The organism is Saprospiraceae bacterium (assembly GCA_016715965.1).
Classification (GTDB): domain Bacteria; phylum Bacteroidota; class Bacteroidia; order Chitinophagales; family Saprospiraceae; genus Vicinibacter.
Map to the genome: position 1 here is coordinate 3,419,704 of JADJXG010000001.1, position 230,686 is coordinate 3,650,389.

Genomic DNA, 230,686 nt, shown 5'->3' on the forward strand with positions numbered 1-230,686 from the left:
TCGCACCATTTTTTTTTCTTCATCAAAAGAAGTATTCCACAGTTCAACAAAAGAGTTCTTGTTGAATTCACGAAGGGCCAAAATTTGAACAGAATTATGAATAACACGACCTCCTTGATATACAAGTTCTCCCTTTTTAAGATTTCTTGGTAAACTCTCCCCAGTAATAAAACTATAATCCAAATCAACTGATTCCGAAACAAGAATCCCGTCCACCGGAATGGTTTCAAAATTCCGAAGTTGCAATACATCGTCTTTTTTAATCTCACTTAACAATACTGGATATTCTGCATTATTTACCAATTTATTCACTGAGACTGGAAAATTGCTGTTAAAATCTCTGTCAAAATCAAGAGAATCCTTCGTCTTGTTTTGTAAATATCTCCCCACGAGCATAAAAAATACGATGCCGCTCATGCTATCCAAAAATCCAGGTCCATGATTAGAAAATATGTCAATAACACTTCTAACAAACGTAACTAACACCGCAACTGAAACTGGAGCATCGATATTCACATAGCGATTCTTTAATCCAATCCAAGAATTGTAAAAAAATTCTTGCGCGCTGTAAAGCAAAACAGGCAATGACAAACCAAATATCAACCATCTAAATGTAAAAGCAATGTCAGAATCTAAGGAAATATCCAAACCTAGGTACTCAGGAAAACTTAACAACATGATGTTAGCAAAACAAAATCCTGCTACACCAAGTCTTAATGTCAATCCACGATTAAATAATTTATTGTCTTTTGTTTTAAGGTCATCCTGAGACAGGTAAGGCTCATATCCGATTTTACTCAACAACTCCACAATTTCTCTCAGTGAAATCGAATTGTGATTAAAAATGATACTTACCTTTCTTTTGTCAAAATCAACCTGAGAATTTAATATATTGGAATTAAATCGATGCAAATTTTCCAACAAAAACAAACACGATACACAATGCATTCTGGGTATTAGAAAACGTACGTGAGAATTATCATTGTCAGAATAATGGATCAAACGGGCGGCAACATCCACCCTATCTAAAAATTTAAATCTTGACTCAATAAATGAATCCGTTTTAAATCCGGGATGGGAATCCAAGCTGTAATACTCACATAACTCGTGACTGCTTAACAACCCATATACCGTTTTGCATCCAATACAACAGAAGGCTTTATCTTCAAATAATACGACCTCCAAGCACTCGTCACCACAATGATAACACTTGGTTTGAACCTGAACTTCTGACCTACGAAACATAGCTAATGGAATCGTAAAATTAGTTCCAGAAGCGAAGTAACTAAATGATATGTATCACAACCAATAATGATAGTTGTTTACAAAAACACAAAAGCCTGTCAGGGATTGACAGGCTTCTGTGTTTTGTTGAGTATTTGACTTATTACTTTTACCTATCGAACCAAGGTAAAGTCTCCTTTTACTTCTTCATATCCGGTTGAGCCTTCATATTCTACTTCTGCATAAAACACATACACTCCTGGCAGCGCCCGCTCTCCCTTAAAGGTACCGTTCCATCCTACCTGTGGATTCTTATTGCCGTCTGGTAAATTTTCTCTCGAATAAACCATCGATCCCCAACGATCATACACCTGCAGCTTCCTTACATTCCGCACTCGCTTTCCATATACATTGAAAAAATCATTCGTGTTGTCCTGATTCGATGATATCACCGTTGGCCACCACACATCCTTGATGATTCTTACGATCACCCTGACTCTTTCTGATATTTCACATCCGTTCGAATCTATTCCGGTGATTAAAAATTCTCTCGTCGTGTCTGCTTCATAGATCAACTTGCTCTCCCAATCTATGCTCTCATCCAAATTAAACCATGTGGTATCCCTATATTGTCCTCCTACCAAGGTTCCTCCCGTGATTTCTACCAGCAAGGATCTTACATTCACAGGATCTCCCTGATCCACTACAACACTCCTGATCACTTCTATTCCCATTTTCGTTGGCTCGATCAGACTAAAGGTCCGCTCCATCAAACATCCATTCGGATCTCTCACCGTCACTCGGTAATTGCCCTGCGCCAAATTCGTGTACGAGCGGTTGCTGCTAAATGGCCCCCCGTTGAACGAAAACTCTACATTCGACATCGGGGCATTATTTACATCCAATACCTCGCTGATCAATATCCTTCCGTTGCGATCTCCAAAACAGGTCGGATTCGCCGGATCTACCAACAGGTCTGCCAATGGATTGCCTATCTCAGTTATATCGATCGTGTCTGTATCTACACAGCCATTCCGACTGTCTTTTACTTCTACTATAAACCTTCCGCCTGGTTTGCCTACCGTCACCGTCGATGTGCCCTGACCTCCTATGATCGCTCCCGTCCAGGTATAGCGGCTGATTGTTCCTGAATTTCCCCTCGAGCCACTCGCATCCAATTGAATTTGATTGACTGTACAGGTCAATTGTCCGATCGGATTGATATCCGCCAATGGTGGTACGATATCCTGTAATACATTCGTCGCAAGACTATCCAAACATCCGGTCCTCGTATTCTCTACTGTCAATACATATCTGCCTGCTGTCCCTACACTCGCTGTATAAGTATTGGATCCTGTGATCGGCCCAGCTCCTGTCCAGGTCGCTGTATAAATTCCTCCTTGTGATGATCCTGTTCCGTCAAGATCCACACTTAATACATCACAGGTCAACACCTGAGGACCTCGTATCGCTACTGTCGGCTTGACAATATCCTGTGTAACTACTATACTGGTCTGATGCTTGCATCCTGCACGCGGATCTGTCACTTCAAGGGTATAGGTTCCCGGCAAGCTTACGTCAATGGTACCAAGTCCTGATTGGCCTGGATTCACCTGCCCACCCTGACTCGCTGTCCACTGATAGGTCAATGGATCTCCGGATTCACTCTGTGAACTCAATCCGCTCAGCTGGATACTCGTTATTCGGCAGGTCAGTTCCGTAGGACCTGTGATCGCTGCCACCGGATCATCATACCAGCTTACTGGTATCACCGTCGACTGCAAACACCGATCTCCAAAATCTACATTCCCGGTTCTGGGATCCTGATTACCTACAAATACATAGATGTAATACGTCTTCCCACTCACCATTCTGCTTCCATCAAAACTAAAACTGCCATTGTCATTAAATTCCAATATCGTGCCTACTCCTCCCGTGGTATCTATCAACTGATATCTCACCACATCGTTTGGATCCAATACGCCCTGACCATAACTCGCCTGTACTACTTCTGCTTTGCACAAATGTCGCGGTGCATTCAGATTCCCTATCCGGGTAATGCAAAGACAAGGCTCAGAGCCTAACAAGGTATCAATATCGCAATTGTTCTTATCCCGTATCGTCAATATGAAATTCTCACTTTGTGGAATCCAATCCGTTACCCAGGTATTTCCACTAAAACTTCCATTCAATGGATTGCTCTGATGATAACCCAACACTGACCAACTCGGACGGTCTCCATTTATTCCATTTATTCTCACACGATAATTCTCAGCCACCGGATCGCATTCAAATGTATAACTCAACCTGTCAAATTCCGGTGCATCCAAAAAGGTAATGCTCATCGTATCCAATCGTACACAATTGTAATGTGATGCCTGCCATTCAAAACTGTAGGTACCATAACCAGGTACTGTGATATTCGTACCAGGCAAGCTATTGTCTGCTATCACACTCACTCCAGGACCTGTCAATTGCCTCCAAAATCCAGTTCCAAATGGCAAATTCGCTGTCATACTATAGTTCAAACCGCATACTTCGTTGTCGCGACCCGCATCTGCCAATGGATATGGTTCCCATATAATCGATTGGGGATTCGATACACGCTTACATGGATCTTTATCATCGATCAATCCATCTCGTGGTGCAATGTCCTCACCAACTATCCGAGTTATGTTGACCGGCTGACCCAAGGTCATCCTGGCTGCATCAAAACAAACCACATCATTTGCCGACAAGGTGTCCAATCGGTTTGATGCATTTAAAAAATTGAACGTACCTGTATGCAATATATACATCGCTATATCTTGAGCAGCATTTACCATCTCAGGTACCAAATTCTTGATCGGAACACATTCGTCCTCACACACCCGCGTCAACAAACTATCCAATATTCCCGCATCAATCGGATCACAATTGCAATTGTAAATATCTATCACTAGTTCTGAAATACAACCATTGGCATCTTGAACTTGAATTAGGAAAGTATCTAAACTTGATAAGGTGTCAGAAAACCATTGATTGCCGTTTAATGTGCCAATAGGAGTTATAAGTGTATAAGGCGCTCTTCCATTTTTAATTGTTGCATCCACAACAAATTTACCATCTTTGGAACCGGGTGCTCCAAAGAAAGTACATTTAGGATCAACCGCATCAATTTCCGGATTGGCATTAAAAGTAATTTCAACCAGATCACTACTTATACAAACATCGTTGTTATTTTCTGTGATCCTAAAGACATAGGTACCATAACCTCCTAGAGCGGTAACATTTGGGTTTAATGCATTTATATCATCAAACAATGCAGAGCCTTGAACAACTTCCCATTCAATGCTGGATTGTGTCAAAGACTTAAATCCTTGCAAATCATAAACGGTTCCACAAATGGCATCATCCGGACCGGCGAGCGGACGTGGAATTTCAAAAAAGGTGAAAGCAGTTGGACCCTCAGTCCTGCTGCATCCTTTCACTGCATCGATCCATCCCCTGCTATCGGTACGGCCTAAAATTGCGCTTACATAATAGGTCTGACCAAATACCATAAAACTAGGATCGAATCCAAACGTCAAATTATTAAGTGAACGGATCCTGCTACCCAAAGCATTGGTGTCAATCGTGTGGATAAAAAAGATCACGGTGTCTTTTGGAGTCTGATCCAAGACTTCAAATGTTTTATCATATCTTACCGTCACTAGTTCATCTTCACACAATCTTAGATTTTCTCTTTGTATCACACCAATGTTGTTGGTACATTTACATTCATAATCGTGGATAAAAGTAAATTCACAACCATTGGCATCGCGAATGATCACAGTGTCTTTGGCTAGATTTAATATTACACCTGAAGTATAAATACCGTTGGTCTGATTTATGGTTCCATTCCCTTTAATGACGGTATAATTTTTTCTTCCACCCGTTATTTCAAAATTGTACGTATAATCTTTGTTGTTGGCATTACATATATACGTTACAGGTCCTTTAACCGGATCTTCATTGAATAAAAGTGTTACTGTATCAGAACCTGTACAACCAATATAAAATTCTGAATAAACAAAAGTATAACTGCCATATCTGTCCACACTAACCGGTGAATTTGGATCTGTTGGGTCAGTAATATTGACATTACCTCCGGAAGGATTCGAAATCAAATTCCAAGTTCCACCCCGATCTTTTTGTCCTTTAAATTGATTGGACAGACCACATATACCTTCATCAGGTCCAGCCTTTGGAGCAGGGGCAGGGGCAATAGTAACATCCAAACAGCATTCTTCGCTATCTCCACAATTCGAGATGTAATTGTAACAAACCTGACCAACCGGAGCGCCGGAATTCCAAAGAACTTCAATGGCCGTGGTATCTATTCCGCCTTTCGGTGTTATAATAGTACCTCCACTCACTACCCAGTTATGTATAAATATTCCAGGAGGCAAAATCGTATCCACAAAATAAATACCCGTTTTACCTTGACAAACTAATATGTCCCCTTTAGGGCACACCTTATATGGTTTAAACTGATCTTCATCCCACTGCTCACAAAAGTCGAAAAAACAAACAGCAGTTTGATCTCCAAAATTTGCAAGTATTTTTAATTCTACACAATATTCATCTTTGGTTGTCACCTGTACACGATCATCGAAACCAATTCCGGTTTTGGAAGGATCATTTTTTCGATACCATTTATAACTTATGTCTTGTTGAAATTGGGAATTTCCACATGTAACAGTGCGATCAATGGTTCGAGCTTCAATTTCAATTTCACCGCTCAGGCAATATTCACGAAAAGCGACATTATAGTTCAAAAATATAGCATTCAGTTTGTATGCGCTGTCACATCGCCAAGGATCTGTTGATTTAGGAAGGTTGATCAATTTTTGAAATTGACAAGTACTAAACGATTGTCTTGTGGTGGGATCAATGTATGCATCGTTTCCATCACAACCAATATGGAAAATTTCCGGTTCTTCCGGCTTTTCAAGAACTATAAATTCCCTTACAGAATCAAACTTACAACAAGTTGCCCGATCTGTGAACTGCTGCCGGTATTCTCCGGAAGCAGTTACTGTATTTCCATGCCAGCGGAATGGAACATACTCATAACACAATGTCCATGGAGGTCCAATTTTATCTGGAATAGGTCTTGCTCTAACTGTTATACATACTGGACCTTCCTGATCACAAATTGATCCGGATTGAGGATTACCAATATAAGCAGTCACGCAAAGTTGAAAATCACCCTCATCTGGAAAATCCAAGGTAACTTCACCTGTACCACTTCCTACCTCATTTCCATCCAAAGTCCACTCATAAGTAGGCTCACAGGCTCCACCTGTATTGATTGTATATCTTATATTACAAGCTCCAACACATACATCGCGAGGACCCTGAATTTGTCCCAAAGGAGGTAATTGAGGAGGTTGACCACCTGAAGTAGTTAAACAGAAATCACAAACATCACCATTACATCCATCTACAAATAAATAATAAGTCTTACATGCCTGTAGATTTCCCGAAAGGGTGTAACTACCAGGACCATTACAGCCGGGATTACAAACAATGGATTCGCCACAATTGCAGTCTCCCCAAATACCCATCTGAACACCTTGACTGTTTACACTACAATTACTAAATGTAATGGTAATGGACACTCCTCCACCTTGAGTTACAAAAGCCCACCAACCTGTATTGTGTGGTCCACCACCGCTTGGACACAAGGGCGAACAACCTGTAGGGTTTGAGTAATCTGTGTTTTGACAGCAATACCCATTCACCTCTGAAAGTGAACACAATACGTTAGCGTCTTCACATTCATCGGCTGAGGGAGGAGTACATTGTGAACTTAACTGTACTTGAAAGAATACAAAAAAGAGCAGAAAAAGAGGTAAAAATTTTACTTTCATTTGTATATGTTTGTATTATATATTTAAATATTAGTATATATTTTCTTAATAAGTGCCAAAAGTTACGACGATTTTAACAATCCATTGGAATTTGTTTAAAATTGAAACTGATTCACTTAAATTTTTTAATTAGATTATTGGTTATCAAATTATTAAAATCGAAATGGACAACGATCTTTCAATTGATTACATACTTGACACCTTAAATGCCAAAAACGCTGCAATTCTTTAGAATTATTTTCAAATTCCAATATTATCTTACAGTTTTGGAATTGAAAGTTAAAATACCAACAAAGACTCGCCATATTGCTTCCAAATTGAATATGTTAGAATGTTTACGACAAAGTCATAAGGCAAATCACCGACTTCATTTGTCAAAGGGAAAGTTGCAATCACTCATTGTATGGTTCGCAAATCCTGAGCGGTGGAAGGCAAATTTTGAGGTGAGGACTGTTTTTGAATGAATTTTGGTATTCAAGAGATTTCAGAAAAAAGTTTAGGATTGATTGTTGTCTAATACAATGCTTGTAATCCTTACAAAAGCACAAAAGCCTGTCAGGGATTGACAGGCTTCTGTGTTTTGTTGAGTATTTGACTTATTACTTTTACCTATCGAACCAAGGTAAAGTCTCCTTTTACTTCTTCATATCCGGTTGAGCCTTCATATTCTACTTCTGCATAAAACACATACACTCCTGGCAGCGCCCGCTCTCCCTTAAAGGTACCGTTCCATCCTACCTGTGGATTCTTATTGCCGTCTGGTAAATTTTCTCTCGAATACACCATCGATCCCCAACGATCATACACCTGCAGCTTCCTTACATTCCGCACTCGCTTTCCATATACATTGAAAAAATCATTCGTGTTGTCCTGATTCGATGATATCACCGTTGGCCACCACACATCCTTGATGATTCTTACAATCACCCTGACTCTTTCTGATATTTCACATCCGTTCGAATCTATTCCGGTGATTAAAAATTCTCTCGTCGTGTCTGCTTCATAGATCAACTTGCTCTCCCAATCTATGCTCTCATCCAAATTAAACCATGTGGTATCCCTATATTGTCCTCCTACCAAGGTTCCTCCCGTGATTTCTACCAGCAAGGATCTTACATTCACAGGATCTCCCTGATCCACTACAACACTCCTGATCACTTCTATTCCCATTTTCGTGGGCTCGATCAGGCTAAAGGTCCGCTCCATCAAACATCCATTCGGATCTCTCACCGTCACTCGGTAATTGCCCTGCGCCAAATTCGTATACGAGCGGTTGCTGCTAAATGGTCCCCCGTTGAACGAAAACTCTACATTCGACATCGGGGCATTATTTACATCCAATACCTCGCTGATCAATATCCTTCCATTGCGATCTCCAAAACAGGTCGGATTCGCCGGATCTACCAACAGGTCTGCCAATGGATTGCCTATCTCCGTTATATCGATCGTGTCTGTATCTACACAGCCATTCCGACTGTCTTTTACTTCTACTATAAACCTTCCGCCTGGTTTGCCTACCGTCACCGTCGATGTGCCCTGACCTCCTATGATCGCTCCCGTCCAGGTATAGCGGCTGATTGTTCCTGAATTTCCCCTTGAGCCACTCGCATCCAATTGAATTTGATTGACTGTACAGGTCAATTGTCCGATCGGATTGATATCCGCCAATGGTGGCACGATATCCTGTAATACATTCATCGCAAGACTATCCAAACATCCGGTCCTCGTATTCTCTACTGTCAATACATATCTGCCTGCTGTCCCTACACTCGCTGTATAAGTATTGGATCCTGTGATCGGCCCAGCTCCTGTCCAGGTCGCTGTATAAATTCCTCCTTGTGATGATCCTGTTCCGTCAAGATCCACACTTAATACATCACAGGTCAACACCTGAGGACCTCGTATCGCTACCGTCGGCTTGACAATATCCTGTGTAACTACTATGCTGGTCTGATGCTTGCATCCTGCACGCGGATCTGTCACTTCAAGGGTATAGGTTCCAGGCAAGCTTACGTCAATGGTACCAAGTCCTGATTGGCCTGGATTCACCTGCCCACCCTGACTCGCTGTCCACTGATAGGTCAATGGATCTCCGGATTCACTCTGTGAACTCAATCCGCTCAGCTGGATACTCGTTATTCGGCAGGTCAGTTCCGTAGGACCTGTGATCGCTGCCACCGGATCATCGTACCAGCTTACTGGTATCACCGTCGACTGCAAACACCGATCTCCAAAATCTACATTCCCGGTTCTGGGATCCTGATTACCTACAAATACATAGATGTAATACGTCTTCCCACTCACCATTCTGCTTCCATCAAAACTAAAACTGCCATTGTCATTAAATTCCAATATCGTGCCTACACCTCCCGTGGTATCTATCAACTGATATCTCACCACATCGTTTGGATCCAATACGCCCTGACCATAACTCGCCTGTACTACTTCTGCTTTGCACAAATGTCGCGGTGCATTCAGATTCCCTATCCGGGTAATGCAAAGACAAGGCTCAGAGCCTAACAAGGTATCAATATCGCAATTGTTCTTATCCCGTATCGTCAATATGAAATTCTCACTTTGTGGAATCCAATCTGTTACCCAGGTATTTCCACTAAAACTTCCATTCAATGGATTGCTCTGATGATAACCCAACACTGACCAACTCGGACGGTCTCCATTTATTCCATTTACCCTCACACGATAATTCTCAGCCACCGGATCGCATTCAAATGTATAACTCAACCTGTCAAATTCCGGTGCATCCAAAAAGGTAATGCTCATCGTATCCAATCGTACACAATTGTAATGTGATGCCTGCCATTCAAAACTGTAGGTTCCATAACCAGGTACTGTGATATTCGTACCAGGCAAGCTGTTGTCTGCTATCACACTCAAACCGGGACCTGTCAATTGCCTCCAAAATCCAGTTCCAAATGGCAAATTCGCAGTCATACTATAGTTCAAACCGCATACTTCGTTGTCGCGACCCGCATCTGCCAATGGATATGGCTCCCATATAATCGATTGTGGATTCGATACACGCTTACATGGATCTTTATCATCGATCAATCCATCTCGTGGTGCAATGTCCTCACCAACTATCCGAGTTATGTTGACAGGCTGACCCAAGGTCATCCTGGCTGCATCAAAACAAACCACATCATTTGCCGACAAGGTGTCCAATCGGTTTGATGCATTTAAAAAATTGAACGTACCTGTATGCAATATATACATCGCTATATCTTGAGCAGCATTTACCATCTCAGGTACCAAATTCTTGATCGGAACACATTCGTCCTCACATACCCGCGTCAACAAACTATCCAATATTCCCGCATCAATCGGATCACAATTGCAATTGTAAAGATCAATTATTAATTCAGATACACAGCCATTGGCATCCTGCACCTGGATGCGAAAAGTATCAAGACTAAACAATGTATCAGAAACCCACTGATTGCCTATCAACTGACCGTTTGGAGTGAGCAATGTATAGGGTTGGAGTCCGTTTTTTATAGTTGCATCTACGACAAATTTCCCATCTTTTGAACCAGGGGCTCCAAAAAATACACATTCAGGTTCTACATTTTCAATTTCCGGATTGGCATTAAAGGTAATTTCAACCAAATCAGTTGTAATACATACATCATTGTTATTTTCTGTGATCCTAAAGACATAAGTGCCATATCCGTCCAAAGCGGTAACCTTCGTTTGTGGAGCATTCACATCACTAAATAACACAGCTCTGCCACCTACTTCTTCCCATAAAAGGGAGGATTGGGTTAATGACTTAAATCCATTGAGATCGATCTCAACGTCGCAGATGGATTGGTCTATACCTGCTGTTGGTCTGGGGATTTCAAAAAAGGTGAAAGCGGTTGGACCCTCAGTCCTGCTGCATCCCTTCACTGCATCGATCCATCCATTGCTGTCTGTCCGTCCTAAAATTGCGCTTACATAATAGGTCTGTCCAAATACCATAAAACTCGGGTCGAACCCAAACGTCAAATTATTAAGTGAACGGATCCTGCTACCCAAAGCATTGGTGTCAATCGTGTGGATAAAAAAGATCACAGTGTCTTTTGGAGTCTGATCCAAGACTTCAAATGTTTTATCATATTTTATCGTCACTAGTTCATCTTCGCATAATCTTAGATTTTCTCTTTGTAATATCCCGATGCTATTGGTACACTTGCACTCATAATCGTGAATAAATGTAAATTCACAACCATTGGCATCGCGAATAATCACAGTGTCTTTTGCCAGATTCTGAACAACACCAGAAGTATAGATATTTGTTGTTGAGTTTACAGTTCCATTTCCTTTAATCACACTATATCCTGGTTGACCACCTGATATTTGAAAATTATATGTATAATCTTTGTTGTTGGCGTTACAAATATAAGTTACTGGTCCCTTAACCGGATCATCATTGAATAAAAGTGTTACTGTGTCTGAGCCAACACAACCTAGATAAAATTCCGTGTAGACAAAGGTATAGCTTCCATAAGTATTGACATTCACCAAAGAATTCGGATCGGAAGGATCTAAAATATTAGCATTGGGCCCAGACAATTGAGTCCACATCCCCCCTCGATCTTTTTGACCTTTAAATTGATTGGACAGACCACATATACCTTCATCGGGTCCAGCTTTTGGAGCAGGAGCAGGGGCGATGGTTACATCGATGCAACACTCTTTGCTGTCCCCACAATTTGAGATGTAATTGTAACAAACCTGACCTACAGGAGCACCGGAATTCCATAGAACTTCAATGGCCGTCGTATCTATTCCACCTTTTGGTGTAATAATGGTTCCACCACTCACTACCCAATTATGAATAAAAATTCCTTGAGGCAAGATTGTATCCACAAAATAGATTCCTGTTTTCCCTTGACAAACCAATTGATCTCCTTTTGGGCAGACATCGTAAGGTTTAAACTGGTCTTCATCCCATTGCTCGCAAAAATCAAAAACACAAGTTTTTGATTTATCTCCAAAGTTGGCTGTCACCGTAAGTTCCATACAATATTCATCCTTTTTATCCACCTCAAGTCGATCATCAAAACCCAAACCAATCCTTGCAGGATCACTTTTTAAGTACCATTTGTATTGCAAATCCTGCGTGAGCCCTGAGTTACCGCAAGTAATTGTTCTGTCGACAGGTCTACCTTCAATCACAATGACTCCTCCCGCACAATATTCCCTAAATTGAACATTATAATTAATAAATATGGCATTCAGTTTGTAGGAACTATCACATCTCCATGGATCTGTTGATTTTGGTAAATTAACGACTTTATCAAATTGACAACTACTGAAAGTTACTCTTGTCAAAGGGTCAACATAAGTATCTCCGATACAACCCAGATAATAAACATCAGGGGGCTCCGGAACTTCCAAAACAACAAATTCCTTGACTGAATCGTATTTGCAACAGGTAGCCCGATCTGTGAATTGCTGCCGATATTCTCCGGATGCTGTAATTGTATTGCTATGCCATCTAAAAGGAGTTTGCTCAAAACACAAAGTAGATTTTGGGGCAATTCTATCTGGAATTGGTCTTGCTCTGATCGTAATACAAACTGGACCTTCTTGATCGCATATTGACCCTGATTGAGGATTACCAATATATGCAGTCACGCAAAGTTGGAAATCGCCTTCATCTGGGAAATCCAAGGTAATCTCACCTGTTCCACTTCCTACCTCATTACCATCCAAAGTCCACTCATAAGTTGGCTCGCAACTTCCACCGGTACCAATGGTATAACGAATATTACATGCTCCAACACATACATCCCGCATTCCCTGAATATTTCCTAGTGGCGGTAACATTGGCGCGTTTCCGCCCGATGTGGATAGGCAAAAATCGCAGACATCGCCAGAACACCCATCCACAAACAAATAGTAAGTCTTGCAAGCCTGTAGATTTCCTGAAAGGGTGAAACTGCCAGGCCCATTACAGGCAGGATTGCAAAATATAGACTCACCACAATTGCAATCTCCCCAAATACCCATTTGGACTCCAGTTCCATTTACAGAACAGTTACTGAAAGTTATGGTAATTGAAACTGCCCCACCCTGGGTAACAAAGGCCCACCATCCTGTATTGTGGGGTGCCCCACCACTCGGGCATAATGGAGAGCATCCGGTTGGATTCGAATAATTTGTATTTTGACAGCAGTACCCATTCACCTCGGAAAGTGAACACAATACACTGGCATCTTCACATTCATCCGCTGAAGGTGGAGTACATTGAGCATCCAAAAAATAGTTAAAACTTGTGCTTAAAACCATCAAGAATGCAATTAACCAATTTTTCATATTGATTTTGTTTAATTTATATATATATAATAATATTTATATTTATCCGAAAAACCGTATAAAGATAATGCCATATTTTTGTAAATATAATGCAAATTAGAACTGCTTAAATACAATCCAATTCAAAATTATTTATAAAATATGTAATTTCCTATTTATCAATCATGTAATCAAAATTACACCCTTTTCTACATACTTCAAGATCCCTTAAAAGTCTGTTCTGCTGCCTTGCCTAATTAAAAAACTGTGGTTATCGGATTAGTGTGAATTCTCCGGTTCTTTGAATTCGTTCTCCAGCATTGGTCTCAAATTCCAAAACAAAAACATAAACTCCTGGAAGACAATTCCTATTCAGAAAAGTGCCATCCCAACTGATTTTTTGGGAATGTGGAACCAAATTACTAATTCCATAAATGCGATTACCCCACCGGTCATAAATTTGGAAATCATTTACCAGCTTTACTGACTCATCCAGTTGCAAATAAAATTCATCATGAATTTGATCGCCATTTGGAGTAAATGCATTTGGCCAATATACATTGACTTCATTCAAGACGGTAATTCGAACTTCATCTGTCGCAATGCAACCGTTGGTATCTATTACTGTGACAATATAATTTATTGATTGATCAGGTATTGAAATGTTGTTTAAACAATCAGAGCAGCTCAAATAATCCATTGGTGACCAAAGAATGGTTGTCAAAGAACTGCTGTCCTTATTAATGAGTGACTTCAGCACAACGGGTACCCCTTGATTAACCGTTGTATCCTGCAGGACATCCAAATGAAGTCCAAGCTGATTGGGAACGAAATAAATGGTATCATAACTGCAACCATTTCCATCTTTTACGTGAAAATGATAATTACCTGGTCTTAAATTAAACCATCGGGAGTCCATCGTAAAATTAACTCCATCTATGGAATATGAAAATGGAATGGTCCCTCCTTGCCGGACATTAATTTCAATGGTTGCTGCCGCAGAATCCACACATAAATCCTGAATGATGCCAAAATCAACAGAAGTAATTGGTTCTGGAACAACAGATAGGTCAATAGATCCATTCGAGACACAACCATTTGATTCGTCAGTGGCGGTTACAAAATACCTTCCGCCTTTAATTACCAATGCCAGACTAGTGTCTGAACGATCTAGGATCATACCGTTGACTGTTGACCAATTATACCGATATTTTTTCAAATTATTTTTCGATATTATTTCAAGACGGATTGGAAGGCTATCACAATTTATACTGTCAAGCTGAGAAATTAAAAATTCAGGAACCAATGTATCAATTGGAATTATAATGGAACCATTTAATAAACAACCGTTCTTCCTGTTCTTGAGTGAATAGCTATGCTTACCAGGTATATTGGTTGAAAAGGATCTTCCCAAAATTTCAGTAGAGTCGGCCAAAATCCAAGACACATCAACAATAGAATCAGTCGATAGTAACTCAATAAAGGAAAATTCTCTGTTGCAGGTAATGGTATCAAATTCTACAAGCACATTTGGCAAAGTGGTGTCAATCTGAATATTTATGGATGTATCTAATTTACAATGATTGGACCCTATTACTTCAATTTGGTACAAGCCTGGTAAAACCAAATAAATGGGTTGACTTGTTGTTTGGATGAAAGTATCAGGATGAATTATTGTCATTGTAAAAGAGTTAGAACCAATACTGGGAAAGATTTGGACCATCTTCTTGTCACAAGTCAAAGTATCCGCCATCCAAGAAGAAAATTGAAGTAAAGTGTCATAAGTAACCACAACTGAGTCAAGGGAAATACATCCAAATTGATTGGTAAGCTTTAAAAAGTATTTTCCCTCAGCAGGCTTTTGTATCATTCTTTGACTGGAAAATAAACCATCTGGGAAAGTCCAAATCAACGAATCATTCATGGTGACACCTTCCACAAATAAGATGGCAGAATCTTTTTCCAAGCAGTCAAAATTTGAATCGAAAAAAACAACACTTGTTGGTTTGGATCGATCTTCCACCCAGATGGAGTCAATGGTGATGCAATCTGATTGATTCCTCGCGATACCTATATGCCACCCAGCTTGATCCGTAATGATAAAACTAGTGGAATCTTCTGATTTATCAGGCCTAATCAGTCTGTAAAATAAATTTCCGGATGGACTCAGTAAATCAACTCTAACCATTGGGGTCCTGCAAGTAATGGTATCCGCCTGCATGGTAATTTCAGGTTTTTCAATAGATGCTTTCATCAAAATTGAATCCCAAACTTCACATCCATTTGCTGAAGCAATTTTAAACCGATAAAGGCCCAAAAATTCAGACTGAAAAGTCTTTCCAACAATTGTATCTCCGTTTGGAAGTAACCATTCTACAAAATCATCCACTTTTGAGGAAGTCAAACGAATCTCTGCCTTACTTCTGGAGCAAGTAATTGAATCTATTACAACCTGATATTGTGGAAGCAAAGTGTCTATAGGTATAAAAATAGAATCTTCTTTCAGGCACCCATTGACATTGGAGGTCACGGTCAAATAATATATTCCGGAATTGGAAACGAAAGCGCTTGGCAAATTAGAATTAAAATTAAAAGGTCCCCTCCAGATAATAGATTCTGTGCTCAACATTGGTTCCGCTCTTAATTCTACTGATTTTTTTAAACACGTCAAGGTATCAGGAACAATTCTAATAAATGGGGATATGGTATCAATTGGAATAAAAACTGATCTTTTGGTTTGACATCCATTGGCTGACTCTACAGTTAGTTCGTATAAGCCGGGACTGAACACAAATGGATTTTTGTTGATGCTTCTAAAATTATTAGGGCCTATCCATGAGAAATCGATTCCCAAATTACTTTCGGCAATTAGTTGCACGGAGTCAGTTAAACAATTCAAAGTATCCGAAATGATTAAAACATCAGGTTTTCCATTGTCTTCATCTACAAAAATTGAATCCACACTCAAGCATCCATTGGAATTCCATAAAAACAATTTATACCAACCTCTTTCTCTAATCCATGGCTCCAAATTATTGGATGTAAAATTCGACCCAATCCAAAATATTGAATCCGCTATTGCCCCCTGTGGAAAAATCTCAACTAACAATTGAACACTATCAGAAAGACAACTTATTTTAGAAGCGCTTAGATTGGTGGATAATGGTGATTTTAGCTCGGGTACAAATATAGAGTCTGTAACAATGCAGTCATTGTAATCAGTGACAACTATAGTATAAATCCCTGACTCAGCTACCAAAGCATCCAAACCCATTGAAGAGTAATTATTTGGACCATTCCACTCAATTTTCTTAAACGATTTATTAAATGTTGTTCTGATTTCAGCCAAAGTATCCTCACAACTCAAAGTATCAGAATCCAAAATAACTAGGAGATCAGATTCCTGATGGATCAATGAAAATTTGATTTCCGAGCTGCAGCCATTTACACCAATTGCTTTTAGGTGATATTCACCTTCTGTTTGGATAAAAGGCCTGCGCGAAAAAGAATAAAATTGATTAGGGCCGGTCCATTCAATAGAAATCAATGAATCCAAACTTTCAAAACTCACCAATATTGAATCCATCGAACAAGGCTTTACGATGTCACTTGCCATAATTCTGGGCGAAGCTGTATCCAAAGGAATAACAATGATTTGATGTACCTTACATCCAGTTGTATCCTCCAAGCTAACCACATATCTACCTGATAGATTTGTGTTTAAATGACTGGAGTCAGAAACCAATTGATTATTATTATCTCTCCATTCCCATTTAGGATTTACCACATTCGTAATCGCCAAAATATGTGCGGTATCTTCCAAACAAGTAATGGTATCTAATTTAACATGCAATTCTGGAACTTCGCTGATTTTATTCACAAAAATGCCAATGGTGTCTTTGCACAAACCTTCTTGAAGGGTCAATTGATAGAATCCCTGCTTGTTTACTTTTACTCTTTGGGTATCTGAAGAGTCGGCTATATTTCCATTTTCTGTCGCCCATGAAAATCTGGTGAAGGCCCCATAAGTCGAAATAGAAGCGTCCAAAGTTACCGTATCTTTATGGCAAGTAATGTCATCAATTGGTCCAAGTATTTCTGCTTTTAACTCAACTGTTTTTAAATTAAACCTTAAAAAGGAGTCACATCCATTTTCATTAATAAACTTCAACTGATATTGTCCATCCGCAAAATATTGGCTTCCATAAATTTCAAAAGTATCACCACGACAAATTGTGATATTTGTATCCAAGGTGCTTGGAAGAGGGTGAATGACTACATCCAGACAGTTCTTTGAAAACTCTGCACATATTCCTTTTGAATTCAAAATTACCTCACTCCTAATTTGACTCAATCTGGCATCTTGGTTGGTTGATGGTAAACTAGATGAATCACTTGTTAAATATGAAAGGCCGCAGATTTTATAATTTCCTGTACCATAAGTGCTCAAATCAGGTGTTTCTGTGATTTGCAAAATACTGTCATTTTTTGCAACTAAATATTTGAAATCGTAAATATTTGAATCAGGTTTATAATTTGATTGTATGATCCAATCCATTCTGTCAAGAGAATCATTCCCCAAACAAAAATGCATTTCCTTAGGATCGAAAAATCCACCATTTGGACTACATGAAATACAAGAAGTGTTTTTTACATCGCAAAATAACAAACAAACCTGATATACCTGCCCTGTCTGAAATCTTTGATGGTCCGTAATTTCAAGATTCCAAACACCATTCACGGGTCCAAAATCAAAATCTTCAAGACAACCCATTTGAGGATAATATGTCCCATTATAAAACTGTCCAAATACACCCCAAGATTGAATATTATCCCACTTTTCATCGTAACCTTGATCCGGAATGGCCTGATCAAAACAATTAACAAACTTTACATCCCATCTTGAAAAAAAGGTATATCCAGAATTTCCTGTCGGGCCCAACAATCCTACCCTTTGACCTGATGGAGATACCAGGGTCATGGTAAGATCTCCAATATATTTATGATCAAATCGAATTCGTACACCACATAAGCCCTGATCAGGTGAAGCAAGGTCGTTGTTTAATGCACCCGATACTGTGATACGTAGGGTCCTTGTGTCTAAATCTTCTATAACAAATGTACTGTCCAAACAACACCATTGTGCCTGAACTCCTGCAAATAATTGCAGGATAAAGAGCAAAAACCACCATTTTAAGTATCTACATTTGGTTGCCATGAGCGAACTACAAAATTAGAAAACAGAGATGCCCTGTCCAAAATATTACACCAAACCACTGACTTACAATTAAATACATTACTCTTAAAAAAATCTAATCGTCTTGAAATGAAGCTTGAATTGCTAATCACCCCAAAGTTTTTAATGCAACCTTATGATAATAAGACGCAGAATTGGTTATGAATGTTGCAAAACAAAAAGAGCCCCAAAGTTACAACTGAGGGGCTCTTTTTGTGGCATTAACATTTTTTCTTAGTCAACAATCATTAGCCTGGTTGTAAATTGATTTTCACCATCGTTTACAAAAACCATATACACTCCAGACCTTAAATCGCTAACATCAATATTCTTATCAAGGATGTTGTTTGCACTACCTTTCAGATTGTAGACCTCTCTTCCTGTCAAATCCATAATTTTTAAATCCAATTTTTCATTCGGATCAATGCCATAAGCTTTTAAGTTAAAGAACTGACTGGTTGGATTCGGCTGGATGAAATAGAAGCTTTGTTCTTCAAAAGTAGAATTCCTTTGATGTAATGATCCCTCAAAATCTTCGTCATCTAACGTGGTGGCCGAATTTTTAGTTTTTTTCTTCGATCTGTCCGGGCATTTCACCGGAGATAACACATTCAAATATGCTACTTTAATGACAAAATTTTCTCCATTGGTGTTTTTGACGGTAAGCTTAACGGAATATTTTCCTGCATACTCATAAAATACGCTTGGATTTTTCTCAGTCGATTCCGCTGGCTCTCCTTTTTCAAATTGCCATAACCAATCGATCACATCATTAGAAGACAAGTCACTAAAGGTCAAACGGTCACCGGCACAAATTTCAGTTTTAGAAGAGAAATCCACTCTTGGAATTAATAGGACAGCCATTTGTTTTCTGTATTCTGTTTCTCCGCATACATTCTTTACTTTTAAAATAACTTCAAAATCCCCTTCAGCCTTATAAGTATGCGATGGATTGATCTCATTGCTTTTTTCTCCATCGCCAAAACTCCATTCATATTCCTCTCCATATTTGGATGAATTATTGAAAAATACAGTTAATCCTGTAATCGAAGTTTGAAATTCAGCAGTTGGTACTGACTTTACCTCAACATATTTCAATTCTTCATAAGTCATGGTGTCTAGCCCATTAATTGCTTTGAGTACAACATCATAGCTCCCGGTATTGTCGTAAATTACCTCTGGTTCGAAATCAGTACTTGCTGATGGATTACCACCAGGAAAACTCCATAAATATGAACTAGCACCAGTGGATGCATTTTTAAACTTTACTTTAAACTGTGCACAGCCAACATTGGGTTGCAATGAAAATTTGGCAGTCAAGGTATTGGGTATTTCGACTTCCTGACAAGAAGTATCCTTACCGCAAATATTTTTAACTACCAAACAAACGTTGTATTTTCCAGGACCAGGAAAGATATGTTCCGGATCGATTTCAGTACTTTTTTTACCATCACCAAAATTCCAAAGAGTGGAATCGGCATCAGGCGTAAGGGTTTTGAACTTTACCAAATTGCCAACCGGATCCTCATGGTAAAAGTCTGATGTTGTTATAGAATCTGACTTTATATATTTTACTACAGACCTGATGTCTTGATAAAGTGAATTGGAAGCAGTTAATTTGACATCAAATTCACCTTTGCGTTCATAAACCACAATTGGATCCTTCAACATAGATGTTGCAGGTGATCCACCCGGAAATTCCCATTTAAATCCAGTTGAATTTGATGAGGATAAATTCTTATATTTCACTGTAAATTTAGCACATCCCTGTTGTACATCCGACGTAAAATCAGCCGAAACAGGCGAAGCCACCACCAATCGAACAAGCCTATTGGCACTGCCACATTTATTGCTAACAATAAGCTCCAAATTATATGTTCCATCATTGGAATATTCATGGAAGGGCAGTTCTTCAGTAGAGGTGTTTCCGTCCCCAAATTTCCATAAGAAAGACTCTCCATAAAATTGAGTCACATTGGTTATTTGAAGCTCCCGGTCAATCAAAGTGTAATCAAATCTAACAATGTTTGGTTTTTGCTCTACCTCAATGTAGTCCTGATATGTTACTGTATTGTTGCCAAAAGAATTGGTCGCTCTTAAAGTGACCGGATAAATTCCTCTGGTGGAATAATTAACCATTGGGTTCTGAGCAGTAGAAGTGGATGGACTTCCACCTGGGAAGGTCCATAGCCAGGAAGTTGGATTATTGGCAGATTCATCCGTGAAGTTGACTTTTCCAACCACACATACAGAAGTGGGAGAACCAGAAAACATGGCTTCAGGTGGCAGACCTCCAGAACAAGCACCTAAACATCCTCTGGAAGGTAAAAATGAATTAACCTGTGAGATCGAAGTTGCTGACCAAGAATTGGAGTTGTTTACGGATGGAGCCATTATTGTATTGGAACCAGAGGGATCATGCCCACAACTGAAATTGTGCCCGAGCTCATGGGCCTGCAACACTCTTAAACTTTGAGCACCCCCTCCGAAATCACTGCACACATTGTACCTGGAATTGGTGCAAACAGAAGATAGCCATGCCAATCCAATTGCACCTGAAGTATATTTTCTTGTCCAGGCTGTCGCTACTGCGAATCCTGTGCCATAACCACCACCGTTACCCCAGGATCTGTGTATATCAAGGTGCTGATTAATATTGTTTATATTATTCCATGGGTCTTGACTGGTCGTGGTTGGAACAAATGTGGCTGCAACACCGAACTCTACTTCATGCGCGAATTCGTTGTCATAATTTGTTTGAACATTGTTCAAAACTCCGATCATAAAGCCTTCCGCTTGCGGCACTCCTCCTTTGTTATCATGTATGGTTTTATCGCAACCTAATGCCACATCTACTGTATAACAAGCTGATCTGCTGCCGGATGATGGAGGGTCTGATTTGGTGAGATGATCTGCAAGATGTAGGTGGCTTTTGTATTGCTCATACCCACAACTAACATTGGGGTTAGGGATTACATCTCTTTCACTATAGATAACAATATGATTTAATGGTGCTTTTGCGTCAAAGTAGCTCAACGGTTCATAAAAATATTTTATACCGGATTCTTCAATAAATCCATAGAGAAAATTATCCGCAATGGTCATACATGACAATCCTCCTCTTGGTCCCTGAATATTGGCTTTGAAAGTTCGTAAATTCTTGTTGCGTGGCAATTTTACTTTGCCTTCATCAGATGCCTTGGTTAAAAAATAGTTTTTGTTGAAAATATCAAACTCAAATAGGATAAGATCCCAATGGTGTTTGGAAGTTTGAATTTGCATTTTCTTAACAGTGGATCGTGTATTGAGGGATGCTTGGATGGCAGCAATATCCAAATTGACAACCTCGTAATCCTTAAATAACCCCTTCAGCAAGGCTTGGTTCTTGTAATTAACCGGTTGACCTACAAAATTTTGAGCAGATAAACTAAAGTTAAAAATTAGAATACTTGCAACAAAAACCAAAGATTTCATATTCATTTGTTTGTTAAATTTCGACAAAGTTAGTCAATGTATTATTTTTACAATAATTAAGTGGGGTTCAAAAAATATATTTTTATTTAATTAATTTGTTAATATATGAATTTCAATATATTAAATATTACAAAATATTGTGGTTTCATCGCAATCATTATAGCTTCTGAAATTGTGAATCCATTGGAATGTCAGGCCCAGGTCAAATCAAGTTTAAAGAAGAAAAAGACCACAAAAAAGGATGCGGATTATAAATTGATGGACCATTTGTGGTTTGGTGGTGGGTTGACTTTACAGTTTGGGAGTTCGGCATTGAACAATGGAGCTTTGGTGGGCAATTTTTTTAATGCGGGAATTTCACCCATGGCCGGTTATAAGCTCACCAAATGGCTTTCTGTTGGACCTCGAATTGAATATAGTTATTATAATGGTCGCTATTCTGGAGCCTCTGAAATATACAAACTTTCCTTTTCCAATTTCAGCTTTGGTTTATTCAATCGGATGAAATTCCTCGGTACCTTTTTCACCCATTTAGAAGCGTCAAGAAACAGTGAATTTTATTGGACCGGTTTTTTTGACGCCAATAATAAATTCATCCTTCAGCGGGAGTGGAGCAACCACCTATATGCTGGGCTTGGCTATAATTCAGGTGGAGATTTTGCTTATGAGTTTTATGTTATGTATGATTTTCTTGCCCCGGATGATGTGACCAATCTTCCAATCATTTACAGGGTTGGGTTTACTTACAAATTTTAAATTCGGAGTAGAATTCCAATGGTATAATGTCTTAGTGCCTGAGGGTATAAGCCTTTATAAAAAAGCGTCCCATTGGTTCCACTACCCAAGTATGGATCGGGACTAGCTTGTTCATCCGATGTAAACCTTGAAAACCATCCATGGGTGCTATATTTTTTGTCCCACAAATTGTAGCACATAACAAACCCATTGATTTCAAGTTTTTTCCATTTTGTTGTGTAGGCCATTCTAAGGATTCCAATATGATACGCTGGCAACTTGGCTTCATCTGTGCTCGATAAATCAAGATATTGCGAACCAACCCATTTGTGATGATAATTTAAGATGAGTGGAAATTTCTTCTGCAATTCGCCAAATTTCATTTCTAATCCTGTAAAAAGCAACCAATCCGGCGAGAAAGCCAAATTCCTATCCAATGCTTCCATTGCTGGTATTGCATTTTCTGGAGCTCCATAATGTGGTATAGTTTCAGTGAAAATTCCAGCCTTATTTGCAGAAAAGTTTGCCGCACTGGAAAGTGTTAGGCATTTCAAAACTTTGTATAATAAATTTAATTCAATTCCTGTGCGACCCGCCCTTGGGATCTGAACCCGCAAGGGATCTCCGGTTTCATTCAAAGCGCCGGTCAAGGCCAAATATTGGAAATATTGTAATCGATAAAAATTGAATTTAAAATTAAAGTGGGAATGCTCGAATTGTCCTCCTGCTTCAAAATCCAATAGATGCTCCTTATTCACGGCTGGACTGGACAATACATCTTCACGATAGGGTTCCCTCTGATAATAACTGGCAGAAGCGGAAAAGTGCAAGTTTGAACTGGCTTTATATTGAAACGCCGTTTTTGGATTCAGCAATAGGAAATTCCTGGAATATCCTAAATTACCATACCGATCGTCCTTTCCATTGATGCGATAGTTTAAAAATCGTCCATGTCCATCCAGCAATAACAAGCAATTATCATTCAACTTAATAGAAGTTTTTGCAAACAATGCCAGCTCAGATTTCAATCCCTTGTTACTGTAATAATCATGTCCTAAACCGCTTACTTCTTCCAACCCGATGGAATTCACCCTTCCAAAATGTCTGCCATTGTAATGAGAAAATGAAAGCCCGTAACTATATTTTCGGTCCAAATTTTGATATTGGTCAAGTCCCATGTAGACATAAGCATAATGATTGTCTAACCATTTTCTCCTAACCAAGTCAAAATTAGTTTCAGTTGGATGGGTGAGTCCATAATCGAGCAAAAATGCACCCGCTTTGTAGTTTTCATAATACCCATATCCTTTGGTATAGTTTCCATTGATTACAAGATTTATACCCTTTTTCATTTCCTGGTGGTAAAATACCTGCAAATGTTTCTGGTTGTATTGATCTACTTCGTCAGGATAAGGTACTCCGGATTTTTCTCGACCAGCTATGTTGAAGCGTACTAAGGAATCAACATTGAAATAGGAATAAGGTAAACCAAACCATGCTTGTCCGGTCCTCTCTTCACCATCAATATAATTTATACGCACACTATTGTGTGAATGAACGATGGCTCCACTCAGAAACAATCCCTTTAAGTCACTTGCCGATCTTTCAATAAAGCCATTCGATTTTTGTTGACTAAGTCTACCCTCTAGTAAATATTTTCCCTTTAAAAGACCCGAATGTAAATTAAGGCTCCAAAGAGAAGTGTTAAATGAGCCCATTTGGGTTTTCAATTCAGCAAAAGCTTCAGAGAACACTGTATTCAAATGAATATCTACAGCGGCACCAAACCCACCGGTTCCTGCCCTGCCGGGGACAAAACCTGACAATATATCAATACGATCTGAATTACTTATAAGATCCGGGGTATTTACAAAATAAGTCCTGGAAGATTCCTGATCGTTCAGTGGAATTCCGTTAAGATTGACCTGCACTTGATTGGGATCAATTCCTCTGATTCGAAAACCCGTGTACCCTACCCCATTACCAGCTTCGGACTGCACTTGAACGGATGCTTGTGATTGCAGCAAATAAGGAAGGTCTTTTACATCCGCCTTGTTTTTAATTTGCCCAAGATTCAGAGTATTGGAACTTGTGAGCTTATCTGATTCCCAACGACTGCTGATGATACTTACCTCATTCAATGAAATAAAATTTTCATTCAATATAATGAACAGCTGATCGGAATCCACTCTTTTCTTAAATATTTTCTGAATTTCCCCATCAAATATTACATAAAAGGTAAATTCTGAACCCAAAGTAAATTGAGCTTTAGTTAAACCATTTGTACTGGTTATAAGATGTTGATTGTTCTCAGGAACGTATATTTCAACATTTGAAATACCTAAGTTCTTTTCATCTGTGACCTGAATGGTAACATCCACCTGGCAAAAAAGGTCAGAAAATACGAGAAATAGGATTAGAAAATTAAAAAAATTCATGTTGCAACAATGTTTAAATTGAGTTGCTGCAATAGAACACATACTCCCTTACCGGAATTACCCGGTCAGGTTCTATGGGTATTATCTCAGCCGGTGAGTAATCACTGATGCGGCACCCCAATTATGATTGCTCAAAATTAAAGCTCTTTTAGAAATCTCCTGATAAAAATTTCAGTTTTGCTGATTCGTTTGGCGCCAACTCCACTCACAATTTGAAAATTACATTTATGGCTCAAAATAAATTCCAAATAGATTTTGAACAATGGCATTCTCCAATTGGGATGTTCTCTTAAGGGATCAAAAATCCAAGGTACATCAGGATAGCAAATCAAATAGAGGGATGGAGGGTGCTCTTTCCAAAGTTTCAACAACTCATGATCCATTTTTCCAAATTTCACTTTTTGCCAAATAAGGTAGGTTAACAAATCCCCATCTTCAAACAACAATGCATCATTTTGATCCAGTTCCATAGCATTAATATGTTGCCGTACAGCCATTTGTGAGATTGAATGAAAGGTATAGTCTGGACCATGCTCTGATAGAAAGAGACGACTATATTCAATATTCAGCTTACCTTTGTATCGATGAGAAAAAAGGACAGCTAGACTGGTTTTTCCTGTAGATTCAGGGCCGGTAAAAACAATTCTCATTGCCAAGCATTAAATTTAGAAGATTTCAGAATGCACGATATTGAGCCATATTACTATTGGAGAGGTCTGTACGATAGCGAAGAAGATGAGAAATCACCCTTTGCAGGACAGGTTCATTCAGAATTTGAATATGCCAACAAAATATATAATTTCCTCCTTCATCCCCAATGGGATAATTTTGGTTCCGCAAATTTATACATAAAACTCTTATATGTCGATTATGAACAAGGTTTTGCCATTATGGAGTTAATTGGAGAGTGGAATGATTGTATCGAAAATGATGTCATGTATCTAAAAAGGAATGTTATTGACAAAATGCTGAGTGAGCAAGTCTATAAATATATCCTTATCTGTGAAAACGTACTAAATTTTCATGGATCCGATGATTGCTATTATGAGGAATGGAAAGAGGATATTGAAGAATATGAAGGTTGGATTTGCCTCTTGAATATTTTGCCGCATGTTGAAGAGGAAATGAGACGGACGATGATACAATATCACATAAATCTTGGTGGCAAATTCAATGAAGTCCATTGGAGGAAATTAAATCCACAAATGCTCTTTGAATTTATTGAATCTAAAATTTAAAAGATGCCACAATCCGGTTTTGTAAGTATTATTGGTTTACCTAATAGTGGCAAATCCACGCTTGTGAATGCTTTAAGCGAAGGAAAACTAAGTATTGTTTCTCCTAAACCTCAAACAACACGTCAAAGAGTCTTTTCAATTGTCACAAAACAGGATATGCAGATTATATATTCTGATACCCCTGGCTGGATTCTTGATGCCAAATATCCGCTGCATCAATTGATGAATGAACGTGTATTTGAATCATTTACGGACGCTGATCTAATACTATTGTTGATCGATGGACCGGTTGGATTGGATGATTTTACCAAAATTCACAATCTTACCAAAAAAATTAACCATTTGGCTAAATTAGTGGTTATTAACAAAATGGATCTGATGTCTCCCTCCCAAATTGAACATTTGGTTTCAGGAATTAATAAAATGGAATCAAGTCTGCCTGTTTTCGTTTTATCTGCAAAAACAGGCACAGGGCTCAATGATCTAAGATCAAAAATCGAGGAAATGATACCAGAACATCCATTCTATTTTCCCGAAGACATAATCAGTGATAAACCCATCAGATTTTTTATTTCGGAACTGATCAGAGAACAAATTATGTACCAATACAAAGATGAAATTCCTTATTCAATCTTCGTAGAAGTCACTAGCTGTAAAGGGGTTGATGAATCTTTACCCCTCGCAAAAATAGAGGCAACCATTCATGTAGCAAAGGAAAGTCAGGTATCCATCTTGCTTGGAAAAGCAGGCTCAAAAATAAAAGCACTTGGCATAGGTGCCAGAATTGAAATTGAGAAATTTCTTGGACAAAAGGTCTATTTGGGTTTAAGTGTTAAATTAAAAAAAGACTGGCGCAACAATCCAGACTTTATCGAAAAATCAGGTATCTTAAGATGAGATTTACAGCAGCTATTGTAGGCAGACCAAATGTAGGCAAATCCACTCTATTTAATAGGTTGGTGGGCAAGAGAAAATCCATTGTAGACAATTTTAGCGGCGTTACAAGAGATCGGATTTACGATCAGGCTGATTGGAATGGTAAATCATTTTTTGTCGTCGATACCGGAGGATTTGTTGCTCATTCAGATGATATTTTCGAGAAGCAAATTAGAAGGCAAGTTGAAATCGCCATCGAAGAATCAAGTGTTATACTTTACATGGTAGATGTAACCACAGGAATTACAGATCTTGATGAAATGGTGGTCAAGATGCTGAGAAAGGTAAAAAAGAAAAAAATTCTAATCGTAAATAAGGTAGACAACCATGAAAGATTGATGCTTGCTCAGGAATTTTGGAAACTTGGGTTTGACAATATGTTTTGCATTTCGTCTATTACAGGCAGTGGCACAGGTGAACTATTGGATGAAATTGCCAAAATGGTACCAGATGAAGAACTAACGATGCCAAACATTCCAAAATTTGCAATTATAGGTCAACCCAATGTTGGTAAATCTTCTTTAATTAATGTTTTTCTGGGCGATGAGCGTCATGTTGTAACAGAAATAGCCGGCACTACCAGAGATCCTGTCCATTCCGAATACAATAAATTTGGAAAAAACTTTATGTTGATTGATACTGCTGGTGTTAGAAAAAAAGCCAAGGTACATGAAGATCTTGAGTTTTATTCTGTCATCAGGGCCATTCGTTCTATTGAAGAAGCCGATGTATGTTTTTTAGTGATTGATGCCACCATGGGTATTGAATCCCAAGATATGGAATTGGTATCACATGTCATAAAGAAAAACAAAGGATTGGTTATATTAATCAATAAATGGGATTTAGTGCAAAAAGAAACGAATTCGGCAAGAGATTTTGAAAAAAATATCAAAGCAAAATTGGCTCCGTTCACCGATGTACCCATTTTATTCATATCAGCTTTGGAAAAGCAAAGGGTTTTTCAGGCGATTGAAAAAGGGCTTGAAGTATATGAAAACAGAAGTAGAAAAATCAAAACTTCGGAATTAAATGATAAAATGCTGGAAGCCATTGCAAAAATACCCCCGCCTTCATACCGGAATCACCTTATAAAAATTAAATACATGACCCAAATTGATAAGGAATATCCTGTGTTTGCATTTTTTGCCAATTATCCCGACCAAATAAAAGCTAGTTATAAACAGTTTTTAGAAAACCAATTGCGCAGCTTGTTTAATTTTAATGGAGTTCCTGTTCGATTAATTTTTAAAGAAAAATAAATGCAATTTGAAAATACTTTTATTGATGGATTAGTGGTCCTAACGCCAAAAGTTTTTCATGATGATCGAGGTAGTTTTTTTGAAAGTTATCATTACAATTTTTTAAATAAACATTTCAAAGATTTGAATTTCGTGCAAGACAATGAGGCTTCATCCAAATATGGAGTTGTAAGAGGTCTTCATTTCCAGCTTAATCCATATGCCCAAACGAAATTGGTAAGGGTTCCATATGGAAAGATTCTGGATGTTGCTGTTGATCTCAGAAAAGACAGTCAAACCTATGGAAAGTATTTCAGTCTAGAACTTAGTGATGACAATAAGAAACAATTATTAATACCGAAGGGATTTGCCCATGGCTATTCTGTATTATCTGAAAAAGCCATCGTTCATTACAAATGCGATGAGTTCTATCATCCAGAATGCGAAGGAGGTATTCATCCTTTAGATGTATCTTTAAATATTGATTGGAAAATCAAGAAAAACGAGATGATCATTTCGCAAAAGGATTTGAATCTTTCCAGCTTTAAAACCTTTTTATCAAATGCGTAAAATTCTGGTAACAGGTGCCAGCGGACAATTAGGACAAGAATTAAATGTCCTACAATCTCCCTTAAACTATACTTTTTATAAAAGACAAGATTGGCCCATTGAAGATTACGCAAAAACAGACCGGATTCTTTCAAAAGAACAACCTGCACTTTTGATCAATCTTGCAGCTTATACAAAAGTGGATCTGGCTGAAGAAGACCAAAAAAATTGTTTTAATATCAATAGGGATGCTGCCGCAAATTTGGCACTCAAATGTCTAGAGTATGGTACTCAATTCATCCATTTGTCAAGTGACTATGTTTTTCATAAATCGTCAGGTCCACCTTCAAAACCAGATTCCCCAAAAAATCCGGAAGGGGTTTATGCTAAATCCAAGTCAGAAGCAGAAGATCTCATCCTACAATACAATCCAGATTCTATTATCATCAGAAGTAGCTGGATCTACTCCACATTTGGCCACAACTTTGTGAAGACCATGTTAAGAGTGTCCCAAACAAAAAATACAATCAGAGTTGTCAACGATCAAGTTGGTTCTCCTACCTATGGTTCTGATTTGGCTCATTTTTTGGATCATATTTCTCAACTTTTCCTTCAACATCAAATCTGGCACCAAGGGATTCACCATTATTCGAATCATGGTCAGATAAGTTGGTATGACTTTGCTTTAAAAATATTTGAGTTGGCCAACATAGAAATCGAAGTAGTACCGATTTCTTCAGAATCTTTAGGTGCAAAAGCTCCCAGACCAAATTACAGTGTTTTAGATTGTTCTCAAACAGAAACTATTTTTAAAATAAAAATACCATACTGGCAAGAAAGCTTAAAAATATGTTTAAAAAAACTTTTGGAAAATAGTGCTGTATGAAATTGAATTTCCTTTTACTGTTTTTCATACTAATATTTATCCCTTTCTCTACTTTCGCCACGCACAATCGGGCCGGAGAAATAACTTATCGTCAAACAGGTGATTTAAGTGTGATTGCTACACTCATCACCTACACTAAAACGGAAAGCGCCTCAGCTGACAGAGACACTATTACCATATTCTGGGGAGATGGAACGAGTACTAATGTTAAAAGATCAAATGGAAACGGAACAGAACTCGCAAATAGTGTTAAAAAAAACATTTACATTGCAGCACACACCTACCCAGGAAGAGGAACATACAATATTAGTATGATTGATCCTAACAGAATTGCAGATATTCTTAATGTAGATCCACCCAATAGTATAAATATTCCATTTTTTATACAAAGCACGGTTACATTATTTAATACAACGTTCCAAGGAATAAATAACTCACCGATTTTGCTAAATGATCCGATAGGTATAGCCTGTCTTGGCCAAGTCTTCATTCATAATCCCTCTGCTTATGACATTGATGGTGATAGTCTTGGCTTCTCAATAACTACTCCTTTTATGGATTTCAACACTCCTGTTCCCAATTATTTACTTCCAAATTTAATCAATCCAGGACCCAACAATTTACTTAATTTGGACAGCAGGACTGGTACATTAATCTGGCAATCACCCCAAAGAGCCGGAGAATACAATATAGCAATAGAGATTTCAGAATACAGACGTGGCATAAAAATTGGTTCTGTAATAAGGGATATGCAAATTCTGGTTCTTGAAAATTGCAAAAACAATTCACCACCAACCATTGCTGGAATAAAAGATACCTGTGTCATTGCAGGCGCATTGCTTGATTTAAATTACATTATAGATGATATAAATAAGGGATCTAGGGGAGGAAGAGTAAAAATAGAAACTGGAGGGGGAGCCATGCAGGTTAAAAATCCAGCCATAGCCACATTTGAAAAAAATTATCAAAACCCGATTCAAGTATTAAATATTAAATGGCAGACAGCTTGTGAACATGTTCAGAATGAATATTATTCCATTTTTATTCAAGTCACGGATGATTATTATGATACAACAGGCCTTAGCACTATTTTAACTCTGCGTATAAAAGTCACTGCACCACCACCTACTAACCTGATTGGTTTGGCAGGAAATAATGAAATCGAACTATTTTGGGATGAACCCTATGACTGCGATAGCATAAGTAGTGAATTGCGAGGATTCTCGGTTTGGAGGTCAGAAAAAAGTCAAATAATTACTCAAGATATTTGCGAACCTGGGCTTGAAAAAAGTGCTTATGAAAGAATTGCATACCTTACCTATCAAAGTAAGGATAATCGATTGTACTTCAAAGACAGCTCGGTCCAAAAAGGTGTATCATATTGTTATCGAGTGCAAGCGGAATTCAGCAAATTAAGCCCTTCAGGTTTTCCATTTAATTTTTCGCCGTCATTGGCTTCAAATGAAACTTGCACCTATCTTTCTGATGACAAACCCGTCCTTTTAAATGTAGACGTGATTAAGACTGACACCGGAAATGGGCAAATCATGATTAAATGGGCAAAACCAGATTTTGAAAAGTTTGATACCGCTCAACATAATCCACCTTATCAAATCAACATAAGAAGAAGTTCAGACAAGACAAATTGGTCTGACATTCAAAATGTACAGATAAATTCATTGCTTGAGTTTATCGATACAGTGAAAGTTGACAGCCATTTAAATACACTAAATATTTCATACTATTATCAGGTTGAAATTATGTCAATTGACGGATACAAAGCAGCATCCAGCATAGCGCAATCCGTTTTTATTCTACCCTCCATTCAAAACATTAGCATTCAATTGACATGGAATGAGATCACTCCATGGAATAATTATTTATACCGTATTTTTAGAAAGTCAATTCTTTCTCCAAATTACGAGGAAATCGGAACCATGGCTCAAAAATTATTTATAGACTTCAATGTACTATTTGGAGAAACATATTGTTATTACGTCCTATCTGAGGGCGAGTATGCAAATTTGGCTTTTACAAAGCCCTTACTGAATCATTCTCAGGAAATTTGCATTCTTATGCAAGACACTTCTGCACCTTGTTGTCCAAAACTTTTAGTCGAAGGCCCATGTGGGTCCGACCAATCTTCCCAGCGAAATTATAACATTCTCAGGTGGAATAATCCAAATATATCCTGCGAATCGCAAGATGTGTCCGGGTACCGAATCTATGTGGAAAGAGCCGATGGAAATACTGAACTCCTCATTGAAATCAATGACCCAAGTACCATTGTCTATCAGCATGATTTTACTTTAAATGAACCAATCTGTTATATCATAAAATCTATTGACACCACTGGATTAGAATGTTTACTTTCTGAGAAAATGTGTGTTGAATATTGCCCGGAATACATATTGCCAAATACTTTTACACCTGACAATGATGGCGCAAATGACCTCTTTAAACCCATTAAAAACCAATTTATTCAAAAAGTAGAGTTTTCAGTAATTAACCGTTGGGGGCAAAGTGTTTTTAGTACGAACCATCCCTCCATTTTATGGGACGGAACAGACCATGATGGTAAAAAATTGAGTGATGGTGTATATTACTACCAATGTAAAATAGTTCCTTATCCAAATCAATTGGGAATCGGGGAACAAGTGTTGACAGGTTTTATTGAATTAATTACCAGAAAATAAGATGTTTACAGGTATTATAAAGGAAATGGGCAGAATCGTTGACTTGATTTCATTCGGCACAAATCTTGAAATTACCATCCAATCCCAAACCAGCAAGGATTTAAAAGTTGATGAGAGCATAAGTCATGAAGGAATATGTTTAACTGTTGTATTTCAAGAAAAAGAATTTCATAAAATCACTGCGGTCAATGAGACTATCCTCAAGACAAATATTTCAAATTGGAGAAAAGGACAAATGATAAATCTCGAAAGAGCCTTAAGTCTAAATGATTTGCTAGGTGGCCATTTGGTCCAGGGACATGTTGATGAAGTTTTGACTTGCATTGATGTCAAAGATCTAAATGGCAGTTGGCTTTATAAATTTCAATATCCAGTCGAGAGTTCGAAACTGATTATTCCAAAAGGTTCTATTTGTATAAATGGTGTAAGTCTTACCATTTCAAAATTAACTGATCAATATTTTGAAGTATCAGTCATACCATATACTCATCAACACACCAGCTTCCAATTCATCCAACCAGGAGATCTTGTAAACATTGAGTATGATATCATCGGTAAATACATTCAGAAAAATACTGAAATTTTAAAAAATTAAGTTCCTTTTCAGCAAACAAATCTGAATCAGCAACGACCATCAAATATATTTAAATCATCTATTGCTTTACAATCCTAATTGGCTTGGATATAGCAGATGAAGTCTGTATGTTTATTTGATACACCCCGGGCAACAAGTCTTTACCAACTTCAATCAATCCTTCAGCTGAAGTCAATCTCTGCTGGGACATAAAAACACCGTCCACAGAGCTAACAATCAATCTAGATTGATTAAAATCCCCTTTTATTTCATAAGACAGATGGGTGGTATTGGAAAATAACGAAGGATTTGCCTTGATCAAAATATTGGATGAATTATCCACCACAGAATTTGGTTGAGTCTCCACGATTAAGAAACCGTCAAATCCTGCTTCAACAAGATGTCCGGGATTATCATCTGATGTTTCGACGATTAAATACATGCTATCCGTTAGTGCCAATAAAGACGCTAAATCTATATTTTCTGTTCTTTTCCATCCATTTTGGGAGCTTAAAATTTCAGTAATCACCACCGTTTCTCTTCCATTTGTAATACGAACAGTCATTTTGTCATTCGGATTACCTGAACCTCCGTCATTTACAAACCATGTAGAGTATTTTAAGAATGGTTTTTTATATTTTGACAAATCTATCACGGGGCTGGATAGCACTACATTCCCATTGTCCACATCATCATCTCCTGCTGCACCGCCATTGTTGCCTGTGATATAACATTCCTTTCCAAAATCATCCGTAATGTCGCTTCCAGGATTAACTACCAATGTCCTGAGCAAGGTTTCAACCGGAATTCCCCTAACCCAAAATCCTGATGTAGCTGTTCCCTTGGTCGTCCAATTTTGATCAAAAATAAAATCGTCCTGATATCCTCTATTTAAATATACAGTGATGGGTCCTGATGCATTTTCTGAATCATATTGAACATATTGATGCAAATAGCCCCACTTTCCAACAAATAAATCAAATAAAACATTATCTTGAAAAACATTGAGCGTCACTTCTCCGGATGAATCAGTAACACCCTTTGCTTCTCTGTTGCTATTGATTAACAATACTTGGGCATCTTCAATGAGTTGATCAGTAAATAGATCTTTCACGATTATCTTCTGGTTGATCAAAAGATTCTTAGGTCGCAAAATCACATTTTTCAGGTTTACCTCACCGCTGGTTAATTCAACCGAAATGGTTTTTGGGAAATAGTCTGGGTGTGAATAGGTAACCAAATAGGTTCCAGCACTGGCATAACCCGTTTTATAATCTCCTCTTTGATCGGTGGACTTTTCATTCTTCCGCGCTGCGTTAATAATTACTGAAACATCTCTGATAGCCAAGCCAGTAATGCTATCTGTCACTCTTCCTTCCAGATAGCATGCGCGCACATAGTTGGGTTTTATTACAAATAATCCTCTTTGAATATCAGATGCTATAATTGTGCCACTTGGTAAAAATGGGCTTACGCCCCAACATCCATTGAAGCCACCATGAGCGCCAAACCAGGTGTCCAAACTTCCAACCTCTACAATATTTTCTGGTCTGTGTACATCTGTGATTTTTATTCCATCGGTGTAATAAGCTGTAATTAAATATCCATTCAAATATCTTGTATTGTGTGGAATTACTCCTTTTCCTTCCGTATCTTTTGGTCTCCAACGGTCCAATAGTTTGATATCGCTAAGGTCACTGATGTCATAGGATGCAACATAGGCATCTGCTCTTTCGTCTGTTGCAAAAACATATCGCCCGTCATCTGAAGGCCAGGCATTGTGGGTAAAGCTAAATGGAGTTCTGACCACACCAATTTCAATTGGGTTAGCCGGATTCTTGATATCCCAAAAACTCAAAACACCATCCAAAATGTCAGAAGACCAGATGGTATCATTTCGCCCAAAATTATCATGACAATAGCGCTTGGTTTGTGCACCAATAAATTGTGGATTTTCTGGTGTCTTTGTTATATCAAATATCAATGTTCCTCTCCAACCTCCGCAACCGTTGAGATACAATCTGCCTTTGTCATCTACAAATACTGTGTGACACTTATCCAACTCTTCTGTAATGCCATTCGCAGTAATTGTTGAGCGCCAAAATTTGCCTGTAATATTTAAAGGCGCTGCTTTCATATTTATAATAATTAAGCCGTCTGATCTGCTATCCGTAACTGCGTAGATATAGTCTCCGTAGAAAAATACTTCTCTCCAGATGGTTTGAACCCCTGAGATTCGAAACCTTTCAATGGGATTTTTGGGGTCCTCCAAACTAAAAATTATGACAGCAGTTTGACTTCCAAACACCGCATATTCAATACCTGCTTTATCAACATAGTGCCATATCCCAGATCCACCTTCAGGTACAGGTACATTGGACAATATCTCCATATTGAAATCACCATCCTGGGCAAACAAAATTGGTGATGAAAAGAAAATGACAATAAAAAATGTAAAAAGTTTCATGATAGATTTTAAATAACACGCAAAGTTAAGAAAATCCCATTCTCAATAAGAAATCTTAATTGTCTCAGCTTCATTACCATTTCTTTTTGATCTTTGCGCCCAAAATGTAGGGTTATGGAAGTTTTAAAAAATCTTGAAAATGGGATCGTCATTTTAACTGTGAATCGTGAGTCTGCTCTTAATGCACTGAATAAGAACGTCATGGCTATGTTGGACGAATATTTGTCAGAGATTGAAGCAGATCAAAATAAATATAAGGGAGTCATCATTACTGGCTCTGGTCAAAAGGCCTTTGTTGCTGGTGCAGACATCACTGAATTTGTTGGACTCAATTCCAATGAAGGCAAGATGTTATCGATTTTAGGGCAAAATTTATTCAGTAGGATTGAAAAATTATCCATTCCAGTTATTGCTGTTGTGAATGGATTCGCGCTTGGAGGAGGTTGCGAACTGGCAATGGCCTGTCATATGAGAATTGCGTCCAATACTGCAAAATTTGGTCAACCGGAAGTTAATCTTGGTTTGATACCAGGTTATGCTGGTACACAAAGACTTGTGCGCTATGTTGGAAAAGCAAAGGCAATCGAACTAATTCTAACCGGAGAAATGGTCAACGCTCAAGAGGCTTACCAATTAGGCTTAGTCAATCACTTGGTTGAACCTGGCCAGGAAATGCTAAAAGCCATTGAGATCATTGAAAAAATTTCAAAGAAGGGTCCAAAAGCCATATCTGCTGCGCTTCAAAGTATTTTAGCGTATTATGAATTTGAAGGTAAGGGAGCAGGTATAGAGTCTGAATTATTCGGTGAATTAATTGCAGGCAGCGAGGCGAAAGAAGGTATTGCAGCTTTTTTGGAAAAAAGAAAACCGGAATTTAGCAGGCAAAACAAACCCGATTAAGCCTTTATTTCATTCCAAATTTTCACATTTCTTTTGTCAATCCTATCTATCAATTTCTCTTGCTTATTAAAATGAGGTAATAAGTCTCATGGATGGTGAAAATAATATAAAATATCAACAAAGGGCTAATCAAAGCCCGCTTATCCAATGCATATTTTACAACCCCAAGAACAATGAAAAATACAAACAACATCATCTTGCCAAAAACCATCGCCATAAAAAATCGGGTAAAATGATAAGGGTTATTGCTTTTTTTTAAATAATTGCTGATTTCAAACAACAAGAAATCAATTGTCGATAAAAAAATCAAACCTGTGAGCAAAAAAAATGTCAGGTTGTTGTCCTTTGGATTTTTGTAAGAAATCCAGACAACCATCAAAAAAATGATTAAAAATAACCCAAAATAATAGTGCTTTCGAATCATTCTTCTCCTTTCCTTAGATTATAATAAAGCCATACCATAATCATCAAAAAAGAAAGGGTTACAAAAGAAATTGTCCAATATGGTTTAATACAAGCATATTTTTTATCCATGAATTGTCCTGCATAAGCTGCAATGGCCAAAAAAACAAATATCTGAATGGCCATGCCACTATACCTCATGTAAGCATGCGCTGAAGAGCTCTTTTTTACCATAATAAATGCCAATGAAATATTACCTGAGATTTTCTTCTGCCCTGGGATGCAATGGTACTTGTCTGGTAGCCATTTGAGAAGACATTTTACTCACAACATTAAATTTTGCTCCAGGATTAACGGATAACTTATCGGTATTGATCTCTCCCTCTACCATTGCAGTCTCTTTAACATGCAGTAAGTCTTCAATTTGGATAGTCCCTTTAAATGTGCCTTCAATGACAGCGTTTTGGGCTTTTATTTCTCCTTCAATCTGGCCTTTGGGGCCAATAATCACTTTACCTTTACAAACCAAAGTGCCTCTAAGTGTTCCATCCACTCTGATATCTGATTCTGCTTGTATGGTTCCTTCTACCAATGTGCCAATAACAAGGCTGTTTAAAGCCCCCTGGGATGGTGCGCTGGCAGATAATTTTGAAGAATCCTTATCGGATGGTTTGTTCGATCCAAACATGTGGTTTACTGTTTTGTGAGCTTAAAATTACAAAAAATGAGACAAATTAAGATCTATGCAGTTTCAAAAAAAATAAAGAAGGCGCTCCAAAATCCGAAGCGCCTTAAATATTCTTAATGTATTAATATCTATTTTTCAAAAGTTTGGACAGTAAATGCCCCTTCTTTCCGGTCCGCAAATATTATAAATGAAGGACAATTCAAAACTGTTATTTGCAGCACTCGCCTGTCTTAAGCCAGAAGTATTGATATCATAACTAATTCCTATACCAAACTTGTTGTAATCAAATCTGGTGGAAAGGATTAAAGCATCCATCAACAATCCATTTTTATAAGTACCCGGATTCTGCCCTGCAGGAGGTGTTTCTGTTCTTTCGGAATTCGCCAATCTGGCCCAAAGTCCAAGCTGAAATGACTGTTCATCATATTTGGACTTACTCATATTGAATCGAAAACTGGTACCACCATTAAGTTGCCAATGTGGACCCTGGAAAAAACTAACTATCCCTGGCACCAAGCTGGTTTGTCTATTCATGGCAAATACCCCACCTCCATGTACAGTTAATTTAGGGTACAATGGCGCTGGTGTGTAATTATTAACTGGTAAATCCAGAATGTTGTTTTGCAAAGGTTCATTCAAGTGACTATAAGCCAATCCAAAATAATAATTATTCCTTTTATCCAGAACTGAAAACCACAGCAAGCCAACTGATAAATCAGCAAATAGAAATCCGGGGTCTAAAACGGATGGATCTCCTGGTAAGCCGGGATCGGGTCCATTTGTAGTGATCTGACTGCCCCATATTGCGTTGTGAAATTTGACCGACCGGGAATTCAAGCTTGCATCGGCACCAAATACTAAATAGTGAGCGGAAGTTCTTGATCCTGCCATTCTTTTACTGTAAGAACCCGACATTTTAAACTGAATGGTGGAAAAATCCAAAGCACCTGCTTTATCTCCCCAAAAGGTTCCCCCAAATCCAAAATAATCATATCTTCCAACAGGAATTTTTTGATCGAATGACATATTAAACGTATTGAATGCATTGGCTTTCAATACTGGAGCCCACTGATTCCGGTAATTTGCCACAAACCTCATTTTACAATTCATTACTCCAGTCATCGCAGGATTTAAATTGAGCGGAGACATATAAAACTGAGAGAAATGAATGTCTTGGGAGAATGCACCAATAGGCAATAATACCAATAACAATCTCAAAAAATTACGCATAACTACTGTTTTACCAAAGGTTAAATATACGGCCATTTCACCGACTCGATTGTCGCTTTTTTGCATTTCAAATCATATTTTATTTTAACTAATATATAACTATTTAATTTTTAATAATTAAAGCGCCAAATTCTTTCTGAAGTTCGTCGTCGTATCTATCTGCCGCTATTAACATGTTTTTTAAGTTGGCGCCCAATACTTCTTCTTCTAAAAATTGATCAAACATGACAAGGGATAATATGATGTCATTGCCCCTTACTCCTAAACAAAGACCCTCCAAAAGATCATTTTGCTGCAATAGATAATAATATATTTTTTTAATGTTTTCTTTTGGCAAAACGGCCAAAAAAGAGTCTGCCTCTATCATACCTGATTCTTCATGATAACTTAAAATTATATTGGCCGATCCATGGTCGAATTCCCAATTAAAAGGCCCCCTTCTGGTCAAACGAATATCATAACCCAATTTGGCCAGCGCTGTTTCGAGTACCTTTTTGGTGCCTTTAGGCTCATAAGGTTTAATGTCAGAAAGCATATTAATAGAGGCGCCACAATGTGGACAATACTTTTTTTCAGGATTAGGTTCGAAAACAATATTGTTACAAGATGGACAACGCACACCTGAAGTGCCATTTCCTTTCTTAAATTCATTAATACTATCCGCCAAATACTGGCTTGGCAGTGAAAACCCAATATTCTGTCCATTTCGGATAATAAAAGTATTCACGCCGATGACTCGTCCGTTATAATCTACCAAAGGTCCCCCACTGTTTCCCGGATTAAGTGCAGCGTCATGCTGGATGTACCGGATATCACCTTGCATGTGATTCACATTGCTGATAATTCCCTGGGTGGCCGTATATTTTAAACCAAAGGGATGGCCCACAGCCAGGATTGTGTCGCCTTCGCGAACTTTGTTTGAGTCTCCCAATCTCACTATCATTAAAGGACTCTCTTCTGGCAATTTGATAAAAGCCAAATCAAATCTGGTGTCAGCATATACCACCGGGCAAACCATGCGCTTTATTCCCTTTGCCTCAATGACAACCTCCTTGTTACCTCTGACCACATGCTCGTTTGTTACTATAATATCATCATCAGCAAGATAGAATCCCGTTCCAACTGAGAATGGTGTAGCAATTTGAATGACCGCACCTTTATATCGATCGATAATTTCTCTCATTTAAGATTTAAATTTAGGGTACTGACAAATCTTAAAAGACTTACACAAAAATCAATTCTTGAATTAAAAATTACAGAAATTTCCGAAGGCAATTCTGGATATTTGACACGATGCTTTTCAAGAATTTTACGAATTTTAGATTTAAGTTTTGTCTCAGACTTTGGAAAAGATGCGTCGTCTATTAATTCCGGACTTGGGATGCCAAGTAAATTAAAATATTCGGAATCATTGCACTGGAAATAAAAGTGCATTAACTCGTTGACAGGCTCAGGCAAAGAAAAATTGAACAACACATACCCTCCAATATAGTGGCATATCGCCAAACAAACCTCAGGATAACCCTGTTCTCTGTACCATTCCAATGGATTCATTTCGGAAGAAATAAATTCTGAAATAATCGCAAATGGAACTACCGATTTAACACCAAAAGTATGGTGTACATAATACAACTCCTTTACCAATTTTTCCTTTCCTATACCAGAAAGTTCTTTAATAATCTCCTTTAAATTTTCAGTCCTATCTAAAACATCTGTCCCATTTTGACTAAAATAGTTCTGATGAGCTTTTTCAATATACTCCATGGACTTGCCTTCCGGACTTATGAGGTAGTCGATTTTATACAATGCGCTTAAATAAACATAAGTCAATGCACCGGGATATTTTTCAACATCCAGTTTTCCAAGAACAGAAGGATCCAGAGCATTGTCAATGATAGATTTAAAATAATTGAATTTTATAACCTTTATTTCATCCGTATATTCTGTAATGTGTGTGGTATTAATGGCTTTTAAATTCTCAAATTCCGATAACAACAAATCATCTTGTTTATCTGCTTTAATAGCTACCTCTCTCAATCCATAGAATAATCTATAAGGAGATGCTTCCTTTGTGTAACCATCAAACTTAATGCTTAAATAATTTTCAACATCAATACAATACCTGCTGTGCTGTAGTTCTAAACAATTTTCCAAGAGTTGTCTCATCAAACCAATGCTAAAATCTTGCCCAAAAGCTATTTGAGACTTTGCTGAAAAATGATCCTGATTCATCCACCCAGTGACCAGTCTTGAACCCTGTTCCAACTCAAACTCAATTTTATCATTAAGTTTTCTAATCCTAACATTGTCGATGTTTGGAATCATCAAATATCTTAAGAGACATTCAAAAGACTCCAAATAATTTTTAGATTCAAAATCAGACATCGCCTGATCCCATAATTGAATTTGTTCAGAAGTTTTTACTTCATCTGAAGCTCTACCAAACCTAATCCATTGATGATCAGAATTCTTTGACTTAAACAACTTATCCAGAATTCCCATGATGGTGCAAATGTATAAATTCTAACGGGATCAATTCAATGAATAAGCAAAGTAACAAGTATGTTGTATTCATCTAAAATCGATCAGAAATAGGATTTGATTTTCCTATTCTTTGAAAAAATCATCATAAGGATTTTTCGCACTTCCTGACGCCACTTCAATAGGAACTTTTTCTTTGAGAGTTAGAGGCTTATCATCAGCAACAATTGCATCTTTTTCCTTACCCAAAATTAAAGAAACCCCCTGAGTTTCCCACTTCTCCAACATCTTAAGTCCTGTCTCTTCAAAGACCCCATTTTGCAAATCAACCGATGCCATAAAGTTTTCGGAGAGCTCCATGAATTGTTCCATTTCACCTACTTTCATGCTTACATCATCTGCCATCGCCTCTAAAGCTTCATCAAAAAGCGCCCTTTGGTCCTTGTCACCCGAAATAACACTCATGGCAGACTTCATAGCAGAATAACTGGCATGAATAGCGGTGCGTTCTTGCTCTTTTAGTTTAACCTGATCTGAAATGTCCTCCGCCATAATTTTGGAAGCATCATACATTTTACTGAGGACCCTATACAGAATATCCATCTTCCGATACAAGTCATCCAGTTTAATATTGGATTCTTTGAGCCTACCTGCTTGTCTAGTCTTCAAAATCATCACAGATTCCTCCTTTGACTTCTGCGCATCAGCTGCCTGGGATAAACTGGAATGAATTTCTTTTGAATTATTGAACATTTGCTCCTTCAACAAATGCATTTGTGAGCGCAATCTTGAAATCTGTTTATTCATTTTTCCCAAATTGTCTCTCAAATCTGAAACGTAAGATTTCAAAATACTTATGGGATCGAGCTTTACGAATAAACCCGTAATGCTTCGCATCAATGATTTGTACATAAACCACACCAAGTTGCGGGCTTTGTGATCAAGAACAACATAAAGTAAAGCTCCCAACACAATTAACATACCTGAAAAATACAACGCATTAGAGGCCAGACCAATTAATACTGGTAAAGAATTATAGAGCAACATAAATAAACCAACAAATAAACCGGCCAATACCAATCCACCTGTGATTCCTTCCGGTCTATCCCAAAATATCTTACTGCCTGGTTTCATTTATTCATTTTTAACTACAACTAAGCCAAATATTTTTGCATTTTCTGAATATCCTCCTCAATTTGCTGAACTATTGTTTTGTATGCCTCTTGAAAGTCCACCTTATTAGATTCATACTTTTGTTTAAACGAATCAGCTTCCTCTGAAATCTTATTAATTCTCTTTTCTTTTTCAATTAAAACTTGTTGCAATCGCTGAATTTCAGCTTTAATATCTTGGGTTTCTTTTTCAAGTTGTCCAAGTTCGTTTTTCCTTCCTTGAATTTGCTGGTCCAAATATTTTTGAGCAGACTGACTGAATGCAATTTCTTCGGTATTAAGAATGGAGATATATTTTTTAGCAGAATCAATCAAAAATGAAGCCTTCACATTCATTGTCTGGGCGGTAATGAAGGCCGTCTTGTAGGCTGTTTCTTCATTCATCTGGTGCATTTCAGCAACTGACTTCACTGCACTTTTGAATTCAATATAATCGAAACCAGGAGTATTGCTTTTTTCTATAACCCCTGCAAGAATTTCATAAAATTTGAGCTTACCTTCATTGGTGGGTTTCAACTCCAATGAAATATTCTCTGTTGACTTTGTTTCTTTATGATTTGAGTTGGAATCTTCAGTTCCTTCTGTAGCATCTGGCACGATGAAGACCGATTTAATTTTCTTTAAAATTGTCATACCAAGACAAGGTATTATAAAAGTTTTAGCTTGAAGCAGTGAAGTTATGATAAATTTTTGAAAGGGAATATAATATCCAACCCAAAGATGCAATAAGAAAGCGCATCTAGATTATATAAATTTGATATTCTGATAGTTAGCTTATCTGCCTCCTGACATCCCTCCCCCAGCACCATCTCCATCGCCTTGCTTTAAGTCATCATTAAGACTACCTTTTCTCTTCTTTTTTGCAGGGGCACCAAATTCCATTTTACCAAATCGATATTCAACACTTGCTCTGATTCCCCATCCTTCTATACGATTTTCTGAAATAAAACTAAACTCAGGAGATACAAAACTGGCATTCATTTTCATCCATTTGTGGAATGGGTTATCCACCCCAAAACTGATTGCTCCCTTTTTCTTCCACATTTCTTTCCTGGCTCCGAGATTGTATACAAACCATGTAGCTTGTTTACCTTGTGTGGTCAATCTGGGAGCCTGATAAAATCCAAACAAAGTTATGCTCCAGGTGGGAGTGATATTCACGTTTGCAAAACCATTTATATTAAAATTGATCGCATCATTTCTTACTCCAACAAATCTTTCACTTTCTATCTTTTGATAAAATAGATTCATCGTAGAATTCAAAATGATCTTTCCCAATTTCATGATACCACCATTCACACTAACCCCTGTAGAATACCCTGTTGCAAGATTATTATAAGTGGCGTTTGTAACACCAAGTGAATCAACAAACCGATAATTGTCAATAAGATTATTGGTAGTCTTGTGGTAAATATTAACATTAAGAGAATTATAATTCTTTGAATATCCACCACTCAATTCAAACGATTCTGTTAATTCAGGTAGCAACTCAGGATTGCCATAGGAGATATTGGTTGGATCGTTAAAATTGACATATGGATTCAGGTAAAACATACCTGGTCTTTGAATCCTTCTGGTATATGAACCCTTTACACTGGTAGCGCTGTTGATTTTGTATGACAATAAACCATTGGGGATCCAAGTACCATAATTATTTTTAAAATCACTTCCCTCTTGGACAAGGCCTTCTATAAATGTATGTTCGTATCGGACACCAACCCTTCCAGACAAATTTTTGACAATTGGAAAGGTAATTTGTGTGTAAGCTGCTCCAACATTCTGGATGTATTCAAAAAAATTATCTCTGCGAAGGTCACGTTGAAATACCTGAGATTCCAAGTTGAAGGTATCATAAAAAATATCGCTGGTCACATTTCTTAATATTGTTTTGGCACCTGTTTCAAAATTAAAATCCTTTTTCAATGGGTGCAAATAATCTACCGCAACAATAATTTCTTTGTTGACACTTTGGTTGGGTCCCTCTTCCCTATAATTTAAAATATTATTGATATCATATTGATCTGCCAAATATCTGGATATCCTGTTATTGATACTATATTGAGCGGAAGTTGAAAATTCCTTATCGGAATCCTTATCGAAAGAATGTTTGTAATCAAGTGAAAAGTCAGCTCCCAGATTTCTATTCAAATTATCACTTTCTCGTCTAAAGCTAAAAGGCAAAACATTGGTGTTGATTCCCGAGCTGGTGGTTAAGTCCATTTGGTTTGCGAACAAGCCAATTGGAGTCCTCACTGAAAAGGTAAAATTATCTTTTTCGGTTAAGTCATAATCGAGTGCACCTTGAGCGAACATTCCACCCCCTAAATTGGAAGATCTACCTGTTTGAGTTAGGAATAAAGTATCTGGAAAAATTAAATTTTCACGGGTATTGTCAGTACGACCATTACCACGCCATAAATGTCCTCCCAAATTACCAGTTATCCCCAATTTTCCCATCCGAATTGAAACATTGCTTCCTAAAAAGTTGCTTCTTGTTCCTGCACTAGCATTGAATCCGCCGCTTACACCTTGAATTTTTTTCGACTTAGTCACAATATTGATAATTCCTGCTGTACCTTCGGCATCATATTTGGCGCCAGGTTGTGTGATTACCTCGACTTTCTGAATAACATCCGCAGGTATCATTTTCAAGGCATCTTTCACTGAAGCAGCCATAATTGAAGATGGTTTTCCATTGATAAACACCGTCACATTACTACTGCCCTGGAGGGAGACATTCCCTTCCATATCGACTGTAAGCAAGGGTGTTCTACGAAGAACGTCAGCTGCATTTCCACCCTGAGTTGTCACATCTCGTTCGGCATTATAAACTATTCGATCAATTTTATTCTCGACTAGTTCTTTCTGCCCTGTGATGGTTACCTCTTCCAGTACTTTTGACACAGGTGAAATCAAAATTTTTCCTAATTCATGTTCTGTTTGGTCTTTATTGATTTTAAAAACTCCAATAATTTTTGACTCATATCCAATAAATGAAATTGCTATTTCATACTTGGCATTTTTCAACTCTTTAAACTTAAAATTTCCTTTTTCATCAGTAAATGCACCATCTACTTCCTTATGCTCCAAAGCTTCTCTGAGCACCACAGTGGCAAACTCGACAGGCAGGTTGGTCAGAGAATCAATGACCATACCTGATATTTTACCTACGCCAATGACAGGTTTTGAGGGCATCCCAGTAAATTGAGAGTAACCAAAAAGTGGAAAAAGAAACAAGAAAAAGCAATATTTCATCCTAGACCAATTTTTTAAAATGGATGCAAAAATAAATAAGGTTATTAATCTAATTAAAAATGATCGACCAACGTTCCCCTTTTGAGGACTAAACTGGTTAGAATTACTTCTTCGGATATGGAGGAGGGTCGGTTTCTTTAAATTGCTTTCCCTTTAATTGATCTAGCATATATTGGATGGCAGCATCCAACTGTTGATCCTCTCCTGAGAATTGGAGATATGGATCATTGTCTACCACGATATCCGGATCAACTCCATGACCTTCAATTTGCCAATCTTTCCCATCTACATCATATCGGGCAAATTCCGGTCTGTTGAGAAATCCACCATCTACAATGGGCAAGGTGCCTCGGATACCGACCACCCCCCCCCAAGATCTCTTTCCAATCACAGGTCCTAATTTTGATTTTTTAAAGCGATATGCAAAAATATCACCGTCACTTGCAGAGTATTCATCGATCAATGCAACTTTGGGTCCTACTATCTGATCTGTTGGTTCAAAAACAGGCGCTGCGTTTCTTGCTCTCGTGATTTGGACAGGCTCTCTTCTAAGACGTTCGATGATATGTGGACTGACATTGCCTCCTCCATTGCCGCGGTCATCTAGAATGACTCCCTCTTTTGAAAGCTGAGCATAAAAGTACTTAACAAACTCATTCAATCCATCAGAACCCATATTTGGTATATGGATGTATCCTACCCTTCCATTGGTGGCTTTATTCACTTTATCAATATTATTTTGAACCCAGGAATAATACAATAAACTCTGCTCATCAGCGATAGGAACAACAGCTACAGAACGCGCATTTGAGCCATCAGCCTTGCTACTCAATTTCAAACTAACTTGTTGGTTGGCCTTACCTACCAAAAGACTAAAAATATTGGAAATATTCTTTAAGTCAAATCCATTGATCTCTGTAATAAACTCTCCTTCCTTGGCATCCACCCCAAGATCTGTCAAGGGAGATCGGACAGATTTATCCCAGTTCTGACTTTTATACAATTTAACAATTTTAAAATATCCGGAAGCATCTTTGACCAAATCTGCTCCAAGAAGACCCATTTGAATTCTTTCTGCTTTGACATAATCACCCCCACCAACATAAGCATGACCGCAATTTAGCTCTCCTATCAATTCTCCAATAATGTAAGTAAGATCAATCCGGTGATTGACATAAGGCAACAAACTTGCATATCGATCCCTCATCAATACCCAATCCACACCATGCATTTTTGGATCGTAGAAAAAATCCCTCATTTGTCTCCAACACTCATAATAAATTTGCTTCCATTCTTCCTTCTTGTCAAGATTTACTTTCATTTGGTCCAAATTCAAAGATTGATCCAAACTCAATTTTGAATTGGGCAAATCAACAATATAGTATTTTCCCTGAGAATGTAAAGCCATCTTTTTACGATCTGCACTAATTACTGCTCCATTGATTTTTTCAGCCAACTCTGTCTCCTTTTGGTTTTTTAAATCATAAACACAAAGTTTTGGGCTTTCCTTCAAGGACGATCTAAAGTAATATAGTTTATCGTCTACGCTCATTGGAGAAAAGTAATTTCCAGCATTCACAGGAATCTCAACGACACGGTCGAAAATTCCATCAAAATCAATTTGAATATTTTTAACCCCACTTGAAGATTTTAAAACAGAGTCTTTCACTGCTGCTAAACCAGTTTTACCGGATGGTGCTTCTTTTAATTTTGATTCACCCTCTTTCCTTTCATCCAATTCCTTTTCTTTTGTAATAGTTACTTCATCAGATTTAGGAGCGAATGGATTTTTAACAGATTTATTCAACGGAATCAAATATGGTTTAGCCATATCAAAATAGGCATGGTTCCATTCAAGATTGTTATATGAAGGGTTAAAAGTTCTTCTAGATATAAAATAGAGATATTTTCCATCTGAGCTAAACTCAGGTGAAAAAGAGTCAAACCAGGGTTCTGTAACAGTGTGCATTTTCTGATCCTCCAACGAATAAATATTCACCACAGTCTTACCTTTTCTTACTGGATTTGTAAAACAAACAAATCGACTATCCGGAGACCATGTATAATTTCTCAGTTCAAAAACATCAGATTGAAAAATTTGCTTTTCTTTTTTTTCTTTTACATTGATGATATACAAATTTTGATTTCTGTCACTATACATCAATTTTGATCCATCGGGTGACCACACCGGATCATACTTGTAATTTTTACTTTGAAATGTCAATTGTTCCATTTTTTCAGAACCATCTGATTTTTGTATGTAAACTTCATCTTCACCACTTCTGTCTGAAACAAATGCGATAAATTCTCCATTTGGAGACCAAGCAACAGACCTGTCATGGGCTCCTGATGATTGGGTTAAATTGCGGGTGGGACCATTTTTTGAAGGTACTGTAAAAATTTCACCTCTGGCAGAAAAAACCATTCGGTTTCCATCAGGTGAAATATCGAATGAATATATATTATCCTTTGCATTGATCCATTTGTTTCTACCCTCAGACATATCTTCTTTAATCTGGATATTCACTCTATCAAGCTTTTTTGTCTTCAGATCAAACAAATAAATATATCCCCCATTTTCGAAAACAATGGCCTTGTCTCCAAGTGAGGGAAACTTGATGTCAAACTCTTTAAAATCTGTTAACTTAATGGTTGATTTTGATTTTAAATCATACTCATATAAATTCATGCGACTGTCCCTGTCGGATAAAAAGTAAATCTTATCCCCGTGCCACATGGGGAAAATATCTTGGGCGTTGCTGTCCGTTATTTTTGCTGTTTGCTTAGATTCAAAATCAAACACCCAAATCTCGTCTGCCTGTCCGCCTCTGTACCTTTTCCAGGTTCTGAATTCTCTAAAGGTTCTATTAAATGCGAGTTTTTTCTTGTCTGGTGAAAAAGAACAAAATCCTCCATGTGGCAAGGGAAGTTTCTCTGGCATAGAACCATTGATATCTACCGTATAGAGTTGACCTTTCCAATCATTAAAATCTTTCCATCTTGACCTAAACACCACAGTTTGATGATCCTTCCAACCCATACAGATATTGTTTGGCCCCATTCTATCCGATACATCATCTCTTCCAAGTGTTGCTGAAAATGTAACTCTTGATGGGGTGCCTCCCTCGGATGGCATGGTATAAATCTCAGAATTTCCATCATATTGACCTGTAAAACTAATTTTGGATCCATCGGGTGAAAATCTGGGAAATATTTCCATTCCTTCATGGCTGGTTAGTCTTCTCGCCAGTCCACCCTCCGTAGAAACCAGATAAATATTACCCGAATAAGTAAAAGCTATTTTACCTGAATGGGTGGCCGGGAATCTCAGCAATCTTGCTTCCTGTGCCGTACAAATTATAGCAAGAAATAAAAATAGTAAAACAAAAGTTTTTCTGTACATACCGTTGATATCATTTAAATGCAAAAATACGAAAGTTTTCGTAGATAGGATGGTTTAAATTGAATTGTCTGCCCTTCTGGTTAGTTAATCTCTCTAGACTTTTTGAAGAATTTGTTCCAACAAATGAGTTTGTTTGGAAATAATGGATTTGAGTTGTTCATTAGAACTATTTTCAGAAATTGTCGGAAGATCAAGTTTTGTAGAGATTTTGGCACACACATGCCATATCTCTTTGATCTCTGGACCAGGTATTGAATAAGATCCAAAACCCACATTATCCGAATATAGCAATAATTTTTTTTCTGATCTCAATAGGTTAGAAACGCGCTTTACCAATACATCCTGCTGTGTTATAATGACATAAATTGGTCCGTTTTTTAATTGATTTTCCCAATAGAATGGGTGCAAATACCTGCAAATAATCAAATCGCCATGTTCAATCGTTGGGCTCATACTTTCGCCGGAAACTTCAAAAGAGCGCAGAGTTCCATCTGATGTAAACTTTAAATCAGGCAAACTATATTTCGGTAATTCATCTATAAACAGAGGATCCGAACCTAGCCCGGGATATCCGGCCTGAGCAGCTACAGGTACATGGACAATCGATTCTTTTCCCTTCCTGTCTGAAAATATGGTTAAAATTTTAAAATTTTGACTAGAGTCATATCCAAGAAACAATGGCCTAATACCCTGGAATAGAAAAGATGGGTTTACCTGAAAAATTTCGACAGCTTTCTGAATCAGTTCTACATTAACATCTCTTCTACCCTTCAATATCTCATGCATGGTTTGCGGAAGAACTTCCAAAGACAATGCAAATTGACGAGCACTTTTGACTAAATTTGTTTCCAATAGCTCGTGGTAACATTCTATAAAACGCTGAGAAACAACATGATTCATATAAACATATTATTTTACGCAATAATATGTAAAGATAGATAGAATATTCCACCCGTATGATAGAATCATAAAATAATGGATCATATCTATACAAAAAGCCCTGGTTATCTGACTAAAGTCACATTGCCTTTTTTGAAGTAGGTTTGTCCATCGACGCACAATACCTTAAAGTAATAGGCATAAACGTCCGGGGCCAAGTCCTGCCCCATGTAAGTACCATCCCAACCTTGATTAACATCTCTTGATTCGAATACTTTTTCACCCCATCGATTATATATATACATTTCCAATTCCTCGACGAAATTACTTCGAACTCTGAATTCATCGTTGAGATTATCGCCATTTGGAGAAAATATATTGGGTATAAAGACATCAGATTCATCACAGTTTGGTAAAATAACAAACACGGAAACCTCCGCAATATCTTCACACATATCCTCATTGATGGCCTTTACCCTAAAAACTGAAGAGGTCTTGGGTGTGGCAATTGGATCTGTGCAAAAAATACAATCTAAAACAGGAGGACGTTGAGGATTTAACCATTCATAACCACTAAATCCGCCAGTAACGTGAAGTGTTGTACTTTGACCCAAATAAATCGTATCATCATCTGCCCATGCAAAAAGAGGTGGCACAAACTTGCTGATGTTCACTTGAAAACTATCTCGGTATTTACATCCATATTCATTGGTAAAGTCCACATAAAAGACTGTTGTATCTTCTGGTTTTACAATGACGTATTCATTTGCATTTTGCTTATTGACAATATATCGATCGGGAGACCATTCGAAAGTATATCTATGGCCATCCAAAGGCACAAATTCAATTTTGCCATCTGATCCCAAACAGAAGTTCATTCTTCCAATAATATCATAATTCGTATCAATGGGAATCACCCGAAATGAATCAACATCTGTACACCCAAAAATATCAGTTGCAAAAGCTCTAATATATTGTGAGTCTTTAAAATGTCTAAGCACTTGATACCCATCTCCCAAAAATCTACCTATTCCATCCAACCATTCCACTTTTGCAAGTTGTTTTGTTCTTGCTTCAAGCAAAAGATCCACAGGGTGGCAAAGAACAGTATCGTTATTCACCTCTAATTCTATGGGTGGAGGTACAAATACAGTCACAGGTCTTTCAATAAAACAATCGGGTAATCTTTTATCAGAGATTCTCACTACATAAGTTTTGGTTTCCGGAACACTAGCAAGTGGGTTAGGACTATTGATATTGTCCAAGAAATCAGGTGGAGACCACAAATAATTATAACTCAAATCGGGATCTGGATTGAGATAAACTGGTTCCTTATTGCAACTCAAAATAGTGTCCACCAAATTCACTTTAACAAAACCTACATTAATAAATTTGCTAATTTGATTATTACATTCAGCTCTTACGATCAGGGTCACCAAATAAGTTCCTGTATCCCTGTATTCATGAATGGGATTTTGAGCTGTGCTGGTATCACCATCTCCAAAAATCCAAACATAATTGCCGGGTTCACTGCTGTTAATAAAACTAACCAGTGTATTGTCACAATTTTTATCAACTTCAAATGTTGCTTTCGGCTTACAGATCATATCAATATTCACAGTATCAACTCCTCTGCATTTGAACTGATTCTCTACATTAACGATATATTTCTGGTCGTCACAAAATGGATAAAAAGCCACAATGGTATCAGTACCTTGTCCGCTTAACACCCAATTATTTGGGGACCATATATAGTTCAATCGGTGTTCCGGTCGCAGATTTGACAAAAACAATTTGAAAGTATCACCTTCACAAAATTTAAAATCATTGGATTCCGTATCTGTTATTACCTTTTCATTTCGAACAGATATACTATCCATTCCAGCGCAATTTTCAGCTGACATTGCCCTTAAATAAAATGTTTGGCGATCCGGCACTCCAACTCTTAGAGTGGGGTTGCCCTGATTAAAAATATTTGTAAAATCTCGCGATGTTGACCATTCAATACTGCTTGGAACTCCGCCAGAAGCTCTCAAGGTAAAAGTATCCTGACAGATTACAGTATCTCCCAAAATATCAATATCCAACAATTCATTCACCCTGATGATTACAGAATCAACTTCTGTGCATTGTCCATCGGTAATGGTTACATAGTATGTAATTGTACTATCTGGAGTTGCAATGGGATCAGGGCAGTCCGTACAATTGATCCACTTGGAGGGCGACCAATTATAACTAAATCGGTTATCAGGATTATTGATAATTTTAGTTGATTCTCCAATACAAATAGGGATTCCACCTGAAGGAAAATCAGGCTTTAAACTATTTATATTATATGTTTTATCAATAGAGTCCAAACATCCTCCATTGGATTCAATCCACAATTTTAATTTAGCCTGACCAGTATCAGTTATTGTAAAATTTGGATTTCGATCACTTGCTGAATATTTTTTTCCCTGGATCTCCAATTCCCACATCCAGTTTTTAATTCCAAGTAGAGAATCAAATGATTTGTCTCGAACATTTAAAAAAATTGAATCTCTACATGGCCCAAAACCTAAATCAAAATCTGCACCAAGCTGTGTAGAATCATAGATATAAATATCTTTATAGCTGGTATCAATACAATCTTTGGCTCGGATTCCAACAAGTGCCACTTTATACTTTCCAGGCCCTGGAAATGTATAGCTTGGATTTGTGTCCTTACTTGCTGGATTCAAATTTGGATAGTCAAATAGCCAAGTATAATCTTTTGTGTTCCTACTCTTATTCGTAAAGTTAACTGTTAAGTTCTGATCACAAATAACATCGCGGTCCGTGTCAAAATTTGAAACAGGATTTGTGGTACAAATCCTGACGTTGTATTGAAAATCTCTTCTGGTAATTGAAAGCAATACACCATTGCTATCAAACTCACTTACACAAACTCCAATGAGATACTGACCGATGATGGGATCAGGCTGTCCTGTGATAAGTCCCGTTGCCCGATTGATCTGAAGGGGTATGGGCCCACCCATAGGGTCCAAAACAGAATAGGGTTGTTTGTACTGCACTGGTTCTTGTAAAGGTTGTCTTGGCGTGGATGGTTTAGAGTTGGCAGTATCTGCTCCAACATAAGGCGCGCAGAAATAATAATAAAAGGAATCCTTGTGCTGGGTGTCTCTTGAATCTAACGCATTCATTTGAAAATTAACTGGTCTATCACCACAAACATAAACAGGTGGCCACTCTCCTATTGCTGGGCCAGAATTACATCTACGCAATCCCGCTTCGGTAATCACAAGTGTATAGGTTGCGCCTGTATAAATTGGATCTAGTATATTCGTAATTGAACTATTTCTACAGCATCTTTGATAGGCCAAAATATAGCCTCCAGATCGAATTGGCAATATTACTTTCCCAACATAAGTGGTTGTGTGAACACAAACGTCACCCCCCACAACCTCACATTCTGTTCTCAGAATTTCATTCAGTGTATCATCTTTGCTGAATGGAATCGTTATAACTCCAAAACGACCCAAATCTCTTAACACATTTCCTTTGCTATCAAAAATTCCTATATGTGCTGGATCATCAAATTCTGCCTCCGGAGAACCGAGAAAACAATCTCTCCTCAATGTCAATAAAATAGTGTATTCATTGGTTTTCATATTGCTGCAATAATACGTTATCTGACCACCAACGATATGTGTCCCCTTCAATTCATTCACAAGAGTGAATGAAAAAAATGCCATCAAAAGTATAAAAACTCTGCGTAATGGATCTACCATTTTTTTATCATTTATATTAGACAAAATTTCAATTTTATAACCTACTATCATCATCAACTCCTTTCAAAATTTCCAATATTTCAACCCTTCTTTCATATGCTGCCTTTAGATTGTAGATGGAATTCCTCGTATCTTCCAGGCTATCACTAACATCAGTCGATGCCTTGGATTCACCGTATGGAATTTCAACAATTTCCAAATTCTTACTCACAATAAAATCATGGAACGATGATTGATTGTAAATGTCAAATTCATTTCTTATACTGTTTACCCGACGGGATGACAATTTCTGATTGTAATCTGATTTAGCGCGAGGAGATGCATAACCTTTCAGAAAAATGTCAATTTCGTGACCTTCCTGTAATATTATCAAAAGTTTATCCATAAAAATTTCCAACTTATCGCCATTCAATTTGACATCCTGTTCAAAAAACGTATTGTATTCCTGAACAGCCTTTTCCTTTGCAACACCCCTAATACCTTTGGTAAATTCCTTTATATAAATATCCTTTTTGCTCACATAGTCATTGTATATTTTCGAAAAAAGGACATTGGTTGTATCTGATTCAGATCTTGGATTGGGCATGTCATTGTCAAAAAATAAACGGATGGGTAATAATTTTCTGAGTTCAGCGATAGCACTCAACTCCAAAAATAGTTTTCGGTTTAAAATGGGTTCGTCAGCTGTTTCTTTGGAAGAAATCAATAATTCTGTTGACTCGTACTTATTTTTAGTGGCTGAAAGTTTATAGTTTGTTCCTTTAATTAGGGTAAAGTGAAAGTCATTTGAATCTGGATTAAGGACTTCCTGTAATAAGATTTTGTTATCTAGATCCCAAAGCTGAACAACTACACCCTTCAATAAAGCATTGGTGGTTTTCTCGAAAGTATAAACATTCAACTTCTTTTCTTCTCTTAAATAGAGATTTTTCTTAATCGGACTGTGATCATGTAAATCAATGGTTGAAATCAAAACCGAATCCGGTAAGAAACCACTTTTTTCTGCCACCAATTTGTATTTTCTATCCTCAATCAGTTTGAAATTATAATCTGATCTATCCGGAAAATTCAACTTGGTCACCAAGGAGTCACCTTCAGTGATGTCATAGAGTTTTAAGCTGACTCCATTTAGATCAAGTGAATCAAAGGCATCTTTTGTGTAGGCAAACATCTCAATAGTAGCTGGTGTGATAGTAAGCTTGTATATATCGTAACAACAAGCTTGCATCACTTCGTCAATGTAAAAAGATCCTGGTCTATTTGAAGTCATATATGCAGACCTTGATACAGATCCTTGAGAAAAACCAAGCTCGTCATAACTGGTATTGACAGAAGATCCCATATTGATGACCTTTAAAGAATCTTTTCCTCTCCAACTAAACTTAAACACATCCTGGCCACCAAAACCTGGATAGCCATCGCTGCTGAAATACAGGGTCTTTGAGGTTGAAACATAAAAAGGTGTATATTCATCTTTGGATGTATTCAAAAAATCAAGATTTTCCGATTTGCTTACCTGACCGTCATGAGACATTAATGCTGTGTACACATCATACCCTCCCTTTCCATTGGGCTTATTGCTTGAATAGTAAATCCTGTCTAATTCTGCGATTTCGTCGTATGAAAATTTAGCTTGTGTAGAAGAATACCCAGGATAATTTACCTCTTCACTTAACCTAATCGCCTTGGACCAATCATCATTATTTTTCAGTTTGACCCACAATTCACAAAGTAGTGAAGTATTGTTTTCTGAATAGTTACAAATGGTAAAAATAAACTTGGTTTGATCTCGATTGAATGCCGGATGGGCTATAAAGCTTTTGTTGTCCAATAGCCCTGCTTCAACTGAATCCATTTCATTGTTCAATTCATCAAACTTTAATATCTTACTTCCTGGCATCTGCCATTTAGATTTATCCTTTGGATCAACCCTCAATCCAGAGTAATAGATTTTTTGATTCATTTCTATTGGAGCTGATTCATTTTCTCTTGTATTTATTGGGCCTTCCAGTCTTTTGGTTTTGATAAGTGCATTTTTCTTGCTCAAATTTTCTCTTGCCCATTTTATCTGTTCCAGTCTAAATTTTGCATTGTTTAAAATATCACCGGTATCAACTTCCTGACCAATGAATGTTTGGAATAAATTTTGACTTTCTTGATACCTACCCTGTCTGAATACAGATTCTGCCAAAAGAAATCTAACTTCGGGATGCCGATCTTCAAAATCCGAATTGGTAATTTGGCGATAATGAAACTCAGCTTTCTGAAACGCATTTAGTGCGAACGCGGATTGTCCAGCCAAATAATGCAATGTATCTTGTTGAACCTTGTATTTTAAAGCATCCTGTATCAAGGTATAAGCTTCATAATAATTCTGCTTAATGATCGAGTGATGGATTGGTTCCCAATATTTTCCAAAGGATGCGTAAGTCTGTGCACTTATAGGGCTAATTAATATACAGCAAGAAAAAAATATGACAATATGTTTGAGCATGAAAGACTTCTATTATCAATTAATAAATAGGACATTTTTTGTAAACACCAGGACTTTTCACCCCTTTAAAGATGTGTTGCACAGTAATTTCCGGTCCTCCTCTTCTCCGAGTAGCTGTCTGAAAAGCCGAGGTATTCATATCATAACTACCTGAGATTAACCAATTTTTGTATTCAACTCCGATATGAGGGATCATCGCATCCTTCAACCTTGAATTTAGGCCAACTAAAAGATTTAAAACCTGACCAGGCGTCTTGTTCAAATACAATCGAATCATACTGGAGAGAACTGTTTCTTGATAAACATCCTGTTTTCCATGCATACCTCCAATAGAAAGGTCCAGAAAAGATCCCAGTCCAATAGATACCAACATTGTACCCGCAAACCTTATTGGAAGCTTGGATTGAACATTGCCAGCACCATCAAAACTTTGATTGGGTTGATTTAAATGAAATGCAGCTCCATTCAACATTAATCTGGTCCGTCGAGTCAAGAAAAATTCATATCCCAAGCCTGCGCTTAGATCCATAAAAAAGCTACCGACATGATTGAATGACTCCATCGATCCAATGGTAGGGTCAAATCGGTCCCCATTCCATTGAACATCCCATCTCAATTTCTCTTGATTAAATCTTCTTTGTGCAACCGCTGAGTTTGCTCCCAGGGTAAGTATATGCTTACTACCAAAATGATGGCTATATGAAATACTTCCTACCAGTTTAGCTAAATTTAATCTTGAATCTCCCGCCTGGTCATAATCCATACCAATTCCAAAGTTAACTCTTCCGGGTCTCCTTGTAAACCTCCATTTGGTATCATACCATAAACTTGCGGTCATATATGGTACAGGTACAGATAACCATTGATTGCGGTAATTGGCAGTGACTCTATGATCCCCGTCAAACTGACCCGTTAATGCCGGTGATAAATTATGATAATTGTAATTAAATTGTGAAAAATGAATATCCTGTCCCAATAAATCCTGGGCGTAGATGCTCAAAAACAGAATGACATATCTATAATGCATAAAATATGTATATTTTATTCAATAATTGTTTGCTTAAATAAAGTGGAATTTCGGAATGTATGGGACCAGAGAAAAAGGCTATTCCTATTTGTAATGTCAAAGGTAGTTAATAATTAATATTCTCAAATAAAATTTACACCAACAATTCTGCAGAAAGGACTAAAACTTCGCAATTTCGACATATATTATTGATTTTATGGTAATTACATATAATGTTAATATATATTAAACGAATATTTTATGCCCAAAACATTTAAACATAATATGTGAAGTAAGTCCTTTTCTTTATTCTTGGCTTTAAAATCTACCTTTGTCAATACATTGTAGTCCTTGATGAAATTTAAACTAACAGATAATCAAGTCAGACTTCGGCTGAAATTAGAAGAGGTTGAGCATTTAAAAGACTATGGCATCCTCACTCTAAATGTAAGTTTTGGTTTAAATCAATCTGATTATTTAAAGGTCTCCATTGTAATTTATGGTGAAAATAAAGCATCTTGCAGATTTCAGAATAATCACTTCAGGGTCTTTATACCAGAACCCCGATGGACAAAACCGTTAAATAATCAAATCGATCTTTTTAAGGGATTAATTGAACAGACCCAAGACCAATTCACTGAACTAATCATAGAACAAGACCTTCCATGTGACCACAATTCCAAACATATAAATTAAAATATCTGTGAACCTTCATAAATTCAGATCGGTCAATATTCAAGAAGGAACATTTTCACAGGAAATCCTCAAATGGAAATCTGGCCAGATTTCTAAACAATTAGATAAATTGGCATTGGAAGAACCTTTGGAAATTGTTACCAGGTATAGAGACGCTGCACAGGATAAATCAAAAGTCATATCCATCACCATGAGGACTCCGGGTTGTGACAAGGATCTGATAATTGGCTTTCTCTTCAATGAAAATATAATCACCTCCAAAACAGATATTCTGGAAATTGATTTTAAGTTCAATTGCAATGGAGAGGGACAAGAACATCAAACAGCAATTGTGGTTGTTGATCCGAAATTAAACCTTAGAATTGAATCCCTTGACCGACATTTTTATACCAACTCAAGTTGTGGCGTATGTGGCAAAACTGCCATCGACCTGGCCTTAGACTATATGGCTTATGTCCCTAAATTGTTGAATGAATGCATCGATCCAAGTAGTATTTGTGAATTACCGGAAAAATTGAGATCTCACCAGACTGTTTTTCATGAAACTGGTGGTATTCACGCCTGCGGCATTTTTGATCTCAACCAAACACTTATCCACTATGCTGAAGACGTAGGGAGACACAACGCTATGGATAAACTTACTGGATTTTGTCTGACACATCAACTAGTCCCGGCAGCAGATCATATCTTGGTGTTAAGTGGAAGAGCTAGTTTTGAACTCATCCAAAAAGCCATGTCAACTGGATTTCCAATTGTGATATCTGTCGGAGCTCCCAGCCATCTGGCGGTAGAATTGGCCAGGATCAGTGGTATGACTTTGATTGGTTTTGTGAAAAAAGAAGGATTTAATATCTATTCAGGTGACCATAGAATCAAAATGTAATAATATACTTCTGTGCGTCAATTGGAAAAGAATCTATAAAATCAAGGTACAATTTCTGTAGACTTACCAAAATGTGTTACGAAACTTTTGAATTCATTGGACAATTGAACATTATTGGTTGCCTTAAGATAGCTATCACACAATGCATTCAATGTTTGGTACATAAACCGATCCATTTCGATCACCTGCATTTCCTTAGTCCAAATATCCAATTTCAAGGTGTCTAGACTGCTTTTTTCAAAAATAGATATCAGTAATCCTTTGGCCTCAGTCGGCGAATCAGAATCTGAATCTTGAGCGGTCCATAAGACCTTCTCCGGAACATTTAAATCATCCAAATGTACTTCTATTTGAATTTTAGAAATTTTACCCATCTTTATTTTTTTACAACCACAGAATAATATTTGCAATGTTGACCACCAAAAATACCCAATCCACCCACAATGTTTGATTTGATTCTCACATAAGATGAAAAAGGTCCTTGTCTAGTTCTACTTACCTCGAGCGTGTTCCAAAAATCAAAATGATCTTTATCGATAGTACACCACTTGACTCGAATGGTATCGCCTAATTTAAAATATCCAGTAGTGTCTGAAAAAGATGAACCAGGAACAGTAGCCTTTTGAAGTGTAAATTTAAACTCTTGCCCGTCAAAAAAATAATCATCTGTTACAGATGTAAATCCTGCGATCAGATTTTCATTTTGACCTGCGGTAAAAAATCTATAATAATTTGAAACATTTGGCGTGTCCTTAATTTTGCAAAATAACTGCAAAAAAGAATCTAATTTCTTTCCCGGAACATCCTCAAACCAAATGGAGTCAAGTGGTACAAGGGATGGAATGGTGGTCTGAGCACTCACTATTTCATCTTTAACATACACTTTCAGTTGATATATATTTCCTTCAGATGGTTGCAAGGTGCCTGACAAATCTGTATAAATGCAAATGTCGATTGCCACACTATCCGGATTTAATCCCAATCTATCAAGAGCCAATTTCTTTAAGTCAGGTGGTAGGTCATTCAAACATAATTCATCCAATAAAATTCTTTCACTATTTACTTCAATAAATGCGCTATCTGCTTTTATAAATAAATCTTGTATTCTATCTGCAGAAAATTTATCGTAAAATGCAGTCGTTTTTGTTAATATTAAATAGAAAGGAAATCCTTCATTTGATTTTTCAAGATATGCTTCAATTACAAGCTGAGGATTTACATTTGTACCATCAGGTATAAATTCTTCCTCGCATGCCAAACATCCTAAAATCAATAAAAAACCGATATACAATCTAAATTTCATTTTCTTATTGTTTTGAAGTCCAATTAAAATTCCAGGTGACAGCAGGTATAATCGGAAATAGCGACACCTTTACTGCAGTAGCTCCAGCATTACCTGTCAAAACATTGTCGTTTAGAGAAGTGTAAAAGAAAAATGGGTTTTGTCGATTGTATAAATTGTAAAATGAAAATGCCCAACTACTTGTAAATTTTTTTGGACCCATTGCCTTCTTTTTATAAATAAATGACAAATCAAAACGATGGTAATCATCAAGACGTGCACTGTTGCGTGGGCCATATTCAATGTTTGGTCTGCCATCAATAATAAATAAAGCCTGAATGGGAGTAAATGCCCTTCCGGTTGCATAAATAAAAGTGCCCGAGACCTGCCAATTCTTATTAATCTGGAATGATTGAACAATGGAAACATCATGGGGTCTGTCAAATACTGCTGGAAATATCCTCCCTTCCTCAATTTCATCAAACCATCTCTCCGTTTTACTCAAAGTGTAACCAATCCAACCATTCCACCTCCCCTTTTTCTTTTGAATAAAAAGCTCTAATCCATATGCTCTTCCTTTTCCAAAAACGAATTCTCTTTCGATTTCGGACGAAAAATTTTCGACATAACTTTCCCTGTAATCAATCTGATTTCTCAAATCTTTGTAATAAACTTCTACTGAAGCCTCAATCTCGTCATTCAAAAAATTTCTGAAGTATCCCGCTGAATACTGCAATCCAATCTGCGGTTTGACTATTTGAGAGCTCGGAACCCACACATCAGCGGGCAGTGTGCTACCGGAATTACTTACCAGATGAATGTTCTGACTGGCGATGGAAAACCCACCTTTAAAGGATGAATTTTTATTAAGCATATAATTAAAAATCAAACGCGGCTCAGGTACTAGATATGTTTTAACTATATCATTCTGATCGAATTCCTCACCATTTAAACTGCTTGTATATGGTCCGGTAAATAAAAAGCCGGTAAGACGCACTCCTGCATTTATTCCCAACTTCCGATTGAATCTTATATCATCAGAGGCATAGAACTCAAGCTCATGTCCTTGTTTTGGGACAAGGCCTGATGAAAAATCAACTTCACCATTGGATGCATTTACCAAATTTGGAGTCAATTTATGGAATGTATACCTAGAGCCAAACTTAAAGTGATGTGCTGTTGCCGGATAATAATCCACATCAAACTTTACAGAGTAGTCTTCAACACCAGATCTTACATTGACAAAAAAATCTTCCTGACCAGCTTGCAAACTAAACTTATAGTCATTGTATATTAGAGATAAATTGGAAAATGTATTTTTACTGATTACTCGATTCCATCTAAATGTACCTGTACTATTTCCATATGGGAGTTTAACATTGAATCCCCTGTCACTATTTGAAAATTTAAACACATCTCTACCAAAATATCCACTTAAATAAATTCTATCTTTTGCATTAATGCGATAATTGACTTTGGCATTCCAATCATAGAAATAATAATTGGTTCCAGCAAATGATGTTTGCGAAATAAAAGGTTGGGCCAGATCCAAAGCATATGTTCTGCGACCAGATAATATAAAAGAGCTCATACCTTTGGCAATGGGTCCTTGTATCGTGAGTCTAGAACTAATTAGCCCTATGCCTCCCTCTACTTCGAAATCCTCATTATTGCCTTCTTTCATTTGAACATCTATCACAGAGGATATTCGACTACCATACTCAGCGGGCATACTGCCTTTAATCAATTTGGTATTTTTGATGGCATCACTGTTAAAAACACTAAAAAATCCCAAAAGATGTCCTGTATTGTAAACCACCGCTTCATCCAACAATACCAAATTTTGATCAGGTCCCCCACCCCGTACATAAAGCCCTGCGGTCCCTTCTGTTGCTGAGGATATACCAGGAAGTAACTGCAAAGTTTTTAAGATATCGACCTCTCCCAATAAAGCGGGCAATGATTTGATCCTCTCCACGCTGAGATCCACGGTTCCCATTTCATTTGCCTGAATGTTTTTTTTCAAATCTTCTGCAGATATTATTATTTCTTCCAACAAGACCCCTTCCGTTAAAGACACCTGAATGGTACTATCACGTTGGAGATGAATGGAAATTTCCCTTTGCTGATATCCAGTATAAGAAAATACCAAAAGAGTGGGCGCTTCCGTCAACTTTATTGAGTAAAAGCCATATGAATTCGTAACAGTGCCATTGGAAGGATTTTCTTTGACATAAACATTCACACCGATTAGATTCTCACCTGTGTTTTTATCCACTACAGTACCATAGAGTGTTTGATTTTTGATTTGTGAAAAACCTGAAGTGCTACACACCAAGAACAGAATTGAAACTATTCCGAAGACAATAAATTTCATCCTCAAAAAACAGAAATTCAAATTCATTGTTTAATTAAAATAGGTTTCAATTGAAATCCTCTTTTTTTCAAAATTCTTAACATTCCATATTTCCCAGATAGATGTGCTGCTCCAACACAAATAAATGGCTTGAATTCACCAAGTTGCTGCATTAACGCTTCCGACATTTCTTCATTTCTTTCATTTATCATCCACTTTCGCCATTTTCCCAACTGACTTTTGCTAATCCTGTAGAGAAGATGAATATCCTGATTTAAATATGCCAAAATAATTTTTCTAATTTTTCTCCTTAAATCAGAAATATGATTGCCGGCTTTGACAAGGCCTCGCATTTGATCCTCTAAAGGAATTCTATCTAGATATGAATAATGTCTTTCAAATTCTTCAAGTCCGCTAGCTGGAATTTTTAATCTCCGGGCGAGTTGATAAATGACCCCATCCAAGTGCTGATCATCCAAACTAAAACCAGCAACTTTACAAGAGAGCAGGTTCAATAATACAACAGGCTTTTGCCTAAAATCTAAGTGTATCTCGTCCCCTAAATACTTGTGCAAAACATTATATAGCTTTGTCCATTTCTTAGGGCTCAATAAATTTTGATATGACAGCCCTTCCTTCATTTGAATATAACTTGAAATATCTGAAGATTGAAGAAACTCAAAATTTACTTCATTCAATACCAAATTACATTCCCTTATGTAAGGTTCTAAGGCATCAAGCAAAGATTGCTGGTTAGGTAAAGCCAAATGAATAGATCCAAAAAGATAGCCCTGATGATTATTCTGATCTGAGAATTGCCAAAGCAGACTGGATACTTTACCCATATTTATTCAGACTGCTTGTACGGTGCTGGTTAAATTTTACTCCACTACGATGGGTAGCTTTTTCAATGCTTTAATGGTCGAAAGATTCATTAATGTCTTAATTCTTTCAACTTCCGTGATTGAAGCTAATTTCTTAAACAAAAGATTCTCATAGCTCTGCATATCTTTACAGATGACACGCATTAAAATATCGGCATCGCCCGTTATTACAAAACATTCAATGATTTCGTCAATTTTTTTGACTTTATCCATAAAACTAGACAAAGCATTTTCCTTACTCCATTTAACGTTTACCAATACAAAGGTGCTGACAAATAAATTCACTTTTTGTGGGTTAACCACGGCGTGATAACTTTCAATGACGCCTGACATCTCAAGCTTTTTAACCCTTTCCAGGGTTGGAGCAGGTGAAAGGCCAATTTTCTTGGAAAGCTCAAGATTGGTAATTTTGCTATTCTCTTGCAGAATATTTAAAATTTTGACATCTACCTTATCAATCTTATCACTCATATTGAATATTTATTTAAATTACACAATAAGATTCTAAATAAACCTCAAAATTAGAATTTTATTCTTAAGCTTACTTAAAAGGATATTACAATTAACATTTTTTTAATAAAATTGAAAAATAATTGATGGTTATCAATTTTACAATTGACAAGCATCAACTTTAGACAAATTAAGATCTTAAACGGTAAATTTCTTTCTATGGAAATATACCAAGATTTGCATAATCGTTGGATATTTTCTCCAAAGCCACAATAAAGGCTGCATTCCTTAAACTTCCGGACTCCGGTCGGGATTCATAAGTCTTCCAAATCTGTTGAAAAGAGCTAACCATTGTTTCTTCCAGACCTGATCTCACCAAATCTATTTCATCCGCTCCCTGAGTCAACAAAAGTTTTTCTTTATCAGAAATTCTTTTACCAGACAGTTCTTCCACTTTTTCAATCATTCTGCTGTATAAATTGCTGTCAAACCTCTTTTCCATTCTGCCAAATCGCATGTGCGATAAGTTCTTTAGCCATTCAAAATAAGAAACTGTCACACCCCCCGCATTGAGGTACATATCTGGCACTATTAAAATACCTTTTTTTAATAAAATTTCTTCAGCATCTGCAGTAACTGGTCCGTTTGCAGCCTCACCAATTATTTTGGCCTTAATCCTGTCGGCATTTTCGGCGGTGATTTGACTTTCAAGAGCCGCAGGAATCAAGATGTCACATTCCAATTCCAAGGCTGAATCTCTGCGTTCTAAGGTTGTTGTGCCCGGAAAATTTATAATTGAACCAGTTTCCTTTCTGAAGGCAAGTAATTTATTCACATCGATTCCATCCGGATTGTATATAGATCCTTCGTATTCAGCCACTCCGATGACTTTAACACCCCCTTCTTCCTGCATAATTGAGCCCGAAAAAGAGCCCACATTTCCCATTCCCTGGATGACGACTTTCTTACCTTTCAATCCTTTGGTTAAACCAAGTTTTCGCATTGCTGATTCGGTGTCACAAAGTTCCCGTAAACCATAAAAAACACCTCGTCCAGTTGCTTCATTCCTGCCTCTAATTCCATTTTGATTGACTGGCTTGCCTGTTACGCAACCGGCCGCATCTATTTCCCCTCCCTTAAATGTAAGGTAGGTATCCAATATCCAAGCCATTTCGCGAGGGCCTGTCCCGTAGTCCGGAGCGGGCACATCGATACCCGGTCCGATAAAGTTTTTCTTTATAAGTTCGGTGGTATATCTTCTTGTAATTCTTTCCAACTGATCCTCAGTATATTGCCAGGGGTTTATTTTTACGCCTCCTTTGGCGCCACCAAATGGAACATCTACAATTGCACATTTATAAGTCATCAAAGCTGCTAAGGCTTCTACCTCATCTTTATTAACATGCTGACTATATCTGATACCTCCTTTCGTTGGGAGCCTGTGGTGGCTATGTTGTGCACGGTATGCCTCAATGACTTGTATTTCGTCTCCAATTCTAACTGGAAATCTAATTTCATAAACTGCATTGCAAGCTTTTATTTGGGCCAATATGCCTTTGGGTATATTTGTAAAACCAGCGGCTCTGTCAAAATTGCGATTTACACTCGCTAAAAATGAATTTTCAGAATTTATGCTCATCCTTTTTATTTATTTCAAGTTGTCTAATTTTTCTATCTAATTTGATCAAGTACCAGATAATGCCTAAAAAAATGATCAATATCACCCCATAAACCACATTAATTTTTCCTGTACTCCTCATAAAATCCAGACTCTCAGCAGACAAATAACTTGACTCTGAGATTAGAAAAATACAAAGTAAAACCTTATTGATTTTTTTCATAAGTGGCTCAAATTTCTGCTTATTTTTGTTAATTGCTGATCATTTTTTTATCGGGAAATTCAATCTGATAATTCCTCTTCCAAAAGCAAGGCACGCTGCCAAAGCTCTGCCATCCAAAATCCAAGCAATGTAAAAGCCAGAACAGATGGATAAAACACCAATCTTAAAGCGTGATCCATATCTTCAGACCCGAAAGCCGGATTTCCACCATTTCCAGGATGCAGACTATCCGTCAACCGTGGCAGAACAAAAATAAGCGGTATAATAGCCACTACTGCAAAAACATTATATGCTGCTGTCACTTTGGCCCTTCTGTCTGGATCCTCTATGCTAAACCTCAATATCAAATATGCTACATAAATTAACATAGACAAGGCAGCCATATTCAATTTGATGTCATTGGTCCACCAGGTATCCCAGGTAAATCTTGCCCAAATTGATCCGGTAGCCAAACCCATCGATCCAAATAAGATTGCAACAAAAACCAAACTATACGCCTTGTAATCGTCTAATTTGCTTCCAGTTCGCAAGACTCTGAAGGAGTAAATTAACGATCCCAACATCATAGAAAACATTGCAAACCAAAGAGAAACATGAAAAAATGTATTGCGAATGGTCTCATACAAAATATTTCTATATGGAAATCGCAAAGCATGCTTTTGATGAAAATGAACCGAATCTTTTAAAGTCCAAGCAGCTTTTCCTTCTTCAAGATCAATAGAATCTTGAGAAAGAATTAATTTTGAAGGAATGACAGCGGCACCATCCAACTCCGAATCAACAATTAAACTTGTTTGAACCAATTTTTGCTTAACCGGAAGAAAGGGAGGAAACTTATGGTGAATATTCAATCTAGTATCAGACAAAACTACGACTGAATCTGCAATAGCCAGGAATTCGTTTGAAATCTTAAAAAAAACCCTCGGAGTGTCCAAACTGTAATTGGTATTATAACCTGTCATGTGAATAACTGAATGTACTCCAGAAGCAACTCTGGAAGGCTGGAGATCCACAATACCAGGTTTTAAAGGAAGTAATAAACCTCTTGTCAATACATAAATAAACAGGATCACTGCAAACCATTTCCACCAACTTATTTCCAAAATTTTCATCAATTCTTCCAAATATAGGGCAACAACATCTGAACCATTGCAATACTAAATAAATTAATTCCTAAAATAATTTTGATCTGAGAACCTGGATCTAACAATTCGCCTCCCTTTAAAAGCACAAGACTCGTGATATATCCTGCACCGAACAAGGGGAAAGTCAATGGTAAAACCATTACAGTGAAAATCAAAGTTTGATTCACCCCTTGGCCAGATAAAAGAGAATTAAAACAAAAAATCACAGAACATCCAATATTAAACAACAAAATTAAAAGGAGCCAAGGAAGTAAGCGAAATTCAGGAAGGGGCATAAGTATATTAAATATAAAATACAATACCATTCCCAGGCCAGATAATAAGACAAAAAGAAACACATTTTTGGAAATATACAGCATAGAAGGATTGTACAATTGATGAGTAAGTACTCTATATTTCACCAGATCTTCCTCAAACACCCTATAAGCCGTAAAAAAGCACACAAATAGATACACCATCCAAAAAAGTAGATTCCATTCTTCAACCGTTTCCTTATGTGAAAAAAAATAAACCAGATAGCTGGCACCAATAAGGAATGTCATCACAGCACCAATTTGATAGAAACTCCGATATTCTCTCAAAAGATCCTTTTTGATGATGTTTTGAAGCTGTTGTAGATTCATTAACCACAAAGTTAAGTGAATATGGCATGATACCAAGCCTATACACCCAAGCTCGATGGCAAAACATAAAAGTGAACAATCCAAGAAAACACATTAAATAATTACATAATTTATAATAATAGTAATAATAATTAAATACATATTATATAAATATCATATATTTGCCCCAAACTGGCTGCCCATGAATTTGAATTTACGCCATATTTTGGTAATAATGTTTTTTGGCATTACTCATTTCCTATATTCACAAAAATCAAAATATTTAGAAATATCTTTTAAAAAAGGGGAAACAATAATTGGTATTTTAAAAAAATATAACCTGAATCTTCATAGCGAACACCTTGAGCAATTTTATATTTTGAATAAAATGAATCCTTCGGACAAAATTATTGCCGGTAAAAAATATTATTTGCCAATCTCCATTTACTCTTTTGACGGCAAGAGCATCCGGTCGACATTGAAGATTAAAGATTACGACAAAGCCAAATCCATCGAAAAATATAACAATACTCTGACCGAAGCAAAATTGACAAAGTCAAATTACAAAGACTCAAAAATTCTTTATGTTCCTTTTGCCTATTTGGATCAAAAGCCGATTCAACAACCTCAAAAAGTACAAAATTTATCCAAAAATACACCTTCAACAAATAAAAAGACAAAAACCTTGATTGCTGATTTTAAAATGGACTCAGCACAAGTCGCAGCCTTGTTTAAGCGGTCTGATTTTGCAGCAGAAGAACAGACTGACCTAACCTCTGATAAAGAAATGCCTTTGGTCAAAAAGGTAAGCGGAAAATCTGTTAAGGTAGATCTGTTTGGCAAAGAAAAAGGCGAAGTCTATATTGAATCAAATCAATTAAGTGATCAGGTTTTTTACATCGTACCAGGACACGGTGGCCCAGACCCTGGTGCCATGGTCAAACATACATCGGGAAATGTATTATGCGAAGATGAGTATGCTTATGATGTATCACTTAGACTTGCACGCAACCTGATAAAACATGGTGCAATTGTACATATTATTGTACAGGACAAACACAATGGAATCAGGGATGAGAGATATCTTGATTGCGATAACACCGAAAAAGTGATGGGGAATCTTGAAATGCCTGTTAATCAGAAAAAAAGGTTGAGACAAGGAATGGCAAAAGTGAATGAGTTATACACTGTGCACAAATCAGATGGGATCAAAAAACAATGGATGATATCTATTCATATTGATTCTCAACCGGAAGCAAACAGGCAGGATGTTTTCTTTTATTATCAGTCTGATAGCAGAAGGAGTAAAAAGAAAGCTGAAAAATTGCAAAAGGTTTTTGCTGATAAATATAAGATCTACCAGGGAAGGGATTATCAGGGCACCATAAGTACAAGACCTCTTTATGTCATTAAGGCATCAAATCCAGATCCCATTTTTGTAGAGTTAGCGAATATTAGAAATCCCAAAGATCAGGAACGAATTCTTTCTCCTAAAAACAGACAGGTGTTGGCAGATTGGATGTTGGAAGGTTTTCTTCAGTAAGTTTTTGAATAAAAAAAAATAAGCCTATATTTCTACATATAGGCTTATTTTGTAATTGAGCATCCTGAGAATGATGCGTAATTTTAAGACACAAATTCCTTCTTCTTTGGTAATACCAAAATCTCTTTATATTGCTTTTGGCCTGTACCTGCAGGAATTTTCTTACCTATGATCACATTTTCTTTCAAACCAGAAAGATCATCTGATTTTGCTGCAATAGCTGCCGAACTTAACACTTTGGTAGTTTCCTGGAATGAAGCTGCGGATATCCAACTACTGGTACCCAAGGAAGCCCTTGTTATTCCCAATAATAATGGACTAGAAGTTGCAGGCACTGCATCCCTGTATTCTACAATCTTTTTATCATTTCTTTTTAAATAAGAATTCTCTTCCCTTAATTGGCGCAATGATACCAGCTGGCCTCTTTTTAATTTTGTAGAATCATTGGATTCAGTTACCACTTTCTTCTCAAATATCACGTCATTTTCACTCACGAAGTCCCATTTATCGACGGGTTCACCTTCAAGAAGAGTTGTATCTCCCGGATCTTCAATTTGAACCCATCTCATCATCTGGCGTACGATCACTTCAATATGTTTATCATTGATATTAATACCTTGTGATCTATAGACTTCCTGAACCCCATTTACCAAGTAAGATTGGACCGCAAACAAACCCTTTATCTGCAAAATATCTCTAGGAGCAATATTTCCATCAGACAAGGGCATTCCTGCTCTAACAAAATCACCTTCCTGCACAAGTATATGTTTGGACAAACCTATTAAATATTTCCTTCTTTGCCCAGTTCGCTCGTCTTCTACAAAAACTTCCCGGTTTCCTCTTTTAATTTTACCGTAAATTACGATTCCATCAATTTCAGATACAACAGCAGGATTGGAAGGATTCCTTGCTTCAAACAATTCAGTAACCCTTGGCAAACCACCTGTAATATCTGACACCTTACTCACGTTTCTCGGTATTTTACCAATCATCTGGCCAGCCACAATCTCTTCATTGTCTTCAATGGTAATGTAGGCACCTACCGGAAGTGAATAATTTTTCAATTCCTCACCGGATGGGCTCATAATGCTGATTGCAGGTATTTTCTTTTTATTTTTGGATTCAATGATAATTTTTTCTGAATACCCGGTTTGGTCATCACGCTCCATTCTGAAGGTAACACCTTCTTCAATAGAGTCAAATTTGATAATACCTGGAAACTCAGAAATAATTAGCGCATTGAATGGGTCCCAATTACAAAGGATATCGCCCTTATGTGCTTTTTGTCCATTCTTAACCAATAAAAAAGCACCATAGGGCACGTGTGCGCTGGTCAGCATTTTCTTGGTTTCAGCATCCAAAATTCTAATTTCTCCTGATCTTGAAATGACAACATAAACACGAGCGCCATTGTCATCTGTCGATTCTGCAAACTTAATTCCATCAAATTCTATCACGCCATCAAATTTGGCTGTGATTTCGGATTCAGATTTTGAAACGGCTGCAACACCACCTACGTGGAATGTTCTAAGTGTCAACTGAGTTCCTGGTTCGCCAATACTCTGAGCAGCAATAATTCCTACTGCATCCCCTTGTTCAGCTATTCGTCCTGTGGCCATGTTTTTTCCATAGCACTTTGTACAAACTCCTTTCCTTGCCTCACAAGTAAGTACTGATCTGATCATGACCGATTCAACTCCAGAAGCTTCAATCAGATTTGCAGTTTTAACATCGATGTACTCTCCGGCTTCCAAAAGAATTGCGCCGGTTATTGGATTTTCAACATGATTTAAGGAAAATCTCCCTTGGATCCTGCTGGACAAATTTTCAATCACTTTGTCATTATCTATCAAAGCAGCAGTATCAATTCCTCTTAAAGTATTGCAATCAACTTCTGTAATGACCACATCCTGAGAAACGTCCACCAATCTTCTTGTCAAATAACCTGCGTCGGCTGTTTTTAAAGCAGTATCTGCAAGACCTTTTCTAGCTCCGTGGGTAGATATGAAATATTCCAAAACAGAAAGACCATCCTGAAAATTGGACAAAATTGGATTTTCAATAATTGCACTACCGGTATCACCAGATTTTCTGGGCTTCGCCATCAATCCTCTAAGTCCACAAAGCTGCTTTATCTGCTGTTTAGAACCCCGAGCTCCAGAATGCAGCATCATGTAAACTGAATTGAATCCTCCTTTATGGATTGCCAACTCTTTCATTAGATTGTCTGTGATTCTATTGTCAGCAAAAGTCCAGCGATCAATGATCTGATTGTACCTTTCATTATTGGTGATCAATCCATTGTTATAAGACTCCCAGATTTCATCTACTTCTTTTGTAGCCTCATCCAGTGTCTTGACTTTAATAGATGGCGTGATTAAATCTCCTAGATTAAATGACAAGCCAGCCTTAAATGCCCAATAAAATCCCATGTCTTTTATATCATCCAAAAATTTAGCAGTAACAGCAAAATTTGTTCTTGTGATGATGTCTCCTATATAGGTCTTTAGGGCTTTTTTGGTCATGAGTTCATTGACATACGGTGCTTGGGGTGGAACCGCCTCATTAAATATTACACGACCGACGGTCGTCTTTATGACTTTGAAGCTCATGTTTCCTTGCTCATCCTCCACCTTTGCCTTCATTTGAATGCCATCGTGAAGTCCAACTTTATTTTCGCTAAACGCGATAATGACCTCTTCCGGGCTATAATATGTCCTCAACTTTGCATTGGAAGTTGAAATTTTTTCTTTGGTCAGGTAATACAGACCCAATACCATATCTTGAGATGGAAGGGTAACAGGAGAACCATCTTGCGGATTCAGCATATTGTGAGGAGCAAGCATCAATAGTTGAGCTTCCAATATGGAGGCATTGCTCAAAGGCACGTGAACGGCCATTTGGTCTCCGTCGAAATCCGCATTGAATGCTCCACAAACAAGTGGATGCAGCTGTATTGCTTTTCCTTCTACCAAGGTGGGTTGAAAAGCCTGAATGGACAATCTATGGAGCGTGGGAGCTCTGTTAAGCAGAACCGGGTGCCCTTTAAGTATATTCTCCAGAATGTCCCAAACAACCGCTTCCTTGCGATCAACCAGCTTTTTGGCAGACTTCACTGTTTTAACAACTCCTCTCTCAATCAATTTTCTAATAATAAATGGCTTAAATAGTTCTGCAGCCATCCCTTTTGGAATTCCACATTCATGAAGCTTAAGCGTTGGACCTACAACAATGACGGACCTACCACTGTAATCGACCCTTTTACCTAACAAATTTTGACGAAAACGGCCTTGCTTTCCTTTGAGAATGTCACTCAAAGATTTAAGTGCCCTTCCTCCCTCAGCCTTTACTGCGTTGGATTTTCTCGAATTGTCAAACAATGAATCTACAGCTTCCTGAAGCATTCTTTTTTCATTTCTAAGAATGACTTCCGGAGCTTTGATCTCAAGTAATCTTTTTAATCGGTTGTTTCTAATAATTACCCTTCTGTATAAATCATTCAAATCCGAGCTTGCAAAACGGCCACCATCCAACGGCACCAATGGTCTCAGTTCTGGTGGAATTACAGGCAAGTACTGAATGATCATCCATTCAGGCCTGTGATTTTTATTGTTCAAACCTTCTCTAAATGCTTCAACAACCCGAAGTCGCTTCAGAGCTTCAGTTTTCCTTTGCTGAGAAGACTCAGTTGATGCCTGATGTCTTAGTTCAAAGGAAAGATCATCCATATTGATTCTTAAAAGCAAATCAAAAATTGCTTCTGCGCCCATTTTTGCTACAAACTTGTTGGGATCTGCATCATCCAACATTTGATTCTCCTTTGGCAAAGTTTCGAGAATTTCGAAATACTCTTCTTCAGTCAACAAATCAAGTACTGAGGTATCTTTTGCCATTCCGGGCTGAATCACCACAAATCTTTCATAATAGATGACTGTTTCAAGTTTTTTAGAAGACAGACCAAGAAGATATCCAATTTTATTGGGAAGACTTTTGAAAAACCAAATATGAACAACCGGCACCACTAATTTAATATGGCCCATCCGTTCTCTTCGCACTTTTTTCTCGGTAACTTCTACCCCACATCTGTCACAAACAATTCCTTTGTACCTGATGCGCTTGTACTTTCCGCAATAGCATTCATAATCCTTTACAGGACCAAATATCCGCTCACAAAAAAGTCCGTCTCTCTCAGGTTTATAGGACCTGTAGTTGATGGTTTCAGGCTTGAGTATTTCACCATAAGATCTATCCAGAATATCGTCTGGAGATGATAAGCTGATGGTGATTTTTTCAAAATCCTGATCTAGTTTAATATTTTTATTCTTGAATGACATGCAAACACTGGTTTAAAAAGTAATCAAATTAAGATTCAAATTTAACATCAAGCACCAAACCTCTGAGTTCGTGGATCAAAACATTAAATGATTCCGGAATATTCGGCTCAGGAAGATTTTCACCTTTTACAATGGCTTCATAAGTTTTTGCCCGACCAACAATATCATCTGATTTTAAAGTGAGCAATTCCCGCAAAATGTTAGCAGCACCAAATGCTTCAAGTGCCCAAACCTCCATTTCTCCAAATCTTTGACCTCCAAATTGGGCCTTTCCGCCAAGCGGTTGCTGGGTAATAAGAGAGTATGGTCCAATGGATCTGGCGTGCATTTTGTCGTCAACCATGTGAGACAATTTCAACATGTAGATAACACCAACTGTCGCTTGCTGATGGAATTTATCTCCAGTCTCACCATCAAAGAGAAATGACTGACCAAATTCAGGAAGCTCAGCTTTCTTAATAAATGCATCAATGTCCTGAATGGTGGCACCATCAAAAATGGGAGTGGCAAAGTGCATCCCTAATTTTTTTCCTGCCCAACCCAAAACAGTTTCAAATATTTGCCCAAGATTCATCCTAGAAGGTACGCCCAAAGGATTGAGTACAATATCTACCGGAGTTCCATCTTCCAGAAATGGCATATCCTCTACCCTAACAATTCTGGAAACAATTCCTTTGTTTCCATGTCTTCCAGCCAGTTTATCACCGACCTTAAGTTTCCTCTTTTTGGCAATATACACTTTGGCTAGTTTGAGTACGCCTGTCGGCAACTCATCTCCAATGCTAATATTGAATTTTTCACGCTTAAATCTCCCCACTTCCTCACTTACTTTAATGTTAAAATTGTGAAGAAGTCTCGCAATCAAATTATTCTTCTCTTCATCTTTGGTCCAGTTGGCATAATCAACTTTTACAAAATCAAGCTTTTTCAAAGAAGCAGGTGTAAATTTGGTTCCTTTGGAGACCAACTCTTCTCCATAAATGCTTTTAACACCATTTGAAATCTGATCCTTTACAATTTTAAGCATTTTATCCATTAATTCGATCTTCAATTCATTGAGGATAATTTCATGCTTATCTTCCATTCTTTGAAGCAAATCTTTTTCTTGCTGTTTCTGAAATTTGTCTTTTTTCGCTCTTGCATAAAGTTGTTTATCAATAACAACTCCATCAATGGAAGGAGGAACTTTAAGTGATGCATCTTTTACATCACCAGCCTTGTCACCAAAAATAGCGCGAAGTAATTTTTCTTCAGGTGTAGGATCAGTCTCCCCTTTCGGTGTGATTTTACCAATTAAAATATCACCTTCTGCAACATGAGCTCCAATTCTGATGATACCATTTTCATCCAGGTCTTTGGTAGCTTCTTCACTTACATTCGGAATATCATTTGTCAATTCTTCCTCCCCAAGTTTTGTGTCCCGTACTTCCAATTCAAAACTTTCAATATGTATGGAAGTAAAAACATCTTCTTGAATGACTCTTTCAGAAATAACAATGGCATCTTCAAAATTATAACCCTTCCATGGCATAAATGCCACCTGAAGATTGGTACCCAATGCAAGTTCTCCAGATTCCGTGGCATAACCCTCGCTCAGAATCGTACCCAGATGAACCCGATCACCTTTTTTAACGATCGGTTTCAAATTGATACAGGTCGCCTGATTCGTTCTTGAAAACTTGGTTAAATTGTATTCTTTAATATTCTCTTCAAATGAAACTAAATTCTCTTCATCATTGCGATCGTAACGAATAATAATGCGATTGGCATCCACAAACTCAACCACTCCCTCACCTTCCGCGTTGATGAGCATTCTTGAGTCAAGTGCCACTTTGCCCTCTAAACCAGTTCCAACAATAGGTGCCTGTGGTTTAATGAGAGGCACTGCCTGTCGCTGCATGTTAGAACCCATCAATGCTCTGTTGGCATCATCGTTCTCAAGGAATGGTATAAGCGAGGCGGATACTCCGACTATTTGGTTGGGGGCAACGTCCATAAATTCCAAATCGCCTGGCTCGAACAAAGGAAATTCTCCATGTTCTCTACCTTTAATTTGATCAATTTGGAATTCACCCTTTTTATTTACTGGGACATTGGCCTGGGCAATTCTGGCGTAGTCTTCTTCTTCTGCACTTAAATACTTTATATTGGCATTAATGAGGACTTTACCATTTTCAACTTTCCAGTATGGGGTTTCAAGAAATCCCATCGAATTAATTTTGGCATGCACACAAAGAGTGGAAATCAAACCAATATTTGGTCCTTCAGGAGTCTCTATCGTACAGAGCCTACCATAATGACTGTAATGCACATCCCTGACCTCGAATCCTGCTCTTTCTCTGGAAAGTCCTCCTGGTCCTAATGCCGAAATTCTTCGTTTGTGGGTAATTTCTGACAAAGGATTCGTTTGATCCAGGAATTGACTCAATTGACTCGTTCCAAAAAATGAATTAATTACTGAAGAAAGTGTCCTGGCATTGATCAGATCAATGGGTGTAAATACTTCGTTGTCCCTTACATTCATTCTTTCTCGAATGGTACGAGACATTCTCGCCAATCCAACACCAAACTGAGCAAATAATTGCTCTCCAACGGTTCGTACCCGTCTATTGGACAAATGGTCTATATCATCTAATTCTGCCTTTTGATTAATAAGAGAAACAAGGTATTTTACGATTGAAATAATATCTTCCTTGGTCAACACCAATACATCATCAGAGACATTCATGTTTAGTCGATTGTTAATTTTATATCGACCAACTTCTCCAAGGTTGTATCTTTTATCTGAGAAAAAAAGCTTATCAATAATTCCCCGCGCTGTTTCATCATCTGGAGGGTCACTTCCTCTTAATTGTCGATAGATATGTGTAACGGCCTCCATTTCCGAGCTTGACGGGTCTTTTTGAAGCGTATTGTAGATAATGGAATAATCCTCTTCTATATCTTCTCTTTGGAGAATTATGGTATCCACCTCAGCTTCAGAAATCAGTTTTATATTATCTTCATCCAGAATTGTATCTCTTTCCAGAATTATTTCATTTCTTTCAAGAGTAACCAATTCGCCAGTATCTTCATCGACAAAATCCTCAGTCCACCTTCGCAGAACTCTTGCTGCAAGTTTCCTCCCTATAGCCGATTTGAGACCTTTCTGTGTGGCTTTTATCTCTTCAGATAAATTGAAAAGCGCCAGAATTTCCTTATCTGTATCATAACCTATGGATCTCAACAAGGTGGTGACTGGAAATTTCTTTTTTCGGTCAATGTAAGCATACATGACCATATTAATATCTGTTGCGAATTCCATCCAAGCACCCTTAAAAGGGATGACCCTGGCTGAAAATATTTTTGTTCCGTTTGGATGGTATGACTGGCTAAAAAATACACCGGGTGATCTGTGAAGCTGCGAAACAACAACTCTTTCTGCACCATTAATAACAAAAGTGCCCTTTGGAGTCATGTAAGGAATATTCCCCAAAAATACATCTTGCTCAATGGTTTTAAAATCGACATGTTCCTCATCATTGCAAGATAATCTCAATCTTGCTTTTAAAGGAACACTGTATGTCAACCCTCTTTGTACACACTCATCAATATCATATCTTGGAGGATCCACATAATAATCAAGAAATTCCAGAAGGAAAATATTTCTGGCATCCATGATCGGGAAATTCTCTTTAAACACTTTGAACAAGCCTTCGTTGGCTCTTCGGTCAGGTGTTGTTTCCAACTGGAAGAATTCCTTAAATGACTTTAATTGAATTTCCAAAAAATCCGGATAGGATGTGTTGAGAGAAGTTTTCGAAAAATTATGTCTAATTCTTGAATTTGTGTTAGCTATGCTTACAGACATTTGTTAAAATTTTAGGCAAAGGCCTTAATAAAAAAAATCAATATACAAAAACACAAAAAGGCTTAGGTCATGAGTGAAACACCAATGACCCAAGCCGTTCAAATTGTATTCCTTTTGCTTTTAAAAGGCATACTTTGATCGTGAAACAATTACTTTATTTCAATTTCTGCTCCGGCAGCTGTCAAAGCCTCCTTCAAAGAATTTGCTTCTTCTTTAGATACTCCGGTTTTAAGTGAAGACGGAGCTCCATCAACTAAGTCTTTTGCTTCTTTCAAGCCTAAGTTAAGGATATTTTTAACTTCCTTAATAACGTTAAGTTTGTTTGCTCCTCCTGATTTCAGGATCACATCAAACTCTGTTTTTTCAACAGCAGCGGCAGCCTCACCAGCAGCAGGTGCTGCAGCAACAGCGACAGCGGCAGCAGCCGGCTCAATACCGTATTGTTCTTTTAATACTGAAGCCAATTCGTTAACCTCTTTTACTGTGAGATTTACAAGTTGTTCAGCCAAAGCACTTACATCAACCATGATTTTGATTTTTTCTTAATGAATAATAATTTTATAATAAAAGCGCAAGCTTGGAAGCCATTTTAAAATTAGGAATTAGACTCAGCTCTTTCCTGCAAAGTTTTTACCAATCCACCGATCGTCGATCCACCACTTTTCAATGCATTAACGACTCTTGAGATTGGTGACTGAAGCAACATGATAACTTCACCCACCAAATCTTCTTTGGATTTAAGTTTTAACAGAACTTGGATTTGGTCATCACCCGTATAAACATCTGAATCAATATACGCTGCTTTGAGAACAGGTTTTTGATTCTTCTTTCTGAACTCATCCAAAAGTTCAGCTGGAGATTTCGCGTTTTGAGTAAATAAGATGGATGTGGGCCCTTCTAATACTGAATAAACAGAATTAAATTCTCCATTTTTCTCAATACTTTGTAAGGCTTTTTTAGCAAGTGTATTTTTCACTACTTGCATTTCAATTCCTTTTTCAAAACACAATCTTCTAAATTGATTGACTTGCTCAACCGTTAATGTAGATGAATCCGTGATGTAAAAGAACTGAGCATCCGAAAATTTATCTTTTAATTGCTGAATGGCAGCAGATTTTTCTTCTCTAGTCATGTCTTGTTGATTAACAGATTAATGAATAACTTTAGGGTCCACTTTAATACCAGGGCTCATGGTAGAAGCAATGGCAATGGATTTAAAATAAGTTCCTTTCGAAGTAGAAGGTTTCAATTTTTGGATAGCAGTCAACAATTCTTCGGCATTCTGCTTGATTTTTTCTGAAGAAAATGAAACCCTGCCTATCGAAGCGTGAATGATACCAAATTTATCTACCCTAAATGCAATTTTACCTCCTTTCACTTCATTGACAGCAGCACCTATATCCATCGTCACTGTTCCAGTCTTGGGGTTTGGCATCAATCCTCTTGGTCCCAAAATCCTTCCGATTTTACCCAGTTTGGCCATAACAGTAGGCATGGCAATGATAACGTCTATATCCGTCCAACCGCTTTCAATTTTTTGGAGATATTCGTCCAAACCAACAAGATCTGCACCTGCGTTTTTTGCCTCTGCTTCTTTATCGGGTGTGCACAAGACCAAGACGCGCTTGGTTTTACCAGTGCCATTTGGCAAAGTGACGGTACCTCGAATCGCCTGGTCGGGTTTCCTTGGATCGACACCAAGGCGGATGTGCAAATCAACTGAAGCATCAAATTTTGCAGTATTGGCCTCTTTAACCAAAGAGGATGCTTCATCTAAATTGTAGAGTTTTGTCGAATCTACCAGCGAGTTTGCTTTTTGCCTTTTTTTTGCAATTTTAGACATAAATTAAATTTTTGAGGTATTGCGCGAATAATTTAAAGATCGCTTCCTCTATGAACAATAATATTAATTTTCTTCTCCCCATGGAGGTGTGCCAGATACTGTTAATCCCATGCTTCTTGCTGTGCCAGCCACCATTCGCATAGCAGACTCCAAACTAAAAGCATTCAAATCCGGCATTTTGATTTTAGCGATTTCTTCCACCTGATTCCAACTAACTGATCCAACTTTTTTTCTATTTGGCTCTGCGGATCCTTTGGCAACCTTAGAGAGCTCAAGGAGCTGAATCGCTGCAGGAGGAGTTTTCACCACAAAATCAAATGATTTGTCTTTAAAAACAGTGATGACTACGGGCAATAATTTACCTGGAGTATCTTGGGTTTTTGCATTGAATCTCTTGCAAAATTCCATAATGTTAACGCCCTTAGAACCAAGAGCAGGACCAACAGGAGGAGCTGGATTCGCCTGACCACCTTTTACCTGAAGTTTAATAAAAGTTTCTATTTCCTTAGCCATAAGACTATTTTTTAATTTGCTTTTTCGACCTGCATAAAGTTTAACTCAACTTCGGTGCCACGTCCAAATATTTTTACAATTACTTTCAATTTTTTCTTTTCCTCATTGACGTCCTTTACATCTCCAACAAAATCGTTAAACGGACCATCAATAATCTTTACTGTTTCGCCAACAATAAATGGCTCAATCATCATTTCACCAGCTTCCTGAGACTCATCTACTTTTCCAAGCATCCTATTTGCCTCTACCTGAGTCATTGGAATCGGATTATTTTTTCCCAGAAAATGAATAATATCAGGCAGATTGGCAATGTGCTGAACGATTTCTGCACTAAATTTTGAACTCTCTGCTTCTACCAACAAATAGCCAGGAAGTATATTTCTTTCTAAAATAACTTTCTTGCTGTTTCTGATTTTATACACTTTTTCAGAAGGCACGATAACCTGTGTAATAATTTCGGACCAACCAGACCGCTGAATGTCAGCGATAAGTCTTTCCCTAATTTTTTTCTCTTTTCCGCTTATTACACGAAGAGAATACCATTTTTTTCCTTCTGACATGCTTTAACTTTGAAAACTTATAGGTTATACACAAAATCAAGCACTCCATTTGATACCAAATCCATGACAAGAATAATCAATGAAATGATAATTGAAGCAACAATAACCACTCGGGCGCTGTCCAACAAGTTTGGCCAGGTTGGCCAAGTTACTTTGTCCATCAACTCATTATAACTCTCTTTCAGATACAATACAAACTTGTCCATTTTATCTTTTTGTTGCACGGGCAGAAGGACTTGAACCCTCAGCCTACGGTTTTGGAGACCGTCGCTCTGCCAGTTGAGCTATGCCCGTATGAAAAGACTCCGCAAGTTTTAGCTCGCGGAGTCATATAAACAAGATTTTTATTCAATAATTTCTGTTACCTGACCAGCCCCAACTGTACGTCCACCTTCGCGGATCGCAAAACGGAGACCTTTTTCCATGGCTATCGGGCTTAAAAGAGTTACTTCCAATGAGACGTTATCACCAGGCATCACCATTTCAACACCAGCTGGCAACTGGCATTCCCCTGTCACATCTGTGGTTCTGAAATAAAACTGCGGACGATATCCTTTAAAGAATGGAGTATGTCTACCACCTTCGTCTTTGGAAAGCACATAAACTTCACACTTAAATTTCATGTGTGGTTTAACTGAACCAGGGGCGCAGATAACCATTCCTCTTTTGATATCATCTTTTTCAATACCTCTCAAAAGTAGTCCTGCATTATCACCAGCTTCACCTCTGTCAAGAAGTTTTCTAAACATTTCTACACCAGTTATAGTAGATGTTAGAGGTTTTTCACCTGGTTTCATCATACCCACCAATTCCACACCTTCTCCAACCTTGATAACTCCTCTTTCTATTCTACCAGTTGCAACTGTACCCCGACCTGTTATAGAAAAAACATCTTCTACAGGCATAAGGAAAGGTTGATCAATAAGTCTCACGGGTTCTGGAATTTGAGAATCAACGGCATCCATCAATTCGTAGATTGCTTTTTTACCTGATTCTTCTCCTTCCAATGCTTTGAGGGCGGATCCTCTAATCACGGCAGCATTGTTCCCATCAAATTGATATTTGTCCAAAAGTTCTCTCACTTCCATTTCAACAAGTTCTAACATTTCAGGATCATCTACAAGATCCACCTTGTTCATAAAAACAACAACTTTTGGAACGCCAACCTGACGAGCTAGAAGTATGTGCTCTCTGGTTTGTGGCATTGGGCCATCCGTAGCAGCAACTACCAAAATAGCACCATCCATTTGGGCCGCTCCCGTAACCATGTTTTTTACATAGTCTGCGTGACCTGGACAATCCACATGCGCATAATGTCTGCTTTTGGTTTCGTACTCTACGTGGGCGGTATTAATTGTAATACCTCTCTCCTTTTCCTCAGGAGCGTTGTCGATTGAATCATAATCCTTTTTCTGAGCAAGACCTTGTTCAGCCAAAACTGAAGTAATTGCTGAGGTTAAAGTTGTTTTACCGTGGTCAACATGGCCAATCGTGCCTATGTTGACGTGTGGTTTGGACCGGTTGAAAGTTTCCTTTGCCATTGGATACTATTTTACTTGTTTTAAAAACTGTTATTGAATAAAAAATTAATCTTGTTTGAGCCAATGAAGGGAATTGAACCCTTGACCCCTTCCTTACCATGGAAGTGCTCTACCCCTGAGCTACATTGGCTTATGGTAAAGAACCCCATAAAGGAGGATCTTTTCAATCACAACTACTTTTAGATTATGATCTTAAAGTCAATTTTATCCATTATAAATATAATTTCAAAAATTGTTCTGTTTGAGCGGGAGACGAGACTCGAACCCGCGACCCTTAGCTTGGAAGGCTAATGCTCTACCAACTGAGCTACTCCCGCATCTTGTTAAAATACAGTGTACTTGTAAATCAGGTCTTTACCTGATTTTGAACACTGATATTAAGTTTATTAAATTTGATTTATTCATTAGGTTATTTATAAACAACCCTATAAAAAATCAATTCATTTAAAATACTTGTGGGGGTGATTGGACTCGAACCCATTCAGTCATAGACACCAGATTTACAGTCTGGCCCGGCTCTCCAACTCCGGCGCACCCCCTTCATCTATAATTTAAAAATTATAAAGAGCCAGTGGACGGACTCGAACCCCCGACCAGCTGATTACAAGTCAGCTGCTCTACCAACTGAGCTACACTGGCAAATAAAAAAACAGGGGCATACCTTTACACCCTCTAAAAAAGAGATGCAAAGATAAAACATATTTTAATAAGCCAATACTTTTTTTGTTGGCGTTTAGTGTTTTTCCTGGAGCTTTTCTTTCTCTCTAACAATCTGCCTTTTAAGTGTTTGATAGACAAGATTAAATGCAACTTCAAAATCGGGTCCACTCTCTTTAAACATCAAACTTTTACCTGCGATGTTAACAATTATTTCAACTACCTTTTTCTTTAAATTACCAAACTGACTGGTTTTAAGGTAAACCTCAATTTTCGTTTTTACCTTACTTAGTTGACTTTCAAGCTGTTTAAGTTTTGACTCCATTTTCAAAATTAATTCTTGATCAACTTCTACGCGCATTGCCTGAATTCTGAGTTCCATTGACAAATTTTTATAAGGTGAATAAATATTTCATTTGGTATTCGATCCACTTCTGGGATGAAATTCATTGTAGTTTTCTATAAGCTGAACCATTGAGGTATGGGTATAAATTTGTGTGGCATTTAAGCTTGAGTGGCCTAACAACTCTTTGATCGCCACAATATCAGCTCCAGAATCCATCAGGTGAGTGGCAAAGCTGTGTCTTAGCTTATGCGGGTTGCGTTGTTTCACCAAAGTGTAATTGGCCAAAATCCTATCCACAATTCTCTGAACCATCCTTGGATACACAGGCTTTCCTGAATTCGTTAAAAAAAACTCTTTTCCCATTCCATTAAACAATTCAGATCTTATTAACAAATAACGTTGGATCTTATCAATTAGTTCGTTTGTGATTGGAATAATTCTGACTTTTTTTCCTTTGCCAAGAACAACTATTGCTTTCCTAGAATAATTGACACTATCACACTGAAGTCCTATTAACTCAGCTCTTCTGATCCCTGTTTCGTACAATAGTATCACCATCAACACATCCCTTAATTTTTCAAATTCCTGCGGAAGTAGCTCCCAGCTTCTATAAAGTGCTTTCATGTCAGTCACCGGAATTATTTCTGGCAGGGATTTCCCAATTTTGGGGCTTTTTATGGATACTGCAGGATTGGCTGAAACAATCGACCTCAATTTACAATATTTGTAAAATGCTTTAAGGGAGGATAATTTTCGTTTGATGGTCTTGAAATCATTTCCGGATTCTGCAAGGGCAGCCATCCAGGAACGAATAAAGACTCCGTTTGCATTTTCAATGGACAATCCTTCGGGCAAGAAATTGGAAAACTGGTTTATATCCGTCTCGTAAGCCTGGGTCGTATGTTGAGAGAACTGTTTCTCAAAAGAAAGGTAGTGTAAAAAAGATTTTAAAACATCCAAACTCTAAAATTTAGAGCTAAGATAGTCTAAAACATCAATATAAATATTATAAAAAATTATAACTCGTGCTGGGCAATATAAGCTTCTTTAAATTGAGCTTTTAAGATTTCTGATCTTCTTAGAACGGATGGTTTTACGAAGTGTTTCCTTCTTCTCAACTCCTTCATAGTTCCGGCTTGTTCAAATTTCTTTTTGTACTTTTTAAGAGCCCTATCGATTGATTCTGATTCTCTTACGTCAATTATGAGCATATTTGATCTAAAATTTTAGGGTGCAAAGATAAAAATAAATTCAATTATTGAGCTAAAAATAAAAGTGGCTTGTTAAGAATTGTCTAACAAGCCACTTGGATTATTTTATGAAAAGTGGATTACTGGTTGTCCCACCAAACTCGTGTATAAATGTTTACCACATCCGGTGAGGGGCAATTCCTGTTGTAAAATACTTCGGTTTCTGGATAAGGAAGTCTTCTTGGAATTCTTGTTCCAGAATTTGGAGTAAGAGAAGGAATGTCAGTTCTTCTCCAGTCGGCAAATACTTCAGGATCCAGATACAATGCAATATACTTTTGGGTCATAATCATTTCTAATGTCAAATTATCAGCTCCGTTGGCTACAGTGGTTTGCGCAATATAGGCATTGTACTGATCAACAGTAATATTTGCATCAACAAATGACAATTTGATACCTCTTAAATAATCATCATAGGCAGCAGTTTTATCATTGGTTCGAAATTTAGCTTCTGCTGAAATGAATGCAGCTTCCGTACTTGTTAAAAAAGGCATGGCTCTGTCAGGAGTTAAGATTGGGTGATTTTCATTCAAAGGAGCACCGTAAGTTGTACTTCTTGGATCTGAAAACTGAGTGAGCAAATCTGAGTACCGGGTTCCAATGGCTATATCATTCCTTTGCTGATTGTATTGAAACCATGGCCCATTTGCAGTAGAAGCAGCTCCATACACAATTTTTGCATCATTTCCTTCTGCAATGGCACCATTGTTAATTGCTTGTAATACTGCGTTGTAATCACCACTTCTTTTTGCCAATCTAAGTTTAGCCCTTGCATCTAATGTATTCACGAAAGCAAGCCATTTGCTTGGGTCTCCAGCATACACCAAATCTGCATTTGCGCCTGGATTGGTGGGTGACTTCGGTTTTCCAAGCTCTGTTTTGGCTGAACTAATTAAGCGGTTAATCTCTCCAAAAATACTTTCCTGGGTATCAAATTTAGGTTGAGATATTTCAAGCCCCTTCAGGGCTTCTGAATAAGGGATGTCTCCAAAACAATCTGTAAGAAACAATAAAGTATAGGCCTCTAATGCATCGGCAATTCCAAGATACGTGTAAGCCGTTGCGGGATCGGTAAATTTCCTCAATTCCTTAATGTTATTTAGAACTTTTGGGTACAGCAAATGTGACCACATATTGTCCACATTGCTGCCGACCAAAGTATAGTTGTTGTATGCAACAAATTGTCTGCTAACTCCCGTCAAATGCTGAGTAAATAACCCCAGGTATCTAGAACCATCTCCCCAATAACAATAGTTGAGAGACAGCTGGATCGTAGGTAATAATTCAGCTGGAGTAACTGCTACAGGAGAATTGGGATTTGTATTGGAATCCTCAAAATACTTGGTACACGAACCAAGTACGAGTACCAGTCCAATCATTAATAATTTTATTGATATCTGTTTCATTTTTTCTAACTTTTAAATTAAAATTTAAGATTTAATGTAACTCCATAACTTTTTGTGTTAGGGCCTTGGAAATAATCCAATCCTTGACCATTGGAATTTGATCCAACTAAGCTGGTTTCAGGATCGATACCGGTGTACTTAGTAGATAACCACAAGTTTTGGCCAGATAAAGTAATGGATGCATCTCTGAGCAATCCAAGTTTTGCAATATTCCTTGGAAAAGTATAGGTCAATGCAATATTCCTAAGTCTAATATAACTTGCATCTTCAATAAAATCTTCCGCGACGATTCCGAATCCTCCGCCATTATCCGTGTACCAATCTTGATCCAATGTTGTTTCAATGGTATTTTTTGTTTCTGTAATTACGATATTTCCGTTTGCATCGATTCTGCCGTTCACGCCGTCAAAAACTTTCTTCTCTCCTCTGTTTTCAGTTTCCTTTGACACCCCGAAGAAAGTCAATGCGCCCCTGGTTCCATTCCACATATCACCTCCTGATTTAATGTCAAATAGAAATGCCAAATTCCAGTTTTTATAGGTAAAAGAATTATTTATTCCCAGTAAAAAGTCAGGATTTGGATTGCCAAGAACTCTTTGCAAAGGATCTGCCAACGGCTTTCCGTAGTAAAAACTATTTGGATCATCATCGATCACCAAGTTGCCATTGTTGTCCCTTAGCCATGCGCCTCCATAAATTTGCGCGTATTCAAATTTCCGGATGATCTTGCCATTTGCATCTTTTTCAGGTGCTAAATTGTACACAGCAGAGCCTGTAAATCCATCCAAATAAATTTGATCAACATCATCAGAAATCGACAACACAAATGTTTTCCATTTGGTAAAGTTAAAACCCAAATTCCAATCAAAATTTGCTGTTTTAATAGGAACAAGATTCAAAGAAATGTCTGCTCCGGTTGTTTCCAATTCTCCAGAGTTGATGGTTGCCCTTTGAAAACCTGTTGATGCACTCACTGGAACTGTAACGATTTGATTGGTTACGTTTCTCCTATAGACGGAAACATCCAAATTGAGTCTATTGTTAAAAAATCTAAGATCCAAACCGCCCTCAATCTCATTGGCCAGCGATGGTACGAGATCAGTTGCCCCCAAGGCATTGTCTTTAATAAATCCTGTTACCGCACCTTTAAATGGAAATCCAATTCCATTTGTCCAACCGTCATTAAGGTCATTTATAGTAAGGGTTGTTGGTGGAACTGTAAAGTTGGTTGATGTAAGATATGCTGCTGGTGCTCCTGCACCAATGGATGCATAAGACAATCTCAATTTACCGAAGTCCATTTTAGGAATTTTCACTAATTCGCTAAACACAAATCCAAGTGAAACTGATGGATAAAACACAGAAATTTGTCCCAGATCAACAGGCTCATCCGGCACAACCAAAGAAGAAAGGTAATCCTGCCTTCCTGTTACATTTAGGAAAAGATAATCTCTAAATCCTAAAGAGGCGTTTCCAAAAAATCCCAAAGTCTTACTATTGGTCAATGTCCTCACGGTACTAATGGTAGAAGCATTGCCCAGGTTTGGAAATCCGGCAAAGCTAAATCCATCTCCTTGAATATAGTTGTTGGTCAATTGGCTTTCATACAAGTTTGATCCAAGGGTATATTCCAAAGAAAAATCATTGGATAATGCACCTTTACCGCTTGCTGTAAAATAAAGATCCAAATTGCGGAACAGGTAGGTGTCATCAAAAATTCTACCTGCTGGAAATGATCTAGAATTAATCTCAAAACTCTGAACCCGATTGTCTGCATAATTGTCCATTCCAAGATTGGTACCTAAGGTAAACCAGTTATGAAATTCATAAGACAATGAAATTCCCCCTAAAAGACGATTGACATTGTCATTAAATGGGTTATTTCTTACCACCCAATATGGGTTGTCATATCCCCCACCGCCACGATAGTTTCTTTGTCTTCCATTGGGCAGATAAATTGCTTCTCTTCGAGTAATCGCATCAGCACCATAACCATTGCTATTGTCAAAACTCATCGGTGTTCTCAACAATCCCAACATCAATCCTGAGATATTTGAACCCTGTTGTGTTCTTTGTCCACCAGAATTAATGTAGTTGAAACGGAAGTTTAGATTTAATTTATTATTGACCAATTTGCTTCCCATATTTCCACCTATATTGGTTCTCTTGAAATTATTCAAGGGGGTAATTCCATTTTCTGAAAGATGGCCAGCAGAAAGTCTAAAATTTAAAAGTTCAGTTCCACCTGAAAAACTGATGTTATTGTTATAGGTTGAACCGCCTTGAAAAAAATCATATTTGTCATAAGGTGAAAACTTGGTTCTGGCGTCTGGATTGGATGCGCCTACCAAATTACCATTCTGATCATAAGGATTTGTTGTAGCACCATCCCAAAACATGGTATCAGCTAAAGGGCCCCAACTTAAAGATTGACCAGTTGCTGGTCCATTGTACAATCCGTTCACACCCTGGAGGTATTTATTTTGAAATTCCGGCAATTTATTGTAGGACGAAAATCTAGCCGTTGAATTAAAATCAATGTTCAATTTACCAGCAGAATTTTTCCCTTTTTTAGTGGTAATCATAATTACCCCATTGGCCCCTTCAGCACCATACAGGGCCGAAGCCGCACCACCTTTAAGGACAGAAACACTTTCAATATCATCAGGATTGATGTCAATTCCCCTGTTTGAATTGGATACACCAGCTAAAGACCTTTCAGAGTGATTTTCAGCATTGCTGATTCTAACACCATCAATCACCAATAATGCTTCATTATTGCCATTAAAAGTTTTAGCACCTCTCAACACCATTCGCGTTGGGGCACCGGCATTTCCGCTGGATTTAATCGCCTGTAATCCAGCAACTTTACCAGATAAAGCTTCTAAAGCACTAACCGTATTGGATTGAGTAATTTCATCCCCGGTTACAGATTGTACTCCGTACCCCAAAGATTTTTGCCCTCTGCTGATACCCAGGGCTGTTATAACGGCTTCTTGCAGTAAAACTCCCTCTTCCAAAGAAATATCGACCATGTTGCTCACACCAAGATTTACCTCCTTAGTTTTAAATCCAGTGTAACTAACAACCAACATCGTTGTACCTTCTGGAACCGATAGCGAATACATCCCATTGACATCTGTAATTGTCCCAATGGTCGTTCCTTTTACCACCACATTGGCGCCTATTACAGGGCTGCCAGAATTATCAGTGATGGTGCCCTTCACCATCCGCTGAGCCTCCATGACCCCTAGAACAGTGAAAAATAACAGAAAAACAAGATAAATTTTCTTCATATCGTTTTGTTTTAAAATTTCAGATAAAATGGTTGTAATCCGTTATTAAGTGTGAATTTTTGAAAAATATACACCTAACCGATTATCTTTTAATAATTTATACATTTTGCAGTAGAGACCATATTAAAATCCAAAAACTATTTTTTTCAAAAATTGATTTAACGTTCACAAAAGTAATATTCAAAATGAATTAATAATTAAATTTAATTGAGGTGAAGAAAAGTACCCGATAAATCATTTAAGAATTAAAATTTAAAATTACAAATATTCTGAAATAATAAAAGGTCGTTATTGTGAATAACGACCTTTTATTGTTATAAATAATTGATCCTAGAAATTATCAATAACCAGGGTTTTGTGCACAAATTTTGTTTGCCAAAATTTCAGATTGTGGAATTGGCCACAAATAAGCTGGGGAGATTGGCTCTACTTCTCTTATATTGCCTTTTGCGGGCAAAGTCATTTGCAACCTTTGGAGATCCATACCTCTGAATCCCTCACCTAACAATTCGATCTGACGTTCAAACAAAATTGCATCTATCAAATCTGCCCCATTCGCAAAATTTGCAGAAGTGTATTCTGTTGCTCCAGCTCTTCTACGCAATTCATTCACCAGTTGGATGGCTCTGTCATCCACGCCCTGGGTTCTTGCCAAAGCTTCAGCAAGATTCAAAAGCACTTCTGCATAGCGAAGTACAGGTGCATAATCCAAATGTTGAGGCCCAGTTGGAAATTTATGCCAGTACTTTTTACCAGAGCTTGCGGTGACAATCATTGCTCTTCTTGTGTCTGCATCTTCCCATTTGGTATTGCTAATGATTCCTGCAGGGTTTAGAGAATATTCACCATTTCCTGTACCCGTATTAAAATAATGACCCAGTCCATTCTGAGTTCCTGGAAGTGTATTTGGAGTAAACGGCATACTGAAAATATTATCAGAAGACCTGTATGGAGATGCAAAGGATGCCGCTACAGTAGCCGGGATTGAATAGGCATTTCCAGATTCAGATTTGAAAGGCGATGCAGTACTGACTATTTTATTTGCTTCTGCAATAACGTTGGAGTAGTCAGCCATATGAAGATAAACTCTGGTTTTAAGAGCAATAGCAGTATTTCTATGGGCTCTGATTACACCGTTCAGGTCAGCCCTTGTCAATGGCAAATTCGCTTCAGCAAAATTCAAATCATCCAGGATCTGTGCGTAAGCCTGCTGATTGGTTGATCTTGCTATATCATTCGTACCAGCTCCAACATTTCCACTGGTGTGTAGGATGATACTCAATTTATCCGTTCCGGCAGAATAAGGATTGCCATATAACTGGCTTAAATAGAAAAATGAAAGTGCTCTTAAAAATCTTGCTTCCGCAGCATAAGCATTTAGTGTAGCATCGGTTGCACCAAGACCCTTCAGCTTTGTTTCATTCGCTTTTAATCCATCAATAAAAACATTGCATCTGTTGATTGCCAAATAGGCATCCACCCATAAATTGGTTACATCATTAACATTAGATGGTTGTACTGTAAAATTCCATACAGAAAATCCGGTTACGTTATTTTGCAATTCATTGATAAAATTTTCACCACGAATTTCATGATACACATAATATCTACCGCCTAAAAAGTTTCCACTTCTCACGCTATTGTACAATCCTCTTGCTTGAAGCTCAACCCGATCCATGTTATCAAATACGGTCAAATCAGAGAAGTCGGTTACCGGTGCCAAATCCAAGAGTTCATCCCGGCAGGACATCAACAAAAGTGAAGTAAAAAACAACAAATAAAATAATATATTTTTCATATTGAATAAATTAGAATTTAAATTAACTGATACATTTAACATTAAAATCCTACCTGAAGACCAATGGTATAGGCCCTTGCCTGACCAACTGAATTTCTATCAACTCCTGGTGCTACGTTTGAACTACCATTGGTAGAAATTTCAGGATCTGATCCAGAATAAGAAGTAAACAACAGAGCGTTTTGTGCCTGTACATACATTCGCAATGAAGCAATCCTAATTTTCGAAGTCAAATTGGAAGGCAATGTGTATCCCAAACTAAGATTCCTGAGTCTGACAAAGTCACCTTTCTCAACATTTTCAGATATTGGTAATGCAGATCCATTGGATACATTGTCATTGAGAATTAATCTTGGGATCGTACCGTTTTTATTTTCAGGAGTCCAGCGATCCAATACATCGGTGTGGTTGTTCCAAAATCTCATGTCTCTCAATCCAGCTTTTGTACCATTATAGATATAATTTCCTCCCTGGAATTGGAACATAATACCCAGATCAAAATTAAAAATTCTAAAATTATTATCCAATCCACCAAAATAAGTGGGTAAAGTAGGGCCCATCACAACACCGCTATTTGCAATGGTCGGTGCGGTTGCGCGACCACTGCCATCAACAAATGTCCAGCGGTCAGCCGCTGCGGCAGAATGATCATATTGCACTCTTTTATAAACAAAATTGTCACCTTCCCTGACTCTTAGTAAAAATACACGTCTTCCATTTTCAGGATTTACTCCATCTGTTTGAACAACATAAAGACTTCCTACAGATTCTCCCAATCTGGTAATATTCGTCTGTTCCAAAGTGGCAGTAATTCCAACGATATCAGCATTGTTATTTGCAAGTGCATCCACAACATTCGTCAACGTGCTAAAATTGCCTCCAATTCTCCATTCAAAATTCTGTTTTCTAATCGGAGTAAAAGAAACGCTTAACTCAATGCCGCTATTGGTCATGCTACCAACGTTGGTATTAATCGTATTACCTGGAATACCCTTGGAAGGAGATTGTGGAACAGATAAGATTAATCCATCAATTAAATTTTGATAATAAGCAAATTCTACTTGCAATTTATCTTGCCATAATCCAGCTGAAAATCCAATGTCCAATTTTTTGCTACTTTCCCAAGTCAAATCTGGGTTTCCGACCTGACTAAATTGTAAAGTAGGATTCTCATGATACAAAGTAGAATTAAATAAAGACAAGGATGCATAATCAGCAACGCCATTGTTGCCAACTAAACCATAACTTGCTCTGATTTTAAAGAAATTGATCAAATCACCAATTCCATTTTTCCAATAATTATCCTCACTTAAGACATAACCCAAAGACCCGCCATAGAAGTCGCCAAATTTCTTGCCAGTCGCGAATGCTGAAAAACCATCCCTGCGGTAATTAAATGTTGCGTATAATCTGTCCATAACTCCCACGTTTACCCTGGAGAGAACAGAGCTTAGGTAATTTTCAGTTTGAAAATTAAATGCAGGGTTTATTGTGGTATAGTTGCCTTGAAAAGTTGTGAAAAACTGATCAGAAATTCCGATTCGCTGTGCTCCCCAACGGTCTCTGGAAGTATATTGCTCTTCAGTTCCAGCCAATAATCCAATTTTTACACTGTTGTTCACATTGAAATCGTAGGTCAACAAATTTTGTAAATTCCATCTTCTGAGTTTGTCAAAGGTATTTTCGGCAAATCCATTTTGCGGCTGGCCATCACCATGTCTTGCATCCCAAAATGTATGATTTTCAATGGACAGAACATCTGATCCAAAACTGCTTCTTAGCTTCAATCCTTTAAGTAAGGTGAGTTCTCCAAAAATATTCCCAATAAAATGGTTACCATCCGAATTATGTCGGTTGTTGTCCAATAAAAATGCTGGATTATAGAATCCAATTCGATTGCTACCATTGGCCATTGGACCAATCATGTTGGCACCACCCAAAACAATATTGTAACCGATACCAGCGCCTGGGTCATACGCACCTCTTCCATCTGCCGTTCTGATATAAGGTGAAACGATGGGTGCAGTAATCAAAGGGAGTCTTCCCAACCCGGCAGTAGCGAAGGATTGACCATCCAATGAACCTGTATTTGGTGCCTGGTTGCTTGAAAAAGCATAATTTAAGTTGGTTCCAATTTTCAAGAAATTAAACAATTGGTGATCAAAATTCAACTTGGCGCTGGTTCTGGAAAATTCATTCCCTTTGATCATACCTTCCTGAGCTGTATGTCCAACAGATAAATAATAATTTGACTTCTCATTTGCACCTGAAAAATTTAAATTATGGTTGTGAGAAAGTCCTGTTTGCATAACATAATCATACCAATTGGTATTTACTTGTTCGCCATTGATATCAAGTGAAGGTTTGAAAAAGTCAGCAGCTCCACCCGCATTTACCGAAGCCTCATTTTTAACTAAAAGATATTCATCTGCATCCAATATGTCAAAAAGTCTGACCGGTTGACTCCAACCAACCCAGGCATCATAATTAACAGCAGACTTGCCTTGCTTACCCTTCTTCGTGGTGACTAAAATAACTCCATTCGCAGCTCTTGATCCGTATATTGCAGAAGCAGAAGCGTCTTTGAGAACTTCAATGCTCTCAATATCACCTGGATTTATATTTGTCAATGGGTTGTAAGCCGAAGAGTTATTTCCTGATCTTAAATTTCCCGAGTATGTGGGAATTCCATCAATCACAATAAGCGGTTGAGAGCTTAGATTAATGGAATTTGCACCTCTGATCCGAATCACGGGAGGATTGTTCAATACACCATTTGGTGTTGTAATGTTTACACCGGCTGATCTGCCCTGTAAAGCCTGATCGAATGATTGAATGGGCATTAATGCGATGTCTTCCCCTTTAACCTGAGAAATCGATCCCGTCAAACTGGACTTCCTTTGAGTACCATAACCCACAACAAGGACTTCATCAAGGATTTTTCCTTCTACAATTGAAAAATCAAGGATGTCAGATACCCCAAGATCCAACTCTTTCGATTCGTACCCGGCATAACTTACAACAATTGATTTTGCATCAGCAGGGACATTCAAAGAATATTGACCATCAGAATTGGTAACTGTTCCAATGGCAGTTCCCTTGACGACGACGTTTGCTCCAATCACCGGAGTACCGGAATTGTCAGTGACAGTTCCCTTCACCATTCTCTGCGCCTCAGAGACACCTAGAATAGCAATAAATAGCAGAAAAACAAGATAAATTTTCTTCATATCGCTTGGTTTAATTTAAAAGAATTACGTGTGGTTAAAATTCCAAAATGAAATTGGAATGGATTGAATTTGATTAAATTCTGCTCTAAATAATTATATAGATTTGATAATCAAATATTTTTATATAATATAATTATTGTATATTAATTATAAATTCAATGAACTCGAATTATCCTGTCAAATAATTCAATTGCAAAGTTACCATTACGTCAAAATTATCATAATTTTTTGATAATTTTTTTCTCAATAGTGACTTAATTATCCGAGAAGAAAGTAAATTGAAGGGAATCCGATCGTTTTTATATCTTCAAATAAGCTTCCGGAGATACATGGATATTGTATTTTGTAAGCCAAAATATAAAGCATCACAGATTAAGGCATGGCCGATAGAAACTTCCAATAAGCCAGGCACTTTTTCCCTGTAATACTGTAAGTTATCCAAATTCAAATCATGTCCTGCGTTTAACCCGATTCCAAATCTTTGAGCCTCCAATGCCGTCTGGACATGTGTTTTTACAAACTCTGACTTATTCTTAATGAATCCATTGCTGTAATCACCCGTGTATAATTCTACACGATCTGTACCGGTTTCATATGCCGATTCAATTAGACCGGGATCAGGATTTAGAAAGATGGATACCCTAATTCCTTTTTCTTTGAATTTGCCTACTACGCTCTTGAGAAAGTCAAGATGTTTAATTGTGTCCCAACCACTATTTGAAGTTAGGGCTGTTGGAGGGTCAGGCACCAGGGTAACTTGATGTGGTTGGATTTGAAGAACTTTTTTAATAAATCCAGGGCTCGGAAAACCCTCAATGTTAAATTCACCCAATATAACTTCCTTTAACTTATCCAGATCGTTCGATCTCACATGTCTTTCATCAGGTCTAGGATGCACTGTTATCCCATGAGCTCCAAATTCCTCACAATCTTTTGCCACCTGAACTAAATCAGGTAAATTTGCTCCTCGTGAATTGCGCAACAAAGCTACTTTATTAATATTCACACTTAACTTGCACATCTTTGACTCAATTAGATCATAAAAGTACATTTTATCAGACTATTGCTCTAATAGCATTTGTTTCGACAGGATTTTTACTTTTTCAAGTTTGGAGCTTGATTTTTTTGAATAGCCAAGGCTATTCTATGGGGAATTCTCTCCAAGACATTCAAGACATAACCCAAAGTTTAAATATAAAAGGTCTTTTGATTTTACAAATTATCAGTCATGTATTTGTTTTAATATTGCCCGCATGGAGTTGGGGCGTACTGTTTGGAATCAAAAGTTTAAATAGCGACAAATCTATTCTTGATTTTAAGACCCTAATAATATGTTTGTCAATATTAATGGCTACCTTCCCTTTGGTTGGTTTGACAGCCAAATTAAATCAGCTTATCCCATTACCGGAAATATTTAAAATTGCAGAAGATAATGTAAGGTCATTGATGGAAAAACTTCTTTCAGCCAAGGGTATTATGGACCGATTGCTGTTGTTTATCACCATAGCAATTGTACCCGCAATTAGTGAAGAATGGATGTTTCGAGGAGTTTTGCAAAATCTATTCAAAAATATCTATCACAAAACCTGGTTTTTTGTCGGAATTACAGCACTTTTGTTTTCAACGTTTCATCTTCAATTTGAAGGTTTTATTCCACGCTTTATACTAGGGATTGTTTTGGGCTTGACCTATGGTTATACGAAGAATTTGATTTATCCCATTCTTATCCATTTCGCTTTTAATGGAAGCCAAATATTGGCCCTCTTTGTTTCTGGAAAAGATTGGATGGATGAACAAATAAATCAGGAAGGATTAAATTATCTTGATTGGTTCACAGGGATCATTGGCCTAGTCGTTACTGCAACACTGTTATATCACTTACATTCTTCCCGCCAAAAAGATCAAAATGTTAGTTAGAACAGTCACAGGCCTCCTTTTTGGGATTGTAATGATTTTCAGTATTCTTACCAATCTGTGGACTTCTTTAGCCCTGGTGTCCATTATACTAGTAGCTTCATTTTATGAATTTTCAGTCAACTTTACCAAATCAAGCACAAAAACACAATTTCCTGGAAATCTTTTAGGCATTCTTGCTTTATCATTAATAGCCACGATATTTATTTTTAGTATTTTCACAGAATTACTAAAAGATTCAGTTTTAATTGTCACACTTGTATTCAATGTTCTTTTTATTATTTTCTCTTCCATTCAACTAATTCAGTTTAAAATTTCATCCGAGTATTTCCAATGGTGGATTCCCGCCATTTATATTGGAGCTCCTATCTTAATTGTATCCATGTTTCTTATTTTAAATTATCCTTCATATCATTTTTGGGTACTCGCAGTGCTTATAGTTATTTGGACAAATGATACAATGGCTTATTTTACAGGCAAGTTGTTTGGAAAAAACAAATTGGCACCAAGTATATCCCCTGGAAAAACCATTGAAGGTCTAATCGGTGGAATTGTTTTTGGGATTATCATTGGAGTCTTGTTAAATCAATTCTGGATTCGATCAGAATTTTCAATTTTGCAAATGGTTTTATTGAGTTTCATGGTAGGAGTCTTTGGAATTTTAGGTGATCTTTTTGAGTCACAGCTAAAAAGATTGGCAGGGATTAAAGATAGCGGAAAAATACTTCCGGGACATGGTGGGATGCTTGATCGATTTGACAGCTTCCTTTTCGCAATTCCGCCTGCATTTTTATATATTTGGATCAATCAAAATTATTAATACAATGGATATACATAAGGAAGGTAAAAATTGGGTTTTCGGATTTCTTTTATTTTATGTTGGAATGGTGTTGTTGCTGTCATGGAATGACAGTTTCCTTGCAATTCCCATATCATTGATTCTGGGAGTATTTTTTTTACTGATCTTGAATTTTTTCAGAAATCCGGACCGACCCATATATTCGAAGGATGATCGCATACTTTATTCTCCGGCAGATGGTAAAATAGTGGTCATTGAAAAGACCTATGAGGATGAATATTTTAAAGATGAGAAAATTCAGATTTCCATTTTTATGAATCCATTGAATGTTCATGTCAATCGATATCCCGTAAGTGGTACGGTCATGTATTCCAAATACCATCCAGGAAAATATTTGGTGGCATGGCATCCAAAAGCTTCAAAAGAAAATGAAAGAACTACAGTAGTGCTTCGCCGAAAAGATGGAAAAGAAATTTTGATCCGTCAAATTGCTGGCGCTGTCGCCAGAAGAATCTGCAATTATGCGCAGGAAGGTCAAGCAGTCGAACAAGGCGAAGATCAGGGTTTTATCAAATTTGGCTCAAGAGTGGATCTCTTCCTCCCATTAAATTCAAGCATAAAAGTTGAAATGAATCAAATTGTTAAGGGCAATATAGACGAGATTGCTCATTTGGATTAAATCCATATTTAATATTTAACTACAATCCCTTTAATACCAAATCTATATATTTATTGGAATGAGTTTTATTTCAATGTACCCATTTTACATGAGTTAATTATTCCATTCTACCAAAAAATAAACAAGCCGCTTTTCAGCGGCTCGTTTAACTAACATTAATCAGAATAAAACGGGTTATATTAAAAACAGGGATTAATTACTTATGATGAATTTTTTAACCAATGGCCCAAGGTTGGTTTCCACTCTTAAAAGATAAATACCATCAGCTAGCCCCAAATTGGACAAGCTTATATTTTCAAGCTTGGGTTGAACGATGGTGTTGGAACTTATTACCCGGCCATCCACTCCAAGAATACTGTAGCTCTTCATTTCGTTTGAGCCATTGAGAAGAACCATAATCTGATCTTTGGCAGGATTTGGAAAAACCAACAATTTATTTAGATCCAATTCTCCGTGATTTTTCTTCTTGTTGATCTCAAGGACAAAAGTCTTATCTTCCAAACGAGATTTTATACCATCTCCATCCATCTTGGTAATGTTCCGGAAATAAAATGGTATTTTCAAAGTTTCGTCGTCTCTTCTGAATGGATCAAGATTATCTTCTATAATAAATACAATTATTTCTACTCCACCTTCTCCACTAGAAGGACTTCCACCAACCCTGGCAAACCCACTTTCCAATCTTCCATCCCAAGGTTTTTCAAACAAGTTAACCGTATTGGCATTTTGACTAAACCAGCTTTTATGGTAAAATTGAATTTCCAGGGTACTATCGACCACCGCATTCTGATTATAATCCAATTGGTAGGCATAACCAGATAAATTAATGGCCGGGTCATTTGAATCGCCTAACCGAACCTCAAAAACTGCCCACTCTCCCTGCACAGCACCCGGAGTCAGATTAACCACCTCAAATGGAAACTCATCTTTGGGTAAAACCAGATCCGGAATCAAAGAGTGTTCTTTATAAAAATTGGCATCTATCGCATTTAAATCCTCTTCATTGATTATACCGTTACCATCCGTATCTGCATGCTTCAAATCGATCGATGAATTAGCTAAATCTTCATCCCAGTCGTCTGCTTTATGAGATCTAAATTCATTACCTGTAAAAATTCTACTTTCTCCTTCCTTACCCATCTGGTATGCTACATGCAACAAATCATTCATATCCACGCGCCCATTGAAATCAACATCTCCAGGCCAAACACAATCCCCTACACATTGTCTGATACAATTCTTTTGCTCGTATTCAGTTTCAATATTTAGTTCAGCAGTTACGCACCTTCCATTGGAATTAACGCAATATTCAATTTCAATTGTTTCAGTTCCGATTGTATTTAATAAAGGTGTGTAAATCAAAGAGTTGTATCCAATAATTGTACTTGTACAACCATTGTTGTAATTTACGACAATAGTATCCCATCCTGGGTAAAAAGAGATTCTGGGATTGGAAGAACTAAAGTCATAAGCATCTACCGGAATATTATAACTTAGGAGCAAAGGTGTATTTCTTTTGGTTTTGAACTGGTAAGTATGATCCGTCATTGGTTCACAATCACCAATCAATAATACCACTGTCGCATATTCGCAAATTCCCTGAGGACAAACTTTATATCTAAATGTTTGAACACCTTTGTAGTCAGTTTGAGGGGTAAATCTAAATTTGCCTTTGGTATCCAAACGCTCCAAAGTACCTTTTAATCCAACCGTATCATGTATAAGTATGGGGTATTTACTGACAATGGGACCCACATCATTATTGCTTACATCAAAACTAAGCTCTTGATTTACAGGGGTAATAAACTTATCCTCTTGAATAATGCTGTTGGATGGTGGTAGATCAAATATTTCAACATAAACCACGGTGGTATAGCCAGACCCTCCTAATAAAAAGGTATCTTTTCCGAAAATATTTTTGTGTGGTTGATATTTAAAAGATGGGCCCTGAATCGTCACCTTCCCTTTCTTGGGATTTTGGGTCAAATTAAGATTGTTCAGCGTTAAAGCCATGGTCACGCTGTAGTTTTCAGCGGTTGAAATTAAAATGGTGTCATTTGTTGCAGACGCAGGATCAACTACATTAATAAAAATCTGATTGGTCTCACAAAGCCCAAGAATATCGCAAACCCGATAAGTAATGGTGGATTTACCCACGGAATCCGTCATTGGTGTAAAAGAAACCGTACTATCCGTGAAACTAACAGATTCAAGCCGATGTGCATTTACTATTTGAGTAATTTTTATATTATCAGATCCTTGAATACTTGTGGAGTCGTTGAGCAAAGGAAAAACGGTCGTCGAGCCCGCATTCTTATCAATTAGGTAATAGTCCTGCCTGGTCTCAAGGTAGGAGTTAACATAACAGAAAATAAAAGAATACCAAACCAATTTATAGGATTGATCATTGGTTGTTCTGGCTTCAACAATCACCGTATCAGAACCAATAAAATTTGAATCAGGCTCATAAAAAAGTTCATATTTGCCAGATGAGACAAAATTAAGTGTGATCTTTCCGTTTGAGGATGAATCAATTAGTTTGGGAAGAAAACAAGGATTTAAAGTTTCTGTTTGGTTGCGGTCTTTGAGAACCTTTACAAGTCTATAACCACTTTGGGCAGTTAAATTCACTGATATTGAGGAGAATATCAGCAAGTAGATGAAAAATCGTAAAAAACCCATTTATCCCTTGTTTGGAAGCAAAGTTACTGGCTTCTTTGATATTTTCAAAATTTATATTTATATTTTTTTATTTAATATAATTAGAATATTCAATATGTTATGTTAAATATTGAATTTAAGTACTATATAAATTACAGAAATATTTAATATCTAAAAATTAATTCACAAAAAATTAAAACACTACCTCTTTTAATCCTTTGATCAAACGCTTGGAAACTATGTGTTAGAACGCAACGAAAACCCAAAAGTAGTTAAACCTATGTAAAGAGTAAGCCTGTTTAAATTTATTACCTTGATAATGAGCCTAAAATAGAGAGTTTAAACATCCCATTAAATTTTTAAAAAATACTTTCACTACAGAGCAAATCTGTGCTATCCAGTCAGGATAATTAAAAAAATAATACTTTTGCTAACAATGACCGAAAGTAAAATTTATCATTTCGTTTCCAGTCTTAGTTCAGTCCAATTAAACCGACTCAGTCGATATCTGGAGTCTCCTTATTTCAATAGAAATGAAAAATTATTGACTATTTATTACAGGATAGAACAACACTTAAAACAAAACGTCAAATCTAAACTGGACAAAAAAGAAATATGGAATCAGATTTATCCCAATGTTCCATTTAGGGATGAAAAATTTCGAAAACATTGTTCAGAATTACTCGATCTAGGCGAAGCCTTTCTTGCTCAGCAAGTTTATGATGAAGTAGGTTTATATCAGGCCAATTTTTTATTACAGGCTGTACATCGTCTTCAAATTGAGAGACTGTACAACAGCTCACAATCCAAAGCTGAAATTTTATTAAAGCATCAATCTGATCGAAATCCAGCATATTATTATTACCGGTATGAAATAGAGAAAAACCTCTATAAATTGAACAATCTCGAAGCTTCGAGGGCCAATAAAACTTCATTGGGTAAGATCAATTTAGACCAAATTGTAAACAACCTTGACTATTTCTATATTGCTGAAAAGCTTAAGCATTATTGCAACCTATTAACCTGGAATTTGGTATTTGCAATGGATACAAAATTGCTTTTTATAGAAGAAATCATTTCAATTGCACGCAACGAAGAATTCAAAGAAATTCCTCCCATTGCTGTCTACCTTAAAATTTATGAAACCTTTGTATACCCAGATGACATTCGCTATTACCATGAACTAGAATCTCTCATTGACAAGCATCTTAAAAATTTTCCAAAGGATGAAGCCAAAGAAATTATTGAAGCCGCGATTAATTACAATATCAGAAATTCTAATAAAGGTATTGAATTTCAGAAGCAATTGTTTGAGATTTATAAGAAAGCCTTAGATGAAGAATTGCTTATTGTAAATGATGAATTATCTCCATGGACTTTTAAAAATATTATCACAGTCTCATTAAGGTTAAAAGAAATTTCTTGGACGGAAGGTTTCATTAAAGATTTTGCTGACAAATTAAATCCAAGTTTCAGAGAGAATTCTGTGTTATTCAACACTGCCTTAATACATTATCATAAAAAAGAATATGGTAAAGTGATTCCATTGTTGCAAAAGGTCGCTTATGAAGAAATATTTTATGGCTTGGATTCAAAGGCAATATTGATCTCCACATATTTTGAGTTGGATGAAGATTATGCTTTGTCATCACTTTTGGATAGCTTTAAGAATTTTCTAACCAGAAACAAAGATGTCTCCATTGAAAAGAAAAATGCATATTTAAATCTTGTAAAATATACCAAAAAAATACTTGAAGGTGAACTTTTATCCAATGATCAATTGATAAAAATTAAAAATAATATTCTTAGTGAAAGAATTGTTGGAAAAGACTGGCTACTTGAAAAAATTGATGAGCTCATGTACACCAATTCAACCAAACCAAGAAAAATTAAAAAATAATGAGTTATAACAAAACACCCGAGAGCAGATTAAGAGTGAGATTTAAAGATTGTGATCCGCTGGGTCATCTTTACAATACGCGATTTTTGGAATACATGCTTGAATCCAGAGAAGACCATATCATAGATCATTATGGTTTGAATCTTGAAGAATACGCCAGGGTTCATTCAAGAGCATGGATCGTAAGCGCACATCAAATCGTTTATTTAAGAGAGGCCAAACGCAATGAGTTTATTCGAATACGATCTTCACTGATTAATTTAGGCAAAGATTTTATTGTAAATGAATATCAAATGTGGGATGATGGTATAACAACATTAAAATCCCTTATGTGGACCCATTTTCTACACATCGATTTGAGTATTAAGAAACTTGCACCTCATAATTCTGAAATGACTGCAAAGTTAGAAAATATACGCACTATAATCGATCAAAATGGGTTTGAAGAAAGGGTAAAATTTCTGAGAAATAGTGGCTTGCAATAATTATCTCAAATGCTTAAAAGAGTTAAAAAAACGATCAGCATCTTTGTCCAATCGCGAATGGTAATCACAAAAATATTGCAAGGTCAATAACTGATTGTAATAAGGTATCACCGCAGTTCTAACAACAGAACTGTCTGTATCGTAAAATATTTGAAAAAATTTGCCAGGAATTCCATCAAATTCCCGGTCGTATTCGAAAGCCAGATTACCAAGATGCAATTGCCCTAATAATTGTTCTTTTATTGTGTTGACCATGTATTCGGTGAGTGAATCCTGTTTTTCAAAAAAATTAAGCTCTTCGGGATAGGTTGTCAGATTAACCATATAGATTTGAGACTCCTCAGAGCTGACAAAGGATCGAATTTTAACAGTCCCGATTTCCGACAGAATGCTGTCTGATTTTATCACGGGTTCTCCAGGCATTTCCATCATAAACATGGCCTCTTCATCCCTGATTAGATACCAAGAAGTGAATGCAAAAACCAAATGGCTTATGATAAGCAATAACTTCACTGTGTCATTTAACGCTCTGACTTGTAAATTGTTATTCTTTACTCTTTTAAACTTATATCTTTGTTGCCAAAATTGACACAAATGAATAAGTTTGATATTATTGTAATTGGCTCAGGGCCAGGAGGATATGTAGCTGCCATCCGCGCATCACAGTTGGGCAAAAATGTGGCCATCGTGGAAAGAGAATCTTTGGGAGGTATCTGTCTTAATTGGGGTTGCATACCCACTAAAGCGCTTCTTAAATCTGCCCAGGTGTTTGAATATTTAAAGCATGCTGAAGAATATGGGATAAAGCTTGGAGATGCCAAAGCGGACTTTGGTCAAATGGTGAAACGCAGTAGAAATGTAGCAGATGGAATGAGTAAAGGCATTCAATTTCTGATGAAAAAAAATAAAATTCAGGTTATATATGGAACTGCAAAATTGACAAAATCCAAATCGATTGAGGTCACGGATGCCGCAGGTAAAAAATCAAGCTATCAAGCAGATCATATTATTCTTGCAACCGGCGGAAGGGCTAAGGAACTTCCAAATTTGCCGATTGATGGTGTCCATGTAATTGAATACAGAAAAGCGATGAGTTTGGATAAATTACCAAAGAAGATGGTTGTTGTTGGAGCAGGAGCGATTGGAGTTGAATTTGCGTATTTTTACTCTGTACTTGGTACGGAGGTCACGATTGTTGAATTTATGGAGCAAGGGTTGATGCCCAGGGAAGATGCAGATATAAGCAAAGAATTGTCCAAAATTTTTAAGAAAAAAGGAATCAATACTTTGGCTAATACCTCAGTAGAAAAAATTGAAAAAACCAAATCGGGGATTAAGGTAATTACCAGAGATCGCAAGGATGGCAAGGAACAGGTCTTAGAGTGTGATGTGGTACTTTCTGCTGCAGGAGTCAGCCCCAATCTACAAGGAATTGGAGCTGAAGATCTGGGCATTGCCTTTGAAAATGGGCTTGTCAAAGTTGACCAATATTACAAGACGAATGTAGCAGGAATTTACGCCATAGGTGACATTGTACCCGGACCTGCTCTTGCGCATGTAGCGAGTGCAGAAGGCATCACTTGTGTCGAAGCAATATGCGGGCACCATCCGGAACCGATTGATTACCACAATATACCAGGTTGCACCTATTGTTCACCTGAAATTGCATCAGTTGGCATGACAGAAGCTTCCGCGATTGCTGCCGGATATGAGATCAGGGTTGGTAAATTTCCCTTTTCTGCATCAGGTAAAGCAAGCGCATCGGGTGCAAAGGAAGGATTTGTCAAAGTGATCTATGACAAAAAATATGGAGAACTATTGGGAGCTCACATGATTGGCATGAATGTGACAGAAATGATTGCAGAAATTGTGGTTGCAAGGAAACTGGAAACTACCGGACAAGAAATACTAAAATCCATTCACCCCCACCCCACCATGTCAGAAGCGGTTATGGAGGCCACAGCTGCCGCCTACGGTGAAGTTATTCATTTGTAATAAAGTTTATCTGATCAGTGTGACATCGCCAGCAATCTTATATTGCTTTCCCAATCTGTCATTGAAGAATATTAAGTAGGTATAAACTCCCGGATTGACTGGCCTGCCTTTTGATTCACCAAACCAAGCACCATCTGGCCCATTGGGTTTGCCAGATCTTGATTCAAAAATCAAACCTCCCCATCGATCAAATATCTGCATTTTATCAATATGGTCAAATCCCAAATCTGTAAATAAATTGAAATAATCATTCACACCATCTCCGTTTGGTGTAAAGACGTTGGGGACCCAATAACCGGATTTGCCGATAACAATTGCCTGATATTGATATTCACATCCATATTCATCTATACCTATGGATGTTAAGTATTGCAATCCATCTCGTGCAACTATTTGAAATTTATAACAAGTATCGCATTGAGATTCGTCCTTTTGAGACCATTGAATTTTAAGTTTATCTGAAATCAAATTAACTCCTCCAAAATTCAAGTTCGCCGTATCCCCTACAAACATAAAAACTGTATCCAAGCCCAGATCCAAAGTTACATTTCCCTTTCTCTCGATTTGAAAATCATACTCAACAGGACAAGCCTGATCATCCAAAATCAACAATTCGTAGTCTCCGGGTATTAAATTATCCAATACAAGATTTTCCGGTTCTACACTTTGTCCATTTAATAAGTATCGAAAAGGTGGCTTTCCTCCACTCTGATGTCTAATTTTTAGACTTCCTTTATCCTGAAAGCAGTACAAATCTTCTTTATCAAATTCAAAACAAAAACATTCTGGCTCCAAAATCTCAAATCCCCTTCTTGTAATGCAGCCCAGCTGATCGCGAATAAAAACATCATAGACTCCGGGGGCTAGGCTATCCAGCAATAATTCTTTAGACCCATTGGACCAACTTACCTCAAAAGGAGGATAAGCCCCAAATAATCTCAATTGTATTTGTGCATCGGACTGACCAAAACATTTAATTGGTCTTACCAGAGCTTCGGCTTCCAACATAGGGGCAATGCGGAGCTTAAGTTCAATAATTGAATCGCAATTGTTTATTGATTTTTCGGTGAAGAGATAGTTTCCAGCTTTGTCAATCATTTGCCCATTGATTCGAATCGATTCTCCGTAGCAAATGGTTGTATCAATGAGTTGTGTGGTCACAGGAGCAATGGACAAGGACAATCTAAATATACTGTCACATCCAAGAGGACTCGGAACTTTTACTTCGTAATCACCTGACATATTGTAATCAGTTCCCCTGAAATGAAATGAATTTTGCTCACATATTGTCGTATCAAGTTGCTCAATGTAAGCAGGAATGGTCTTAAGCTCAAGTTCATAAAATTCATCACAACCCAAAGCATTTTTTTCTGAGAACAGGTATGTGCCTGCCGATTGAAAGGATTTGCCCCATATTTCAAGCACAGTCCCTTCGCAAATTAAAGCATTGGCACGGTGATACTCAGATGGGTTAATTCTCAAATTGAGATCAATGATACTATCACATCCATTTGAATTTTTCAAATATATCTTATATAGACCTTCCTTGTCAAACCGAACCTGGTCAATGATCAAATAATCACCATCGCATATTAAAGTATCGAAGCTTACAAAATCAAGTTTGTTCACTTGCAATACCAGTCTGCTAAGGCTATCACAACCAAATTGATTCATATTCCATTCATCAAACTGGCCAGATTTAAAATAAAATTGATTACCAAATTGAATGCTGTCTCCTTCACAAATTCGATGGTAATCAATGACAAAATCTGTACGTAAAAACTGGAGAGAAATAGAAACAAGGCTATCACAGCCATTGGCCGAAACATACCAATAATCATACTTGCCATTTTGGGTCAAAGTATCCCTCCCTACAATGAAATAATCACCCAAGCACAGTCCGGTGTCAATATTGTTCTGAATGAAATCAATGTGTTTTATGCGAATATCTAAAACGGAATCACAGCCCTCCTGAGACCTTAAAATTTGTTGAAAAATCCCTGGGTTTGGGAAATCAGTTCCATTGATTTGTATTGTTGTGTTTCGACATACTGCCGTATCAATCAAAAAAGATTTGGGTTGAGCAAGTTTGAGATCTATATAAATAGTGCTGTCACAGCCAGTTTTTTTCTTTTTTACAAAGGTGTACAATCCCTCTTTGTCTATTTTGGTTCCTTCAACTTCTAGGTAATCTCCCTCACACAATACGGTATCAATGAAGTGAAACGAATGATCTAATTGATAAAGGAAAGCGTTGCTCAGTTCACAATCTGTGCCATCTGAGGCCCGTAACTGGTATAAACCTTCCTGATCAGTAGGTATAATATAATCGTGACTGGTGGCACCAATAATTGCAATTCCATCTTTGTACCATTGGTATTTAATTGTAGAAATATTTGATTTCTGGCCCTCCAATTTTACAGTATCCTGACATGGAAGTCCTTTTATGGCAAACTGGAAAGAATCAAATCTGGTGGTTTCCTCTAAAATTAATTCATCCAGCCAATAAAAATAATTGCCGTCAGTCACCGTACATGCTGGTCCAAGAACGATCGTCTCTACTGGTACATTTGGTCTCAATTTAACCGTATTTCTTATCCAGCGATTTGCACCGGATATGCCCAATCTGGTCATTTCAAACCATCCGGAATTTGCATATGCTGTTGGGCATAAATAAGGGTTGGGTTGGCCGTTTCCAAAAGGCAGATTGCTACAATTTGAATTACCAAAAATGGCCATATTGAATAAAAATCGAGGTCCAACATATCCACCCATGAATTCTCTTTCACCTCTTCTGCCAAATCCAATCCAAAATTTCAAAGTGTATTCCTTCCCAGGCATCATTGGACTTGTCAGACAGGCTCCGACGTATTCTTTGTAAGGTCCAAATCCAAGATTCTGAATGTCCAAAAAACCAACAAAACCGTCCCCTGCCGGTAAGGGTAATGGAGGTTGACCTCTTACAGGATCCTTCCAAAAATCACAAATGTTGAAATAATCAGAGGTAGCATTGGAGGCCTGGATCCAATTCTGGCATTTGTACAATTGAGCTGTTGTATCAGGACAGGAATAATAATCCTCAAATGATGGGTTTGGAATTAATCCTGAGGGAACAAAAAAGGTATCTCTGATTCCATTGCAAATACAATCAGGATCATTTAAATCAATAAGACCATCTCCATCATCATCTATCGCATTGTCACAAATTTCATCCATACGAATCTGCATATTCGCTGGAGGATGATGAAAGAACAAAAGACAACTAACCCAAATGGCTAAAAAAGTCATGGGAATTGTTTGATTAATTGGAGTCTAAAATTAAGCTTTTTGTCAATAATATATAAAGAAAATAAATTTACATCAAATTATAGTTGCAGTTAATATGTAAATCACTAAATTTGTGTAATATACAAAATGATGAAAATTACATTTACCCTTGTATTGTTGATCATGTCCAATGCCTTTATGACTTTGGCTTGGTATGGACACCTTAGACATCAAACTTCCGGTCCAATTTCATTGAAGACCATGTTTATCATTGTCTTGGTTTGTTGGGGAATTGCTTTTTTTGAGTATTGCCTTCAAGTTCCGGCCAACAGAATAGGATTTATTGGCAATGGAGGTCCATTCACATTAATCCAATTAAAAGTGATTCAAGAGGTTATTACACTTTTGGTATTTGTAATTTTCACCGTTCTTCTTTTTAAAAATGAAAGCTTTTCCAAAAACCATGTTTTCAGTTTTTTATTCCTCATATTGGCGGTTTATTTCGCATTCAAAAAATAGTTGCATAGAAAGAAATGAGATTTGCCCGGGTTATCATTCCAATATCAATAGATGGTAGCTTTACCTATCGAATTCCAGAAGAGTTTAATGAAAGAGTTGTGCCTGGTATCCGAGTGGAGGTTGAATTCGGCAAGAAAAGGCATTACGCAGGTTTGGTGCAGAAAATTGAAGAGAATGAATATTACCCCGACGCAAAGCAAATTTTGGATATCCTGGATCAAAAGCCCATAGTCAGCAATGAGCAACTTCGATTATGGGATTGGATCAGTGAATATTATGTCTGCAGCCTTGGAGAAGTAATGTCAGCAGCATTGCCAAATGCCTTTAGACTGGCAAGTGAAACTCGAATTTTAAAAGCTGCTGATATAGATTATACCCTATTAAATTTAAGTCCCGAGGAGTTTTTAGTATTGGAAGCACTTGATTTAAGACACGAACTCAATTTGTCTGACATTTACATTATTCTGCAGAAAAAAAGAATTCTAAAACTCATCAAAGATTTAAATCAAAAAGGATACATAATCATCAAAGAACAACTGGACAACCAGGAGGATCCAGTTAAACTCAGATGGATCAAGCTGGCCGATAAATATACCAAGGACCAAAATAGTTTGAATGAAGCATTGGTCTCTGTGCAGAAAAGTGAATATCAGACCCGTTTTCTGCTCTGTTATTTGGCAGAAAAAAAAGATTATGGATGGATTAAATCCAATGAAATCAGCAAACTATCCGGCAGTGATGGCACAATCACCAAAGCTTTGGTGAAGAAGGGAATTTTCATCGAAGTATTCATGGATAAGTACAAAATACCAGATATTAAACCAGTGGGCCTTAAATTGGAATTATCCACACCTCAAAAAAAGGCCAAGGAAGAACTTCTGGATGTTTTGCGTTCAAAAGGCATCGCATTGCTAAAAGGAGTAACCGGTAGCGGAAAAACTCAAGTGTATCTAGACATCATAAAGGACTACATCGCTGAAGGAAAGCAAATATTGTATATGGTCCCTGAGATTGCGCTTACTTCACAACTGGTAAACAGAGTAAAACAATATTATCCAGAGCAAACCCTAGAATACCATTCAGGACTAAGCAACAGAGATCGCTTGTCCGTCTGGAACCAATGTCTCGAAGGTCATCCCTTAATTATTGGTGCCCGCTCCGCTTTGTTTTTACCTTTCTCCAATCTTGGCCTTGTCATTGTTGATGAAGAGCACGATCCATCTTACAAACAAAATGAGCCATCCCCAAGATACAACGCAAGAGATTCAGCTATGATGCTTACCCAATACTATGCAGCCCATTTGATACTTGGATCAGCTACACCATCCCTTGAAAGTTATCAATTGAGCTTACAGGACAGAATTGGAATGGTTAGACTTGATGAGCGTTTTGGAGAAGGTCAATTGCCGGAAATCAAAATTATTTCGTTAAAAGAAGCCCGTAAAAAGGCTCAGCTAAGGGGTAATTTTTCAGAAGAACTAATTTCAGAAATGACAAAGCAATTGGAAGGTGGTCAACAAATCCTCGTCTTTAGAAATAGAAGGGGATACAGCCCGCTATTGCAATGCAGTTCATGTCAATGGGAATCAACATGTCAACAATGCGATCTTAATTTGACTTTTCATAAGTACCAGCAATTGCTTAAATGTCATTTATGTGGATTGACGCAAAGTCTTCCCAGTCATTGTCCGGAATGCGGAAAGGAAAATTTAAAACTGATGGGTTTTGGTACCGAAAAAATTGAAGAGGAACTCAGAGAAATTTTTCCAGATAAAATTATTGCCCGTTTTGACCAGGAATCTGCAAGAACCAGATCAAGACAAATTCAAATTATGGAAGACTTCCAAAACAAAGAAATTGATATTCTTGTAGGAACTCAAATGATAGCGAAGGGATTGGATTTCGACCATGTAGGTTTGGTCGTCATAGTGCAGGCTGATCAGATTTTGCATTTTCCTGATTTCAGAGCTCATGAGAGGGCCTTTCAATTGATGACACAAGTCAGCGGACGATCTGGCCGAAGGAACTTGAAGGGGAAAGTACTTATTCAGGCATATCGCACTGATCACCCAATATTAAAAGACGTAATGGAACAAGAATTTACAGGAATGTCGGAACGGGAAATGAAGGAAAGAGCATATTTCCATTACCCGCCATTTGTCAAACTTATCAGAATCGTAGTGAAACATGTCAAGTTGCAAATCACAGAAAATGTGAGTGAAACCTTGGCAAGGAGGCTAAGAAATAAATTGGGGAATCGCATATTAGGCCCTGCAGAACCTACCATTTCAAAGGTAAAAGGAGCCTATGCGAGAGAAATATTTATTAAAATTGAACGAAATCAAGAGAAGCTAAAAGAAGTAAAAAGTCTCCTGAAGAATTTAATCCATGAATTAAAAAGAGAAGAAGGTAATTACATACGGTTTATCATCGATGTTGACCCCTATTGATCCCTAAAAATACCTCATCTCCATTACCAATTTTTCTGTCCATTCGGGGAGATATTTATGTTCAAGCTCCTGAACTTTTTTAGCCAACTTTTCAGCATTATCCCTGCGATCGACTTTGCAGGTCGTCTGAAAAATGACCTTTCCCTGGTCGTACATTTCATTGACATAATGAATGGTGATTCCGGACAATTGATCACCTGCAGATATTACAGCTTGATGTACTGCCAGACCATACATACCCCTTCCACCATATTTTGGGAGAAGAGCCGGATGAATGTTAATCATTCTCCGATCAAACTGTTTTACCAAGAAAGGAGGAATCAACATGATAAATCCTGCCAAAACAATATACTCGATGTCGTATAAATTGAGCAGAGAGTTCATATAAGAATTATTGCTCAACAATGATTTATTTACGACAGAGAAAGGAATGCCATGTTCTTCTGCCAATTTGACCACAGGAGCTTTGGAAGAGCTGGAAATAATTAATCCGATTTGAATATGAGGGTGTGATTTAAAATGTTTAATTAACTGTTCCGCATTAGATCCTGTTCCTGAGGCAAATACGGCAATTTTTTTCTTTTTCATACGGGAATATTATAGGTCGAAAATTAGGATTTTATTTGATCGTAAGATGAAGCATTTGAAGGGTCAATACTGGTCATAGCGTTATGTACCTCTTGTTTCTCAATACCTGTACCTTGTTTAAATATTTCAATAATTTCAGGTCGTTTGGCATTAATAAAGGATTGCATCAGAAATGTATTGGGATAAGTTTGATCTGTTTGAGCAATCGCTTTGAGCGCACTTACTAAGTCCCTTCTTACCAAGTTCATGTCTACGGATGACTGATCAAGCCCCAATCGGTGGTACTCATAAAATGCCCTTCTAAAGGGTTTCATTCTAGGATTATTAAGATTCTCAAATAAAAAAAATCTACTGTTTTTTTTACCAGTGTTTGAAGTCCAACTCGGATCGTAACTTTTGGCGTTGGATGGAAGATTGATTAGCATGTTCTGAAGGATGTTCAGATAGGGCTCGCCACCTTCTAAACTATAACTATCGTAATCCAATGCAAGTATCATGTAGGCATAGAATGTCATCACAGCGGACAAATTATCCGTAAACACTTCCCTATTGTTCTCCATAGGTCTAAATGGATCAAAAAGTATAGGGACATCCTTTTCGGTAAATTGGACCAACATTGTCTCATAGCTTGATTTAAAAACCGGTCTGAAAGATTGGATGGTCAAATCACAAACAAGTTCATTGTTTCCTTTGTCTTGTTTAATGGAAATTTGTAAATTGGCTCTTATTCGTTCGTGTGGCTCATATTTATCGTTGGTCCACCTTTGATCGTTTAAAAACTCTTTCACCATATTTTCTAATTGTTCAAAGGTCTTGCGATCTGTCAAATTTGCAGCGTTACCGATCACTTTTACTCCGATGTTGAGTTCCTGCGAAACCAGATCGTTTCTTTGAAAAACAAAAATGCAGAACAATAGAATAAAATAATTGCTTAGAGTCATAAGTCACAAAAGTAATAAAGCATTTACAATATCGGCTGCAACTTCTTTTTTCGATTTTTTATCAAAAATCACGTGGCCTCCCTTTTGATCCAAAATCTCAATTCTATTGGTATCATATCCAAAGCCAACACCTTGCTCGCCTGTCGAATTAAGAACGATCATGTCCATATTTTTCTTGTGTAATTTTGCCCTGGCATTGGCCAAAAAATCATTGGTCTCAAGGGCAAATCCCACCAATTTCTGGTTGGGACTTTTGTGCGCTCCCACAAACATTGCTATATCAGGTGTTTTTGTTAGGGTCAACTGAAGAAGTTCGTCTGTTTTCTTAATTTTTTGAGCAGAACTATCCAATGGTCTATAATCAGCTACTGCGGCTGCCAAAATAAAATCTGTCATATCCATGTACATTGACTTGACTGCATCGAACATTTCTTCAGCAGTTTTAACTCTCATCAAATTTAGATGCTTATGCACCGGAATGTTTTCATTGCTAGGACCAAGAATCAGATGCACTTCAGCCCCTCTCTCGAGACATATTTCCGCAATTCTGACTCCCATTTTTCCGGATGAATAGTTGCTAATAAATCTGACCGGATCGATAGGCTCCTGGGTGGGACCAGCAGTAATCAAAACCTTTCTTCCATTCATGGATTGCTGAACCTGGAAAAAAGAATGCACCAAATTTAAAATATTTTCAGGTTCTGCCAATCGCCCTGCCCCAGATAAACCACTGGCCAAAAGTCCTTCTTCGACAGGAATTATCCTGACTCCTATTGATTCCAGAAATTTTATATTTCTCTGTGTGGCAGCATGATACCACATGTCAACATCCATGGCAGGGGCTATCATGACAGGGCATCTGGCCGATAAAAAAACAGCAGTCAACAAATTGTCTACCATCCCATTTGCAAACTTTGCGATGGTTTGAGCAGTTGCAGGAGCAACAATTAGTAAATCAGCCCATAAACCCAGGTGGACGTGATTGTTCCAATCTGACTCAGAGTGTATATGTGTTAATACTGGTTTTCCAGACAAGGTTGAATAGCTCAATGGCCCTACGAAATCTGCAGCAGCTTCAGTCATTATTACTTCGACTTCAGCTCCAGATTTAACCAACTGTCTCAAAATTAAAAGGGACTTGTAGGCAGCAATGCTACCGCAAATCCCAAGGACAATTTTTTTTTGGGATAAAGCCGACATGGATCTATCTCATTTATCTCTGGAAATTATCAAGATTCTCCTTCCTGCCCATCCTGTTTTTTAAATTCGTAATGGATGTCTCCGGCAATATATTCTTCAATGGCGATCAAAACCGGATTGGGTAGCTTTTCATAAAATTTGGAAATTTCAATTTGTTCCTTGTTTTCATGGACTTCCTCAATGGTGTCCGAATGACTTGCAAAATCTTCCAGTTTTTCCAACAATTCAGATTTAATATCTGCTGCCAACTGATTCGCCCTTTGTGAAATCACATTGATTGTCTCATAAATATTTTGACTTTCTGTGACCAGGCCCTTAATATCCCTTGCCTGAACATTTGGACTGATTCCCTGAACTTTTGATTTAATATCCATCGTATAATTTATTTTTTGATTTTTTAATAACCATATTTCTTATTTCTTTGACTTCTGCCGCCATTTTACCTGAAGGAAACTTTTTTAAGAAAAGATTGCATTTGTCAATGGTTTGCAAATACCTTTCTTTTTGTTTTTCAAATATGCTATTGTCGGCCCAAACGGAAGAAGCCCTAATTGCAAGCCATCGCACTTCTCTTTCATTTTTCGTATCCGGAAAATCAATGAGCAAATTTTCCAAAGTTGTCAAGCAAGCCTGGTAAGATTTAAGATCGAAATAAAGTAAAGCCTGTTCAAAGGTTTTTTTCTCAAGCTTTGCCCTTAACTCATCAATGAGCTTATTGCATTCCTCGACCCTTGAAGATTCAGGATACTGATTAACAAAACTCTGAAATCCTTCAATGGCTTTCTCAGTAGGTGTCTGATCAAGTCGATAAACAGGGGATTGCTTGTACAAAGAATAAACAGACATAAACTCTGCTTCCTCTTTTAATGAACTTAAAACAAAAGTGCTTGCAAAATTTTTAAAATACAAACTGGCAGCCTCATAATCCGATAAATAAAATTGACATTGTGCATAGCGGTAAAAGATCTCCTCAGCCTCTTTCTGCCCCCTGTAATTTGAAATGATTGACTCATACAAAGGCAGGGCTTTTTGATAATCCTTTTTCTGAAATAAATTATTGGCTGTTTTATGGATCAATACCGGATCTCCACTTGTTCTAACCTTTTCATAGGCAGACTTACAAGAAACCAATTGAAATAAAACAAGGGCCAAAAGAAATATTCCTATTCTCATGCGGGCCGCAAATTTAATACTTCAAAACGAGAAAGTTGAGAACTTGTTGTTGAAATATTTGTAACACCCTTACTTTGGGCATTAAATTAGCCCAAACATTTACCTATTTAATTACATATCAACAAATTACGCATCCAATGGATTACTTTGGCTGATGCTATAAAATCCTTTAATGATTTGAGAAAACTCATGGGCATTCAGGCTTGCCCCACCCACCAAAGCACCATGAACGAATGGTATCATGGCTATTTCCTTGGCATTTATTGCTTTTACACTTCCTCCATACAAGATGTTTATCTGCTCAGCAATGTCTTTTCCAAAATTCATTTTCAACCAAGAATGGATAAAATGGTGCATTTCACTGATCTGTTGCGCTGAAGCAGTTATCCCGGTACCTATGGCCCAAATCGGCTCATAAGCAATGGTGAGATTTTGGGGCGAAAATTCTTTCAAATCTAATAAATCTTTATCCAGTTGGCTCTTGATAAAATCCAGGTGTTCGCCCGCTTCCCTCATTTTGAATGGCTCACCACAACAGTACACCGGGAATAAACCGTGGCTCAAAATTGTTTGAAGCTTTGTGTTTATTCGATTGTTTTCCAATGGATTAGAATTCCTTTTTTCACTGTGGCCTACAATAATAAATTTTACACCCAGGTCTGCCAACATGGGCACTGATATTTCTGAGGTAAAAGCTCCAAATAACTCCTCATGGCAATCCTGAGCTGCCAGGTATACCATTTGCTGATTCAAAGTGTCCAAAAAGGCCAAATGGGTGAAAGGTGGCGCTACGGCAAATTTGTACAAATTCAATGTACCGGACAAGATGTCGTCAACCAGCTGCTTTGCTTCTGACGGCAAAACGTTCATTTTCCAATTTGCAATAATCAAAGGACGATTGAAAGACATTGAAACGATGAAATTTGGTTCAAAAGTATAAGAATAATCCAAATTGTGATAAAGATCCGGGAAGAGGCTTGCCAGATTTAACCATTCAATAATCCCACAAAGTACATTCTGATCCATAAAGACTCCTATTTTTGTTTTATCAAGTGGCATGGGTTAAATCATTATGATAAAATATAAATTTTTGACCATCCAAAAAGTGGGTATTGCTGTTACTTTACGGAAAATCCTTGGCAATCAACTATGAGCTTAATTCAACCATTCGCGAATAATCATCTGATAGACAGGGACCTTAGTTGGTTGGACTTTAATTATCGCGTGTTACAGGAAGCCAAAGACCCAAGCGTTCCGCTCCTGGAACGATTGAGATTTTTGGCCATTTATTCTTCTAACCTGGGAGAATTTTTCCGGATCCGGGTTGCACATCACCGAAACATCATGAAACTGGGTAAGAAAACCAAAAGTGTTTTGGATTACAATCCAGCCCTGATGTTAAAGGAACTTTACAAGATTACCAATGAGCAATTGGATGAGTTTAATCAAATATTTTATGACCAAATTATACCGGGCCTGGCCAAAGAAAATATTTACCTTAGATCACACAGAGAATTAAATGATCAACAAGAACAATTTATAGAGAACTATTTTAACGAAAACCTTTTGCCATTTGTCCAACCCGTTTTACTCATAAAAAACAAGGTAAAACCATTCTTGAATAATTCTGAATTGTATCTGGCTGTCATCATGCGCAGTAAAGAAGATCCAAGTTTTGAACCTCAGTACGCTATTGTAAAAGTACCTTCAGATCATTTAAACAGATTCGTTGTATTGCCTTCACAAACCGGAGCACATGAAGTCACCTTATTGGATGAAGTGGTCAGATTCTCACTAAAATGGCTATTCCCGGGTTTTGACATTCAGCATTCCTATTCCATCAAACTTACCAGAGACGCCGAATTGTACATTGAAGATGAATATTCCGGTGATCTACTGGAAAAAATAAAGAAAGGATTAATTAAACGAAACATCGGGCCTGCAGCCAGATTGGTTTATGATGACGCAATGCCAAAAGAAATGTTACATTATTTCCTTGGTTTATTGGACATCAAGAAAACAGATTTGACCCCGGAAGGAAGATACCACAATAATTTTGATTTTTTCCATTTTCCAAATTTCAAAAAACTTCATTTACTCAATCCACCTATAAAACCACTTGGTTATCCTCCAATCGATCACGCATCTGATATCTTTAGTGCCATTTCAAAAAGAGATCACCTGTTATACTTCCCTTACCATGACTATGAACCGGTCATTCGATTTTTTGAAGAAGCTGCAAGAGATCCATTTATAACGCACATCAAAATCACTCAATACAGGGTGGACAAAAACAGCAGAATAATGGATGCATTGATGTATGCTGCTGAAAACGGCAAAAACGTATTTGTATTTATTGAGGTAAAAGCAAGATTTGATGAAGCAGCCAATCTGGTATGGGGTGAGAAAATGCAAAAAGCAGGCATCAAAGTACGGTATAGCTTTCCGGGTCTGAAAGTGCATTCTAAAACAGCTATCATTACACGAAAAAAAGACCAAGAAACACAACATTTCCTCTATCTTAGTACAGGAAACTTTCACGAAGGGACTGCAAGAATGTATTGCGATTATGGGTTTTTTACCACAGATAACCGTCTAACCAGTGAAGTAAATCGATTGTTCGGTTTCTTAGAAAATGTCAAGCTCCCAAGTACTTCCTTCAAACATCTTTTGGTTGGACAGTTTAACCTCAACGACGATATTAGATCACTTATATTGTTTGAAAAAAATGAAGCACTTGCAGGAAGAAAATCTGAGATTATTTTAAAAATGAACAATCTGCAAGACAGCGAAATTATTCAGCTCCTGTATGAAGCTTCTCAGGCTGGAACTAAAATAAAGTTGATCATTCGGAGTATTTGTTGTCTGATTCCTGGCAAACGGAATATAAGTGATAACATTCAAGGAATTAGTATTATTGACCGATTTCTTGAACATGCCAGGGTATATTATTTCCACCACGGAGGAGAAAGGAAAGTGTATTTATCATCCGCAGATTTTATGGTCAGAAATCTTCATTTTAGAATTGAAACTGCCTTCCCTATCTACGAAAATGAATTAAAAAATGAAATTTTAAAAGTTCTTTCCATTCAATTTAGTGACAACTCTAAGGCCAGAAGTTTAAATCATAGAAAAATCAATCAGTACATTCAGGACTCCAAAGGTCGAAAAGTGCGAAGTCAGCTGAATACTTATAAATTGTACAAGCAGTTGTTTCAATTGCAAAATAATCAGAATTATGAGGAGTAAGCAATCGTTTGAAATCTGGTATTTCCATGTGCCATGTGGGAATGCAATAAATGCCCAGCTAATTGGTGAGACTGCTGTAAACTCAGGGATTGCTGCATGTTGTAATATTTCTCCGATTCGGAGTATTTACCTCTGGCAGGAAAATTTGCATCAAGACGAAGAAATTTTATTAATACTTAAAACCCTCGCTTCTCAAAAGAAAAAACTAACTCATTTGATCTTAGAATTGCATGATTATAACACTCCGTGCATATTGAGCTTCAAAGCAAATGTAAATAAAGAATACTTCGACTGGATGAATTCAATGGTCAAAAAGAAAAGGACAGTCGATAATTAGATTCACGATAGACTTAAAGGGTGAATTTTAAGAAGGCAATTTAATCAAACATTGCTCTCATGTCCTGCTATGATGCCATCTTTCATTAGATAGGTAATTTCTGTTTTGTTGGCTATATTCGGATCGTGTGTAACCAGCAGAAGGGTCATACTCATTTCTTTCTTCAGTTGGAGAAGTAAGTGTAGAACATCCGTGGCATTTTGCTGATCAAGATTTCCTGTTGGTTCGTCGGCTAACAAAATTTTTGGATGGTTAATTAAAGCTCTGGCAAGGGCAACTCTTTGTTGTTCGCCACCAGACATTTGGCCCGGCTTATGAGACATTCGATCTTTCAAACCAAGGTAATCCAATAATTCTGAGGCTCTTTGATTGATCTTTGACACTTTACCACCCGCAATGTATGCCGGTAATGCTGCGTTTTCTAAAGCAGATAACTCCGGCAAGAGATGATGAAACTGAAATATAAATCCAATATTTTGGTTTCTGAAATGACTTAATCTTTTGCTGTCCAATTTGGTAACATCGGAATTATCTAGTATAATTTGACCTGAATCAGGGGTATCAAGGGTTCCGATCACATGAAGCAAAGTGCTTTTTCCAGCTCCTGATGCACCCATAATGCTAGCCATTTGGCCTGTAGGAACTTCTAAACATGTTCCTTTAAGCACTTTAACTGTACCGTAGGACTTTACCAAGTTTTTACAGTATATCATTGTTAATCAAGCATTTGAAATTATTCTCAAAGAAAGGCTCTGATAATTTACTTAAGCCAAGTCTTGCAAATTAAGGGACAAAGATCTAATTTTGCCCTCTTATGTGTAAAATAATATAGTCCTTATATACTTTAAACCGGTTATTCTCTCGTTATTCTGTCATCAAACGAAACCAAAACCAACGGGGGTGACCGTAGAAGCCAAATATGAAGATTTTATTCGTATGTAAAAAATTTCCCTACCCGCCCAAAGATGGGGAATCAATCGCCATTCTTCAAATGAGCCAGGCCTTGGCTTCGAAAGGATGTGAAGTGAGCCTGTTGGCAATGAACACTACCAGGCATCCGTTTAGACACACAGAATCTGTTCCCACTGAGTTAAAGCACTTCAAAACCATTGATGATGTCATGGTGGACAATAAGATTTATTTGTGGGGCGCTTTTAAGAATTTATTCAGTCGCAACTCCTATCACATCTCACGTTTTGTATCCGAGGAGTTTGAAAAGAAACTCAAATTTCTATTGCAAAACAATGAGTATGATATTGTGCAGTTGGAAACACTTTATCTTGCCCCCTACATTGATGCCATAAAGTCCGTGACAAATGCGCCGATTGTAATGAGAGCACATAATATTGAGCATGAAATTTGGGAAAGAATAAGTGAAAACATTCGATTCTTTCCTAAAAAGGTATACCTTCAGTATTTATCAGATAAATTGAAAAAATTCGAAATTGAAAAACTCAATCAATATGACCTGCTTGTAGCAATAACCAATCGGGATCTTGAAATATTTAAAGCTATGGGTTACAAGAATGGATGCCTCTCTTCACCAGTTGGTTACAAAGTAGGTCAACATAATATTGAAGCCAAGGTATTTGAAAATCCGTATCGAATGTCATTTATCGGATCTTTGGATTGGTTGCCCAATTTACAAGGACTCGAATGGTTTTTAGAAGAAGTTTGGCCTAAAATTCTTAAGAAATTTCCACATGCCGAATTCCATTTTGCTGGTCGAAATGCTCCACAACGATTGATCAACAACACACCGCCAAGAGTTTATTATCACGGTGAAGTTGAAAGTTCTTCCGAATTTATTAAACAGTTTCCATTGTTTGTGGTACCATTGAGGGCGGGTTCAGGACTGCGCATTAAAATACTTGAAGCCATGTCTATGGGTAGGATAGTAATTTCAAGTTCAATTGGTCTTGAAGGAATTTTGGCTCAACACCAAAAGCAAGTATTTATCGCTGATCAACCGGAACAATACTTAAAGGCTTTGGAATATATACATGAAAACAAAGGACGATTGCCAGAAATATCTGCTTCAGCAAGCCAATTTATTCAAATGAATTTTGACCAGGACTTACTCGCAGACCAGTTGATGAAGGCATATCAAAAAGCATTGACTGAAGCACCTCATGCATAACCCATTGTGATTGTCCTTCAATTCCTTTTTTATGGAAGTCTTTTATTGCTGTTACACAGTTATGTCATTTATCCTTTCAGTTTAAAACTCTTTCTTTGGCTAAGAAATTTCAACACGCAGGTCAAAGAACTCGATGAATTTGAGTTACCTTTTGTCTCTACCATCACAGCTGTTTTTAATGAGGAATCTGTTATACAACAAAAAGTGATTTCAATTCTTGAAAGTGATTACCCGAAAAACAAGTTAAATGTGTATTTAGGTTCGGATTGTTCGACAGATCGCTCGGACTTTCTGATGTTACAATTGGCCAAGGAAAATTCAAATATTCATTTTGCCAGATTTGATCAAAGAAGAGGAAAGGCTTCAGTAGTAAATGATTTGGTGGAAAACTCATTCCAAGTTCATGCTCAGAACGAAAACCACATCCTAATTTTTACAGACGCAAATGTAATTCTTGATACAAAAGCGATCAGAAATATGGTGCGACATTTTATTGATTCCAATATTGGATTGGTGGACTCACGAATTATCCCATTCAATCAGGTTGTCACTGGGATTGCTCCGGCAGAAATTAGATATATAAACCTAGAAACATTGGTAAAAAATTGGGAAGGTAAACTATGGGGTGTGATGATGGGCGCATTTGGAGGTTGCTTTGCCGTGCGCTCCACTTTGGTGTCAAAAATACCCACCTACCTAATCACCGATGATTTCTATTTGAGCATGATGGTATTGGAACAAGGTGCAAGTTGTATAAATGATACCGAGGCAATATGTTATGAAGGAATTCCAAGTCAAATGAAAGAAGAATTTAAGCGGAAATTACGCATATCATCCGGCAATTTTCAAAGCCTTGCTGTGTTCAAACATTTTTTATATACTGCTCCTATTAGCAGGGCCTATGCTTTTATTTCACACAAAGTGTTTCGGTGGCTTGGACCTCTGTTTTTGCTTCTCATGTACCTGACATCAGGGTGTTTAGCCATTGGCTTTGGTAATTATTATATTCCTGTTTTTATTACTGTCAATATTTTGTTTTTTGCCATCCCTGCCATCGATTGGATTTTGAGTCGGATCGGCATTCATGTCATGATATTAAGAGGGATCCGATATTTTATTTCCATGAACCTTGCATTGCTCTTAGGGTTATTTAGGTATTTAAAGGGGATCAAGCACAGTGTTTGGGAGCCGCCAAAAAGAAATCATATCACATGATACATTTTCACAATATTGAAGAAGCAATTGCTGATTTTAGAAATGGAAAGCTCCTGATCGTGGTAGATGATGAAGACCGTGAAAATGAAGGAGATTTTATTTGTGCGGCGGAAAACATAACCCCTGAAATGGTCAATTTCATGGCAAAGGTAGGAAGAGGATTAATCTGTGCGCCAATGACCGAAGAAAGGGCTGAAAAGTTGAATTTACCTTTGATGGTGCGATCAAACACCTCACTTCATGAAACTGCTTTTACGGTATCTGTTGACCTCATTGGACATGGTTGCTCTACAGGTATATCAGCGCATGATCGGGCTAAAACTCTCCGAGCTTTGGCAAATGAGGATTTTGTAACATCAGATTTTGCCCGGCCCGGTCATATATTTCCCTTACGGGCCAAATCCGGAGGAGTTTTACAAAGGACAGGGCACACAGAAGCTGCAGTTGACCTTGCAAAACTTGCAGGGTTAAGTCCAGTCTCGGTATTGGTGGAAATTTTAAATGAAGATGGATCCATGGCGCGGTTGCCAGAGCTGATCGAAAAATCCAAAGAGCTAGACCTTAAAATCATTTCTATCAGCGACCTTATTGAATACAGATTGCGCAGTGAAAGGCTCATCCAATGTGAAGGAAGATCAAAAATGGAAATCAATGGTCAAACCTTTGAAATTATTCAGTACAAACAGTTCAATAGCAATGACAAACACATTGCATTGGTCAAAGGGGAAATCAATCACGAGAAAATAATCCCAATCCGGGCCCAATATTGCGAAGGTTTTACAGAAATAATTGACCTCATGGTTTTTCAGGAAAAGGCCATTTTGTCGAAAGCACTTAACTACATACAAAATCAGGATTGTGGAGTAATATTGATGTTATCCAATGAAGGAAAGGAAAAATTTCCATTGCGGCGAATCATACCGGACACACCCAAACCAAGCCCTCATCCAGAACAAGATCAAAGAGAAATAGGAATTGGGAGTCAAATATTAAAAGACCTTGGTGTAAAAAAAATGAGAATTCTTTCCAACAACCCTAGAAAAAATATTGCGGTAGAAGCCTATGGACTAGAAGTTATCGACTATGTAAAATTTGGCTGAGAAATAAAAATTACCATGGATTTATCAATGTCATTCCGAAGGTAATTTTCACAAAATGGAAAGAATCAAACCAAAAACGATCAGAAGATTACCCTCCTAATTTTGCCCCTACCCTTTTGTGATCATCTAAAAAGATCTGTAAGCCGATGTCAGTCAAAGGATGTTTAAGCAAACCCAAAATTGCGCTTAAAGGACAGGTAACAATATCTGCCCCGGCTTTTGCAGATTCTACAATTTGTCGAGAGTTTCTGATGGAGGCAGCTAAAATTTGAGTTTCATAACCCTGAACAGAATACACTTCATAAATTTCTGAAATGAGTTGTAATCCATCCCAATTGGTATCATCGATTCGACCAATAAAAGGAGAAAGATAAGTTGCACCTGCCTTGGCCGCGAGAATGGCCTGCCCGGCACTAAAAACCAATGTGCAGTTTGTTTTTATATTCAATTTGCTAAACTCAACGATGGCTTTGACACCCGCCTTGATCATGGGTACTTTGACAACAATATTAGCTGCAATATCAGCCAACTCCCTACCCTCTCTGACCATACCTTCAAAATCAGTTGAAATAACTTCAGCACTCACATCTCCTTCTACCAAATCACAGATCTTCTTATAATGGGTATAGATATTCTGTTTTCCAGAAATTCCTTCCTTTGCCATCAAACTGGGATTGGTGGTTACGCCATCCAATATTCCCAATTCTTTGGCTTCAATGATATTGTCCAAATTAGCGGTGTCAATAAAAAATTTCATGAAGCTTGGTTTGAGAACTAAAAAAGGTAAGAGTCCATCGCACCGCTCAACTTCACGCCCTTGCTGTATTTCTACCCTGGGGGATTAGAAGGAGCTGGTCGTGAACCCTCACCAACCGCAAAATTAGCATTATTTATGTGATCTGATTAAAAAATTGATCCATTCCATCCCAGTATCCGACCAATTTGGGAAAATGGGTAAATTCCATGCGCTCTTTAAGAACCGGGTGTACAAACGCAATTTTATAAGCGTACAAACACAAATCATAAGCTGGTTTTGGTAAAGTGTTACCATATTTTACATCACCGAGTAGCGGACAACCAATATAAGCCAATTGTGCTCTGATTTGATGAGATCTACCTGTGATCAATTTTATACGCAGCAAGTATTTTTCATCCTTTTCACCTATTAACTCATATTGCAGTTTGGCGTCTTTTGATCCTTCAATAAATTGTTCGTGAACAGTAGTTTTATTGACTTTTTCGTCTTTGATTAAATAATGACCAAGCTCCTCTGAATTTTTGGGTGGTTTGAACTTGGTAATGGCAAGATAATATTTGTCAACTTTACGTTCTTTAATTTGATCGTGTAAGCGCATAAATGCTTTGGTGGTTTTTGCCATCACCATTATTCCACCCACTGGTCTATCGTATCTTTGCAAAAGCCCTAAATAAACATCCCCAGGTTTGTTGTATTTTTCCTTAAGATAGGCTTTAACAATGTCCACCAGATTGGGATGACCAGAGCTGTCACCTTGTGACAAAAGTCCCGGATACTTCTCCAAAACAATAATGTGGTTATCTTCGTAAATTATTTTTGGATACATGCCGAACCACAAAATTAAGCTGACTTTAGCGATTTCACCTTGCCCAAATGATACCTTTATCTTTGGCCATTGGATTTTAGGAATTCGCCACCCTGATTTCCAATTGAAATTGGACCCTCCTGAGACTCAATTTCTAGATATCCAAGAGTTAAACAAGGAAGCGCTCAAGGGTTCAAAAGATGTAATCAAAGTAAGTGCAGCTCATGCAGCAAAGCTTTTGGACCATTATCAAATATTAAATTGTGGTGGAGCATTGGGCTTAGATTGCGGACCTCTCCTTATAGGAAAGAAGTTTCTCTCAGAAGAAGAAATCAATGATTGCGAGATTATATTACCTGGTGAAAATACAACCGCAAGATTTCTTTTTGACTTTAGTTACCCCAATGCCAAGTACAAAAAGTATCGTATATTTTCAGAAGTAGAACAACAGGTTTTGCAAAATAATAAAACGCTTGGCGTGATCATTCATGAGAGTAGATTTACTTATAGAGAAAAATGTCTGGTGTGCATCAAAGATTTGGGTAAAAATTGGGTTGAAAAGACCAATCTACCCATTCCTCTAGGACTTATCATGGTTAGAAAAGACCTACCAATCAATATCAAGCATACGATTAAAGAACAAATCATTCAATCTATCCAGATGGCAAATGTTTCCAGCAAAGCCATTGATATGTTGATCAAAAGTCACGCATCTGAAATGCTTGATAAGGTCATCCGGGAGCATATCTCGCTTTATGTCAACTCTTATAGCATGGATATTGGACCCTCCGGAAGGCAAGCAATTTTCAAATTGTTTAAAACCATGGGTCAAAAGGAAATTCCTGAAGAAGTTTTTATCTAATTAATTTTCAATTTGATATGTATTTCAAAATAAAAATTCGTCGATATGGCTAAAATAATCAACATACACATTAAATATATTAATAATGTATATTACCTTTACATCGTGTAAGTTTTGGTTATTAAATGTAAAAATCAACAAAGCCCATGAAAAGTCATGGGCTTTGTTTTTATATGATAAATTCTTTTGTTTTCACATTCGCCATGGAAGGTTTGGCACGATATTTGAATTAACTTAATCGAGTTTTGAGTTTTGGTTATTAAATGAAGATTTGCCCGTATAACGTATGCGGGCATTCTTTTTTTTGGCAGATCCCTTTCTCATTTGGGCAATCATCGTATTTTCGCCGAAACTTAATTAAAGTCAGGTATATGATCATAGGAGTCCCGAAAGAAATCAAATCCAACGAAAACCGAGTAGCACTCAATCCTGCAGGAGCTCTTGAGCTTAGCAAACGAGGTCACACTGTTTATGTCCAATCAGGAGCTGGGATTGGCAGTGGTTTTTCTGATCAAAATTATATGAGTGCCGGAGCTAAAATCCTTTCAACCATTGAGGAAGTCTATCAGATTGCTGAAATGATCATCAAGGTGAAGGAACCCATTGCCAGCGAATATAAACTCATCAAGGAGAACCAGCTCTTGTTTACCTATTTTCATTTTGCTTCCTACGAACCACTTACCAATGCTATGATCGAAAGTGGAGCAATATGCCTTGCTTATGAAACTGTGGAACTCCCAGACCGGAGTTTGCCATTGCTAATTCCTATGTCTGAAGTTGCCGGAAGAATGGCGATTCAGGAAGGCGCAAAATATCTTGAAAAACCACAAAAAGGCAAGGGGATTCTACTTGGCGGCGTACCCGGTGTTCCTCCAGCCAAAGTATTAATCCTTGGTGGCGGAATTGTGGGTACTCAAGCGGCAAAAATGGCTGCCGGAATGGGCTCACAGGTGACTTTGATGGACATTAGTCTACCTAGATTGCGTTATCTTGCGGATGTAATGCCGGCCAACGTTAACACCATGTTTTCAAATGAACTCACCATCAGGGAATTGGTACAATCTCATGATTTAATTATTGGAGCTGTATTAATTCCTGGAGCTAAAGCCCCAAGCTTGGTGACCAGAGACATGTTACCGACCATGCATCCTGGCACGGTATTGGTCGATGTCGCCATAGACCAAGGCGGTTGTATTGAAACTTCAAGACCTACTACGCATGACGATCCAATTTACATTATTGATGATGTTGTACATTATTGTGTGGCAAACATGCCGGGGGCGGTCCCCTATACCTCCACAGTAGCCCTGACCAATGCCACCTTACCTTATGCGATTCAACTCGCTGATAAAGGTTGGAAGCAAGCCTGCCAACAAAACAAATCCTTAATGATGGGACTCAATGTAGTGCATGGCAAGGTGGTTTACGAAGGGGTGGCCAATGCTTTTAATTTGGAATACAAGCATGTGGAAACCATCCTTTAATTTGATATTTACGCAAATCCTGTGTCTAATTTCTATCTTCCTGACATTCAAAAAAATACGTTTTTTGAAAAAATTGGCAGTGACTTTTTAAAAAAATTTTAAGCAAAAAATGAATTGATTTTTAGGAAAGTGCGTAACTTACTGTGTCAATTCATTGTTCACTTATCAAACTCAATAAATATGTACATTACTTTAGAGGAACTAAGGGATATCAAACATCGTTTGCCTTCAGGTAGTATTAAAAAAATTGCCGATGAACTAAAAGTGGATGAACAGACCGTCAGAAATTATTTTGGCGCAAATCATCTGGAAAACTCTGGTAACCACCTTCAGGCTGGTCCCAATGGTGGAATTGTTCAAATCAATGATGAAACAATTCTAAATATGGCCAGACAGATTTTGTCGGAAACCGGAACTGTTGTTTCCAATTAGAATGATCATTAAGAAAAAGAATAAAATTGCCTGTTCTGATGAGGACGGGCATTTTTATTTGTAAATCTAACTTGTTTCAAATTTGATCTAAGCTTTTCCAATTTTAATCCAAATTTAAATTTGTATTCCACCCTGCTGAACACCGGATAGCCACATTGCTTGAAGAAACTAATCTTCTGTTTGGAACCTACGAAATTTATCAAAACGAAAATTTAATCAATGGCTTTCCATGCCTTTAATGAAATCTCTTTCTATTTAAGCCTTTGGGGGAACTTTCTAAACAATTCAAATCAAGCCATATTTAGCTTTGTACAAAATGACCCATTGGACAAGGCCGGAATAACTTTGAATTCCCTTTTCTATTCGGTTGGTTTTTAAATACCAATCATAGAATTTTTCACGTAAAATTGGAAACCATTCAGGAAAACGACTTATCGCATTGCTTATCTCAACCAGGTCTTCTATGACTGCTGGGCTCAATTCAGAATACAACGAATCATAGACATCAGGTGCCAATGGTTTCAGCTCAGCCATTAGATAGCGCCAATAGGAAAGTTGCCCACAATACTCAATCCAAATAGAAGAACTTCTGATCATGCCGAGGTATGCCAGAAAGTTACATTCACCTTCATCAGTCCAACCCATTGCGTGGCATAGTTCATGGGCAAAGGTAAAAGGCAACTGAACATTTGCCAAACCTCGATCCACTTGTCCTTGACCCGACAAAGGCCAATAAAATCCTGATGCTCCAAACACCAAAAGTGCTCCAGGCGGGGAAACTATATGAACTTTTGAATTTTGAAATGAACCCAAGCCTAATTCAGCAAATAAGCTCTTCATTTCTGAACTCAGATCTCTTTGCCATTTTACAGCTTCTGAAGAATCCAAAATCTGATGCTCCACCTGCTTTTTTAACCCGTTAATTTTGTGTGTTTGATGACATGCCTCCTCAATGATTTGTTCTTTGGTGATGACTCCAGTGAGCCCCATTCTCTCCGTTAAAGGAATTCTAAGGTAATTAAAACCCCAAAACATATAGAACCATGCCAGTTGAAAGCCGACTCCAATGAGAAGCTCCAGGAGCGCAAGCTTCCATTTTCCATTCCTTATAATAAGCAGATAAACCAATCGCGATATCCATACCAAAATCAAAAATCCGTAAATATAAATGAAAGGGAAATCCAAATAAAGCAATATTCCATCCCAAAGCAATCGGTAGGATTTAAAAACCAGAAAAGTATAATTAGAATCCACCTGCTCCGGCGGTATGCTATCAAGGTAAACCCCATAGATCAATGTCAACAGCATAAAAATGCCGGCAAACCAATATGTTATCTGAAGAAGCTTGTTCATTCCAATTTGAGACAAAGCAAAATTATTGGGTTAAACATTCTGATAACAGGGTTGTTTTACTCGAAAAATTAATAAAATGGCATTTGAATTTACAGATAACAATTTTCAAGAAAATGCATTGGCAGAGCCTGGAGTAGCAGTGGTTGATTTTTGGGCTGAGTGGTGTGGACCTTGCAAACTGGTAGCACCCATCATTGATGAATTATCACATGAGTATGAAGGAAAAGCCAAAATCGGAAAATTAGATGTGGACAACAATCCGCAAGTCTCCATGCAATATGGAATTCGCTCGATTCCAACTTTGTTGTTTATTAAAGATGGAAAGGTGGTAGATAAGCATGTTGGCACCGCTACCAAAGCGACCATTAAGACCAAACTGGATGCGTTGATTTAATGATAATGAGATAGTTAATTTGAATTTAAGTTAAAAAATATTTTATTTAGCCTCTAACTATTCAGCTTAGGGGCTTGCTTATTTTAATGTATGGGGTTTTTTGATCAATTTCCAGTGCAGGCCTTTGACAATATGGAATTATTGGCAAGACAGGTCGTTGAAGGATTTATTATTGGCAAACATAAATCACCATTTCATGGATTCAGTGTAGAATTTGCCGAACACAGACTTTATAACCCCGGAGAGAGTACAAAGGATATTGATTGGAGGGTTTATGGTAGAACAGACAGACTGTATTCAAAAAAATTTGAAGAAGAGACCAATCTAAGATGCCAGTTGGTCATCGATGCGTCCTCTTCAATGTATTTTCCAGAAGAAAAGCTGAAGTCTGGTTTAATTTTAAATAAATTAAAATATTCTGCATTGGGAGCTGCATGCATCATGAATATTTTAAAATCCCAAAGGGATGCATTTGGTCTGAGTATTTTTAGTGAAGGTTTGGATATCCATACAGAGGCTAAATCAAGTACGAAGCATTATCAACTATGCTTGAGTTTTATGGAAAAATATTTAAACAATCATATACTCAATAAAAAAGGAAAGGCCTCTGAAGCACTGCATTTGATTGCAGAGCAAATTCACAAAAGGTCCCTTGTTATATTATTCAGCGACATGTTTGATGATGCAGAACAACTGGATGAAATGGTACATGCACTTCAACACCTAAAATATAACAAACATGAGGTCATCGTATTTCATGTAACCGACAAGCAGCTTGAAATTAATTTTGAATTCGAAAACAGACCATATCAATTTGTTGATATGGAAACCGGTGAACGGATCAGAATTCAAACTCATCAAATTCGGGATCAATACGTCCAACAAATCAAAGAGTATCACCGCAAGGTGAGAGATATCTGTATTCGGTATAAAATTGATTATTATGAATCGGATATTAATGAGGGTTACCATTATTTGTTGCAAAATTTTTTAGGGAAGAGAAACAAAATGATTTAATCCAATCTAAGCCAATATGAAAAAAATAATACTGAATAAAATATCGACTGAAGCTCCTGAAAAAGCTAAGAAAAAAGAAATCAAAATAAAGACCGAGGACCTTGTCAAGGAAATTGGTGAGTGGTCAGAAAAACTGTATGCTGAGAAAAAACAGAGTATTTTGGTCGTGCTCCAGGGGATGGATGCAAGTGGTAAAGACGGCGTTGCAAAAAATGTATTTTCCCGATGTCCACCCTTGGTCATCGATGCTCATCCATTTCGAAAGCCAACAGAGGAAGAAATGGCGCATGATTTTCTATGGAGAGTTCACAAGTGGACACCTGGCAAAGGATTAATTAAAATATTTATCCGTTCTCATTATGAAGATATTCTGATTCAAAGAGTGCACAACTGGATTGATGATGAAAGAGCTGCTTTAAGACTAGACTCCATCAACGCATTTGAAAAATTATTACAATACGATGCAAACACGACCGTCTTAAAATTTTATTTACATCTCTCCCAAAAGCGCCAATTGGAAAAATTGCAAGAAAGATTGGATGTACCTGAAAAACAATGGAAGTACAATGCTGGTGACTTTGAAGAAAGTAAATTGTGGGATAAATATATGCAGTATTACGAGGATGTCCTAAATGGATGCTCGATACCATGGCATATCGTTCCCGCGGATGATCGATGGTACAGAGATTATTTCGTTGCAAAGATTATGTGCGAACAATTGCGAAAAATGTCACCAAAATATCCCCAACTCGTAAATAAATAAAACTTGTAAGCTTGAGAATTGATAAATGGCTTTGGTCTGTTCGGCTTTATAAATCCAGGACACTCGCTACTGAAGCCTGTAAGCAAGGGAGGGTTAAGTCCGGTAATCAAGTATTGAAACCCGCCTCACAAATCCATTCAGGCCAGACTTTGCAAATAAGAAAACAGGGGCTTATGTTTGAGTATCGAGTGGTTGAACTACTTGAAAAAAGAGTAGGTGCTGCCTTGGCTGAAAAAGCGTATGTCAATCTCACCACTCAAGAAACGCTCGATAAATGGAAAGGAATAAACTCTTTTGCATCTAGTTTTTATATTCAAAGACCCAAAGGATCTGGTAGGCCTACTAAAAAAGAACGGAGACAGGTTGATGGACTTGTCGAAGATCATTTTAAAGAAGAGGAAGAATAAATTTTACACAGCACCAAACGGTCAATTAATTCAAGCTCAACCGGCTGAGAACTATCATTCAAGATACCATCAGAGCTGGTTTTATCAAATGACCATTTCAAGAAATATTAAAGTCTGAATTACTCTTTTGGCTCCTCAGTTTTAGCAATTCATAAACCATGGAACCAAATTGTGCAAAAGCTTTAAGCTGGGATGGATGAATGAGTTGGTGCAATTTATAAATCACCAGATAAAAATTAGAGGCTTCCATATAAAACCCTTTGGATTGGGAAAGCATGTCCAACACATCCTGGTTAAAATAATACCTAATTACAGACTCATACTCACCGGTTAGTCTATAATCTTCAGAAAATTCGGGGTGGGTTAAAAAATCAATGTCTTCATATCCGAACCATTCCTTGAGCGTATCAAAAAAGTTTTCTGGTTTTAAATAAAAATCAGGAAGGCTCAGCTCTCTGCAATCAAAGACCATAACTGTCTGATGATATGTATGAGATGTTTTACCAGTCGAGATTAAGTAGGAATAATCAAATAGATATTTATCTGAAAAGTGATTTTTAACTCCCAACAAATTTTCTATTTTCTTGCGGGTACCTGTTTTAAACAATTTAAAGAATTTCAATTGAGCTATCAAACCAATGGTTTCGGGATCCAGGCTTTGAAAATTCAATTCATAGGATAACTGCCCGAAAGCTTCAGGTCGGTTTTTTCTGTTCTGACCAAAGATTGATTTCATTGGATTGGATGGCCTATTGTTCGTTCAAATTCAATGTAAAATCACAGATTTCAAAATCCGCAGAATCGTTGGAAGCAATAATTACGATCCGGTCCGACTTATAATTTAACAAAAGATCATTATACCAGGACTGAGTTTCTGTATCGAGGTTGGTACGGGGCTCATCCAGTATCAATATATCTGATCCTGATAAGATGGTCAAGGCCAGTTTCAAACGCTGCTTCATTCCGGAAGATAGATTTTTAGTCAATTCATTGGATTTATGGTCCAGCCAAGCTATGCCCATCACTTCCTCAGCACTAAGTTCATTTGAAAAACCCTTTAAATGGCCAAATAAATAGGTGATTTCTGAAACAGTAAGGTATTCATATAATTCACCGTAAGGAGCCGCATAACTTAAATACTGAAACCAAAGATGATTCGGTACTAAATTTTGTTTGTTGTCCAGATATTGAATATATCCTGATGTAGGAATTTGGGTACCTGCAATCAGAGATAGCAAAGTTGTTTTACCTGAGCCGTTTGATCCAGAAATTCCATATACTTTCCCTGAGGAATAGTGAAAGTTCAAATTTTTCAAAATGAAAGTCTTGGTTTGAAATTTTTTAGAGATATTTTCTACCTTTATCTGCATTTCATCATTCTCAACTCAAACCTTTGATCAGGCCGCGTTCGCTCGTGCTTACAAATTTTAAGATGTCTCTTTTCTCTAAGCTATCCGGGAGTTCATTTTCAATTGCTTCCAATGCCTTTGATATGTTGCGGTGTTTCACAAACATGTATCTATAAATTTCATGCATCCTGTCAATTTGCTCTTTATCAAAGCCTCTCCTACCGAGCCCGACGACATTGACGCCTTCATACATGAGAGGTTCACGACCCGCTTTGATGTAAGGGGGAACATCTTTTGAAACCAAAGAACCGCCACCAATCATGGTGTGTGCACCAACTTTGGTAAACTGGTGAACGGCTGTCAAACCACCCAAAATGGCGTAATCAAATATCTCAATATGCCCCGCCAGGGTCACATTGTTGGCTAAGATTACATGATCGTGAATGATGCAATCATGTGCAACATGAACATATGCCATTAGGAGACAATTAGAGCCAATCTTTGTGGTAAAAGCGGCTTTGGTTCCTTTGTTCAGCGTACAAAATTCCCGAACAATGGTATTATTTCCTATTTCCAGGGTAGTTTGTTCACCTGCATACTTTAAATCTTGTGGTGCAGAACTGATTACAGCACCTGGATAAATTTTTACATGGTCACCAATCCTGGCCCCATCCATAATTGTCACATATGGACCTATCCAACAGTTACTCCCAATCACAACATCATCGTAAATACTTACGAATGGTTCGATCTGAGTACCCATACCGATTTTGGCTTTAGGGCTAATGTTGGACAATGGTGATATCATGAATCCCTTTTGATGATTTGGGCGGTTAATTCTGCCTCACATACCAGCTTAGTTCCAACGAAAGCACATCCGCTCATTTGAACCAATCCTCTGCGAATGGGCGAAATTAATACCATTTTAAGAATCAAAGTGTCTCCAGGCAAAACTTTCTGACGGAATCTTGCATTTTCGACTTTTACAAAATAGGTATCGTAACCGTCTGGTTGGTCCTGCTTACTTAAAGCCAATACGCCACCCGTCTGAGCAAGTGCTTCCAATTGGAGCATTCCCGGGAAGACCGGATTGTTGGGAAAGTGACCTTGAAACAAGCCCTCATTGATGCTGATATTTTTAATCCCAACTACATGATTATCAGACATTTCAATAATCTTGTCCACCAATAAAAAAGGATACCTGTGGGGCAGCATTTGTTGAATCTGAACAGTGTTATAGAGTGGAGTAGCATCTGGATCATAAACAGGAATACCTTCCAATTTTTTCTTTTCGGACCATTTTTTAAGTATAAACTTGGCAAATTCGACATTGGATCGATGTCCGGATTTAGAAGTTATTATTTTACCCATTATTGGTCGTCCAAGTAGGGTCAGATCACCTAAAACATCCAACAATTTATGCCTGGCTGGTTCATTTGGAAAATGGAGGGCAAGGGTATTTAAAACACCTTCTTTTTCCACCTTTACAGAGGGTTTGTTTAGTTTTTTAGCCAAAGCATCCAAATCATTTTGTGACATCAATCGGTCCACCAAAACAATTGCATTTTCAAGGTCACCACCCTTTATAAGATTTTGCTCCAGGAGCTTTTCCAACTCATGAAGAAATACGAAAGTCCTACAAGGAGCAATTTCTTCAGGGTAATCCTTTAAATTAGCCAAAGTGGCAAATTGCTGACCCAATACAGTGGATTCGAAATCGATCATGGAGGTCAGCTCAAAGTGATCACTCGGCAATATTGTATATTCAGCTCCAGTCTGTTCGTCTTCAAAACTCAACGGTTCGCGGATCACCATGTATTCCTTTGGAGCATCCAATTGGATAATTTCTGCCGCTTTAAATAAGTCGACAAAAATTCTAGCACTTCCATCCAGTATCGGAATTTCGGGACCATCAAGCTCAATTAAAACATTGTCGATACCCATTCCAGATAAAGCAGAAAGAGTATGTTCAACTGTCCAAACCTGGGCCAAGCCTTCTTGCAAAGTCGTACCCCTGTTCGTCGAGATTACCCTGGAGACATCCGCCGGAATTACAGGTTGATCTGGCAAATCCACTCTTTTAAATTTAATGCCAAACCCTGCCTCAGCTGGTTTAAAAGTGAGAGTAACTGGTTTGCCGGTGTGAAGTCCTACTCCAGAAACAGTGGCCTCTTTGGCCAATGTGGTTTGGTTCATGTTTGGGATTGAAATGATTTAATAATATTTTCAAGATCGCGAATCTTCTTAGAAGTTGCAGGCAATTTTGTGAATTCGCTGTATGCCCTTAGAAAGCTCAGATAATCTATGGCAGGGGATCCATACCATTTTTTGCTGTCCTCATTAATCGATGAGGCTATACCACTTTGGGCCTGCACTACAGAACCATCAGCAATGGTCAAATGACCGGCAATGCCAACTTGTCCTCCAATGATACAATATTTCCCAATTTTAGTGCTTCCCGCAATCCCAGATTGGGCGGCAATAACTGTGTGCGCACCAATTCTAACATTATGGGCCACCTGAATCAAATTGTCCAATTTGCAACCTTCCTCTATGACCGTAGATCCCATGGTACCTCTATCAATGGAGCTATTGGCTCCAATTTCGACATGATCCTGTATAATGACATTACCAATTTGCGCTATTTTCTTATATGATTTGTCTTGATTGATGGCAAAACCAAAACCATCGCTTCCTATGACAGTATTGGAGTGCAATGTCACAAAATTGCCAATTTCACAATCATGATAAATTCGCACCCCTGGAAACAATTTGACATCGTTCCCAATGGTTACATTTTTACCAATATAAACCTGGGCACCAATCATTGCATTCTTCCCGATTTTCACTCCACTTTCAATGACTGTAAAAGCTCCAATATTGGCATTTTCATCTACACTTACACTTGGATCTAATTGTGCGGTGGTATGAATAATATTTGAATTATTGATTTCCGAAGCAAATAAATTCAATAGATCACCAACTGTTTGGTAGACATCCTTTACCCTGAGTAAAGCAGGATGATTGTTGCTAGTGGGTTTAAAATCGGCGGGTACGATCACCAAAGAGGCCGCCGATCCATACAAATAGGAAGCATATTTAGGGTTTCCGATAAAGCAAACGCTGCCATTCGACGCTTCTTCAATTTTGCTGGGTTGGGTCAACTCTAAATCCGGGTCCCCCTCCAGAGTTCCATTAACCAAGGTAGCCAGTTGACCAGCAGTCAATTTCATTTCACAAAGGTAATCTTTAAAATGGAAAAAAAATATGGCATATACCTCAAATGGAGGCTTAAAGTAGCCCCAATAATAAACAGAAAAAGTCTAATTTTGTCGCTGTTAGGATATATGGCTAAGCAAAAACATACCAAAAGACCGGAAAAAATTATCCAAATCAAGGATAATACACCAGCTGCAACTGAGCTATCAAAAGGTCCAAAATGGCTTATATGGCTTATCTTGTTGATTTGTTTTGGGGTTTTTAGCCCCAGTCTTAAAAATGACTTTGTCAATTGGGATGATGACCGAAATGTGTATGAAAATCCGCTGATTGTAAATCAAAAAGAAATACAGCATAAAAAAATATTTTCGACACCTGTCATTGGGAATTATAATCCATTAAGCAATTGGACCTTTGCGGTAGAGTACCATTTCTTTGGAATGAATCCAAAAGTGATGCATTGGACCAATTTGATTCTCCATTTAATTTGCGTTTTCTTTTCTTTTAAGATACTACAAAATCTTGGGCTTAAGCCGTGGTTTGCTGCCTTTGGAGCCTTGCTTTTTGCCATTCATCCCATGCGGGTGGAATCTGTGGCTTGGATCACTGAGCGCAAAGATGTATTGTTTGCTGCATTTTTTCTACCGGCATTTTATTTATACCTACAAAAATTGGATAGACCCAAATCCATATCAATGGTATGGATTTTTCTCTTGTTTGCCATTGGTCTTTTTGCTAAAATACAAATGGTTTCTTTACCATTGGCCATGTTGACTGCTGATTATCTCAAAGGTCGTCCGTTAAAATGGAATTTAATCACAGAAAAGTGGATATTCCTATTTGGCTCTTTGGCTTTCGGATTACTTGGCCTATATATTCTCAGGCAAGAGGGATCGCTGGAAGCAAATCAAACCCATGCAGGAATACTCAGAATATTTATCGGCTGTTACAGTTTTTTGACTTATCTTATTAAATGGCTGATACCATATATGAATGTTCCACTGTATCCTTATCCCGAAAAGCTTACAATTTGGCACTATCTATCCTTGCCAGGTGCACTGGTTGTAGCGTTTGGTTATTACCTGGCTTTTAGAAAAAAAATGACTCAACTGTTTTTTGGCCTGACTTTTTTTCTGGTCAATGTATTTTTTCTGCTTCAATTTTTGGGTGCGGGTCAGGGCTACCTTGCTGACCGGTTTACTTATGTCGCCTATTTGGGATTGTTCTTTGTTATGTCCTGGTATATGCAGAAATGGTGGGAGCAATTTCCTCATCTTCGATCTTTTTTAAGAGCTGGAATTGCATTTTACCTTTCGATTTTTGCCATACTTAGTTACCGGCAATGTAAGTTTTGGAAGAATTCAGATACATTATGGACCCGTGTCATTGAATACTATGATAATACTCCTCTGCCATTCAACAATAGAGCAAATTATTACAGAGATTTAAAACAATTTGATAAGGCATTGGCCGATTACAGTAAAGCTATTTCGCTGAATGCAGGACACGCTACGTTCAATAGCCGGGCAAAATTATTTTTTAACAGAAATGAAGATCAAAAAGCGATTGAAGACTACAACATAGCCATTCAGAAAAGCCCGGGCACAGCTGAGTATTATACCAACAGAGGAGCAGCCTATGCAAAGTTGAATCAATTGGATCAGGCTTTGGTGGATCTTAACAAAGCGGTGGAACTGGATAAAGATTGGAAAGTGGCATATCTCAACAGATCCATTATTTTTCAAATCAAAGGTGATTTTGCAAATGCGCTTGCAGACATTGACAATTACCTCAGGTTAGAACCAAACAACGCTGATTTGTGGTACGAAGGTGCAAGATGTCAAAGAATGCTAAATAATTTGCCGAAGGCAATCGAATATTTCACCACTTCGATACAATACAATCCCAAATTAGGATTAGCTTATCTTGAAAGAGCCAAAACCTACGAATCAATGGGACAAGTCGAAAAAGCCCAGAATGACTATTTAGAAGCTGGTAGGCTTGGGGTCAAACAAAATTAATAAACACTTTAAATTACCCTAAATAGAATATGTTAAAAAGTATACGCATTAAAAATTATGCCATTATCGATCATCTCGAAATAGAATGGCCTGAAGGATTTACTGCAATTACCGGCGAAACCGGGGCGGGTAAATCCATTCTGATTGGTGCCTTGCAATTTGTGTTGGGAAACAGAGCAGATGTCAAAGTATTGCGAAATCAAAATGAAAAATGTGTGGTTGAAGTTTGTTTTTCCCTAAATAATGAAATTCAAAATCAATTGGATATTATTCTGGAAGAAAAAACAGATGGCGAATTAATATTAAGAAGAGAAATAAATCCAGCTGGAAAATCAAGAACATTTATAAATGACACCCCTGCCCTTGTACAAAATATACAAACCGTTGCGCCGTTTTTGATCAGTATTCATCAACAGTTTGATCAACTGGATTTATTAGAGGAGGCCAAGCAATTTGAATTATTGGATAGCTTCTCACAACTTAAATCTGAATTTATAAATTATAAAAAGAATTATTCTCAATATCTAATCCTGTGCAAACAAATTGATGAATGTACCCATAAACTTAACGAGCACTTGGCCGAACAGGATTTTATTCAATTTCAATTTAATGAACTAAACCAGGCTCAATTAAACCCAGATGAATACAAACAATTGGAAGATGATTTGAATATTGCTTCTAAATCAGAAGTAATCATTCAAAATATACAACAAATTAATATACTATTAGAGTCAGAAAAAGGCATCATTGATCAGCTGCAGGAAGTTACCCAATTGCTTAAACCAATAAGAATTGAAACACAGATTGAAGAGTTCTACCAGAGTTTTATCCAAATGAAGGAGGAAATAAGAGAATTGACCCATAGTTTGGAGAAATTTAAAGATAGAATGGAATTTGATCCTTCCAGACTTTCACAAATGCAGGAAAGATTTGATCAACTAACCCGTCTACACAACAAATACCGTGTGACATCGATTGAGGGGTTGATTGAGATAAAAGATCAGTTACAATCCAAATTGAAAGGATATGGGGAATTTGAAGACAAGCTTAAAACACTTGAGCTTAACAAAAAAGAATTGGAAACAGAATTAATTGAGCAAGCTTTATTACTCAGAAAAGGCAGATTAAAAAATAGTACATTCCTAAAAAAAGAAATTGTCGATCTACTTCATCAACTTGGAATGGAGCATGGTCAGTTTGAGATCAATTTGACTGAACTTGATCAACTTAACCAATTTGGCATGGATCGGTTGGAATATTTATTCTCTGCCAACAAAGGCTCTTCTCCAAAGGCTATTAAAAATCAAGCTTCTGGGGGAGAAATTTCAAGATTAAATTTAGCCATTAAATCAATTGTTGCTGCCAATTCGCATTTACCGACCTTGATTTTTGATGAAATCGACAGTGGAGTATCCGGACAAATTGCCCTTCAAATGGGAAGTATATTAAGGCAAATGGCAGAGCAACACCAGCTTATTACCATTACGCATTCCGCCCAAATAGCCTCACGGGCAGAGCATCATTTTTTTGTTTATAAGGACAGCAAGGCTACGACAACCAATACCAAATTAAAACTGTTAAACAATCAAGAGAGATTGACAGAAATTGCAAAAATGCTCAGTGGAGATCCTCCGACAGTATCTGCCATAAAAAATGCCAAAGAGTTAATCGCGTTACAATAACCATTCAATTGATCTATAAAATTTTTAGAATATGTCACATCAACTATTAGCTGGAAAAAGAGGCATCATCTTCGGAGCTCTTGACGAACAATCCATTGCATGGCATGTCGCGGAGAAATGTGTTGAGCAGGGAGCGAGAATCAGTCTCACCAATGCTCCGGTGGCTATGCGCATGGGGAAAATTTTTGAACTTGGTACAAAACTGAATGCTGAGGTGATTCCTGCAGACGCCACTCTTTTGGAAGACCTGGAAGCGCTTTTGCAAAAATCCATGCAGGCATTGGGGGGTAAAATAGATTTTATTCTGCATTCCATCGGAATGTCATTGAATGTCCGCAAAGGCAAAAGTTATACCGACTTAAATTATGAATTCATGCAAAAGACTTTTGACATCTCTGCCATATCTTTTCACAAATTAATGCAAACAGCGTATAAGTTGGATGCAATTGAAAATGGAGGTTCAATCCTTGCATTAACATATATTGCAGCACAAAGAATATTTCCGGATTATAGCGAGATGACAGAATCAAAAGCACTTTTAGAATCTTTTGCAAGAAGTTTTGGTTATCACTATGGAGTACATAAGAAAGTTCGGGTAAATACAATCTCACAATCACCTACTTGGACCACTGCCGGTTCTGGAGTAAAAGGATTTAAAGAATTTTTTGATTATGCGGATAAAATGAGTCCCTTGGGTAATGCTTCAGCCGATTCCTGTGCAGATTATTGTGTGGTCATGTTTTCTGATTTGACCAAAATGGTAACGATGCAAAATTTATACCATGATGGAGGATTTTCATCCATGGGTATGAGTCCAGCACTTTTAAATCTATAAAATGAAATTATTTTATTTATTGCTATTATTCTTCTATCAAACTGTATTGGGTGCTCAAGCTGTCCAACTAGAATTGCTAGGACATTGGAGGGATCCTGAGATCGTTGGGTCGGCTGCATACAACAATGCATTTAATGAGGTGTGGGGTGTTTGGGTAGATGGTCGTGAATATGCTGTGATAGGCTCCACCTACGGTAGCCATTTTATCGATGTCACAGAACCGCAAAATCCAGTGGAGGTTTACAGAGTAAAGGGGGGATCTTCAGGAACTCATATCATCCACAGGGATTTTAAAACCTATCAATGTTATCTATATGCGGTTTGCGATGAAGGATCGTCCAGTACATTGCAAATCATGGATTTGAGCTACCTTCCCGATAGTGTACATTTGGTTTACAATAACAATTCCCTTTTCACCAGATCGCATAATATTTTCATTGATGTGCCAAAAGCGCGTTTGTACACAAGCGCGGAAACAGGTAACTCTGGAAGGTTTGCACTTGGTTTATACGACATCTCAAATCCGGAAAATCCAAAATTTCTCAATCACTATTCACAATTTGGTAACATCGAAGCTGGCCATGTGCACGATTGTTTTGTAACCAATGACACGGCATATCTAAATTGCGGAAATGATGGTTTTGCTGTGATGGATTTTAGTGATTACACTGCTCCAAAGAGTTTGTACACATTGACTCCTACTGAATATCCACACAGCGGTTATAATCATTCAGGATGGCTTACACCGGATGGTACACGGTATGTAATGGCAGATGAAACACATGGAGCTCCTATGAAATTAATCCACTTTGGTGATTGGTCTAAAATAAAAATCAGCGCTTTGATGGGAATCATCCGCGATGACAAAGAAATTCCCCATAATCCTCTGATCAGCTGCGACTATGCTTATATTGCCTATTATTATGATGGACTACAGATCTATCGAATCACAGATCCACAGAAAGTAGAAAGGTTATACCACTACCCTACCTCAAAAATTGCAAATAGAAAAAGTTATGAAGGTGCGTGGGGTGTTTACCCATTTTTACCTTCGGGAAATATTTTAGTCGCGGATATGCAAACAGGTCTCTATGTCATTAAAGGAATTGAAACGCCATGCAACATTTCCAAGACATGTCAAACAATCAGCAGTTCAGATCCTATTCTCAATGAATCAGATCTCCTTACAATATATCCCAATCCATCAAACGGTATTTTTAATATTCAATCCAAAGAAAACATCATTGCAATAAAATTATACGATTTGGCTGGTAAAGAAATCTATCTTTCCACTTCAAAGCCAAACCACCAAGTCAGTCATTTGGTTGAAATACCAGACATTCAAAGTGGCTTATATTTTGTTAAAATCACTCTTGAAAACAACCGTACCATCCTCCAAAAATTGCTTATTTCACAATAATTGAATGGTCCGAATCAATCCCCTGCTCTTTGTAATCCCTTTCTTGTATAGCAACCTCAATCTGGGTCAAAACATTGCAACAGACTCTGTAGGATTAAGTACACAAGACTCGCTAAAGAATATTCAGGAAAACGCCCCACTTCAAATGACAATTCTTTTCGCTGATAAATTTCACCCGATGCAACCGCAGGAATTTGATTGGAAGAATTTAGATACACTTGAATGGTTAATTTCACCCTACCGAACCCCAGGTTATATCCAAACCAATAATTTTGGGTCACCACTTCAGACGTCCAGAGACCAATTGCAATTTAATGGGCATATGGATGAGGGATATCATATTACAGATCTTGGTCATCAACAGGCAGATCGTTTACTAAAAATAAGAAGCAATAAACCATTGACAGAATTACTACTGGAGCAATCCCTGTTTCCTGGCAGTTCTCAGTCAGGGCTCATCAATAATTTATCCATACATACCCTGATCAGCATTCCATTTAGAAAGTCTTTCCACTACAATTTTTATTACAACAGAATCAACTATAGTGGGATATACACCAACAATCAAAACTACATAAGTTCTTTAGTCAGCACACTACATTGGGAAGGAAAAACCCATCATCGCAAAGTGGAATTTAACATCGCATCGAACACTGATAAATTGCAGTACAACTTTGGAGTGAAAGATCCTAATCAACTCACCGATCCGCGGTATGCTTTAAGAGAGTCGGTTCCTGTATTTAGCAGTTCTGCAAATTCAAGATTAAAAAACGGTCAAATTGGATTGGTTTACTTTACTGATTTATTCCAAAGAAAAAATAGAATAATTCACCCTTCAGTGAATATAAGTGCTTATTATCATTATAATACAATTCAGTTTATAGACAACAATCCCAGCAACATACTGGAAAAATACGGAAGAGATTTTTACAATGATAGTTTGTCCATCCATCGCTATGTTTCAAATCACGGATATTGGTCAGCTGCCAACATCCATCTATTAAAACATCGATTTGCCAATATAAGCACAAACATTCAATATGATTACAACCGTGTTTTTTTTGATAGTACTACCGAACAAAAAATTCTATTTACCAAATATGGCTTTCAATATTCTACTAGCTTCTCCAAATTTAATCTATCTGCTGAAGGTCAGCAGATCCTACAAAACAAAAGAAATGGATACCTGGCGAATTCAAAACTAAAATACACTTTAAAAGATTCTTCTACCATTTCTTTAAATTTTTATCTCGAATCCAAGATACCAAGCTTGCTGGAACAGACACTACATGTCAATGGCCGATTAATATGGCAGAATGATTTTCAAAATACAAAAAGTGAAGAAATAAAAATTGAATACCAGTCATCTAAATCAAATTTGCCATCTTTCTTTTTTAGAGCGGTTTGGATATCAGATCTTATCTACCTGGACAGCAATTTAATTTTCCGGCAGACGAAAGAAAATATTCGGCAGATCAACATCAGGGGAAGTTATCTATTTAAGTTTCGTTTTCTCAGATCGGCCCATCAAATCAACTTACATTGGGTACAACCAGATCCTGCTGGCTGGACTGGTTTGTTCACGACACACGATATGATGTTTCGATTGAAGTTTTTTGGTAGGTTCAGTAAGATCGAATTCGGCCCCAATCTTCAAATTTTTCATAACAATCACCGTCTTGGATTCCATCCGTTGTCAGGACAATATTATCGGAAGGACAATGTAGTTCAAGCCAGAACTAACTTCATCTTAGGTGCAAGTATTGGGATTTTACTGAACGATTTTGAAATTAAAATTCAACTGGAACAGTTAGATTCTTTCTGGGCCGACAGAACACATACTTGGGTCGAATCTTATCCGTTGTATGATTTTGGCATCCGTCTTGGAATCAAATGGAAATTGGTAAATTAGTATTCAAATCAATACAATATCCGATTAAAATATCGACGCAATCCTAGATTTGCAGTTATTGCTTTTTTATCATCAATCCGGTACAAGGAGGAGATCAATTCTAATTCCCAGGAACGGAAGCAAAAAAGTTTGTATCCCATTCCCAATTGAAAATGAATCGACTGAATGATATCCGATTCGTTTCCAGACACAGTTTCAAATACTGAGTGCGCCAGAACTGGATTTATTTGAGTCAATAAATACAAGTAGTTTTGCTTTCCCAAAAATATTCCTGGAAGAAAACTGACTGGAATGCCGTAAGTGGTATAATGAGTTTTGGTGTTGGAAAAACTGGATCTACTTATGTTTTCAATTCTGATACCTATATCATAAAAGAAATTAAAGCGTTTCATTGTTCTGTTGTGAAAAATCTGGGTGTACCATCCAAGGCCATTCCAATCCAAAAACCCGCGATCAAAATGTTGTTCCAGTTGGTTACCCAAAGGAATTCCCAAAGCATGCTGCGCCGTCCATTTTCCCGATTTACTCATTCGATGGCGGATCAGCAACTCTGCCCCTGTCAAACCATGTCTGGCATAATTTCCCATATTGTCCAATGCATAATTTCTAAAGCCAAAAGCATCTTTTAAACTTAAAGAATCGGCTTTTTCTACCATCCGATATCTCAATCTGACTCCTATATTAACGTCATTGGAAATACCCGCCATGAAATCAAAAAAGCTGGTATTAAACAAATGGTTTTTTTGATTGGAGTTTTCCAAATACACATTGCAGAAAACTCTAAAATCAGATTGTGAGCGATCGTACAACATGGCAGATGGATTTGCATTTTGTGCGGTGCAAAATGTCATACAACCATTCCACAAAACAAATAAATATATAAATTGTCTTACCATAACTGTCTAATCGAACTGCCTGCCAAAGCACCTAATCCTGCAGTAATTCCTCCAATCAATCCAGTCACCAAAAAAAGCTGATTCATGCTCAAGCCCATCAACAATTCACCTACCATAATCAAAAGATCTGAACCCGATGAATTCTGAATACCCTGGCTGATAAAATACCAAACAGGTGTTGTGACAATAAGTGCAAGAGAAAATGAAAATCCAAGGCTTAGACGAAAAAAAGCGCTGAGCAAAAATGAGAAAATCATCAATACCCACCACGGAAAATACACCCCACAAAAATAAGCCGAAAGCAATAAGCAAAATGCATAAATTAATTTATTGTACCTGGTTTTCATTTCTTCAATTTTGATTTTGTAATCTAGGGTCCTCGTCATTCTCTAAAAACAACAATTCATAATAACGTCCATTGAGCCAATGCTCCATCATCGATTTGTAGTGTTTTGATCCAGGTCTTCCATCCTGACCACCGGGATAAACTCCATAGGCTTTCGGTCCATCGTTTGTCAACTCTACCGCCATTCTCCAGGAAGGACCAAAAGTTTTGGCATGGGCATTCAAGACATCTTTTGTACCGCTTGCAGACAGAAAATCGATACCAAATCCAGGCAATCTTCCCAAATGTGAAATCACCGCGGCTTTGTATCTGCCCCAATTGATGGTTTGACTATTTGGTTCTTCACTTATAAAAGTTTCCAAAGAATCATAACTCATCGCAATGAGATCCGATAAAGATTCTTCTCGAGGAGTAGAAATCAAATCAAAGTATTTTAATTGTTGCTTTTCTTTCATCAGCCTGATGGTCGTTTGATCAGAAGGCAATGCGGTGTATTTGTGTATAGAATCTGTCAATAATTCATCCCACACCATTTGGTGCAGTTTTTTAAACCAATAATCAAACAAAACTGGGGCCTTCTGCGTAGAATCATACCGAAAATTCCAATCCCTCAAAATTTTCAAGAGAGGTCTTTTTGCGCTGACCAGTGTATCCAGACATTTGATTAAATCAGGTAGAATGGTCTCGGCTTGCAAGCTGTAATTGTCCAACTGCAAATCTCTCAATTCTTCCAAGGTCCATTTGGATTTCTGGTCCAAATAGCGATTGAGAATACTACCCCGGTAATCTCGGAAGTCACCATCACAATAATAGACAGGGAAAGTTTGGTCAGTGGATTTCTGATTGGCGGAAGAAATAAAACCCCTTAAAGGATTTTTTGTAGCTGGATTGAAATGGTTGGGTAAAAATCCTTCCCATGAAGAAGAAGTTTTCGAACCATCGGAGACAAAGCGACCCTGATTTTTAATTTTTAATGGCATGTTTCCTTGTACTGTCAAAGCGTAATCACCCTCTCTTGAAATAAAGGCAAAATTTTGGGCAGGATAAGGAAACTTTGAAATTGCCTCCCTATAATCCTCGTAAGACTTGCCCTTGTTTAGATCTTTGAACACGTCAAGCTCACAAAATTCTGAGGGATAGGAAATGATCCAATGCATCGCAAGTCCTTTCTTTGGATGATCAGGGAACTGATAGACCACCGGACCCCAATGAGTCATCCTTACGGAATCAATAATTTCCTTACTCATTCCTTTGACCAAATATTTTTCGATTCGATAAGTAGCCTGTTTCCATTCGCCATCAAGAAAATAATACTCCTGAGTAGAATCTTTCCATTGTACCGAATACCAATCCATGACATCCCATCCTGCATTTGTAATGCCCCAGGCGATATCACGATTGAATCCTATCACTACTCCTGCAATGCCAGGAAAAGTGACTCCATACACATTGAGTTCGGGAGTAATAATTTGTTGTTCGTACCAGATGGACGGCAGAGTCAATGAAAGATGTGGATCATTGCATAGGATTGGATTTGCAGAATGTGATTTTTGCTTTCCAATCGCCCAATTGTTGGAACCAAGACCTGACTCAGCACGTTCCGTCGAAAAAGGAATGACACCAAGTGCTTCCGGCAATTGTGAACCCGATCTACTCAATAAGGTATCGATCTGAAAGCCCCAATTTGTTCCTTTGGGAATGACTGGATCTGTCATAGCATCTTCTTCAGGAAATAACAAATTAAAATCCTCTTTAAAAAAATTCAATGCATTGCTCAATTCGATGTCCTTGTCACGTCCACAAAGAACTTCTGCCATTGATTTGTGAAACAAAGATGAACGATATGGAGACCATGGACGAGGGGCATCGTTCATCACCTTGTATTCAATGGGATAATCTGATGGATCCAATTCAGAAATATACTGATTGATTCCGGAAGTATAAGCTTCTACAAGGGAATAGGTTGAGGGAAACTGTTTCCATACTTCAACACTTTTTCGCGCTGATTCAGCCAGCCCTTTCCGCCGCTTGTTTTTATCAAACTCCAAAGCCATTTCTCCAACAATTTCACTGACCCGTCCTTCAGTGGCCATTGTCGAAAAATCCATTTGCCAAAGTCTGTGCATGGCGTGGATATAGCCTTGAATAAAATAGGCATTTTCCAGATTGTTTGCTGCAATATGTGGCACCTCTCGATCGTCAAACCACCATTTACCCTTGGCATCCAGTGATCCGGATTTCGGTCGGACGGGCACGCTGCTTAATCGGACATTTTGCCAAAACCCTTGCGAAATACTGAAAAAAGGACCAAGCTTTGGAAGAAATTTCCCATTCAATTGCCAGCTGTGTTCCAGACAGAATACCCAAAACAAACAGCAAAATAAGCTCCAAATAAAAATGACGTATTTTTTCAATGAATGATTTTATTTATCGAACAAAAAAGAAAGATTCTTCAGTAGATAGTTTATCCTCAAATTGATAATTTTCAATATTAAAAGCCATCAAATCGGCAATGGATTTTGCATTTCGCTGGCACATATCTCTCACCATGAGTCCTCTTGCCCGTTTTGCATTGTAGGATAAAAACTGCAATTTCCCATTCCTCATTTCCCTAAAATGGATTTCCACCACAGGTACCAAAATTTTTTTAAAATCAATCGCAGCAGCATATTCCTGAGAAGCGAGATTGATCAAAACTTTGGATTTGGATTCAGACAAATCCTGATTCAACAAATGCGTCAATGACTCTTTCCAAAATGCGTACAGGTTTTTCTTTCGTTGGACGGCGACATTGACACCCATTTCCAATCGATATGGCTGTATAAGATCCTGAGGTCTCAACAAACCATACAGACCAGATAAAATTCTTAAGTGATTACAACAATAGCTCAATTCCTTTTTCTGAAGGCTATGGGCATCCAATCCGCGGTACACATCTCCAGTAAATGCAAATAGGGCTGGTCTGGAATGGGCTGGATGCATTTCATGAGTCATCTGCTGATAACGCATCACATTCAGCTCTGCCAGTTTGGGTGATATGTCCATGAGTTTTTGCAAGTCCCTGCTTTTCTTTTTTTTCATCAGTGTCACAATTGCCTGAGATTGTTCCCAGCAGCGAGGTACAGATCTTTCAATTTCTGTATGAGGTTTGATAAAATCAAGGTCTTTGGAAGGAGAGACGATTGCGATCATGGTCCTGTGTATGGCAATGCATAGATAAGCCATTTTTCATTAATTGTTTGTAAAATATCACAAAAAATGGTTGTTTCTCAAAATCTTAGAATTAAAAATGGAGAATATTCAAAAACTAAGGGAAAACCCTGAATTTTTGATTACTCTGCTCTTTTCTTAAATGCTCATGCAAGATTTTCCTACTTTTGAAAGTCCTTTCAGTTATATAAAACCAAAAAGATGAAATTTTTAAACAGAAGCTGGATCATCCTTTGCTTTCTTCTCTTTCTATTAAAGAATTATGCCCAGCCTATCATTCTGGGTGCCGGCAAAAATCCTGAGGTCAAAATACAATCCAGTAGTGACTGGAATCCCCCTTTGTGGAGCCAAAGTGCCACCTCCCAGAATGTTTTTGACGGTTCTGGATTGAACTTCGATCTATACAATGCCAGCCGTTTTCTTTATCAGGCCACATTAGGAGCCGATTTGATGGAGGTTAAAAGAACCGCCAACATGGGTTTTGAGGCCTGGATTGATGAGCAGTTTGCCATGAAACCTGAACTTCTCTCCGATCAATTGGAAAAAGTGCTTGAAGAGGTGGTGGATTGGCATTATGTAAATGGAGGAGACTCCATGGACGAGCCAGACTATTTTTATGCGCTTTATTTTAATTATGCTTGGTGGCAACATAACCTCACTTCTAAAGATAAATTGAGGCAAAGAATCGCATTGGCGCTCAGTGAAATATTTGTCATTTCGGCCAATTCTGATATAGGTGGGGTCGCCAGAGGAATGAGCAGTTACTACGATATTCTGGTGAGACATTCATTTGGGAATTTTAAAGATTTGTTGCTGGAGGTGAGTTTGCACCCCATGATGGGAGTTTATTTATCCCATCTCAACAACCCTAAAACCAATCTGATTGAAAACATTCGGCCCGATGAAAATTATGCCCGTGAAATCATGCAGCTGTTTACCATAGGATTGTACGAATTAAATCAGGATGGCAGCAGAAAAAAAGACAGTTTGGGAAGGGACATTCCCACTTATACCCAAAGGGATATCCAGGAATTGGCCAAAGTATTTACAGGGCTGAGTTTTTCCGAGATCATGCCCAACCAATGGATTGACACTGCTCAATTTGGAGTAAGCCTTTATCTGGGAATTCCAACCAAACCGATGAGAATGTTTGACAGATGGCATGAGCAAGGCCCAAAACACATTTTAGCAGGCGTGACCATTCCTGCCGGACAAACTGGAATGAAAGACATTCAGGATGCCATCGAAGTATTGTTCAAACATCCCAATACTGCACCTTTTATTTGCAGGCAGCTGATCCAAAGATTGATTAAATCCAACCCAAGCAATGAATATGTAGCCAGAATCACGAAAGTTTTTGAAAAGGATGAAAATAATCAAAGGGGGAATATGGCTTCGGTCATCAAGGCCATTTTGCTGGATGAAGAAGCACGAACTTGTGAATGGCTTCAGAGTTCTTCCAATGGCCAGCTTAGAGAGCCTCTATTGAGGTACACACACGCACTCAACGCTGTAGGTGTCGAACAATATTACGGACGTTTGTGGAACAGCAGCTATGAGTTTTTGGATCAAACCAATCAAATGGTCCTCAACGCGCCTTCTGTATTTAATTTCTTCCTGCCGAGTTTTTCTCCAAAGGGCATTTTAAGTCAAATGGGATTGCAGGGTCCGGAATTTCAGATTCATAATTCCAAGACTTCAATCGGGTTTATGAATCAGGTCAACAATTGGATGTACGATTATGCCATGTATTCATGGCTGGAAGACGATCCTGCCACATTGCTTACATTTTCTGAGTTTGAAGATTTAGCAAGAGATCCGGAAACCCTACTCAACCTTTATGACATTCTCCTTTCACACGGCCGATTATCGGACCGAACCCGAGAAATTATCAAGACTTCCCTTCATCAACTTAAAAGAGGAAATTTCAGAAATGACAGAGCAAAACTAGGTTTGTATCTTATGATGATTTCTCCCGATTATGCCATTTTAAAATAATAGAATCATGCAAAACAAACATAATTCAAGAAGAAAATTTTTAGGTCAACTAAGTTGTGCTGCCGTTGGATATACCACCATGTACAATTCAGTCTTAAGTCTTAAAGCGATCAATGCATTGGCTGCTTCTTTCAATCCACTAGATAAAGATTACAGGGCATTGGTGTGCATTAATTTATCCGGAGGTAATGATTCATTCAATATGCTGATCCCTACCGACACCAATGAATACAATACTTATAGGAACGTGAGGTCCAATTTGGCTTTGCCAAGAAATGAGTTGCTACCCCTCCAGGTGCGCAATACACCAGGTCGCAGCTTTGGTCTACATCCTGCTATGACAGGTCTTCAAGATCTATTCAACCGAAGAAAGGCCAGTTTTATAAGTAATATCGGCACATTGATAGACCCTTTAAATGCAGATGATTTCTATAACAACAACCAGATTGCGCTTCCCCTTGGGCTCTTTTCTCATTCTGATCAAAGTCAACACTGGCAGACCGGCATTCCTCAAACCCGGACCAACATTGGTTGGGCTGGCAGGATGGCTGATCTGATTAAAGACATGAATACAGAAGACAAAATATCGATGAACCTGTCTTTGTCTGGCACCAATATTCTTGAGACCGGCAATGAGATAATCGAATATGTGATTGACCCTAGACAGGGAAGTATCGGCATTCGAGATTATAGGCCAGACAATATGTACGATCAGTTTAACATCGCCAAAACACAGGCTATCGACAGCTTGCTTGCTCAACAATACCACGACGCTTTTGAAAAAACCTATATGGATGTGATTAGAAATAGCCGAGATGGTCATTTAAAATTTAAAGGTGCTCTCGATCAAGGCCCTGTTATCAATACCCGTTTTTCGGACAATTATCTATCAGAATCAATGAAAATGATTGCAAAGACTGTCTCTGTGCATGAAGCTCTGGGTTTTAAGAGGCAGGTATTTTATGTGGATTTCTACGGTTGGGATCACCACGACGAAGTACTCAACAATCAAAATGGTATGTTGGAAGAACTCTCTGCTGCCATCAGTGAGTTTTATCAGGCCACAGAAGAACTTGGACTTGCAGATCAGGTCACCACATTTTGCATTTCAGAGTTTGGCAGAACTCTGACCTCCAATGGCAACGGAACAGATCATGCCTGGGGAGGAAATGTATTTGTGGTAGGAGCTGATGTCAATGGAGGAAATATATTTGGCCAGTATCCTGATCTGGCGCTCAATTCACCTCTCAATATTTACGAAGGGACCATCATTCCTACAACACCTGTTGACAGTTATTTTGCAGAATTGGCTTTATGGATGGGTGTACAGCCCAGTGATTTAAATTTGGTGATTCCCAATATTGGAAATTTCTTTGATGTTCAATCCGGTAAAGCGCCGATTGGATTTCTCAACCTCTAATTCTAAAAAAAAATGAAAAATTCAATTACAATAATTCTCATTTTTGGTGTTTTCCAAAACATGTTCTCTCAATGCTATCCAAACCTGCATTCGACCAATTGGTTTGATGCTTGGGTGTCCTGTGAATCCAATGTATCTCCAAATCCGGTAAATAAAAATGGTCACTGGCTTTTGTTTGATCTTGGTCAAAGGTATCGGGTCCAAAGAATAAAAGTTTGGAATTTTAATGACCCATCCCAATTGGATCTGGGTGTTTCAAAGTTGAAAGTAGAATATTCTGGTAATCAAATCAACTGGTACACAAACCAGGTACTCGACTTGGAAAGAGCTCCGGGACACAATCGCTATGAAGGTATGGACTGGCAGGACTTACAAATCTCTGAGGCGAGGTATATCCTACTTACTGCCGAGGCTAATTTTGGAAAAAGTTCCTGCTATGGATTGGGAGAAGTGCAGTTTGAGGTTGAAAAATTGATCATATCCAATTTAGAAGAAGAAAACAATGCTGCCTTAAAAGTAATACCACAACCTAATCCTTTCAACCAACAGGTGTATTTGGATATCCAATTGGGTTCAACTTCTCCGGCGAGCTATCAAGTCCTGGACCTGTATGGTAAAATTTGGAAATCGGGAGATCTGGACAATGGCAACAATCACCATATTATTCGACTTATCACCGAAGATTGGCCAGCAGGCAGTTATGTCTTTTCAATTCGTCAAAACAAAGAGTCACAACAAACTCTGCTGGTAAAGATTAAATAATTACAAAAAAAAACAGACTGAAATTGACTTCAGTCTGTTTATATGGATAAATCTGATCAATGTTTATCTTACATCGTGTAGGCCAATTCTACATCCAGGATAAAATTGTTATCGATGGCTTTGTCCCCTAGATTGTCGAAGAAACTTCCACTACCATATTTGATGTCGTACTTCGTACGATCAATTATAATTCTGGCTTTTGCAATTCCTTTGTCGAGATTTGCATCAAAACTTACAGGATGTGTTTTGCCTTTTACTGTAAGGTTTCCTTCTATTTTGAAATTCTGTGGAGTTACACCAGGCATCACTTTACTAATTTTGAAACTTGCTGTTGGGTATTTGTCTACACCAAAAAAATCATCACTTTTTAAATGACCTACCAGTTTATCTCCGTATTCTCCCTGCATATCAGTGCAGGTGATACTATTCATATTCATTTCAAAATTCCCCCCAGTCAAAACACCTTTGGTGAACTCCAAATCACCACTTTTAAGTGTGATATTACCCATGTGTTGACCAGTTACTTTTTTGCCGATCCAGGTCACTTTGCTTTTACTCAAATCCACTTTTGAAAGAGTTGGTTTTACATCCAGAGTGGCCTGAATGTTGAATAGAGCAATCACTGCCCCCCCTAAAATTAAATTCTTCATCATAATAACTTGTTTTATTTAACCGACAAAACCCGATTGGGTAAAACAAAGTTTTGCAAATTGGGTTATTTTAAGAATTCCTTAAATTAGATTAAGAAAACTGCGTTAAGGAAATCTTATCATTTAAAAGTATTTAAAATGTCCAAGTCGTCCGAGCAGGAATATTTACATGGTTTTTCTGAAGAAGAACAGAAACGGCTTTTGGCACAGAATCAAGTTTTAAGTCCTGACATTTATGCCTGGCTTGACTTTGGAAGGTGTAAAAATCTACTTGAAATCGGTTGTGGCGTTGGTGCCCAAATGATTGCGATTCTTAAAAAATACCCGAATATCAAAGTGACCGGTCTAGATTTGAATGAAAAACAAATTACCAAAGCACAGGAATTTCTAAGTCACGAACAAATCGATCCTTCCCGATATAAGCTGCTTGCTGGAAATATTTTAGGGACTTTGCCTTTGGACAAAAACTTTGACGATATATTGTTGGTATGGGTTTTGGAACATGTCAAAGATCCATTCACACTTTTACAATCTGCCCATACCTATTTAAGAAAAGGGGGTAAAATTCATCTTACAGAAGTTTACAATCGGTCCTTTGATTTGTATCCAAAAAATGTAGTGGTTCAAAATTTCTGGAATAAAATGGATGAATTTCAAAATGACCTGGGTGGAAATGGTCAAATTGGATTGAGTCTAGGTAACTTGCTATATGATGTGGGTTTTGTAAAAATAAAGACGCACTCCCATCCCTTGTTTTTTGATAAAACAAAGTCTCAACGAAGAGCAAGCTTTTTAAAATACTGGACCAGTCTGATGGAAAGCAGTGCTATCACAATGATGAAAAAAGGTTTAATATCTCCATCTGATTGGGAGGATGTTAAAGAAAACATGTTAAGTCTTCAAAAAAATGAAGATGCTATTTTTTACTATTCATGGGTTCAGGCGTGTGGGGAGAAATAATTGGTTAGGATTTGTTCGAGATTCCATTCGGTTGAAATTATAATCGTAACATTGGATACGGATTGATTTCAATGGAAACTAAGATTTACAATATATAGAATAATAATTAAAATTAAATTTTAATTACTCAAATCAAAACCCTTCCCTCGAAAGCTCATCAAATATCAGAAAATAAAAAGAAGATCAAATCTTAAATTGAAAATAAAAAAAGCCGGAACAAAGAAAAATTCTTCGCTCCGGCAAACTTTGTTAACAACTATTCCAACTGCTTTTAAATACTCCTCAAAGGGTCCCTCGTCTTGCTTGTTCCGCTTCAATACTTTCAAATAAGGCTTGAAAATTACCCTTCCCAAATGATCTTGCTCCTTTGCGTTGAATGATTTCAAAAAACAAGGTAGGGCGATCTTCAACAGGTTTTGTAAATATTTGCAGTAAATATCCCTCTTCATCTCTGTCCACCATAATGCCCCACTTTTTCAATTCATTGAGATCCTCTTCAATGACACCAACCCGATCTTTTACAGTGTCATAATATGTTCCAGGCACATAAAGAAACTCAACTCCTCTTTTTCTCATCTCACTGATGGTAAATATGATATCATCTGTTGCGACAGCGATGTGCTGGCATCCCGGCCCTCTGTAAAAATCGAGATACTCCTGAACCTGAGACTTCTTCTTGCCAACTGCTGGTTCGTTGATTGGAAATTTAACAAACCCATTTCCATTGGACATGACTTTACTCATTAAAGCCGTATACTCCGTTGAAATGTCCTTGTCATCAAAAGTGATCAGGTTTGCAAACCCCATTGTTCTTGCATAAAAATCGGCCCACAAATTCATTTCCCCAAGCTCAACATTGCCAACCATGTGATCAATGTACTTGAGACCTGTAACACCCGGTTGATACTCAGATTGAAATTCAACAAACCCAGGTAAAAAAGGGCCTTGATATTTTTTTCTTTCAATAAATAAATGCACGGTATCTCCATAAGTATGAATGCCGGATCTTCTGATGATTCCATTTTCATCCTCATCTGTTTCAGGGGAGATATAGGGTTTTGCTCCTCTACTAACCGTTTGATGGAAGGCATCGTATGCATCGTCCACCCAAAGGGCGATTACCTTTACACCATCTCCGTGTTTCTGGAGATGTCTGGATATTTCGCTTTCGGGTTCGAAGGGTGTGGTTAAAACCAACTTGATTTTGCCCTGCTTAAGAACATAGGAAGTTCTGTCTTTGCATCCTGTTTCCAAACCTCTATAGGCCAAATCTTGAAAACCAAAAGCCGTCTTGTAGTAATAAGCTGCTTGTTTGGCATTGCCAACATACAATTCCACATAATCTGTACCATTGATTGGTAAAAAATCAGAGGCTTTGTCAAAAATTTTTTGTGATTCGGAGTACTTAAAATTCTGAACATGGGTTAAATCCAAGGTATCCATAATCATTGATTGTTGATGAATAATTAATATTTTTTGTATTATACCATTGACCATTCAGGATGAATCATCCAAGATTTATAGTAATCTTTCATTTCCAATGCCTGAGCAACTTCTGTAATCTTAACTGGTCTGAATGGATCAATCATAACTGCCAGTTCGTTTGTAGATTTCTTACCAATGCTCCGCTCAATAGCCCCCGGATGCGGTCCATGAGGAATACCACCTGGATGCAAGGTAATCTGCCCTTTTTGGATATTGTTTCTGCTCATAAAATCACCATCCACATAGTATATCAATTCATCACTGTCTATGTTGCTATGGTGATAAGGGGCGGGTATGGCATCCGGATGATAGTCGTATAGTCTAGGCACAAATGAACACACCACAAACTGCTTACTTTGAAAATGTTGATGAATGGGCGGAGGCATGTGGATTCTTCCTGTTATGGGTTCAAAATCAAAAATAGAAATGGCAAATGGGTAGCAACACCCATCGTATCCTACGACATCAAAGGGATGAGTACTGTAGATATAAGGGTAAATCAAGCCTCTTTTCTTTATATTAATTTTAAAATCACCGATTTCGTCATGGGTTTCAAGTTCTGCTGGCACTTTGATGTCTCTCTCACAATATGGAGAATGTTCTAAAAACTGACCATCGCGGTTGCGGTATCTATCCGGAAATTCAATTGGGCTAAATGATTCTATGAAGAGAAATCTATTCTGCTCTGTATCGAACTGAATATCATAAACTGTTCCTCTTGGAATTATAAGATAATCACCATAACTAAATGATATTTTTCCGTACATACTCCTTAAGGTTCCACTTCCCTGATGAATAAAAATTAATTCATCGGCATCAGCGTTCTTAAAAAAATACCCTATTGTTCCTTTTTTGGGGGCTGCCAATCCGATGTGTAAATCATCATTGACGAACAAGATCGCTCTGGATTGCAGGTAATCTTCATTGTCTGGCAAATCAAACCCCAGATAAGATCTTGCCTGTAGATTGTCTTCGATGGCCACTTTGGGTCTTGCCGAATAGGGTTTGCCAAATTCTTTCACCATGGTAGGTGGATGAAGATGATATACCAGAGAGGACAAGCCGGAAAAACCTTCTGTTCCAAAAAGTTCTTCGTGATAAAGGCTACCATCGGCTTTTCTGTTGACGATGTGACGTTTGATGGGAACCTTGCCCACAGATCTGTACATTGGCATACGCTATACTTAATATGCTGCAAGATTAAGGTAAGAAGACTGGAAATGTAGTGATCTAAGTCATTCAACAAAATGACTTTTATATTCAGAATACCATCTGAATTTCAAAAATTCTAAAATAGATAATTCCTATTGAATCAAGGGATTCCTATTTCGAAATGAGGAAGACGATATCCACTGAATTACAATTTGACCATCTTTCGATAATATTGACGGCCACCTGCCTCAATCTGAACAATATAGACACCACTAAAGCTTAAATCTTCAGAGGGAAACGCAAATCTCATTCCTTCTTTCAACAGAGGTCTATAACTTTTCAAAAATTGGCCATCGCTTCTAAACAAATTTATTTGGACCAATTCAAGGTTATTTTTAAAATGAAATGGAATCAGACCAACATCGTCTGAAAAAGGATTTGGATAAATGATCCATTGAGGTTCGATATCGTTTGGTGATTCCAGGACAATCGAAGTCTCAATAGAAGAACTTCCACCATCATTCTCCAAAATCTCCTTTGATCCAACTACTTCCTGATATCTCTCCTGGATAGAATTGCAATTTGATTTTGGTTGAATAGAACTCAGCATAAAAGAAGGGTCACCAGCTGATTGGGTTCTCGCGGGGCATGCCCTTAAATAACGGCCATACCATACACAGTCTCCTTTGCGAACTTCAACGGTTAGCTGATTGTAATAAGGTCCCATCATCATCACATGGGAGCCTGATCCTCCCGTAGACCATTTGATCTGATAGTCTGATGGATTAATAAGTTGCCCATTTTTTTCAAAAAGGGCAATGATGTATTCACAATCGTTCAAACAAATCGACTTACAGATTGATGGTGGAAAATTAAGATTGTTCTGGATATCATAGACATCATCACAGGATGACAATATAAAATCCAACTCATCACATGGTCCGGAACAATCCAATTTTGCTACACCGTGAATTCTCCTTTGACAAATATCAGCGAATTCGATGCTTTTGGGAAGTCCTTTTTTCCAGGAATAAATTTTAGAGGTAAGGCTGTATTCAGTTCCTTTGGCTACTACAATTGGATTTTGTTCCCGGATAGAATACGGAGATTGAGTGGCCGTGGCTTTGAGGTTCCAAAACAATTCATGTCTGCGGGCCATTGGACGTACAATATTTCCATTGGCGTCTTCAACTGTTAATTCGACAGAACCCCCCGGCAAACAGCGTTCTCGAATGTTGACTGCACAACTATCTAATAAGCATGGGCTTACTCGCACCAATACAGAATCTATTCTTTCACATAAATCGTCCTTGGTCAATAATTTATACCAGGTATCCTGAGAAGGAAAAGCAATAGGATCTGGACAATTGTCACAACTCAATCCTGCGGCGGGTTGCCACTCAAACTTCAAACCAGGTATAAAATTTTTAACCAACCGAACGGAGTCTCCTTTGCAAATTTTTATGCTGTCAGAAGTCCATTTGGGTGAATAGCTCCTAAAATTAATCAGACGCTCAATTGTATCTCGACAACCTTCTCTGGATTCCGCAAACAATCGCACGCGCAACACACCAGAATCTCCCAATACAACAGCTGGGTTTTGCAGTCCGCTTGTTTGTGTGTTGCCATTCCATTGGAAAACCCAATGGGTCAAACTGAGTGATGAATTGGGTGCTGAAGACTTATTGGTAAATTGGATTCTGACAGAATCTTCACAGTTATTTAATTCATAATCAAAATCTGCAATCGCATTTGATACACAACTTCTGACATTAATCTGAAATTCTCTTTGCAACTCCGATAATAAAACTCCCTTTCGGTATTCTCGGACACAGTAAGCCACAAGATACTGTGTAATAGGGGGTTCTACATAGCCTGTCATCCGCCCTGAGGATATATGGATGTTTAATTTTGGATTGCCTCCAATCACATCAGCAAGGCTATAAGGAGCTTTAAAGGCTACAAAAGCATAAGGCGGATTGGATGGTGGATCAGGTCTTGGGTTGGCCTGATTGGCACCGGTGAGTGGATTGCATATTTCATAAACCAAAGAATCACCATCTGGATCTGTAGCCCTAAGGTTGAAATTCAAAGGTGCGTCCCCACATACATAGACAGGAGGCCAATCATTGAGCAGAGGGCTGGAATTACACTGCATTAAAGCTTCTGCCGTAATTCTCACTGTGAAGGTAGAGCCAACCGTTAGGGGATCGATGATATTGGATATGGTGAAATTTCTACAACATCGCTGGTATGCCAAAATATAACCTTCAGGTCTAAAAGGCAAAACTACTGTATCTGTGTAGGTTGTTGTGTGAACGCAAATATTTCCACCTATGATTCCACATCGGGTTGTTACCACTTCATTGAGTGTATCATCAGGCCGGAAGGGCATTTGGAGCACACCCAATCTTGCCAGTTCGGTCCTTAGAACTCCATTACCATCAAATATTCCCAGAGCTGCCGGATCATCAAATTGCGCACCAGGGTTGCCATTGATACAATCCCTTCTGACGGTCAGTGAGATAGCATATCGGTCATTTCCCAAACAGCGATAGGTAATGTCTCCCCCCACAATATGGGTCGCTAAAAGTTGAGGTTTAAAAATAGGAACAAAAAAGAAAAATCCAATCCATAAGTACAGTGGTCTAAATAATGTTTCAGCTATTCTCATTTTAAAATGGGGACTTAATTATTAATCCGAATCAGTTTTTTGGTGCGCAGGATTCTTTGGTATTCATCATAAATGCGAACCAAATAAATCCCGGGAGCTAAAAAATTCAAATCAAAGTCGGCAAACGCTTGATCCTCTTTGATATCAAATAACATTCTTTGTCCAAGAAGAGGATAAATTCCTATTGTTTTGGGTTTGAGAGAGGCATCCCAAATCATCCTGAATTCACCAAAATTTGGATTGGGTATCAGACTTACATCTGCTTGTGGGTCAGGCTCATCCACCCGTGAAGGTTCGTTCCAGCTCACCAGCCTTTTGCGGCGATTTTCGATCACATTTCTCATAAAATCAACTTGTTGTGGAGTAAAAAGAACCTGGCAGCGTTCTTCTGAATAGTCCATATAATTTTCCCACATATCGGGTAGATCCGGATTGCCGTCCACACAGGTGTTTTTGCTTAAGCTACATCCAGTTGTCTGAGAATTTCCACCACAATAGGGAGTATCATCCATGCCATCATCTTCCCGATTACCTTGTGTGTTAGTGCAGGAAGGTGTGCCGAGCAATGGATTACCTTTGTCTGCCCAAATATGCCGGAGACCCAAATAATGTCCGATCTCATGGACCAATGACCTACCACGATCTGCAAGTGAAAATGCCGATGGTAGTTTTGCAAAATGTGGATTGTTGTCGCCAATAAAATGATATTGCATCACAACACCGTCCGCTCCAACTCCTTCAAGCGCATTTGATGGCCAATTTTGTAAATTAGCAGGTGGTGTTGCAAAACCAATGACTGATACTTGCTCGACACCCAAAAAGTTGAGCGGCATGTGTACCACCCAAATATTCAAATATCGATCCACTGGCCAAGGGTCGCTACCACCTTTTGAGGATGATTTCATATCAATATTGATTCCAGCCAATGGGTTTATGGTAAAACGAGTAGAGGTGGATTTACGAACAATCCCATTGCTTGGCTTTCCCTGAGGATCTGTATCAGCAAGGTAAAACTCGATTTCACTATCGGTGACTTCTAATCCAAAAATTGGTCTTAGCTGGTTGCGATCCGGATTTTGACCTCTGAATGCCTCATTCAAAATCTGTACCTGTCGTGAGATACAAGAGTCAGGAATATTCTGATCTGGGACCGAACTTCTCCACACCACATGAAAAACTACAGGGATTCTATAAACCTCCGGGGTCCGGCTGGTCATTGTGTTTTTTGACTCTATAAAGGCTTCCCTAATTGCTTCCTTGTATCCTGGATTCAGATTTTCACCATGATCCAAAAGTCTTTGGTAACCGCAAATTTCAGGTAATGTCTGAGATATTGCATTCAGAGAATAGGCAATACAGAATAAGAATAAGTAAAGATGTTTTTGCATAAGCGGACCACTTTAAATGACAATGATACAATTTATCTACTAAACGCTGCTCTTATTTAACAAAATTTTATTCAAACAAGCTGTATTCATTTATCCTCGTTTAAAGCATTTCATAAATTCAAACCAAATTGGCCATATGGCGTTATCTTTGAGTTATGAAGAGAAATTTATTGTTTGGCCTGGTCTTAATCGCTGCAGCAATTGCTGTTTTGATTTCGGCTTCCCGGGATATCACCAGTTATTCTGATTTTGAGGAAGCCCGCATTACAGGTAAAACATTAAAAATTGTTGGTGAACTGGCCAAAGATAAAGAAATGGAATACGATCCTGTGAAAGACCCCAACCATTTTAGTTTTTATGTAACAGACAAATCAGGTAAAACTGCACAAGTAATCTTAAAAGCAGCCAAACCTCAGGATTTCGAACTGTCAGAGCAAATCGTAGTAACCGGCAAAATGGATGACAAGGGTGTTTTTATCGCCAAAGATGTGCTCCTAAAATGTCCCAGCAAATACAAAGACGAAGAAATTTACATCAAAAGTGAAAGTTAATTACCCATGCAGTCCATCCAATATGTCGGTGAACATTTATGGGTTCAATCTTTAGGGCATTTTTTAATTCTTGCGGCATTCTTCTCTGCCGCTTATCTCATCATTGCCTCCATCTCCTTTTTAAGAGATCAAAAGAATTCTGTCAGCTGGTCAAAGTGGTTTAAGGCTATCTGTATATTTCATGCCTTTGTGGTTTTTTCTATCATTGGATTGATGCTTTTTATGATGTCCAACAAATGGTATGAATACCATTATGTTTGGGAACATGTCTCCGATGATTTACCGATGAAGTATATCCTTTCTGCCTTCTGGGAAGGACAGGAAGGATCATTTCTCTTGTGGATGTTTTGGAATATCGTGCTGGGATTTTTTCTCTTGCGAAAAAAGGATGAATTTGTAATTACCAACATTGGAATTTTGGCTGGTGTACAACTTATTCTTCTCAGCATGATTCTAGGTGTATATATCGGAGAGATTCGCATTGGCAGCAATCCATTTTTGTTATTAAGACAAACCATGGATATTCCACTTTTCAACAATGCAGAATACGTTTCATTAATCAAGGGCAACGGGATGAATCCCTTGTTGCAAAATTACTGGATGCTCATACATCCCCCAACCCTTTTCCTAGGTTTTGCATCTGTGGTGGTTCCTCTTTGTTACGCCATGTCAGGTTTGTTTCATAGAAAATATTTGGATTGGTTAAAACCTGCTCTCCCCTGGAGTTTATTCTCTGCATCCATCCTCGGATTGGGGATTTTGATGGGAGGAGCCTGGGCCTATGAAGCATTAAGCTTCGGTGGATATTGGGCCTGGGATCCGGTCGAAAACATGTCTTTGGTACCTTGGCTGATATTGGTGGCTGGTATCCATTCTCATTTGATCGCACTGCACACCGGTTATTCTGTAAAAGCAGCTTTTTTATTTTATACATTGTCTTTCGGAATGGTCGTATATTCCACCTATCTGACCAGAAGTGGTGTGTTGGGAGATACAAGTGTACACGCATTTACTGGTCTGGGACTTGGCTGGCAGTTGATCTTTTTTATTGCGGCCACCATTCTAATTCCTGTTATTCTGTATTTTTTACACAAGAATAAGATTCCATTCATCAAGAAGGAAGAAGAAATCAGCTCAAGAGAATTCTGGATGTATATCGGAGCGCTTTCTCTGTTATTTAGTTCGGGTTTGATTAGTTTTACCACAAGCATTCCCGTGTATAATAAATTACTTGATTTTTTTGCCGGATTGGCTGGAACAGATCTCAGCAACTGGCATAGAAGTGCACCTGTAGATGTAGTTGCACATCACAATCGATTTCAAATCTGGATTGCAGTCTTGCTCGGATTACTAATGGGATGCACTATATTTCTGCGTTATGTGGGTCAAAAAGAATTAAATTTTAATAAATCCTTCTGGAAAGAGATTGCACTTGTAGGAAGTTTTTCAGCGGCATTGACTTTAATTTGTCTATCCGCATTGGAAAGAATAAACACAGCCCTCACGGTGTTAATTTTCGCTGCATGGATTTCTTTTGTCGGGAGTATTTGGTACTTTTTTAAGTACATGCGAAAAAATCCAAGGTCCTTTGGATCGCTCATTTCACACAGTGGATTTGGTTTGTTAATTTTGGGCATCGTCTTTTCTGGTGTCAATCGAAAAAATCTTGTGCCGGATTCCTTTTTCCAAGAAGACTTCCTGTTTGCAGATGATCCTGAAGCAGCTGGCAAGCATTTTTTACTCATAAAAAATCAAGCCAAATTGGTGAATGATTATCTTATTGAATACAAAGAAGACAGTATCTACTCTAGGTTTAGGGATTACACGATAGCATTTACAAAAACGGACTCCAGCCTTCAGAAAACCAGTGTGTTTTACACCCATCCACAAATTCAGTATGATAACAAACTCACAAAGGTTGCTGCATCCAACCCATCGATCAAAAGATACCTTCACAAAGATATTTTTACTTTGATCGCGCAAATACCGGCCGTTCATACTGATGCAGAATCCGCGCAAAAAGCGGAAGACAGCCTTGAATATGAAAAATATGACATAAATGCCGGAGATACCTCTTTTGGTAAAAAATATTATTTTATTTTAAAACGGATAAACTCTGAATTCCACCCAAGCAGTTTTGAATTGCAAAAAGGGGACATTGGATTTGAAGCCGAAATAGAAATGAAATCCCTTGAAGACAGTCAATCGGTATTTCTTAGACCTGGTATTGTTTTTAGGGGAAATACAATGTTTCGATTCCCAGCCCAAGCGGAAAACAAAGGAGTTAAAATCAATCTTGGAGAAACTGTTTTCGACGCTGCATTTTCTGAAGATTCCAGCACCCATTATAATGACTTCCAATTAAAAGAAGGTGAGTCCATTCAAGTAGATAATAAAAAAATTAGTTTAGTCGGTTTTGATAGAGAACCTTCCTCACTTTATTTGTCAGACAAAAAGGAAGATGACATTGTGATAGGTGCAAAAATAAAAATTGAATGGAAAGATCAAACAAGAGAGGTTCTTCCTATCTACTTAATAAGGGGTCAAACCATTATTCCAGTTCCAGATAGAATGACAAATCCTTACATCACTTTATATTTTACGAAAGTGGATCCTGACAAAGGTGAAATGAGTTTCAGATATTATGAAAACAAGAAGTTTGAAAAAATTCCGTTGGAGATCGCTGAAAACGCTCCCAGAACTGACTATCTGGTGATGGAGGCCATTGTGTTTCCAGGCATCAATCTTGTTTGGCTGGGTAGTCTCATGATGATTGCCGGATTAATGTACGGCGCATGGATCAGAAAACAAAGAGGACCTCACAAATGATTTTAAGTGCCACTGTCATCGGAAGCGGAAATGTGGCAAAGGCTCTATGCCCGAGATTAATCGAGACTGGAATAAAAATACAACAAATATTCTCAAGAAAAACCCCTGAGTCAAATTCATTTTGCAGTCTGATGGATGAAAATAAAATTGAACTCATCAATGATCTTGAAAGAATAAAACCAAACGCTGATATTTATATTCTCGCTGTCAAGGATGATGCCATCAAGGAGGTGTCCGAAAAACTAAGTCAGGTTTTACCAAGTGAAAAAATCATTGCCCATCTTTCGGGATCAAGTGGTTTGGAATTAATCTCTGAACATTTTAGTTGTAAAGTATGTATCTGGCCAATGTACAGTTTTAGTGGTACGGAAGTTAACTGGCAAATCATTCCTTTGTTTGTTAGCAGTAACCAAGCTGAAGATCCAGAAATTATAAGATTTGTGCAAAAAATTTCCTCCTCAACGTACTTGGTCACAGATAAAGATAAATTGAAAATTCACATTGCCGCGGTATTTGCCAATAATTTTAGTAATTATAATTTGCGAATTGCAAAAAACATTTTACAAAACAACCAAATTCCTCTTTCTGTTTTTAAGCCGATGATGGATGGGATGATATCCAAAATATTTGAATCCGGACCTGAGAAAACACAGTCAGGACCAGCCATGCGAAAAGATTATAAAACCATACAATTGCAGGAAGAATATCTCCAAATTCATTTTCCGCAATTTGCAGCTTTGTATAAGCTATATTCTGATTTAATTTCTTCAAGCCACATATCATGAGATTATTAGGACAGGTTCCTCATGCCAATCTTATTATCAGCATCTTTAAATCCAATCAAAAGATCATCATCAAATTTGAGATTGGACCTTTCGAACAAACTTATAAATTCCTAGAAACCTCACAACTTGCAGATTTCGATTCCGCATCCAAACTAATCAACGAAGAATGGATCAAGGATGTTTTTACCATTTTTGATTCAATGAACCATAAATATAAACAGATTTCAACACAAATTATTTAGACTCAAAATATGATTGGAACGAAAACTTTTTTAACTTGGAAAGTTGTCATCATCTCCACATTTTTATTTTTTTCCAGTTGCCTGGAAGATCCTACCTTGCAGGAGGTCGAAACTGAAATCAAGTTAAGGTACTTATCCGGACCCCTGGCTGGAGTTGAGTTTGCCATAACAACGGGATCGGATCCTAATGGCGATCTCCAGTTTCTGCCCTCAAAAAACATTACCAGGGTATATTGTCAGCCTCTACAAGAATATTTTTCGAATCGACTTAAAACTTCAAGTTCTATCAACTTTGCGTGGGAAGGAATTCCATCCACAGGTGAAAAACTCGCTGTAAATGCTAACAATCCAACAGAACAGTGGGCTGGGGATATCGATATTGGTCTAAACAATGGAGACTATATTACAACCAGTATTCCCAAAAACACAAAGCTGCAAATAAACAAATATCCATTGGCGGGTGAACTAGTGGAGGGACAGCTAAATTTTTCTTCTTTTACAAATTATAAGTGGGAAGGAATTACAGGACAGATGGTAATGGCTGTTTATGTTGAGTTTAAAATCGTCCGATCAGCTGATGGACAGTAAGTTTCTAAAATTGTCTACCCAATAATTCTCAATCCAATCCCAATCGTTTGGCTTTTCATTAAAGTACACAACGATTACTCACTCATATTGAACGCCGCCAAATCATTTTATCTAAAATACAAAATTTCTTTTTGGATTTATTCCAAACAAATCGTCTGAAGTGTCAGAATAAAACTCCAATCTAAAACCCTGTTGAATTACAGGATTCAATTAATTTTGACTCAAACTTAAAAAATGGCCCTCAAAATATTCAATCCAGCTCAAATCAAAAAGATTGAACAGGAATCAATTCGCTTACAGGGCATTTCTACAGATCAATTGATGGAAAGAGCAGGACAGGTGTTTACCGATTGGATGGTTAAAAAATGGAATTCCGCCGAAGTGCATATATTCTGTGGAAGAGGTAACAATGGAGGAGATGGTCTTGTCATCGGTAGGTTATTGAGCCAACGGTTTTGGAAAGTAAACATTTGGTTGCTGCCATGGGAATCCGAATCAAGTCCTGATTTTCAACTCAATTTTCAAAGGCTTAATCTTAAGCAAGGTATCGTCCTAAAAAATGAGTTTTCAAATAGTGAAATATTAACCATCCAGCCTGATGCACTGATCATAGATGCTATCTTAGGGACAGGTACAAATCGGACAGTGCATGGCCATTTAAAAGAAACAATTCAAACCATTAATCGTCTACCCAATCTAAAAATTTCGGTTGATATTCCAAGCGGACTTCTACCTTGCGATAACAGTCTGGGTGTAGCCATAAAATCTGACTGGACTTTGACGTTTGAATATCCCAAACTTGCCTTTTTAATGCCTGAAAATGAACCTTACGTCAAAAATTGGGATGTCGCTTCCATTCAATTATCAAAACAAGCAGAAATTAATGAAACAATTAATTTTTATGTTACAGAAAAAAAAGATGTCCAAAAAATGTGTCAGCCAAGATCCAGATTCGCTCACAAGTACCAATGTGGACAGGCTGCAATACTTGCGGGTGCTCCTCAAATGTGCGGCGCCGGTATTTTGAGTGCCGATGCTTGTTTGCGCAGCGGAGCAGGATTGGTCACCTTGATCAGCTCAGAACAATGCAAATCTGCCTTATTTTCCAGAAAACCCGAGATCATATTTGCAATTTCCAGTGAACTGGATTCCATAAATTGGGAAAAAGTCCATGCACTTTGTATTGGACCAGGTCTAAATCAAAAAATTCTTCAAGATTTTTTTGCAAATGGTCCGCCTCATGTTCCATTGGTCGTAGATGCTGAAGCCATCCGATTTTTGGCAAAAAATCCAGAAATCCTTGGTCAGTTACCCAAAAACTCTGTTTTTACACCCCATACCGGAGAATTGTCTGATCTATTAGGAGACCGAGTCAACTCCTTCCACCTACTTAATAAAGCAATGGATTGGTGTACAAGTCATGGTCATTACATGGTATTAAAAGGTGCTTATAGCGCTTGCATTTCACCAGATAAAGAAACATGGTTTAATCATACAGGAAATCCCGGTTTGGCCACCGCGGGGAGTGGGGATGTTCTAAGTGGAATTATCACTGGTCTTTTGGCACAGTCCTATCCGGTATTTGACGCCATGCGATTGGGAGTGTGGTTACATGGATTGTCAGCTGACCTGGCTTTGGAAAACGAATCTGAGGAAAGCCTTAATGCAGGAGATCTCATCAAATATCTTGGCCGTGCTTATAAAGATTTAATGTCCGCATGAAATGTAACTGAAAGATCGTGAATTCGGTTTCCCGGGAATTAAAATAAAAACAATCGTCAATGCATTTCTATCTGTCTTATAGATCATTGCAATATAATACCGGAATATTTAACCAATCCGTCGATTAACCCCTATTTTTGAGCGATTTTTATAAAGTTTAAAACTTACAAGTTGGACTCAACGCCGGATATTAACTACCTGCTTTGGTGGCATGTCAATCAATATGGTTGGTTGGATATGCCTGGAATCGGGTATTTTACATCAAGGAAAACTGAGGCCAATATTGACCACCAGAATCAGTTGATTTATCCCTCTGGTCTGACCCTCACCCTCACTTCTGATCAGGTACAGAGAGCTGATGAAATGATAATGAATATCCACAGAGAAACTGGTTTTGAGACCCAGATCCTGGAAGCACAATTGGCAGACCTTTGCGGAATACTCACAAGAGAATTAAAGGAACACAGCAACGCAGAATTTGAGCCTTATGGTCTCTTAAAAATAAACGATACAGGTGAGGTGAAATTCTCTCCTTCCGATTTTAATCTTCACAAAGATTTTCTTGGACTTGGTCCCGTTACCCTGACTCCACTGATGATGATCTATCAGAAATCTGAAGAACCTATCGTTCCGATAAAACCTATGGTAAAGAAAAAAGAACCCAATCTCAAATGGCTCTACTATCTATTGGCCATTTTGTGGATATTGTTTTTAATTCTACTACTTTGGCCTTCAGGTCCTCAAAAATCCAATCCCATTGTTCAATCTCCAATGATTGAAGATCCAGCGGTCAAATCATTTGATAGCAATGACAATTCTGAAATCTTTTCTTCCGATACCATTGTAGCGGACACACTATCCTTTGAAAAGGAAGTGGAAATCGTGGAAGACAATATCAATCAGGTGAATGAAGAGGTGATGGGAAAAACTTGTGTGATTATTGTAGGCTCCTTTCTTAAAAAGTCAAATGCCATAAGAATGCAAGAAAAGGTGAGTGAAGATGGATATCAAGTATATACTGAATTATATGGCGATTTTAACAGAGTAGGCATTCAATTTGATTGCTTTCATCAAAAACTGGAAGAAGTTCTTGAGGAATTAAAACAAAAATACCATCCGGATTCCTGGATATTAAAACACTAAATCAAATATACCCATGTCAAAATGGAATTCTATTGCTGAGATTACAAAATCCAATAAAGACTCCTTTTTTTTAATTGCTGGACCATGCGTGGTAGAATCAAAAGAGCTCTGCTTTCAGGTGGCAGAACAGATGATCGAAATTTGCAAGAGACTTTCGATTCCCTATATTTTTAAAGCGTCTTACCGAAAAGCAAACCGCTCCAGAATTGATTCATTTACCGGAATTGGCGATGCTGAAGCATTAGCAGTTTTAAAAGAAATTGGTACAAATTTTGGTATCCCTGTCACTACTGATATTCATACAGAAGAAGAAGCTGTACTTGCAGGCCAATTTGTAGACATTTTACAAATTCCTGCTTTCTTATGCAGACAAACCAGCCTTTTGGTTGCAGCTGCTCAAACAGGCAGAATTGTCAATGTTAAAAAAGGACAATTTATGTCTCCTGAAGCCATGATTTATGCTGTAGATAAAATACGGCAGTCCAGTAAGGCGGAACCTTGGTTAACGGATAGAGGATCTTGCTTTGGTTACCATGATCTTATTGTAGACTACAGAGGAATTCCGACCATGCAATCCTTTGGAGTGCCTGTCATCATGGATTGTACACACGCCCTGCAACAGCCCAATCAAACCATTGGGGTCACCGGCGGAAGACCCGATCAAATACCTACCATTGCCAGAGCAGCGATTGCTGTTGGTGTAGATGGAATTTTTATTGAAACACATCCAAAACCTTCGGAAGCAAAATCTGATGGTGCGAACATGTTGCCTTTGGATCAAATGGAAGAACTACTAACTCGTCTTGTAAAAATCAGAAAGGCCATCCTTTAATGATCTATGGCTTTAACATTAGATACAAAGATTCCCCATCAAAAAATTCACGATGCGCTTTGGTTAAAAGCACATATACAAGACAAGCTTAAACTAAAAGAAAATTTTAGTTATAAAATTGTCAGAAGAAACATTGATGCGAGATTTCAACAGGTTCAATACGTTTTAAGAATCGAGGTTGATCTTGAAAATAAAATTCAAAATAATTACAAACCACTCGAAAGAATTTTCCCAAAATTTAAATCTCAAAATCCGGTTTTAATAGTGGGAGCAGGACCTTGCGGTTATTTTGCAGCATTGCATTTATTGACCAAAGGAATTCGTCCAATCATCATTGATCGCGGCAAAGATGTGCAAAGTCGCAGAAGAGATTTAAGAGCGATCCAACAAATGGGCATTGTAAATCCTGAATCCAATTATTGCTTTGGTGAAGGTGGAGCAGGAACCTATTCAGATGGAAAATTGTACACCCGATCCAACAAAAGAGGTGACATTATGAATGTATTGGATTGGTTGGTCGCCCATGGCGCCACCGATGACATATTGGTAGATGTACATCCGCATATCGGTAGCAATAAGTTGCCAGCAATATTGGCAAGAATGAGACAAACCATTTTACAACATGGTGGTGAAATCCATTTTAATACCAAAATGATTGATTTTAAAATAGTCAATCAACAAATCAAAAGTGTATCAACCAACAAAGAAACTTTTGATGTAAGTCATTTGATTTTAGCTACCGGGCATTCTGCAAGAGACATTTATTTACTCTTACAGAGCAAAGGAATCTTGATTGAGACCAAAGCTTTTGCCCTCGGACTTAGAATCGAACATCCGCAGTCCATCATTGACCAGGCACAATACCATTGCTTCCCTCGTCCTTCTACCATTCCACCAGCTGCGTACGGTTTGAGTGCTCAAGTAGATCAAAAAGGTGTTTTTTCCTTTTGCATGTGCCCGGGAGGTTTAATCATTCCTGCGGCTACAGCTCCGGGAGAAATTGTAGTAAATGGGATGTCTTTGTCTAAAAGAGATTCAGCTTTTGCCAATAGTGGCGTAGTCACTTCAGTCGATCAGTCAGACTTTCAACCCTTTGAAAAGGAGGGTCCATTGAAGGGAATGTTTTTTCAAGCAGACATAGAGAAACAAATGTTTGGTGCTGGAGATGGAACTCAGAAAGCACCGGCTCAAAAACTGCTTGACTTTATTGCAGGAAGAGAAAGTAGTTCTCTTCCCAACAGTTCCTATATACCCGGTTTAATCAATGCCCGATTGGATGAACTTTTACCACAAACCATCAGCCACAGGTTAAAACAGGGATTGCGTATTTTTGGAAAAAAAATGCAATCCTATCTATCTCAAGAAGCGGTGTTGGTTGGGACAGAATCTCGTACAAGTGCACCTGTGAAGATTCCAAGAGATTCTGAAAGTTGTGAACATCCACAAATCAAAGGACTATTCCCTTCGGGTGAAGGCGCCGGATATGCCGGAGGCATCCTCTCTGCGGCCATGGATGGTATTAGAGTGGCAGAAGCTATTGCAAAAAATACAAATCAGTAAAAACAGAAATTTATTCATACATTAAATTCTGAATTGGTAAAACCTGGTGGAGTTGTAGCTTATTCATATTCAGTTGATCAATTAAGCCAATTCTTAAAAATTAAAGAGAAAAATAAAGTCAATCCGGCTTAACGGTTCTAATCAAACCTCCATCAAGATATCTTAGATTCATAAATAGCATAAGGCTCCATTGGAAAATAATATTTCTGCCTTTTCCATCGGTATAATAAAATATTATCGGTGACATTTGACTAAAATGATTCAATGGCCTAGCTACTTCAATTTTCTAATGAAGAGTTCAAAATCAGTTTACAATATACATTGAGAGTATAACTTATTTCTTGCATAAAAGACCTTCCATTTCGATATTAAAAAAAAGCAAAAATTTAAATTTTTTGTTAATATTATTAATCTTGTTTAATCTTTTTGTTATTTTGTTAAACAATAGTATGGTTTTTAAATTTAGGTTTAGGTAGTTTAAATTAATCACTTTAAATCTAACTTTATGAAATGGATCTCCTTTTTTCTCCTTAGCTTTCTTTTTACAATCAATTTATTGGGGCAAAATAAGGTTTACGACATGATTGCCTCCTCCCCGGATCATACCATTCTCGAAACCGCTATTGACCTGGCTGGGCTAAAAGATGCGCTCAATGGTGATGGACCTTTTACCGTCTTTGCTCCAACGGATGCAGCCATTCAAGCCTTACCAGAAGGTGTTCTTGACGCTTTACTTGCTGACCCAAGCGGTGCATTAAAAGACATTCTATTGTACCATGTAGTCGGAGCACAGGCTCTTTCATCTGATCTCAGCAACGAGCAGGAAATACAAACACTTCTTGCGAATAAAAATGTGCGTGTGACGATCCGTGCAGAAGGCGTTTTTATCAATGATGCCAAAGTTATTGTTGCAGATTTGGTAGCGGACAATGGTGTGATTCATGTGATCGATGCGGTTTTAACTCCTATTACCTCATCTGTAAACAATCTCAATGTCAATGTTAATATATACCCCAATCCTTTTACTGAGTTTATACACATCGATTTTCCCAATCCTTCAGCTCAGACTTTAAAGATTGAATTACTGGATGTTCAGGGAAAATTGATTCAGTCTTTCAATTCAGGTTCAACGACTGAGCGGATATATGTAAAAGCTGCGCCCGGAACCTATATACTAAAGATAGTGAATCAAGATGCACAACAGGAATTTAAGCTTATCAAAAAATAAAAAACATTGATTTTGTAAATAGAATAAGTTTAAAAGCTTCGGAAAAAATCCGGAGCTTTTTCTTTGAAATTTAATTTTTAAATTTAAAAATATATCATCCATTCTTAAATAGAAATCATGGTTCAGAATAAGAAATATTTAATCATTGGAGCCTCCTCAGGAATCAGACTTGCTATTTCAAAAAAACTATCAGAGAATGGCGCTCATGTGTTGGGTACTTATTTTAAAAATAAAAAGGAAAACATGCATGCTGGTCTTGAGTATCATTACTTAGATGTAATGGGGCAAGAATTTGATCCAAAATATTTAGATGATTCATTGAATGGACTGGTCTATTGTCCCGGAACTATTTCTCTCTTACCCTTTACTCGAATAAATCCCGAAAAATTTCTTGAAGACTATCAATTTCAGTTCCTTGGATTGATTCGTTCGGTACAAATGGCCATACCCTTTCTCAAAAAATCTACTCAGGCATCTGTAATCTTCTTTTCTACGATCGCCGTTCAAATTGGTATGCCTTTTCACAGTATGGTTGCAAGTTCAAAAGGAGCCATTGAAGGATTGACACGTTCACTTGCTGCAGAATTTGCTCCGCAAATCAGGTTTAATTGTATTGCTCCGGCATTGGTGGAAACTCCATTGGCCGCTTCTCTACTCAATACCGAAGAAAAAAGAATGAACCTCGCACTAAAAAATCCTTTAAAACGTCTGGGGCAACCAGAAGATATTGCAGAAATGACATGCTTTCTTTTGTCAGAGAAGTCTTCCTGGATGACAGGACAAATTATTCATTTAGACGGAGGTTTCGGATCAATTAAATAATCAAATGATGGCATTGCACCAACTTACTTTTGAACAAAAAATACCCACTGAATTGAATTCATTGTGGGAATTTATTAGCTCTCCCATGAATCTTGCAAAAATCACTCCCACATCCATGGATTTTAGAATATCAAAACCTTTGACATCAGATTTAATCTACCCTGGAATGATCATTACATATCAAGTGTCACCTCTATGGGGAATTTCTATGGAATGGGTCACAGAAATAACACAGGTAGTTGAAAAAAAATACTTTGTGGATGAACAAAGGAAAGGGCCCTATAAGATTTGGCACCACGAACATCATTTGATACCTCAAAATGATGGCATTTTGATGCGTGACATAATAAGTTACCAAATACCCTTTGGTCCTCTTGGAGATCTATTAAATGTGATGATGATCCAAAAAAAAATCATCGATATATTTAAGTATAGAGAAGCTAAGTTAAAAATATTTTTTCCATGAGCTTTTCTTTTTACATATGATTCACAGATGATTTTCCATTGATCATCGTTTATATTTCTGAGTATAAAATCTTAAAAAAAGAGCTTTTCCAAATTTTCGACTTCAATACATAATTAAAAATCACAACGGAATATTCCCATGCTTCCTCCTTGGTAGATGATCCACCTTATTTTCAAGACTGGAAAAAGCCCTGATTAGTTTTCGCCGGGTCTCATCGGGATGGATGACTTCATCGATAAAACCGCGTTCGGCAGCAATGTAGGGATTGGCAAATTTTTCAGCGTATTCTCTTTCCTTTTTAGCGGTGGTAGCAGCCGGATCTACAGATGCATCTATTTCTTTCTTAAAAATGATTTCGCTGGCTCCTCTTGCACCCATCACTGCAATTTCTGCGGATGGCCAGGCAAAATTAAAATCAGCTCCAATATGCTTTGAATTCATCACATCATAAGCTCCACCGTAGGCTTTGCGGGTGATCACGGTAATTCTTGGGACGCTGGCTTCGCTAAATGCATACAATAATTTAGCCCCATTGCTGATAATGCCATTCCACTCCTGGTCGGTGCCCGGTAAAAATCCGGGTACGTCTTCCAAAACCAACAAGGGTATGTTAAAGCAATCGCAAAAACGAACAAAACGGGCCGCTTTCTTAGACGAATTGACATCAAGACATCCTGCTAAAACCATGGGTTGGTTGGCAACTATGCCAATTACTTTTCCGGCCAATCTTGCAAAGCCAACGATGATGTTTTCTGCATACTGTTCGTGAATTTCAAAAAAACTGTCAGGATCTATAATTGCTCTGATCAATTCTTTCATATCATAAGGCTGGTTGGAATTTTCAGGAATCATTTCTGCCATATTGGACAGCAATTCTACACCTCCTGTCCAAGGTTTGTCAAGGGCTTTGTCCTCGCAATTTTGCGGCAGGTATGAAAGCAACCTGCGGAGTTTTTCCACACATTCAAGATCATTTTGGGCGGTGAGATGGGTCACTCCCGATTTGGAAGCATGGACCGCAGCTCCACCGAGGCCTTCGGAGCTCACCTCCTCATTGGTAACGGTTTTGACCACGTTTGGACCGGTGACAAACATATAAGATGTTTCTTCAACCATCAGGATAAAATCCGTCATTGCCGGACTATAAACCGCACCTCCGGCACAGGGCCCCATGATGGCTGAAATTTGAGGAATGACTCCGGATGCTCTTGCGTTTCGGTAAAAAATATCGGCATAGCCTCCCAAGGACCTGACCCCTTCTTGGATTCTTGCGCCACCGGAATCGTTTAACCCAATTACAGGAGCACCGTTTTTCATGGCGAGATCCATGATCTTGCAAATTTTTTCAGCATGTGTTTCCGAGAGTGATCCTCCAAAAACTGTGAAATCTTGAGAAAAAATATACACCAGACGACCTTCAATGCTGCCATATCCGGTCACCACTCCATCTCCGTAAAACACTTGATCCGACATGCCAAAGTCAGATGTGCGGTGCGTCACCAGCATTCCTAGTTCTTCAAAACTGCCGGGATCCAAAAGCAATTCAATCCTTTCTCTCGCCGTCAATTTTTTCTTCCTGTGCTGAGCTTCAATTCTATCTTGCCCGCCTCCCAATTGAGCTGCGGCTTTTTTCTGTTCCAATTCTTCAATTTTCCTGTGCATCATATCAATGGCAAAGTTATACAATTTAGGCGGCAACCATTGCTTTGACAGTTGATCAATTGGTATAATTTTATCACTTTAAAGTCAGGTTTGATAAATTCTAGACTTTTGGCTTGGTGAACTTATGGTCGAAATTATAATTTATAAACCTTGTTTTCCGTTGATTCCTTCATGAGAAATGCCATTGATTTTAATATAAATCTTATTTTGGTTTTACTTCTGCTGTCAGATCCTGTATCTGCTCAAAGATATCAAACTGCCATCGGAATGAGAATGGGAAATGATGTTGGCCTGAGCATACAGCAAAAGATTGCTAAATACTGGACATTGGAAGGAATCGTCACCAGTACTTTTCAAAATCAGGATTTGGGAATTAAATTATTGGCGGAAAATCACCATCCTGTATTGGGAAAAAGATTCAACATGTATTTTGGAGCAGGCCCTCATTTGAAATATATTTATGACAGTACTGAACATCTGCTGCCAGGTTTAGGAATGATTGCAGGGTTGGAAATAACTGTTGGCAGACTGAATGCTTCTTTGGATTTTCAACCATCTTTTCAATTTGATAAATCAGACAGATTATTTATTCCAAGCACCGCAATGAGCATCCGATATGTTTTGTTCAAGCAAAAAAAGAAGGAAAGAAAAACATATTTCAGAAAAAACAAAAATAAAAAAAAACATTAGGATCCTTGAAATTGTTATCTCCTGATCAAAGCAGGTACATCAATATAATCCACTTTCGCCTTCAGTCTCAAATCAGCCCTGACTGTAAAATACATCCTTTTGTCTTGTATCCAAAAATCCCTGATCATAAAATGATCAATGCTCCCGTTTAAAGCTATTCCATTGCTGATAGATTGATTGTTTATAAATTGTTCGGAAGTGCTTATATATTCTAAAATAAAGGAATTTAATTGCAATTCAAGTGCTTCTTTAGAAACCTTCTCCACCTTATTTTTAAATACAGCAAATAGTGATTTTGACAATCCTTTCCCGGCCAAAATATCGAGCCTGAATTTATCCAATTCTATTTTCTTCGAATCATCTGAGAAAACAGGAGTAAAATGAAGTCTGAATTTTCCCCTAAAATCTCCTGTAGTTTCAAATATTGCTTCGAATCGATCTTCAATTCCATCCAGAAAAAGATTATAGATTTTTATTTTGGCCATAGAGCTTCCAAATTCCTGAGTGAGCAATTGTTCTCTCAAAATTTGTTCTAGATAGGCAAGTGGAATTCTGGATTGAATGGCAAAAACTGAACTGGTATCAGCATACGGTCGGGTGGAAAAGTCCAAACTATACGGTCGCCCTGATATCTCTGATTCGGAAATCAAATTTTCCAGATAAAAAACAGCAGGCAATGTAATGTATTTATCATCCATGGTTAAAGGTCCGATAGCGAATTCCTGTGGAGAAACAAATACCTTTAATATTCCATCTTCCGAAGTGTAAAATGGATTCTTAAAATAAGCAATGACTTTACTGCCAATCTCCTTAAGATTTGCTGATGTCATAATCTGTTGGTCTATGTTCTGTACAAGTTTAGTTTTATATTTCTTGATCAATTGGTTTGCAATCAATTCTACAGGAACAGACATCCCCAAAACCTTAACTGATGGTGATTTGATCCAATGATATTCCACCAACTCTGTTTTGCTGAGGAATTGATTGTTAAAAACATCAACTTTGGTGTTAAGATGGAGTTCCAGGGTACCTGTGGCTTTCATATTTTGAAGTTGACCCCTATGCTTTATTTCCAACTGCAGCGGAATGTTAAAATGAATTTCATTCCCCACCGCTTGAACATCTGTATTCTCTTCAGCCATGATATGACAAAGAAATCCGCCATCCAACAGTAAATCATCTTTGAAAATATGGCCCATTAGTTGCCTGGTGGACCTGTTGAGTTCGGATCGTGAAATCAGCACCGGAAGATGGATGACACTTAGAGGGATCTGCTCAATATTCATGCTGAGAATTTGTTTCGGTGGAATAAGCTTTCTCTTGCATGAAGAAAAAGAAAATAGAAAAACCAGGGCACCGAAAATACATAAAATTTTTAGATTCATTGCACTGTTGTCTTCAGACAACTTTAAGTTGAGCTGGACTGTAAGAAATAGATTTTAACACTTTTCCATCCTCTTTGCGATAGACAAGAAACTTATCTTCCTTTTGGACTATTTCAGAAATGGTTTGTTTTTCTTCTAGATATTTTGATTGCGTGGCCAATGCTTCCTCATAATTATTGCAAGCTTTACTCATATTGGACCTCTGAACTTCGTCAAAGAGAGATTTAAACTGGCTTCCTAAACCAAACTCCAATATCGCTCCGGACAAAACATATTGCAAATCACATAGAGCATCAGCAATTTCTGTCAGATCCTTATCTTCAATGGCCTGTCTCAATTCCTTCAATTCTTCTTCAAGCAACGAAAGCCTGAGATCGCAACGCTCTCTGGATGGAATCTGCGCCCTGCTCAGGACAGGCATGTCAAACAAATCGTGAAATGCAGCTACGTCGTTGAGTGCTGTGGGTTCTTCAAAATGATGATCAGACATAAAGAAAAATGATTGAATGGATAAAACCCAAAGATAGCATGGAATGCCAGAACCTATCTCAATGGGAAACCAAAATTTTCCGGGACTTCCATTCTCCATTGATCCAAACGGAAAAAATATAAATCCCAGGAACCAGGGAACTGATATCTAATTTACCATTGGCAGGAAGAATCATCTGCTCATTCTTACCATAAACATCGGTGACAACAACAGGAAATGATAAATCCAGATTAGCATGATCCAAATAAAGAAATTGATTTGCTGGATTGGGACTTAAGAAAGCAGGATCCTCCATTAAGATTTGTGAATTGGACAGATCGTCGAATTCATACATCCACAAATCTTTTACATCTCCTTCATCAGGAGTCCCACAGGTGAGAAACAATTTGTGACCAATCATAAAAGATCCTGGTGCCCATCTACCTGAGCCGGGATGTGCAGGAAGGTCTGTCCAGCTATTACTTGTTGGATCGTATTCCCAAAATTCGCCCGTTCTGAAATTCTGATGGTCCTCTCCTTGTCCGCTCAATAAATATCCTTTGCCATTGTAGCTGAATTGTGTACCAGCTACCCGACCTTGTGCAGGCAGAGAGGCCACCTGTGACCATAGTTTATTGGCAGGATCGTAACGATACATGTCTTTGTAAATATTTGGTCCGCTGTGACCAAATCCTACATAGACATACTCCCCGATTTCAAAATAAAACGGATGATGTCTTTTCGGGCCTGGAAATGTATCGAGCTGTGTCCACATTTTCTCTTTCAAATCATACTCCCAAAAATCCCGCAAGTCTCCTGATTGCGCTCCTCCGGCTGCCAAATACAACTTGCCTTTATGGGCCAGAAAGGCAGGATGCGCTCTCGGTTCACAAGGACAGGATGGAAGTTCGGTCCATTGTTCTGAATCAGGATCAAATTCCCACAAATCTCTTAAAAAACCCACCTCTGGATTGATTCCGAAACCCAAATATGCTTTGCCTTCATAGGCCAAACCATAGGCGTAACCCCTTGCCAATCCAGGAAACGTATCCAATTCTTCCCAAGAGTTTAGTTCAGGATCGTATCTCCAGACATCTTTTAAAAAAAGTGAATTGGTAATCGTATTTCCAGTTGTTACGTAACCTTTGCCGTCCAGGCTAAAAGTAACCGGATGATTGCGCGCTTGAGCCGAACGAGGCATGGTCTCCATTCTTGTCCAACTCCGCAGCTGCCCTATAACAGGATTGACAAAAAATCCTATGATTCCTAAAAAGTAAAAAAGCCTCTTCAACATATCCTATTGTTTAAGCGGTATTAACATATAAAAACAAAGGAATGTTTTACAACCTAAGATCAAGGCTGGTTTTTCGAAAATAAACTTCTTAACAAGTCTTGATCATTGTTGTAAATTAAGAAAAAAAAAGCGGGACTTGCCCGCTCTCATTTATATTTGTTCAAAGAATGATTTTATTTTTTGAGTGCTTCAATTCGTTCTTTATATTGGTTTGACTTTGTGAAGTCTCCTTTTTTTGCGTAAATTTCTTTCAAAGCCACCAAGGTATTCAGGTCGTTTGAATCCATTTTAATGGCGGATTCAAAATACGGTAGCGCTTTGTCAAAATACACAAACATTTCTGCTTTTTTTGCCTCGTATCTCTTTGTACCTTCTTTGGTGTAATCATTGGCAAGTTCATTCATATCTTTCGATATGATGGCGGCTTTGTTGTAATACAATGCCCCAATGCTATAGGTAGCATTGCTGTTATTGGCATCCTTTTCCAAAACCTGTGAGTAATATTTCAAACTTTCATTAAAATATTCTTCCGCCTTCGTCTGATCCTTGTTTTCCCACGCCTTTTGGCATAGGTTGTCATAAACGTTTCCAAGTGTGTTGTAAATGGATAAATTATTGGGCTCCTTGGCAATGGCAAACTTTAATTTATCAATCAGTTCGTTTAATTTTCCTTTCTTTAGAAAATGATTGATTTCTGCAAATAGCAAATTGGTTTCATTGGGATATTTACCCCTGCCCTGATCGAGGTATCTCTCTGCCTTGGGCTCATCAGTAGTCGCAAAAATATTGTATAGACTTTCATATACTACAGAACCTGCACCTGTACTGTCATTGTAGTTGGCTGCAGCCAGCTCTTCAAAATAAATCCCTGCTGCCTTGTTCTGTTTGGCGCCTAGAGCACAAACTGCAGCAATGTATTTCTGACGGTTGATGTCATCCTGACTTTGCAAAATAGCTTTTCCCCCATTGGAGACAATTAAGGTGTTTGCGATAATAACTCCTTCAAAATTTTTGTAAGCACCATTGAGATCTCCTGAATTGTAAAGAACCGATCCAAAATTATTGAGATACTGCACGGTTTCATTCAAAGCTTCATTGATGTCTTTTTTCTCAAAGCTTTTGATGGCGAGTTCACTGGCCCTTTTCAATGCTTCCAAAGCAGTGACAGCAGCCATTGGATATTCAAGTTTGGATTTAGGGTTTACGACGAGCTTTACGTTGTCCGTACCGGCAAGCTCATTGTACACCTTTCCCTTGGTAACCCAGGTCTTGTACATACCACTAACACCCTCATCCAGGACAGCGGCATCGATCAGCTGTCTGGCTTCCTTCAGCTTATCTTCATTGTTGCGGGTATCCAACAAATAAATACCCAAAAGGCGATCTGCTTTTTTTACATCCTTCTCTGGTTCTTGCGCCCATATATTGATCGAAAATACCAGCGCTATGACAAACAAAACATTTTTCATTTTTATTGATTTTTTAAACTTTAATTGCTTAGACTTTCAAACATCACCCAGGTTAACAGGAGTTTGGTTAAAAATCCGTGAAAAATTATTCTTCTTCCCCAATAAATTCTTGCTCAATAACAGGCCCAAGCGTTTCTTCTTCCTCCTGATCGACCATGGCCAGATCTGCAATAGCGTCTCCTTCGCCTAGTCGAATGACCCTCACACCCTGGGTAGCCCTTCCCATGACCCGGATCGTATCCACCTTAATTCGAATCATCACACCATTGATGGTGGTGATCATCAGCTCATCCGAATCCTGGACATCTTTTATGGCCATCAAGTAACCGGTTCTTTCAGTGACCTGAATGGTTTTAACACCTTTGCCACCACGATTCGTTATCCGGTAATCCTCCAAATAAGACCTCTTCCCATTTCCCTTTTCAGAAACCACCAGAATGGTGGCTTTGGTATCTAAAGGATCTACACAAACCATTCCTACAACAGCATCATCTTTTGATTTGTCGAGGGTAATTCCTTTGACACCGGCCGCATTTCTTCCCATAGAACGAACTGTGGATTCCGGAAAACGGATGGCACGACCCATCCGATTGGCAATGATGATTTCATTGGAACCATTGGTCAATTTGGCCTCCATCAATTGATCTCCTTCATTGATACTGATCGCAATAATTCCATTAACCCTAGGTCTGCTAAAGTCTTCAAGTGGGGTCTTTTTAATGGTTCCGTTTCTGGTACAAAACATGATGAAATGTTTTTCCAAAAATTCCTTATCCGACAAATTTTCAATATTGATATAAGCCCTCACCCTATCCTCCTTTTGGAATGCAATCAGATTTTGAATAGATCGTCCAAGTGATGTTTTGTTGGCTTCAGGAATTTCATAAACTCGAAGCCAGTAGCATTTTCCAAGTTCTGTAAAAAACAAAAGATAATTATGGTTAGAGGCAATAAACATGTGCTCAATGAAATCTTCGTCTTTGGTTCTGCTTCCGGTAGAGCCGCGCCCTCCTCTGCTCTGAGTTTTGTATTCAATGGTCCTAGTTCGTTTAATGTAACCAAGATGAGAAATGGTAACAACCACCTGGTCGTTGGCAATCATATCCTCCATGTTGATTTCACCTTCAGCCTGTTGAATTTCTGTTCGGCGATTGTCTCCATATCGATCTTTAATGACCGTCAGTTCCTCTACGATGATATCTCGCTGTAACGATTCGTCAGCAAGGATGGCTTCCAGACGGGCAATTTCCTTCATCAATTCGTCATACTCTTCACGGATTTTATCTCTCTCTAAACCCGTCAATCGCTGCAAACGCATATCTAAAATAGCCTTGGCTTGAATCTCGCTCAAATTGAACTGTGACATCAAACCTTCCTTTGCAATATCCGGAGTTTTGGACGCCCTGATCAAGGCAATTACTTCATCCAGATGATCCAAAGCGATCAACAAACCTTCCAAGATATGGGCCCTGTCCCGGGCTTGCCTCAACTCATATTGTGTTCGTCTGACAATTACCTCCAGTCTGAATTTGACAAACTCGCTCAAGAGCATTTTCAGTCCAAGGGTCAAAGGTCTTCCGCCAACAAGTGCGATGTTATTGATACCAAAAGAGCTTTGGAGCAATGTGAATTTGTACAAAAGACTTAGGATTACATTGGCCATTGCATCCTTTTTTACCTCGATGATGATCCTCATTCCGTTCCGGTCAGACTCATCTCGGACATCGTGGATACCTACTATTTTTTCCTCATTGACAAGTTCGGCAATTTTTTCAATAAGGTTCGCTTTATTGACCTGAAAAGGAATTTCAGAAATGATGATGGTCTCGCGGTTGTCGATGATTTCTATTTCTGCTCGACCTCTTACCACCACCCGACCTCTTCCGGTTTCATAGGCTTCACGGATTCCATTCACTCCATAGATGATGCCTCCAGTTGGCAGATCTGGGGCCGGAATATATTCCATTAATTCATCCGTACTGATTTCAGGATTGCGGACCAAAGCGATGGTGCCATCGCATACTTCTCTGAGATTGTGAGGAAGCATGTTGGTCGCCATCCCTACTGCAATTCCAGAAGACCCGTTGACCAACAGATTGGGAAACTTGGCGGGAAGTACAGTTGGTTCCTCCAATGAATCATCAAAATTCAACCTAAAGTCCACAGTTTCTTTTTCGATTCCTTCCAAAAGTTCATCTGAAATTCTGGCCAATCTGGCTTCGGTATATCTCATAGCTGCCGGAGAATCACCATCCACAGAACCAAAATTGCCCTGACCATCGATTAAGGGATTTCTCATGCTCCACTCCTGCGCCATCCTTACCATCGCATCATACACACTGGAATCTCCGTGCGGATGATATTTTCCAAGGACCTCCCCAACAATTCTGGCCGATTTTTTATAAGGTCTGTTGTACCGCATCCCCAAATCGTGCATTCCGTACAAAACCCTTCGGTGAACTGGCTTTAATCCATCCCTCACATCTGGCAAGGCCCGGGAGACGATGACCGACATGGAATAATCAATATAGGCTGTTTGGAGTTGTGTCTCAATATTAACCGGTATAATTCTGTCTAATTCTGACATAAATTTCGATGGGTATTTTTAAAGAGTGCAAAGATACAATACATGAGGGCAATGGGCAAAAAAACAATCTCTTTTTTTAAGATATTAATTTCTGACAATGTAAGTCTTATATATTTAATATTATTTAATATATAAAGGCTTAATATTCCTAATGGAATCCTCCTATCTTTGCAGTTTGATAAAATGCGATTCATGCAGGTCAAACCCTATATTCACGAAAACGATTCTAAAAAAGCACAGGTCCAAAAAATGTTTGACAAAATTTCTCCTGTGTATGATTTTTTAAATGGATTTTTATCGCTTGGAATAGACCGCGTCTGGAGAAAAAAAGCATTGAAGTATATTCCGGCAGAAACTTCCAATCTTTTAGATGTTGCAACAGGGACAGGGGCTTTGGCCATTCAGGCGGCAAAAACGCATCCTTCTGTACAAATCATAGGAGTGGACATATCAGAAGGAATGATCCAGTCAGGTATTCAGAAAATAAATCAGAAGAATCTCCACTCCAGAATTTCTCTTCGGACAGGCGATAGCGAAAACCTTGATTTTGCAGAGGGTTCTTTTCAATGCGTTACTGCTGCTTTTGGGGTGAGAAATTTTGAAAATTTGAACAAAGGATTGACGGAAATGTACCGGGTGCTTTCAAAAGGAGGGCGGTGTATCGTACTTGAATTCTCAAAACCCAGAATTTTTCCATTCAAACAAATATTTGGTTTTTATTTTCGTTATTTATTGCCTTTTACTGGAAAACTCATTTCCAAAGATCCGCGTGCTTACAGTTATTTGTACGAATCCGTTCAGCTGTTTCCGGATTATGGAAATTTTGTGGCTCAGATGGAAAAGGCGGGATTTACAAATTGCTTTTACAAATCACTCAGTTTAGGAATATGTTGTATTTACATTGGCGAAAAGTCATCCTGATTGCTCTGTTTTCATTCATTGCAACAGAATTTTTTGCACAGAGCAGACAACACAGTTACAATTATGAAGGATTCCGGAGAAAAGACCATTATTTTGGCTTGACCTTAGGATACAACCAATCCGGTTATAAAATCGAACATGGAAGAACTCTAAGACCTGGTGGTGTTTTCCGGGTCAACAACAGTGTATCCAATGGTGGATTGACTCTCTGCATGATCACCAATTTCAAAATTGGCGAATACGTGGATTACAGAATTTTACCTTCAATTTCACTTTCTTACCGAACCCTGACATTTACACCTTCTGCCGGTGGCCCAATCAAAGAACACAAGATCGAATCAGTTTTTGGTGAAATCCCAATGATTGTAAGATTCACCTCTGCTCCTTACAAGGATTTTAGAGTATTTATGCTTTCAGGTGTCAAATATTCCTATGATTTTGCATCCAACAGTCGCTCTGACAAAACCCGCTTCGAATTGATCCGAATTTCTCCCCACGACTTTCAGGTGGAGCTCGGAGTGGGGATGCAGTTTTACATGCCCTTTTTTATTTTTTCGCCAGAGATCAAATTTTCTCATGGCATTAGCAATTTGTTGATTTACGACACCAAATTAGTCGAGTCCACATTAATTGATAAACTATTTAGCCGAAGTCTTACGATTTCACTGCATTTTGAAGGTTGATCCAGTCTTGGGACGCTGCATCAATCTCTTTGTAAAATGAGGTAAAATGATCATTGATCTGCGCTTCATGTTTTATGATCAGAGAAATGCATTGTGTAAAATCTACCGAAAATTTTGCTTTGCGATTCATTCTCCGCATGACATCTTCCATTCCTTCCAGACTTTGGTACTGTTGCAACCATTTTCCCTGAATCATTTTCGCAGTCAGATCTCCTGCTGCAGTGGGAAAACTTGATATTGAATTGCTCAATATCTGGTAAACTTTTTGGCTAAATATTTGATAGTTCTCATGGTGCAAATCCTGCCAGTTTTGATGGATAAAATAATCCATAATGATGTCTGTTGCAACAGGAGCATATTTCCCAACTGCTTCCCTCATGAGGACATTCATTTGATCCACCGACGGGTTCTGATCTGTAAAATGATCAATAAAACGATGAAATAAAATTCCCAAATGATATGATTCGGGAAGAAAAGGCACCTCCTTTTTGTGGACGAGATCGCCCAGGTAATTCCCAACCATTAGGTTTTCGTCGGGATGGGCCAGCAACAAATGTCCCAGAAAATTCATCCTTGCATATAACCCATTCCACTTGCCCTTGTTGTGTGTGGAATGTTTACCTTTGCCCCTCATTTTCAAAAAATCTAATCTATGGGATTACAATGCGGCATCGTCGGACTACCCAATGTGGGCAAGTCCACCTTGTTTAATGCCTTAACCTCTGCCGGCGCACTTGCCGCAAACTACCCTTTTGCGACCAAAGATCCTAATCTTGGTGTCATTACCGTGCCGGACGACAGGCTTAGGATGTTGGCAGATCTGGTCCATCCCCAAAGAGTAGTTCCCACTACGGTGGATATTCTTGACATCGCCGGATTGATTAAAGGAGCTTCTAAGGGCGAGGGTCTGGGCAATCAGTTCTTGGCCAATATCCGGGAAGTAGATGCCATCCTCCACGTGGTGCGTTGCTTTGACAATGACAACGTGGTCCATGTTGACGGATCTGTTGATCCCGTTAGGGATAAAGAAATTGTAGATACAGAGTTGATCCTTAAGGACCTTGAGACCATGGAAAAAAGAGTAGAACGTCTCCGCAAACAATCCAAAACGGGCGACAAAGAAATCCTTCGAGAAATCGAGCTCAGTGATATGATTTTGGTCCATATGGCCGATGGAAAAACGGCAAGGTCCTTTATCACCGATGAAGAAACAGCTGCTTTTGTCAAAAACAGTCAGATACTTACGGGCAAACCTGTATTGTATGTCTGCAATGTCGATGAGGCTTCGGTCCACCAAGGTAACAAGCATACGGAACGTTTTAAAGAATTTGTCGCTCCAGAAAATGCTGAAGTTTTGATCATCTGCGCCGGAATTGAAGCTGAAATCACGGAACTTCCGGAAGAAGACAGGGCAGGTTTTTTTGAAGAAATGGGACTAAAAGAACCCGGCACATATAGCATTACAAGAGCAGCCTATCGCTTATTGGATTTAATCACGTATTTCACGGCCGGTGAAAAAGAAGTCAGAGCTTGGACCATCCGTAAAGGTACGAAAGCTCCTGGAGCAGCAGGTGTTATCCACTCAGATTTTGAAAAAGGGTTTATACGCGCAGAAGTCATCCACTTTCACGATTATATTAATTACAAAACAGAAGCAGCCGCCAAATCTGCGGGCAAAATGGCCACGGAAGGGAAAGAATATGTGGTTCAGGACGGAGATGTGATGCATTTCTTATTCAATGTTTAGATGACCTAATTTCAATCATTAAACCATAGCATAGGTATTCTGAGAAATCTTCATTTTATACACTAAGGACAACATCTAATTATTTTGGAGAAAGAACTTTGTTTCACCCAGAATTGGAAACAGGCATTATCTTGATTGTTAAAATACCAACGAAGGCTTGTAACTACTCGATCAATTTGTCTAAGAACAAGAGCTTATTACATTTTTGAAAATCAATAAAAAGATTTCATCGCCAAGCAAGGAGTCAGATAATTCTTTGCTATTTAATAGAGGACAAATTTGGAGAAGAAAAAAGTATTTAAAAGTATTTTTGTTTGTATTATAATCCCTTTTCAGGATTCACATGAATGGTCCTGTGCTGTAATTTCTAAAGTTATACCTGGTTCCAATCAGGAATTCAAATAACAGAAAAAGAAGATGAACGAATCTCCATTCTAAGTCCTTCTTTTCCCAAAATGGTATTTGGAAAAATTGTGCGGCATTCATCGAGAATAACTTGCAAGTCTTTATACCTGGAAGAATAATGGCCGGTAATCAATTGACCCACTTCAGCCTTTTTGGCAAATTCCGCAGCCTGACGCGCGGTGGTATGGCCAGTTTGATGTGCCTTATCCGCCAAATCATCCAGGTAGGTGGTCTCATGGTACAAAACATCTGTCCCGTGCAATTTTGGAATCAAAGATTCCATATATCGGGTGTCGCTGCAATAGGCATAGGATCTTCTGAATTCTTCTGTAAAAGTTAATTCATCAGCATGGTATACTCGACCTTCTGAATCGCAAACTGATTCTCCAATTATGATCCTTTGGTAATCCTCCAATGCAATCGAAAGTTGGTCTAATTTATCCATATTCAGTCTCCTGATTTGCTTGTGGATTTTTAATTGATAACCCATCGTTGGAATTCTGTGATCCAATGGAAAGGCTTGAATGCTTCTCCATTCCTCATCCATTACAATGCTTGGCTTTTGGTCCAATTCAATAAATTCGATTTCAAAACATGGTTTTACCTGGCTGTGATAAAAAATGTTGTGTAGGTAATCTTTAATGCCACGAGGGCCTGCAATCTTCAAAGGATTTTCACGCTGCAAATGACAAAAGCTAGTAATCAAACCCGGCAATCCGTATACATGATCTCCATGCATATGAGAGATCAGTATCCATCCGATTTTATTCCACTTTACACGATGTGCCCATAGACGATTTTGGCTTGCCTCTCCACAATCAATCAGAAAAAGATCCTCACCCATTCGAATCACTTGGGCACTTGGAAATCTTGAATCGGAAGGAATCGCCGACGAGCTGCCCAAAATCAGCAAGTCAAAAGGAATGCTATTCTTCTTCTCCTTCTGCATTTAGGTCTCTCTCGATATCCTCCATAAAAACATATTCGACGGACTCATCCAAGGTGGGGATGATGGTGAGAATACTGTCTAATTTAGAAATCTCGATCAGTTTACGTACGCCTTCTGAATTCATGTTGCACATGACAAAACTACCATCTTCACTCCACAGGCGATTGGCGGTCAGAATAGAACTCAAACCTGAAGAATCAATGTACTGGACGTCCTTGAGATCCAGGATCAGATTGCGGACTCCTTCGTTTTTTAAGAAAACAAATTCGGATTTGAGGTCAGGTGCAATCAAAGAATTGAGATTGGGTTCTTCTAAAGAAAAAACAGCATACCGGTCCTGCTTGTCTATTTGATACTTCATTGATATTCAATTAATTAATTATGTTTAAATGATTTATTTCCAATATTCTACACATGCAAAAAACAAATATCTGAATTGAAATTAAAAATATTGATTACTTTTGAGGACGCAAATGTAACGAAACTTTGTTTCCGAATCGTCTAGTGAGATGTTATCCATACCAGCGGAACCGAAACAATTCCACGAGCTGGTATGTTTTCAAATCTTCGAAAGAAACAAATTATTCATAAACAAGATTTCCTTTTTCAATGAACAAAAGGTTTTCAGCTAAAGTAAAAAAAGTGTTGGCAAACAGCCGTGAAGAAGCCCTCAAGCTTGGACACGATTACATTGGTACTGAGCACATACTGCTTGGAATGCTCCAGGAATCAGATACCCTGGCCATCCATGTCCTCAAATCTCTAAAGATCAATCTCAGCGAATTGAAGGACCAAATCATCGAAGCCATTCCGGTTCGCAAGGGTGAAGAAACCAGTTTTCAGGTGGGCAATCTTCCCCTAAACAAACAAGCGGAAAAGGTCCTTAAGTTTACCTACCTCGAAGCCAAAAGTACCAGAGAAGAAGAAATTTATCCGGAACACTTGATGCTGAGCATCCTCAAAAATCAGGACAATCTGGCTTCCCATATTCTAAAAGACAACAACATTGATTACGATCTTTATCGTTCTGAATTAGAATACCTGGTCACCCAGGATCACAGCAGCGAAGAAGCTCCAGATATCAGCGCGTCTTCACAAGACCCGGATTCCTTTGAAGAAGAACCACCATCCTCATCTTTTTCAAAAAAGTCCGGTTCCAAATCACAGACGCCTGTATTGGACAATTATGGAAGAGACATCACCAAGCTCGCAGAAGATGGACGTCTTGACCCCATCGTTGGACGGGAAAGAGAGATAGAGCGGGTTTCTCAAATACTCAGCAGACGCAAAAAAAACAATCCGATTTTGATTGGTGAACCCGGTGTTGGTAAAACTGCCATAGTCGAAGGACTTGCACTTCGAATCATGCAAAAGAAAGTGTCGAGGACTTTGTTTAACAAAAGAATTGTGATGCTTGATCTTGCTGCACTGGTGGCTGGAACCAAATACAGGGGACAGTTTGAAGAAAGGATCAAAGCCATTATGGGAGAGCTTGAAAAATCCCGGGATGTCATTCTTTTTATTGATGAAATTCACACCATTATTGGAGCAGGAGGTGCGACAGGTTCATTGGATGCTTCCAATATTTTTAAACCTGCCTTGGCCCGTGGAGAATTGCAATGTATTGGAGCCTCCACGCTGGATGAGTACCGCCAACATATTGAGAAAGACGGAGCTCTCGACAGGAGATTCCAGAAAGTAATGGTTGATCCTCCTTCTGTAGAAGAGGCCTATCAAATCCTTCAAAACATACGACCAAAATACGAAGAATTTCATTCTGTTTCCTATAGCGATGAAGCCATCGATGCCTGTGTTAAATTGAGCGATCGTTATATCACCGATCGATTTTTGCCGGACAAAGCTATTGACGTAATGGATGAAGTTGGAGCCCGTGTCCACTTAAAAAACATACACGTACCGAAGCACATCGAAGAAATTGAGACCCAAATAGATTCGATTCGCGAACAAAAAAATCAAGCAGTAAAAGGGCAACAATATGAAAAAGCAGCCGATTTGAGAGATCTGGAATCTAAACTTCAGAAAAAACTCGAATCTGCTAAGTTTAATTGGGACGAGGAAAGCAAGACAAGAAGGTTTCCGGTGACGGAAGACGACATCGCAGAAGTGGTGGCCATGATGACGGGAATTCCTGTTAAGAAGGTCGCTCAGAGTGAGAGCAAAAAGCTCGTTAATATGGGCGATTCTATTAAAAATTCAATTATTGGCCAGGATGAAGCGGTCACTAAAATTGTTAAGGCAATCCAGAGAAACAGGGTTGGATTAAAAGACCCTAAAAAACCAATCGGTAGCTTTATCTTCCTTGGCCCTACCGGAGTGGGAAAAACAGAAATGGCAAAAGCTTTGGCCAGGTTTATGTTTGACTCGGACGATGCTTTAATCCGGCTTGACATGAGTGAATACATGGAAAAATTTACGGTGTCGAGATTGATTGGAGCACCTCCAGGCTACGTGGGTTACGAAGAAGGTGGTCAATTGACCGAAAAAGTCAGAAGGAAACCCTATTCAGTTGTTCTTTTGGACGAAATTGAAAAAGCCCATCCCGATGTTTACAATATTCTGCTTCAGGTTTTGGACGAGGGACAACTAACAGATGGATTGGGACGCAAAGTGGATTTTAAAAATACGGTCATCATAATGACTTCCAACATTGGAGTAAGACAATTAAAAGATTTTGGTCAGGGTGTTGGTTTTGCCACTAAATCCAGACAGGACAACGCAGAAGAGAACACCAGATCAGTCATTAAAAATGCCCTTAAAAAAACCTTTAGTCCTGAATTCCTCAACAGAATAGACGATGTGCTGATTTTTAATGGGCTTGAAAAAGAGCAAATATTCCAAATTATCCATTTGGTAGTCAACTCTTTGCTAAAGCGCATCGAGCAGATGAAACTAGAATTAAGCATACATCAGGATACCATGGAATTCCTCGCAGAGAAAGGATATGACCCTCAATTTGGGGCTAGACCTTTGCATCGCGCTGTTCAAAAATATCTGGAAGATCCTTTGGCTGAGTATATCCTAAGTGAAAATCCCGAACCAGGCACAAAGTTGAAAGCAGTCATGAACAAAGAAAAAGATTCAGTTCTCATACAGACAGCTTCCAAAACGAGTACGTCCAAAAAATCGCAATCCTGATTTTGGAAAGCTTGTGTACTTTTGTGAGTCAATGATTCTAAATCCCTCAATTTGAATATTAATAGAAAGAAGCCAGGGCCACTGGACATACTAAGAGGCCAATTCCGCGTTAACGATGAAATTAAAAGCCCCACCATCAGATTGGTGGGCGAAGATTTTGACGAAATCTCCCAAATCGCTGGTAAAACCATTGAAGCTGGAGTTTACTCTACCGCCCAAGCAGTCAAATGGGCCTATGACTTGGGGATAGATTTGGTTGAAATTACTGCAAAAGCAGATCCTCCGGTTTGTAAAATCATTGACTTTAACAAGTTTATTTACCTTAAGAAGAAGAAGGAAAAAGAAATTAAAGCCAAAACGGTCAAAGTGGTCATTAAAGAAATCAGATTTGGACCCAATACCGATGACCATGATTTTGAATTTAAGGTCAAACATGCCACCAAGTTTTTGGAAGAGAACTGTAAGGTCAAGGCTTATGTGCAGTTTCGTGGACGGGCGATCGCTTTTAAAGACCGGGGAGAATTAATTTTGCTACGATTTATCAATGAATTGGTCCATTTGGGATCCGCAGAGGAGCTTCCAAGGCTGGAAGGAAAGAGGATGTACGTCATCATTTCTCCCAAAAAGACAAAAAATTAATTTTTTTTACCCGATTTTAGAATAAAGATCTACCTTTGCAGGCTTAAAATAAAAGTCATGCCAAAGGTAAAGACTCATTCAGGTTCGAAGAAAAGATTCAAATTAACCGGAACAGGTAAGGTGAAAAGGGCTCAAGCCAATACTTCACACCGTCTGAGCAGTAAAAGCAAAAAAGCCAAAGGGCGGCACAAGTCAAGTATTGTAGCGCATCCTACAGAACAGAGCCGCATGAGAGTTTTACTTGGAATCTTTTAATTTAAATTATTATAGTTAACCGGTAAGCGGTGGTTAAGCATTCACTTTGGTGAATCCCCCGATTGCCTAAAACCAATTAATATGCCACGTTCAGTCAATTCGGTAGCAGCCAAAGCGAGGAGAAAGAAAATCCTCAAAGCAGCCAGAGGCTATTTTAGCGGAAGGTCCAAAGTTTACACAGTAGCAAAAAATGCTGTGGAACGCGCAATGAAATACGCCTTCATCCACAGAAGGCAGAAAAAACGCGCATTCAGAAGGCTTTGGATCGCCAGAATCAATGCTGCAGTCAGACCTTTCGGTATTAACTACTCCAGGTTTATCGACAAATTAAACAAAAACAATATTATCATTAACAGGAAGGTATTGGCAGATCTCGCTCTGCACAACCCTGAAAGCTTCAAAGCAGTCGTGGATAAAGTCAATTCCTGACAAATCCATCCGAATATTTTGATTTAAAATAGGGTTTCTAACCCAAAATAAGCTATTTCTGTGTGATTCATAGTTTAGATGGATTTGTATTATGACTATCGGATTTTGCTTTTTAACTGCTAAATTTCTTTGATATTTTGTAAGGACGATGTAATCTCATTATTGTCAAATATTTTTTTAATTCGAATATACAACATGTTGAATGAGTAAAGTTTACAGTAAGACATAGTTATGTATAACAGAAGAATTCCATATACTTTTTTGAGCCATTCGATTGTTACAAAGCTGATTATCTGAATAAATTTGACTAAATTTACATCAAATTTGAAAATCATGAGGATGTTTTTCGCACTTGCTTTGCTCTCATTTTTTAACCAAAATCAAGCAGTCGCAGGTTCTCACTCCCCCACACCTCAAACATTGATCGTTGAATGTCCGGATGAGATTTACCTGCAAGAAGGTCAGGCCTTTGACACATCTGTCACAGGAGCGCCAAAGGTGATTTCCAACAATGGAGGTGCTGTTAATATTACCTGGATTGAATTTTTTGCGCCAGGTAATTGCTCCAATATGCACGACATTGTTACCCGGAATTTTACCATAAGAAATGCCCTTGGAGAACTGGAACGGTGTTCTCAAAGAATCTATTTAAGGCACCATAGACCTGACAATATTCATATTCCTTTTGATACCACCGTATCCCACCCAAGGGATATTTCATTTTCAGAGGCTGTACTTGGAGCAAAGCTTCCGTTTCGCATGATCAGTTTTACCTATACTGACTCAAAAATCTCCAACGGTTGTAACTCGCCTGTAAGAATCAGAAGAGAGTGGAGGTTCACAGATTTGTGTTCGGGACAAGTCACACAGAAAATTAGTTTCATCAATGTTCTCAATTATCAAAATAGTTTTGAGCACAACCGAATTACGGAAGATGCCATTTGTGAGCAGGAAGGATTTATTGAAATTATTCCCAAAGGTGAATTCGGTCCATATAAATATCGTTGGAACACCAATGACTCTACTCCTGTATTGGTTAATCTTTTTCCTGGAATTTACAGTGCTGTAATCACCGATAAATTCGGTTGCAATCAACTTCAAAATGTAGGACTTCAATCGATGTCAGACAAAGCAGATGTAGGTGGTAGAATTGTCACTCAAAATGATTATAGAGTTTATCCTGACAGTATATATTTTGGATTGCCAAATAACATCACGAAGGTTTGTCTCTCGCCCAATGGAGGTTTACACTATGGCATGACTCTTAAAGAGCGGAAAAGTGGATTCATGGAATACCGCTTGGTTAAAAGATCAGAACCCATTGAAGGTATTTCGTCTCGTGATATAATCTATATTCAAAGACACATCCTCAGTATTGAAAAATTTGTAGATACCCTAAAATATTTTGCCGCAGATGTCAACAACAATAAAAATGTGACGGCATCTGATATAACAGAATTGCGTAGAATAATCCTGGGTATTAAAGACAATTTTACAGAAGTCCTACCTTGGTATTTTTTAGTTCATAATTGGAAGCAAGTTATTGCACCCCATCAGAGTTTTCAATCTATTTTATTTAATGGTCTTCAGATTATTAATTTTCCAAGGACCAATGCAGATATTTTGGCAATTAAAATGGGCGATATTGATCTGAGTTATAGAAGACAACTGGTGGGTGATCGGATGGAATCAAGAGCAAAGAATCTCGATGTTTTTCTGATGGTGCAGCAAAAAAGAACTGAGCCAGGAGAAATTCTGGAAATTCCAGTTTTTCTGAAGGGACAAAAAGGTATAACCGGGTATCAGTTTTCTCTAAATGTATGCGGCGATGCAACACTTTTGGACGTTGAGTCTTTGCAATTATCTGAGGAAAATTATCATTGGGATGATCAGGGCCTGAATGTTAGCTATACCGATGCATTGGGATTGAACTGGGATGAAAACAAACCCATCCTCTTATTAAAGATAAAATCTGGAAGCCTACAGGCTTTGCTGTCCAATCAGCTTTGTCTAGATGGCAGACTTCAACCTGAATTCTACGACAAAGAAATTGATATCCATTCTTTGGAAATATTGTTTGAAAGAGCCAATCCTGATGAAAGGCAATTTGGGATAATGCCAAATCCGGCAGCTGATTGGTTTTGGATTACAACCGATTCCCACCTGCCATTTCAATATGAAATCATCAATACCCAAGGACAAATTATTATGAGCGGCACAATCAATGGCTCTGAGCAAATTGAAAGCAATTTATTTACCAATGGAATTTATTCGATCCGATTCTTCCAATCAGCATCTTTGGTAGGATCTAAACGGATTTTGATTCACAAATAATGGACTATTGAGAATAATCTTCAATCCATTGGTTGATTCTTTCACAGGCGTTTTTCAAATCGATATGATCAATGTTCAATGGCGGTGCAATACGAATTGCCTGAGGTCTAAATAGAAAACTATCTATTAAAATATAATTGGTTTTTGCAATTTCTATAATTTGCTTGACCATTTCTTCATTTGCCAATTCAATTGCAGCGAACAATCCAATCAATCGTTTCGCTGAGATTTTTTTAGATTGAAAACAATTATGAATGATTGCAGATTTTTCAGGAATTCTGGCAATAATTTCTTCATCCAACATAGCTTTTAAATGCGCGAAACCGGCTGCACAAGAAAGTGGGTTGCCGCCAAAAGTGGTAATGTATCCAAGTGCCGGAGAATGAGCAAATGAAAATATAATTTTCTGATTGCTAATTAGCGCTGACAAAGGCAAGCCTCCCCCAATCGCTTTCCCCAGTAATAGTATGTCAGGAACAACATTCGTAGATTGAAATGCAAACATTTTACCTGTTCTTCCAAATCCCGTTTGAATCTCGTCAAATGCCAACAAAGCACCATAGTCATCGCATCTTGCACGAAGCTTTGACAAGAACCCAAGATCCAATTGAACAACTCCAGCTTCTGCCTGAATGGGTTCTAAAAGCACCAGAGCGGTCTTCTCATTTATTTTATTTAGTCCTTCCAGATGATTTGCTTCCATGAAATGTACTCCTGGCAATAAGGGTAAGAAGTGAGATTTATGGGGAAAATCAGAACGAAGGGATTCTGCAGCCAATGTGCTCCCATGGTAGGCTTTTGTCAAAACGACAACTTCAGTTCGTGAAGTATATGTTCTTGCCAACTTGATGGCTGCATCCACAGCTTCACTGCCAGTACTTAAAAAATAAACCTGGCCAAGGCTGGAAGGCAAAGTACTTCTCAACAAAGCAGCCAAAGCATTTTGTGGCGTTTGGGCATGTTCTCCATAAACATTGGTGTGTAAATAAGCAGTGGATTGTTGATGAATGGCGTCAAGAATAGCAGGGTGTCCGTGACCCATGTTGCTGACCCCAAAGCCGGAAATTAAATCAAGATAAGCATGGCCAGTATTGTCATACAACCAGGATCCTTTGGATTTACAGACTTTAAATCCCAGGGAGGTCAAACTTGTTTGGCCGATCAATTCAAAAAATTTAGCCCTTTGAGACATACTTATAATTGGTGCAAAGCTCAAAAAATAAAACAAAATTTAAAGGTAAACCATAATCTTTGTGTCAAATAAACTGTTTCATATTCTTAAATTTAGTTTTCATGATTCGCACAGTCTACTTTCTTGCCTTTTTAGCAGGTATCATGGCACCTGCAAGCTTAAAATTACAAGCCCAAGGCATCCAATTTTTTCAAGGCAGCTTTCAGGAGGCTTTAGACAAAGCACAGGTTGAAGGTAAACTGGTCTTTATGGACGCTTACACCACCTGGTGCGGACCTTGCCGCAGAATGGCAGCGAATACATTTCCTGATCCCATGGTAGGTGATTACTACAATGAGAATTTCATTAATTTAAAGGTGGACATGGAAAAAGGTGAAGGAAGGGATTTATCCATTCGTTATGCCATTAATTCCTACCCCACCCTATTGTATATTGACGGTCAAGGAAAAATAGTGCACAGAGTTTCCGGTGCCAGAGGCCCCGAAGCCTTCATTGACTTAGGTAAAGAAGCCTTGAAAAAAAATGACAAATCAGGAGACTACGCCAAATTATACAACGAAGGCAACAGAGACCCAAAAACTGTACTCGCCTATATTAAATCTTTAAATAATGCCGGTAAACCTAGTCTCAAAATTGCAAACGAATACCTCTCCACTCAAACTTCATTGAGCACTCCTGAAAATCTTGAGATTATCATTGAATCAGCAACTGAAGCAGATTCCAGGATTTTTGATTTACTCATTGAACATAAAAAAGAAATCACCCAATTAAAAAGTCAGGAAGTTTTTGATGCCAGGGTGTATCAAGCTTGCCATAAAACCTTTTCCAAAGCTTTGGAATATCGGAATGAAACATTGCTGAAAGAAGCCCAAATCAAGATTAAAAACCATTCTTCAAAAGCCACTGAGTTTGTATTTCAAACGAATATGGAGTATTATGGTAAAACCGGCGATCCAGATCGATATTTGACAGCTGCCAAAGCTTATGTTAAAAAATCTGCAAAAAATGATGCAAACAAATTAACCCGGACGGTTGAGCAGTCATTGGGATATTTCAGAACCAATAAAAATGTCACTGAATTTGCGGAGTCAGTTGCAAAAAAAGCTGCCACCAATGGTGGTCTTACCAAACAATACCTAATGTATGCCAATGTTCTCAAATTAAACGGTAAACACAAAGAAGCTCTGGACATTTGTAGGAAAGGAAAAGAACTGGCAAAAGAGAAAAATGAGCCTAGCTTTCATTTTGATCAATTGGAGATGGAAATCGAAAAGCTGAAAGGCTAGTTAATCAACCACCGGAGCAAATAGAATTATACGGTCTTCCGGATCAGAGGAAATTAATTTTACTTTTATCTTATCTCCCATTTTCCAGGATTGGTCAGACATATCCGAACTTGCAGAGAGTCTGTTCTTGCTGACGGATATACTATCCTCGAAAGTATCCATTGCTAGTGAGCCTTCACAAAGATTATCGATCAGCTGTACATAAAATCCTCTGTCATTCATTCCTGTAATTCGTCCTTCGAAAATCTCTCCAACATGCGATTGCATGTACAATGCCTGAAAATATCTGACGGATTCTCTTTCCGCTTCCATGGCTTTGCGCTCCTGAGAAGAGATATATCTGCATTGGGCTTCAATCATCTCAGGCCTATACCTCTTTTCCTGATGGAGGTTGTCAAATAAAATTCTATGAACCACAAGGTCTGCGTACCTTCTGATGGGAGAAGTAAAATGGGTATAATATTCAAATGCCAAACCATAGTGTCCAATATTTTCTGGATTATATTCTGCTTTAGCCATGGTGCGTATGGCCAATGGCAATAATATTTTCAGACTTTCATCCTCTTTAACTTTCTCATTTAATAAGTTCAAAGATTTGGAAATTTTTTTTGGGTTGGAAAGATCCAGTTTGACCCCCATTTCTTGCGCAAAAAACTGAAATTCTTCTAATTTCATTGGATCTGGAAGATCATGAATGCGGTAAATAAAAGGTATAGGGAAGGTTTTGTTTTTTAAAGAGACGAATTTAGCTACATATTGGTTGGCCAAAAGCATTAATTCTTCAATTAGCATGTGTGCGTCAAAGCGGTCTTTGACATATAATTCTACTGGAAGTCCCTGATCGTTTAGTTTAAATCTCACTTCAGGAGACTCAAAATCAATCGAACCATTTTTCATTCTTTCTTTTCTCAGCAATTTTGTGATTCGATTGATCAAATGAAGGTGGTCTTCCAATTCATGAAACTTACCTTCAAGGATTGCCTGCACATCTTCATAAGCAAATCTTTGACGACTGTGGATGATCGTTTTACCAATCCAGTGCTTCTTTAATTTATTTTCTTCATCGAAAGTAAAAATCACCGAAAAAGTGTACTTGTCTTCATGTGGTCTGAGAGAACACAGATGATTAGACAATCTTTCGGGTAACATTGGCAATACCCTGTCCACCAAATACACTGAATTTCCGCGCCTAAGTGCTTCCTTGTCCAAAGCACTATCCGGCAGTACATAATGACTCACATCAGCAATATGCACTCCTATTTCCAGGTTTCCATCTTTATCTCTATGAATAGAAATAGCATCATCAAAATCTTTGGCATCAATTGGATCGATGGTAAAACAAATTTCAGATCGCAAATCCAAACGCAAAGGATCGGTGGATACTTTGCCAGAAATCTGATTTGCTTCTTCCAAAACAGCTTGAGGAAACTCCAAAGGAAAACCTGATTCAGCTAAAATGGATTGCATCTCAAGATCCAAACTCCTTTCCTGTCCGAAATTTCTAACAACTTTTGCCCACATCCGATCTCCCGGCTTTTCCTTCCACTTGGTAATCTCAATGACCACCCTATCAAAGTCCAACAGTTTAGCTGCTTCTTCCTTCGGTAAATATACCTCCATTACATGATGGTGGGATTCAACAAGTACCACAGAGTGATTTTTATGGGCTCTGTAAACACCAACAAACTGAGTGGTAGATCGCTGTAATATTTTTACAATGACACCTTCGGGCTTGTTCATGTATAACCTGATGATTTTCACCTGGACATAATCACCGTCCTGTGCGCCCATCATATTCTTTGGAGCTACAAAAATGTCTCTTGACAGACCTTTCACGAGCACATATCCAAATCCAGCCTTTGCCATATCCAAAGTGCCTTCATACAGTTCTTCCTTGTTCTTTTTCGGTTGAACAGCCAAGCCTATGTAGATCCATTTTCCAGGAGATGTCTTGGAAATCAACTTTTTTCGCTCCATTGTCTCTAGAATTTCGAGCATTGGACCGAGTTTCTGTAAATTTAGCTTTCGCTTAAGTGCTGATATTCCAAAGGATTTGTCCGGGTGCTCGGCAAAAATTCTGAGCAACTTATTGGGACTTAAAAGACTTTCTGTCCTCTTGTGATTCTTCTTCTTTTTCATTAATCCAGTAATTAACAATTTTATTATCAAAGAGTTGAGCCAATAAACAGGCAGGGTAAAACGAATACGAGCCACCCGCACCAACACATTATATTCAATCAATGAACAAAGCTGACCATCAAATCAAGCTAGTGTTAAAAAAAACCTATGATTTTGATTTTGATCTTTCGTGAAATGGAAGCATTATATTTTCGCAATGTAAACCCGTTTGCCCAAAGTATTCAAAATAGAAAAAGCTTTTCAAAATCAAAAAAAGAATGAGTGCTTTTCTTAACTCCATATACCAACATCCTTTATTGGACCATTTTCATCAGGAATTGATTTCAAATTGTCACAAACATATTTTATTTCAAAAAGGAGAACATTTGTTAAAGCAAAACGATATCTCAAGCGAGTACTACTGTATCGAAAGTGGTTTGGTACAATGTTATGTAATTGGCCAAGAAAATAAAGAAATAACCACAGGTTTTTACGGTTCTGGTTCAATTGCTATAGAATCTTCCTCTTTGTTTCTCCGAACTCCAACAAAGGAAAACATGAAGGCTTTAACAGATCTTGTTTGTTGGAGAATCAGTTTAAGAGATTTTCAAACCCTTTACAATCAAATTGAAGGATTTAGAGAATGGGGTCGTTTGTGGATGTCTTCCCAATTGTTTGAATTGAAAAGCAGGAGTTTATCCATGATTACGGATACTGCCAGAAATCGGTATATAAATTTTATTGAAAAAAACCATGAAATTCTGCGGATTGCTCCTTTAAAATGCATTGCTTCCTATCTTGGTATAACGGATACTTCATTAAGTAGAATTCGAAAAGAACTGATGGGAAAGTAATTTCTTGCCCTAGGGCAAGAACATCGTGAAATCAGAATCTATACCTTTGCTAAAATTTTTATTATGAATAATCCAGTAAGTTGGTTTGAAATTGGCTGTGTAGATTTGGAGAGGGCAAAAGCTTTTTATACAAAAGTCTTTAATGCTGCATTTGAATATGTTCCAATGCCGGATTCCCCTATGTATATGTTTCCCGGAAACCCGGAAAGTGCAGGGGCTATGGGTGCCCTTGTGCAATCTGAAAGCAACAAGCCCTCCTCTGAAGGCACCATTATTTATTTTGGCTCAGAAGATGTTGCAGTGGAAGCAAGTCGTGTTGATGAGTCAGGTGGCAAACTGCTCTTCCCAAAGACTTCAATTGGCGAGTTTGGCTTTATTGCTCAATTTATAGATACTGAAGGAAACCGTATAGGATTGCATTCAAACCAGTAAGAGTGAATTAATGTAGAAATAGTTTTTCTATAAGGATCACCACATTGAAAGCCATTGGTTTAATTTTGATTGATAACATCTCGAATCTTTAAGTAGCTGAATCCAAAATAATTCAACAAATCTACTTCATTCACCCGAATAGATTTTTTACTTCTACATTCAAAAGCCATTTACAAAAATAAGACCAATCCCAATTGTGATTGGCTTATAGAAGAAAATTTGATAAGCACTGTTTTTCATTATTCGATGAAATGTGCACATTCGTAGAAGTTGAAATTTGCATTAAAAGTTCGGTGATCCAATCAAATACTCATAATAAATAACCAGAGGACTTAGACCCCTTGCATGATTTAAAATTTTCAGTTAAAAAAGCTGAAAAAAAATATTTAAAAAAGCCCTTCAATTTATGAAGAGCTTCAATTTTAGCGGACCGGACGGGACTCGAACCCGTCTCCAAGTAAACTTGGGGATGACAGGGCTTAAATTAAGCCATTATTCAATTCATTTTTTATGCTCAAGATCAGTTCTTCAATTTGTGCTCTGCTATACTTTTTTAGTGCTCGCTCTCTAATCAAAGCTTCTTTCTTCGTTGGGTAACTTTGGATGTAGATCAGTTTCCATGGAATTTTTAACATGGTATATCGGGTTTTTCCCCCGTTATGTTGTTCTAATCTATTTATCGGATGTTGTGAGTATCCCTTGTAGTAAGTACCATCTGCTTTGCTTTCAATAATATAGACATAATGTTTCATATTTTCAAAAAAAAACCCTTCAATTTATGAAGAGCTTCAATTTTAGCGGACCGGACGGGACTCGAACCCGTCCCCAAGTAAACTTGGGGATGACAGGGCTTAAATTAAGCCATTATTCAATTCATTTTTTATGCTCAAGATCAGTTCTTCAATTTGTGCTCTGCTATACTTTTTTAGTGCTCGCTCTCTAATCAAAGCTTCTTTCTTAGTTGGGTAACTTTGGATGTAGATCAGTTTCCATGGAATTTTTAACATGGTATATCGGGTTTTTCCCCCGTTATGTTGTTCTAATCTATTTATCGGATGTTGTGAGTATCCCTTATAGTAAGTACCATCTACTTCGCTTTCAATAATATAGACATAATGCTTCATCTTTTCAAAAAAAAAAGCCCTTCAATTTATGAAGAGCTTCAATTTTAGCGGACCGGACGGGACTCGAACCCGTCCCCAAGTAAACTTGGGGATGACAGGGCTTAAATTAAGCCATTATTCAATTCATTTTTTATGCTCAAGATCAGTTCTTCAATTTGTGCTCTGCTATACTTTTTAGTGCTCGCTCTCTAATCAAAGCTTCTTTCTTCGTTGGGTAACTTTGGATGTAGATCAGTTTCCATGGAATTTTTAACATGGTATATCGGGTTTTTCCCCCGTTATGTTGTTCTAATCTGTTTATCGGATGTTGTGAGTATCCCTTGTAGTAAGTACCATCTACTTCGCTTTCAATAATATAGACATAATGCTTCATCTTTTCAAAAAAAAAGCCCTTCAATTTATGAAGAGCTTCAATTTTAGCGGACCGGACGGGACTCGAACCCGCGACCTCCGCCGTGACAGGGCGGCATACTAACCAACTGTACTACCGATCCATTATTTTTTCTTAAATCACTCTTTTGTGATTTGTTTCTGTTTTCTATTTCTGGACTCGAACCCGTCCCCAAGTTCACTTGGGGATGACAGGGCGGCATACTAACCAACTGTACTACCGATCCATTATTTTTCTTAAATCACTCTTTTGTGATTTGTTTCTGTTTTCTATTTCTGGACTCGAACCCGTCCCCAAGTTCACTTGGGGATGACAGGGCGGCATACTAACCAACTGTACTACCGATCCATTATTTTTTCTTAAATCACTCTTTTGTGATTTGTTTCTGTTTTCTATTTCTGGACTCGAACCCGTCCCCAAGTTCACTTGGGGATGACAGGGAGGCATACTAACCAACTGTACTACCGATCCATTATTTTTTTTAAATCACTCTTTTGTGATTTGTTTCTGTTTTCTATTTCTGGACTCGAACCCGTCCCCAAGTTCACTTGGGGATGACAGGGCGGCATACTAACCAACTGTACTACCGATCCATTATTTTTTCTTAAATCACTCTTTTGTGATTTGTTTCTGTTTTCTATTTCTGGACTCGAACCCGTCCCCAAGTTCACTTGGGGATGACAGGGCGGCATACTAACCAACTGTACTACCGATCCATTATTTTTTTTAAATCACTCTTTTGTGATTTGTTTCTGTTTTCTATTTCTGGACTCGAACCCGTCCCCAAGTTCACTTGGGGATGACAGGGCGGCATACTAACCAACTGTACTACCGATCCATTATTTTTTCTTAAATCACTCTTTTGTGATTTGTTTCTGTTTTCTATTTTGGACCGGACCCCCCCCGGGGGGGGAGGGGCGGCAAACAAACCAACTGTACTACCGTCCGATCCATTATTTTTTCTTAAATCACTCTTTTGTGATTTGTTTCTGTTTTCTATTTCTGGACTCGAACCCGTCCCCAAGTTCACTTGGGGATGACAGGGCGGCATACTAACCAACTGTACTACCGATCCATTATTTTTTCTTAAATCACTCTTTTGTGATTTGTTTCTGTTTTCTATTTCTGGACTCGAACCCGTCCCCAAGTTCACTTGGGGATGACAGGGCGGCATACTAACCAACTGTACTACCGATCCATTATTTTTTCTTAAATCACTCTTTTGTGATTTGTTTCTGTTTTCTATTTCTGGACTCGAACCCGTCCCCAAGTTCACTTGGGGATGACAGGGCGGCATACTAACCAACTGTACTACCGATCCATTATTTTTTCTTAAATCACTCTTTTGTGATTTGTTTCTGTTTTCTATTTCTGGACTCGAACCCGTCCCCAAGTTCACTTGGGGATGACAGGGCGCACTAACCAACTGTACTACCGATCCATTATTTTTCTTAAATCACTCTTTTGTGATTTGTTTCTGTTTTCTATTTCTGGACTCGAACCCGTCCCCAAGTTCACTTGGGGATGACAGGGCGGCACACCAACTGTACTACCGATCCTATTTTTCTTAAATCACTCTTTGTGATTTGCGTTGTTTCTTTTTCGACTGGGGACAGGGCGGCATACTAACCAACTGTACTACCGATCCATTATTTTTTCTTAAATCACTCTTTTGTGATTTGTTTCTATTTTTCGAACCCGTCCCCAAGTTCACTTGGGGATGAAGGGCGGCATACTAACCAACTGTACTACCGATCCATTATTTTTTCTTAAATCACTCTTTTGTGATTTGTTTCTATTTTCTATTTCTGGACTCGAACCCGTCCCCAAGTTCACTTGGGGATGACAGGGCGGCATACTAACCAACTGTACTACCGATTCATTATTTTTTCTTAAATCACTCTTCTGTGATTTGTTTCTGTTTTCTATTTCTGGACTCGAACCCGTCCCCAAATTCACTTGGGGATGACAGGGTGGCATACTAACCAACTGTACTACCGATCCATTATTTTTTCTTAAATCACTCTTCTGTGATTTGTTTCTGTTTTCTATTTCTGGACTCGAACCCGTCCCCAAGTTCACTTGGGGATGACAGGGCGGCAAACTACTCAGTTGACTGACAGTCCTGGATCTACCAAACGTCAAATGAAACGCAAAAGTAGGATATTTTTAAATTAAGTAGTGTAAATTTTAAAAAAAATTGAATTTACCCATTGAACTGACAAAGTTGTAATTTCGCTATTCATTATTTGCGAAAGCATTGGTCAAATAAAAGTTAAATTCTTGGTTTTATGATATTTATGGAATTTGAAAAACCTTTGGAGATCCTTTATGGTCAATTGGATCAGATTAAAAAAATTGCGGAAGAGGGCTCAATAGATATGTCAGATCAAATTGCTGAACTTGAAAATAGAATAAAAACCAAGCGGAAAGAAATATATTCAAATTTAACCGGATGGCAAAAAGTACAGCTTTCTCGCCATCCTGAGAGACCCTACACACTTTACTACATATCCCAAATTTGTAAAAAATTCACCGAATTACACGGTGACAGGCAGATTAAAGATGACAAGGCCATCGTAGGTGGAATTGGCCAAATTGAAAATCAGTCCTTTGTCATTATAGGGCATCAAAAAGGCACCTCTACGAAGCAAAGGAGTTTTCGCAATTTTGGTATGGCAAATCCCGAAGGCTATCGCAAAGCTCTACGGCTTATGAAACTGGCTGAAAAATTTAATTTTCCAGTAATTACATTTATTGATACACCAGGTGCTTATCCCGGCATTGAAGCTGAAGAACGAGGTCAAGCTGAAGCCATTGCCCGCAATTTATACGAAATGGCGCAATTGAAGGTACCGATAATATGCTATATTATAGGAGAAGGAGCTTCAGGAGGTGCGTTGGGAATTGGAGTTGGAGATCGCGTCTTTATGTTAGAAAATACCTGGTATTCTGTCATTTCTCCTGAGTCCTGTTCCTCGATACTTTGGAGAAGTTGGGAGTATAAAGAAAAAGCGGCAGAAGCACTTAAATTAACCGCCGAGCACATGTTATCATTTAATTTAATTGATGGTATTGTAAAAGAACCTTTGGGTGGTGCTCACTCTGACCCAGAACAAATGGCCAAAAATCTAAAAAAGCACATCAAATCTACTTTGGATGAGTTGATCCAATTAAAGACGGAGGATTTGATTCATAAAAGAATTGAAAAATATGTTCACATGGGTAAATTTATAGAGAATGAGACTGGAACAGAAACTGAAAACGTTTCATGATGCCTGACTATAGTTATTTAAGAGGAACGGGTGTGGCATTGATAACTCCTTTCAATTTGGATGGCTCTATTGATTTTTTGTCACTGGAAAAAATCATTGAACATTGCCTACAAGGAGGAGTTGAGACTTTGGTCAGTATGGGAACTACCGGAGAAAGTGTAACGCTTACTCCGACTGAAAAATCTGAAGTAATTAGGTTTACCATCCGACAAAACAAGGGAAGGGCGAAAATTATGGTTGGCGTTGGTGGGAACAATACAGCAGAGTTGGTCAAAGAACTTAAAGAACTTGACCCTAGTGGCATTGATGCTATTTTATCCAGTAGTCCAGCCTATAATAAGCCAAGCCAGGAAGGTATTTATCAACATTACATGAGTCTGGAAAATGCCAGTTCTTTGCCAATTATTATTTACAATGTACCAGGTCGTACTTCTTCCAATATTACAGCAGAAACCTGTCTTCGGCTTGCCCACCAATCGGATAAATTTGCAGGAGTCAAAGAAGCATCAGGTGATTTGGCACAAGCCACCAAAATTATCAAAGATAAACCAGGGCATTTTTTAGTATTATCGGGCGATGATCCATTGGCACTTGCCCTTATGGGTCTTGGCGGGGATGGTGTTATTTCCGTTATTGCAAATGCATATCCAGAATTTTCTCAAATAATTCGGGAAGCTCTCAGTGGAAATTTTAATACAGCAAGAATTCTAAACCACCGTTTATTTGATATCCACAAATGGTTATATGTTGATGGAAATCCTTCAGGCATTAAAGCGGCGTGTCATTTAAAAGGGCTCTGTGAGAATAAACTTAGACTGCCACTAGTTCCTATGTCAGAACAAAATTTTATTAAATTGAAAGAAGAAATGCAAAGGGTTTATAACAACAACTAAGCTTTCTACCTTCAATTTTTGTTGCTTCTTTTTATTATTCACTCAACATAATTTGACTTGTAAGTTTAAAAGAATATTGCAAAACCAATAAATCATTCAGAGATCCTTATTCCTCTTTTTCTTCATCGATTTCTCCGAGGATTTTCTTTGATGGAAATCTAGCTTCTGTTGATAGCATAAGCCCTTTCGTAAAATTTTGATCTGACTCAAATCCGTACGCATGTATTACTTCCTGATCGCGGGATAGCCTTACAAATTTATAAGTATATACTTTCCTTGCGCGTTCATCCCAGACCAATTCTGAAGTTTCAAGTTTTTCACCTTTTGGATTGTCCAAAACGACATTTTCAGAAAGGTAGGTTTTTCCTTCTTCGGGTACACGTATGGCATATTTAGAATGTAGTATATTGGTTATTTCACCATTGGAATAGAAAATGGCTTTCATTCCATTCGGAAATTCATCCTTGCTTGCACCTTGTTTATAATGTCTGATCATAACTGGTGCTATTACCCTTAAGATTAATTTACCAGTATCCGTGTATATTAATTCAACTTCTGTGAGATATTCCTTATCCAATAGTTCTACAGCTTCTTGATCAGACATCTCTTTGGAAGATTCTCGACAAGAAAAGCATATTAAAATTAAAAAGAATTGAAAATAGATCCGAATCATCGAATTACGGTGATGTCTCCAGAAAAATCTACTACCACATCATCTATAAATCTGGCTTTAACAAGCCAGGCATAAACACCCGGCAAGGCAAACTGAGCACCGATTTTGCCATCCCAAAGTTTGAAATGTTCACCGGAAGGAATATTTTCTCTTTTATAAACCCTGCCACCCCAACGATCATATACTTCCACTAAATCAAATCCTGCCAAACCTTGATCCATGGTACTAGAAAAAAAATCATTGATGTTGTCTCCGTTCACTGAAATGACATTTGGAAAATACAGGGGATATGGTTTATTTACTTTGATAAAAACAGAATCAATGCCAACACAACCGTTCAGATCAGTGGCTGTCACTTTTACATAACCATCCTTTAGTGGAACAAAATCAATGGATTGACAGTCTGTGCAATTTTGAGGAATTCCTTCCCACGTATAGGTGTATAAATTAGTGGGATTGACTTGAGCGGTTAATTGCACCATGTCCCCTAAAGTAATATTAAAGTCGGGACCCAAGTCTACTACTACTGGAGGTGGTTCGTCAATAAACACATTGACCCAGGTTTCACATCCTTTGGCATCCTGAATAAAAATTCTGTAAGGACCTGCTGCCAGTTGTGCAAGTTCTTTGATCGGGTAATAATTTATACCATCAATACTAAATTGATAAAACCTTTCCTGGGTTTCCTGATCGATGTATGGAGAACCCATTTGGCCACTAAATACTATTTTTCCATTTTTATCTCCAAAGCATTTCACATGAATCACACTATCAATCAGCAACCTTAAAGTAGGCAGATCTTCACAACAGGGCAAAACATCAATTCTTCTGACTTCGGTTAATTTACATCCTGTGTTGGTCTCCAATGTCAGTGTAATGAATTTTTCCCCAAATGAATAATAATTGACGGTATGCGGTCCCACCCCAGAGGCGGTTTGAGGCAAAGCGTCTAATCCAAAATTCCATTCCCTGACTCTGATTCCTCCGCTATAACTGGTAGAATCAACGGCAAAAAAATCGGTATCACATTTGAGACCCTCCGTAGGGAAAACAACAAAATTTGGATCCGGGCCATCAAAATCGCAATTACCCCAGTCCATGCTAAATCCTACACCTGTATTTGAGAAATTATTGATGACCAAAGCGTACGCCTTACCTGCTTGCATTGGTAAAAATTGACAAAACCCATCTTCTCCTGCATTGCAGTTAAAATTTTCAGTGATATCGGTAGAAGTCAAATTAAGACCAGTACTACCTGTGGCGCCAGTGCAGGGAGGTGCAGTCGCATTGCACCGCTGGATTATTTTTCCGGAACAATTGTGAACACCATTGGGTAATTCGTACACCGCAAAGTCAATGTCATCGCTAGGATTGAGAGGAGTGATTGTAAAAGTCAGATTGCAATCCGTTTTGGAAATCCATGTATACCAAGTTGATTGGGATTCTGAAGAATTTGAACCCCCTCCTTCTCCAAGACAAGAGTCATTGGCCTCGTTACGGTCTTGACCAGCGCCGCTAAAGGATTGATTGACAAATGGATTGTTATTACACAAAACTGTTGCATTTCTACAATCTTGTTCTGCCTTAGCAGGAGGGAAAAAGTTATTGATACATATTTGAAAAGTTCCTGTAGAGCCACCCATACCAGCCACGCGGACCAGATAATCCCTGCCTACAATCAAACCAGCCTCATACATAGACAAAACACCTGAGTTACTCAAGCCGCAATTGACTTCTTGTAAGGTTCCACCACAAACACCTGTATAGATAGCAGCCATCATTCGAGGCAAAGTACCTCCTGAATTCCCCGCAGGATTGGCTCCAATAATGGTAAATGCAACATCCGATGCGAAAGCGCGAAAACTGAACCAAACGTCAGGTGCAACTCCTGACCAGCATGTGGCCGCGCCATATCCGGATGGAGTGGCGCCCACCACCGTAAATTCACCAATATTGCTGCAATACTTTGTAATGTCAGAAAGCCTTACAGGCCCATTGCAATCATCGTTGGCTGGTTGTCCAATAATCGCCTGAATGGCAAGCATGTATGTTAAAATAAAAAATAATTTCCTCATTTGTTAGTCGTTGGTCTTTCTGATGACGACATAAGTAACAAAAAAGTGCTACTTTGTATTAAAATTAACGCTAAATTAGCACAAATCGATATATCTTTAGAAGATCCCAGGATATTCCCCATGAAATATAGTACTTTCGATTAATTTTGCCTGAAAATCAGGCTCAGTTTGTTTACCATTCCAAACTTATTGACAGCTTTAAACTTGTTTTTGGGAGCAATCCATTGTGTATTTTTAGCTCAAGGAATCTGGGATTATACCTTTTTACTTTTGGGATTGTGCTTGCTTGCAGATCTATTGGATGGATTAGTTGCCAGAACCTTAAATCAAAACTCAGCCTTAGGAATCCAATTGGATTCTCTGGCAGATGTGGTTTCCTTTGGATTGGTGGCAGGAATAATGAGCTATCAACTTTTGTTATCTCATGATATACCTGGTCTCGCATACCTTGGATTTGTATTAACTTTGGGCGCCGCATTCAGACTGGCCAGATTTAACCTCTCCACACATCTGAATTCAAAGCACTTTGACGGCTTACCCGTACCTGCGATGGCTGTTTTTTTTGCTGGATTAAACCCTTTGGCAAATAGCAACAACTCTTTCAATTATTACAGTTACCTTGGCCCTATTCCAATGGTAATTCTGATCTTGGTTCTGACAGGCTGGATGATTTCTAAATTTCCAGTGATCAAAGTTGAACCTAAACCGCAATGGGTAAAAAATTATCCACTTCTTTGTTTTGTCATTCTGGGCTGTTTTTTATTTGTAATAATGGGATATGCTATTTTTATGTCGGTTGCCATCATTTTTTATTCCTTATATAGTCTATTTAAATTAAATCAAGTTGCTCAAAAATCTTTATGAAAAAATTTCAAATACACATTGACATCATGCCCCACAAAGAATTGTTGGATCCTCAGGGAAAGACGGTTACCCTCAATATATCTCACATGGATATACAAGGAGTGGAGGATGTTAGAATTGGAAAACACATTCAAATGACTGTCAATGCATCAGATGAGGCGTCAGCATCTCAAATTGCAGAGAATTCCTGCAAGAAATTATTGGCCAATTTGATCACTGAAACTTATAGTTACCAAATCACAGAGATTTAACTTTGCTCTATCTTGTTCCTACTCCAATCGGTCATAAGGGTGATATCACCTTCCGCGCAATTGAAGTGCTTCAATCCTGTGATTTGATTCTGGCTGAAGATACAAGGGTAAGTAAACCCTTTTTAAAATCTCTTGGAATCGAAAAAGAGATCAGGAGTTTTCACAGCTATAACGAACACAGGATACAACAAAATATTATCGAATTTTTGAAATCCGGAAAAACAGCAGCTTTGATTTCTGATGCGGGTACTCCAGGTATTTCAGATCCAGCCTTTCTGCTTGTTCGTGCATGTCGCGAGGTGGATATTAAAGTTTGTGCATTGCCCGGTCCAACAGCGTTTGTGCCTGCATTGGTTGCATCGGGTTTGCCCACAGATAAATTTTTTTTTCAGGGTTTTTTACCTCAAAAGAAAGGCCGTCAATCACAATTGAATTGGTTGACCAGCCTCCCCTGTACAATTATTCTCTATGAGGCTCCCCACAGGATTGAAAAATTGGTAACAGAATGTATTTCAATTTTTGGAGAAGAACGAAAAGCTAGCTTTGTCAAAGAAATTTCAAAAATGTTTGAAAAATACTTTTGTGGTACTTTGATTGAAATCAAGGAAAAATTAAAAACAGAAAAAATCGTAGGAGAATGGGTCGTAATTATTGGCCCTCCAAACAAGCGATCAGAATAATTGCATTGGTGTCATTCTTTATCCAGGTTTGGTCTATTTAGTCTGTATATGCTTGTATAATAAATGCCAACAGATAAAAATCCCATTGTAAATGGAATCAATGCAAAATATTCCAGATTTTCTCTTTCATAAAACTCACAAGCCATCCAAAAAGAGTTGGCAGAAATTTACATACAAACCGATAGTTGAATCCAAAATTCAGATGAACGATTGTTGTAATCTTTTACCGCAATCAAAATGGCCACCATCACAGTTGGCAATATCATAAAAAGTCCAAATCCTTTCCAATTCATCAGCCAGGCTGTATCCTTGAGCAACCATAACAAAATATGTATATGCTCAAACTTCCTAGTGGTAGAAATCATGCGTCAATAAACAATCCTATATATAAACTTCGTATGAAACCAATGCCAAAAAGTAAAATTTAATTTTGACTCAACCTTGTGGCAATGCTTTAACATGTGCGATAAAATCAACTCCGTTGGCTTTACCAATTAATCCAGTGGAAATACCTTTTACATCATAGAAAAAACCACTTGGAGAAAGTGATTTGAGCCCATACAATTTTCCGTCCCGATCAATCACTTTAATATGGGTAATATTACCCTCCTTCACAATTCCCTTTACGTCCAATTTACTTCCATCTGGGCCAACGGCTTTTACATCCAGTATCTTCCCATCTGAGCCAATGGCTTTCACATCGGCGTATTTCCCTTTACTGGCAAGGACTTTTATCGGTATCAATTGATCTTTGACAATGGCCTTCACATCTAAGATATGCAGGTCCTGATCTCTTACAAATGCCTTCACATCAAACATTTCACCCCGTGAATCAAATGCCTTCACATCCCATGATCTTCCCTCAGGATGAATTCCCTTAATATTCCATTTTTGCATATTCTCAGAACACATTACCTGAGGGACTGCTTTGAGGTGTGCTTCGAAATTTACACCATTTATTTGAGCAATTGGTTCCCCTTCGTCTTCAAAATTAATTCCTTTCACATCGTGGACAATTCCTTCGGGTGATACTGCTTTGATACCATAATGATCTCCACTTTCATTAATGGCTTTGATGTGCATAACATTTCCACTTCTTCCAACTGCTTTTACATCTAATTTTCGTCCATCCTCTAAAATGGCTTTGACCGCTAATATTTGGCCCCCGGCATCAATTGCTTTAACAGGAAGATATTTCCCATCTGATTCCGGAGGCAAAACCTTTACCGGAGTTTTCTTTCCGTCAACAATCGCAGCAATATTCATAAATTGTAAACTGCCTTGTTCAGGTATCGCTTTAATATCGTAGATCTCACCCTTATTTCCAATTGCTTTTACTTTGATCAGTTTTCCGGAAGGATGAACAGCTTTGATGTTCCAATTGGTTTGCGCAATCGAAGCACTCCATAAAATGCCAAAAGACAGTGCCAGCCATAAGTTTTTCATATTTTCAATTTTAATACCATTTTCAGGCCCACAATATTAGTTCAGAATCAACAAATGATTTTAAGAAATTGATCAATGGCTTTCAATAAGGGATGATTGGAACCAAATAAAGCTTGAATACTAAATGTTCTGCATATTTCAATTTCAATTCGATCAAAAATTAGGTACCAAACAATACCCATGCAATCGAAAAAAAACTCCCCATTTGGCAGATTGCCCTATAGGGAGCTTAAAATAAGCGCGGGTATGCTTGTTTTTCCTTAGAATTTTCTAGAACCGTCAGGTTGATATACGTATCTGAAAGTATAATACCTTGACTCATCGCGAACGGTTGGATTGGCTGGGGCGCCTTTATAATAGGACAATACTTCAAGCTTGGCGTATTTTCCATCAGCAGTTCTAATCAAGATAATTTTTCCAGGTACAGGAGTAAATACCATGGCAGATGGATCGTATTTATACCAACTTCTGTCTACTCCAAAGTTTGGATTATTGTCCACAATGAAGTTGGAAGAGGCAGGTATTTCAGCCAATTCTGAAAAAATACCATCGATTACCAAAGCACCTCCTTGCCCAGGGCCGCTGCTGCCTCCATTGGTAATGATGGTACTCCCCTTAAAACCAATGTCCCATTTGGTGGTAGCACTGTCTGAATTTGCCACCAAACTGCTGTCAGACAAACGATAAAAAGTGAAAACACCCTTGTCTCCTGTTGGCCTCATGGTCACAGGATCGATTCCTGTGTAAGGGTCTGCAGGTAATTCACGCACAATTACTGATGTAACAACTGATGGTGTGACTGGATCGTCTTCAGTGCAGGAAAATATGCTTACACAACAAACGATGATAAAATAAAATACATTTTTCATAAATTTAATTTTTATAGATTGAATATTGAATTTGAATGTAAAAAGTTCTTCCAATTAAAGTTGGGATACGAATGGGTTCTATCTGATTCAATAAATTTTCCCCAACCAGTTGAAAGGTCCAATTTTTGAAAAGTATTTTTGACACCGTCGCATTGAAAATCAAATATCCCGGGATATAGTCATCGTGCCGATCCAGAATTGAGTTTGCATTTTTGTCAGAAGAAGGAATCAACACTCCCGATACATTTCCTGCGGTATTTAGAATTCCAAATTTACCTCTAAAAATGGATCGCAAACTGACATCCCAAGATTTATCCCTGGACCTATAATTGATTTTAAAAGTTGCGTGATGTCGGGATCGGTTGGGTAAACCAAAATAATCAGCCCGCTTAATTCGATAAGTTTCCAGGGTTTCAGGATTTCTACCAAAATATTGGTGGTTATTTATTCCCCTGAGCACCTCTCTGTCAAAAGCCAATAAGAACTGATAACCCAATGCAAGCTGCCAGTTTGAATGACACTGCCAGCTAATTTGAGATTCAAGCCCCTGGGTAAGTGCTCTACTAATGTTGGTATAGCTGTATATGGTTTTTTGATGGGTGGTGATGGCAACAGGTATGGTTTCTATCAAACCTCGCAGGTGATTTTGAAAGAAATTCAATTCAATCAAAATATTATTATTGGGTTTGTATTGCAAACCTAAATTGATAGCGAAAGAAGATTCCGGAGTGATGGTTCCCATTTTACCAGGTGCCTGGAGATAATCCTGAATTCTTCCTTCCTTCTCCAGTCTTTGTAGTTGATCGACGACCACTTCAGTACCGAATACTGCATAGGAGGCAGCCGCATTGTCAAAATTGAGGTAAAGCTGTCTGAAGTCAGGAGCCTTAAAGCCTGTTCCAGTCGATAACTTCAGGTTCAATTTGGACGATGCCATGTAATTTACAGCAAGCTTTGGGCTAAGTTGAGCTCCAAAAGTATTGTTTTGATCCAGTCGCAAACCAGATACCAAAGACCATTTGCGGAATGGTTCCCATTCGTGTTGTCCAAAAAAATAAAAAGTGGCTTGGCGTTGGTCCTTCCCTTCACCGTATCTGGAGGTGCTGACTGATTCATGAATATATCCAGCTCCAGTGGTCCATCGTTGCTTAGTAGAATTGGAATAAACCATTTGAATTTCCGGTCTCAAAAATTGTTGCTCAAATTGATCCCGATAATGCACCTCAGCTGTTTCCAATTTATTGAGGTCAGTCGCTGTTGTGTATTTTGTGAAGTACAATCTTGAAGTCCAATACCATCCGGAAGAAGATCTGTATTTATAAGTCCACTGGAAATTCTGATCCCTGACAGATGAGGACCCATCGACACGGATCGAGTCTATTCCGTTGATCACCTGATAGGCGTTGATCTGATTTTCATTGAAGAAACGACCACTCATCGCCATCTCGTGTCTGGCATTGGGTGTCCAGACCAATTTGGGCATAAGTGCAGTATTGGAAAAAGGAGAAACTGTCTGACCAAATAGTTCAGGAGTAAAATCATATCCATCGGTTCGGTAGTGATTGGCTGACAAACTGATTCTGAGTTTTTGATTTGACCAGGCACCCATCATATTCAGATCGACTGTATTTCTGGAACCGTACCTTGCACTTGTTTTAATTCTGGGTGTGAGAGGTTCATCTGTAATAATATTGACTACGCCTGCTAGAGCCTCACTTCCATATAAACTGGAGGAAGGGCCTTTTACTATTTCAATTTTGCGAATGTTAAAAGTGCCTATTCTACTCAACTCAAGGGAGCCTGTGTATCGGCCAATGAGGGGTTCTCCATCCAGTAAAATCAAGGTATAATCAGGATTCAGACCCTGAATTTGAATGCCATTTCCAAGTCCGTTTACTTGAGGTACAATGACAAGCCCAGCTTGCTCTGAAAGAATGTCTTGCAAACGGGTACTTCCAGCCTGTTGGATACTTTGTGATTTGATGATGAGTGCCGGCATTGGCACTGCAGACAAAAGGCGCTCTGTCCTTGTGGCAGTTACCATCACTTCCTGCAATTGGAGTGAGTCCATTTGAGCATATACAGAAAACTTAGCCAATTGGACCCAGAAAAAGAAATGAAATAAGCACCTCAACATTCCCGCAAAGGTCAATTCCCCGGAATGAACAAAATAACCCGAAAAGAATTATTAATAGCCCAAAAATATTAATAACTGTTAATTTTGTTTAATAAAATATCATCTATAATATTGATTTTCAAAGAACAAATGATCTTTGTCATTTGAGGAAATGATAAAAATAGCCCAAAAGTAATTTATATGATAGAAAATTCAGTGCACTTAAAACTAATAGAAACAGGTAAAGTACAATCCTCGGCATTTCAAGCTAAAATTCTATACAAGGTATTTTGCTTACAGGGAAAGGGAATATTTGGATTTGGTCCCATCTATCGTCGCGAACTTCAGGCGGGAAAAGTTTTTCTAATCTACAATCCGGAAGAAGCGCTCAATTATCAGTTGGATTCTGAGGCCGATTCAAAAATCATTATACTGGGTTTGCCATTGACTGAACTGCACAAGATGTTTGTTCCTGAGTCCATCGATGCACCGGTCTTTCATCCGGACAATATCAATCGCAAATATTACGAGGAAAAAAACATCAGTCCGGAAATTCATCAAATATTGCAAGGACTTTACCAAAATCAAATGCCGACAAATGCGCAAAGGCTCTATTTACAAGCCAAAGCCATGGAAACACTCAGTTTGTTTTACAGTGGCCGGAACCAGGAACGGGAAAACTGCCCATTCCTCAATGACGAACAAATGGTGAGAAAGCTAAAGCAGGTAAAGGAGACTTTGATCGCCTCCTACCAATCAGCTCCGACGCTGACAGAATTGGCAAGGCAAACCGGTTTGAACGAAAACCAACTGAAAGTGGGTTTTAGAGAAATTTATGGTATGCCACCTTATCAATATTTGCTGAATCATCGGCTGGACATTGCCAGAAACATGCTGTTGTCAGGAAAACACCAGGTCAACGAAGTGGCTGATCACATTGGGTATCAAAACGTGAGCCATTTTATCAGTGCTTTTAAAAAGAAATTCGGGCTGACGCCAAAGAAAATGATGGCTTGAGTAGTAAAATACTATAATTCCCTATTATTAAAAATGGTTAAAGAAATAGAACGCCAAAAAACAAAATACCCAAGCACCCATTAAATAAAAATGGCGGTCCGAATGAACCGCCATATTTAGCTGTATTAAACTTAGGATTGCCTTTATCTGACGATGGTCAATCGAGTTGTAATGCTTTGTTCTGCAGCTGCCAGTCGAACAAAATAGGTTCCGCCAAAACCCAAGCATGCTGTCAAATCTAACTTTATTACATTTTGTCCATTTGCAAACTTGGATTGAAAGATAGATTTTCCATTCAAATCCAATAAGGTAATCGTGCCAGATCCATTGATACCTTCCAACCATACTTCCGCATAATCGCTAGCCGGATTGGGCACAATCCTCATTGTCTCCATTCCAATATCTTCAGCTGAATGATTGTGGTCTCCATCTGTATCCTTGTCTTGGACCAAAACTTTAAGTGCATTTCCGCAAGTCGTGCAGGGTCCTATGTTGTCGCCATGGTTGTAGTGAGCGGCTAATGCATTTTTGTTGATGCATAATGTAATGGGTCCATCGTCGCCAATATGACAAATATTGATTTTATTGTTTGAACATTTCCAGGCATTGCTATAACTATTGTAGTTGAGTAATTGGCTACAATCCGGTATATTGTCACTATTCGCATCCACCGTATCATCTCCTCCGGGACAAACGTCATTGCAATCAGCTATGCCGTCGCAATCGCTATCTGTTTCTGCATTCCCACAGCCACATTGACCAGGAGTTGTTTTATCTGGATCGGTTGGACATCCGTCGTTGCAATCCGCTGTGCCATCATCATCGCTGTCAGTATCTGCCACACCACAACCACAAATACCAGCCGCAATTTTATTTGGATCATTTGGACAGCCATCATTACAATTTGCCGTTCCGTCTCCATCGCTATCCGTATCTGCTACTCCACAACCGCATTGACCAGCCGTGATTTTATTAGGATCGGCTGGACATTCGTCGATGCAATCCGCCGTGCCATCTCCATCGCTGTCCGTATCTGATATACCGCAACCGCAAATGCCAGGTGCCGTTTTACCAGAATCATTCGGACAGCCATCATTACAATTTGCTGTTCCGTCCCCATCGCTATCCGTATCTGCTACCCCACAACCGCATTGACCAGCCAAGATTTTATTAGGATCGGTTGGACATCCATCATTGCAATCCGCTGCGCCATCTCCATCGCTGTCCATATCTGATAAACCACAACCACAAATGCCAGGAGCCGTTTTACCAGAATCATTCGGACAGTCATCATTACAATCAGCCGTTCCGTCCCCGTCGCTATCCGTATCTGCTACCCCACAACCGCATTGACCAGCCAAGATTTTATTAGGATCGGTTGGACATCCATCATTGCAATCTGCCGTGCCATCTCCATCGCTGTCCGTATCTGGTAAACCACAACCACAAATGCCAGGTGCCGTTTTACCAGAATCATTCGGACATCCATCATTACAATTTGCTGTTCCGTCCCCATCGCTATCCGTATCTGCTACTCCACAACCGCATTGACCAGCTGTGATTTTATTAGGATCGGTTGGACATCCATCATTGCAATCTGCCGTGCCATCTCCATCGCTGTCCGTATCTGGTAAACCACAACCACATATACCGGGAGTTGTTTTACCAGAATCATTCGGACATCCATCATTACAATTTGCTGTTCCGTCTCCGTCATTGTCAGTATCTGCTACTCCACAACCGCATTGACCTGCCGCGATTTTATTAGGATCGGTCGGACATCCATCATTGCAATCTGCTGTGCCATCTCCGTCTGAATCCTCTGGATTAATGAATAATACGGTTGCATCATCCATATAGGTTCCGTAGAATCCATTCCACCAGCCTGCATCCATTCCTCCATCTTCAAAATAAATATACCTGACTCCGGATGGATATCCCGAGAAGGTATGGCTATGCGTGATTCCTGAAGTTGGTGCAAACAATGGTACTCCTGTAGAACCCCAATTGATGCTTGCCAAAACATTGTTACCTGCGTCTCGTAACTCAATCCTAAGATAATACAAATCCAAACTATTTCCTGAGGGGTAAGTGCAGAATGCATTTGTCCAGCCAGTGGAGAAAGTTTCCGCTACATAGATATCCGGAGAAGAATCCAGCCATGAAGCATTTATCCCTTTAGAAATCAAATCAATGGTCTGAGACTTCCGATTCCAACTCAAAGACCCGCATCCTCCATAGGTACTTGAAAACCCGGATCCTGGCCTTTGGCCAAATCCAGGTGAATTACCAGATACTTGTAATATGTTCCATCCAGTTGTGACCGGAGCATTTCCTACAGGATTCTCCAATAAATTACCACAGTTGTCCTGAGCATTTAATTCAGTCAACAAGAGAGGTGTCTGAGCCAACATTAAAAAAATAATTACAAGTTTGGCAAGAAAGTTATTTCTTTTAAAATCAAGATTTGTTTGAAGTTTTTTCATGTGTTTAATTTTAGTGAATAAGCAAATTAATTGTTTTATTAGCGTTAAAAAAAATAGCATTTTTGGGAATGCTGCATCAATAAAAATGAGTTGGCAATTTAAAAATTGCCAACTCAGGTGATCAAAATTTATCTAATCAGAACCAGATGTTTTGTGATTATTTTATGTTCTGTAACCAATCTTATAATGAAAGTACCATTTGTGCCATTCAAAATGGTATGATCCAATTTAATAGTTTTTTGTCCTTCAAATAATTTTGACTGCCAGAATACCTTACCATGTAAATCTAAAAGGTACAAGCAGCCATCCTCATTCAATCCTTCAAACCATACTTCCGCATAATCAGAAGCCGGATTGGGAACAATCCTCATTGTCTCCATTCCAATATCTTCAGCTGGATGATCGTGGTCTCCATCTGTATCCTTGTCGTGGACCAAAACTTTAAGTGCATTTCCGCAAGTTGTGCAGGGTCCTATGTTGTCGCCATGGTTGTAGTGAGCGGCTAATGCATTTTTGTTGATGCAAATGGAATGCGGATTGTTGCCATTGTGACAAACTATGATTTTATTTGCTCCACATTTCCAATCATCACTGTAATCACTATAATTTAGCAATTGGCTACAATCCGGAATAAGGTCTCCGTTGTTGTCGACCGAATCATCTCCTCCGGGACATACGTCATTGCAATCGGCTATGCCATCACAATCACTGTCAGTTTCTGCATTACCACAACCACATTGACCAGGTTCTGTTTTGCTATCATCTTCAGGACAATTGTCCTCGCAATCTGCAGTGCCGTCGCCATCAGTGTCAGTATCTACTACTCCGCAACCGCAGATACCAGGTTCGGTTTTAGTAGGATCATCTGCACAAGCATCAATGCAGTCAGCAGTGCCATCTCCATCTGAATCCGTATCAGGAAATCCACAACCACATTGACCTTCAACAATTTTATCCGGATCGGATGGACATTCATCAATGCAATCTGCTGTACCGTCTCCATCCGTATCCAATGCATTAAAACTAAAAGCATCTATTAAATTTCCACAAGTAGGTCCACAGCTTCCTGTAATGGCAACCAACCGAATTCTTGTTGTTGTTTGTCCAGCAGGAACCAGATAAATGCCTGAGTACACTCCCCAAGAACCCGTACCGTCTGACATCAGTTGAACGTTCGTAAAGGGACCCGCCGGAGGCCCCATTTCAAGATGTGCTATCTCTACTGTTACCCTACCACGGTGGGCGATCGACCATTCGTAGGATGCTCCAGGAACTGTGCATACATCTTGATAAAGTCTATCTAAACAATTCGAATTTAGTTCTATATAATTAGAGCCTTCGTGGGAAGGAACTCCTAAATATCCACTGCCCCATACTTCAATACCGCAGGTAGTTGTCCAACCATTAGAACTACCAAAGAAGGCAATCCCACCTGCTGGCACTCCCCAAGCTTCAAATCCACCATTAACAAGTCCTGGATTTACACAGGTACATTGCCCTGAAACAATGGTCGGAGAGAAGCTTGCGAAAACAAGAAAATAAATGAACAAATAAAGACCTGTAAGTCGTTTTGTATTTTTCATAAAATTTGTTTTAAAATAAAAAATGTAAAGAGACAACTTATAATTACCGGATTCAATCAAAGATTTCTGGTATTAATTGAAGTCCAGGTGTGATTTCTTATAAAATGAGTTGGTAAAATCAATTTTTTACCAACTCATTTTTTATTTAACCTTATTCAGTAATGACAAGATATTTGGTGATGATATTATTCTCAGAAACCAATCTGATCAAATATGTGCCAGCTGCTCTATCCAGTAAACTACCATCCAATCTAATGATGTTTTGACCCGCAGAAAATTTCGTTTGCCAATGAACTTTACCGTTCAAATCAAGTAAGCTTACAATACCTGGTGCATTCAATCCCTCCAACCATATTTCAGCATTATCAGAGACAGGATTGGGGACAATTTTCATTGCTTCAGAAGCCTGGTCTTCCAAAGAATGGTCATGGTCTCCTTCTACATCCTCATGAATATCTTTGACTTTAATTGCATTTCCACAAGAGGTACATGGTCCAATTTGGTCACCATGATTAAAATGGGCTGGAAGAGCATTTTTATTGATGCAAATAGTGTGTGGATTATTATCATTATGACAAACCATAATCTTATTTTTTCCACATTTCCAATCATCACTATAGGCATCGTAATTTAGCAATTGGCTACAATCCGGGATATTGTCACCATTTGCATCGACTGTATCATCACCTCCCGGACAGATGTCATTACAGTCCGCTACCCCATCACAATCGCTATCGGTGTCTTCATTTCCACATCCACAAATGCCAGGCTCAGTTTTGAATGGATCGTCGGGACACTGATCACAAACGTCCATGGTACCGTCCCCGTCACTGTCTTCAAATTCAACTATAAATTGTGGGGTTACCCAATCTGGAACATCATTCCATTTACCCAAGCCGCCAAAATTTGTGACTGTATAATCCTCATCACCTAAATTATTTGGCTCTCCGGGCCACCAGTCGGTAAAAGTTAGAGGCTCACCGGAATGCCACTCAAAAGTTCCTTCTACTGCAAGATCACTCAGCCCAATGGTTATATACCCCGGAACCAAAGGAGACAACCAGGCATTTTCTGCCGCAGAATTAATACTGGCTAGGTAACCACCCGCTGCCGTGGCATCCCCGTAGGCCAAAGATGGATTGGTGCCATAATTGGACAAATAATAATGGTGTCCTTCAAAACTGCCCAAATAGGAATATCCGTCGATTGAACACTGCCCAAAAACCTTGTCTCCAGGCCACAACAGAATTAGAATTAAGAAAAATTGCCCCAAATAGATTGCGGGCTTCCATTCCAGTGGAAGGCATTTGCCTTGAATCTGAATTTTCATAATAAAGAATTTATTGTTTACTTAAAAAAAAATACCCTTTATTTGAAATAGCGAATTTCTAAATCCATGGAATTGGGCCAAATTTATGTATTTAAATCTATCCGTGTGCCAAATCTTTTTTCAAAAATCATGAAATAATAAAAAAATTACAAATTTTTAATATTTGTATATTTATGATATTCATTTGAAATCTTTTATATAGTAATATTATAAATTATATAACTAATATGCTGGAATTTTATTTGTTAAATCACCCAATATTGCGCCATCAAGTTGCATCAGTTTGAAATAATTTCAAATTATTTATTAGAATTTTAGCAGCCTTGCAAAATACCTACTAATTTTTTCTTGAGTGGGGCCTTCAAGTCATATTTTTGATCAAATAGCCGGAATTGGACCTATAAGATGTGTAAGCATACCTGAGCAATCTGGAGCACGCCCAATTATAATCTTGTTTGTCCATGCCACCCCCCTAAAAATTCAACAGGTTGCAATGATAATTGGCCTTACTTTCCAATACAGAACTTCCCAAAGATATTGCCCAGGATCTCGTCGTTGGTGATCTGGCCGCTGACCTCTCCAAGATGGTGCAGAACGGATCTGAGATTTTGGGCGACAAGATCCGTGGTAAGGCCAGTTTGGATACCTTCGCGGGCAATGCTGATATCACGGCTGGCTTGTTCGAGCGCATTGCGATGGCGCGCGTTGATGGCGATGCTGTCCTCATGGATGGTATTAGAACCAAGTACTTTAGAGAGCAAGATTTTTTTGAGTTTTTCAATTCCCTTACCCGACCTGGCGGATATTTGCAGAAAACTGTCCGGCAAATTCTCTGCATGGTTACTCCCCGATTGGGCGATTAGATCTGATTTGTTGGCGATGAGAATTCTCTGATCTGGATCTGCTTCCATGCCACTGACATCTTTTTGTGCTTCTTCCAAACTCAACTCGCTGGAATCATAAACATAAATCAAAATCGAGGCCTTTTTTATTTTTTCATAACTTCTTTGAATGCCCATGGCTTCCACCTGATTTTTGGCCTCTCTTAAGCCGGCGGTGTCGATCAGATGAAACAGGATCCCCTCTATATTTAGTTTCTCCTCAACAGTATCTCTTGTAGTGCCGGGGATATCAGAAACGAGTGCCCGGTCCTCTCCCAGTAAACTATTGAGAAGCGTGGATTTGCCTGCATTGGGTCTGCCGGCTATGACGGTTTGAACCCCGTTTCTAACTGCATTGCCGAGTTGGAAGGAACTCAATAATTTCTCGATCCTTTCCGAAATATGATCCAACAGACCAAGTAATTTGGTCCTGTCGGCAAATTCGACATCCTCTTCCGCAAAATCGAGCTCCAGCTCGATCAATGAGACAAAGTCCAATAGCGCCATTCGCAGGTCTTCGATTTCATTTTTTATTCCTCCTTTGAGCTGATTGATGGCCAATTGATGGGCCGCGCGGGTCTCCGAAGATATTAAATCTGCAACAGCTTCCGCCTGAGAAAGGTCCATTTTGCCATTAAGCCAGGCTCTCCTTGTAAACTCTCCCGCCTCCGCGGGTCTCACTCCCTTGGAGTAAAGCAGGCTAAGTACTTCCTGCAAGATGTACACTGAACCATGGCAACTGATCTCTACCACGTCTTCTCCGGTGTAAGAATGCGGAGCCCTGAAAACCGAAATCAATACTTCATCAATGGTCTGGCCCTTAGAGGAGACCATTTTGCCAAAATGCAAGGTATGGCCTTCAACTTTAGAAAGATCCCTACCCTCAAAAAACTTTTGGGTGACTACTATCGCATCCGGACCGGAGACCCTGATCTGCCCTACTGCCGACATGGTCGGAGCGGTAATGGTAGCAGCAATTGTATCCCGGACCAAGGCATTCATTGGACAAAATTAGACTTAATTACTTGATTCCACCGGGCATTCTGGGTTTCAGATTATAAGCTTGAGACAAAAAATCTGAATTGTGCTTTCACCCATGAGACAAATCTTTACCTTTGTTTTATGAGCGCTGGAGAAATTGCAGGAATCGCCTGGAAATATATTAAAAAAGGATTGATGTGGATTCTTGTGCTAAGCTTTTTATCCTTTCTTTCCTGGTTTTTATTTATCTATTTTGCCAATTACAGTGAAGGCTCTCGCACCGGATACGTCACCAAGGTCAGTCATCGCGGCGTGGTCTTCAAGACCTGGGAAGGCGAGTTGAACTTTGGTTTTTTTGGAATTGGAGGACAAACCGGAAAACCTTCAGAAAATATATGGCAATTTTCGGTGGCTGATGATGAGGTAGCCCTTGAAGTTCAGAAAGCCTCTGAGACGGGACACAAGGTGACTTTATTCTATAAACAGAAATATAAAAAGCTGTTTTTCAGAGGAGATACAGAATACCTTGTCTATAAAGTAGAACACGTCAAAGAATAATACCACAAATCTTTTTCGAATAAAGACCATTCGATTTTCAATAATACCCTTAGATGAATGGCATAAGTGTTTAACCTAGGATCCATCAAGCCAACTGAATCAAAGAAACGGGAGAAACTACTTTATTTCTCCACTGTTTGTGATGCTTACTTTGGCACTTGTTGCTCCGGAACGACTACCCACGGCCTCCATCTTTGCCACGACGTCCATTCCCTCGGTGACTTTTCCAAAAACCACGTGTCTTCCATCCAACCATGGGCAGGGAACCGTCGTAATGAAAAACTGACTTCCGTTGGTATTGGGTCCGGAATTGGCCATAGACAGCAGGCCGGGTTCTGAATGCTTTAAGTTGAAGTTTTCATCATTAAATTTATTGCCGTAAATGGATTTACCGCCAGTGCCATTGTGATTGGTAAAATCACCTCCTTGGCACATGAATTGGGGTATAATCCGATGAAAACCACTGGATTTATATCCAAATCCCTTTTCGCCTGTACACAAGGCCCTGAAATTCTCAGCGGTAAGAGGCGTTACATCGGCAAACAATTCGAAAACAATGCGTCCGGCAGACTCGTCGCCAATAGAGATGTCAAAGTAAACTTTAGGATTAGATTTCATTTTGTTGGTGGAAATTTTGACCTGTGCGGAAAGTGGATGTAAACCTGTCAGAGAAAGACACAAAATACCAACCGCAAAGGAGTAAACTGATTTCATTTGGAAAAATTTACAGCCAAAACGTAAAGAGCGACAAATTGTTTCAATTTGCTTTTAGATTTTAGAGGGTCCTTGCTGTAATTTATAAAAAATCTTCAAGACCATTTTGGATATCTTGTATATTGGGCCAATCTTCCAATGAAAATGTTCCTGAGAATTAGAAAAAATTCCAAACCGCAAAACTGGCCAACCAAGCCAAAACACCCATGTAGAGAAACTGCCCCAGAGCCCACGACCATTTGCCGGTTTCCCTCTTCATCACCGCAAGGGTGCTCATGCATTGCATGGCAAATGCATAGAAAACCACCAGACTCAATGCGCGCTTTGAAGTAAAAAATGGAGATCCATCTTTTGATGTTTCAGCCGCCATTTTCTCTCTAAGCGTACTTATTTCAGTATTGGGACCAAGGCTGTAAATAGTGCTCATCGTCCCTACGAATACTTCTCTGGCGGCGAATGAGGTGATCAAAGCAATGCCTATTTTCCAATCAAATCCCAATGGCTGGATCAGGGGTTCAATCCGGTGACCAATCTGACCCGCGAATGAGTTTTCCAAAACCATCGACTCAACAAAATTGGATGACTGCTCACCCTTTAGCCCGATCCGATTGGCTTCCCTCTGAGCTTCTTTTCTGGCATTTTCCATTTGACCCGGAAAGGAATAATTGGCCAAAAACCAGAGTATAATCGCTATCATCAATATGATCTTTCCCGCTTCCATTACAAATGAATTTACCTTATTCTTGATGAGCACCCATACCTGGGTCCACTGAGGGATTTGATAAACGGGCAGTGGCATGGCCAATAAGCTGCTCTCTCTGACAGGCAGCAGCAAATGCAATATAAACGCAGTGAGCAATGCGGCCAATATTCCCATCAAATACAATCCGGTAAAAACCAGGCCTTGCAAATTAAATATCCCTCCAATTCGATCCGCAGGTATGATAAAACCCACAAGGGCTGCATACACCGGGAGTCTTGCAGAACATGGAATCAATGGAATTACAAATGAAGTGAGCAATCTCTCACGACGATTTTTGATGCTTCTGGTGGACAGGATGGCAGGAATGGCGCATGCGCCACCGCTAATCAAACCGATGACTGATCGCCCGTTGAGTCCTATTTTGGAAAGCAAATGATCCAATAAATAGACAACTCTTGCCATATATCCGGTTTCTTCCAAAATGGCCATAAACAAAAACAGGATCGCAATTTGGGGTATAAAAACCATAATTCCTGCCAATCCGGGAATCAAGCCTTTGGTCAGAAATGAGGTAAGATCGTTTGCAGGCAACCAATGCATGAGTTGATTGGCCAGCCATGCAAAGGAGTGGTCGATGATATCCATTGGCCATTGTGCAAATGAAAAAATCATTTGAAAAATAAACAAGATGATACCTAAAAATATAAACAATCCAATGATCGGGTGGGTCAGCAACTTGTCCAATCGAAAAGTAAATAAACCCTGACCGGTTAAGCCATCCGTTTGATTCATTTTTTTTGAATCGGCAAGCCAGGTATCAATTATTGCGTATCGCCGCATGGTGTCTTCTATCTGAAATTGCAGTTGAATTCGTTTTTTTGAACTACTTGAACCCAACGGATCAAAGGCTTGCTTAAAAACGGCCTTTGCATTCTCAAATGGATTGGGACCATAGGGAAGTTCCAACTGTGTCAATAAAGCCAGATTGTAATAATCTTTATCGAATGAAGTTTGTGTAAAATTGGAATCGATATTTTCCCCAATCATTTGCCTTAACAAATCCAGGTTCTCACCATTGCGATTGCTGACAGCAATCACCTTAACATTAAATTGCCGGGTCAATAAATTTACCCAAAATGAGACTTGTTCTATGGATACCTGATCTGAATTGGTCAGGCAAATCATTAAAGGTATGCCTAAATCTGCCAACTGTGTGAGCAACAAAAGTTGCTTGTCCAAGAGGCTGATGTCAGCAACATAAAGCGCCAGATCAGGATACAATGGATGAGAGGGATCAGTAAGGCAGGAACTCAACACTTTTTCATCTTCCGATATGGGATACAGGCTATAGGCTCCGGGAAGATCAATCAACATGGTCTGGCTAACACCGGGATTGGCTAAAATGGCAGTTTTGGCTTCCACTGTTACACCTGGAAAATTTCCCACTCGCTGATTTAATCCAGAAAGAGCATTAAAAAGGCTGGACTTGCCACTGTTTGGGTTTCCAATGAGGGCCAACTTCATGTGCTCGATCATGGTTGATTGATTCGTTGGGTCTCAAAGCTTTGCCATTCTCTTTTGCTCAATGCATAGAATGAATGATCCATTTGTACGTAATAGGACCCGCCAAATGGCATTTTTCGGATGATCCTGATGGTTTTTCCGGGATAAAACCCAAGGCTTAAAAGCCTTATACCTATATTAGGGTCCTTGATTTTTAAGATAAGGTATTCCAATTTTAGAATTAATATGTACCAAAAAGGCTGGCAAAGATAGCTTGTTATATCCTTGTCATCTCTATGATGCCATCTTTTATTGGGCCCGATGGCTCCCCAAACACAAAAAACCAGCACTCAGGCAGCGAATTTTAGCTAATTTCGTTTTAACAAGACAAATTCATCCGGTGGATCTCACGCTGAAATATATGAATGAAGAATCTGATTTGATACAGGCATGTATCAGAAAAGAGGAATGGGCTCAGCAGAGGTTGTACGAAGATAACTATAAAAAGATGTTGACGATTTGTATGAGATACGCGGGTTCGGAAGAAGATGCTGTTGATATTTTGCATGATGGTTTTTTTAAAATATTGACACATTTGACCAGTTATGAACCCAATACATCTCTGCAGGCCTGGATGAACAGAATCATGGTCAACACCTGCATTGATTATTACCGATATAAAAGCAAGCGATACACGACCGAAATTGACACTGTAATGGATCTAAAAAGTCCATTTGTCAATCCATTGGACACCATTACTATTGAAGAAATTATGACCGCTGTGCAGACCCTTCCTGAAACCTACCGATCGGTCTTCAATCTTTACATCATTGATGGGTATTCCCACAAAGAAATATCAGTTAAATTAAACATCACTGAAAGTACATCCAGATCCAATCTGGTCAAAGCGAGGCAGAAATTGAAAGAATTATTGCGAACAGATGAAGAAAAGTGAAAAATTTGACGAATGGTTGAAAGACCGCCTGGATCATTACAATCCAGCAGAAACCCACAAAAACAAAGTATGGGATCAATTGAAGCAATCCTTGAAAAAACATCAGGACGAGGAAGTCTTATTTGATCAATTCATTAAGGACAAATTGTCCAAATACGAGCATTCCGCACCCAAATCTGATTGGAATCATTTTTTAATCAAATATAGAGAGAGGGCTGCAAGAAGGCGAAGAATCATGGGAATCAGAGTGGCTGAATTAAGCCTTTTAATTTTACTGCTACTGACTTTTGACAAGTTTTACAAGCAATATATGCCAATACATGATGAGTTAAGGTCTGTTGACAATTCATCCATTGATAAAAACTCTTATGAAAAAAACACAAGCCATTTTTCCCAGCTCAATAAGCCAAACACATCTGATAAAGAGAGCTTCATGCCCCGAAGTGAGAAATCACAATCATATACTGATCAGAAAATAAAGGCAAATCAACAAAAGGACCGTCGTATTAAAAATAAAAGTTGGAACAAAAATTATTCAAATTCTCAAATCAATTCAAAGGGTAATGATTTGACTTTTACCCAAACTGAAACGGAACCTACAATTCTTTTCACTTCCAGTGAGTCCTCTGAACAAGTCAATGAAAATTCAGCAGGTCTTCTTCAAATCCCTACAACAAATCAGGAATTGGAAGACATTCAATGCCTGGATCGAAAAGAAACATCCATTTTATTTTCACCAAAAATGGAGGGGGTCATGTTTTCCAGATGGATCTCACACAAAACCAAAGAATTTACAATTTGGGCTCATGCTCAATCAGGTGCCGGGATTAATTTCATCAGGACCCCACATGACATTTTATTAGGTGATCATCCACAAAAAAGAATTGGGAATCTTGTACTTGCAAGAGCTTCCGTTTTGTTTGATCACGGAAGATGGAATCTTGAGTCTGGTATTGAGTACAGTGTGTTGAAAGACCAGCCAAAAATTTGCGACATTTATAAACACCAATCCGGTGATTTTTACAAATCTGAACTGAGCTCCTCCAATTATCAAATTTTGGAAATTCCAATTTTAGCCCATGTGGTGATATTATACACCGGCCCTGTGTCGATGACCCTTGGTGGAGGAATTTCGGTCGCGGCCAATCTGTCCAGTCAATTTTCAAGGAAGGATGAAATATATAATGTTACCCCGACTCAGGGTGTCAGCTTTATTCCGAGATTAAGTTATCTGGATGAAAAACCATATATCAACGGCTTACTCCGGCACGAAGAGTTTAATCAGAATTCTTTTGCCAATTTGATTTTAATGTCCAGAATATATTACAGACATCGATCCAATCTTCGGTTTTTTTCTGAAGTACAGTTTAAGAAAATGTTGAGCAGTTACGGATTTGGTCCTCTTTCCGATTACTACCGGCAAATTGGCATATCCTTAGGCGTCTCCCGGAAAATTTAATTCATTAATCTTCTCCAAACTGCTTTTCGTCATGGAGTTTTTTAAAAAGTGCCTCCAATCGGTAGACTTCCGTCAAAGTATCATCCAAATAGAATCTTAATTCAGGCATTACTCTTAATTGTTTTCTGAGTTTTTGGTGCAAAGCGTGTTTTAACCTGGGGTAATTTTCTTCCATCATTAAAATCACTTCCTGATGATTTTCATTGTTAAATATACTGAGATATACTTTTGCGAGTGCCAAATCCGGACTCATTTTAACACCAGTAACTGTGACCAGGGCATCGCCGTACACATATTTTCCTTCCTCAGTGAGAATCATGCTAAATTGCCTTCTGATTAATTCTCCGATTTGCTTTTGTCTGATGGATTCCATAATAATCGTGTAAGGTGGTTTAAAATGAGCGGCTGGCCCTCTCAAAGACATTTCGATTGTCCTCCCCAAAATAAGAAAAAAATATACCATATTGTTCTAAACTAGGGTTTATTTTGTGTCTGGAACATGAATTCATTCTTAAAACCTGACAGTCCAATTGAGTATCTCAAGGGTGTTGGACCTCAAAAAGGTGCCCTCCTTAGAAAACACCTGGGTCTGGAAGATGTACAAAGTCTTTTATTTTATTTTCCATTTCGCTATGTGGACAAATCTCAAATTAATTCTATCTTCCAATGTACGGAAGAAGGCCGGTGGGTTCAGCTAATGGCTAAAGTGATTGGCTTGGTAGAAAAAGGGAGCGGTAGCAGAAAACCTCTGATTGCTGAGATTCAGGATTCCTCCGGGAGCTTAGAATTGATTTGGTTTCAAAGTCAAACTTGGGTTCAAAATAATCTTGTACCGGGCAAGTACTACCGATTTTATGGAAGGTTGCAGAAATCGGGGTATGGATTGTGCATCAGTCATCCGGAGTTTGAAGAAGTTGACAATCCCGCCAATTACATACCGAGACAACCCTTTGATCCCGTGTATTCGACCACTGAAGCCCTTGCCGCCAAAGGCTTGGACAGTCGTGGCATTCGTCGTCTAATGGATCAACTTTTTCAATCCATTGACCTGAGGTCAATCCATGAGAACCTTCCGGAGTACATCCTTAAAAGATATCATTTGCCACACCGAAGGGAGGCGCTCATGTGGATTCATTTTCCAGCAAGTCTGTCCCATATTGAAATTGCCAGATCCCGCTTTAAATTTGAAGAATTGTTTAGCCATCAGCTTCGAATCATTCATGGTAGAATTCAGCGCAGCATCCTCAAACAAGGATATGTATGGAATAAGCCGGGAAGACTTTATCAACAATTTTGCGCAAAACATTTGCCATTTGAACTCACCCTTGCTCAAAAAAGAGTTATTGAAGAAATATTGAGAGATTTTGGATCAGGTCATCAAATGAACCGATTGTTGCAAGGAGATGTAGGCAGCGGTAAAACCATTGTGGCCTTCTTGATGATGCTTGTTGCTCTGGATCACGGTTTTCAAGCTTGTATCATGGCTCCAACTGAAGTCCTGGCGCATCAGCATTATACAGGTTTTGCCGAATTACTTGACAAATTGGGTTTAAAAACTGCATTGCTCAGTTCACAGGTGAAAGGTCGGAAAAGAAAGGAGATTTTAGAACAATTGGAAAAAGGTGAATTACAAATTATCATTGGCACCCATGCCTTGATTGAAGATCAGGTAATTTTTCAAAATTTAGGTTTTGTGGTGATTGACGAACAACATCGTTTTGGGGTGGAGCAAAGGTCAAAATTATGGTCTAAGAGCAAATCCCTTCATCCCCATGTACTGGTGATGACTGCAACACCTATTCCAAGGACTTTGGCCATGACTTTGTATGGTGACCTGGAGGTTTCCATCATTGACGAACTGCCTCCCCACCGCAAAGAAATCAAGACGATGCATATTAGAGATCGGCATCGTCCTGAATTGGTCCGGTTTATGCGCCAACAAATTGCAGAAGGCAGGCAAGTTTACATCGTATATCCTTTGATTGAAGAATCC

At 38.3% G+C, this 230,686-nt stretch carries 177 protein-coding genes, 6 tRNA genes and 1 riboswitch (2 of these 184 running past the window's edge); of the genes, 75 read left to right on the top strand and 108 right to left on the bottom strand.

Features of this window, described 5'->3' with window-relative positions:
- From IPM48_13300 to IPM48_13320, 5 genes are all read right to left on the bottom strand, one after another.
- Window positions 1-1,245, bottom strand: partial view of a heavy metal translocating P-type ATPase metal-binding domain-containing protein gene (locus IPM48_13300; protein ID MBK9272562.1) — the 5' portion only. Its footprint begins 1,155 nt before the window's first position; only the first 1,245 of its 2,400 coding nucleotides appear in the window; the start codon lies at window positions 1,243-1,245; its stop codon lies off the left edge, out of view.
- A gap of 152 nt (window positions 1,246-1,397) precedes the next feature.
- Window positions 1,398-7,121 carry a gliding motility-associated C-terminal domain-containing protein gene (locus IPM48_13305; protein MBK9272563.1) on the bottom strand — a complete coding sequence of 1,908 codons (5,724 nt, stop codon included), beginning with the start codon at window positions 7,119-7,121 and terminating at the stop codon, window positions 1,398-1,400.
- Window positions 7,122-7,730: 609 nt separating this feature from the next.
- Entirely contained in the window at window positions 7,731-13,445 is a 5,715-nt protein-coding gene (locus tag IPM48_13310; protein MBK9272564.1) for a gliding motility-associated C-terminal domain-containing protein, read from the bottom strand.
- A 250-nt stretch (window positions 13,446-13,695) separates the two neighbouring features.
- Window positions 13,696-18,642, bottom strand: coding sequence for a gliding motility-associated C-terminal domain-containing protein (locus tag IPM48_13315; protein ID MBK9272565.1), 4,947 nt, complete (start codon window positions 18,640-18,642; stop codon window positions 13,696-13,698).
- 252 nt (window positions 18,643-18,894) lie between these two features.
- The gene (locus IPM48_13320) at window positions 18,895-22,134 is read right to left on the bottom strand and encodes a PKD domain-containing protein (GenBank protein ID MBK9272566.1); all 3,240 of its coding nucleotides are present in this window, start codon (window positions 22,132-22,134) and stop codon (window positions 18,895-18,897) included.
- Window positions 22,135-22,239: 105 nt separating this feature from the next.
- On the opposite strand from IPM48_13320, the gene IPM48_13325 reads away from it, so the two are divergent.
- Complete coding sequence (locus IPM48_13325) at window positions 22,240-22,890, top strand: hypothetical protein (protein ID MBK9272567.1); 651 nt, start codon at window positions 22,240-22,242, stop codon at window positions 22,888-22,890.
- On the opposite strand, the gene IPM48_13330 is transcribed toward IPM48_13325, so the two are convergent.
- Entirely contained in the window at window positions 22,887-25,307 is a 2,421-nt protein-coding gene (locus tag IPM48_13330; protein ID MBK9272568.1) for a TonB-dependent receptor plug domain-containing protein, read from the bottom strand. The genes IPM48_13325 and IPM48_13330 overlap by 4 nt on opposite strands.
- A 27-nt stretch (window positions 25,308-25,334) precedes the next feature.
- A riboswitch (TPP riboswitch) is annotated at window positions 25,335-25,438 on the bottom strand.
- 6 nt (window positions 25,439-25,444) lie between these two features.
- Complete coding sequence (locus IPM48_13335) at window positions 25,445-25,957, bottom strand: ATP-binding protein (protein ID MBK9272569.1); 513 nt, start codon at window positions 25,955-25,957, stop codon at window positions 25,445-25,447.
- A gap of 30 nt (window positions 25,958-25,987) precedes the next feature.
- On the opposite strand from IPM48_13335, the gene IPM48_13340 reads away from it, so the two are divergent.
- The 7 genes from IPM48_13340 to IPM48_13370 are packed head-to-tail and all read left to right on the top strand — an operon-like array spanning window position 25,988 to window position 33,445.
- Window positions 25,988-26,545, top strand: a complete 558-nt coding sequence (locus tag IPM48_13340) for a hypothetical protein (GenBank protein MBK9272570.1) — start codon at window positions 25,988-25,990, stop codon at window positions 26,543-26,545.
- 3 nt (window positions 26,546-26,548) lie between these two features.
- Window positions 26,549-27,442, top strand: a complete 894-nt coding sequence (gene era / locus IPM48_13345) for a GTPase Era (protein ID MBK9272571.1) — start codon at window positions 26,549-26,551, stop codon at window positions 27,440-27,442.
- Window positions 27,439-28,740, top strand: a complete 1,302-nt coding sequence (gene der, locus IPM48_13350; GenBank protein ID MBK9272572.1) for a ribosome biogenesis GTPase Der — start codon at window positions 27,439-27,441, stop codon at window positions 28,738-28,740. The genes era and der overlap by 4 nt, the downstream gene beginning before the upstream one ends.
- On the top strand, window positions 28,741-29,289 hold the full coding sequence (gene rfbC / locus IPM48_13355; GenBank protein MBK9272573.1) for a dTDP-4-dehydrorhamnose 3,5-epimerase: 549 nt from the start codon (window positions 28,741-28,743) through the stop codon (window positions 29,287-29,289). It abuts the gene before it with no gap.
- A complete protein-coding gene (rfbD, locus tag IPM48_13360) occupies window positions 29,282-30,154 on the top strand; it encodes a dTDP-4-dehydrorhamnose reductase (GenBank protein MBK9272574.1) in 873 nt (290 codons plus the stop codon). The genes rfbC and rfbD overlap by 8 nt, the downstream gene beginning before the upstream one ends.
- On the top strand, window positions 30,151-32,850 hold the full coding sequence (locus IPM48_13365; protein MBK9272575.1) for a gliding motility-associated C-terminal domain-containing protein: 2,700 nt from the start codon (window positions 30,151-30,153) through the stop codon (window positions 32,848-32,850). The genes rfbD and IPM48_13365 overlap by 4 nt, the downstream gene beginning before the upstream one ends.
- 1 nt (window position 32,851) lies before the next feature.
- A complete protein-coding gene (locus IPM48_13370; protein ID MBK9272576.1) occupies window positions 32,852-33,445 on the top strand; it encodes a riboflavin synthase in 594 nt (197 codons plus the stop codon).
- A 58-nt stretch (window positions 33,446-33,503) separates the two neighbouring features.
- On the opposite strand, the gene IPM48_13375 is transcribed toward IPM48_13370, so the two are convergent.
- The gene (locus IPM48_13375; protein MBK9272577.1) at window positions 33,504-35,891 is read right to left on the bottom strand and encodes a choice-of-anchor B family protein; all 2,388 of its coding nucleotides are present in this window, start codon (window positions 35,889-35,891) and stop codon (window positions 33,504-33,506) included.
- 114 nt (window positions 35,892-36,005) lie between these two features.
- Between IPM48_13375 and IPM48_13380 the strand changes: the two genes are divergently transcribed.
- Window positions 36,006-36,791 carry an enoyl-CoA hydratase/isomerase family protein gene (locus tag IPM48_13380; GenBank protein ID MBK9272578.1) on the top strand — a complete coding sequence of 262 codons (786 nt, stop codon included), beginning with the start codon at window positions 36,006-36,008 and terminating at the stop codon, window positions 36,789-36,791.
- Between the two features lie 49 nt (window positions 36,792-36,840).
- Here IPM48_13380 and IPM48_13385 read toward each other — a convergent pair whose 3' ends face one another.
- The 14 genes from IPM48_13385 to IPM48_13450 all read right to left on the bottom strand — a co-directional run bounded on the left by IPM48_13385 (window position 36,841) and on the right by IPM48_13450 (window position 57,592).
- Window positions 36,841-37,167 (bottom strand): hypothetical protein, encoded by a 327-nt coding sequence (locus IPM48_13385; GenBank protein ID MBK9272579.1) that lies wholly within the window; start codon window positions 37,165-37,167, stop codon window positions 36,841-36,843.
- 44 nt (window positions 37,168-37,211) lie between these two features.
- Window positions 37,212-37,427: an AtpZ/AtpI family protein gene (locus tag IPM48_13390; GenBank protein MBK9272580.1), complete on the bottom strand. Its 216-nt coding sequence runs from the start codon at window positions 37,425-37,427 to the stop codon at window positions 37,212-37,214.
- A 19-nt stretch (window positions 37,428-37,446) separates the two neighbouring features.
- Window positions 37,447-37,881, bottom strand: coding sequence for a polymer-forming cytoskeletal protein (locus IPM48_13395; GenBank protein ID MBK9272581.1), 435 nt, complete (start codon window positions 37,879-37,881; stop codon window positions 37,447-37,449).
- A gap of 135 nt (window positions 37,882-38,016) precedes the next feature.
- The gene (locus IPM48_13400; GenBank protein MBK9272582.1) at window positions 38,017-39,111 is read right to left on the bottom strand and encodes a PorP/SprF family type IX secretion system membrane protein; all 1,095 of its coding nucleotides are present in this window, start codon (window positions 39,109-39,111) and stop codon (window positions 38,017-38,019) included.
- A 103-nt stretch (window positions 39,112-39,214) separates the two neighbouring features.
- Window positions 39,215-40,294 carry a trypsin-like peptidase domain-containing protein gene (locus IPM48_13405; GenBank protein ID MBK9272583.1) on the bottom strand — a complete coding sequence of 360 codons (1,080 nt, stop codon included), beginning with the start codon at window positions 40,292-40,294 and terminating at the stop codon, window positions 39,215-39,217.
- The gene (locus IPM48_13410) at window positions 40,291-41,613 is read right to left on the bottom strand and encodes a hypothetical protein (protein MBK9272584.1); all 1,323 of its coding nucleotides are present in this window, start codon (window positions 41,611-41,613) and stop codon (window positions 40,291-40,293) included. Before IPM48_13410 ends, IPM48_13405 begins: the two co-directional genes overlap by 4 nt.
- Window positions 41,614-41,718: 105 nt before the next feature.
- A complete protein-coding gene (locus IPM48_13415; protein MBK9272585.1) occupies window positions 41,719-42,726 on the bottom strand; it encodes a hypothetical protein in 1,008 nt (335 codons plus the stop codon).
- 20 nt (window positions 42,727-42,746) lie between these two features.
- Window positions 42,747-43,280: a hypothetical protein gene (locus tag IPM48_13420; protein MBK9272586.1), complete on the bottom strand. Its 534-nt coding sequence runs from the start codon at window positions 43,278-43,280 to the stop codon at window positions 42,747-42,749.
- A 258-nt stretch (window positions 43,281-43,538) separates the two neighbouring features.
- A complete protein-coding gene (locus IPM48_13425; protein ID MBK9272587.1) occupies window positions 43,539-45,959 on the bottom strand; it encodes a TonB-dependent receptor in 2,421 nt (806 codons plus the stop codon).
- Between the two features lie 163 nt (window positions 45,960-46,122).
- Complete coding sequence (locus IPM48_13430) at window positions 46,123-49,422, bottom strand: PD40 domain-containing protein (protein ID MBK9272588.1); 3,300 nt, start codon at window positions 49,420-49,422, stop codon at window positions 46,123-46,125.
- Between the two features lie 93 nt (window positions 49,423-49,515).
- Complete coding sequence (locus IPM48_13435) at window positions 49,516-50,322, bottom strand: LexA family transcriptional regulator (GenBank protein MBK9272589.1); 807 nt, start codon at window positions 50,320-50,322, stop codon at window positions 49,516-49,518.
- Between the two features lie 104 nt (window positions 50,323-50,426).
- A complete protein-coding gene (locus tag IPM48_13440) occupies window positions 50,427-54,071 on the bottom strand; it encodes a gliding motility-associated C-terminal domain-containing protein (GenBank protein MBK9272590.1) in 3,645 nt (1,214 codons plus the stop codon).
- A gap of 34 nt (window positions 54,072-54,105) precedes the next feature.
- Window positions 54,106-56,565: a hypothetical protein gene (locus IPM48_13445; protein MBK9272591.1), complete on the bottom strand. Its 2,460-nt coding sequence runs from the start codon at window positions 56,563-56,565 to the stop codon at window positions 54,106-54,108.
- A gap of 19 nt (window positions 56,566-56,584) precedes the next feature.
- Window positions 56,585-57,592 (bottom strand): PorP/SprF family type IX secretion system membrane protein, encoded by a 1,008-nt coding sequence (locus tag IPM48_13450; protein ID MBK9272592.1) that lies wholly within the window; start codon window positions 57,590-57,592, stop codon window positions 56,585-56,587.
- 333 nt (window positions 57,593-57,925) lie between these two features.
- Here IPM48_13450 and IPM48_13455 point away from each other — a divergent pair, with 333 nt between their 5' ends.
- Both IPM48_13455 and IPM48_13460 read left to right on the top strand, forming a co-directional pair.
- A complete protein-coding gene (locus tag IPM48_13455) occupies window positions 57,926-58,267 on the top strand; it encodes a hypothetical protein (GenBank protein ID MBK9272593.1) in 342 nt (113 codons plus the stop codon).
- Between the two features lie 7 nt (window positions 58,268-58,274).
- On the top strand, window positions 58,275-59,150 hold the full coding sequence (locus tag IPM48_13460; protein ID MBK9272594.1) for a formate dehydrogenase accessory sulfurtransferase FdhD: 876 nt from the start codon (window positions 58,275-58,277) through the stop codon (window positions 59,148-59,150).
- Window positions 59,151-59,191: 41 nt separating this feature from the next.
- Here IPM48_13460 and gldC read toward each other — a convergent pair whose 3' ends face one another.
- From gldC to IPM48_13500, 8 genes are all read right to left on the bottom strand, one after another.
- Window positions 59,192-59,524 (bottom strand): gliding motility protein GldC, encoded by a 333-nt coding sequence (gene gldC, locus IPM48_13465; protein ID MBK9272595.1) that lies wholly within the window; start codon window positions 59,522-59,524, stop codon window positions 59,192-59,194.
- Window positions 59,525-59,526: 2 nt separating this feature from the next.
- Window positions 59,527-60,453, bottom strand: a complete 927-nt coding sequence (locus IPM48_13470; protein ID MBK9272596.1) for a DUF4249 domain-containing protein — start codon at window positions 60,451-60,453, stop codon at window positions 59,527-59,529.
- Between the two features lie 4 nt (window positions 60,454-60,457).
- On the bottom strand, window positions 60,458-62,836 hold the full coding sequence (locus tag IPM48_13475; GenBank protein ID MBK9272597.1) for a TonB-dependent receptor: 2,379 nt from the start codon (window positions 62,834-62,836) through the stop codon (window positions 60,458-60,460).
- Window positions 62,833-63,633 (bottom strand): TraB/GumN family protein, encoded by an 801-nt coding sequence (locus tag IPM48_13480; GenBank protein ID MBK9272598.1) that lies wholly within the window; start codon window positions 63,631-63,633, stop codon window positions 62,833-62,835. The genes IPM48_13475 and IPM48_13480 overlap by 4 nt, the downstream gene beginning before the upstream one ends.
- Before the next feature lie 36 nt (window positions 63,634-63,669).
- Window positions 63,670-64,143, bottom strand: coding sequence for an Lrp/AsnC family transcriptional regulator (locus IPM48_13485; protein ID MBK9272599.1), 474 nt, complete (start codon window positions 64,141-64,143; stop codon window positions 63,670-63,672).
- Window positions 64,144-64,339: 196 nt separating this feature from the next.
- Complete coding sequence (locus tag IPM48_13490; protein MBK9272600.1) at window positions 64,340-65,761, bottom strand: Glu/Leu/Phe/Val dehydrogenase; 1,422 nt, start codon at window positions 65,759-65,761, stop codon at window positions 64,340-64,342.
- 261 nt (window positions 65,762-66,022) lie between these two features.
- Window positions 66,023-67,075 (bottom strand): cytochrome c biogenesis protein CcsA, encoded by a 1,053-nt coding sequence (ccsA, locus tag IPM48_13495; protein ID MBK9272601.1) that lies wholly within the window; start codon window positions 67,073-67,075, stop codon window positions 66,023-66,025.
- Complete coding sequence (locus IPM48_13500; protein MBK9272602.1) at window positions 67,075-67,731, bottom strand: hypothetical protein; 657 nt, start codon at window positions 67,729-67,731, stop codon at window positions 67,075-67,077. Before IPM48_13500 ends, ccsA (IPM48_13495) begins: the two co-directional genes overlap by 1 nt.
- A 367-nt stretch (window positions 67,732-68,098) precedes the next feature.
- Here IPM48_13500 and IPM48_13505 point away from each other — a divergent pair, with 367 nt between their 5' ends.
- Window positions 68,099-69,253, top strand: coding sequence for an N-acetylmuramoyl-L-alanine amidase (locus IPM48_13505; GenBank protein ID MBK9272603.1), 1,155 nt, complete (start codon window positions 68,099-68,101; stop codon window positions 69,251-69,253).
- Between the two features lie 83 nt (window positions 69,254-69,336).
- Here IPM48_13505 and rpoC read toward each other — a convergent pair whose 3' ends face one another.
- From rpoC to IPM48_13615, 22 genes are all read right to left on the bottom strand, one after another.
- Complete coding sequence (gene rpoC / locus IPM48_13510) at window positions 69,337-73,587, bottom strand: DNA-directed RNA polymerase subunit beta' (protein MBK9272604.1); 4,251 nt, start codon at window positions 73,585-73,587, stop codon at window positions 69,337-69,339.
- Between the two features lie 28 nt (window positions 73,588-73,615).
- The gene (gene rpoB, locus IPM48_13515; protein ID MBK9272605.1) at window positions 73,616-77,437 is read right to left on the bottom strand and encodes a DNA-directed RNA polymerase subunit beta; all 3,822 of its coding nucleotides are present in this window, start codon (window positions 77,435-77,437) and stop codon (window positions 73,616-73,618) included.
- Window positions 77,438-77,586: 149 nt separating this feature from the next.
- Window positions 77,587-77,964 (bottom strand): 50S ribosomal protein L7/L12, encoded by a 378-nt coding sequence (gene rplL / locus IPM48_13520; protein ID MBK9272606.1) that lies wholly within the window; start codon window positions 77,962-77,964, stop codon window positions 77,587-77,589.
- A gap of 68 nt (window positions 77,965-78,032) precedes the next feature.
- The gene (locus IPM48_13525) at window positions 78,033-78,569 is read right to left on the bottom strand and encodes a 50S ribosomal protein L10 (protein ID MBK9272607.1); all 537 of its coding nucleotides are present in this window, start codon (window positions 78,567-78,569) and stop codon (window positions 78,033-78,035) included.
- Between the two features lie 18 nt (window positions 78,570-78,587).
- Window positions 78,588-79,280 carry a 50S ribosomal protein L1 gene (locus IPM48_13530; GenBank protein MBK9272608.1) on the bottom strand — a complete coding sequence of 231 codons (693 nt, stop codon included), beginning with the start codon at window positions 79,278-79,280 and terminating at the stop codon, window positions 78,588-78,590.
- 63 nt (window positions 79,281-79,343) lie between these two features.
- Window positions 79,344-79,793 (bottom strand): 50S ribosomal protein L11, encoded by a 450-nt coding sequence (gene rplK / locus IPM48_13535; GenBank protein MBK9272609.1) that lies wholly within the window; start codon window positions 79,791-79,793, stop codon window positions 79,344-79,346.
- 11 nt (window positions 79,794-79,804) lie between these two features.
- Entirely contained in the window at window positions 79,805-80,353 is a 549-nt protein-coding gene (gene nusG / locus IPM48_13540; protein ID MBK9272610.1) for a transcription termination/antitermination factor NusG, read from the bottom strand.
- 17 nt (window positions 80,354-80,370) lie between these two features.
- A complete protein-coding gene (gene secE / locus IPM48_13545) occupies window positions 80,371-80,559 on the bottom strand; it encodes a preprotein translocase subunit SecE (GenBank protein MBK9272611.1) in 189 nt (62 codons plus the stop codon).
- Between the two features lie 15 nt (window positions 80,560-80,574).
- Window positions 80,575-80,647: transfer RNA gene (locus tag IPM48_13550), tRNA-Trp, on the bottom strand.
- A 50-nt stretch (window positions 80,648-80,697) separates the two neighbouring features.
- The gene (gene tuf / locus IPM48_13555) at window positions 80,698-81,894 is read right to left on the bottom strand and encodes an elongation factor Tu (GenBank protein MBK9272612.1); all 1,197 of its coding nucleotides are present in this window, start codon (window positions 81,892-81,894) and stop codon (window positions 80,698-80,700) included.
- 58 nt (window positions 81,895-81,952) lie between these two features.
- Window positions 81,953-82,024: transfer RNA gene (locus IPM48_13560), tRNA-Thr, on the bottom strand.
- A gap of 114 nt (window positions 82,025-82,138) precedes the next feature.
- Window positions 82,139-82,211: transfer RNA gene (locus IPM48_13565), tRNA-Gly, on the bottom strand.
- A gap of 139 nt (window positions 82,212-82,350) precedes the next feature.
- Window positions 82,351-82,433: transfer RNA gene (locus IPM48_13570), tRNA-Tyr, on the bottom strand.
- A gap of 27 nt (window positions 82,434-82,460) precedes the next feature.
- Window positions 82,461-82,533: transfer RNA gene (locus IPM48_13575), tRNA-Thr, on the bottom strand.
- Between the two features lie 94 nt (window positions 82,534-82,627).
- A complete protein-coding gene (locus IPM48_13580) occupies window positions 82,628-82,933 on the bottom strand; it encodes an HPF/RaiA family ribosome-associated protein (protein ID MBK9272613.1) in 306 nt (101 codons plus the stop codon).
- A 30-nt stretch (window positions 82,934-82,963) separates the two neighbouring features.
- Window positions 82,964-83,857 (bottom strand): tyrosine-type recombinase/integrase, encoded by an 894-nt coding sequence (locus IPM48_13585; protein ID MBK9272614.1) that lies wholly within the window; start codon window positions 83,855-83,857, stop codon window positions 82,964-82,966.
- 56 nt (window positions 83,858-83,913) lie between these two features.
- Complete coding sequence (locus IPM48_13590; GenBank protein MBK9272615.1) at window positions 83,914-84,108, bottom strand: 30S ribosomal protein S21; 195 nt, start codon at window positions 84,106-84,108, stop codon at window positions 83,914-83,916.
- Window positions 84,109-84,227: 119 nt separating this feature from the next.
- A complete protein-coding gene (locus IPM48_13595; GenBank protein ID MBK9272616.1) occupies window positions 84,228-85,553 on the bottom strand; it encodes a SusD/RagB family nutrient-binding outer membrane lipoprotein in 1,326 nt (441 codons plus the stop codon).
- Between the two features lie 17 nt (window positions 85,554-85,570).
- Window positions 85,571-88,849: a SusC/RagA family TonB-linked outer membrane protein gene (locus IPM48_13600; protein MBK9272617.1), complete on the bottom strand. Its 3,279-nt coding sequence runs from the start codon at window positions 88,847-88,849 to the stop codon at window positions 85,571-85,573.
- 340 nt (window positions 88,850-89,189) lie between these two features.
- Complete coding sequence (locus tag IPM48_13605; protein ID MBK9272618.1) at window positions 89,190-90,647, bottom strand: RagB/SusD family nutrient uptake outer membrane protein; 1,458 nt, start codon at window positions 90,645-90,647, stop codon at window positions 89,190-89,192.
- A gap of 41 nt (window positions 90,648-90,688) precedes the next feature.
- A complete protein-coding gene (locus IPM48_13610) occupies window positions 90,689-93,877 on the bottom strand; it encodes a SusC/RagA family TonB-linked outer membrane protein (GenBank protein ID MBK9272619.1) in 3,189 nt (1,062 codons plus the stop codon).
- A 307-nt stretch (window positions 93,878-94,184) separates the two neighbouring features.
- Window positions 94,185-94,898: a pyridoxine 5'-phosphate synthase gene (locus IPM48_13615; protein MBK9272620.1), complete on the bottom strand. Its 714-nt coding sequence runs from the start codon at window positions 94,896-94,898 to the stop codon at window positions 94,185-94,187.
- A gap of 2 nt (window positions 94,899-94,900) precedes the next feature.
- On the opposite strand from IPM48_13615, the gene IPM48_13620 reads away from it, so the two are divergent.
- Genes IPM48_13620 through IPM48_13630 form a run of 3 tightly spaced genes read left to right on the top strand, consistent with a single transcriptional unit; the run spans window position 94,901 to window position 97,269 of the window.
- Window positions 94,901-95,794: a CPBP family intramembrane metalloprotease gene (locus IPM48_13620; GenBank protein MBK9272621.1), complete on the top strand. Its 894-nt coding sequence runs from the start codon at window positions 94,901-94,903 to the stop codon at window positions 95,792-95,794.
- Window positions 95,784-96,611 (top strand): CDP-archaeol synthase, encoded by an 828-nt coding sequence (locus IPM48_13625; protein MBK9272622.1) that lies wholly within the window; start codon window positions 95,784-95,786, stop codon window positions 96,609-96,611. The genes IPM48_13620 and IPM48_13625 overlap by 11 nt, the downstream gene beginning before the upstream one ends.
- A 4-nt stretch (window positions 96,612-96,615) precedes the next feature.
- Complete coding sequence (locus tag IPM48_13630; GenBank protein ID MBK9272623.1) at window positions 96,616-97,269, top strand: phosphatidylserine decarboxylase family protein; 654 nt, start codon at window positions 96,616-96,618, stop codon at window positions 97,267-97,269.
- 192 nt (window positions 97,270-97,461) lie between these two features.
- Here IPM48_13630 and IPM48_13635 read toward each other — a convergent pair whose 3' ends face one another.
- A complete protein-coding gene (locus IPM48_13635) occupies window positions 97,462-99,951 on the bottom strand; it encodes a T9SS type A sorting domain-containing protein (protein MBK9272624.1) in 2,490 nt (829 codons plus the stop codon).
- A 415-nt stretch (window positions 99,952-100,366) separates the two neighbouring features.
- On the opposite strand from IPM48_13635, the gene IPM48_13640 reads away from it, so the two are divergent.
- Both IPM48_13640 and IPM48_13645 read left to right on the top strand, forming a co-directional pair.
- Window positions 100,367-101,830, top strand: a complete 1,464-nt coding sequence (locus IPM48_13640) for a hypothetical protein (GenBank protein MBK9272625.1) — start codon at window positions 100,367-100,369, stop codon at window positions 101,828-101,830.
- Window positions 101,830-102,315 (top strand): acyl-CoA thioesterase, encoded by a 486-nt coding sequence (locus IPM48_13645; protein ID MBK9272626.1) that lies wholly within the window; start codon window positions 101,830-101,832, stop codon window positions 102,313-102,315. Before IPM48_13640 ends, IPM48_13645 begins: the two co-directional genes overlap by 1 nt.
- Here the strand turns inward: IPM48_13645 and IPM48_13650 are convergent, their stop codons facing one another.
- Window positions 102,316-102,828 (bottom strand): hypothetical protein, encoded by a 513-nt coding sequence (locus tag IPM48_13650; protein MBK9272627.1) that lies wholly within the window; start codon window positions 102,826-102,828, stop codon window positions 102,316-102,318.
- An 81-nt stretch (window positions 102,829-102,909) separates the two neighbouring features.
- On the opposite strand from IPM48_13650, the gene lpdA reads away from it, so the two are divergent.
- A complete protein-coding gene (gene lpdA / locus IPM48_13655) occupies window positions 102,910-104,310 on the top strand; it encodes a dihydrolipoyl dehydrogenase (GenBank protein MBK9272628.1) in 1,401 nt (466 codons plus the stop codon).
- Between the two features lie 6 nt (window positions 104,311-104,316).
- On the opposite strand, the gene IPM48_13660 is transcribed toward lpdA, so the two are convergent.
- Window positions 104,317-107,598 carry a gliding motility-associated C-terminal domain-containing protein gene (locus tag IPM48_13660; protein MBK9272629.1) on the bottom strand — a complete coding sequence of 1,094 codons (3,282 nt, stop codon included), beginning with the start codon at window positions 107,596-107,598 and terminating at the stop codon, window positions 104,317-104,319.
- Window positions 107,599-107,727: 129 nt separating this feature from the next.
- On the opposite strand from IPM48_13660, the gene IPM48_13665 reads away from it, so the two are divergent.
- Window positions 107,728-108,096 carry a DMT family protein gene (locus IPM48_13665; GenBank protein ID MBK9272630.1) on the top strand — a complete coding sequence of 123 codons (369 nt, stop codon included), beginning with the start codon at window positions 107,728-107,730 and terminating at the stop codon, window positions 108,094-108,096.
- 14 nt (window positions 108,097-108,110) lie between these two features.
- The gene (gene priA, locus IPM48_13670; GenBank protein ID MBK9272631.1) at window positions 108,111-110,546 is read left to right on the top strand and encodes a primosomal protein N'; all 2,436 of its coding nucleotides are present in this window, start codon (window positions 108,111-108,113) and stop codon (window positions 110,544-110,546) included.
- A gap of 3 nt (window positions 110,547-110,549) precedes the next feature.
- Here the strand turns inward: priA and IPM48_13675 are convergent, their stop codons facing one another.
- The 6 genes from IPM48_13675 to IPM48_13700 all read right to left on the bottom strand — a co-directional run bounded on the left by IPM48_13675 (window position 110,550) and on the right by IPM48_13700 (window position 115,474).
- Window positions 110,550-111,134, bottom strand: a complete 585-nt coding sequence (locus IPM48_13675) for a phosphoribosylglycinamide formyltransferase (GenBank protein ID MBK9272632.1) — start codon at window positions 111,132-111,134, stop codon at window positions 110,550-110,552.
- 23 nt (window positions 111,135-111,157) lie between these two features.
- A complete protein-coding gene (locus IPM48_13680; GenBank protein ID MBK9272633.1) occupies window positions 111,158-112,075 on the bottom strand; it encodes a DUF4835 family protein in 918 nt (305 codons plus the stop codon).
- Window positions 112,076-112,078: 3 nt separating this feature from the next.
- Window positions 112,079-113,275: a bifunctional phosphopantothenoylcysteine decarboxylase/phosphopantothenate--cysteine ligase CoaBC gene (gene coaBC, locus IPM48_13685; GenBank protein ID MBK9272634.1), complete on the bottom strand. Its 1,197-nt coding sequence runs from the start codon at window positions 113,273-113,275 to the stop codon at window positions 112,079-112,081.
- A 29-nt stretch (window positions 113,276-113,304) separates the two neighbouring features.
- Window positions 113,305-113,649 carry a DNA-directed RNA polymerase subunit omega gene (locus IPM48_13690; GenBank protein MBK9272635.1) on the bottom strand — a complete coding sequence of 115 codons (345 nt, stop codon included), beginning with the start codon at window positions 113,647-113,649 and terminating at the stop codon, window positions 113,305-113,307.
- A complete protein-coding gene (bamD, locus tag IPM48_13695; GenBank protein ID MBK9272636.1) occupies window positions 113,639-114,448 on the bottom strand; it encodes an outer membrane protein assembly factor BamD in 810 nt (269 codons plus the stop codon). Before bamD ends, IPM48_13690 begins: the two co-directional genes overlap by 11 nt.
- Window positions 114,449-114,574: 126 nt before the next feature.
- On the bottom strand, window positions 114,575-115,474 hold the full coding sequence (locus IPM48_13700) for a triose-phosphate isomerase (GenBank protein MBK9272637.1): 900 nt from the start codon (window positions 115,472-115,474) through the stop codon (window positions 114,575-114,577).
- A 123-nt stretch (window positions 115,475-115,597) separates the two neighbouring features.
- On the opposite strand from IPM48_13700, the gene ppk1 reads away from it, so the two are divergent.
- Window positions 115,598-117,697 carry a polyphosphate kinase 1 gene (gene ppk1, locus IPM48_13705; GenBank protein MBK9272638.1) on the top strand — a complete coding sequence of 700 codons (2,100 nt, stop codon included), beginning with the start codon at window positions 115,598-115,600 and terminating at the stop codon, window positions 117,695-117,697.
- Window positions 117,687-118,034, top strand: coding sequence for a divalent-cation tolerance protein CutA (locus IPM48_13710; protein MBK9272639.1), 348 nt, complete (start codon window positions 117,687-117,689; stop codon window positions 118,032-118,034). Before ppk1 ends, IPM48_13710 begins: the two co-directional genes overlap by 11 nt.
- A 44-nt stretch (window positions 118,035-118,078) precedes the next feature.
- Here the strand turns inward: IPM48_13710 and IPM48_13715 are convergent, their stop codons facing one another.
- On the bottom strand, window positions 118,079-118,747 hold the full coding sequence (locus tag IPM48_13715) for an ABC transporter ATP-binding protein (GenBank protein ID MBK9272640.1): 669 nt from the start codon (window positions 118,745-118,747) through the stop codon (window positions 118,079-118,081).
- A 206-nt stretch (window positions 118,748-118,953) separates the two neighbouring features.
- On the opposite strand from IPM48_13715, the gene IPM48_13720 reads away from it, so the two are divergent.
- From IPM48_13720 to ribB, 3 genes are read left to right on the top strand one after another with little or no spacing between them, the layout of a single operon-like run.
- Window positions 118,954-120,174 carry a glycosyltransferase family 4 protein gene (locus tag IPM48_13720; protein ID MBK9272641.1) on the top strand — a complete coding sequence of 407 codons (1,221 nt, stop codon included), beginning with the start codon at window positions 118,954-118,956 and terminating at the stop codon, window positions 120,172-120,174.
- A gap of 45 nt (window positions 120,175-120,219) precedes the next feature.
- Window positions 120,220-121,389 (top strand): glycosyltransferase, encoded by a 1,170-nt coding sequence (locus tag IPM48_13725; protein MBK9272642.1) that lies wholly within the window; start codon window positions 120,220-120,222, stop codon window positions 121,387-121,389.
- Window positions 121,386-122,489, top strand: a complete 1,104-nt coding sequence (gene ribB / locus IPM48_13730; protein ID MBK9272643.1) for a 3,4-dihydroxy-2-butanone-4-phosphate synthase — start codon at window positions 121,386-121,388, stop codon at window positions 122,487-122,489. Before IPM48_13725 ends, ribB begins: the two co-directional genes overlap by 4 nt.
- A gap of 88 nt (window positions 122,490-122,577) precedes the next feature.
- Here the strand turns inward: ribB and fsa are convergent, their stop codons facing one another.
- A complete protein-coding gene (gene fsa, locus IPM48_13735; GenBank protein MBK9272644.1) occupies window positions 122,578-123,246 on the bottom strand; it encodes a fructose-6-phosphate aldolase in 669 nt (222 codons plus the stop codon).
- 133 nt (window positions 123,247-123,379) lie between these two features.
- Entirely contained in the window at window positions 123,380-124,072 is a 693-nt protein-coding gene (locus IPM48_13740) for an RluA family pseudouridine synthase (protein MBK9272645.1), read from the bottom strand.
- On the opposite strand from IPM48_13740, the gene IPM48_13745 reads away from it, so the two are divergent.
- The 3 genes from IPM48_13745 to IPM48_13755 all read left to right on the top strand — a co-directional run bounded on the left by IPM48_13745 (window position 124,071) and on the right by IPM48_13755 (window position 126,829).
- Window positions 124,071-124,913, top strand: a complete 843-nt coding sequence (locus IPM48_13745; GenBank protein ID MBK9272646.1) for a 1,4-dihydroxy-6-naphthoate synthase — start codon at window positions 124,071-124,073, stop codon at window positions 124,911-124,913. The two genes, IPM48_13740 and IPM48_13745, sit on opposite strands and share 2 nt — an antisense overlap.
- A gap of 371 nt (window positions 124,914-125,284) precedes the next feature.
- A complete protein-coding gene (ald, locus tag IPM48_13750) occupies window positions 125,285-126,397 on the top strand; it encodes an alanine dehydrogenase (GenBank protein ID MBK9272647.1) in 1,113 nt (370 codons plus the stop codon).
- A 180-nt stretch (window positions 126,398-126,577) separates the two neighbouring features.
- Window positions 126,578-126,829, top strand: a complete 252-nt coding sequence (locus IPM48_13755; GenBank protein MBK9272648.1) for a DNA-binding protein — start codon at window positions 126,578-126,580, stop codon at window positions 126,827-126,829.
- Between the two features lie 285 nt (window positions 126,830-127,114).
- Here IPM48_13755 and IPM48_13760 read toward each other — a convergent pair whose 3' ends face one another.
- On the bottom strand, window positions 127,115-128,182 hold the full coding sequence (locus IPM48_13760; GenBank protein ID MBK9272649.1) for a DUF3810 family protein: 1,068 nt from the start codon (window positions 128,180-128,182) through the stop codon (window positions 127,115-127,117).
- A 76-nt stretch (window positions 128,183-128,258) separates the two neighbouring features.
- On the opposite strand from IPM48_13760, the gene trxA reads away from it, so the two are divergent.
- The 4 genes from trxA (at window position 128,259) to IPM48_13780 (ending at window position 130,763) form a co-directional block, all read left to right on the top strand.
- Window positions 128,259-128,576, top strand: a complete 318-nt coding sequence (trxA, locus tag IPM48_13765) for a thioredoxin (GenBank protein ID MBK9272650.1) — start codon at window positions 128,259-128,261, stop codon at window positions 128,574-128,576.
- A gap of 90 nt (window positions 128,577-128,666) precedes the next feature.
- Window positions 128,667-129,593 (top strand): DUF58 domain-containing protein, encoded by a 927-nt coding sequence (locus tag IPM48_13770; GenBank protein ID MBK9272651.1) that lies wholly within the window; start codon window positions 128,667-128,669, stop codon window positions 129,591-129,593.
- A gap of 16 nt (window positions 129,594-129,609) precedes the next feature.
- The gene (locus IPM48_13775; protein MBK9272652.1) at window positions 129,610-130,356 is read left to right on the top strand and encodes a polyphosphate kinase; all 747 of its coding nucleotides are present in this window, start codon (window positions 129,610-129,612) and stop codon (window positions 130,354-130,356) included.
- Window positions 130,353-130,763, top strand: a complete 411-nt coding sequence (locus IPM48_13780) for an RNA-binding S4 domain-containing protein (GenBank protein ID MBK9272653.1) — start codon at window positions 130,353-130,355, stop codon at window positions 130,761-130,763. The genes IPM48_13775 and IPM48_13780 overlap by 4 nt, the downstream gene beginning before the upstream one ends.
- A 97-nt stretch (window positions 130,764-130,860) precedes the next feature.
- Here the strand turns inward: IPM48_13780 and IPM48_13785 are convergent, their stop codons facing one another.
- From IPM48_13785 to lpxD, 5 genes are all read right to left on the bottom strand, one after another.
- On the bottom strand, window positions 130,861-131,499 hold the full coding sequence (locus IPM48_13785; protein ID MBK9272654.1) for a hypothetical protein: 639 nt from the start codon (window positions 131,497-131,499) through the stop codon (window positions 130,861-130,863).
- A gap of 13 nt (window positions 131,500-131,512) precedes the next feature.
- Entirely contained in the window at window positions 131,513-132,079 is a 567-nt protein-coding gene (locus IPM48_13790; protein MBK9272655.1) for an ABC transporter ATP-binding protein, read from the bottom strand.
- Between the two features lie 64 nt (window positions 132,080-132,143).
- Window positions 132,144-132,920: an acyl-ACP--UDP-N-acetylglucosamine O-acyltransferase gene (gene lpxA, locus IPM48_13795; protein MBK9272656.1), complete on the bottom strand. Its 777-nt coding sequence runs from the start codon at window positions 132,918-132,920 to the stop codon at window positions 132,144-132,146.
- On the bottom strand, window positions 132,917-134,308 hold the full coding sequence (locus IPM48_13800) for a bifunctional UDP-3-O-[3-hydroxymyristoyl] N-acetylglucosamine deacetylase/3-hydroxyacyl-ACP dehydratase (GenBank protein MBK9272657.1): 1,392 nt from the start codon (window positions 134,306-134,308) through the stop codon (window positions 132,917-132,919). The genes lpxA and IPM48_13800 overlap by 4 nt, the downstream gene beginning before the upstream one ends.
- The gene (gene lpxD / locus IPM48_13805) at window positions 134,305-135,345 is read right to left on the bottom strand and encodes a UDP-3-O-(3-hydroxymyristoyl)glucosamine N-acyltransferase (protein ID MBK9272658.1); all 1,041 of its coding nucleotides are present in this window, start codon (window positions 135,343-135,345) and stop codon (window positions 134,305-134,307) included. Before lpxD ends, IPM48_13800 begins: the two co-directional genes overlap by 4 nt.
- A gap of 114 nt (window positions 135,346-135,459) precedes the next feature.
- On the opposite strand from lpxD, the gene IPM48_13810 reads away from it, so the two are divergent.
- Genes IPM48_13810 through IPM48_13830 form a run of 5 tightly spaced genes read left to right on the top strand, consistent with a single transcriptional unit; the run spans window position 135,460 to window position 143,201 of the window.
- Window positions 135,460-137,352 (top strand): tetratricopeptide repeat protein, encoded by a 1,893-nt coding sequence (locus IPM48_13810; protein ID MBK9272659.1) that lies wholly within the window; start codon window positions 135,460-135,462, stop codon window positions 137,350-137,352.
- A gap of 29 nt (window positions 137,353-137,381) precedes the next feature.
- Complete coding sequence (gene recN, locus IPM48_13815; GenBank protein MBK9272660.1) at window positions 137,382-139,034, top strand: DNA repair protein RecN; 1,653 nt, start codon at window positions 137,382-137,384, stop codon at window positions 139,032-139,034.
- Window positions 139,035-139,065: 31 nt separating this feature from the next.
- The gene (locus IPM48_13820) at window positions 139,066-139,869 is read left to right on the top strand and encodes an SDR family oxidoreductase (protein MBK9272661.1); all 804 of its coding nucleotides are present in this window, start codon (window positions 139,066-139,068) and stop codon (window positions 139,867-139,869) included.
- 1 nt (window position 139,870) lies between these two features.
- Window positions 139,871-141,289: a choice-of-anchor B family protein gene (locus tag IPM48_13825; GenBank protein ID MBK9272662.1), complete on the top strand. Its 1,419-nt coding sequence runs from the start codon at window positions 139,871-139,873 to the stop codon at window positions 141,287-141,289.
- A 4-nt stretch (window positions 141,290-141,293) separates the two neighbouring features.
- Window positions 141,294-143,201, top strand: a complete 1,908-nt coding sequence (locus tag IPM48_13830) for a hypothetical protein (GenBank protein ID MBK9272663.1) — start codon at window positions 141,294-141,296, stop codon at window positions 143,199-143,201.
- A gap of 8 nt (window positions 143,202-143,209) precedes the next feature.
- Here IPM48_13830 and IPM48_13835 read toward each other — a convergent pair whose 3' ends face one another.
- The 4 genes from IPM48_13835 to yaaA are packed head-to-tail and all read right to left on the bottom strand — an operon-like array spanning window position 143,210 to window position 147,668.
- Window positions 143,210-144,097: a hypothetical protein gene (locus IPM48_13835; GenBank protein MBK9272664.1), complete on the bottom strand. Its 888-nt coding sequence runs from the start codon at window positions 144,095-144,097 to the stop codon at window positions 143,210-143,212.
- On the bottom strand, window positions 144,091-144,444 hold the full coding sequence (locus IPM48_13840; GenBank protein MBK9272665.1) for a hypothetical protein: 354 nt from the start codon (window positions 144,442-144,444) through the stop codon (window positions 144,091-144,093). Before IPM48_13840 ends, IPM48_13835 begins: the two co-directional genes overlap by 7 nt.
- 4 nt (window positions 144,445-144,448) lie before the next feature.
- A complete protein-coding gene (locus IPM48_13845; protein MBK9272666.1) occupies window positions 144,449-146,857 on the bottom strand; it encodes a penicillin acylase family protein in 2,409 nt (802 codons plus the stop codon).
- Between the two features lie 13 nt (window positions 146,858-146,870).
- On the bottom strand, window positions 146,871-147,668 hold the full coding sequence (gene yaaA / locus IPM48_13850; GenBank protein MBK9272667.1) for a peroxide stress protein YaaA: 798 nt from the start codon (window positions 147,666-147,668) through the stop codon (window positions 146,871-146,873).
- Between the two features lie 186 nt (window positions 147,669-147,854).
- Here yaaA and IPM48_13855 point away from each other — a divergent pair, with 186 nt between their 5' ends.
- The 3 genes from IPM48_13855 to IPM48_13865 are packed head-to-tail and all read left to right on the top strand — an operon-like array spanning window position 147,855 to window position 151,833.
- A complete protein-coding gene (locus IPM48_13855) occupies window positions 147,855-149,651 on the top strand; it encodes a DUF1800 domain-containing protein (GenBank protein MBK9272668.1) in 1,797 nt (598 codons plus the stop codon).
- A gap of 7 nt (window positions 149,652-149,658) precedes the next feature.
- Entirely contained in the window at window positions 149,659-151,071 is a 1,413-nt protein-coding gene (locus tag IPM48_13860; protein MBK9272669.1) for a DUF1501 domain-containing protein, read from the top strand.
- Between the two features lie 12 nt (window positions 151,072-151,083).
- Window positions 151,084-151,833 carry a T9SS type A sorting domain-containing protein gene (locus tag IPM48_13865; GenBank protein MBK9272670.1) on the top strand — a complete coding sequence of 250 codons (750 nt, stop codon included), beginning with the start codon at window positions 151,084-151,086 and terminating at the stop codon, window positions 151,831-151,833.
- 68 nt (window positions 151,834-151,901) lie between these two features.
- Here the strand turns inward: IPM48_13865 and IPM48_13870 are convergent, their stop codons facing one another.
- The gene (locus tag IPM48_13870) at window positions 151,902-152,486 is read right to left on the bottom strand and encodes a YceI family protein (GenBank protein ID MBK9272671.1); all 585 of its coding nucleotides are present in this window, start codon (window positions 152,484-152,486) and stop codon (window positions 151,902-151,904) included.
- A gap of 135 nt (window positions 152,487-152,621) precedes the next feature.
- Here IPM48_13870 and IPM48_13875 point away from each other — a divergent pair, with 135 nt between their 5' ends.
- Entirely contained in the window at window positions 152,622-153,443 is an 822-nt protein-coding gene (locus tag IPM48_13875; protein ID MBK9272672.1) for a class I SAM-dependent methyltransferase, read from the top strand.
- Window positions 153,444-153,725: 282 nt separating this feature from the next.
- Here IPM48_13875 and hppD read toward each other — a convergent pair whose 3' ends face one another.
- From hppD to IPM48_13895, 4 genes are all read right to left on the bottom strand, one after another.
- A complete protein-coding gene (gene hppD, locus IPM48_13880; protein MBK9272673.1) occupies window positions 153,726-154,886 on the bottom strand; it encodes a 4-hydroxyphenylpyruvate dioxygenase in 1,161 nt (386 codons plus the stop codon).
- Between the two features lie 38 nt (window positions 154,887-154,924).
- Window positions 154,925-156,103, bottom strand: coding sequence for a homogentisate 1,2-dioxygenase (locus tag IPM48_13885; GenBank protein ID MBK9272674.1), 1,179 nt, complete (start codon window positions 156,101-156,103; stop codon window positions 154,925-154,927).
- A 182-nt stretch (window positions 156,104-156,285) separates the two neighbouring features.
- The gene (locus IPM48_13890; protein MBK9272675.1) at window positions 156,286-158,754 is read right to left on the bottom strand and encodes a T9SS type A sorting domain-containing protein; all 2,469 of its coding nucleotides are present in this window, start codon (window positions 158,752-158,754) and stop codon (window positions 156,286-156,288) included.
- Between the two features lie 14 nt (window positions 158,755-158,768).
- Window positions 158,769-160,142 carry a hypothetical protein gene (locus tag IPM48_13895; protein MBK9272676.1) on the bottom strand — a complete coding sequence of 458 codons (1,374 nt, stop codon included), beginning with the start codon at window positions 160,140-160,142 and terminating at the stop codon, window positions 158,769-158,771.
- Between the two features lie 155 nt (window positions 160,143-160,297).
- On the opposite strand from IPM48_13895, the gene IPM48_13900 reads away from it, so the two are divergent.
- From IPM48_13900 to IPM48_13955, 12 genes are all read left to right on the top strand, one after another.
- Window positions 160,298-160,693 carry a cytochrome c maturation protein CcmE gene (locus IPM48_13900; GenBank protein ID MBK9272677.1) on the top strand — a complete coding sequence of 132 codons (396 nt, stop codon included), beginning with the start codon at window positions 160,298-160,300 and terminating at the stop codon, window positions 160,691-160,693.
- Between the two features lie 6 nt (window positions 160,694-160,699).
- Window positions 160,700-163,522 carry a cytochrome c biogenesis protein CcsA gene (ccsA, locus tag IPM48_13905; protein MBK9272678.1) on the top strand — a complete coding sequence of 941 codons (2,823 nt, stop codon included), beginning with the start codon at window positions 160,700-160,702 and terminating at the stop codon, window positions 163,520-163,522.
- A complete protein-coding gene (locus tag IPM48_13910; protein ID MBK9272679.1) occupies window positions 163,489-164,307 on the top strand; it encodes a DUF2520 domain-containing protein in 819 nt (272 codons plus the stop codon). Before ccsA (IPM48_13905) ends, IPM48_13910 begins: the two co-directional genes overlap by 34 nt.
- Window positions 164,304-164,549 (top strand): hypothetical protein, encoded by a 246-nt coding sequence (locus tag IPM48_13915; protein MBK9272680.1) that lies wholly within the window; start codon window positions 164,304-164,306, stop codon window positions 164,547-164,549. The genes IPM48_13910 and IPM48_13915 overlap by 4 nt, the downstream gene beginning before the upstream one ends.
- 9 nt (window positions 164,550-164,558) lie before the next feature.
- The gene (locus IPM48_13920) at window positions 164,559-165,137 is read left to right on the top strand and encodes a hypothetical protein (GenBank protein MBK9272681.1); all 579 of its coding nucleotides are present in this window, start codon (window positions 164,559-164,561) and stop codon (window positions 165,135-165,137) included.
- Window positions 165,138-165,371: 234 nt separating this feature from the next.
- Window positions 165,372-166,859, top strand: a complete 1,488-nt coding sequence (locus tag IPM48_13925; protein ID MBK9272682.1) for an NAD(P)H-hydrate dehydratase — start codon at window positions 165,372-165,374, stop codon at window positions 166,857-166,859.
- A 171-nt stretch (window positions 166,860-167,030) separates the two neighbouring features.
- Entirely contained in the window at window positions 167,031-168,002 is a 972-nt protein-coding gene (locus tag IPM48_13930; GenBank protein MBK9272683.1) for a hypothetical protein, read from the top strand.
- Between the two features lie 13 nt (window positions 168,003-168,015).
- On the top strand, window positions 168,016-168,834 hold the full coding sequence (gene kdsA / locus IPM48_13935; GenBank protein ID MBK9272684.1) for a 3-deoxy-8-phosphooctulonate synthase: 819 nt from the start codon (window positions 168,016-168,018) through the stop codon (window positions 168,832-168,834).
- 6 nt (window positions 168,835-168,840) lie between these two features.
- Window positions 168,841-170,394, top strand: coding sequence for an FAD-dependent monooxygenase (locus IPM48_13940; GenBank protein ID MBK9272685.1), 1,554 nt, complete (start codon window positions 168,841-168,843; stop codon window positions 170,392-170,394).
- Window positions 170,395-170,899: 505 nt separating this feature from the next.
- The gene (locus IPM48_13945) at window positions 170,900-171,622 is read left to right on the top strand and encodes a fasciclin domain-containing protein (GenBank protein ID MBK9272686.1); all 723 of its coding nucleotides are present in this window, start codon (window positions 170,900-170,902) and stop codon (window positions 171,620-171,622) included.
- A 117-nt stretch (window positions 171,623-171,739) separates the two neighbouring features.
- Window positions 171,740-172,444: an SDR family oxidoreductase gene (locus IPM48_13950; protein ID MBK9272687.1), complete on the top strand. Its 705-nt coding sequence runs from the start codon at window positions 171,740-171,742 to the stop codon at window positions 172,442-172,444.
- 7 nt (window positions 172,445-172,451) lie between these two features.
- Window positions 172,452-172,910 (top strand): SRPBCC family protein, encoded by a 459-nt coding sequence (locus tag IPM48_13955; protein ID MBK9272688.1) that lies wholly within the window; start codon window positions 172,452-172,454, stop codon window positions 172,908-172,910.
- A 120-nt stretch (window positions 172,911-173,030) separates the two neighbouring features.
- Here IPM48_13955 and IPM48_13960 read toward each other — a convergent pair whose 3' ends face one another.
- Window positions 173,031-174,572, bottom strand: a complete 1,542-nt coding sequence (locus IPM48_13960; GenBank protein ID MBK9272689.1) for an acyl-CoA carboxylase subunit beta — start codon at window positions 174,570-174,572, stop codon at window positions 173,031-173,033.
- Between the two features lie 171 nt (window positions 174,573-174,743).
- On the opposite strand from IPM48_13960, the gene IPM48_13965 reads away from it, so the two are divergent.
- Window positions 174,744-175,262: a hypothetical protein gene (locus IPM48_13965; GenBank protein ID MBK9272690.1), complete on the top strand. Its 519-nt coding sequence runs from the start codon at window positions 174,744-174,746 to the stop codon at window positions 175,260-175,262.
- Between the two features lie 14 nt (window positions 175,263-175,276).
- On the opposite strand, the gene IPM48_13970 is transcribed toward IPM48_13965, so the two are convergent.
- From IPM48_13970 to gyrA, 5 genes are all read right to left on the bottom strand, one after another.
- Complete coding sequence (locus IPM48_13970; protein ID MBK9272691.1) at window positions 175,277-176,548, bottom strand: DUF4403 family protein; 1,272 nt, start codon at window positions 176,546-176,548, stop codon at window positions 175,277-175,279.
- A gap of 112 nt (window positions 176,549-176,660) precedes the next feature.
- Entirely contained in the window at window positions 176,661-177,137 is a 477-nt protein-coding gene (locus IPM48_13975) for a nucleoside triphosphate pyrophosphohydrolase family protein (GenBank protein MBK9272692.1), read from the bottom strand.
- A gap of 58 nt (window positions 177,138-177,195) precedes the next feature.
- Window positions 177,196-178,410, bottom strand: coding sequence for a T9SS type A sorting domain-containing protein (locus IPM48_13980; protein MBK9272693.1), 1,215 nt, complete (start codon window positions 178,408-178,410; stop codon window positions 177,196-177,198).
- A 173-nt stretch (window positions 178,411-178,583) separates the two neighbouring features.
- Complete coding sequence (locus tag IPM48_13985; protein ID MBK9272694.1) at window positions 178,584-179,879, bottom strand: hypothetical protein; 1,296 nt, start codon at window positions 179,877-179,879, stop codon at window positions 178,584-178,586.
- An 85-nt stretch (window positions 179,880-179,964) separates the two neighbouring features.
- Window positions 179,965-182,466: a DNA gyrase subunit A gene (gene gyrA / locus IPM48_13990; GenBank protein MBK9272695.1), complete on the bottom strand. Its 2,502-nt coding sequence runs from the start codon at window positions 182,464-182,466 to the stop codon at window positions 179,965-179,967.
- Between the two features lie 192 nt (window positions 182,467-182,658).
- On the opposite strand from gyrA, the gene ubiE reads away from it, so the two are divergent.
- Together ubiE and IPM48_14000 are read left to right on the top strand one after the other, a co-directional pair.
- The gene (ubiE, locus tag IPM48_13995) at window positions 182,659-183,387 is read left to right on the top strand and encodes a bifunctional demethylmenaquinone methyltransferase/2-methoxy-6-polyprenyl-1,4-benzoquinol methylase UbiE (protein MBK9272696.1); all 729 of its coding nucleotides are present in this window, start codon (window positions 182,659-182,661) and stop codon (window positions 183,385-183,387) included.
- Window positions 183,354-184,070, top strand: a complete 717-nt coding sequence (locus IPM48_14000; protein ID MBK9272697.1) for an outer membrane beta-barrel protein — start codon at window positions 183,354-183,356, stop codon at window positions 184,068-184,070. Before ubiE ends, IPM48_14000 begins: the two co-directional genes overlap by 34 nt.
- Here the strand turns inward: IPM48_14000 and IPM48_14005 are convergent.
- The gene (locus IPM48_14005; protein ID MBK9272698.1) at window positions 184,042-184,704 is read right to left on the bottom strand and encodes a DUF479 domain-containing protein; all 663 of its coding nucleotides are present in this window, start codon (window positions 184,702-184,704) and stop codon (window positions 184,042-184,044) included. The genes IPM48_14000 and IPM48_14005 overlap by 29 nt on opposite strands.
- A gap of 18 nt (window positions 184,705-184,722) precedes the next feature.
- On the opposite strand from IPM48_14005, the gene ychF reads away from it, so the two are divergent.
- A complete protein-coding gene (ychF, locus tag IPM48_14010; GenBank protein MBK9272699.1) occupies window positions 184,723-185,817 on the top strand; it encodes a redox-regulated ATPase YchF in 1,095 nt (364 codons plus the stop codon).
- 397 nt (window positions 185,818-186,214) lie between these two features.
- On the opposite strand, the gene IPM48_14015 is transcribed toward ychF, so the two are convergent.
- Window positions 186,215-187,171: a ribonuclease Z gene (locus IPM48_14015; GenBank protein MBK9272700.1), complete on the bottom strand. Its 957-nt coding sequence runs from the start codon at window positions 187,169-187,171 to the stop codon at window positions 186,215-186,217.
- Window positions 187,149-187,532 carry an STAS domain-containing protein gene (locus tag IPM48_14020; GenBank protein ID MBK9272701.1) on the bottom strand — a complete coding sequence of 128 codons (384 nt, stop codon included), beginning with the start codon at window positions 187,530-187,532 and terminating at the stop codon, window positions 187,149-187,151. Before IPM48_14020 ends, IPM48_14015 begins: the two co-directional genes overlap by 23 nt.
- Window positions 187,533-187,780: 248 nt before the next feature.
- Between IPM48_14020 and IPM48_14025 the strand changes: the two genes are divergently transcribed.
- The 5 genes from IPM48_14025 to IPM48_14045 all read left to right on the top strand — a co-directional run bounded on the left by IPM48_14025 (window position 187,781) and on the right by IPM48_14045 (window position 193,984).
- The gene (locus IPM48_14025) at window positions 187,781-190,327 is read left to right on the top strand and encodes an ATP-dependent Clp protease ATP-binding subunit (protein ID MBK9272702.1); all 2,547 of its coding nucleotides are present in this window, start codon (window positions 187,781-187,783) and stop codon (window positions 190,325-190,327) included.
- Between the two features lie 57 nt (window positions 190,328-190,384).
- Window positions 190,385-190,966 (top strand): translation initiation factor IF-3, encoded by a 582-nt coding sequence (locus tag IPM48_14030; GenBank protein MBK9272703.1) that lies wholly within the window; start codon window positions 190,385-190,387, stop codon window positions 190,964-190,966.
- A gap of 57 nt (window positions 190,967-191,023) precedes the next feature.
- Entirely contained in the window at window positions 191,024-191,221 is a 198-nt protein-coding gene (gene rpmI / locus IPM48_14035) for a 50S ribosomal protein L35 (GenBank protein MBK9272704.1), read from the top strand.
- 81 nt (window positions 191,222-191,302) lie between these two features.
- Entirely contained in the window at window positions 191,303-191,650 is a 348-nt protein-coding gene (gene rplT / locus IPM48_14040; protein ID MBK9272705.1) for a 50S ribosomal protein L20, read from the top strand.
- 333 nt (window positions 191,651-191,983) lie between these two features.
- Complete coding sequence (locus IPM48_14045; GenBank protein ID MBK9272706.1) at window positions 191,984-193,984, top strand: T9SS type A sorting domain-containing protein; 2,001 nt, start codon at window positions 191,984-191,986, stop codon at window positions 193,982-193,984.
- A 4-nt stretch (window positions 193,985-193,988) separates the two neighbouring features.
- On the opposite strand, the gene IPM48_14050 is transcribed toward IPM48_14045, so the two are convergent.
- A complete protein-coding gene (locus IPM48_14050) occupies window positions 193,989-195,149 on the bottom strand; it encodes an aspartate aminotransferase family protein (protein ID MBK9272707.1) in 1,161 nt (386 codons plus the stop codon).
- A 128-nt stretch (window positions 195,150-195,277) separates the two neighbouring features.
- Here IPM48_14050 and IPM48_14055 point away from each other — a divergent pair, with 128 nt between their 5' ends.
- Window positions 195,278-196,462: a thioredoxin family protein gene (locus tag IPM48_14055; GenBank protein ID MBK9272708.1), complete on the top strand. Its 1,185-nt coding sequence runs from the start codon at window positions 195,278-195,280 to the stop codon at window positions 196,460-196,462.
- On the opposite strand, the gene rnr is transcribed toward IPM48_14055, so the two are convergent.
- Window positions 196,463-198,601 (bottom strand): ribonuclease R, encoded by a 2,139-nt coding sequence (rnr, locus tag IPM48_14060; protein MBK9272709.1) that lies wholly within the window; start codon window positions 198,599-198,601, stop codon window positions 196,463-196,465. It abuts the gene before it with no gap.
- Between the two features lie 257 nt (window positions 198,602-198,858).
- Between rnr and IPM48_14065 the strand changes: the two genes are divergently transcribed.
- Together IPM48_14065 and IPM48_14070 are read left to right on the top strand one after the other, a co-directional pair.
- Window positions 198,859-199,434, top strand: a complete 576-nt coding sequence (locus IPM48_14065) for a Crp/Fnr family transcriptional regulator (protein MBK9272710.1) — start codon at window positions 198,859-198,861, stop codon at window positions 199,432-199,434.
- A gap of 60 nt (window positions 199,435-199,494) precedes the next feature.
- On the top strand, window positions 199,495-199,866 hold the full coding sequence (locus tag IPM48_14070; GenBank protein MBK9272711.1) for a VOC family protein: 372 nt from the start codon (window positions 199,495-199,497) through the stop codon (window positions 199,864-199,866).
- 479 nt (window positions 199,867-200,345) lie between these two features.
- On the opposite strand, the gene IPM48_14075 is transcribed toward IPM48_14070, so the two are convergent.
- From IPM48_14075 to IPM48_14090, 4 genes are all read right to left on the bottom strand, one after another.
- Window positions 200,346-200,618 carry a GIY-YIG nuclease family protein gene (locus IPM48_14075; protein ID MBK9272712.1) on the bottom strand — a complete coding sequence of 91 codons (273 nt, stop codon included), beginning with the start codon at window positions 200,616-200,618 and terminating at the stop codon, window positions 200,346-200,348.
- Window positions 200,619-200,717: 99 nt separating this feature from the next.
- Window positions 200,718-200,990, bottom strand: a complete 273-nt coding sequence (locus tag IPM48_14080) for a GIY-YIG nuclease family protein (GenBank protein ID MBK9272713.1) — start codon at window positions 200,988-200,990, stop codon at window positions 200,718-200,720.
- A 142-nt stretch (window positions 200,991-201,132) separates the two neighbouring features.
- A complete protein-coding gene (locus IPM48_14085; GenBank protein MBK9272714.1) occupies window positions 201,133-201,363 on the bottom strand; it encodes a GIY-YIG nuclease family protein in 231 nt (76 codons plus the stop codon).
- A gap of 47 nt (window positions 201,364-201,410) precedes the next feature.
- Window positions 201,411-201,484, bottom strand: a tRNA-Asp gene (locus IPM48_14090).
- Window positions 201,485-203,672: 2,188 nt separating this feature from the next.
- On the opposite strand from IPM48_14090, the gene IPM48_14095 reads away from it, so the two are divergent.
- Together IPM48_14095 and IPM48_14100 are read left to right on the top strand one after the other, a co-directional pair.
- Entirely contained in the window at window positions 203,673-204,656 is a 984-nt protein-coding gene (locus IPM48_14095; protein MBK9272715.1) for an acetyl-CoA carboxylase carboxyltransferase subunit alpha, read from the top strand.
- Window positions 204,656-205,549 carry a 4-hydroxy-tetrahydrodipicolinate synthase gene (locus tag IPM48_14100; protein MBK9272716.1) on the top strand — a complete coding sequence of 298 codons (894 nt, stop codon included), beginning with the start codon at window positions 204,656-204,658 and terminating at the stop codon, window positions 205,547-205,549. Before IPM48_14095 ends, IPM48_14100 begins: the two co-directional genes overlap by 1 nt.
- Before the next feature lie 106 nt (window positions 205,550-205,655).
- On the opposite strand, the gene lptC is transcribed toward IPM48_14100, so the two are convergent.
- Both lptC and IPM48_14110 read right to left on the bottom strand, forming a co-directional pair.
- Window positions 205,656-206,153 carry an LPS export ABC transporter periplasmic protein LptC gene (gene lptC / locus IPM48_14105; GenBank protein MBK9272717.1) on the bottom strand — a complete coding sequence of 166 codons (498 nt, stop codon included), beginning with the start codon at window positions 206,151-206,153 and terminating at the stop codon, window positions 205,656-205,658.
- Window positions 206,154-206,218: 65 nt separating this feature from the next.
- Window positions 206,219-208,297, bottom strand: a complete 2,079-nt coding sequence (locus tag IPM48_14110; GenBank protein MBK9272718.1) for a gliding motility-associated C-terminal domain-containing protein — start codon at window positions 208,295-208,297, stop codon at window positions 206,219-206,221.
- A 210-nt stretch (window positions 208,298-208,507) separates the two neighbouring features.
- Between IPM48_14110 and IPM48_14115 the strand changes: the two genes are divergently transcribed.
- From IPM48_14115 to rsmI, 3 genes are read left to right on the top strand one after another with little or no spacing between them, the layout of a single operon-like run.
- The gene (locus IPM48_14115) at window positions 208,508-209,161 is read left to right on the top strand and encodes a CDP-alcohol phosphatidyltransferase family protein (GenBank protein ID MBK9272719.1); all 654 of its coding nucleotides are present in this window, start codon (window positions 208,508-208,510) and stop codon (window positions 209,159-209,161) included.
- A complete protein-coding gene (purS, locus tag IPM48_14120) occupies window positions 209,158-209,412 on the top strand; it encodes a phosphoribosylformylglycinamidine synthase subunit PurS (GenBank protein ID MBK9272720.1) in 255 nt (84 codons plus the stop codon). Before IPM48_14115 ends, purS begins: the two co-directional genes overlap by 4 nt.
- Before the next feature lie 2 nt (window positions 209,413-209,414).
- A complete protein-coding gene (gene rsmI / locus IPM48_14125) occupies window positions 209,415-210,092 on the top strand; it encodes a 16S rRNA (cytidine(1402)-2'-O)-methyltransferase (GenBank protein ID MBK9272721.1) in 678 nt (225 codons plus the stop codon).
- A gap of 167 nt (window positions 210,093-210,259) precedes the next feature.
- On the opposite strand, the gene IPM48_14130 is transcribed toward rsmI, so the two are convergent.
- From IPM48_14130 to IPM48_14145, 4 genes are all read right to left on the bottom strand, one after another.
- Window positions 210,260-210,457: a hypothetical protein gene (locus IPM48_14130; GenBank protein MBK9272722.1), complete on the bottom strand. Its 198-nt coding sequence runs from the start codon at window positions 210,455-210,457 to the stop codon at window positions 210,260-210,262.
- A 70-nt stretch (window positions 210,458-210,527) separates the two neighbouring features.
- The gene (locus tag IPM48_14135; protein ID MBK9272723.1) at window positions 210,528-211,538 is read right to left on the bottom strand and encodes a hypothetical protein; all 1,011 of its coding nucleotides are present in this window, start codon (window positions 211,536-211,538) and stop codon (window positions 210,528-210,530) included.
- A gap of 260 nt (window positions 211,539-211,798) precedes the next feature.
- Window positions 211,799-212,407 (bottom strand): HmuY family protein, encoded by a 609-nt coding sequence (locus IPM48_14140; GenBank protein ID MBK9272724.1) that lies wholly within the window; start codon window positions 212,405-212,407, stop codon window positions 211,799-211,801.
- Between the two features lie 4 nt (window positions 212,408-212,411).
- Complete coding sequence (locus IPM48_14145) at window positions 212,412-214,478, bottom strand: TonB-dependent receptor (GenBank protein MBK9272725.1); 2,067 nt, start codon at window positions 214,476-214,478, stop codon at window positions 212,412-212,414.
- Between the two features lie 246 nt (window positions 214,479-214,724).
- Between IPM48_14145 and IPM48_14150 the strand changes: the two genes are divergently transcribed.
- A complete protein-coding gene (locus IPM48_14150; protein MBK9272726.1) occupies window positions 214,725-215,540 on the top strand; it encodes a helix-turn-helix transcriptional regulator in 816 nt (271 codons plus the stop codon).
- Between the two features lie 143 nt (window positions 215,541-215,683).
- Here IPM48_14150 and IPM48_14155 read toward each other — a convergent pair whose 3' ends face one another.
- The 4 genes from IPM48_14155 to mnmE form a co-directional block, all read right to left on the bottom strand.
- The gene (locus IPM48_14155; GenBank protein ID MBK9272727.1) at window positions 215,684-218,026 is read right to left on the bottom strand and encodes a T9SS type A sorting domain-containing protein; all 2,343 of its coding nucleotides are present in this window, start codon (window positions 218,024-218,026) and stop codon (window positions 215,684-215,686) included.
- Window positions 218,027-218,154: 128 nt separating this feature from the next.
- A complete protein-coding gene (locus tag IPM48_14160; GenBank protein MBK9272728.1) occupies window positions 218,155-219,609 on the bottom strand; it encodes a hypothetical protein in 1,455 nt (484 codons plus the stop codon).
- A gap of 151 nt (window positions 219,610-219,760) precedes the next feature.
- Window positions 219,761-220,939 carry a T9SS type A sorting domain-containing protein gene (locus tag IPM48_14165; GenBank protein ID MBK9272729.1) on the bottom strand — a complete coding sequence of 393 codons (1,179 nt, stop codon included), beginning with the start codon at window positions 220,937-220,939 and terminating at the stop codon, window positions 219,761-219,763.
- A gap of 506 nt (window positions 220,940-221,445) precedes the next feature.
- Complete coding sequence (gene mnmE, locus IPM48_14170) at window positions 221,446-222,822, bottom strand: tRNA uridine-5-carboxymethylaminomethyl(34) synthesis GTPase MnmE (protein MBK9272730.1); 1,377 nt, start codon at window positions 222,820-222,822, stop codon at window positions 221,446-221,448.
- 159 nt (window positions 222,823-222,981) lie between these two features.
- On the opposite strand from mnmE, the gene IPM48_14175 reads away from it, so the two are divergent.
- Entirely contained in the window at window positions 222,982-223,359 is a 378-nt protein-coding gene (locus IPM48_14175; GenBank protein MBK9272731.1) for a 6-phosphogluconate dehydrogenase, read from the top strand.
- A gap of 117 nt (window positions 223,360-223,476) precedes the next feature.
- Here IPM48_14175 and IPM48_14180 read toward each other — a convergent pair whose 3' ends face one another.
- The 3 genes from IPM48_14180 to IPM48_14190 all read right to left on the bottom strand — a co-directional run bounded on the left by IPM48_14180 (window position 223,477) and on the right by IPM48_14190 (window position 226,629).
- Window positions 223,477-223,977 (bottom strand): peptidylprolyl isomerase, encoded by a 501-nt coding sequence (locus tag IPM48_14180; GenBank protein MBK9272732.1) that lies wholly within the window; start codon window positions 223,975-223,977, stop codon window positions 223,477-223,479.
- 253 nt (window positions 223,978-224,230) lie between these two features.
- The gene (gene feoB, locus IPM48_14185) at window positions 224,231-226,312 is read right to left on the bottom strand and encodes a ferrous iron transport protein B (GenBank protein ID MBK9272733.1); all 2,082 of its coding nucleotides are present in this window, start codon (window positions 226,310-226,312) and stop codon (window positions 224,231-224,233) included.
- Complete coding sequence (locus IPM48_14190) at window positions 226,309-226,629, bottom strand: ferrous iron transport protein A (GenBank protein MBK9272734.1); 321 nt, start codon at window positions 226,627-226,629, stop codon at window positions 226,309-226,311. The genes feoB and IPM48_14190 overlap by 4 nt, the downstream gene beginning before the upstream one ends.
- 71 nt (window positions 226,630-226,700) lie before the next feature.
- Between IPM48_14190 and IPM48_14195 the strand changes: the two genes are divergently transcribed.
- Entirely contained in the window at window positions 226,701-227,234 is a 534-nt protein-coding gene (locus IPM48_14195; GenBank protein MBK9272735.1) for a sigma-70 family RNA polymerase sigma factor, read from the top strand.
- Window positions 227,221-228,693: a hypothetical protein gene (locus IPM48_14200; protein MBK9272736.1), complete on the top strand. Its 1,473-nt coding sequence runs from the start codon at window positions 227,221-227,223 to the stop codon at window positions 228,691-228,693. The genes IPM48_14195 and IPM48_14200 overlap by 14 nt, the downstream gene beginning before the upstream one ends.
- Before the next feature lie 4 nt (window positions 228,694-228,697).
- Here the strand turns inward: IPM48_14200 and rbfA are convergent, their stop codons facing one another.
- Complete coding sequence (rbfA, locus tag IPM48_14205) at window positions 228,698-229,066, bottom strand: 30S ribosome-binding factor RbfA (protein MBK9272737.1); 369 nt, start codon at window positions 229,064-229,066, stop codon at window positions 228,698-228,700.
- Between the two features lie 126 nt (window positions 229,067-229,192).
- Between rbfA and recG the strand changes: the two genes are divergently transcribed.
- On the top strand, window positions 229,193-230,686 hold the 5' portion of the coding sequence (gene recG / locus IPM48_14210; protein MBK9272738.1) for an ATP-dependent DNA helicase RecG. It continues 621 nt past the right edge of the window; only the first 1,494 of its 2,115 coding nucleotides appear in the window; the start codon lies at window positions 229,193-229,195; its stop codon lies off the right edge, out of view.

Excerpts from the sequence above, each read along its gene's own strand:
- secE (MBK9272611.1), bottom strand. The coding sequence starts at position 80,559 with ATGGACAAGTTTGTATTGTATCTGAAAGAGAGTTATAATGAGTTGATG.
- IPM48_13835 (MBK9272664.1), bottom strand. The coding sequence starts at position 144,097 with ATGGTAAGACAATTTATATATTTATTTGTTTTGTGGAATGGTTGTATG.
- IPM48_13915 (MBK9272680.1), top strand. The coding sequence starts at position 164,304 with ATGAGATTATTAGGACAGGTTCCTCATGCCAATCTTATTATCAGCATC.
- IPM48_13455 (MBK9272593.1), top strand. The coding sequence starts at position 57,926 with ATGAAATTTAAACTAACAGATAATCAAGTCAGACTTCGGCTGAAATTA.
- IPM48_13870 (MBK9272671.1), bottom strand. The coding sequence starts at position 152,486 with ATGATGAAGAATTTAATTTTAGGGGGGGCAGTGATTGCTCTATTCAAC.
- IPM48_14110 (MBK9272718.1), bottom strand. The coding sequence starts at position 208,297 with ATGAGGAAATTATTTTTTATTTTAACATACATGCTTGCCATTCAGGCG.
- IPM48_14150 (MBK9272726.1), top strand. The coding sequence starts at position 214,725 with ATGATAGAAAATTCAGTGCACTTAAAACTAATAGAAACAGGTAAAGTA.
- IPM48_14200 (MBK9272736.1), top strand. The coding sequence starts at position 227,221 with ATGAAGAAAAGTGAAAAATTTGACGAATGGTTGAAAGACCGCCTGGAT.
- IPM48_13720 (MBK9272641.1), top strand. The coding sequence starts at position 118,954 with ATGAAGATTTTATTCGTATGTAAAAAATTTCCCTACCCGCCCAAAGAT.
- IPM48_13885 (MBK9272674.1), bottom strand. The coding sequence starts at position 156,103 with ATGCCAATGTACAGATCTGTGGGCAAGGTTCCCATCAAACGTCACATC.
- rplL (MBK9272606.1), bottom strand. The coding sequence starts at position 77,964 with ATGGTTGATGTAAGTGCTTTGGCTGAACAACTTGTAAATCTCACAGTA.
- IPM48_13700 (MBK9272637.1), bottom strand. The coding sequence starts at position 115,474 with ATGGATCAGAATGTACTTTGTGGGATTATTGAATGGTTAAATCTGGCA.
- IPM48_13400 (MBK9272582.1), bottom strand. The coding sequence starts at position 39,111 with ATGCGTAATTTTTTGAGATTGTTATTGGTATTATTGCCTATTGGTGCA.
- IPM48_13900 (MBK9272677.1), top strand. The coding sequence starts at position 160,298 with ATGAAGAGAAATTTATTGTTTGGCCTGGTCTTAATCGCTGCAGCAATT.
- IPM48_13770 (MBK9272651.1), top strand. The coding sequence starts at position 128,667 with ATGGGGTTTTTTGATCAATTTCCAGTGCAGGCCTTTGACAATATGGAA.
- mnmE (MBK9272730.1), bottom strand. The coding sequence starts at position 222,822 with ATGAATGCCTTGGTCCGGGATACAATTGCTGCTACCATTACCGCTCCG.
- IPM48_14155 (MBK9272727.1), bottom strand. The coding sequence starts at position 218,026 with ATGAAAAAACTTCAAACAAATCTTGATTTTAAAAGAAATAACTTTCTT.
- IPM48_13315 (MBK9272565.1), bottom strand. The coding sequence starts at position 18,642 with ATGGCAACCAAATGTAGATACTTAAAATGGTGGTTTTTGCTCTTTATC.
- gyrA (MBK9272695.1), bottom strand. The coding sequence starts at position 182,466 with ATGTCAGAATTAGACAGAATTATACCGGTTAATATTGAGACACAACTC.
- IPM48_13320 (MBK9272566.1), bottom strand. The coding sequence starts at position 22,134 with ATGAAATCTTTGGTTTTTGTTGCAAGTATTCTAATTTTTAACTTTAGT.
- IPM48_13965 (MBK9272690.1), top strand. The coding sequence starts at position 174,744 with ATGAGAAATGCCATTGATTTTAATATAAATCTTATTTTGGTTTTACTT.
- IPM48_13500 (MBK9272602.1), bottom strand. The coding sequence starts at position 67,731 with ATGAATCTACAACAGCTTCAAAACATCATCAAAAAGGATCTTTTGAGA.
- ccsA (MBK9272601.1), bottom strand. The coding sequence starts at position 67,075 with ATGAAAATTTTGGAAATAAGTTGGTGGAAATGGTTTGCAGTGATCCTG.
- IPM48_14095 (MBK9272715.1), top strand. The coding sequence starts at position 203,673 with ATGATATTTATGGAATTTGAAAAACCTTTGGAGATCCTTTATGGTCAA.
- der (MBK9272572.1), top strand. The coding sequence starts at position 27,439 with ATGAGATTTACAGCAGCTATTGTAGGCAGACCAAATGTAGGCAAATCC.
- IPM48_13525 (MBK9272607.1), bottom strand. The coding sequence starts at position 78,569 with ATGACTAGAGAAGAAAAATCTGCTGCCATTCAGCAATTAAAAGATAAA.
- rplT (MBK9272705.1), top strand. The coding sequence starts at position 191,303 with ATGCCACGTTCAGTCAATTCGGTAGCAGCCAAAGCGAGGAGAAAGAAA.
- IPM48_13440 (MBK9272590.1), bottom strand. The coding sequence starts at position 54,071 with ATGGTAGATCCATTACGCAGAGTTTTTATACTTTTGATGGCATTTTTT.
- IPM48_13865 (MBK9272670.1), top strand. The coding sequence starts at position 151,084 with ATGAAAAATTCAATTACAATAATTCTCATTTTTGGTGTTTTCCAAAAC.
- lpxD (MBK9272658.1), bottom strand. The coding sequence starts at position 135,345 with ATGAAATTGACTGCTGGTCAACTGGCTACCTTGGTTAATGGAACTCTG.
- IPM48_13325 (MBK9272567.1), top strand. The coding sequence starts at position 22,240 with ATGAATTTCAATATATTAAATATTACAAAATATTGTGGTTTCATCGCA.
- tuf (MBK9272612.1), bottom strand. The coding sequence starts at position 81,894 with ATGGCAAAGGAAACTTTCAACCGGTCCAAACCACACGTCAACATAGGC.
- IPM48_14160 (MBK9272728.1), bottom strand. The coding sequence starts at position 219,609 with ATGAAAAATACAAAACGACTTACAGGTCTTTATTTGTTCATTTATTTT.
- IPM48_13435 (MBK9272589.1), bottom strand. The coding sequence starts at position 50,322 with ATGAATCATGTTGTTTCTCAGCGTTTTATAGAATGTTACCACGAGCTA.
- IPM48_13415 (MBK9272585.1), bottom strand. The coding sequence starts at position 42,726 with ATGAAACCAGGCAGTAAGATATTTTGGGATAGACCGGAAGGAATCACA.
- IPM48_13955 (MBK9272688.1), top strand. The coding sequence starts at position 172,452 with ATGGCATTGCACCAACTTACTTTTGAACAAAAAATACCCACTGAATTG.
- IPM48_13530 (MBK9272608.1), bottom strand. The coding sequence starts at position 79,280 with ATGTCTAAAATTGCAAAAAAAAGGCAAAAAGCAAACTCGCTGGTAGAT.
- IPM48_13490 (MBK9272600.1), bottom strand. The coding sequence starts at position 65,761 with ATGAGCATAAATTCTGAAAATTCATTTTTAGCGAGTGTAAATCGCAAT.
- IPM48_13715 (MBK9272640.1), bottom strand. The coding sequence starts at position 118,747 with ATGATATACTGTAAAAACTTGGTAAAGTCCTACGGTACAGTTAAAGTG.
- coaBC (MBK9272634.1), bottom strand. The coding sequence starts at position 113,275 with ATGTCGGCTTTATCCCAAAAAAAAATTGTCCTTGGGATTTGCGGTAGC.
- IPM48_13445 (MBK9272591.1), bottom strand. The coding sequence starts at position 56,565 with ATGCTCAAACATATTGTCATATTTTTTTCTTGCTGTATATTAATTAGC.
- IPM48_13800 (MBK9272657.1), bottom strand. The coding sequence starts at position 134,308 with ATGAACCAAACCACATTGGCCAAAGAGGCCACTGTTTCTGGAGTAGGA.
- ppk1 (MBK9272638.1), top strand. The coding sequence starts at position 115,598 with ATGAGCTTAATTCAACCATTCGCGAATAATCATCTGATAGACAGGGAC.
- IPM48_13860 (MBK9272669.1), top strand. The coding sequence starts at position 149,659 with ATGCAAAACAAACATAATTCAAGAAGAAAATTTTTAGGTCAACTAAGT.
- IPM48_13680 (MBK9272633.1), bottom strand. The coding sequence starts at position 112,075 with ATGACTCTAAGCAATTATTTTATTCTATTGTTCTGCATTTTTGTTTTT.
- IPM48_13305 (MBK9272563.1), bottom strand. The coding sequence starts at position 7,121 with ATGAAAGTAAAATTTTTACCTCTTTTTCTGCTCTTTTTTGTATTCTTT.
- IPM48_13605 (MBK9272618.1), bottom strand. The coding sequence starts at position 90,647 with ATGAAAAATATATTATTTTATTTGTTGTTTTTTACTTCACTTTTGTTG.
- IPM48_13635 (MBK9272624.1), bottom strand. The coding sequence starts at position 99,951 with ATGGGTTTTTTACGATTTTTCATCTACTTGCTGATATTCTCCTCAATA.
- IPM48_13960 (MBK9272689.1), bottom strand. The coding sequence starts at position 174,572 with ATGCACAGGAAAATTGAAGAATTGGAACAGAAAAAAGCCGCAGCTCAA.
- IPM48_13395 (MBK9272581.1), bottom strand. The coding sequence starts at position 37,881 with ATGTTTGGATCGAACAAACCATCCGATAAGGATTCTTCAAAATTATCT.
- IPM48_13405 (MBK9272583.1), bottom strand. The coding sequence starts at position 40,294 with ATGAGAGAAATTATCGATCGATATAAAGGTGCGGTCATTCAAATTGCT.
- ychF (MBK9272699.1), top strand. The coding sequence starts at position 184,723 with ATGGGATTACAATGCGGCATCGTCGGACTACCCAATGTGGGCAAGTCC.
- IPM48_13890 (MBK9272675.1), bottom strand. The coding sequence starts at position 158,754 with ATGAGAATAGCTGAAACATTATTTAGACCACTGTACTTATGGATTGGA.
- IPM48_14165 (MBK9272729.1), bottom strand. The coding sequence starts at position 220,939 with ATGAAAATTCAGATTCAAGGCAAATGCCTTCCACTGGAATGGAAGCCC.
- IPM48_13855 (MBK9272668.1), top strand. The coding sequence starts at position 147,855 with ATGAAATTTTTAAACAGAAGCTGGATCATCCTTTGCTTTCTTCTCTTT.
- IPM48_13580 (MBK9272613.1), bottom strand. The coding sequence starts at position 82,933 with ATGGAACTCAGAATTCAGGCAATGCGCGTAGAAGTTGATCAAGAATTA.
- IPM48_14140 (MBK9272724.1), bottom strand. The coding sequence starts at position 212,407 with ATGAAAAATGTATTTTATTTTATCATCGTTTGTTGTGTAAGCATATTT.
- IPM48_14075 (MBK9272712.1), bottom strand. The coding sequence starts at position 200,618 with ATGAAACATTATGTCTATATTATTGAAAGCAAAGCAGATGGTACTTAC.
- IPM48_13840 (MBK9272665.1), bottom strand. The coding sequence starts at position 144,444 with ATGAAAACCAGGTACAATAAATTAATTTATGCATTTTGCTTATTGCTT.
- IPM48_13940 (MBK9272685.1), top strand. The coding sequence starts at position 168,841 with ATGGCTTTAACATTAGATACAAAGATTCCCCATCAAAAAATTCACGAT.
- IPM48_13505 (MBK9272603.1), top strand. The coding sequence starts at position 68,099 with ATGAATCCTTCGGACAAAATTATTGCCGGTAAAAAATATTATTTGCCA.
- IPM48_13625 (MBK9272622.1), top strand. The coding sequence starts at position 95,784 with ATGTTAGTTAGAACAGTCACAGGCCTCCTTTTTGGGATTGTAATGATT.
- IPM48_13480 (MBK9272598.1), bottom strand. The coding sequence starts at position 63,633 with ATGGGTAAAGTATCCAGTCTGCTTTGGCAATTCTCAGATCAGAATAAT.
- IPM48_13470 (MBK9272596.1), bottom strand. The coding sequence starts at position 60,453 with ATGAAATTTAGATTGTATATCGGTTTTTTATTGATTTTAGGATGTTTG.
- IPM48_13710 (MBK9272639.1), top strand. The coding sequence starts at position 117,687 with ATGAGGAGTAAGCAATCGTTTGAAATCTGGTATTTCCATGTGCCATGT.
- IPM48_14195 (MBK9272735.1), top strand. The coding sequence starts at position 226,701 with ATGAATGAAGAATCTGATTTGATACAGGCATGTATCAGAAAAGAGGAA.
- rbfA (MBK9272737.1), bottom strand. The coding sequence starts at position 229,066 with ATGGAATCCATCAGACAAAAGCAAATCGGAGAATTAATCAGAAGGCAA.
- IPM48_13330 (MBK9272568.1), bottom strand. The coding sequence starts at position 25,307 with ATGAATTTTTTTAATTTTCTAATCCTATTTCTCGTATTTTCTGACCTT.
- ald (MBK9272647.1), top strand. The coding sequence starts at position 125,285 with ATGATCATAGGAGTCCCGAAAGAAATCAAATCCAACGAAAACCGAGTA.
- rfbD (MBK9272574.1), top strand. The coding sequence starts at position 29,282 with ATGCGTAAAATTCTGGTAACAGGTGCCAGCGGACAATTAGGACAAGAA.
- IPM48_13310 (MBK9272564.1), bottom strand. The coding sequence starts at position 13,445 with ATGAAAAATTGGTTAATTGCATTCTTGATGGTTTTAAGCACAAGTTTT.
- priA (MBK9272631.1), top strand. The coding sequence starts at position 108,111 with ATGAGATTTGCCCGGGTTATCATTCCAATATCAATAGATGGTAGCTTT.
- IPM48_13980 (MBK9272693.1), bottom strand. The coding sequence starts at position 178,410 with ATGTTGAAGAGGCTTTTTTACTTTTTAGGAATCATAGGATTTTTTGTC.
- IPM48_13630 (MBK9272623.1), top strand. The coding sequence starts at position 96,616 with ATGGATATACATAAGGAAGGTAAAAATTGGGTTTTCGGATTTCTTTTA.
- IPM48_13615 (MBK9272620.1), bottom strand. The coding sequence starts at position 94,898 with ATGTGCAAGTTAAGTGTGAATATTAATAAAGTAGCTTTGTTGCGCAAT.
- IPM48_14025 (MBK9272702.1), top strand. The coding sequence starts at position 187,781 with ATGAACAAAAGGTTTTCAGCTAAAGTAAAAAAAGTGTTGGCAAACAGC.
- IPM48_13820 (MBK9272661.1), top strand. The coding sequence starts at position 139,066 with ATGTCACATCAACTATTAGCTGGAAAAAGAGGCATCATCTTCGGAGCT.
- IPM48_13660 (MBK9272629.1), bottom strand. The coding sequence starts at position 107,598 with ATGACTTTTTTAGCCATTTGGGTTAGTTGTCTTTTGTTCTTTCATCAT.
- feoB (MBK9272733.1), bottom strand. The coding sequence starts at position 226,312 with ATGATCGAGCACATGAAGTTGGCCCTCATTGGAAACCCAAACAGTGGC.
- IPM48_14065 (MBK9272710.1), top strand. The coding sequence starts at position 198,859 with ATGAGTGCTTTTCTTAACTCCATATACCAACATCCTTTATTGGACCAT.
- IPM48_14100 (MBK9272716.1), top strand. The coding sequence starts at position 204,656 with ATGCCTGACTATAGTTATTTAAGAGGAACGGGTGTGGCATTGATAACT.
- IPM48_13590 (MBK9272615.1), bottom strand. The coding sequence starts at position 84,108 with ATGCTCATAATTGACGTAAGAGAATCAGAATCAATCGATAGGGCTCTT.
- IPM48_14005 (MBK9272698.1), bottom strand. The coding sequence starts at position 184,704 with ATGAGGGGCAAAGGTAAACATTCCACACACAACAAGGGCAAGTGGAAT.
- bamD (MBK9272636.1), bottom strand. The coding sequence starts at position 114,448 with ATGAGAATAGGAATATTTCTTTTGGCCCTTGTTTTATTTCAATTGGTT.
- IPM48_13925 (MBK9272682.1), top strand. The coding sequence starts at position 165,372 with ATGGCCCTCAAAATATTCAATCCAGCTCAAATCAAAAAGATTGAACAG.
- gldC (MBK9272595.1), bottom strand. The coding sequence starts at position 59,524 with ATGGGTAAAATTTCTAAAATTCAAATAGAAGTACATTTGGATGATTTA.
- era (MBK9272571.1), top strand. The coding sequence starts at position 26,549 with ATGCCACAATCCGGTTTTGTAAGTATTATTGGTTTACCTAATAGTGGC.
- IPM48_13640 (MBK9272625.1), top strand. The coding sequence starts at position 100,367 with ATGACCGAAAGTAAAATTTATCATTTCGTTTCCAGTCTTAGTTCAGTC.
- trxA (MBK9272650.1), top strand. The coding sequence starts at position 128,259 with ATGGCATTTGAATTTACAGATAACAATTTTCAAGAAAATGCATTGGCA.
- ubiE (MBK9272696.1), top strand. The coding sequence starts at position 182,659 with ATGCAGGTCAAACCCTATATTCACGAAAACGATTCTAAAAAAGCACAG.
- IPM48_13785 (MBK9272654.1), bottom strand. The coding sequence starts at position 131,499 with ATGAAATCAATCTTTGGTCAGAACAGAAAAAACCGACCTGAAGCTTTC.
- IPM48_13875 (MBK9272672.1), top strand. The coding sequence starts at position 152,622 with ATGTCCAAGTCGTCCGAGCAGGAATATTTACATGGTTTTTCTGAAGAA.
- IPM48_13385 (MBK9272579.1), bottom strand. The coding sequence starts at position 37,167 with ATGGTTGTCTGGATTTCTTACAAAAATCCAAAGGACAACAACCTGACA.
- fsa (MBK9272644.1), bottom strand. The coding sequence starts at position 123,246 with ATGAAATTTTTTATTGACACCGCTAATTTGGACAATATCATTGAAGCC.
- IPM48_13775 (MBK9272652.1), top strand. The coding sequence starts at position 129,610 with ATGAAAAAAATAATACTGAATAAAATATCGACTGAAGCTCCTGAAAAA.
- rpmI (MBK9272704.1), top strand. The coding sequence starts at position 191,024 with ATGCCAAAGGTAAAGACTCATTCAGGTTCGAAGAAAAGATTCAAATTA.
- IPM48_14045 (MBK9272706.1), top strand. The coding sequence starts at position 191,984 with ATGAGGATGTTTTTCGCACTTGCTTTGCTCTCATTTTTTAACCAAAAT.
- hppD (MBK9272673.1), bottom strand. The coding sequence starts at position 154,886 with ATGGATACCTTGGATTTAACCCATGTTCAGAATTTTAAGTACTCCGAA.
- ccsA (MBK9272678.1), top strand. The coding sequence starts at position 160,700 with ATGCAGTCCATCCAATATGTCGGTGAACATTTATGGGTTCAATCTTTA.
- lpxA (MBK9272656.1), bottom strand. The coding sequence starts at position 132,920 with ATGATATCACCATTGTCCAACATTAGCCCTAAAGCCAAAATCGGTATG.
- IPM48_13690 (MBK9272635.1), bottom strand. The coding sequence starts at position 113,649 with ATGGATATTAAATCAAAAGTTCAGGGAATCAGTCCAAATGTTCAGGCA.
- nusG (MBK9272610.1), bottom strand. The coding sequence starts at position 80,353 with ATGTCAGAAGGAAAAAAATGGTATTCTCTTCGTGTAATAAGCGGAAAA.
- IPM48_13370 (MBK9272576.1), top strand. The coding sequence starts at position 32,852 with ATGTTTACAGGTATTATAAAGGAAATGGGCAGAATCGTTGACTTGATT.
- kdsA (MBK9272684.1), top strand. The coding sequence starts at position 168,016 with ATGTCAAAATGGAATTCTATTGCTGAGATTACAAAATCCAATAAAGAC.
- IPM48_13335 (MBK9272569.1), bottom strand. The coding sequence starts at position 25,957 with ATGAGAATTGTTTTTACCGGCCCTGAATCTACAGGAAAAACCAGTCTA.
- purS (MBK9272720.1), top strand. The coding sequence starts at position 209,158 with ATGAAAAAATTTCAAATACACATTGACATCATGCCCCACAAAGAATTG.
- IPM48_14130 (MBK9272722.1), bottom strand. The coding sequence starts at position 210,457 with ATGATTTCTACCACTAGGAAGTTTGAGCATATACATATTTTGTTATGG.
- IPM48_13645 (MBK9272626.1), top strand. The coding sequence starts at position 101,830 with ATGAGTTATAACAAAACACCCGAGAGCAGATTAAGAGTGAGATTTAAA.
- IPM48_13755 (MBK9272648.1), top strand. The coding sequence starts at position 126,578 with ATGTACATTACTTTAGAGGAACTAAGGGATATCAAACATCGTTTGCCT.
- IPM48_13665 (MBK9272630.1), top strand. The coding sequence starts at position 107,728 with ATGAAAATTACATTTACCCTTGTATTGTTGATCATGTCCAATGCCTTT.
- IPM48_13910 (MBK9272679.1), top strand. The coding sequence starts at position 163,489 with ATGGATCAGAAAACAAAGAGGACCTCACAAATGATTTTAAGTGCCACT.
- IPM48_14020 (MBK9272701.1), bottom strand. The coding sequence starts at position 187,532 with ATGAAGTATCAAATAGACAAGCAGGACCGGTATGCTGTTTTTTCTTTA.
- IPM48_13970 (MBK9272691.1), bottom strand. The coding sequence starts at position 176,548 with ATGAATATTGAGCAGATCCCTCTAAGTGTCATCCATCTTCCGGTGCTG.
- IPM48_13895 (MBK9272676.1), bottom strand. The coding sequence starts at position 160,142 with ATGCAAAAACATCTTTACTTATTCTTATTCTGTATTGCCTATTCTCTG.
- IPM48_13450 (MBK9272592.1), bottom strand. The coding sequence starts at position 57,592 with ATGCATTATAGATATGTCATTCTGTTTTTGAGCATCTACGCCCAGGAT.
- IPM48_13610 (MBK9272619.1), bottom strand. The coding sequence starts at position 93,877 with ATGAAGAAAATTTATCTTGTTTTTCTGCTATTTATTGCTATTCTAGGT.
- IPM48_13410 (MBK9272584.1), bottom strand. The coding sequence starts at position 41,613 with ATGGGAATTCTGGATAAGTTGTTTAAGTCAAAGAATTCTGATCATCAA.
- rpoC (MBK9272604.1), bottom strand. The coding sequence starts at position 73,587 with ATGTCATTCAAGAATAAAAATATTAAACTAGATCAGGATTTTGAAAAA.
- IPM48_13675 (MBK9272632.1), bottom strand. The coding sequence starts at position 111,134 with ATGAAAAAGAAAAAAATTGCCGTATTTGCCTCAGGAACAGGATCTAAT.
- IPM48_13760 (MBK9272649.1), bottom strand. The coding sequence starts at position 128,182 with ATGAACAAGCTTCTTCAGATAACATATTGGTTTGCCGGCATTTTTATG.
- yaaA (MBK9272667.1), bottom strand. The coding sequence starts at position 147,668 with ATGGCTTATCTATGCATTGCCATACACAGGACCATGATCGCAATCGTC.
- IPM48_13390 (MBK9272580.1), bottom strand. The coding sequence starts at position 37,427 with ATGGTAAAAAAGAGCTCTTCAGCGCATGCTTACATGAGGTATAGTGGC.
- IPM48_14000 (MBK9272697.1), top strand. The coding sequence starts at position 183,354 with ATGTTGTATTTACATTGGCGAAAAGTCATCCTGATTGCTCTGTTTTCA.
- recN (MBK9272660.1), top strand. The coding sequence starts at position 137,382 with ATGTTAAAAAGTATACGCATTAAAAATTATGCCATTATCGATCATCTC.
- IPM48_13475 (MBK9272597.1), bottom strand. The coding sequence starts at position 62,836 with ATGAATTTGAATTTCTGTTTTTTGAGGATGAAATTTATTGTCTTCGGA.
- IPM48_13825 (MBK9272662.1), top strand. The coding sequence starts at position 139,871 with ATGAAATTATTTTATTTATTGCTATTATTCTTCTATCAAACTGTATTG.
- IPM48_13430 (MBK9272588.1), bottom strand. The coding sequence starts at position 49,422 with ATGTACAGAAAAACTTTTGTTTTACTATTTTTATTTCTTGCTATAATT.
- IPM48_14085 (MBK9272714.1), bottom strand. The coding sequence starts at position 201,363 with ATGAAGCATTATGTCTATATTATTGAAAGCGAAGTAGATGGTACTTAC.
- rfbC (MBK9272573.1), top strand. The coding sequence starts at position 28,741 with ATGCAATTTGAAAATACTTTTATTGATGGATTAGTGGTCCTAACGCCA.
- IPM48_13595 (MBK9272616.1), bottom strand. The coding sequence starts at position 85,553 with ATGAAACAGATATCAATAAAATTATTAATGATTGGACTGGTACTCGTA.
- IPM48_14145 (MBK9272725.1), bottom strand. The coding sequence starts at position 214,478 with ATGGACTCACTCCAATTGCAGGAAGTGATGGTAACTGCCACAAGGACA.
- IPM48_13945 (MBK9272686.1), top strand. The coding sequence starts at position 170,900 with ATGAAATGGATCTCCTTTTTTCTCCTTAGCTTTCTTTTTACAATCAAT.
- rnr (MBK9272709.1), bottom strand. The coding sequence starts at position 198,601 with ATGAAAAAGAAGAAGAATCACAAGAGGACAGAAAGTCTTTTAAGTCCC.
- lpdA (MBK9272628.1), top strand. The coding sequence starts at position 102,910 with ATGAATAAGTTTGATATTATTGTAATTGGCTCAGGGCCAGGAGGATAT.
- rplK (MBK9272609.1), bottom strand. The coding sequence starts at position 79,793 with ATGGCTAAGGAAATAGAAACTTTTATTAAACTTCAGGTAAAAGGTGGT.
- ribB (MBK9272643.1), top strand. The coding sequence starts at position 121,386 with ATGATACATTTTCACAATATTGAAGAAGCAATTGCTGATTTTAGAAAT.
- IPM48_13375 (MBK9272577.1), bottom strand. The coding sequence starts at position 35,891 with ATGAAACTTTTTACATTTTTTATTGTCATTTTCTTTTCATCACCAATT.
- IPM48_14180 (MBK9272732.1), bottom strand. The coding sequence starts at position 223,977 with ATGAAATCTAATCCTAAAGTTTACTTTGACATCTCTATTGGCGACGAG.
- IPM48_13485 (MBK9272599.1), bottom strand. The coding sequence starts at position 64,143 with ATGAGTGATAAGATTGATAAGGTAGATGTCAAAATTTTAAATATTCTG.
- IPM48_14015 (MBK9272700.1), bottom strand. The coding sequence starts at position 187,171 with ATGCAGAAGGAGAAGAAGAATAGCATTCCTTTTGACTTGCTGATTTTG.
- IPM48_13425 (MBK9272587.1), bottom strand. The coding sequence starts at position 45,959 with ATGCCCTCAAAACCTGTCATTGGCGTAGGTAAAATATCAGGTATGGTC.
- IPM48_13920 (MBK9272681.1), top strand. The coding sequence starts at position 164,559 with ATGATTGGAACGAAAACTTTTTTAACTTGGAAAGTTGTCATCATCTCC.
- IPM48_13810 (MBK9272659.1), top strand. The coding sequence starts at position 135,460 with ATGGCTAAGCAAAAACATACCAAAAGACCGGAAAAAATTATCCAAATC.
- IPM48_13950 (MBK9272687.1), top strand. The coding sequence starts at position 171,740 with ATGGTTCAGAATAAGAAATATTTAATCATTGGAGCCTCCTCAGGAATC.
- IPM48_14055 (MBK9272708.1), top strand. The coding sequence starts at position 195,278 with ATGATTCGCACAGTCTACTTTCTTGCCTTTTTAGCAGGTATCATGGCA.
- IPM48_13380 (MBK9272578.1), top strand. The coding sequence starts at position 36,006 with ATGGAAGTTTTAAAAAATCTTGAAAATGGGATCGTCATTTTAACTGTG.
- IPM48_13365 (MBK9272575.1), top strand. The coding sequence starts at position 30,151 with ATGAAATTGAATTTCCTTTTACTGTTTTTCATACTAATATTTATCCCT.
- IPM48_13975 (MBK9272692.1), bottom strand. The coding sequence starts at position 177,137 with ATGTCTGATCATCATTTTGAAGAACCCACAGCACTCAACGACGTAGCT.
- IPM48_13745 (MBK9272646.1), top strand. The coding sequence starts at position 124,071 with ATGCCGAACCACAAAATTAAGCTGACTTTAGCGATTTCACCTTGCCCA.
- IPM48_13985 (MBK9272694.1), bottom strand. The coding sequence starts at position 179,879 with ATGAAAAATGTTTTGTTTGTCATAGCGCTGGTATTTTCGATCAATATA.
- IPM48_13740 (MBK9272645.1), bottom strand. The coding sequence starts at position 124,072 with ATGTATCCAAAAATAATTTACGAAGATAACCACATTATTGTTTTGGAG.
- IPM48_14080 (MBK9272713.1), bottom strand. The coding sequence starts at position 200,990 with ATGAAGCATTATGTCTATATTATTGAAAGCGAAGTAGATGGTACTTAC.
- IPM48_14135 (MBK9272723.1), bottom strand. The coding sequence starts at position 211,538 with ATGAAAAACTTATGGCTGGCACTGTCTTTTGGCATTTTATGGAGTGCT.
- IPM48_13600 (MBK9272617.1), bottom strand. The coding sequence starts at position 88,849 with ATGAAGAAAATTTATCTTGTTTTTCTGTTATTTTTCACTGTTCTAGGG.
- lptC (MBK9272717.1), bottom strand. The coding sequence starts at position 206,153 with ATGTCTGATCAAGAAGCTGTAGAACTATTGGATAAGGAATATCTCACA.
- IPM48_13830 (MBK9272663.1), top strand. The coding sequence starts at position 141,294 with ATGGTCCGAATCAATCCCCTGCTCTTTGTAATCCCTTTCTTGTATAGC.
- IPM48_13340 (MBK9272570.1), top strand. The coding sequence starts at position 25,988 with ATGCACGATATTGAGCCATATTACTATTGGAGAGGTCTGTACGATAGC.
- rpoB (MBK9272605.1), bottom strand. The coding sequence starts at position 77,437 with ATGTCTGTAAGCATAGCTAACACAAATTCAAGAATTAGACATAATTTT.